The organism is Brevundimonas sp. EU05-FHT14B11, from assembly GCF_058790835.1.
Window position 1 is genome coordinate 1 of the sequence record NZ_JBYTCY010000002.1, and the last position, 218,771, is coordinate 218,771.

The 218,771-nt window shown below is 68.6% G+C and carries 236 protein-coding genes, 1 tRNA gene and 1 riboswitch (1 of these 238 running past the window's edge); of the genes, 143 read left to right on the forward strand and 94 right to left on the reverse strand.

Annotation, left to right across the window (positions count from 1 at the left end; genetic code table 11):
• The first annotated feature begins 181 nt into the window (after positions 1-181).
• The gene (locus AC3WRV_RS07315) at positions 182-586 is read left to right on the forward strand and encodes a hypothetical protein (protein ID WP_291838184.1); all 405 of its coding nucleotides are present in this window, start codon (positions 182-184) and stop codon (positions 584-586) included.
• On the opposite strand, the gene AC3WRV_RS07320 is transcribed toward AC3WRV_RS07315, so the two are convergent.
• From AC3WRV_RS07320 to AC3WRV_RS07330, 3 genes are all read right to left on the reverse strand, one after another.
• Entirely contained in the window at positions 583-1,620 is a 1,038-nt protein-coding gene (locus tag AC3WRV_RS07320; RefSeq protein ID WP_492312732.1) for a L,D-transpeptidase family protein, read from the reverse strand. The genes AC3WRV_RS07315 and AC3WRV_RS07320 overlap by 4 nt on opposite strands.
• A gap of 73 nt (positions 1,621-1,693) precedes the next feature.
• Positions 1,694-2,458, reverse strand: coding sequence for an SGNH/GDSL hydrolase family protein (locus AC3WRV_RS07325; protein WP_492312733.1), 765 nt, complete (start codon positions 2,456-2,458; stop codon positions 1,694-1,696).
• Positions 2,455-2,622 (reverse strand): hypothetical protein, encoded by a 168-nt coding sequence (locus AC3WRV_RS07330; protein ID WP_291838195.1) that lies wholly within the window; start codon positions 2,620-2,622, stop codon positions 2,455-2,457. The genes AC3WRV_RS07325 and AC3WRV_RS07330 overlap by 4 nt, the downstream gene beginning before the upstream one ends.
• Before the next feature lie 165 nt (positions 2,623-2,787).
• Here AC3WRV_RS07330 and AC3WRV_RS07335 point away from each other — a divergent pair, with 165 nt between their 5' ends.
• From AC3WRV_RS07335 to AC3WRV_RS07345, 3 genes are all read left to right on the forward strand, one after another.
• Positions 2,788-3,942, forward strand: a complete 1,155-nt coding sequence (locus AC3WRV_RS07335; RefSeq protein ID WP_492312734.1) for a GNAT family N-acetyltransferase — start codon at positions 2,788-2,790, stop codon at positions 3,940-3,942.
• Positions 3,943-3,950: 8 nt separating this feature from the next.
• Positions 3,951-4,859, forward strand: a complete 909-nt coding sequence (locus tag AC3WRV_RS07340) for a cupin-like domain-containing protein (protein ID WP_492312735.1) — start codon at positions 3,951-3,953, stop codon at positions 4,857-4,859.
• Between the two features lie 146 nt (positions 4,860-5,005).
• Positions 5,006-5,899 carry a GIN domain-containing protein gene (locus AC3WRV_RS07345; protein ID WP_291838202.1) on the forward strand — a complete coding sequence of 298 codons (894 nt, stop codon included), beginning with the start codon at positions 5,006-5,008 and terminating at the stop codon, positions 5,897-5,899.
• Positions 5,900-6,056: 157 nt separating this feature from the next.
• Here AC3WRV_RS07345 and AC3WRV_RS07350 read toward each other — a convergent pair whose 3' ends face one another.
• Both AC3WRV_RS07350 and AC3WRV_RS07355 read right to left on the reverse strand, forming a co-directional pair.
• The gene (locus AC3WRV_RS07350) at positions 6,057-6,809 is read right to left on the reverse strand and encodes an outer membrane beta-barrel protein (protein WP_492312736.1); all 753 of its coding nucleotides are present in this window, start codon (positions 6,807-6,809) and stop codon (positions 6,057-6,059) included.
• A gap of 275 nt (positions 6,810-7,084) precedes the next feature.
• A complete protein-coding gene (locus AC3WRV_RS07355; RefSeq protein ID WP_291838207.1) occupies positions 7,085-7,843 on the reverse strand; it encodes a hypothetical protein in 759 nt (252 codons plus the stop codon).
• 745 nt (positions 7,844-8,588) lie between these two features.
• Here AC3WRV_RS07355 and rpsJ point away from each other — a divergent pair.
• From rpsJ to AC3WRV_RS07515, 32 genes are all read left to right on the forward strand, one after another.
• Positions 8,589-8,894, forward strand: a complete 306-nt coding sequence (gene rpsJ / locus AC3WRV_RS07360) for a 30S ribosomal protein S10 (RefSeq protein WP_003164367.1) — start codon at positions 8,589-8,591, stop codon at positions 8,892-8,894.
• Positions 8,895-8,916: 22 nt separating this feature from the next.
• On the forward strand, positions 8,917-9,675 hold the full coding sequence (rplC, locus tag AC3WRV_RS07365) for a 50S ribosomal protein L3 (RefSeq protein WP_492312737.1): 759 nt from the start codon (positions 8,917-8,919) through the stop codon (positions 9,673-9,675).
• On the forward strand, positions 9,675-10,349 hold the full coding sequence (gene rplD, locus AC3WRV_RS07370; protein WP_492312738.1) for a 50S ribosomal protein L4: 675 nt from the start codon (positions 9,675-9,677) through the stop codon (positions 10,347-10,349). Before rplC ends, rplD begins: the two co-directional genes overlap by 1 nt.
• Positions 10,349-10,654 carry a 50S ribosomal protein L23 gene (locus tag AC3WRV_RS07375; protein WP_056450366.1) on the forward strand — a complete coding sequence of 102 codons (306 nt, stop codon included), beginning with the start codon at positions 10,349-10,351 and terminating at the stop codon, positions 10,652-10,654. Before rplD ends, AC3WRV_RS07375 begins: the two co-directional genes overlap by 1 nt.
• 5 nt (positions 10,655-10,659) lie before the next feature.
• Positions 10,660-11,493, forward strand: a complete 834-nt coding sequence (gene rplB / locus AC3WRV_RS07380; protein WP_492312739.1) for a 50S ribosomal protein L2 — start codon at positions 10,660-10,662, stop codon at positions 11,491-11,493.
• 2 nt (positions 11,494-11,495) lie between these two features.
• Complete coding sequence (gene rpsS, locus AC3WRV_RS07385; protein WP_141626256.1) at positions 11,496-11,774, forward strand: 30S ribosomal protein S19; 279 nt, start codon at positions 11,496-11,498, stop codon at positions 11,772-11,774.
• A gap of 3 nt (positions 11,775-11,777) precedes the next feature.
• Entirely contained in the window at positions 11,778-12,158 is a 381-nt protein-coding gene (gene rplV / locus AC3WRV_RS07390) for a 50S ribosomal protein L22 (RefSeq protein WP_291837498.1), read from the forward strand.
• Positions 12,158-12,913, forward strand: a complete 756-nt coding sequence (gene rpsC / locus AC3WRV_RS07395; protein ID WP_492312740.1) for a 30S ribosomal protein S3 — start codon at positions 12,158-12,160, stop codon at positions 12,911-12,913. Before rplV ends, rpsC begins: the two co-directional genes overlap by 1 nt.
• Before the next feature lie 3 nt (positions 12,914-12,916).
• A complete protein-coding gene (gene rplP / locus AC3WRV_RS07400) occupies positions 12,917-13,357 on the forward strand; it encodes a 50S ribosomal protein L16 (RefSeq protein ID WP_291837504.1) in 441 nt (146 codons plus the stop codon).
• Positions 13,357-13,554 (forward strand): 50S ribosomal protein L29, encoded by a 198-nt coding sequence (rpmC, locus tag AC3WRV_RS07405; RefSeq protein WP_291837507.1) that lies wholly within the window; start codon positions 13,357-13,359, stop codon positions 13,552-13,554. The genes rplP and rpmC overlap by 1 nt, the downstream gene beginning before the upstream one ends.
• Before the next feature lie 9 nt (positions 13,555-13,563).
• Positions 13,564-13,815: a 30S ribosomal protein S17 gene (gene rpsQ / locus AC3WRV_RS07410; protein ID WP_141626261.1), complete on the forward strand. Its 252-nt coding sequence runs from the start codon at positions 13,564-13,566 to the stop codon at positions 13,813-13,815.
• 18 nt (positions 13,816-13,833) lie between these two features.
• A complete protein-coding gene (gene rplN / locus AC3WRV_RS07415) occupies positions 13,834-14,202 on the forward strand; it encodes a 50S ribosomal protein L14 (RefSeq protein ID WP_055832151.1) in 369 nt (122 codons plus the stop codon).
• 1 nt (position 14,203) lies between these two features.
• Complete coding sequence (gene rplX, locus AC3WRV_RS07420; RefSeq protein WP_291837519.1) at positions 14,204-14,512, forward strand: 50S ribosomal protein L24; 309 nt, start codon at positions 14,204-14,206, stop codon at positions 14,510-14,512.
• Positions 14,512-15,069 carry a 50S ribosomal protein L5 gene (gene rplE, locus AC3WRV_RS07425; RefSeq protein ID WP_291837521.1) on the forward strand — a complete coding sequence of 186 codons (558 nt, stop codon included), beginning with the start codon at positions 14,512-14,514 and terminating at the stop codon, positions 15,067-15,069. The genes rplX and rplE overlap by 1 nt, the downstream gene beginning before the upstream one ends.
• Positions 15,070-15,088: 19 nt before the next feature.
• Positions 15,089-15,394, forward strand: coding sequence for a 30S ribosomal protein S14 (gene rpsN, locus AC3WRV_RS07430; protein ID WP_291837526.1), 306 nt, complete (start codon positions 15,089-15,091; stop codon positions 15,392-15,394).
• 15 nt (positions 15,395-15,409) lie between these two features.
• Positions 15,410-15,808: a 30S ribosomal protein S8 gene (gene rpsH, locus AC3WRV_RS07435; protein ID WP_141626265.1), complete on the forward strand. Its 399-nt coding sequence runs from the start codon at positions 15,410-15,412 to the stop codon at positions 15,806-15,808.
• 1 nt (position 15,809) lies between these two features.
• Positions 15,810-16,343 carry a 50S ribosomal protein L6 gene (gene rplF, locus AC3WRV_RS07440; protein WP_291837532.1) on the forward strand — a complete coding sequence of 178 codons (534 nt, stop codon included), beginning with the start codon at positions 15,810-15,812 and terminating at the stop codon, positions 16,341-16,343.
• Between the two features lie 3 nt (positions 16,344-16,346).
• Entirely contained in the window at positions 16,347-16,703 is a 357-nt protein-coding gene (gene rplR / locus AC3WRV_RS07445) for a 50S ribosomal protein L18 (protein WP_291837535.1), read from the forward strand.
• Positions 16,704-16,715: 12 nt separating this feature from the next.
• Positions 16,716-17,324 carry a 30S ribosomal protein S5 gene (rpsE, locus tag AC3WRV_RS07450; protein WP_291837538.1) on the forward strand — a complete coding sequence of 203 codons (609 nt, stop codon included), beginning with the start codon at positions 16,716-16,718 and terminating at the stop codon, positions 17,322-17,324.
• 5 nt (positions 17,325-17,329) lie between these two features.
• Complete coding sequence (gene rpmD, locus AC3WRV_RS07455; RefSeq protein WP_291837541.1) at positions 17,330-17,527, forward strand: 50S ribosomal protein L30; 198 nt, start codon at positions 17,330-17,332, stop codon at positions 17,525-17,527.
• 168 nt (positions 17,528-17,695) lie between these two features.
• A complete protein-coding gene (gene rplO, locus AC3WRV_RS07460) occupies positions 17,696-18,286 on the forward strand; it encodes a 50S ribosomal protein L15 (protein ID WP_492312741.1) in 591 nt (196 codons plus the stop codon).
• A 105-nt stretch (positions 18,287-18,391) separates the two neighbouring features.
• A complete protein-coding gene (secY, locus tag AC3WRV_RS07465) occupies positions 18,392-19,768 on the forward strand; it encodes a preprotein translocase subunit SecY (protein WP_492312742.1) in 1,377 nt (458 codons plus the stop codon).
• A gap of 25 nt (positions 19,769-19,793) precedes the next feature.
• Positions 19,794-20,354 (forward strand): adenylate kinase, encoded by a 561-nt coding sequence (locus tag AC3WRV_RS07470; RefSeq protein ID WP_291837548.1) that lies wholly within the window; start codon positions 19,794-19,796, stop codon positions 20,352-20,354.
• Positions 20,355-20,447: 93 nt separating this feature from the next.
• Positions 20,448-21,167, forward strand: coding sequence for an energy transducer TonB (locus AC3WRV_RS07475; RefSeq protein WP_492312743.1), 720 nt, complete (start codon positions 20,448-20,450; stop codon positions 21,165-21,167).
• Positions 21,168-21,268: 101 nt separating this feature from the next.
• Positions 21,269-22,054 carry a TonB family protein gene (locus AC3WRV_RS07480; protein ID WP_492312744.1) on the forward strand — a complete coding sequence of 262 codons (786 nt, stop codon included), beginning with the start codon at positions 21,269-21,271 and terminating at the stop codon, positions 22,052-22,054.
• Positions 22,055-22,164: 110 nt separating this feature from the next.
• Complete coding sequence (rpsM, locus tag AC3WRV_RS07485) at positions 22,165-22,533, forward strand: 30S ribosomal protein S13 (RefSeq protein ID WP_492312745.1); 369 nt, start codon at positions 22,165-22,167, stop codon at positions 22,531-22,533.
• Positions 22,534-22,542: 9 nt separating this feature from the next.
• Positions 22,543-22,932, forward strand: a complete 390-nt coding sequence (gene rpsK / locus AC3WRV_RS07490) for a 30S ribosomal protein S11 (protein WP_300292379.1) — start codon at positions 22,543-22,545, stop codon at positions 22,930-22,932.
• An 87-nt stretch (positions 22,933-23,019) separates the two neighbouring features.
• The gene (locus tag AC3WRV_RS07495) at positions 23,020-24,039 is read left to right on the forward strand and encodes a DNA-directed RNA polymerase subunit alpha (RefSeq protein ID WP_492312746.1); all 1,020 of its coding nucleotides are present in this window, start codon (positions 23,020-23,022) and stop codon (positions 24,037-24,039) included.
• 108 nt (positions 24,040-24,147) lie between these two features.
• Positions 24,148-24,567, forward strand: coding sequence for a 50S ribosomal protein L17 (gene rplQ / locus AC3WRV_RS07500; RefSeq protein WP_291837102.1), 420 nt, complete (start codon positions 24,148-24,150; stop codon positions 24,565-24,567).
• Positions 24,568-24,639: 72 nt separating this feature from the next.
• Positions 24,640-25,020: a DUF4180 domain-containing protein gene (locus AC3WRV_RS07505; RefSeq protein WP_492312747.1), complete on the forward strand. Its 381-nt coding sequence runs from the start codon at positions 24,640-24,642 to the stop codon at positions 25,018-25,020.
• Positions 25,021-25,091: 71 nt separating this feature from the next.
• On the forward strand, positions 25,092-25,961 hold the full coding sequence (locus AC3WRV_RS07510; RefSeq protein WP_492312748.1) for a hypothetical protein: 870 nt from the start codon (positions 25,092-25,094) through the stop codon (positions 25,959-25,961).
• A gap of 100 nt (positions 25,962-26,061) precedes the next feature.
• Positions 26,062-26,538 (forward strand): GNAT family N-acetyltransferase, encoded by a 477-nt coding sequence (locus AC3WRV_RS07515; RefSeq protein ID WP_492312749.1) that lies wholly within the window; start codon positions 26,062-26,064, stop codon positions 26,536-26,538.
• Positions 26,539-26,541: 3 nt separating this feature from the next.
• Here AC3WRV_RS07515 and AC3WRV_RS07520 read toward each other — a convergent pair whose 3' ends face one another.
• Positions 26,542-27,414, reverse strand: coding sequence for an ABC transporter permease subunit (locus tag AC3WRV_RS07520; protein WP_492312750.1), 873 nt, complete (start codon positions 27,412-27,414; stop codon positions 26,542-26,544).
• Positions 27,404-28,315, reverse strand: coding sequence for an ABC transporter ATP-binding protein (locus AC3WRV_RS07525; RefSeq protein WP_492312751.1), 912 nt, complete (start codon positions 28,313-28,315; stop codon positions 27,404-27,406). Before AC3WRV_RS07525 ends, AC3WRV_RS07520 begins: the two co-directional genes overlap by 11 nt.
• A gap of 99 nt (positions 28,316-28,414) precedes the next feature.
• On the opposite strand from AC3WRV_RS07525, the gene AC3WRV_RS07530 reads away from it, so the two are divergent.
• Positions 28,415-29,656, forward strand: a complete 1,242-nt coding sequence (locus AC3WRV_RS07530) for an alkaline phosphatase family protein (protein WP_492312752.1) — start codon at positions 28,415-28,417, stop codon at positions 29,654-29,656.
• Here the strand turns inward: AC3WRV_RS07530 and AC3WRV_RS07535 are convergent.
• Positions 29,653-31,050, reverse strand: a complete 1,398-nt coding sequence (locus AC3WRV_RS07535; protein ID WP_492312753.1) for a serine hydrolase domain-containing protein — start codon at positions 31,048-31,050, stop codon at positions 29,653-29,655. The genes AC3WRV_RS07530 and AC3WRV_RS07535 overlap by 4 nt on opposite strands.
• A 77-nt stretch (positions 31,051-31,127) precedes the next feature.
• Here AC3WRV_RS07535 and AC3WRV_RS07540 point away from each other — a divergent pair, with 77 nt between their 5' ends.
• The 3 genes from AC3WRV_RS07540 to AC3WRV_RS07550 all read left to right on the forward strand — a co-directional run bounded on the left by AC3WRV_RS07540 (position 31,128) and on the right by AC3WRV_RS07550 (position 34,788).
• Positions 31,128-31,964 (forward strand): helix-turn-helix domain-containing protein, encoded by an 837-nt coding sequence (locus AC3WRV_RS07540; RefSeq protein WP_492312754.1) that lies wholly within the window; start codon positions 31,128-31,130, stop codon positions 31,962-31,964.
• A 61-nt stretch (positions 31,965-32,025) separates the two neighbouring features.
• Positions 32,026-33,342, forward strand: a complete 1,317-nt coding sequence (locus AC3WRV_RS07545; protein WP_291837083.1) for a TCR/Tet family MFS transporter — start codon at positions 32,026-32,028, stop codon at positions 33,340-33,342.
• A 69-nt stretch (positions 33,343-33,411) separates the two neighbouring features.
• A complete protein-coding gene (locus AC3WRV_RS07550) occupies positions 33,412-34,788 on the forward strand; it encodes a trypsin-like peptidase domain-containing protein (protein ID WP_492313591.1) in 1,377 nt (458 codons plus the stop codon).
• A gap of 537 nt (positions 34,789-35,325) precedes the next feature.
• On the opposite strand, the gene AC3WRV_RS07555 is transcribed toward AC3WRV_RS07550, so the two are convergent.
• A complete protein-coding gene (locus AC3WRV_RS07555; protein WP_492312755.1) occupies positions 35,326-35,745 on the reverse strand; it encodes a VOC family protein in 420 nt (139 codons plus the stop codon).
• 1 nt (position 35,746) lies between these two features.
• Positions 35,747-36,169: a VOC family protein gene (locus tag AC3WRV_RS07560; protein ID WP_492312756.1), complete on the reverse strand. Its 423-nt coding sequence runs from the start codon at positions 36,167-36,169 to the stop codon at positions 35,747-35,749.
• A 71-nt stretch (positions 36,170-36,240) separates the two neighbouring features.
• Between AC3WRV_RS07560 and AC3WRV_RS07565 the strand changes: the two genes are divergently transcribed.
• The 6 genes from AC3WRV_RS07565 to AC3WRV_RS07590 all read left to right on the forward strand — a co-directional run bounded on the left by AC3WRV_RS07565 (position 36,241) and on the right by AC3WRV_RS07590 (position 40,594).
• Positions 36,241-37,542: a replication-associated recombination protein A gene (locus AC3WRV_RS07565; protein WP_492312757.1), complete on the forward strand. Its 1,302-nt coding sequence runs from the start codon at positions 36,241-36,243 to the stop codon at positions 37,540-37,542.
• Between the two features lie 67 nt (positions 37,543-37,609).
• Positions 37,610-38,062, forward strand: a complete 453-nt coding sequence (locus tag AC3WRV_RS07570; RefSeq protein ID WP_492312758.1) for a hypothetical protein — start codon at positions 37,610-37,612, stop codon at positions 38,060-38,062.
• Between the two features lie 34 nt (positions 38,063-38,096).
• Positions 38,097-38,825 carry a DUF72 domain-containing protein gene (locus AC3WRV_RS07575; protein WP_492312759.1) on the forward strand — a complete coding sequence of 243 codons (729 nt, stop codon included), beginning with the start codon at positions 38,097-38,099 and terminating at the stop codon, positions 38,823-38,825.
• 52 nt (positions 38,826-38,877) lie between these two features.
• The gene (locus AC3WRV_RS07580) at positions 38,878-39,300 is read left to right on the forward strand and encodes a hypothetical protein (RefSeq protein ID WP_492312760.1); all 423 of its coding nucleotides are present in this window, start codon (positions 38,878-38,880) and stop codon (positions 39,298-39,300) included.
• Complete coding sequence (locus AC3WRV_RS07585) at positions 39,297-40,025, forward strand: RluA family pseudouridine synthase (RefSeq protein ID WP_492312761.1); 729 nt, start codon at positions 39,297-39,299, stop codon at positions 40,023-40,025. Before AC3WRV_RS07580 ends, AC3WRV_RS07585 begins: the two co-directional genes overlap by 4 nt.
• A gap of 68 nt (positions 40,026-40,093) precedes the next feature.
• On the forward strand, positions 40,094-40,594 hold the full coding sequence (locus AC3WRV_RS07590) for a CC0125/CC1285 family lipoprotein (protein ID WP_291835386.1): 501 nt from the start codon (positions 40,094-40,096) through the stop codon (positions 40,592-40,594).
• Between the two features lie 15 nt (positions 40,595-40,609).
• Here the strand turns inward: AC3WRV_RS07590 and AC3WRV_RS07595 are convergent, their stop codons facing one another.
• Positions 40,610-41,812 carry a hypothetical protein gene (locus tag AC3WRV_RS07595; protein WP_492312762.1) on the reverse strand — a complete coding sequence of 401 codons (1,203 nt, stop codon included), beginning with the start codon at positions 41,810-41,812 and terminating at the stop codon, positions 40,610-40,612.
• A 141-nt stretch (positions 41,813-41,953) separates the two neighbouring features.
• Positions 41,954-42,394 carry a DUF2214 family protein gene (locus tag AC3WRV_RS07600; RefSeq protein ID WP_492312763.1) on the reverse strand — a complete coding sequence of 147 codons (441 nt, stop codon included), beginning with the start codon at positions 42,392-42,394 and terminating at the stop codon, positions 41,954-41,956.
• Between the two features lie 49 nt (positions 42,395-42,443).
• Between AC3WRV_RS07600 and crcB the strand changes: the two genes are divergently transcribed.
• The 11 genes from crcB (at position 42,444) to AC3WRV_RS07655 (ending at position 50,798) form a co-directional block, all read left to right on the forward strand.
• Entirely contained in the window at positions 42,444-42,830 is a 387-nt protein-coding gene (crcB, locus tag AC3WRV_RS07605) for a fluoride efflux transporter CrcB (RefSeq protein WP_291835378.1), read from the forward strand.
• Positions 42,827-43,861: an RluA family pseudouridine synthase gene (locus AC3WRV_RS07610; RefSeq protein ID WP_492312764.1), complete on the forward strand. Its 1,035-nt coding sequence runs from the start codon at positions 42,827-42,829 to the stop codon at positions 43,859-43,861. Before crcB ends, AC3WRV_RS07610 begins: the two co-directional genes overlap by 4 nt.
• Before the next feature lie 25 nt (positions 43,862-43,886).
• On the forward strand, positions 43,887-45,221 hold the full coding sequence (locus AC3WRV_RS07615) for a putative 2OG-Fe(II) oxygenase (protein WP_492312765.1): 1,335 nt from the start codon (positions 43,887-43,889) through the stop codon (positions 45,219-45,221).
• Complete coding sequence (locus tag AC3WRV_RS07620; RefSeq protein WP_291835367.1) at positions 45,218-45,898, forward strand: HAD-IA family hydrolase; 681 nt, start codon at positions 45,218-45,220, stop codon at positions 45,896-45,898. The genes AC3WRV_RS07615 and AC3WRV_RS07620 overlap by 4 nt, the downstream gene beginning before the upstream one ends.
• A gap of 14 nt (positions 45,899-45,912) precedes the next feature.
• A complete protein-coding gene (locus AC3WRV_RS07625; RefSeq protein ID WP_492312766.1) occupies positions 45,913-46,674 on the forward strand; it encodes an ATP12 family chaperone protein in 762 nt (253 codons plus the stop codon).
• A 79-nt stretch (positions 46,675-46,753) separates the two neighbouring features.
• Entirely contained in the window at positions 46,754-47,215 is a 462-nt protein-coding gene (locus tag AC3WRV_RS07630; RefSeq protein WP_291835361.1) for a hypothetical protein, read from the forward strand.
• Positions 47,212-47,511 (forward strand): winged helix-turn-helix domain-containing protein, encoded by a 300-nt coding sequence (locus AC3WRV_RS07635; RefSeq protein WP_291835358.1) that lies wholly within the window; start codon positions 47,212-47,214, stop codon positions 47,509-47,511. The genes AC3WRV_RS07630 and AC3WRV_RS07635 overlap by 4 nt, the downstream gene beginning before the upstream one ends.
• Positions 47,512-47,659: 148 nt before the next feature.
• Positions 47,660-49,192, forward strand: a complete 1,533-nt coding sequence (locus tag AC3WRV_RS07640) for an acyl-CoA carboxylase subunit beta (protein ID WP_492312767.1) — start codon at positions 47,660-47,662, stop codon at positions 49,190-49,192.
• Complete coding sequence (locus tag AC3WRV_RS07645) at positions 49,189-49,731, forward strand: hypothetical protein (RefSeq protein ID WP_492312768.1); 543 nt, start codon at positions 49,189-49,191, stop codon at positions 49,729-49,731. The genes AC3WRV_RS07640 and AC3WRV_RS07645 overlap by 4 nt, the downstream gene beginning before the upstream one ends.
• A gap of 64 nt (positions 49,732-49,795) precedes the next feature.
• On the forward strand, positions 49,796-50,062 hold the full coding sequence (locus tag AC3WRV_RS07650; protein ID WP_492312769.1) for a low molecular weight protein tyrosine phosphatase family protein: 267 nt from the start codon (positions 49,796-49,798) through the stop codon (positions 50,060-50,062).
• Between the two features lie 40 nt (positions 50,063-50,102).
• On the forward strand, positions 50,103-50,798 hold the full coding sequence (locus AC3WRV_RS07655; RefSeq protein WP_492312770.1) for a hypothetical protein: 696 nt from the start codon (positions 50,103-50,105) through the stop codon (positions 50,796-50,798).
• A gap of 62 nt (positions 50,799-50,860) precedes the next feature.
• Here AC3WRV_RS07655 and AC3WRV_RS07660 read toward each other — a convergent pair whose 3' ends face one another.
• Positions 50,861-51,934: a S41 family peptidase gene (locus AC3WRV_RS07660; RefSeq protein ID WP_492312771.1), complete on the reverse strand. Its 1,074-nt coding sequence runs from the start codon at positions 51,932-51,934 to the stop codon at positions 50,861-50,863.
• 107 nt (positions 51,935-52,041) lie between these two features.
• Here AC3WRV_RS07660 and AC3WRV_RS07665 point away from each other — a divergent pair, with 107 nt between their 5' ends.
• Both AC3WRV_RS07665 and AC3WRV_RS07670 read left to right on the forward strand, forming a co-directional pair.
• Positions 52,042-52,698, forward strand: coding sequence for a glutathione S-transferase family protein (locus AC3WRV_RS07665; RefSeq protein ID WP_492312772.1), 657 nt, complete (start codon positions 52,042-52,044; stop codon positions 52,696-52,698).
• A gap of 116 nt (positions 52,699-52,814) precedes the next feature.
• Positions 52,815-53,099: a hypothetical protein gene (locus tag AC3WRV_RS07670; RefSeq protein ID WP_291835448.1), complete on the forward strand. Its 285-nt coding sequence runs from the start codon at positions 52,815-52,817 to the stop codon at positions 53,097-53,099.
• A gap of 69 nt (positions 53,100-53,168) precedes the next feature.
• On the opposite strand, the gene AC3WRV_RS07675 is transcribed toward AC3WRV_RS07670, so the two are convergent.
• A complete protein-coding gene (locus AC3WRV_RS07675) occupies positions 53,169-53,942 on the reverse strand; it encodes an alpha/beta fold hydrolase (RefSeq protein ID WP_492312773.1) in 774 nt (257 codons plus the stop codon).
• A 144-nt stretch (positions 53,943-54,086) separates the two neighbouring features.
• On the opposite strand from AC3WRV_RS07675, the gene AC3WRV_RS07680 reads away from it, so the two are divergent.
• A complete protein-coding gene (locus AC3WRV_RS07680; RefSeq protein ID WP_492312774.1) occupies positions 54,087-54,536 on the forward strand; it encodes a MarR family winged helix-turn-helix transcriptional regulator in 450 nt (149 codons plus the stop codon).
• A gap of 9 nt (positions 54,537-54,545) precedes the next feature.
• On the opposite strand, the gene AC3WRV_RS07685 is transcribed toward AC3WRV_RS07680, so the two are convergent.
• Both AC3WRV_RS07685 and AC3WRV_RS07690 read right to left on the reverse strand, forming a co-directional pair.
• Positions 54,546-55,214 carry a hypothetical protein gene (locus AC3WRV_RS07685; protein ID WP_291835439.1) on the reverse strand — a complete coding sequence of 223 codons (669 nt, stop codon included), beginning with the start codon at positions 55,212-55,214 and terminating at the stop codon, positions 54,546-54,548.
• A gap of 182 nt (positions 55,215-55,396) precedes the next feature.
• Entirely contained in the window at positions 55,397-55,828 is a 432-nt protein-coding gene (locus AC3WRV_RS07690) for a MerR family DNA-binding protein (RefSeq protein WP_492312775.1), read from the reverse strand.
• Positions 55,829-55,899: 71 nt separating this feature from the next.
• On the opposite strand from AC3WRV_RS07690, the gene AC3WRV_RS07695 reads away from it, so the two are divergent.
• Together AC3WRV_RS07695 and AC3WRV_RS07700 are read left to right on the forward strand one after the other, a co-directional pair.
• A complete protein-coding gene (locus AC3WRV_RS07695; RefSeq protein ID WP_492312776.1) occupies positions 55,900-56,655 on the forward strand; it encodes a MauE/DoxX family redox-associated membrane protein in 756 nt (251 codons plus the stop codon).
• A 211-nt stretch (positions 56,656-56,866) separates the two neighbouring features.
• Positions 56,867-57,115 (forward strand): hypothetical protein, encoded by a 249-nt coding sequence (locus tag AC3WRV_RS07700; RefSeq protein WP_492312777.1) that lies wholly within the window; start codon positions 56,867-56,869, stop codon positions 57,113-57,115.
• 4 nt (positions 57,116-57,119) lie between these two features.
• Here AC3WRV_RS07700 and AC3WRV_RS07705 read toward each other — a convergent pair whose 3' ends face one another.
• Positions 57,120-57,560: a MarR family winged helix-turn-helix transcriptional regulator gene (locus AC3WRV_RS07705; RefSeq protein WP_492312778.1), complete on the reverse strand. Its 441-nt coding sequence runs from the start codon at positions 57,558-57,560 to the stop codon at positions 57,120-57,122.
• 81 nt (positions 57,561-57,641) lie between these two features.
• Between AC3WRV_RS07705 and AC3WRV_RS07710 the strand changes: the two genes are divergently transcribed.
• A complete protein-coding gene (locus AC3WRV_RS07710) occupies positions 57,642-58,316 on the forward strand; it encodes a glutathione S-transferase family protein (RefSeq protein WP_492312779.1) in 675 nt (224 codons plus the stop codon).
• A 1-nt stretch (position 58,317) separates the two neighbouring features.
• Positions 58,318-58,848 (forward strand): dihydrofolate reductase family protein, encoded by a 531-nt coding sequence (locus AC3WRV_RS07715; protein WP_492312780.1) that lies wholly within the window; start codon positions 58,318-58,320, stop codon positions 58,846-58,848.
• Here the strand turns inward: AC3WRV_RS07715 and AC3WRV_RS07720 are convergent.
• Both AC3WRV_RS07720 and AC3WRV_RS07725 read right to left on the reverse strand, forming a co-directional pair.
• Positions 58,845-59,600 carry a pseudouridine synthase gene (locus AC3WRV_RS07720; protein WP_492312781.1) on the reverse strand — a complete coding sequence of 252 codons (756 nt, stop codon included), beginning with the start codon at positions 59,598-59,600 and terminating at the stop codon, positions 58,845-58,847. The two genes, AC3WRV_RS07715 and AC3WRV_RS07720, sit on opposite strands and share 4 nt — an antisense overlap.
• 1 nt (position 59,601) lies before the next feature.
• Positions 59,602-60,327: a DUF938 domain-containing protein gene (locus AC3WRV_RS07725; RefSeq protein ID WP_492312782.1), complete on the reverse strand. Its 726-nt coding sequence runs from the start codon at positions 60,325-60,327 to the stop codon at positions 59,602-59,604.
• 114 nt (positions 60,328-60,441) lie between these two features.
• Here AC3WRV_RS07725 and AC3WRV_RS07730 point away from each other — a divergent pair, with 114 nt between their 5' ends.
• Both AC3WRV_RS07730 and AC3WRV_RS07735 read left to right on the forward strand, forming a co-directional pair.
• Complete coding sequence (locus AC3WRV_RS07730; protein WP_492312783.1) at positions 60,442-62,286, forward strand: phosphoenolpyruvate carboxykinase (GTP); 1,845 nt, start codon at positions 60,442-60,444, stop codon at positions 62,284-62,286.
• Between the two features lie 98 nt (positions 62,287-62,384).
• Complete coding sequence (locus AC3WRV_RS07735) at positions 62,385-63,395, forward strand: NAD(P)/FAD-dependent oxidoreductase (RefSeq protein ID WP_492312784.1); 1,011 nt, start codon at positions 62,385-62,387, stop codon at positions 63,393-63,395.
• On the opposite strand, the gene AC3WRV_RS07740 is transcribed toward AC3WRV_RS07735, so the two are convergent.
• The gene (locus AC3WRV_RS07740) at positions 63,396-64,133 is read right to left on the reverse strand and encodes a TonB family protein (protein WP_492312785.1); all 738 of its coding nucleotides are present in this window, start codon (positions 64,131-64,133) and stop codon (positions 63,396-63,398) included.
• Between the two features lie 174 nt (positions 64,134-64,307).
• On the opposite strand from AC3WRV_RS07740, the gene AC3WRV_RS07745 reads away from it, so the two are divergent.
• Positions 64,308-65,108, forward strand: a complete 801-nt coding sequence (locus AC3WRV_RS07745) for a transglycosylase SLT domain-containing protein (RefSeq protein ID WP_492312786.1) — start codon at positions 64,308-64,310, stop codon at positions 65,106-65,108.
• A gap of 79 nt (positions 65,109-65,187) precedes the next feature.
• Positions 65,188-66,330, forward strand: a complete 1,143-nt coding sequence (gene spbR, locus AC3WRV_RS07750) for a SpbR family protein (protein ID WP_492312787.1) — start codon at positions 65,188-65,190, stop codon at positions 66,328-66,330.
• Here the strand turns inward: spbR and AC3WRV_RS07755 are convergent.
• The 4 genes from AC3WRV_RS07755 to AC3WRV_RS07770 all read right to left on the reverse strand — a co-directional run bounded on the left by AC3WRV_RS07755 (position 66,327) and on the right by AC3WRV_RS07770 (position 69,523).
• A complete protein-coding gene (locus AC3WRV_RS07755) occupies positions 66,327-66,857 on the reverse strand; it encodes a hypothetical protein (RefSeq protein ID WP_492312788.1) in 531 nt (176 codons plus the stop codon). The two genes, spbR and AC3WRV_RS07755, sit on opposite strands and share 4 nt — an antisense overlap.
• 154 nt (positions 66,858-67,011) lie before the next feature.
• Positions 67,012-67,488, reverse strand: coding sequence for an Hpt domain-containing protein (locus tag AC3WRV_RS07760; protein WP_492312789.1), 477 nt, complete (start codon positions 67,486-67,488; stop codon positions 67,012-67,014).
• Between the two features lie 78 nt (positions 67,489-67,566).
• A complete protein-coding gene (locus AC3WRV_RS07765; protein WP_492312790.1) occupies positions 67,567-68,349 on the reverse strand; it encodes an NAD kinase in 783 nt (260 codons plus the stop codon).
• 31 nt (positions 68,350-68,380) lie between these two features.
• On the reverse strand, positions 68,381-69,523 hold the full coding sequence (locus AC3WRV_RS07770; protein WP_291839098.1) for a DUF2336 domain-containing protein: 1,143 nt from the start codon (positions 69,521-69,523) through the stop codon (positions 68,381-68,383).
• Positions 69,524-69,669: 146 nt separating this feature from the next.
• Between AC3WRV_RS07770 and AC3WRV_RS07775 the strand changes: the two genes are divergently transcribed.
• From AC3WRV_RS07775 to AC3WRV_RS07790, 4 genes are all read left to right on the forward strand, one after another.
• A complete protein-coding gene (locus AC3WRV_RS07775) occupies positions 69,670-70,434 on the forward strand; it encodes a class II aldolase/adducin family protein (RefSeq protein ID WP_492312791.1) in 765 nt (254 codons plus the stop codon).
• A complete protein-coding gene (locus AC3WRV_RS07780; protein WP_492312792.1) occupies positions 70,431-71,213 on the forward strand; it encodes a hypothetical protein in 783 nt (260 codons plus the stop codon). The genes AC3WRV_RS07775 and AC3WRV_RS07780 overlap by 4 nt, the downstream gene beginning before the upstream one ends.
• Before the next feature lie 103 nt (positions 71,214-71,316).
• On the forward strand, positions 71,317-72,474 hold the full coding sequence (locus AC3WRV_RS07785; RefSeq protein WP_492312793.1) for an efflux RND transporter periplasmic adaptor subunit: 1,158 nt from the start codon (positions 71,317-71,319) through the stop codon (positions 72,472-72,474).
• On the forward strand, positions 72,474-75,707 hold the full coding sequence (locus AC3WRV_RS07790) for an efflux RND transporter permease subunit (protein WP_492313592.1): 3,234 nt from the start codon (positions 72,474-72,476) through the stop codon (positions 75,705-75,707). The genes AC3WRV_RS07785 and AC3WRV_RS07790 overlap by 1 nt, the downstream gene beginning before the upstream one ends.
• Positions 75,708-75,761: 54 nt before the next feature.
• On the opposite strand, the gene AC3WRV_RS07795 is transcribed toward AC3WRV_RS07790, so the two are convergent.
• On the reverse strand, positions 75,762-76,274 hold the full coding sequence (locus tag AC3WRV_RS07795) for a c-type cytochrome (RefSeq protein WP_492312794.1): 513 nt from the start codon (positions 76,272-76,274) through the stop codon (positions 75,762-75,764).
• A gap of 155 nt (positions 76,275-76,429) precedes the next feature.
• On the opposite strand from AC3WRV_RS07795, the gene AC3WRV_RS07800 reads away from it, so the two are divergent.
• The 3 genes from AC3WRV_RS07800 to AC3WRV_RS07810 all read left to right on the forward strand — a co-directional run bounded on the left by AC3WRV_RS07800 (position 76,430) and on the right by AC3WRV_RS07810 (position 79,068).
• Positions 76,430-76,702, forward strand: coding sequence for a FeoA family protein (locus AC3WRV_RS07800; protein WP_291840050.1), 273 nt, complete (start codon positions 76,430-76,432; stop codon positions 76,700-76,702).
• Positions 76,702-78,573 carry a ferrous iron transporter B gene (feoB, locus tag AC3WRV_RS07805; protein WP_492312795.1) on the forward strand — a complete coding sequence of 624 codons (1,872 nt, stop codon included), beginning with the start codon at positions 76,702-76,704 and terminating at the stop codon, positions 78,571-78,573. The genes AC3WRV_RS07800 and feoB overlap by 1 nt, the downstream gene beginning before the upstream one ends.
• Positions 78,574-78,654: 81 nt before the next feature.
• A complete protein-coding gene (locus tag AC3WRV_RS07810; protein WP_492312796.1) occupies positions 78,655-79,068 on the forward strand; it encodes a hypothetical protein in 414 nt (137 codons plus the stop codon).
• 13 nt (positions 79,069-79,081) lie between these two features.
• On the opposite strand, the gene AC3WRV_RS07815 is transcribed toward AC3WRV_RS07810, so the two are convergent.
• A tRNA-Thr gene (locus AC3WRV_RS07815) sits at positions 79,082-79,157 on the reverse strand.
• 61 nt (positions 79,158-79,218) lie between these two features.
• Here AC3WRV_RS07815 and AC3WRV_RS07820 point away from each other — a divergent pair.
• The gene (locus AC3WRV_RS07820; RefSeq protein ID WP_291840059.1) at positions 79,219-79,572 is read left to right on the forward strand and encodes a DMT family protein; all 354 of its coding nucleotides are present in this window, start codon (positions 79,219-79,221) and stop codon (positions 79,570-79,572) included.
• Positions 79,573-79,584: 12 nt separating this feature from the next.
• On the opposite strand, the gene AC3WRV_RS07825 is transcribed toward AC3WRV_RS07820, so the two are convergent.
• A complete protein-coding gene (locus AC3WRV_RS07825) occupies positions 79,585-79,989 on the reverse strand; it encodes a DUF1761 domain-containing protein (protein ID WP_291840060.1) in 405 nt (134 codons plus the stop codon).
• Between the two features lie 82 nt (positions 79,990-80,071).
• The gene (locus AC3WRV_RS07830) at positions 80,072-80,509 is read right to left on the reverse strand and encodes an HIT family protein (RefSeq protein ID WP_492312797.1); all 438 of its coding nucleotides are present in this window, start codon (positions 80,507-80,509) and stop codon (positions 80,072-80,074) included.
• 104 nt (positions 80,510-80,613) lie between these two features.
• Between AC3WRV_RS07830 and AC3WRV_RS07835 the strand changes: the two genes are divergently transcribed.
• Positions 80,614-80,976 carry a phage holin family protein gene (locus tag AC3WRV_RS07835; RefSeq protein ID WP_492312798.1) on the forward strand — a complete coding sequence of 121 codons (363 nt, stop codon included), beginning with the start codon at positions 80,614-80,616 and terminating at the stop codon, positions 80,974-80,976.
• A gap of 1 nt (position 80,977) precedes the next feature.
• Here the strand turns inward: AC3WRV_RS07835 and AC3WRV_RS07840 are convergent, their stop codons facing one another.
• From AC3WRV_RS07840 to AC3WRV_RS07850, 3 genes are all read right to left on the reverse strand, one after another.
• Positions 80,978-82,138, reverse strand: a complete 1,161-nt coding sequence (locus AC3WRV_RS07840) for a GNAT family N-acetyltransferase (protein ID WP_492312799.1) — start codon at positions 82,136-82,138, stop codon at positions 80,978-80,980.
• 148 nt (positions 82,139-82,286) lie between these two features.
• Positions 82,287-82,745, reverse strand: coding sequence for a RidA family protein (locus AC3WRV_RS07845; RefSeq protein WP_291838523.1), 459 nt, complete (start codon positions 82,743-82,745; stop codon positions 82,287-82,289).
• Positions 82,746-82,938: 193 nt separating this feature from the next.
• A complete protein-coding gene (locus AC3WRV_RS07850; protein WP_492312800.1) occupies positions 82,939-84,186 on the reverse strand; it encodes a DNA polymerase IV in 1,248 nt (415 codons plus the stop codon).
• A 191-nt stretch (positions 84,187-84,377) separates the two neighbouring features.
• Here AC3WRV_RS07850 and AC3WRV_RS07855 point away from each other — a divergent pair, with 191 nt between their 5' ends.
• The 3 genes from AC3WRV_RS07855 (at position 84,378) to AC3WRV_RS07865 (ending at position 86,512) form a co-directional block, all read left to right on the forward strand.
• A complete protein-coding gene (locus AC3WRV_RS07855; RefSeq protein WP_291838517.1) occupies positions 84,378-84,743 on the forward strand; it encodes a response regulator in 366 nt (121 codons plus the stop codon).
• Positions 84,744-84,749: 6 nt separating this feature from the next.
• Complete coding sequence (locus AC3WRV_RS07860) at positions 84,750-86,114, forward strand: PleD family two-component system response regulator (RefSeq protein WP_291838512.1); 1,365 nt, start codon at positions 84,750-84,752, stop codon at positions 86,112-86,114.
• A gap of 146 nt (positions 86,115-86,260) precedes the next feature.
• Positions 86,261-86,512 carry a hypothetical protein gene (locus AC3WRV_RS07865; RefSeq protein ID WP_492312801.1) on the forward strand — a complete coding sequence of 84 codons (252 nt, stop codon included), beginning with the start codon at positions 86,261-86,263 and terminating at the stop codon, positions 86,510-86,512.
• Here the strand turns inward: AC3WRV_RS07865 and AC3WRV_RS07870 are convergent.
• Both AC3WRV_RS07870 and rpmG read right to left on the reverse strand, forming a co-directional pair.
• Positions 86,509-86,694, reverse strand: coding sequence for a hypothetical protein (locus AC3WRV_RS07870; RefSeq protein ID WP_291838507.1), 186 nt, complete (start codon positions 86,692-86,694; stop codon positions 86,509-86,511). The genes AC3WRV_RS07865 and AC3WRV_RS07870 overlap by 4 nt on opposite strands.
• A gap of 100 nt (positions 86,695-86,794) precedes the next feature.
• Positions 86,795-86,962 (reverse strand): 50S ribosomal protein L33, encoded by a 168-nt coding sequence (gene rpmG / locus AC3WRV_RS07875; RefSeq protein WP_029417689.1) that lies wholly within the window; start codon positions 86,960-86,962, stop codon positions 86,795-86,797.
• 129 nt (positions 86,963-87,091) lie between these two features.
• On the opposite strand from rpmG, the gene AC3WRV_RS07880 reads away from it, so the two are divergent.
• Positions 87,092-87,658, forward strand: coding sequence for a hypothetical protein (locus AC3WRV_RS07880; RefSeq protein ID WP_492312802.1), 567 nt, complete (start codon positions 87,092-87,094; stop codon positions 87,656-87,658).
• Positions 87,659-87,808: 150 nt separating this feature from the next.
• Here the strand turns inward: AC3WRV_RS07880 and AC3WRV_RS07885 are convergent, their stop codons facing one another.
• The 5 genes from AC3WRV_RS07885 to rnr form a co-directional block, all read right to left on the reverse strand.
• A complete protein-coding gene (locus tag AC3WRV_RS07885; protein ID WP_492312803.1) occupies positions 87,809-88,231 on the reverse strand; it encodes a DUF5990 family protein in 423 nt (140 codons plus the stop codon).
• Positions 88,221-89,018, reverse strand: a complete 798-nt coding sequence (locus AC3WRV_RS07890; protein ID WP_492312804.1) for a hypothetical protein — start codon at positions 89,016-89,018, stop codon at positions 88,221-88,223. The genes AC3WRV_RS07885 and AC3WRV_RS07890 overlap by 11 nt, the downstream gene beginning before the upstream one ends.
• Before the next feature lie 74 nt (positions 89,019-89,092).
• Positions 89,093-89,809, reverse strand: a complete 717-nt coding sequence (locus tag AC3WRV_RS07895) for an NUDIX hydrolase (RefSeq protein WP_492312805.1) — start codon at positions 89,807-89,809, stop codon at positions 89,093-89,095.
• On the reverse strand, positions 89,793-90,782 hold the full coding sequence (locus AC3WRV_RS07900) for a DUF4424 domain-containing protein (protein WP_492312806.1): 990 nt from the start codon (positions 90,780-90,782) through the stop codon (positions 89,793-89,795). The genes AC3WRV_RS07895 and AC3WRV_RS07900 overlap by 17 nt, the downstream gene beginning before the upstream one ends.
• 72 nt (positions 90,783-90,854) lie before the next feature.
• A complete protein-coding gene (gene rnr / locus AC3WRV_RS07905; RefSeq protein WP_492312807.1) occupies positions 90,855-93,164 on the reverse strand; it encodes a ribonuclease R in 2,310 nt (769 codons plus the stop codon).
• A 112-nt stretch (positions 93,165-93,276) separates the two neighbouring features.
• Between rnr and AC3WRV_RS07910 the strand changes: the two genes are divergently transcribed.
• The 3 genes from AC3WRV_RS07910 (at position 93,277) to AC3WRV_RS07920 (ending at position 96,737) form a co-directional block, all read left to right on the forward strand.
• Entirely contained in the window at positions 93,277-94,680 is a 1,404-nt protein-coding gene (locus AC3WRV_RS07910) for a pyridoxal-phosphate dependent enzyme (protein WP_492312808.1), read from the forward strand.
• A gap of 123 nt (positions 94,681-94,803) precedes the next feature.
• Positions 94,804-95,577 carry an alpha/beta hydrolase family protein gene (locus tag AC3WRV_RS07915; RefSeq protein ID WP_492312809.1) on the forward strand — a complete coding sequence of 258 codons (774 nt, stop codon included), beginning with the start codon at positions 94,804-94,806 and terminating at the stop codon, positions 95,575-95,577.
• Positions 95,574-96,737 (forward strand): cystathionine gamma-synthase, encoded by a 1,164-nt coding sequence (locus AC3WRV_RS07920; RefSeq protein ID WP_492312810.1) that lies wholly within the window; start codon positions 95,574-95,576, stop codon positions 96,735-96,737. The genes AC3WRV_RS07915 and AC3WRV_RS07920 overlap by 4 nt, the downstream gene beginning before the upstream one ends.
• A 4-nt stretch (positions 96,738-96,741) precedes the next feature.
• On the opposite strand, the gene AC3WRV_RS07925 is transcribed toward AC3WRV_RS07920, so the two are convergent.
• The 8 genes from AC3WRV_RS07925 to AC3WRV_RS07960 form a co-directional block, all read right to left on the reverse strand.
• Positions 96,742-97,266, reverse strand: a complete 525-nt coding sequence (locus AC3WRV_RS07925) for a hypothetical protein (RefSeq protein ID WP_492312811.1) — start codon at positions 97,264-97,266, stop codon at positions 96,742-96,744.
• 79 nt (positions 97,267-97,345) lie between these two features.
• Entirely contained in the window at positions 97,346-97,606 is a 261-nt protein-coding gene (locus AC3WRV_RS07930; RefSeq protein ID WP_291839567.1) for a hypothetical protein, read from the reverse strand.
• A gap of 75 nt (positions 97,607-97,681) precedes the next feature.
• Positions 97,682-97,894, reverse strand: a complete 213-nt coding sequence (locus AC3WRV_RS07935; protein WP_492312812.1) for a cold-shock protein — start codon at positions 97,892-97,894, stop codon at positions 97,682-97,684.
• A 291-nt stretch (positions 97,895-98,185) separates the two neighbouring features.
• Positions 98,186-98,398, reverse strand: coding sequence for a cold-shock protein (locus AC3WRV_RS07940; protein WP_291839573.1), 213 nt, complete (start codon positions 98,396-98,398; stop codon positions 98,186-98,188).
• A gap of 163 nt (positions 98,399-98,561) precedes the next feature.
• Complete coding sequence (locus tag AC3WRV_RS07945; RefSeq protein WP_291839575.1) at positions 98,562-98,774, reverse strand: hypothetical protein; 213 nt, start codon at positions 98,772-98,774, stop codon at positions 98,562-98,564.
• Between the two features lie 31 nt (positions 98,775-98,805).
• On the reverse strand, positions 98,806-99,528 hold the full coding sequence (locus AC3WRV_RS07950; protein WP_291839577.1) for a TorF family putative porin: 723 nt from the start codon (positions 99,526-99,528) through the stop codon (positions 98,806-98,808).
• A gap of 34 nt (positions 99,529-99,562) precedes the next feature.
• Positions 99,563-100,495, reverse strand: a complete 933-nt coding sequence (locus tag AC3WRV_RS07955) for an NAD(P)H-dependent flavin oxidoreductase (RefSeq protein ID WP_492312813.1) — start codon at positions 100,493-100,495, stop codon at positions 99,563-99,565.
• A 153-nt stretch (positions 100,496-100,648) separates the two neighbouring features.
• Entirely contained in the window at positions 100,649-100,987 is a 339-nt protein-coding gene (locus AC3WRV_RS07960; RefSeq protein ID WP_492312814.1) for a TonB family protein, read from the reverse strand.
• 270 nt (positions 100,988-101,257) lie between these two features.
• Between AC3WRV_RS07960 and AC3WRV_RS07965 the strand changes: the two genes are divergently transcribed.
• The 3 genes from AC3WRV_RS07965 to AC3WRV_RS07975 all read left to right on the forward strand — a co-directional run bounded on the left by AC3WRV_RS07965 (position 101,258) and on the right by AC3WRV_RS07975 (position 103,990).
• A complete protein-coding gene (locus AC3WRV_RS07965; RefSeq protein ID WP_492312815.1) occupies positions 101,258-102,409 on the forward strand; it encodes a M24 family metallopeptidase in 1,152 nt (383 codons plus the stop codon).
• 31 nt (positions 102,410-102,440) lie between these two features.
• Positions 102,441-102,902, forward strand: a complete 462-nt coding sequence (gene queF, locus AC3WRV_RS07970) for a preQ(1) synthase (RefSeq protein WP_291840491.1) — start codon at positions 102,441-102,443, stop codon at positions 102,900-102,902.
• A gap of 215 nt (positions 102,903-103,117) precedes the next feature.
• Complete coding sequence (locus tag AC3WRV_RS07975) at positions 103,118-103,990, forward strand: DUF817 domain-containing protein (RefSeq protein WP_492312816.1); 873 nt, start codon at positions 103,118-103,120, stop codon at positions 103,988-103,990.
• Between the two features lie 71 nt (positions 103,991-104,061).
• On the opposite strand, the gene AC3WRV_RS07980 is transcribed toward AC3WRV_RS07975, so the two are convergent.
• Positions 104,062-104,958: an oxidoreductase gene (locus AC3WRV_RS07980; protein WP_492312817.1), complete on the reverse strand. Its 897-nt coding sequence runs from the start codon at positions 104,956-104,958 to the stop codon at positions 104,062-104,064.
• A gap of 142 nt (positions 104,959-105,100) precedes the next feature.
• Here AC3WRV_RS07980 and AC3WRV_RS07985 point away from each other — a divergent pair, with 142 nt between their 5' ends.
• The 6 genes from AC3WRV_RS07985 to AC3WRV_RS08010 all read left to right on the forward strand — a co-directional run bounded on the left by AC3WRV_RS07985 (position 105,101) and on the right by AC3WRV_RS08010 (position 111,506).
• Positions 105,101-105,997: an AraC family transcriptional regulator gene (locus AC3WRV_RS07985; RefSeq protein ID WP_492312818.1), complete on the forward strand. Its 897-nt coding sequence runs from the start codon at positions 105,101-105,103 to the stop codon at positions 105,995-105,997.
• Positions 105,998-106,098: 101 nt separating this feature from the next.
• Complete coding sequence (locus tag AC3WRV_RS07990; protein WP_492312819.1) at positions 106,099-106,587, forward strand: hypothetical protein; 489 nt, start codon at positions 106,099-106,101, stop codon at positions 106,585-106,587.
• Positions 106,588-106,602: 15 nt separating this feature from the next.
• Positions 106,603-107,295 carry a PspA/IM30 family protein gene (locus AC3WRV_RS07995; protein WP_492312820.1) on the forward strand — a complete coding sequence of 231 codons (693 nt, stop codon included), beginning with the start codon at positions 106,603-106,605 and terminating at the stop codon, positions 107,293-107,295.
• An 8-nt stretch (positions 107,296-107,303) separates the two neighbouring features.
• Complete coding sequence (locus AC3WRV_RS08000) at positions 107,304-107,939, forward strand: YqiJ family protein (RefSeq protein WP_492312821.1); 636 nt, start codon at positions 107,304-107,306, stop codon at positions 107,937-107,939.
• 29 nt (positions 107,940-107,968) lie between these two features.
• On the forward strand, positions 107,969-109,804 hold the full coding sequence (locus AC3WRV_RS08005; RefSeq protein ID WP_492312822.1) for a flotillin family protein: 1,836 nt from the start codon (positions 107,969-107,971) through the stop codon (positions 109,802-109,804).
• A gap of 121 nt (positions 109,805-109,925) precedes the next feature.
• Positions 109,926-111,506 (forward strand): phytoene desaturase family protein, encoded by a 1,581-nt coding sequence (locus AC3WRV_RS08010; protein WP_492312823.1) that lies wholly within the window; start codon positions 109,926-109,928, stop codon positions 111,504-111,506.
• Between the two features lie 84 nt (positions 111,507-111,590).
• Here the strand turns inward: AC3WRV_RS08010 and AC3WRV_RS08015 are convergent, their stop codons facing one another.
• Together AC3WRV_RS08015 and AC3WRV_RS08020 are read right to left on the reverse strand one after the other, a co-directional pair.
• Positions 111,591-111,968, reverse strand: a complete 378-nt coding sequence (locus AC3WRV_RS08015) for a response regulator (RefSeq protein WP_492312824.1) — start codon at positions 111,966-111,968, stop codon at positions 111,591-111,593.
• Complete coding sequence (locus tag AC3WRV_RS08020; protein ID WP_492312825.1) at positions 111,965-113,470, reverse strand: sensor histidine kinase; 1,506 nt, start codon at positions 113,468-113,470, stop codon at positions 111,965-111,967. The genes AC3WRV_RS08015 and AC3WRV_RS08020 overlap by 4 nt, the downstream gene beginning before the upstream one ends.
• 159 nt (positions 113,471-113,629) lie before the next feature.
• Here AC3WRV_RS08020 and AC3WRV_RS08025 point away from each other — a divergent pair, with 159 nt between their 5' ends.
• The 8 genes from AC3WRV_RS08025 to AC3WRV_RS08060 all read left to right on the forward strand — a co-directional run bounded on the left by AC3WRV_RS08025 (position 113,630) and on the right by AC3WRV_RS08060 (position 127,701).
• A complete protein-coding gene (locus AC3WRV_RS08025) occupies positions 113,630-115,123 on the forward strand; it encodes a carboxylesterase/lipase family protein (protein ID WP_492312826.1) in 1,494 nt (497 codons plus the stop codon).
• Between the two features lie 565 nt (positions 115,124-115,688).
• Positions 115,689-116,750, forward strand: a complete 1,062-nt coding sequence (locus AC3WRV_RS08030; protein WP_492312827.1) for a LacI family DNA-binding transcriptional regulator — start codon at positions 115,689-115,691, stop codon at positions 116,748-116,750.
• Positions 116,750-119,800 carry a TonB-dependent receptor gene (locus AC3WRV_RS08035; protein WP_492312828.1) on the forward strand — a complete coding sequence of 1,017 codons (3,051 nt, stop codon included), beginning with the start codon at positions 116,750-116,752 and terminating at the stop codon, positions 119,798-119,800. Before AC3WRV_RS08030 ends, AC3WRV_RS08035 begins: the two co-directional genes overlap by 1 nt.
• 91 nt (positions 119,801-119,891) lie before the next feature.
• A complete protein-coding gene (locus AC3WRV_RS08040) occupies positions 119,892-121,328 on the forward strand; it encodes a glucoamylase family protein (protein WP_492312829.1) in 1,437 nt (478 codons plus the stop codon).
• Positions 121,325-122,599: an extracellular solute-binding protein gene (locus AC3WRV_RS08045; RefSeq protein WP_492312830.1), complete on the forward strand. Its 1,275-nt coding sequence runs from the start codon at positions 121,325-121,327 to the stop codon at positions 122,597-122,599. Before AC3WRV_RS08040 ends, AC3WRV_RS08045 begins: the two co-directional genes overlap by 4 nt.
• A complete protein-coding gene (locus tag AC3WRV_RS08050; RefSeq protein ID WP_492312831.1) occupies positions 122,596-123,522 on the forward strand; it encodes a carbohydrate ABC transporter permease in 927 nt (308 codons plus the stop codon). The genes AC3WRV_RS08045 and AC3WRV_RS08050 overlap by 4 nt, the downstream gene beginning before the upstream one ends.
• A complete protein-coding gene (locus tag AC3WRV_RS08055; protein ID WP_492312832.1) occupies positions 123,519-124,334 on the forward strand; it encodes a carbohydrate ABC transporter permease in 816 nt (271 codons plus the stop codon). Before AC3WRV_RS08050 ends, AC3WRV_RS08055 begins: the two co-directional genes overlap by 4 nt.
• A 154-nt stretch (positions 124,335-124,488) precedes the next feature.
• A complete protein-coding gene (locus tag AC3WRV_RS08060) occupies positions 124,489-127,701 on the forward strand; it encodes a discoidin domain-containing protein (protein WP_492312833.1) in 3,213 nt (1,070 codons plus the stop codon).
• On the opposite strand, the gene AC3WRV_RS08065 is transcribed toward AC3WRV_RS08060, so the two are convergent.
• The 5 genes from AC3WRV_RS08065 to AC3WRV_RS08085 form a co-directional block, all read right to left on the reverse strand.
• A complete protein-coding gene (locus AC3WRV_RS08065; RefSeq protein WP_492312834.1) occupies positions 127,702-128,094 on the reverse strand; it encodes a hypothetical protein in 393 nt (130 codons plus the stop codon).
• A complete protein-coding gene (locus AC3WRV_RS08070; RefSeq protein ID WP_492312835.1) occupies positions 128,091-129,221 on the reverse strand; it encodes a hypothetical protein in 1,131 nt (376 codons plus the stop codon). The genes AC3WRV_RS08065 and AC3WRV_RS08070 overlap by 4 nt, the downstream gene beginning before the upstream one ends.
• A 130-nt stretch (positions 129,222-129,351) precedes the next feature.
• On the reverse strand, positions 129,352-130,836 hold the full coding sequence (locus tag AC3WRV_RS08075) for a replicative DNA helicase (protein WP_492312836.1): 1,485 nt from the start codon (positions 130,834-130,836) through the stop codon (positions 129,352-129,354).
• Positions 130,837-131,079: 243 nt separating this feature from the next.
• Complete coding sequence (locus tag AC3WRV_RS08080; protein ID WP_492312837.1) at positions 131,080-131,454, reverse strand: hypothetical protein; 375 nt, start codon at positions 131,452-131,454, stop codon at positions 131,080-131,082.
• Between the two features lie 94 nt (positions 131,455-131,548).
• Positions 131,549-134,026, reverse strand: coding sequence for a TonB-dependent receptor plug domain-containing protein (locus AC3WRV_RS08085; RefSeq protein ID WP_492312838.1), 2,478 nt, complete (start codon positions 134,024-134,026; stop codon positions 131,549-131,551).
• Between the two features lie 293 nt (positions 134,027-134,319).
• Positions 134,320-134,430, reverse strand: a riboswitch (SAM riboswitch).
• 25 nt (positions 134,431-134,455) lie between these two features.
• Between AC3WRV_RS08085 and AC3WRV_RS08090 the strand changes: the two genes are divergently transcribed.
• Positions 134,456-135,889, forward strand: coding sequence for a hypothetical protein (locus tag AC3WRV_RS08090; protein ID WP_492312839.1), 1,434 nt, complete (start codon positions 134,456-134,458; stop codon positions 135,887-135,889).
• Positions 135,890-136,027: 138 nt separating this feature from the next.
• Here AC3WRV_RS08090 and rplI read toward each other — a convergent pair whose 3' ends face one another.
• The 5 genes from rplI to AC3WRV_RS08115 all read right to left on the reverse strand — a co-directional run bounded on the left by rplI (position 136,028) and on the right by AC3WRV_RS08115 (position 139,926).
• A complete protein-coding gene (rplI, locus tag AC3WRV_RS08095) occupies positions 136,028-136,612 on the reverse strand; it encodes a 50S ribosomal protein L9 (RefSeq protein WP_492312840.1) in 585 nt (194 codons plus the stop codon).
• Between the two features lies 1 nt (position 136,613).
• On the reverse strand, positions 136,614-136,889 hold the full coding sequence (gene rpsR / locus AC3WRV_RS08100) for a 30S ribosomal protein S18 (protein WP_492312841.1): 276 nt from the start codon (positions 136,887-136,889) through the stop codon (positions 136,614-136,616).
• A gap of 12 nt (positions 136,890-136,901) precedes the next feature.
• Positions 136,902-137,294 (reverse strand): 30S ribosomal protein S6, encoded by a 393-nt coding sequence (gene rpsF / locus AC3WRV_RS08105; RefSeq protein WP_492312842.1) that lies wholly within the window; start codon positions 137,292-137,294, stop codon positions 136,902-136,904.
• 179 nt (positions 137,295-137,473) lie between these two features.
• Complete coding sequence (locus tag AC3WRV_RS08110) at positions 137,474-138,454, reverse strand: sensor domain-containing diguanylate cyclase (protein WP_492312843.1); 981 nt, start codon at positions 138,452-138,454, stop codon at positions 137,474-137,476.
• Between the two features lie 83 nt (positions 138,455-138,537).
• Positions 138,538-139,926 (reverse strand): serine hydrolase, encoded by a 1,389-nt coding sequence (locus AC3WRV_RS08115; protein ID WP_492312844.1) that lies wholly within the window; start codon positions 139,924-139,926, stop codon positions 138,538-138,540.
• Positions 139,927-140,242: 316 nt separating this feature from the next.
• On the opposite strand from AC3WRV_RS08115, the gene AC3WRV_RS08120 reads away from it, so the two are divergent.
• Positions 140,243-140,734, forward strand: coding sequence for a phasin family protein (locus AC3WRV_RS08120; protein ID WP_291840132.1), 492 nt, complete (start codon positions 140,243-140,245; stop codon positions 140,732-140,734).
• Positions 140,735-140,815: 81 nt separating this feature from the next.
• On the opposite strand, the gene AC3WRV_RS08125 is transcribed toward AC3WRV_RS08120, so the two are convergent.
• Positions 140,816-141,427: a GyrI-like domain-containing protein gene (locus AC3WRV_RS08125; protein ID WP_492312845.1), complete on the reverse strand. Its 612-nt coding sequence runs from the start codon at positions 141,425-141,427 to the stop codon at positions 140,816-140,818.
• Positions 141,428-141,508: 81 nt separating this feature from the next.
• Entirely contained in the window at positions 141,509-142,003 is a 495-nt protein-coding gene (locus tag AC3WRV_RS08130; RefSeq protein ID WP_492312846.1) for a nuclear transport factor 2 family protein, read from the reverse strand.
• A 753-nt stretch (positions 142,004-142,756) separates the two neighbouring features.
• Here AC3WRV_RS08130 and clpS point away from each other — a divergent pair.
• The 4 genes from clpS (at position 142,757) to AC3WRV_RS08150 (ending at position 146,969) form a co-directional block, all read left to right on the forward strand.
• Positions 142,757-143,089: an ATP-dependent Clp protease adapter ClpS gene (clpS, locus tag AC3WRV_RS08135; RefSeq protein WP_291840144.1), complete on the forward strand. Its 333-nt coding sequence runs from the start codon at positions 142,757-142,759 to the stop codon at positions 143,087-143,089.
• A gap of 11 nt (positions 143,090-143,100) precedes the next feature.
• Positions 143,101-145,413, forward strand: coding sequence for an ATP-dependent Clp protease ATP-binding subunit ClpA (gene clpA, locus AC3WRV_RS08140; RefSeq protein WP_492312847.1), 2,313 nt, complete (start codon positions 143,101-143,103; stop codon positions 145,411-145,413).
• A 118-nt stretch (positions 145,414-145,531) separates the two neighbouring features.
• Entirely contained in the window at positions 145,532-146,389 is an 858-nt protein-coding gene (locus tag AC3WRV_RS08145; RefSeq protein ID WP_492312848.1) for a hypothetical protein, read from the forward strand.
• Between the two features lies 1 nt (position 146,390).
• On the forward strand, positions 146,391-146,969 hold the full coding sequence (locus AC3WRV_RS08150; protein WP_492312849.1) for a DUF4287 domain-containing protein: 579 nt from the start codon (positions 146,391-146,393) through the stop codon (positions 146,967-146,969).
• Between the two features lie 15 nt (positions 146,970-146,984).
• Here AC3WRV_RS08150 and AC3WRV_RS08155 read toward each other — a convergent pair whose 3' ends face one another.
• Positions 146,985-147,293, reverse strand: a complete 309-nt coding sequence (locus tag AC3WRV_RS08155; RefSeq protein WP_291840743.1) for a CsbD family protein — start codon at positions 147,291-147,293, stop codon at positions 146,985-146,987.
• Between the two features lie 190 nt (positions 147,294-147,483).
• Between AC3WRV_RS08155 and AC3WRV_RS08160 the strand changes: the two genes are divergently transcribed.
• Positions 147,484-148,062: a DUF2239 family protein gene (locus tag AC3WRV_RS08160; RefSeq protein ID WP_492312850.1), complete on the forward strand. Its 579-nt coding sequence runs from the start codon at positions 147,484-147,486 to the stop codon at positions 148,060-148,062.
• A 3-nt stretch (positions 148,063-148,065) separates the two neighbouring features.
• On the opposite strand, the gene AC3WRV_RS08165 is transcribed toward AC3WRV_RS08160, so the two are convergent.
• Together AC3WRV_RS08165 and cobS are read right to left on the reverse strand one after the other, a co-directional pair.
• Positions 148,066-149,289, reverse strand: a complete 1,224-nt coding sequence (locus AC3WRV_RS08165) for an erythromycin esterase family protein (protein WP_492312851.1) — start codon at positions 149,287-149,289, stop codon at positions 148,066-148,068.
• A 215-nt stretch (positions 149,290-149,504) separates the two neighbouring features.
• Entirely contained in the window at positions 149,505-150,509 is a 1,005-nt protein-coding gene (gene cobS / locus AC3WRV_RS08170) for a cobaltochelatase subunit CobS (protein WP_492312852.1), read from the reverse strand.
• Positions 150,510-150,633: 124 nt separating this feature from the next.
• Between cobS and AC3WRV_RS08175 the strand changes: the two genes are divergently transcribed.
• Genes AC3WRV_RS08175 through AC3WRV_RS08190 form a run of 4 tightly spaced genes read left to right on the forward strand, consistent with a single transcriptional unit; the run spans position 150,634 to position 154,344 of the window.
• The gene (locus AC3WRV_RS08175) at positions 150,634-151,260 is read left to right on the forward strand and encodes a TetR/AcrR family transcriptional regulator (protein WP_492312853.1); all 627 of its coding nucleotides are present in this window, start codon (positions 150,634-150,636) and stop codon (positions 151,258-151,260) included.
• Positions 151,257-152,231, forward strand: coding sequence for an HlyD family secretion protein (locus AC3WRV_RS08180; RefSeq protein WP_492312854.1), 975 nt, complete (start codon positions 151,257-151,259; stop codon positions 152,229-152,231). The genes AC3WRV_RS08175 and AC3WRV_RS08180 overlap by 4 nt, the downstream gene beginning before the upstream one ends.
• Entirely contained in the window at positions 152,231-153,217 is a 987-nt protein-coding gene (locus AC3WRV_RS08185; protein WP_492312855.1) for an ABC transporter ATP-binding protein, read from the forward strand. The genes AC3WRV_RS08180 and AC3WRV_RS08185 overlap by 1 nt, the downstream gene beginning before the upstream one ends.
• Positions 153,217-154,344, forward strand: a complete 1,128-nt coding sequence (locus AC3WRV_RS08190) for an ABC transporter permease (protein ID WP_492312856.1) — start codon at positions 153,217-153,219, stop codon at positions 154,342-154,344. The genes AC3WRV_RS08185 and AC3WRV_RS08190 overlap by 1 nt, the downstream gene beginning before the upstream one ends.
• Here AC3WRV_RS08190 and AC3WRV_RS08195 read toward each other — a convergent pair.
• Together AC3WRV_RS08195 and AC3WRV_RS08200 are read right to left on the reverse strand one after the other, a co-directional pair.
• Complete coding sequence (locus AC3WRV_RS08195) at positions 154,341-154,769, reverse strand: organic hydroperoxide resistance protein (RefSeq protein WP_291834425.1); 429 nt, start codon at positions 154,767-154,769, stop codon at positions 154,341-154,343. The two genes, AC3WRV_RS08190 and AC3WRV_RS08195, sit on opposite strands and share 4 nt — an antisense overlap.
• Before the next feature lie 168 nt (positions 154,770-154,937).
• Complete coding sequence (locus tag AC3WRV_RS08200) at positions 154,938-155,609, reverse strand: J domain-containing protein (protein ID WP_291834429.1); 672 nt, start codon at positions 155,607-155,609, stop codon at positions 154,938-154,940.
• 45 nt (positions 155,610-155,654) lie between these two features.
• Here AC3WRV_RS08200 and AC3WRV_RS08205 point away from each other — a divergent pair, with 45 nt between their 5' ends.
• The 3 genes from AC3WRV_RS08205 (at position 155,655) to AC3WRV_RS08215 (ending at position 158,471) form a co-directional block, all read left to right on the forward strand.
• Complete coding sequence (locus AC3WRV_RS08205) at positions 155,655-155,951, forward strand: BolA family protein (protein ID WP_492312857.1); 297 nt, start codon at positions 155,655-155,657, stop codon at positions 155,949-155,951.
• Between the two features lie 110 nt (positions 155,952-156,061).
• Positions 156,062-157,876: an ATP-binding protein gene (locus AC3WRV_RS08210; RefSeq protein WP_492312858.1), complete on the forward strand. Its 1,815-nt coding sequence runs from the start codon at positions 156,062-156,064 to the stop codon at positions 157,874-157,876.
• A 151-nt stretch (positions 157,877-158,027) separates the two neighbouring features.
• On the forward strand, positions 158,028-158,471 hold the full coding sequence (locus AC3WRV_RS08215) for an RcnB family protein (RefSeq protein WP_291834437.1): 444 nt from the start codon (positions 158,028-158,030) through the stop codon (positions 158,469-158,471).
• Positions 158,472-158,537: 66 nt separating this feature from the next.
• Here AC3WRV_RS08215 and AC3WRV_RS08220 read toward each other — a convergent pair whose 3' ends face one another.
• The gene (locus tag AC3WRV_RS08220) at positions 158,538-158,975 is read right to left on the reverse strand and encodes a MarR family winged helix-turn-helix transcriptional regulator (RefSeq protein WP_492312859.1); all 438 of its coding nucleotides are present in this window, start codon (positions 158,973-158,975) and stop codon (positions 158,538-158,540) included.
• Between the two features lie 107 nt (positions 158,976-159,082).
• Here AC3WRV_RS08220 and AC3WRV_RS08225 point away from each other — a divergent pair, with 107 nt between their 5' ends.
• The 4 genes from AC3WRV_RS08225 to egtB all read left to right on the forward strand — a co-directional run bounded on the left by AC3WRV_RS08225 (position 159,083) and on the right by egtB (position 163,746).
• Positions 159,083-159,451, forward strand: a complete 369-nt coding sequence (locus AC3WRV_RS08225) for a DoxX family protein (protein ID WP_291834442.1) — start codon at positions 159,083-159,085, stop codon at positions 159,449-159,451.
• Between the two features lie 50 nt (positions 159,452-159,501).
• A complete protein-coding gene (locus tag AC3WRV_RS08230) occupies positions 159,502-160,479 on the forward strand; it encodes a mechanosensitive ion channel family protein (protein WP_291834445.1) in 978 nt (325 codons plus the stop codon).
• Positions 160,480-160,482: 3 nt separating this feature from the next.
• Positions 160,483-161,496 (forward strand): threonine aldolase family protein, encoded by a 1,014-nt coding sequence (locus AC3WRV_RS08235; RefSeq protein WP_492312860.1) that lies wholly within the window; start codon positions 160,483-160,485, stop codon positions 161,494-161,496.
• 93 nt (positions 161,497-161,589) lie between these two features.
• On the forward strand, positions 161,590-163,746 hold the full coding sequence (egtB, locus tag AC3WRV_RS08240) for an ergothioneine biosynthesis protein EgtB (RefSeq protein ID WP_492312861.1): 2,157 nt from the start codon (positions 161,590-161,592) through the stop codon (positions 163,744-163,746).
• Between the two features lie 70 nt (positions 163,747-163,816).
• Here egtB and AC3WRV_RS08245 read toward each other — a convergent pair whose 3' ends face one another.
• Positions 163,817-164,038, reverse strand: coding sequence for a con-10 family general stress protein (locus tag AC3WRV_RS08245; RefSeq protein ID WP_291834454.1), 222 nt, complete (start codon positions 164,036-164,038; stop codon positions 163,817-163,819).
• A gap of 128 nt (positions 164,039-164,166) precedes the next feature.
• On the reverse strand, positions 164,167-164,358 hold the full coding sequence (locus AC3WRV_RS08250; protein WP_492312862.1) for a hypothetical protein: 192 nt from the start codon (positions 164,356-164,358) through the stop codon (positions 164,167-164,169).
• 128 nt (positions 164,359-164,486) lie between these two features.
• On the opposite strand from AC3WRV_RS08250, the gene AC3WRV_RS08255 reads away from it, so the two are divergent.
• Positions 164,487-164,759 (forward strand): hypothetical protein, encoded by a 273-nt coding sequence (locus tag AC3WRV_RS08255; protein ID WP_291834460.1) that lies wholly within the window; start codon positions 164,487-164,489, stop codon positions 164,757-164,759.
• Here AC3WRV_RS08255 and AC3WRV_RS08260 read toward each other — a convergent pair.
• Positions 164,756-165,457, reverse strand: a complete 702-nt coding sequence (locus AC3WRV_RS08260) for an MBL fold metallo-hydrolase (RefSeq protein ID WP_492312863.1) — start codon at positions 165,455-165,457, stop codon at positions 164,756-164,758. The two genes, AC3WRV_RS08255 and AC3WRV_RS08260, sit on opposite strands and share 4 nt — an antisense overlap.
• Positions 165,458-165,641: 184 nt before the next feature.
• On the opposite strand from AC3WRV_RS08260, the gene tig reads away from it, so the two are divergent.
• The 5 genes from tig to AC3WRV_RS08285 all read left to right on the forward strand — a co-directional run bounded on the left by tig (position 165,642) and on the right by AC3WRV_RS08285 (position 170,256).
• On the forward strand, positions 165,642-166,985 hold the full coding sequence (gene tig / locus AC3WRV_RS08265; protein WP_291834462.1) for a trigger factor: 1,344 nt from the start codon (positions 165,642-165,644) through the stop codon (positions 166,983-166,985).
• 192 nt (positions 166,986-167,177) lie between these two features.
• Positions 167,178-168,131: a hypothetical protein gene (locus tag AC3WRV_RS08270; RefSeq protein WP_492312864.1), complete on the forward strand. Its 954-nt coding sequence runs from the start codon at positions 167,178-167,180 to the stop codon at positions 168,129-168,131.
• A 105-nt stretch (positions 168,132-168,236) separates the two neighbouring features.
• Positions 168,237-168,884 (forward strand): ATP-dependent Clp protease proteolytic subunit, encoded by a 648-nt coding sequence (locus AC3WRV_RS08275; protein WP_291834468.1) that lies wholly within the window; start codon positions 168,237-168,239, stop codon positions 168,882-168,884.
• A 111-nt stretch (positions 168,885-168,995) separates the two neighbouring features.
• On the forward strand, positions 168,996-169,904 hold the full coding sequence (locus AC3WRV_RS08280; RefSeq protein WP_492312865.1) for a hypothetical protein: 909 nt from the start codon (positions 168,996-168,998) through the stop codon (positions 169,902-169,904).
• A 34-nt stretch (positions 169,905-169,938) separates the two neighbouring features.
• Entirely contained in the window at positions 169,939-170,256 is a 318-nt protein-coding gene (locus tag AC3WRV_RS08285) for a hypothetical protein (RefSeq protein WP_492312866.1), read from the forward strand.
• Positions 170,257-170,259: 3 nt separating this feature from the next.
• Here AC3WRV_RS08285 and AC3WRV_RS08290 read toward each other — a convergent pair whose 3' ends face one another.
• Positions 170,260-170,856 (reverse strand): HAD-IB family hydrolase, encoded by a 597-nt coding sequence (locus tag AC3WRV_RS08290; RefSeq protein ID WP_492312867.1) that lies wholly within the window; start codon positions 170,854-170,856, stop codon positions 170,260-170,262.
• Between the two features lie 241 nt (positions 170,857-171,097).
• Between AC3WRV_RS08290 and clpX the strand changes: the two genes are divergently transcribed.
• The 3 genes from clpX to AC3WRV_RS08305 all read left to right on the forward strand — a co-directional run bounded on the left by clpX (position 171,098) and on the right by AC3WRV_RS08305 (position 175,626).
• Entirely contained in the window at positions 171,098-172,375 is a 1,278-nt protein-coding gene (clpX, locus tag AC3WRV_RS08295; RefSeq protein ID WP_492312868.1) for an ATP-dependent Clp protease ATP-binding subunit ClpX, read from the forward strand.
• Between the two features lie 389 nt (positions 172,376-172,764).
• The gene (lon, locus tag AC3WRV_RS08300; RefSeq protein ID WP_492312869.1) at positions 172,765-175,158 is read left to right on the forward strand and encodes an endopeptidase La; all 2,394 of its coding nucleotides are present in this window, start codon (positions 172,765-172,767) and stop codon (positions 175,156-175,158) included.
• Between the two features lie 81 nt (positions 175,159-175,239).
• Positions 175,240-175,626 carry a hypothetical protein gene (locus tag AC3WRV_RS08305; RefSeq protein WP_492312870.1) on the forward strand — a complete coding sequence of 129 codons (387 nt, stop codon included), beginning with the start codon at positions 175,240-175,242 and terminating at the stop codon, positions 175,624-175,626.
• A gap of 18 nt (positions 175,627-175,644) precedes the next feature.
• Here the strand turns inward: AC3WRV_RS08305 and AC3WRV_RS08310 are convergent, their stop codons facing one another.
• From AC3WRV_RS08310 to AC3WRV_RS08325, 4 genes are all read right to left on the reverse strand, one after another.
• Positions 175,645-177,147 carry a calcium-binding protein gene (locus AC3WRV_RS08310; RefSeq protein ID WP_492312871.1) on the reverse strand — a complete coding sequence of 501 codons (1,503 nt, stop codon included), beginning with the start codon at positions 177,145-177,147 and terminating at the stop codon, positions 175,645-175,647.
• Positions 177,148-177,246: 99 nt separating this feature from the next.
• A complete protein-coding gene (locus AC3WRV_RS08315; protein ID WP_492312872.1) occupies positions 177,247-177,627 on the reverse strand; it encodes a hypothetical protein in 381 nt (126 codons plus the stop codon).
• Positions 177,628-177,641: 14 nt separating this feature from the next.
• On the reverse strand, positions 177,642-178,727 hold the full coding sequence (aroC, locus tag AC3WRV_RS08320) for a chorismate synthase (RefSeq protein ID WP_492312873.1): 1,086 nt from the start codon (positions 178,725-178,727) through the stop codon (positions 177,642-177,644).
• Between the two features lie 9 nt (positions 178,728-178,736).
• Positions 178,737-179,462, reverse strand: coding sequence for a DnaJ C-terminal domain-containing protein (locus AC3WRV_RS08325; protein WP_492312874.1), 726 nt, complete (start codon positions 179,460-179,462; stop codon positions 178,737-178,739).
• Positions 179,463-179,548: 86 nt separating this feature from the next.
• Between AC3WRV_RS08325 and pdxH the strand changes: the two genes are divergently transcribed.
• On the forward strand, positions 179,549-180,223 hold the full coding sequence (gene pdxH / locus AC3WRV_RS08330; RefSeq protein ID WP_492312875.1) for a pyridoxamine 5'-phosphate oxidase: 675 nt from the start codon (positions 179,549-179,551) through the stop codon (positions 180,221-180,223).
• Between the two features lie 3 nt (positions 180,224-180,226).
• Here the strand turns inward: pdxH and AC3WRV_RS08335 are convergent, their stop codons facing one another.
• Both AC3WRV_RS08335 and udk read right to left on the reverse strand, forming a co-directional pair.
• Positions 180,227-180,850, reverse strand: a complete 624-nt coding sequence (locus AC3WRV_RS08335; protein WP_492312876.1) for a TetR/AcrR family transcriptional regulator — start codon at positions 180,848-180,850, stop codon at positions 180,227-180,229.
• 74 nt (positions 180,851-180,924) lie between these two features.
• Positions 180,925-181,572, reverse strand: coding sequence for a uridine kinase (udk, locus tag AC3WRV_RS08340; RefSeq protein WP_492312877.1), 648 nt, complete (start codon positions 181,570-181,572; stop codon positions 180,925-180,927).
• Positions 181,573-181,719: 147 nt separating this feature from the next.
• Here udk and AC3WRV_RS08345 point away from each other — a divergent pair, with 147 nt between their 5' ends.
• The 4 genes from AC3WRV_RS08345 (at position 181,720) to AC3WRV_RS08360 (ending at position 186,429) form a co-directional block, all read left to right on the forward strand.
• The gene (locus AC3WRV_RS08345) at positions 181,720-183,354 is read left to right on the forward strand and encodes a long-chain-fatty-acid--CoA ligase (protein ID WP_291834864.1); all 1,635 of its coding nucleotides are present in this window, start codon (positions 181,720-181,722) and stop codon (positions 183,352-183,354) included.
• Positions 183,355-183,358: 4 nt separating this feature from the next.
• Entirely contained in the window at positions 183,359-184,048 is a 690-nt protein-coding gene (locus AC3WRV_RS08350; RefSeq protein WP_291834865.1) for a DUF1499 domain-containing protein, read from the forward strand.
• A gap of 114 nt (positions 184,049-184,162) precedes the next feature.
• Entirely contained in the window at positions 184,163-185,281 is a 1,119-nt protein-coding gene (locus tag AC3WRV_RS08355) for a YjgN family protein (RefSeq protein ID WP_291834867.1), read from the forward strand.
• A 2-nt stretch (positions 185,282-185,283) separates the two neighbouring features.
• Positions 185,284-186,429, forward strand: coding sequence for a M48 family metallopeptidase (locus AC3WRV_RS08360; RefSeq protein WP_492312878.1), 1,146 nt, complete (start codon positions 185,284-185,286; stop codon positions 186,427-186,429).
• On the opposite strand, the gene AC3WRV_RS08365 is transcribed toward AC3WRV_RS08360, so the two are convergent.
• The 3 genes from AC3WRV_RS08365 to AC3WRV_RS08375 form a co-directional block, all read right to left on the reverse strand.
• Positions 186,337-187,242, reverse strand: a complete 906-nt coding sequence (locus AC3WRV_RS08365) for an MBL fold metallo-hydrolase (RefSeq protein ID WP_492312879.1) — start codon at positions 187,240-187,242, stop codon at positions 186,337-186,339. The genes AC3WRV_RS08360 and AC3WRV_RS08365 overlap by 93 nt on opposite strands.
• Before the next feature lie 209 nt (positions 187,243-187,451).
• The gene (locus tag AC3WRV_RS08370) at positions 187,452-187,865 is read right to left on the reverse strand and encodes a protein tyrosine phosphatase family protein (protein WP_492312880.1); all 414 of its coding nucleotides are present in this window, start codon (positions 187,863-187,865) and stop codon (positions 187,452-187,454) included.
• A 2-nt stretch (positions 187,866-187,867) separates the two neighbouring features.
• Positions 187,868-188,395, reverse strand: coding sequence for a hypothetical protein (locus AC3WRV_RS08375; protein WP_492312881.1), 528 nt, complete (start codon positions 188,393-188,395; stop codon positions 187,868-187,870).
• 288 nt (positions 188,396-188,683) lie between these two features.
• Between AC3WRV_RS08375 and AC3WRV_RS08380 the strand changes: the two genes are divergently transcribed.
• Together AC3WRV_RS08380 and AC3WRV_RS08385 are read left to right on the forward strand one after the other, a co-directional pair.
• Positions 188,684-191,557, forward strand: coding sequence for a TonB-dependent receptor plug domain-containing protein (locus AC3WRV_RS08380; RefSeq protein WP_291834879.1), 2,874 nt, complete (start codon positions 188,684-188,686; stop codon positions 191,555-191,557).
• A 152-nt stretch (positions 191,558-191,709) separates the two neighbouring features.
• Positions 191,710-192,288 carry a hypothetical protein gene (locus AC3WRV_RS08385; protein ID WP_492312882.1) on the forward strand — a complete coding sequence of 193 codons (579 nt, stop codon included), beginning with the start codon at positions 191,710-191,712 and terminating at the stop codon, positions 192,286-192,288.
• A 4-nt stretch (positions 192,289-192,292) separates the two neighbouring features.
• On the opposite strand, the gene AC3WRV_RS08390 is transcribed toward AC3WRV_RS08385, so the two are convergent.
• From AC3WRV_RS08390 to AC3WRV_RS08410, 5 genes are all read right to left on the reverse strand, one after another.
• Complete coding sequence (locus tag AC3WRV_RS08390) at positions 192,293-192,859, reverse strand: hypothetical protein (RefSeq protein ID WP_492312883.1); 567 nt, start codon at positions 192,857-192,859, stop codon at positions 192,293-192,295.
• Positions 192,856-195,522, reverse strand: coding sequence for a methionine synthase (metH, locus tag AC3WRV_RS08395; protein ID WP_492312884.1), 2,667 nt, complete (start codon positions 195,520-195,522; stop codon positions 192,856-192,858). The genes AC3WRV_RS08390 and metH overlap by 4 nt, the downstream gene beginning before the upstream one ends.
• Positions 195,522-196,601, reverse strand: a complete 1,080-nt coding sequence (locus AC3WRV_RS08400; protein ID WP_492312885.1) for a homocysteine S-methyltransferase family protein — start codon at positions 196,599-196,601, stop codon at positions 195,522-195,524. The genes metH and AC3WRV_RS08400 overlap by 1 nt, the downstream gene beginning before the upstream one ends.
• 112 nt (positions 196,602-196,713) lie before the next feature.
• A complete protein-coding gene (gene metF / locus AC3WRV_RS08405; protein ID WP_492312886.1) occupies positions 196,714-197,664 on the reverse strand; it encodes a methylenetetrahydrofolate reductase [NAD(P)H] in 951 nt (316 codons plus the stop codon).
• Positions 197,661-198,623, reverse strand: coding sequence for an ArsR/SmtB family transcription factor (locus tag AC3WRV_RS08410; RefSeq protein ID WP_291839534.1), 963 nt, complete (start codon positions 198,621-198,623; stop codon positions 197,661-197,663). Before AC3WRV_RS08410 ends, metF begins: the two co-directional genes overlap by 4 nt.
• Before the next feature lie 169 nt (positions 198,624-198,792).
• Between AC3WRV_RS08410 and AC3WRV_RS08415 the strand changes: the two genes are divergently transcribed.
• The gene (locus AC3WRV_RS08415) at positions 198,793-199,338 is read left to right on the forward strand and encodes an EF-hand domain-containing protein (protein WP_492312887.1); all 546 of its coding nucleotides are present in this window, start codon (positions 198,793-198,795) and stop codon (positions 199,336-199,338) included.
• On the opposite strand, the gene AC3WRV_RS08420 is transcribed toward AC3WRV_RS08415, so the two are convergent.
• From AC3WRV_RS08420 to ettA, 3 genes are all read right to left on the reverse strand, one after another.
• Complete coding sequence (locus AC3WRV_RS08420; protein WP_492313593.1) at positions 199,339-200,097, reverse strand: DUF6065 family protein; 759 nt, start codon at positions 200,095-200,097, stop codon at positions 199,339-199,341. It abuts the gene before it with no gap.
• 126 nt (positions 200,098-200,223) lie between these two features.
• Positions 200,224-206,094, reverse strand: coding sequence for a type I secretion C-terminal target domain-containing protein (locus AC3WRV_RS08425; RefSeq protein WP_492312888.1), 5,871 nt, complete (start codon positions 206,092-206,094; stop codon positions 200,224-200,226).
• 184 nt (positions 206,095-206,278) lie between these two features.
• A complete protein-coding gene (ettA, locus tag AC3WRV_RS08430) occupies positions 206,279-207,946 on the reverse strand; it encodes an energy-dependent translational throttle protein EttA (RefSeq protein ID WP_492312889.1) in 1,668 nt (555 codons plus the stop codon).
• Positions 207,947-208,130: 184 nt separating this feature from the next.
• Between ettA and AC3WRV_RS08435 the strand changes: the two genes are divergently transcribed.
• Positions 208,131-209,645: a serine hydrolase gene (locus tag AC3WRV_RS08435; protein ID WP_492312890.1), complete on the forward strand. Its 1,515-nt coding sequence runs from the start codon at positions 208,131-208,133 to the stop codon at positions 209,643-209,645.
• Between the two features lie 31 nt (positions 209,646-209,676).
• Here the strand turns inward: AC3WRV_RS08435 and AC3WRV_RS08440 are convergent, their stop codons facing one another.
• From AC3WRV_RS08440 to AC3WRV_RS08450, 3 genes are all read right to left on the reverse strand, one after another.
• The gene (locus tag AC3WRV_RS08440) at positions 209,677-210,030 is read right to left on the reverse strand and encodes a hypothetical protein (protein ID WP_492312891.1); all 354 of its coding nucleotides are present in this window, start codon (positions 210,028-210,030) and stop codon (positions 209,677-209,679) included.
• Between the two features lie 65 nt (positions 210,031-210,095).
• The gene (locus tag AC3WRV_RS08445) at positions 210,096-211,007 is read right to left on the reverse strand and encodes an alpha/beta hydrolase (RefSeq protein WP_492312892.1); all 912 of its coding nucleotides are present in this window, start codon (positions 211,005-211,007) and stop codon (positions 210,096-210,098) included.
• 84 nt (positions 211,008-211,091) lie between these two features.
• Positions 211,092-211,841: a 3-oxoacyl-ACP reductase family protein gene (locus tag AC3WRV_RS08450; protein ID WP_492312893.1), complete on the reverse strand. Its 750-nt coding sequence runs from the start codon at positions 211,839-211,841 to the stop codon at positions 211,092-211,094.
• 110 nt (positions 211,842-211,951) lie between these two features.
• Here AC3WRV_RS08450 and AC3WRV_RS08455 point away from each other — a divergent pair, with 110 nt between their 5' ends.
• Positions 211,952-212,560, forward strand: a complete 609-nt coding sequence (locus tag AC3WRV_RS08455) for a TetR/AcrR family transcriptional regulator (RefSeq protein WP_492312894.1) — start codon at positions 211,952-211,954, stop codon at positions 212,558-212,560.
• Here AC3WRV_RS08455 and AC3WRV_RS08460 read toward each other — a convergent pair.
• Complete coding sequence (locus AC3WRV_RS08460; protein ID WP_492312895.1) at positions 212,547-213,158, reverse strand: TIGR02466 family protein; 612 nt, start codon at positions 213,156-213,158, stop codon at positions 212,547-212,549. The genes AC3WRV_RS08455 and AC3WRV_RS08460 overlap by 14 nt on opposite strands.
• 96 nt (positions 213,159-213,254) lie before the next feature.
• Between AC3WRV_RS08460 and AC3WRV_RS08465 the strand changes: the two genes are divergently transcribed.
• Positions 213,255-213,647, forward strand: a complete 393-nt coding sequence (locus AC3WRV_RS08465; protein ID WP_492312896.1) for a GFA family protein — start codon at positions 213,255-213,257, stop codon at positions 213,645-213,647.
• Positions 213,648-213,760: 113 nt separating this feature from the next.
• Positions 213,761-214,009: a hypothetical protein gene (locus tag AC3WRV_RS08470; RefSeq protein WP_291841152.1), complete on the forward strand. Its 249-nt coding sequence runs from the start codon at positions 213,761-213,763 to the stop codon at positions 214,007-214,009.
• Positions 214,010-214,093: 84 nt separating this feature from the next.
• On the opposite strand, the gene AC3WRV_RS08475 is transcribed toward AC3WRV_RS08470, so the two are convergent.
• Positions 214,094-214,852, reverse strand: a complete 759-nt coding sequence (locus AC3WRV_RS08475; RefSeq protein WP_492312897.1) for a tRNA1(Val) (adenine(37)-N6)-methyltransferase — start codon at positions 214,850-214,852, stop codon at positions 214,094-214,096.
• Between the two features lie 116 nt (positions 214,853-214,968).
• Between AC3WRV_RS08475 and AC3WRV_RS08480 the strand changes: the two genes are divergently transcribed.
• Positions 214,969-215,985 carry a polyprenyl synthetase family protein gene (locus AC3WRV_RS08480; protein ID WP_492312898.1) on the forward strand — a complete coding sequence of 339 codons (1,017 nt, stop codon included), beginning with the start codon at positions 214,969-214,971 and terminating at the stop codon, positions 215,983-215,985.
• 168 nt (positions 215,986-216,153) lie between these two features.
• Positions 216,154-216,393: an acyl carrier protein gene (locus AC3WRV_RS08485; RefSeq protein WP_092312098.1), complete on the forward strand. Its 240-nt coding sequence runs from the start codon at positions 216,154-216,156 to the stop codon at positions 216,391-216,393.
• A gap of 146 nt (positions 216,394-216,539) precedes the next feature.
• Here the strand turns inward: AC3WRV_RS08485 and AC3WRV_RS08490 are convergent, their stop codons facing one another.
• Entirely contained in the window at positions 216,540-217,985 is a 1,446-nt protein-coding gene (locus tag AC3WRV_RS08490; RefSeq protein WP_492312899.1) for an alpha/beta fold hydrolase, read from the reverse strand.
• A gap of 110 nt (positions 217,986-218,095) precedes the next feature.
• Between AC3WRV_RS08490 and AC3WRV_RS08495 the strand changes: the two genes are divergently transcribed.
• Positions 218,096-218,771, forward strand: the 5' portion of a protein-coding gene (locus AC3WRV_RS08495) for a LytR/AlgR family response regulator transcription factor (protein WP_492312900.1). 758 nt of this gene lie beyond the right edge of the window; only the first 676 of its 1,434 coding nucleotides appear in the window; the start codon lies at positions 218,096-218,098; the stop codon falls past the right edge of the window.

Genomic DNA, 218,771 nt, shown 5'->3' on the forward strand with positions numbered 1-218,771 from the left:
CCGTGAAGGCGGCCGCACCGTCGGCGCCGGCGTCGTCGCCAAGATCATCGAGTAATCGACGGTCTGACGATCTGAACTGAAGAGCCCCGCCGGAGCGATCCGGCGGGGCTTTTCTTTTGCGCTTCCGAAGGATGATCCGATGCCGGTGCTATATTCGCTTCCTGATTTCCTGAGTGGCGTCGTGACGCGAGAGCAGTACGTCCGCTGGCTCCACCGCAAGGCCCAGGCCCACGTGATCCGGGACCGCAAGCGCGTGACCTGGCCCGTCACCGTCAGCGCCTACAAGACGGCCATCCACGCCGCGGTCGTGGCGTCGGGCGGACTGGATCACTATACGGGCGAGCCCCTGAACTGGGCTCAGATAAGCACCTATGACAATGCGGCTTCAAAGGCGGGGCGGTCCGCCTACAAGGCCGGATTTGCGCTGCTTCCCTCAGTCGATCACGTCAGCGGCGACGGCGACGGCTATGACTTCGTCATCTGCGGCTGGCGCACCAATGACAGCAAGCACGACATGAGCCTTGCGGACTTTGTCGCCCTCTGCCGCCGCGTCGTGGCGAGGCACGGACATCTTTCTCCGGCCTAGACGAACCGCACCTCGACCCCCGGCTTCACCGCCGCCGCCAGCTGCCAGGCGTCCCAGTTGGTCAGGCGGACGCAGCCGTGCGAGGCCGTCTTGCCGATCTTCTCCGGATCCGGCGTGCCATGGATGCCGTAGCTGGGCTTGTTCAGGTCGATCCAGACCACGCCGACCGGATTGTTGGGTCCGGCGGGGACGACGATCTTGCGGTCGCCGGGGCCGTAGCTGAGCTTGGCCGGGTCGTAGGTGTAGTCCGGGTTACGGGCGACGCCGTTGACCCGGACCGTGCCGCTGGGGGTCGGATTGTCGCCGCTGCCGATGGTGGCGGGATAGAAGGCCAGCAGGCGGCCGTCGGCGGCGAAGGCCCTCACCGAACCCTCGGCCTTGTCGACCACGATGTGATCCACTTCGGCGGGCAGGGGCGCGGCGCCGATGGCGGGCACCATGATGCGCTGGCCCGCCCGGCGGAAGTCGACGCCCGGGTTCAGGCCCTGCAGCAGGGTCTCGGAAATATGGAAATGCTCGGCGAGGCGCTCCCGCGGGCTGGAATAGTGAACACCCCTGGCCGCCTGTTCGGCCAGTTCGCCGGGCGGCGGGCTGAAGGGACCCGCCGCGTCGGCGGCGCTGAGGGTGTAGGTGGTCATGGCCGGGGCGCCGTCCGCCTGGGTCAGTTTCGCCATCAGTTCGGCGTCGATGGCGTCGCCCTGCATTCCGGCGGCCTTGCGGTAGGCCGCCACCGCCTGGCGCAGGTTGGAGCCCGCCAGACCGTCGATGACGCCCGGAGAGAAGGTCGAGCGGTCCAGCAGGACCTGCAGCCGCACCAGGGCCGGATCGGGCGGAACCACGGCGCCGGGCGCGGGCGCCTGGGCCGGCGGAGCGGCGACCACGGGCGTCGTGATCCGGGCCTCGTCGATCTGGTTCGCGGTGAGAACGGGCGCGCCCGCCTGGGCCGCCGCGGGGGCGTCGGCGGGGCGGTCGGGCTGGCCGCAGGCGGCGAGGGCGAGCAGGCTGGTCGAGGCGAGGATCAGGCGAAAGGTCATGCGGTTCCGGTGCGTTGCAGGTCCGAAGCCAACCCGCCCCGGCGGGGCTTGTTCCCGAACGCCGGTCGCCGGGTCAGAGCAACCGGGGCGCCAGGCCTTCCGCGGTCACCTCGGCCCAGCAGGCGTAGCCGGCGTCATTGAGGTGCAGATCGTCCGGACCGACGCCGCCGCGCTCCAGTCCGGACCAGCCGGCCATGGCGTCGAAGCGGCGGAGCACGGCGTAGCCGCCCTTGCGGCCCTCCTCGGCGATCCGGCGGGCCATCTCGCCGAGCGCCGGATTGCGGCCCCGGAACGACATGTTGCGGGTGTCCTCCGGCAGGCGCTGCGGGTCGATCAGCAGCACATCGACATCGGCGGCCCGCAGCACCGCCTCGCCCCGGTGGAAGTCGGCGAAGACATCGTCGACCATCCGGTCGCGCAGCACGTCATTGGTGCCCAACTGCCAGATGACCAGGTCGACGCGGCCGGCGGCCAGTTCGCGCTCCAGCCGGTTGGCCGTCTCCCGGGCCGTCTCGCCGCCGATGCCCCGGTTGATCACCGTCACGTCCACGCCGGGCATGCGCCGCTCCAGCCCGCGTTCCAGCAGGGGGGCGAAGCCGAGTTCGCGGCGGCTGGCGCCGACGCCCTCGATGGAGGACGAGCCGACCGCGAGAATGGTCAGGCGGCCGGCACGGACCGCGGCCCGGCTGCGCGTCAGGCCGCCGTTGTCGGCGACGAAGCCGGTCTCCAGCGGGCAGACCGCGATGGCCGGGGCGGGAACAGGCGCGGGCGCTCGCTGGGCGAGGGCGGTCGTGGGGACGGCGAGAGCGAAGGCTGACAGAAGGACGGCTGTCTTCAAGGATTGGGCTTTCCGGTGGCGGGGTCGGTGGCGGTTTCGCCCGAGTTTGACGAGTCTCCCGAGCCCGCCGGTTCGGTGGCGGGACGCGGGGGCTGGCCGTCGCGGTCGGGGCGCTGGTTTTCGTTCTCGGTTTCGCGGCTGGGCGGGCGCTTGGGATCGGCCATGAGGCTCTCCTGAGGATGGGACAAGGTCAACGTCAATGACGCGCGGGGGGCTCCCGCGGGCAGGATTCATTAACGATGAACGCTCACCGGGCCGAAACGGGCGCCGTGGCATGACGTCTGCTGCAACGGCCCGGAAACGACGGTCCGGGGGGCGGAAGGACGGCTATGACCGGGTTCAAGGTCGACATCCTCAAGGCGAGCGAACTGGGCGAGGCCGAGTGGGCGGCGTGGCGCGCCTTCCTGGAGGCCAACCGGGCGCTGAACAGTCCCTACTTCCGGCCCAGCTTCACCCGCGTGGCCGGACAGGTCAGCCCGTACGCGGCGGTGGCTGTCTTCTCGCGGGACGGCGAGATCGCTGGCTTCTTCCCGCACCAGCGCCGCGGATCGGCGATCCAGCCGCTGGCCGCGCCGATGAACGACTATCACGGGGTCATCGCCCGCCCGGGCGAAGGCCCGACGCTGGAAGGGGTCTCGGTCCTGCTGGGCGGGGCCCGCCTGAACGTCACCGCCTGGGTCGGCGACACCCCGCTGGGCGAGGACCGGCGGACGGTGCAGGTCGAACTGGGCGACGACGGCTATGACGGCTGGTACGCCGAGCGGCGTGCGACCTTCGGCAAATTCTTCAAGGACAAGGAACGCGCCCGCCGCAGCATGGAGGCCGAACTGGGCCCGCTGCGGGTCGAGCGCGGCCTGCACGATCCCAAGCTGCTGGACTGGCTGATCGACCTGAAGCGGGATCAGTACAGGCGCACCAACCGGCACGACATCTTCGCCTGCGGTTGGACCGCCGATCTGCTGCACGCCCTGCTGCAGACCCAGGGTGAGAACGGCTTCGGCGCCTCGATGGCGGGGCTGTGGGCCGGCGACCGGCTGACGGCGATCGAATTCTCGCTGCACGCGGGCGACCAGTATCATTTCTGGTTCCCCGGCTATGAGCCCTCGCTGGCGCGCTGCTCGCCCGGCATCCTGCTGAGCATGGACACCATGCGGCTGGCCGCCGCGCTGGGCTACCGCACCTTCGACTTCGGGTTCGAGGGCGAGCACTACAAGAAATACTTCTGCAACGGGGCGCACGTCGTCCGCGAGGCGATGGTCCTGAAGCCCGGTCTCGGCGCGACGGTCAGCCAGGCGGCGGTCAGGGCGCTGGATCTGGCGGGCGAGGGGCGCGGCGAGAAGCTGCGCGCCAGCGTGCGCCGCCGCTGGGCCGCGATCGAAGCCTGCGAAACCACCTCGGCCAACCGCTTCAAGGGCGCGATGCAGGCGGCGGGCGCCGCCCTTGCAAAGGCCCGTGCGTCTTCCACCAACCGCGTTCCGGCCTGAGACACTCCATGACCGAAACCCGCACCCGCTATTCCGGCCCGATCCATCATGCCCAGGTCCATCCGCACACGCTGGTGGAGCAGGGCTTCGCCACCGACGAGTCGCTGGCGGCCATCCTGGACCGCTATCCGGCCGAGCTGTTCGACATCAACCTGTACGACTACGACGACGATGGGCAGGTCAGCCTGCGCACCGGCGCGCGCGGTCGTCTGGACGGCGCCGAGCTGCTGGCCGCGATCCAGCAGGGCCGGCTGTGGGTCAATATGCGCGAGGTCGAGACCGGCTGGCCGGAGCTGTGGGCCGCCGCCCTGACCGAGTTCGGCAAGGTTCAGGGCGCCTATCCGGGGATGCGGGCGGTGAAGAACGCCGGACAGCTGATCCTGTCCTCGCCCAAGGCGCGGGTGCCCTATCATTTCGATCCGGCGGGCGTGGTCCTGTTCCACATGCGCGGGCGCAAGCGGGTCTACGTCTATCCGGGCGACGAGCAGCACCTGCCCGAGAAGAACATGGAGCAGGTGGTCGCGCGCCAGACGACCGAGGAACTGCCCTACACCCTGGCGTTCGAACAGGACGCGCAGGTGATGGACCTGGAGCCGGGGCAGGCCCTGACCTGGCCGATCTACGCGCCGCACCGGGTGGAGAACCTGGACCGGTTCTGCGTCTCCCTGTCGATGGACTTCCAGACCTGGCCGTCGCGGTTCCGCAACGGGGCGCTGTACACCAACGCCGTGCTGCGCAGCCGGGGCGCGCGGCCGCGCATGACCGACCGGATGGCGACGCCGGAGCTGGCGGCGCGCTGGGCCGCCTCGCTGGCGCTGAAACGGACCGGCGCGCTGAAGAGCCGACTGGAGCATTTCGAGCGGGATTTCGAGCCGGAGGTCGGCGTCGCCGACGGCGCGGGCGCCCTGCGCGTCTGAATTTCCAGACAGGGAAGGCTGTCCGCCTCAGGCGGGGCGGGCCTTCCGGCGGGCATTCTTACAACGGGGTCATGACCTCGTTTTAAAGTGACTTCGGCCCCGGGCGGACGCACCCTTTCCTCACATTCAGGACAGGGAGGTCCACCATGAAACTCGCAATCGCCACCGCCGTATCGGCCGTCGCCCTCGCCGCCGTGGCCGGGCCCGCCTTCGCCAAGGAGCCGAACGTCGAGATCCGCTACGCCGTGGCCCGGGTGGCCGTGGTCGTCGAGGACCGCGCCGACGTGGCCGTCGAGGTCGAACAGGGCTCGTCCCGCCTGCCGCGCGTCGAAGTGACCCGCGTCGGCGACGAAATCCGCGTCAACGGCGGCCTGCGCCGCCGCGGCGGCCTGTTCAACGGCGACAACGACGGCATCAACAACTGCAATAACGGCCCCAACGGCGGCCGCGCCGGCGAAGGCGCCTGGGCCGAGGTCCGCGGCGTCGGCCGCGTGAACGTCGCCGACGCCCCGCTGATCGTCATCCGCACGCCTCGCGACGTCAACGTGAACGCCAGCGGCGCCATCTACGGCTCGGTCGGCCGGGGCGCCCGCTCGCTGGAGCTGGGTCACGGCGGCTGCGGCCGCTGGGATGTGGCCAACGTCGACGGCTCGATGTCGCTGAGCATCGGCGGTTCGGGCGATATCCGCGCCGGGACCTCGTCCTCGCTGGAAGTGGCGATCGGCGGCTCGGGCTCGGTCACGGCCGGCGCCACCCGGGACCTGGACGTCTCGATCGGCGGTTCGGGCGACGTGACGGTCTCGCGCCTCGACGGTCCCCTGGAGGTCGCCATCGGCGGCTCCGGCGACGTGGACGTCCGCAACGGGACCTCTCCGAATGTCGAGATCAGCATCGCCGGCTCGGGCGACGTGAACTTCGGCGGTGTCGCCGGGGACGTCGAAGTCTCCATCGTCGGCGGCGGCGACGTCACCATCGCCCGCGCCACCGGCTCGATCAGCCGCTCGATCATGGGCGGAGGGGACGTGAGAATCGGCAACTGATCCTGCAGTCGCCGTAACGGGAAAGGCCCGGGGATGTGGAACCCCCCGGGCCTTTTTCCTGCCCGCCGTTCAGTCGGGCAGGGGATCCCGGACAGCAAAAGGCCCCGGCGGATCGCTCCGCCGGGGCCTTCGCTTACGCGATATCGACTAGGGAGCCTTAGAGGGCGCCCAGCAGGCCGGCGACGCCGGCGCCCGGCAGGGCGGCGCCAGCGCGGTCGCGAGCCTGGAGACCGCCGCCGAAGCTGTAGCGCAGGCCGATGGTCCAGGTGTCGATGGTGACGTCTTCGATGTCACCGCGGTTGAAGCCGGCCGCGACCGAGAACGGGGTGTTCGAGATCTCGTACTCGGCGCCCACGCCGTAGGTCCACAGGTCGGCGTCGGTGCCGACGATGTCCACCTTCGAATAGCCCAGGCCCGCGTTCAGGCGCAGGTTCGGGGTGACGTAGAAGGCGGCGTCGCCGGCCACGGTCCAGGCGTCGACGTCGATGTCGTCGGCGGTGGTGTAGGCGACCGAGCCGGTCAGGGTGGCGTTGGCCAGGTACTTCTGGACTTCGCCGCCGAACGTCCAGGCGGTTTCGTCACCGGCGTCGGCCGCGCCGACGAAGCCGCCGAAGCGCAGGTCCGAACCGGACAGGCGGGTCAGGTGAGCCGTGCCGGCGACGCCGGTGTCGTTGGCGTCGTCGTTATGGGCGACCGAACCGGCGAAGGTGGCGGTCCAGCCGGCGAAGGCGTCAACGGCGACCACGCCGTCAATGGCGTAGCTGTCGGTGTCGGCGTCGGTCGAACCGAAATCGACCGAGCTGTTCGAGTAGGAGACGCCGACCGAACCCACCGGGCCCGACTGGGCGAAGGCCGGAGCGGCGACCAGGGTGGCGGCGACGGCCGAAGCCAGCACGAGAGACTTTTTCATTTTTTGATTTCCTTATTGGGCGGCGCCGGGGGAGGGCGCCACGGCGGCGTTGCTAACAGCCGTCTGCATGGCGGAGCTATTACAAAAGGGTCACAAAAACAGCACTTTGGGCCATGTGGCCGATGGGCAACGCATTGTGGCGCCGCTGTGTCTGGACTGGGGCCGAAGGCCGCGGAAGCGCCGCGAACCCGCCGACTTAGGGCGACCACGGAATTGAAAAGGGCCCCGGCGGATCGCTCCGCCGGGGCCCCGGTCCTTCAGGTCTTCAGCAGGGCTTAGAGGCCCAGGGCGAAGATGCCCGCGGCGCCGCCGACCGAACGGGTCAGGTTGGCGCCGGCGCGTTCGCGCTGCTGCAGGTCGCCGCCGAAGTTGAAGCGCACGCCCAGCGACAGGGTGTCGACGTCCAGGTCGACGTCATCCAGGGTGGTGCGGTCCCACGAAGCGAAGACGCTCATCGGGCTGCCGTTGATCTGGTACTCGGCCGCGGCGCCGTAGCTGTAGGCGTCCAGGTCGGTGCCCGAGACGTCGATCTTGCTGTAGGCGGCGTTGGCGTTCAGGCGCAGGTTCGGCAGGACGTAGTAGCCGCCGTCGACGCCCACCGACCACAGGTCGGCGTCCAGGTCGTTGATCGTGCCGTAGCTGACGGCGCCGGTCAGGGTGGCCTTGTCGAAGTACTTCTGCACTTCGGCGCCGGCGCTCAGCAGGCTGGCGCCCGGAGCGGCGTCGGAGGCGGCGATGAAGCCGCCGGCGCGCAGGCCGTTGAACTCACGCGTCAGGTGCAGCTGACCCGAGAAGGTCTTGTTGTCGTCGATCGTGCCGTCGTCCCACGCCATCTTGGCGCCGAAGGTGACGGTCCAGTCGCCCTTGACCGGGCCGGCGACGACGCCGTCGATGGCGTAGCCGTCGGCTTCAAAGTCGTCGGCTTCGACCTGGTTCCAGGTGGCGCCGATCGAGCCGGTCGGAGCGGTTTGAGCCAGGGCGGGGGCGGCGGCGAAGGCCGCGACGGCGGCCGTAGCGAGGAAGAGGGTCTTCATGATGCCTACAGGTTGCTGGCAGCTGCGGGGAGTCGCGCTGCGGAGCGGCACGGCTACCAGCGCGGGAAAGAGCTTTGCCATTACAAACGCGTCACAAACCAATGGCGTACGAACCCTGTGGCGGCACGGCCACGCATTGTGGCACGAATGCGGCGGTTTCGTCCCGGCGTCGGAAACCGGCGGTTTTCGGTGGGGGCGCCTGAATGGAGACGAGCGGGCGGACCGCCGATTCTGTCGGCGCGAGGCGATCAGGTTCCGCCGCGGCGGGGCGCGCATCGGATCACTCTATATATAGGGGAGGGCGAGGACCCTCCGACGGCGGGATCGGCCGCAAGGCGGAAAGGATCGCGGCGCGGGTCGGGACAGGTTCGGCAGGCCGTGATCGTCCCGCTGTTCCGCCGCGCTGGAACGCCGCCGGAGGCCGTCTGGTCGAATAGGGGGAAAACCCCGCGCCGACACAGTTTCGCCGCTTGACGGATCGGGACTCAATCGGCATAAGCGCCCACTCTTGTTGGACCGGCTGTGCAACGAAGCCCTCGGGTGGGTTGCAGACGCGGTTCGCAGGAACGACCTGAGTACCTGTTCTTTGCAGCTCCTTGGGACATCAACGGCCTCCGCGGGCGACTGCGTGGGCCGATCGTTTTTGCGGACGTGCGTACTCTGAAGGCCTTTTGGCCTGAAGACCTCCGGTCTTTGAAATGGTTCACAGGGACGCAGGTTCGCCTGCTTGGGAATAGCTACCGATATGGATCAAAGCATCCGCATCAGGCTCAAGGCCTTCGATCACCGCGTCCTCGACTTTTCGACGCGCGAGATCGTCAACACCGCCAAGCGCACGGGCGCGACCGTTCGTGGTCCGATCCCGCTGCCGACCCTGATCGAAAAGTTCACCGTGAACCGCTCTCCGCACGTCGATAAGAAGTCGCGCGAGCAGTTTGAAATCCGCACGCACAAGCGCGTGCTCGACATCGTCGACCCCACCCCGCAGACCGTGGACGCGCTCATGAAGCTCGACCTGTCCGCCGGCGTGGACGTCGAGATCAAGATTTAATCGAAGAAAGAGGCGGGATCCGATGCGCACGGGCGTGATCGCCAAGAAGCTGGGCATGACCCGCGTGTTCGCCGATGACGGCGCGCACGTACCGGTCACTGTGCTTCAGCTCGACGGCTGCCAAGTCGTCGGCCAACGTACCCAGGAGCGTGACGGCTACGTCGCTCTCCAGCTGGGCGCTGGCACCAAGAAGGCCAAGAACACCAACAAGGCTCAACGCGAAGCTTTCGCGAAGCTGGAAGTGGAACCGAAGGCCTATGTCACCGAGTTCCGCATCGATGCGGACGCCATGATGGATGTGGGCGCCGAGTTCTCGGCCGATCACTTCGTCGCCGGCCAGAAGGTCGATGTCCAAGCCGAGACCATCGGTAAGGGCTTCGCCGGCGCCATGAAGCGCTGGAACTTCGGCGGTCTGCGCGCCACGCACGGTGTTTCGGTCTCGCACCGTTCGCACGGCTCCACGGGTAACCGTCAGGATCCGGGCCGTACGTTCCCGGGCAAGAAGATGGCCGGCCACCTCGGCCAGGAAGTCGTCACCACCCAGAACCTGACCGTCTTCCGCGTTGACGCGGAACGCGGCCTGATCCTGATCAAGGGCGCTGTCCCCGGTCACGAAGGCACGTGGGTCAAGATCCGTGACGCCGTCAAGAAGGCCCGCCCGGCCGACGCCCCGTTCCCCGGCGGCGTGAAGTCGAACAAGGCCGCCGCTGCGGCTCAACCGGCTGAAACGCCGGCTGAGGAAGCCCCGGCCGCCGAGTCCACCGAAGGCGGTGAAGCGTAATGAAACTCTCGGTCATCAAACTCGACGGTAAGGCTGCCGGCGACGTGGAACTGTCGGATGTCGTCTTCGGCATCTCGGACATCCGCGGCGACCTGCTGGCCCGCTACGTCAACTGGCAGCTGGCCAAGCGCCGCGCCGGCACCCACAAGGTTCAAACCCGCAACGAGAACTCTCGTACGGGCAAGAAGATGTACAAGCAGAAGGGCACCGGCGGCGCTCGTCACGGTTCGCGCCGTGCCCCGCAGTTCGTCGGCGGCTCGCGCGCCTTCGGTCCGGTCGTTCGCGACCACGGCTTCTCGCTGCCGAAGAAGGTCCGCGCCCTGGCCCTGCGTCACGCGCTCTCGTCGAAGGCCAAGGCCGGCGACCTGGTCGTCGTCGACAGCATCGCCCTGAAGGACGCCAAGACCGCCGGTCTGCGCGAAACCATCGGCAAGCTGGGCTGGGCCAAGGCCCTGATCATCGCCGGTCCGGAAGTTGACGCCAACTTCGGTCTGGCCGCTCGCAACATCCCGATGGTGAACGTGCTGCCGAACGCCGGCCTGAACGTCTACGACATCCTGCGGGCTGACAAACTGGTGCTGACCAAGGCGGCTGTCGAAGCCATCGAGGCCACCTATGCCGACTACAAGCCCTCGCGCAGCGAGCAGGCTCAAGCTGTGAAGGGAGCCGCGTAATGGCCGGCGCTCAACCCACCGCGCGTCACTACGACACCATCCTGGCTCCGGTGATCACCGAGAAGGCCACGATCCTGTCGGAACAGAACAAGGTCGTCTTCCGCGTCGCGGACAACGCCTCGAAGGACGAGATCGCCGCTGCGGTCGAAGCCCTGTTCAAGGTCAACGTGCTGAAGGTCAACACCCTGGTTCAAAAGGGCAAGACCAAGCGTTTCCGCGGCATCATGGGCCGTCGGGTCGACATCAAAAAAGCGATCGTGACGCTGGCTGAAGGCCAGTCGATCGACGTCACCACGGGGCTCTGATCCAGATGGCCTTGAAAACCTACAATCCGACTTCGCCGGGCCGTCGCGCCCTGGTGCTGATCGACCGCTCGGAGCTCCACAAGGGCCGTCCCGAGAAGTCGCTGACCGAAGGCCTGACTAAGTCGGGCGGACGCGGTCAGGGCGGTCGTATCGCCGTCCGCTTCCGCGGCGGCGGCGCCAAGACGCTGTACCGTAAGATCGACTTCAAGCGTCGCAAGTTCGCCACGGCGACCGTCGAACGCCTGGAATACGATCCGAACCGGACCGCCTTCATCGCCCTCATCGTCTATGAGGACGGCGAAAAGGCCTACATCATCGCGCCGCAACGCCTGAAAGCGGGTGACTCGGTGGTCGCCGGTGAAAAGGTCGACGTGAAGCCGGGCAACGCGATGCCGCTGCGCTCGATCCCGGTCGGCACGATCATCCACAACGTCGAAATGAAGCCGGGCAAGGGCGCCCAGCTGGCCCGCTCGGCCGGCGCCTACGCCCAGCTGGTCGGTCGCGATCAGGGCTACGCCCAGATCCGTCTCGGCTCGGGCGAGCTTCGCATGGTCCTGGACGGCTGCATGGCCACGGTGGGCGCGGTTTCTAACCCCGACCACATGAACCAGAACCTCGGCAAGGCCGGCCGCAAGCGTCACATGGGCTGGCGTCCGCACGTTCGCGGCGTGGCCATGAACCCGATCGACCACCCGCACGGTGGTGGTGAAGGCCGGACCTCTGGTGGTCGCACCCCGGTTACGCCGTGGGGCAAGGACACCAAGGGCACCCGGACCCGCAAGAACAAGGCGACGGACAAGTACATCATCCGCACTCGCCACGTTAAGAAGGCTCGCTAAGAATGGCTCGCTCCTCCTGGAAAGGCCCGTTTGTCGACGGGTATCTGCTCAAGAAGGCCGACGCCGTTCAAACGTCGGGCCGCAAGGACGTGATCAAGACCTGGTCGCGCCGCTCCACCATCCTGCCGCAGTTCGTCGGTCTGACGTTCGGCGTCCACAACGGCCAGAAGCACGTGCCGGTGATCGTCTCTGAAGAGATGGTCGGCATGAAGTTCGGCGAGTTCGCCCCGACCCGGAACTTCCCGGGTCACGCGGCGGACAAGAAGGCCAAAAGGAAGTAACTGATGGCCCAGACCAAAAACCCCCGCCGGGTCGCCCTCACGGAAGCCCGCGCCAAGCTGGTGAACGTCCGGATCAGCCCGCAAAAGCTGAACCTGGTCGCCCAGTCGATCCGCGGCCTGCCGGTACAGAAGGCGCTCAACGAGCTGGAATTCAGCCGTAAGCGCATCGCCACCGACGTCCGCAAGGTCCTGTATTCGGCGATCTCGAACGCCGAGAACAACCACAACCTCGATATCGACAACCTGGTCGTCGCCGAGGCCTTCGTGGGCAAGAACCTGGTGATGAAGCGTTTCGCGAGCCGCGCTCGTGGTCGCTCGTCGCGCATCCTGAAACCGTTCAGCGAGATCACGATCGTGGTCCGTGAAGCCGGCGAGGCCGCCTGATGGGTCAGAAAATCAATCCGATCGGTTTCCGCCTCGGCGTGAACCGCACGTGGGACAGCCGCTGGTTCGCCGATGGCGCGAACTACGCCCGCCTGCTGCACCAGGACCTGGCGCTGCGCACGTGGCTCAAGGAACGCCTGCAAGCCGCCGGCGTGTCGCGCATCATCATCGAGCGCCCGCACAAGAAGTGCCGCGTGACGATCTACGCCGCCCGTCCGGGTGTCGTGATCGGCAAGAAGGGCGCCGACATCGAGAAGCTCCGCAAGGACATCTCGGCCCGCACTGAAGGCGAAGTTCACCTGAACATCGTCGAAGTCCGCAAGCCGGAAACCGACGCGCAGCTGATCGCCGAGAACATCGCGCAGCAGCTGGAACGCCGTATCGCGTTCCGCCGCGCCATGAAGCGGGCGATGCAGTCGGCCATGCGCCTCGGCGCCAAGGGCGTCCGCATCAACGTTTCGGGCCGCCTCGGCGGCGCTGAAATCGCTCGTATGGAATGGTACCGCGAAGGTCGCGTGCCGCTTCACACCCTGCGCGCCGACATCGACTACGGCTTCATCCAAGCCAAGACGACGTACGGCATCATCGGCGTGAAGGTCTGGGTCTTTAAGGGTGAAGTGCTCGAGCACGACCCGATGGCCCAGGACAAGCGTTGGGCCCAGGAAGCCTCGGGTCCGTCGTCGAATGAAGGCCGCGAACGCGGCGGTCCCCGTGGGGATCGCGGTCCGCGCCGTGACCGGGGACGTGAGAACTAAGTCATGCTGCAACCGAAGAAAACCAAGTACCGGAAGGCCTTCAAGGGCCGGATCCACGGTTCGGCCAAAGGCGGCTTCTCGCTGAACTTCGGCTCGTACGGCCTGAAGACGGTCGAGCCGGAACGCATCACCGCGCGTCAGATCGAGGCGGCTCGCCGCGCGATCACCCGCCAGATGAAGCGTCAGGGCCGCGTCTGGATCCGCGTCTTCCCCGACCTGCCCGTCACGGGCAAGCCGGCCGAAGTCCGGATGGGCAAGGGCAAGGGCGCCGTGGACCACTGGGCCGCGCGTTGCCACCCGGGCCGTATCCTGTTCGAAATCGACGGCGTGCCGGACGACATCGCTCGCGAAGCGCTGCGCCTCGGCGCCGCCAAGCTGCCGGTCCGCACCAAGGTGGTCACCCGCCTCGACGCCGGCGTCGCCCATGTGGAGGCTGCTGCCTGATGGCCAAGATCGCCGATCTCCGGTCGCAAACCGCCGACCAGCTGTCCGACGAGCTGCTGAAGCTCAAGAAGGAACAGTTCAACCTGCGTTTCCAGGCCGCCACCGGCCAAATGGAAAAGACTCACCGCGTTGGTGAAGTGCGCAAAGACATCGCCCGCATCTCGACGCTTCTGCGCGAGAAGCGCGTGAACGCGTAAGGAACGAATATGCCGAAGCGAATTCTCGAAGGCGTGGTCGTCTCTGACAAGGGCGACAAGACTGTCATCGTCAAGGTCGAGCGCACCCTGCTGCACCCGGTCCTGAAGAAGACTGTCCGTCTCTCCAAAAAGTACCACGCCCACGACGAAGCGAACGCCCTCAAGGTCGGTGACCTGGCCCGCATCGTCGAGTGCGCCCCGAAGTCCAAGCTGAAGCGCTGGGAAGTCCTGTCGGACGCCTCGGCCGCCTCGGCTTCGTAAAGAGAAGGATCGGATCCTATGATCCAGATGCAAACTAACCTGGAGGTGGCCGACAATTCGGGCGCTCGCCGGGTCATGTGCATCAAGGTGTTGGGCGGCTCCAAGCGCCGCTACGCCTCGGTGGGCGACACCATTGTCGCCTCGGTGAAGGAAGCGATTCCGCGCGGCCGCGTGAAGAAGGGCGACGTCGTTCGCGCCATCGTCGTGCGCACCGCCAAGGACATCATGCGCAAGGACGGCTCTGTCATCCGTTTCGACAAGTCGGCCGCCGTCATCGTCAACAAGCAGAACGAGCCTGTCGGCACGCGGATCTTCGGCCCGGTTCCCCGCGAACTGCGCGCCAAGAACCACATGAAGATCATCTCGCTGGCTCCGGAGGTCCTGTAACATGGCCGCCAAGATCAAAAAGGGCGACAACGTCGTCGTCCTGACCGGCAAGGACAAGGGCCGCACCGGCCAGGTCCTCAAGGTCCTTCCGACCGAAAACCGCGTCCTGGTTCAGGGCATCAACATGGTTCAGCGCCACACGCGTCCGACCCAGGGTGACCCGCAGGGCGGCATCAAGAACAAGGAAGCGTCGCTTCACCTGTCGAACGTCGCGATCGCCGACGCCAACGGCAAGGCGACCCGCGTCGGCTTCAAGGTTGAAGGCGACAAGAAGGTTCGCTTCGCCAAGACGACGGGAGACGTCATCTGATGGCCGACACCAAATACACTCCGCGCCTCAAGGGCGAGTACGTTTCGCGCATCCGCGGCGAGCTGAAGACCAAGTTCGGCTACACCAACGAGATGCAGATCCCCAAGCTGGACAAGATCGTCCTGAACATGGGCATCGGTGAAGCCGTGGCCGACTCCAAGAAGGCGACCGCCGCCCTCAAGGATCTGACGCAGATCGCCGGTCAGAAGGCCGTGCCGACCAAGGCCCGCAACTCCATCGCCGGCTTCAAGCTGCGCGAAGGCATGGTTGTCGGCGGCAAGGTCACCCTGCGCGGCGACCAGATGTATGAGTTCCTGGACCGGTTCATCACGATCGCGCTGCCGCGCGTGAAGGATTTCCGGGGCCTGAAGGGCACCTCGTTCGACGGTCGCGGCAACTACGCCACGGGTCTGAAGGAGCACATCGTGTTCCCGGAGATCAACTACGACCAGATTGATCAGATGTGGGGCATGGACATCATCGTCTGCACCACGGCCAAGACCGATGAGGAAGCCAAGGCTCTCCTCACCGAGTTCAAGTTCCCGTTCGTGAACTGAGCGGGAAGGGAAACAGACAATGGCTAAGAAGTCCGCTGTAAACCGTAACGAGAAGGTCAAGGCCCTCGTCGCGAAGTACGCCGACAAGCGCGCCGCCCTGAAGGCGACCGCGAACAACGAGTCCCTCCCGCTTGAGGAGCGCTTCGAAGCGCGCCTGAAGCTGGCGGAACTGCCGCGCAATTCCGCGCCGAACCGCATCCGCAACCGCTGTGAGGTGACGGGTCGTCCGCGCGCCTACTATCGCAAGCTGAAGATGAGCCGGATCGCCCTGCGTGAGCTGGGCAACCTGGGTCAGATCCCCGGCCTGACGAAGTCGAGCTGGTAAGGGGAGCATAAAGTCATGATGATCAACGATCCCCTGAGCGACATGATCGCCCGCATCAAGAACGCCGCGACCCGCAAGCGTTCGAAGGTGCTGACCCCGGCTTCCCGCCTGCGCCAGCGCGTCCTCGACGTGCTGCAGGACGAAGGCTACATCCGCGGCTACAACCTGGTGCAAAACCCGGGTGAGTTCCCGCAGTTCGAGATCGAGCTGAAGTACTTCGACGGCCAGCCGGTGATCGCCGAGATTGCCCGCGTGTCGAAGCCCGGCCGTCGCGTCTATTCGGCCATCAGCGATCTGAAGCCGATCAAGAACGGCCTCGGCATTTCGATCCTCTCGACGTCCAAGGGCGTCATGTCGGACGCTGCCGCCCGCGACGCGAACGTCGGCGGCGAAGTCCTCTGCAGGGTCTACTAAGATGTCCCGTATCGGCAAGAAAACCATCGCGATCCCGAAGGGCGTCACTGTCGCCCTCGACGGTCAGACCGTCTCGGTGAAGGGTCCCAAGGGCGAACGCACCTGGACCGTCGCTGAAGAGATCGAAGTCAAGCAGGAAGGCGACGAGCTGTCGCTGACCCCGCGGGCTGACACCCAACGCGCCCGCGCGATGTGGGGTCTGTCGCGCACGCTGGTCGACAACATGGTTGTCGGCGTCACCACCGGCTTCGACAAGACGCTGGAACTGGTCGGCGTCGGCTATCGCGCGGCGATGAAGGGCAACCAGCTGTCGCTGCAGCTCGGCTTCTCGCACGACGTCGACATCGATCCGCCGGCCGGCGTCAGCTTCGCTGTTCCGAAGCAGACCGAGATCAAGATCTCGGGCGCGGACAAGCAAGCCGTCGGTCAGATCGCCGCCGTCATCCGCAAGCTTCGTCCGCCGGAGCCCTACAAGGGCAAGGGCGTGCGCTACCAGGGCGAAACCGTCCGGCGCAAGGAAGGCAAGAAGAAGTAAGTCATGGCTCTCTCTCTTCAACAAAAAGCCAAGCGCCGCTCGGAGCGCAACCGTCGCCGCCTGAAGGCTGTCGCCAACGGTCGCCTGCGCCTGTCGGTCTCCCGTTCGGACAAGAACATCTCGGCCCAGATCATCGACGACGTCCAGGGCGTCACGGTGGCCGCCGCCTCGTCGCTGGAAGGCGGCAAGGGCAGCAAGGGCTCGGACGTCGCCGCGGCCGCCGCCATCGGCAAGCTGATCGCCGAGCGCGCCAAGGAGAAGGGCGTCACCGACGTCGTCTTCGATCGCGGCGGTTACATCTATCACGGACGGGTGAAGGCGCTGGCGGAAGCCGCGCGTGAAGCCGGCCTGAACTTCTAAGGGACGCGACAGATGGCGCAACAACCCCAACGCGGCGGCGGCGGCAACGACCGCAACCGTCGTGACAACCGCAACGCTCCCGCCGTCGACGGTCCGGACTCGGACATCGTCGAGAAGCTGGTGCACATCAACCGCGTCGCCGCCACCGTGAAAGGCGGCCGTCGCTTCAGCTTCGCAGCCCTCATGGTCGTCGGTGACGGCAAGGGCCGCGTCGGCTTCGGTCACGGCAAGGCGCGCGAAGTGCCGGAAGCCATCCGCAAGGCGACCGAAGAAGCCAAGAAGACCATGATCAAGGTTCCGCTGCGCGAGAACCGCACCCTGCACCACGACGGCAACGGCCGTTGGGGCGCCGGCAAGATCATGATGCGCGCCGCTCCTCCGGGAACGGGCGTCATCGCGGGCGGTCCGATGCGCGCCGTGCTCGAAACCCTCGGCGTCCAGGACGTCGTGGGCAAGTCGACCGGTTCGTCGAACCCCTACAACATGATCCGTGCGACGTTCGAGGCCCTCAAGGTCCAGTCGTCGCCGCGTCAGGTCGCTTCGAAGCGTGGCAAGAAGGTCGCCGACCTGATGGGCCGCCGCAACGACGGCGCCTCGTCGCCTGAAGCCATCGAGGGCTGATAGACATGGCCAAGACCGAATCCAAAGCCACCGTCACCATCCGCCAGACCGGTTCGCCGATCCGCCGCAAGTCGGACCAGCGCGCCACCCTGTCGGGCCTGGGCCTTAACCGCGTGGGCCGCGAGTCCACGCTGGAAGACACCCCGTCCGTCCGTGGCATGATCGCCAAGGTCGCGCACATGGTCGTCGTGGTCGAGAAGTAAGCTGCTCCCGCCCTTTCGGGGGCGGGACAAGTCGCCGCTTGCGGCGGCAGGGCAAGGGCGGCTATAGGCCGCCCTTCCTTGCGTTCCGGACCTGTCCGGGGCGCGACACAGACATCAACGCCGAGTCCGCTCCCCGAGCGGGCGCTAGAACCCGAAAGGATCAGGCACATGAAACTGAACGAAATCCGCGACAACGAAGGCGCCCACAAGAAGCGCATGCGCGTCGGCCGTGGCCCGGGCTCGGGCAAGGGCAAGACCGCCGGTCGCGGCGTCAAGGGTCAGAAGTCGCGTTCGGGCGTCGCCATCGGCGGCTTCGAAGGCGGCCAGATGCCGCTCTACATGCGCATGCCCAAGCGCGGCTTCAACAATCCGAACGCGCTGAAGCTGGCCGAAGTGAACCTGTGGCGCCTGCAAGACGCCATCGACGCCGGCAAGCTGGACGCCAAGGGTGAGATCAAGGGCGACGCCCTGGTCGCCGCCGGCGTCATCCGCCGCGTCAAAGACGGCGTCCGCGTTCTGGGCACCGGCGAAATCAAGGCCAAGCTGAACCTGGTCGTGTGGTCGGCCTCGGCCGGCGCCGTCAAGGCGATCGAAGCCGCCGGCGGTTCGGTCGTGCAGGAGCGCATCGCCGCTGAAGCCAAGGCCGCCGCCCGCGTCGAGAAGCGCAACGCCGCCAAGGGCAAGGCTCCGGCCCCCAAGGCGCCGAAGGGCGACGCCAACAAGGTCTCGGCCCGCGCCAAGCGCACGGCTGCGAAGTAAAAAGACTAGGGGGCGCCCTCGCCACGAGGGCGCCCTTCTCCTATCTGGACGCAGGCGCGGACTCGTCGTCCGATGCGCCGCGTTCTGATCAGTCGGGGTGACACTATGGCTTCGGCCGCCGAACAACTTGCAGCAAACATGAACATGGGCTCGTTCGCGCGTGCGACCGAGCTTCACAAGCGCCTGCTCTTCACGGTGCTGGCCATGGTCGTGTTCCGTATCGGCTGCTACGTGCCGATCCCCGGGATCAACAACGAGGCCTTCCTGGCCTTCTTCCAGAATCCGGACGGCAACCGCGGCATCCTGGACATGTTCAACATGTTCTCCGGCGGCGCCGTGCAGAACATGGCCGTCTTCGCGCTGAACGTGATGCCGTACATCTCGGCCTCGATCATCGTGCAGCTGATGGGCGCGGTGTACCCGCCCTGGGAAAAGCTGCGTAAGGAAGGCGGCGAGAGCGGCCGCAAGCAGCTGAACCAGTACACCCGCTATCTGACGGTCGTGCTGGCGCTGGCGCAGGCCTTCGGCATCGCCACCCAGCTGAACGGCCAGGCCGGCCTGATCGACGAGCCGGGCCTGTTCTTCATCATCACCACCACGACCTGCCTGACCGCCGGCACCATGTTCCTGATGTGGCTGGGCGAGCAGGTGACCGCGCGCGGCGTCGGCAACGGCATCTCGCTGATCATCTTCGCCGGCATCGTGGCCGTCCTGCCGGGCACCATCGCCCGCCTGTTCGGCCTGGCCCAGCAAGGCCAGATGTCGCCGTTCGCCCTGATCTTCATCGCCGCCATGGCCGTGGCCGTGGTGATGTTCATCGTCTTCATGGAGCGCGCCCAGCGGCGCCTGCTGATCCAGTATCCGAAGCGCCAGGAAGGCAACCGGATGGCTGGGGGCGAGCGCTCGTTCCTGCCGCTGAAGGTCAACACCGCGGGCGTGATCCCGCCGATCTTCGCCTCGTCGCTGCTGATGCTGCCGACGACGGTCGCCTCGCTGACCGCGACGGCCAACCTGCCGCCGTGGATGGACTGGCTGCCGCTGGTCACCGCGCAGATGCAGCACGGCCAGCCGCTGTTCTCGGCCCTGTACGCGATCCTGATCGTCTTCTTCTGCTTCTTCTACACCTCGATCACCTTCAATCCCGAGGACACCGCCGAGAACCTGCGCAAGTACGGCGGCTTCCTCCCGGGCATCCGTCCGGGCAAGCGCACGGCCGAATATCTGGACTACGTCCTGACCCGTCTGACGGTGATCGGCGCGGCCTACATCACCGCCGTCTGCCTGCTGCCCGAGATCGTCGTCGCCAACTTCGGCAACGGCCTGTATTTCGGCGGCACCTCGGTTCTGATCGTGGTCTCGGTGACCATGGACACCGTGGCGCAGATCCAGTCGCAACTGCTGGCGCACCAATACGAAGGCCTGATCAAGAAGGCCAAGCTGCGCGGCCGGGGCAAGGGCGTGACCGCGCCCGCGCGCCGGTAAGTCTGATCGCACGGGGAGGGCGGCGATGAATCTGATCCTGTTCGGACCGCCGGCGGCGGGCAAGGGCACGCAGGCCAAGCGCCTGGTCGAGTCCCGCGGCATGATCCAGCTGTCGACCGGCGACATGCTGCGCGAGGCGATCGCCTCGGGCTCCGAGCTGGGCCAGACTTGCCAGGCGATCATGTCGCGTGGCGACCTGGTCCCCGACGCCGTGGTCATCGCCCTGATCGAGGCCCAGCTGAAGGCCGCCGAGGACGCCGGCGGAGCCATCTTCGACGGCTTCCCCCGCACCCTGGCCCAGGCCGAGGCCCTGGATGAGATGCTGGCCAAGCTGGGCAAGCAGATCGACCACGTCATCCGCCTGAAGGTCGACGACGCCGCCCTGCTGGACCGGGTCTCGGCCCGGTTCGCCGACCAGGGCCGTCCGGACGACAACCCCGAAAGCTTCAAGGTCCGTCTGGACGCCTACAACCGCAACACGGCGCCCCTGCTGCCCTACTATGCGGACAAGGGTCTGCTGACCGAGGTCGACGGCATGGGCTCCATCGCCGCCGTATCCGCCGCCATCGACGCCGCCCTGGCCTGATCAGGCCCTGATCCGGGGCCTGCTCGACCGGGCAGGCGTACGATCCGTGACAGCGCGCGTTCATGTGCCATGTGGCATAGAACGCCGGTGAAGATGGGACATCCGATCCTGAAGGACCGCCGGGTCCGCAACGCCGGCATCGCCGCGAGCATTCTTGCGGCTCATCTGGTCGTGGCCGTTCTCATTGGCCGGGGCGGGCCGACGGGGCCGCTGGTCCTGCCCACGCCGCCGCTGAACGTCATCCTGTTCCGCCCGACGGTTCCGCCGCCCCCTCCGCCGCCGCCTCCGGAACAGCCGGTGCGCAGCCAGGGAGGAGGGGCGCCCGCCGCACCCTCGCGCGTCCACGTCACGCCGCGCCCGCCCGACGTCCCGCCAGAGCTGCCCGCGCCGGTCACGCCGGCGCCCGAGCCCGCCCTGACGGTCGGCGTGGCCCCGATCGCCTCGGCCGAGCCGGGCATGGGGCAGGGCGGGCAGGGGACGGGCGCAGGGACGGGCGTCGGCGCCGGGGACGGGCCCGGCTCGGGCGTCGGCCCCATCATCCTGAAGGGGGCCAGCGCCCGCGAGATCTTCGAGGACACCCCGCGCGAACTGCGCCGCCGGGCGCGCGGGGTCGACGTCACCGTCACCTGCGTGATCCGCCTTGACGAGCGGGTGGAGGGCTGCCGCGTGGTTGACGAGCGGCCGGCGGGGCAGGGGTTCGGCGCCGTGGCGGTCCGCATCGCCGAGAGCCGCTTCCGCATTCGCCCGGCCCGCGCCGCCTCGGGCCAGCCCGTCGCCGGGGGACGCATCACCATCGGGGTGATCTGGCCCTGACGCCGGGCTGTCGGAAGACTGCGGTTCGACGAAGGGGGTTGCCCGCACGCAAAACTGGCGGATAGTGCCGGTGGGAGCCGGAACGGGAGAGGGGCGCCGCCATGCTCGTGATCGATCACCAGCCGCCCAGGACGTCGCGCGGCTCGCGCTACACCGCCTTTCTGATCGTCCTCATCCTGCACCTGTTGGCCTTCCTCTGGCTGGCGCTGGAGCGGGCCGGGGTGTTCCCACCCGAGATCCCGGCCATCGAGGTGATGCTGTTCCCCGGCGGAGGCGGCGGCCAGCCGGACGCCGCCACGCAGACGACCGAGGCCTCGGCCCGCCAGGCCACGCCGTCCTCCGTCCATGTCCCGCTGGACTCCACGCCCGAGCCGGACAGCCTGACCGCGCCGATCGAGCCGGCGCCCCAGACCCTGATCCCGCCCCTGAACCCGGGCCTCGAGGCCGCGATTCAGCCTGAGGCCGCCCCGTCGGGCGCGCTGCAGGGCGCGGCGGGGGCCCAGGCGGGCGAGGGCGGCGGCGTGGGAGCCGGCTCCGGAACCGGTTCGGGGGACGCCGCGGGCGCGGGCGACAGCCCCTCGCGCTGGGTGCGCACCCTGACCGCGGCCGAGCGCGACGCCCACTATCCGCGCGACGCCGCCTACCGCAGGCTGTCGGGCCGGGTCGTGCTGAACTGCGTGACCTACGCCAGCACCCGCATCGAACGCTGCCGGGTGCGCTCGGAGAGCCCCGGCGGGCAGGGATTCGGCATGGCGGCCCTGCAGGCGGTCCGGCTGATGCGGCGGCAGCCTCCGACCGTGAACGGGCGGGTGAAGTCGTCCCACCGCGAGGATATCGTCATCTTTTTCACGCCCCCGCCGCAGGCCGAGGCGCAACCAACCCGTTGACGGAAGCTGAATCCCCTGTATAAGGCCCGCTTCCGCGAAGGGCGCGTCACGCTCCTGGTCTGTTGACCGGAGCGTTTATTGCGTCCGCACACGCGTATCTGGAGAGCTTCGTGGCCCGTATCGCTGGCGTCAACATCCCGACCAACAAGCGCGTCGAAATCGCGCTGCAGTACATCCATGGCATCGGCCCGGCGGCCGCCAAGGACATCACCGGTAAGGTCGGCATCGAAGCCGCCCGTCGCGTCAATCAACTGACCGACGCCGAAGTGCTGCAGATCCGCGAAACCATCGACCGTGATCACACCGTCGAGGGCGACCTGCGCCGCGAGACGTCGATGAACATCAAGCGTCTGATGGATCTGGCCTGCTACCGCGGCCTGCGTCACCGCAAGGGCCTGCCGGTCCGCGGCCAGCGCACCCACACGAACGCCCGCACCCGCAAGGGTCCCGCCAAGCCGATCGCCGGCAAGAAGAAGTAAGAGATAACGATGGCCAAGGAACCGGGTCGCGTAAAGAAGCGCGAGCGCAAGAACATCACGTCGGGCGTCGCCCACGTGAACGCCAGCTTCAACAACACGATGGTGACCATCACCGACGCGCAGGGAAACGCGATTTCCTGGTCGTCGGCCGGTCACATGGGCTTCAAGGGTTCGCGTAAGTCGACCCCGTACGCGGCCCAGATGGCTGCTGAAGACGCGGCCAAGAAGGCCAGCGAACACGGCGTGAAGACGCTGGAAGTCAACGTCTCGGGTCCCGGTTCCGGCCGTGAATCCGCGCTGCGCGCCCTGCAGGCCGCCGGCATGACCATCACGACCATCCGCGACGTCACGCCGATGCCGCACAACGGTTGCCGTCCGCCCAAGCGCCGCCGCGTCTAAGCGTACCGTAGCCGACTATATCTCCGCCGGTCCTGGCGCCCCTGACGAGGAGCGAGGGGCCGGCGAACTCCGTACCGAGGGACACCCATGATCGAACGAAACTGGCAAGAGCTGATCCGTCCCGAGAAGCCGCAGATCGAGGCGAGCTCCGACCCCCAGCGCAAGGCGCGCCTGGTCGCTGAGCCCCTGGAACGCGGTTTCGGCGTGACGCTCGGCAACGCCCTGCGCCGCGTTCTCCTGTCGTCGCTGCAAGGCGCCGCCGTGACCGCGATTCAAATCGACGGCGTCGTCCACGAATTCTCGTCGCTGGAAGGCGTGCGGGAAGACGTCGTCGACATCGTGCTGAACATCAAGCAACTGGCGCTGCGCATGCACGCCGAAGGCCCCAAGCGCATGACCCTGCGCGCCACGGGCCCCGGCGTCGTCACGGCCGGCCAGATCGACGTCCCCGCGGACATCGAGGTGCTGAACCCGGATCACGTCATCTGCACCCTGGATGACGGCGCTTCGGTGCGCATGGAACTGACCGTCCAGAACGGCAAGGGCTATGTCGCTTCGGAGTTCAACCGTCCGGAAGACGCCCCGATCGGCCTGATCGCCGTCGACGCCCTGTACTCGCCGGTCAAGCGCGTCGCCTATCGCGTCGAGCCGACCCGTCAGGGCCAGTCGCTGGACTACGACAAGCTGGTGCTGGAAGTCGAAACCAACGGCGCCGTCTCGCCGGTTGACGCGGTGGCCTACGCCTCGCGCATCCTGCAAGACCAGCTGCAGATCTTCATCACCTTCGACGAGCCGAAGAAGGCTGTGGAAGCGACGGACGGCAAGCCCGATCTGCCGTTCAACCCGGCCCTGCTGAAGAAGGTCGACGAGCTGGAGCTGTCGGTCCGCTCGGCCAACTGCCTGAAGAACGACAACATCGTCTACATCGGCGACCTGATCCAGAAGACCGAGGGCGAAATGCTTCGCACCCCGAACTTCGGCCGCAAGTCGCTGAACGAGATCAAGGAAGTTCTCGCGACGATGGGCCTGTCGCTCGGCATGGATGTGCCGAACTGGCCGCCCGAAAACATCGAAGATCTGGCCAAGAAGTTCGACGACCAGATCTAGTTTCAACCCTCCGCCCATGACCCTTTCGGGATCGCGGAGCGGTTAGAATGATAGAGCCCCAGGTCCACGCGGTATCGTGGAAACCAGGGTTGAGTAGGAGAGACCCCGATGCGCCACGGCGCCGCCTATCGCAAGCTCGGCCGCACGGCCAGCCACCGCACCGCGATGTTCGCCAACATGGCTGCGTCGCTGATCAAGCACGAGCAGATCACGACGACCCTGCCCAAGGCGAAGGAACTGCGTCCCTTCGTCGAGAAGCTGGTCACGCTCGCCAAGAAGGGCGACCTGCACGCTCGCCGTCAGGCGATCAGCCAGGTTCGTGATGTGCCGCAGGTCGGCAAGCTGTTCGAGACGATCGGCCCGCGCTACGCCGAACGCAACGGCGGCTACATCCGCATCATGAAGGCCGGCTATCGCCACGGCGACAACGCCGCCATGGCCGTGATCGAGTTCGTCGATCGCGACGTGGACGCCAAGGGCCTGGACTCGGGTCCGGTCTATGAAATCGAGGGCGACGACGAAGCGTAAGCTTCCTCGTTGGGGCACTGAAGAAGGCGGCCGGTGCGAACCGGCCGCCTTTTTTCTTGGACGGAGTTCGGCATGGCCGACGAAATGACAACGCTGGGCGGCCGCACGGTCTTCCTGTGCGACGCCGCCGGACCGCGCGTCACCCGCGAGGCCGACGCGCTGGACCTGATCGGCGGGCTGTGGGGTCTTGAAGTGGACTGGCTGGTCTTGCCGACGGCGCGGCTGGGCGAGGACTTCCTGCGTCTGCGTACGGGTCTGGCCGGGGCGGTGATCCAGAAATTCGTCACCTATCAGGTCCGGCTGGCGATCGTCGGCGACATCTCGGCCGAGGTCGAGGCCAGCGACGCCCTGCGCGACTTCGTGCGCGAGTCCAACGCCGGCCGCCGGGTGTGGTTCGTTCCGGACCTGGCGGCGCTGGAGGCCCGGCTGACCGCCCAACCTGACGGAACCTGACCTCGCGCCGCCGACAGCTTGGACCGGAGCGGGGCTCTGGCAGGCTGGGCGGACACGTAAGGAGAGCTCGGATGCGGAACCGTCTTGTCGCCCTGGCGGCCGTGCTGGGCCTGGCCGGCTGCTATCCGGTGCAGAGCCTTCAGTACGACCGCCCCGACGCGCGCCGGGTGCTCGATCACGTCCGCAAGGGGCAGGCTTATCGCGCCGATCTGTCGGATGGGCGCGCGGTCGAGCTTCAGGACGCGGTGACGGCGGGCGATCTGATCTGTTCGGCGCGTCTGGAGCCGGCCTGCTTCCCCGCCGCGACCGTGATCCGGCTGGAAACCCGCGAGGTCCCGGACGCGCCGTGGTGGGCCTATGCGGCGGCGGCGCCGATCGCGCCCTTCGCCCTGGCCGGCGCGGCGGCCGACGGGCTGGACCGGGTCCTGACCGGCGGGCCGCAGACCTTCTCGGCCTCATGGGCTGCGGACGCCCTGCCCGAATACAATCCCTGCATCCGCCATGTCCGCCCCGCGGCGGATGGAAGCTGGCCGTCGGACCAGCATATCCGCGCCGACCTGTACCGGCGCCGGGCTGCGCTGGGCGGCGGCTGTCTGGTGCGGATGGGGGCCGAGTACGCCTATCCGGTCGCCGAGCGGCGGCGGCTGCATCTGACCGGTCTGGCGCGGCGGCGGTTCGAGGCCTTCGCCTGCGTCCGGGCGAGGCCGGAGGCGGAGACCGCGGCGCCGAAGGCCTTCGTGCCGACTGGAGGGCTGCATACGGAAGGCCGCGCCGTGGACTGGCCGCGCGAACTGGCCGCCATCCTGCGGGATTCGGCGACCTTCGCGGTGACGGCCGACCTGACCGAAGCCTGTGCGGCGGCGGGCGGGGTCGCCCTCGACCTGTCCGCGGCCACGGCCCGGGCGCGGGAAGGCTGGCCCCTCCCGGCCGAGGCCGGCTGACACGCCGCCAAACTGTCGCGCCCCCAAACTGTCGCGCTTGTAGGGAAGGGGGCTTTTCCCGTCCGCTCCCGCTTCCCAGATGGAAGGCAGGGAGACCGCCATGCCGACAGCCGACGCCGTGATCACCATCGAGACCTTCCGCCCCGACCATGCGGAGGCGTGGCGGTCCCTGAACGAGGATTGGCTGATCGCGGGCGGCTATGTGCTGGAGGCCAAGGACCAACTGGTGCTCGGGGACCCTCAAGGGGCGATCCTGAGCAAGGGCGGCCACATCTTCATCGCCGAGCAGGACGGGACGCCGGTGGGCTGCTGCTCCTTGATGGCGATGGACGACGGCGGCTTCGAGGTCGGCAAGATGGCGGTGCTGGAGCACGCACGCGGACTGAACCTTGGCTACCGCCTGCTGGAGGCCTGCGAGACGGCGGCGCGGGCCGCCGGGGCGCCCCGCCTCTATCTGGAAACCAACACGGCCCAGACCCACGCCATCGCCCTGTATCGCCGCTTCGGCTTCACCGACCTGCCGCCTCGGCCCAGTCCCTATGCCCGGGCCGATGTGTGGATGGAGAAGCGGTTCTGACCGCTACTCCTTGGACAGATCCTGCCGGTTGAACCAGGCCAGGGCGCCGGCCAGCGGCGCCAAGGTCCACAGGGTCATGCTCAGCACCGACTTCAGCAGCATGCCGTCGGGCAGAGGCGGGGCGCCCTCGGGCTGGATCACAGCCAGCTTCAGGGCGTCCATGGCGGCGCCCGGGTTCAGCAGGACCGACAGCCAGGCGTCGGGCATGACGCCCATCGGGGCCAGGATCTGGGGCGTGAAGAACTGGGCGACCCCCACCACCAGCGGCACGAACAGGGCGACCAGCAGCGAGCGGGTGACCACGGCGGCCAGCATGCCCATCATCGTGAACTGAACGATGCGCAGCCAGCTCAGGCCGAGGCCGGCCAGGAACTGGCCGAACAGCTCGCCGGTCAGGCCGAAGGTGAGCGGACGGGTGAAGACGCTGGCGCGGATCAGGGTCTCGAAGAGCCCGCCGACCAGCATCAGCCCCATGGCCGCCAGGGCCAGCATGGCCGTCACGGCCAGCTTGCCCAGCAGCAGGTTGGCGCGGCTGTTGCGGGCGCTGATCAGCCGCCAGGTCTCCCAGCGGTAGTCGCCGGCGTAGATCGTCGCCGCGCCGATCAGGACGAACAGCAGCAGGGCCGGGTTATCCAGCTTGCCGGCGTTCTCCGCGATGGACTCGACCACATTGATCGGGGTGGAGGACATCAGCTCCAGCACCTGCGGCGGCATCTTGGTGTCGGACGTGATCTTGGCCTCGCTGGCCTTCATCACGAAGATGCCGACGGCGCCGAAGATGAGGCCCATGACCGGCACGAAGACGGTGCTCCACAGCAGGGTGGTGCGGTTCTTCAGGAGGCGGAAATTCTCCGCGCGAATGGCGTCAGCCAGCATGATCGGCCTCCGGGGTCTGCACGGAGCCCGTCTCGGTGAAGAAGATGGCTTCCAGATCGGTGCCGACCCAGCGCGCCTCGTGGATGTCGACGCCCTGTTCGACCAGGGCGCGGATCAGGGCCGGACCCTCGCTGCGCTTGATATCGGCCAGGACGGCGTCGCCGTCGCGGGTCGCCGTGACGCTGAGCCCGCTCAGAACCTTCTCGATCGGCGTGCCGACCAGCCGCAGGCGTTCGCCGACGGCGGTCAGTTCGCCGACCGCGCCCTCGCGGACCAGCTTGCCCTTGTTCAGGATCGCCACGCGGTCGCAGACGCGCTGGACCTCGAGCAGCTGGTGGCTGGCCAGGACGACGGTGACGCCGTCCTCGGTCGCCAGCGAGCGGATCAGGGCGCGCATTTCCTGGATGCCGGGCGGGTCCATGCCGCTGGTCGGTTCATCCAGGATGACCAACTCGGGGCGGCTCATGAGCGCCGCGGCGACGCCGAGACGTTGCATCATGCCGACCGAGAAGCCGCGCACCTTGCGGTCCGCCGCCTGGGTCAGGCCGACGCGCTCGAGCCAGTAGGGAATATCGGTCTCGCCGCCGACGCCGTGCTCCAGCGCCAGCCAGCGCAGGACCTGGCGGGCGGTCATGAAGGGCGGGAAGCGCGGGGTCTCGATCATCGAGCCCATGCGGCGCATGGCGCCCACGTCGCCGACGCCGCCGCCCATCACGCTGGCCGTGCCGTCCGTCGCGCGGATCAGGCCCAGCAGGATGCGGAACAGGGTCGACTTGCCGGCGCCGTTGGGCCCCAGCACGCCATAGACCCCGCCCTTCGGGATGGTCAGGTCCAGCCCGTCGAGGGCGCGCACGGATCCGTAGGTCTTGGTCAGCCCACGGGTTTCAATCACAGCGTTCATGGAAGGGAGCTTGGCCGTGTGGACCGCCCGAGGCAAGGCGTTGTGGTGCTGTCGCAGATTAAGCTTAGGCAATCTCCGTCCCTTCCGCGGAGCTCCAGTATGGTCTTGCGTCCCCTGTTCCTGCTCGCCCTCGCGGCCGCGCTGGCGGCCGGTCTGCCGGTGCACGCCCAGGCCCCGGCTCCGGCGCAGGCGCCCTATCGGCCCGTCATCCTGGTCGGCATCGACGGGTTCCGCGCCGACTATCTGGAGCGGGGGCTGACCCCGACCCTGTCCCGACTGGCGGTTGAGGGCGTCCAGGCCGAGGGCGGCATGCGCCCGTCATGGCCCAGCGTGACCTTCCCGAACTTCTATACGCTGGCGACCGGCCTGCACCCGGACCACCACGGCGTCGTCTACAACACGATGACCGATCCAAACCTGCCGGGGCGGCGCTTCTCGCTGGGCGCCCGGGCGGAGGTCATGGACCGGGTCTGGTACGACGCCGCCGAGCCGATCTGGGTGACGGCCGAGAACGCCGGCCTTCGCACCGCCACCCTGTTCTGGCCGGGTTCCGAGGCGCCGATCCGGGGCGTGCGGCCGACCTACTGGCTGCCGTTCGAGCAGACGGTGCCGTCGCTGGCGCGGGTCAACATCCTGCTGGCCTGGCTCAGCCTGCCCGAAGCGGAGCGGCCGCAGCTGGCCACCCTCTATTTCAACGTGCTGGACACCGCCGGGCACGAGTACGGCCCCGACGCCCCGGAGACCAATGCGGTGCTGGCCGATATCGACGCCGCCATGAAGGCGCTGGTGGACGGGCTGGAGAAGCAGGGGATCGAGGCGGATCTGGTCATCGTGGCCGATCACGGCATGGCGCCGATCTCGGGCGAACGGGTCGTCTTCCTCGACGACAAGGTCGACGCCGCCGCCTTCAACGTCATGGGCCACGGGCCTGTGGCGACCCTGGATCCCGTCGCGGGCCGCGAGGCTGAGGTCGAAGCCGCCCTTCTGGGCGCCTCGCCGCACGTGGAATGCTGGCGCAAGGGCGAGATCCCGGCCCGGCTGGTCTACGGAACCAACCCCCGCATCCCGGCCATCGTCTGCCTGGCCGAGACGGGCTGGATCATCGGCACGCGTGCGCGGGTCGATCCGGCCCGGGTTCGCGGCGGGGCGCACGGCTTCGACAACCAGGCGCCCGAGATGCGCGCCCTGTTCATCGCCCATGGACCTGACCTGGCGCAGGGCGTCCGCCTGCCCGAGATGGACAGTGTCGACGTCCAGCCCCTGTTGGCCCGGCTGTTGAACCTCCCGGTCCCGGCGGGCGACGGCCGTGCGGCGGACACCGAGGCCGCGATGGCGCGCTAGGAGGCCGTCCGGCGAAACACGAGAGCCTCGACCCGTCGTCCGAAGCTGACCGTCAGCCTGTCCCCGTCCGCTTTCAGGCGCAGCGGCCCGGTGACCACCTCGCCGTCGGCGCCCGCTCTCAATCCGCCCCAGTCCTCGGTGATCGGCTCGGGCGACAGGGGAGAGCGGATCGTGACCCGGACCCCGTCCTCGGCCGGGCGGATGTCATAGTCGATGCCGGTCTCCGCCGAGGTCCAGCGCCCGACCAGGCCGGCGCGCGCGGTCTCGGACGTCGGCTCCGGCGCCGGACGCGGTGCTGATGGAGCGGGCGGCGAGGGCGCCGTCGCGGGGACACCCAGAAGCGCTTCGGCGATCGCGCCCGGATTCACGTCGGTGCGGTTGCACAGCACGATCGCCCCGACCGCCGTTTCGGCCTGCCGGACGTATTCCGCGCGGAAGCCCTCCGAGCCGCCGTCATGGCTGAGCCACACGACGCCGTCGCGGTCTTCCAGCCCGACCCCGGCGCCGTACGGCGTTCCGAATTCGGGCAGGACGGCGACCGAGCCGTCGGTCAGACGACCGGGCTCGACGAACAGGGCCTTCACCGTCGCGGTCCACGGCCCGCGGCCGGCCCGGAAGGCCGCGTCGAAGCGGGCCAGATCCTCCGCCGTCGTGACAAGGCCGCCCGGGCCGGGAAGGGACGGCTGGTCGTCCGCGATCCGGAAGCTTCCATCCCGGAGCCGCCGGTAGCCGTGGGCGGTCAGCCCCTCGGTCGTGAAGCCGGTCCCGGTCATGCCCAGCGGGGCGAAGAGGGTCTCGCGGGCGTAGTCCGCCAGGGGTTGGCCCGACACCCGCTCCACCAGCTGCGCCAGCATCAGATAGTTGCCGTTGGAATAGGCGGCGCGGCTTCCCGGGGCGAAGTTGCCGCTGTCCAGTCCGCGCATCATCGCCAGCGTCGCGTCCGGCGGCGCCTCGCCCAGGCGTTCGATGCCCGACAGCGCCATCAGGATGGTGTGGTCGCGCACGCCCGCCGTCTGGTTCAGCAACTGCCGCACCGTGGCCCCCTGCAGGGCCCCGGCCATGTCCGGCAGCCACCGGGCGGCCGGCGCGTCCAGCTCGATCCGGCCCGCATCGACCAGGGTCAGGACGGCCAGGGCGGTGAACTGCTTGGACGCCGAGGCGATGAGGAAACCCGTGCGCGAGGTGATCGGCGTTGCGGCCTCCAGATCGGTCAGGCCCGCCGCGTCGAACCTCGGCCCGGCCGGATCGAGCACGGCGACCGCGCACCCCGGCTGAACGCCTTCCCGCATCGCGGCCAGGGGATCGCGGGAGGCCGCGAAGGCGTCGCCCGGCGAGACGCCGGTCACCACCGTCATGGCGGAGACGCACAGCAGTCGGTCGAGGGATCGGATCATGGGCGGCGTCTCCGGCTGGATTGACGCTAGCGCCATCCCCGGATCATCTCCTGTACAAATCGGAACCGGACAAACCCGTGCTGGCCCTGCCGACGTCGCCCAGGATGGAGCTCACCTCGCGGGCCGCGTCGCCCGACCTTCAGCCGTTCGTCTCGGCCTTCGTCGAGCGGAAGGACCTGACCGCGCTTCAGGGCATGCGGGAACTGCCCGTGCCGGCCCCGCTGATCCAGATCATGCTGGGCGCCGATGTCCATCTGACGGGCGGGATGGCGGCGGCGACCGCGCCGCGCGTGGGCCTGTGGGGGCCGTCGTCCACCACGCCGTGGTCCCGGACCGAGCAGCCCATGCACGCCTTCGTCGCCGTGCTGACGCTCAGGGGCGCGGCGGTGCTGGCCCGGGCGGCGGAGGGGCCGATCGCCGACCGGCGCATGGATCTGGACGCCCTTCTCGATCCCGAAGCGCGGCGCGGGCTGTCCCGGATCGTGGAGGCGCCGACGGCGACCGACCGCATCGCCGCCGCGGAGGCCTGGCTTCGCGTCCTGATGGGGCGGGCGGGGGAGCCGAACCCCGCGGAGGCGCTGATGGACGCCATGCTTCAGCACCGCATCCGCGGCCCCGTCGCCGGAATCGCGGGCGGATGCGGCATTTCCGAGCGCGCGCTGCACAAGCGCTGCCATCGCCTGATCGGCTGGTCGCCGAAGCGCGTGCTGCGGATCGCCCGCCTTCAGCGCCTGCTGCGCACCCTGCATCCCTCGCCCTGGCTCTCGGCGGGCGACGAGGACGACGCCCGTCTGGAATACGCCGACGACTCCCATCTGGCCCGCGACCTGATGGATCTCACCGGCCTGACGATCTCGGCCTACCGGGCGTCGAAGATCGCCAGCCGCGACCGGCTGGTGCACACCCTCATCTGATCGCGAGGCGCCGCACCGGTGCGGATGGCGTCCGGACGCCCGGAGCGCTATCCACCGGGGCATGAACGCCCTCAACGACCTGAAAGTCCGCCGCGCCGCCATCGCCTTCATCCTGGTGACGGCGGTGCTCGACGTCATCGCGATGGGGATCATCATCCCCGTGCTGCCGCAGCTGGTGGTCGAGTTCGTCGGCTCGAACGCCGATGCGGGCTGGATCAACGGCGTGTTCGTGGCCCTGTGGGCGGGGATGCAGTTCATCTGCTCGCCCATCATCGGCTCGCTGTCCGACAAGTACGGCCGCCGGCCCGTCATCCTGATCAGCTGCGCCGGGCTGGCGCTGGATTATGTGCTGATGGCGGTGGCGCCGAACCTGTGGTGGCTGGCGGCTGGGCGGATCATCGCCGGGATCACCTCGTCCAGCTTCACCACCGTCTTCGCCTACATGGCCGACATCACCGCGCCGGAGAACCGGGCCAAGGCCTACGGCCTGATCGGTGCGGCCTTCTCGGGCGGCTTCGTGCTGGGTCCCGTCCTGGGCGGCTTCCTGGGCGAGCTGGGTCCGCGCGCGCCCTTCTGGTTCGCCGCCGTCCTGTCCGGCGTGGCCTTCCTGTACGGCCTGTTCGTCCTGCCCGAGAGCCTGCCCCTGGACCGGCGGATGCCGTTCAGCTGGAAGCGGGCCAATCCGGTCGGCGCGCTGATCCTGCTGAAGCGCCACGCCGAGCTGACCGGGCTCGCGGTCGTGAACTTCCTGCTCTACTTCGCCCACCACGTCTTCTCGGCGGTGTTCGTGCTGTACGCGGCCCTGCGCTACGGCTGGGGCCCGGTGCAGGTGGGTCTCCTGCTGGCGCTGGTCGGTCTGCTGGACATGGTCGTGCAAGGGGTCCTGGTCGGGCCGGTGTCCAAGCGGCTGGGCGAGCGTCCGACCCTGGTGCTGGGCCTGTTCGGCGGCACCATCGGCATCTGCCTGATGGGATGGGCCCCCACGGGCTGGGCCTTTGTCGCCGCCATGCTGCCCAACGCCCTGTGGGGCCTCGCCATGCCGACCCTGCAGGCCCTGATGACCCGCCGCGTCGGCGAGGACGAGCAGGGCCAGTTGCAAGGCGCCAACAACAGCGTCGGCGCGATCGCGGGCGTCCTGTCGCCGCTGTTCTTCGGCTGGGTCTACACCCATTCCACGGGCGGGCATTTCGACAGCGTGGCGCGCTGGATCGAGAGCTGGGCCGGCCATGGACCGGCGTCGCGTCTGCTGGTCGGCGGCCTCTATGATCCCGGCCTGTCCTTCTACATCGCGGGGGCGGTCCTGTTGCTGGCCGCCGTGATCAGCTGGATCGTGGCGCGGCAGGCGTCGCGGACGGAGGCGGCCGAGGCGCAAGCCTAACCGCCTTGATCCGGCCCGAAATCCGGAGCGGAATAGGGCGTGTCTTTCCCTGACCAGCTACGGATGACGATGAAGACCGGCTCTCTCGCGCTCGCCCTCGCCCTCACGCTCGCCGCCTGCGGACAACCCAACACCTCCAAGGCCCAGGACGGAGTCTTCTCCGACAACCGGGTCGTGCCCGGCGACGCCACGGCGGTGAAGTCCAGCTTCGCCCCAGTGGTCCGCGCCGCCGCCCCCGCCGTGGTCAACATCGCCGCCCGGGGCGTGCAGCAGGTCCGCGATCCCTTCTTCGGCATGCCGGGCCAGCGCGAGACCGGCTCGGTCGGCTCGGGCGTCATCGTGCGGCCGAACGGGGTGGTGGTGACCAACTATCATGTCGTCAACGGCATGAGCTCCATCCGCGTGATCCTGAACGACCGGCGCGAGTTCAACGCCCGCGTGGTGCTGGGCGATGAACGCTCCGACCTGGCCGTACTGCAGCTGGAGGGCGTCAACGAACGCCTGCCGGTGCTCAACATCGACGACCGCGAGGAGCAGCAGGTCGGCGACCTGGTGCTGGCCATCGGCAATCCGTTCGGGGTCGGCCAGACGGTCACCAACGGCATCATCTCGGCCCTGAACCGGACCGAGACCAATATCTCCGACAGCGGCTCCTTCATTCAGACCGACGCGGCCATCAACCCGGGCAACTCGGGCGGGGCGCTGGTCGATATGGACGGCGACCTGATCGGCATCAACTCGGCGATCTTCTCGCGCTCGGGCACCTCGTCCGGCGTCGGCTTCGCCATCCCGGCCTCGATGGTGAAGCGGGTGGTCGACAACGCCGTCGGCGGCGCGACCACCGTCGTGCGTCCGTGGCTGGGCGTGAAGGGCGAGACGGTCAGCGCCGACATCGCCCGCAGCCTGGGCCTGGAGCGCCCGCAGGGCGTCGTCGTCACCCAGGTCTGGCCGGGCGGTCCCGGCGCGCGGGCCGGCATCCGCGAGGGTGACCTGATCGCCGCCGTGGACGGGGCCGAGATCAACGACCAGGGCGGCCTGAACTTCCGCGTCGGCCTGCATGATCCGAACGAGACGGTCGAGGTCACCGTCGTCCGCGACGGCCGCCGCCAGACCCTGAACGCCCGCATCGCGCCGCTGCCCGGCGACCCGGACACCGGCAAGGCGACCCTGATCCAGCAGGGCGGCCTGTCGGGCGCTCGGGTGTTGGTGCTCAATCCCGCCTTGACCGACAGTCTCGGTGGGGATCCATTCTCCACCGGCGTCATCGTCGGTCAGGTGGACGGCGGCAGCTATGCCCGGCGCGGTGTCGGCCTGAGAGCAGGGGACGTAATCCTCGCGGTAAACGATCGGCCGGTCACCGCGATCGGCCAAGTTGCGAACCTCCCTCGAGGCGTTCGGTTGACGGTCGAGCGTCAGGGACAGCGTGGCGTACTGCTCGTTCGCTAGGCGTCGTACAGCTTACCTTGGCGGCCAGTAATTCGCAGACGCGTAAGGCGGGCGGACATGCTCGTTGAGGGCTGCACTATCGGTTGACGTGTGCATTGAAACAAATTTAGGTTGCTTGATTGGCGTTGGTGCCTCTCTAGGAACTTGAACATGGGCGTCCCAAAACTACGAACCCGTCTGGTGTTGTGCGGCATCTTTATGGTGTCGCTCACAGCAGGGATGACACAAGAATTTCCCGATTTCCCAACGCCAGATTGCGGCGTGTCAGTCTGTGTGGGCGATGATTGGCAACACCCTGGGTACTCTTACCGGGATCATCCGCCTATTTGGTACCCTAATACCGAAAGCGGATGCCGATCTTTCTGTTATGATAATGCCATGGCACGTATAGATGCATGCTCTTCTGATCCTAAGCAGATCGGTCCAAACACATGTACTCAAACGACCATTCAGTATAGCTCTGGATGCAATGCATGGTGCTCCGAGTCGTTTTGAGATTTTCTGGCGCTAAGGCCGCACCATGACCGGGACCATTCGCTAGCCGTCGCGCTTCGGCCCTGTGATCGACCAGACGTGGCCGAAGGGATCGCGCAGCTTGCCGTGCCGGCCGTAGAACTCGTCGGCGGCGGGGCGGATCACCGTCGCGCCCTCGCGCTCGGCCCGGGCGATCCAGGCGTCCACGTCATCGACGGCCAGGGCCACGGTGACGGCGGTCCCGCCCAGCTGTGCGGGAGACCGCATGCCGATGGTCCCGTCCGGATCGGGGAATTCGTCGGCCAGGTAGATCGCCCCGCCGTTGGCCAGCACCAGCATGGCGTGGCCCAGCCGGCCGTCGTCCATGTCGTAACGCGCCGTCTCGCGGCCGCCGAAGGCCTTCACATACCAGTCCAGCGCCTCATGTCCGCGGTCGACCATCAGATAGGGGACGACGGGCGGATCGGGTGGGACATAGGTCATTTCACCGGCCCTTGATCGGCGCCCCGATCGACCAGGTGTGGCCGAAGGGGTCCTTCAGCTGGCCGTAGCGGTCGCCCCAGAACTGGTCCGCCAGCGGGAACAGCGGCACGCCGCCGGCCAGGATGGCGCGGTTCCACCATTCGTCGGCGTCGTCGACCTGCAGGTGCAGGGTCACGCCGCGCGGAACGATGTCCTGCTCGCCGTTGTACTCGGGGAATTCGTCGGCCAGCAGGACGCTGGCGCCGTTGATGACCAGGGCGGCGTGCATCAGCCGCTCGCCGTCCTCGGCCAGCATGCGCCGCTCTTCCTTCGCGCCGAAGGCGCGCTGGTAGAATTCGATCGCCGCCTGGCCGCCGCGCGAGGGGATGGTTAGATGGGGGCTGACGCCGGTGGCCGGTCCCTGGGGCTTCGGAGCGTCCGCCATGTCATTCTCCTTGGTGCGCGGCCATAGTAACGCGTGAAAACCGCGACGGTAACGCCTATCTCTGGGCGTCCATGACCGACCTGTTCGAAGCTTCCGGCATCCATCCCCCCGACGCCCCGCTGGCCGACCGCCTGCGGCCGCAGACGCTCGACGAGGTCGTCGGGCAGGACCATCTGCTGGGCGAGGGCGGGCCGATCCGGCGCATGGTCGAGGCGGGCCGCCTGGGCTCCATGATCCTGTGGGGGCCGCCCGGCACCGGCAAGACCACCATCGCCCGCCTTCTGGCCAAGGCCGCGGGCTATCAGTTCCAGCAGATCAGCGCCGTCTTCTCCGGCGTCGCCGATCTGAAGAAGGCGTTCGAGGCGGCCCGCATGCGCCGCGCCGCGGGGCAGTCGACCCTGCTGTTCGTCGACGAAATCCACCGCTTCAACCGCGCCCAGCAGGACGGCTTCCTGCCCTTCGTGGAGGAGGGGATCGTCACCCTGGTCGGGGCCACGACCGAGAACCCGTCGTTCGAGCTGAACGGGGCGCTGCTGTCCCGCTCGCAGGTCTATGTGCTGAAGCGGCTGGACGATGCGGCGCTGGATCAACTGTTGATCCGGGCCGAGGCGATGGAGGGCAAGAGCCTGCCCCTGACGCCCGAAGCCCGCCACGCCCTGCTGGCTTTGGCCGATGGAGACGGCCGCTACCTGCTGACCATGTCCGAGGTGCTGTTCGACCTGCAGGGGGTGGAGCCGCTGGACGTGCAGGCCCTGGCCGGCATCCTGCAGAAGCGCGCGCCCGCTTACGACAAGAGTCGAGAAGAACACTATAACCTCATATCCGCGCTGCATAAATCGGTTCGCGGATCAGACCCCGACGCGGCCCTCTACTGGCTGGCGCGGATGCTGAACGGGGGCGAGGACCCGCTGTATCTGGCCCGCCGGATCGTGCGCATGGCGGTCGAGGACATCGGCGAGGCGGACCCGCTGTCCCTGCTCGTCGCCAATGCGGCCAAGGATACGTATGACTTCCTCGGCAGCCCCGAGGGCGAACTGGCCCTGGCCCAGGCGGTGGTCCACCTGGCCACTGCGCCCAAGTCGGTGGGGGTCTATGAGGCCTTCAAGGCGGCCAAGCGCGCGGCGGCCGAAACCGGCTCCTTCATGCCGCCCGCCCACATCCGCAACGCGCCCACCAAGCTCATGAAACAGCTCGGCTACGGCAAGGGCTACCAGTACGACCCCTCGACGCCGGAAGGCTTCTCGGGCGCGAACTTCTTCCCCGATGAGATGGAACGCCGCGTCTTCTACCAGCCCAAGGGCGAGGGCCACGAGGCCAAGGTCAAGGAACGGCTGGACCGCTGGGCCGAGATGCGGGCGCGGATGCAGGAATAGTCTCACCGTTGCCGTAACGCCGGTTTCGGAGCATTCTCCCGCCGTCACATGACCTTGGGAGGGGACCATGACTGATAGCAATTCAATGACCGTGAAAACGCCCTGGCACCTTTGGCTGGTGGGGGTGCTGTCGCTGCTGTGGAGCGGCTACGGCGGCTACGACTTCATCATGACCACGACGCAGGGCGAGGCCTATCTGCGGGCCTCGGGCTTCGATCAGCCGATGATCGACTATTTCATCGGCATGCCGACCTGGATGTATGTGCCGTGGGCCTTGGGGGTCTGGGGCGCCGTCGCCGGCTCGATCCTGCTGCTGCTGCGTAGTCGCTGGGCGGTCTGGGCGTTCGGCCTGTCCCTTCTCGGCGCGGTGGTCAGCCTGGTCCACGGCCTGATGAATCCGATGCCGCCGCTGCCCGAGGCGATGGCGATCATGCAGTACATGCCGTGGGTGATCGTCGTCATCGCGCTCTTCCTGGCCTGGTACGCCTGGACGATGCGCAAGCGCGGCGTGCTGCGCTGAGGAACCCGGGGGCGGGCTCGCGCCTTGCCCCAGCATGACCTTCGACCTCAGGATCGGCACGGCGGGCTGGAGCGTTCCGGCCGCCGTCGCCGACCGTTTTCCGCCGCCGGGCACGCACCTGCAACGCTACGCCCGCGGCATGAACGCGGTCGAGGTCAACACCAGCTTCTACCGCCCGCACCGCCGTCAGACCTGGGAGCGCTGGGCCGCCTCGACGCCGCCGGACTTCCGCTTCGCGGTCAAGGTTCCGCGCCTGCTGACCCATGATCAGAGGCTGGCCGATCCGGACGTCGGGCTGGATCGCTTCACGGCCGAGGTCTCCGGGCTCGGCGAGCGATTGGGCGTCCTGCTGGTCCAACTGCCGCCGTCGCTCGGCTTCGACGCAGCCATGGTCGAGGATTTCTTCAAGTCCGTGCGGGAGCGGCTCGACGCCCCCGTCGCCTTGGAGCCCCGCCATCGCGACTGGTTCTCCAACGAGATGGACGGCTGGCTGGCCGAGCGCCGGATCGCCCGCGTCGCCGCCGACCCGGCGCCGCATGTGGGCGCGGACCGGCCAGGCGGCTGGCGTGGCCTGACCTACTACCGCCTGCATGGGGCGCCGCGGATCTACTATTCCGCCTATCCGCCGGAGGTCCTCGCCGGCATGGCGCGAACGCTGGAGGCCGAGCGCGCCGCGGCGCCGACCTGGTGCATCTTCGACAACACCGCCGCCTTCGCCGCGCTTTCCGATGCCCTGACGGTCGCGGAGGCGGTCGGGCGTTGAGGGCTTGGGCCCAGGTCTTGGGTCTGGGGCGGACTGTGCTAAGCGGTCGGGCATGATCCTGACCGCACCGCGCCCCACCTTGACCCTCGCCGCCGTCTGCCTCGTCGGGCTGGGCGTCCTCGCCCAGTGGCTGCTGGGCTATCGCGTCAGCGCGGGCTCGGCCCAGGTGATGGAGGCGCTGGCCCTGTTCCTCTACGGAACCGCCATCGTGCTGCTGCTGGCCCCGCTGGGCCGGGACAAGGCGCTGATCGCCGGCGCCCTGGCCTTCATCCTGATGGCCTGGGCGGTGCACCTGAACGCCCGCCTGTCGGCCTTCCTCCAGATCGAGGCCGGGGGACAGGTGATCGCCGCCCACCGCATCCTGCTGGCCACCCTGTTCGTCGGCCCCTTCGCCGGGATCATCACCGGCGTCGTGACCGGGCTGATCGCCCGCTTCGAGCGCATCCGCTGGACGCCGCGCCAGCCCGCCTCGTGACCACCCGCGCCCCCGTTTCCCTGACCGAGGACGAGATCGCCGCCGTCCGTTCGTGGGTGATCCTCGAGGACGAGCACGTCATCGCCTTCAACAAGCCGTCCGGCCTGTCCAGCCAGGGCGGGCGGATCCAGGCGCATACGCTGGACGACCTGCTGTGGGCCTTCATGCGCTCGAACGGCAAGCGGCCCGAGCTGGTGCACCGGCTCGACCGCGACACCTCCGGCGTCATCCTGGCGGCCCGCACCAAGCCCGCCGCCGGCTTCCTCGGCAAGGCGCTGCAGGCGCGGCGGTTCAAAAAGACCTATCAGGCCCTGCTGTCGGCGGCGCCCGAGCCCCGGGCCGGGACCATCGACACGCCTCTGCTGCGACAGGAGGTCGGGCGTGAAAGCTATATGCGCGCCGTCAGCGCCGACACGCCGGGCGCCCAGGCCGCCCTGAGCCGCTACCGCACCCTGTCCGCCTCGGAGGACGGAGCCCTGGTCGAGCTGGACCCGGCCACCGGGCGGATGCACCAGCTGCGGGTCCACATGGCCTCGATCGGGCGACCCCTGGCCGGGGACGTGCGCTACGGCGGCGCCCTGACCTTCGCCGGCCGCGCGGCTCCCCGGCTGATGCTGCATGCGTCCAGGCTGGTCTTCCCACACCCGTCGGGGGGCTATGCGACGGTGGAAGCGCCGCTGCCGGACGATTTCGAGACGCTGAAGGCGGCGGCGGGGCTCTCGTAGCGTCAGCCGCCGTGACAGGAACCACTGCGTCCCGCTACGGTTAAACTCCGGAAGCCTCGGAGCCTGTCATGAAGCGCCTTGTCCTGCCCCTCGTCCTCGCCGCCGGTCTCGGCCTGTCGGCCTGCGCCAGCCTCGCCCCCTACGGCGCCCAGATGGGGCCGAACGGGCAGGGCTATTCCGAACAGCGGATCGAATCCAACCGCTTCCGCGTCACCTACAACGGCGTGGGCGCGCCCGGGCCGGTGGCCGACTACGCCCTGCTGCGCGCGGCCGAGCTGACCACGGCCGAGGGCTATGACTGGTTCGAGGTCACCCAGCGCTGGACCGACGGCCGTCCCGACAGCGCGGGCGGCATGCGCCCCAGCGTCGGCGTCAGCTACGGCGGCGGCCGCTACTCCAGCCCCTATGGCCGCTATTCCTCGTCCGGCGTGGGCGTCGGCGTCGGCCTGAACTTCAGCGGCCCGTCCCCGACCTCGACCTCGCTGGAGGTGGTCATGGGCCGCGGCCAGCGCCCGGATCGGCCTGAAGCCTATGACGCCCGCGGCGTCCGGGACGCGCTGCGGCGGTAGGGGCTAGCCCCAGCGTCAACGCCCCCGCGTTAGCGCCCGGTACTCCACCAGCCGCTCCTTGTCGCGCCGCACCTGGTCGGCCACGGCGTTGTCGACGTCCAGCGAGGCGTACCGGACCCAGCCCTCCACGCCCAGCTTGTCCTGGATGGCCGCCACCGGCGTGCGCCAGCGGAAGTAGGACAGCCAGCTGACGCCCAGACCCAGCGCGACGGCCACGGCCTGCAGGGCGCGGAACGCGCCTGCGTCGGCCGGAGCGGGCTCCAGCAGGAACAGGACCAGCCAGACCACGAACACCAGCGGCGTCATGATCCGCTGCGCCCAGCGCATCCAGTAGCGCTCGCGGCGGACGCGCCACAGCTCCATCTGGACGTACTTCTCCAGGTACTCCATCCGCGCGCCGATCCACATGGTCAGGCGGGTCAGGTACAGGGCGCGCTGGCCCCAGCCCTTGCCGTCCATCTGGTATTGGGTCTCGGCCTGGTCGGCCATGGCGCGGGCGCTGGTGAACAGGTTCTGCAGCTCGCGCGTCCGCGTCACGATCTCGCGCGACAGTTCGTAGGAGTCGTTCTCCAGCTGGAAGCGGTACTGGATGAACAGGATCGCCTGCGCGGCCCAGAAGACGCCGACCACGGCCAGCATGGAGGCGAAGGCCAGGCCCAGCCCCATCGGCGGCGAGCCGGTCCAGGTCGAGAACCAGGTCGGCCCCAGCGTCGCCAGCAGGGTGAAGGCCGCCAGGGCGGCCAGCTGACTGCCCCGCTTGACCGAGACGTGCACCACCAGCGCGCGGAAGACGCGGCGGCCGTAGTCGTGGATCAGCTTGCGGATGTCGCTGTCGACCGGGAAGCGTTCCTCGATCTGGCGGCTGAACAGGACGTGGAAGCGGTCCGGCTTGCCCTCGCTCTCCCAGAAGGGGAACAGGTCCAGCGGCTGGTTGAAATATTCGTCGATGTGGGTCGAGACCGCGGCCACCGAGGCCGGGTCGTACGAGAAATACTCGCTGTCCTGGATCGGCCGCAGGATGCCGTCGGCGCTGCGCAGGGGCGGGGCCGAGGCGTGCGACGTCGGCTGCGGAATCTCGCGGTTCGGGCTGTCCTGCGCGCCCGGCGGCGGCGGGTTCGGCGCGGCCTGCAGGCGCTGGTCATGCCCATGGCCGCCGTGCCCCCCGTCGAAGGGCGAGGCGTGCGGGTCGGGCGCGTGGTTGTGATCGTCGTGCGACATGGCGCTTCGGCGGTCCTGTGAGTCTGGCTGCCCGGCACTATGGCAGATCGCGCCGCCGGGCGGACGGCGTTCTCTCACGACGCGAAGCGCCGCCGTTCGGGTATCGCCGTTAACCCTGTCGTCCGGCAAGTGAAGTTTCGGTCAGAACGGGTACCGCGCCATGGCGGCGGCGCACGCCAGCAGGACGACCAGCAGCAGCGCCTGCAGGTTCAGCGCGCCGACGACCCGCTTGCGCTCCGCGATCAGGGGCTGGAAGCCGGCGTCGGCCCGCGCGGCCTTCGCCCAGCGCAGGAAGGCCATCGTCGGGCCGATGGAGATCAGGCCGATCAGGACAAAGGTCGCGATCTTGGCCCAGAAGAAGGGATTGTCCTGGTAGAAGGCCCAGCCCTTGCCGCCCCAGACTGCACGGCCGATCCCGACCAGCACGATCAGCGTGGCCGTCCCGCCGTAGCCGCCGTCCAGCCGGGACAGCCGCTTGATGTCGACGACCGGCGCGCCCGCCAGCACCCGCTCGATCGCCAGCATGGCGACAAGGCCGAAGACCAGGATGTGGTGGACGATGGCGAGGATCAGGTCGGTCATCAGGCGTCTCCCTTCGCAATGCCGCAAACGGGGTTATAAGCCCCGGATCATGACACGTTTTCTGATCGTTGCAGCCGGGGGCGCGCTCGGCGCCATGGCCCGCTACGGGCTGGGGCGTTGGCTGCCCACGACGGCCGGGTGGCCGTGGCCGACGCTGACGGCCAATGTCGTCGGCGGCCTGCTGATGGGATTGCTGACCGGCTGGCTGGCCTTCCGGGGCGGGGCCCACGGCGAGACTCTCCGCCTGTTCGCCGCCGTCGGCGTGCTGGGCGGCTTCACCACCTTCTCGGCCTTTTCGCTGGAGACGGTCCTGATGATCGAGCGCCGTCAGTTCGCCATGGCGTCCGGCTATGTCGCCGTTTCGGTGGCCGCTTCGGTCATCGCCCTGTTCCTCGGCCTGATGCTGGCCCGCCGCGCTTTCGGAGCCGCACTTTGACCGACGAGACCCCCGATGCTCCCGCCGAGGCCCCCAAGCGGGAGGTCCTGACCATCTATGTGGCCGAGGCCGAGGACGGCATCCGTCTGGACCGGTGGTTCCGCCGGCGCTGGCCGCACCTGTCCAACATCCAGGTGCAGAAGATGGCCCGCAGCGGCCAGATCCGCGTCGACGGCGCCCGCATCAAGCCCGAAGGCCGCCTGACCGCCGGCGCCGCCGTGCGCGTGCCGCCGATCCCCGACGACACCTCGCGTCAGGCGGGCGATGCCCACACCCTGTCGGAACAGGACATCCGCTTCGCCAAGTCGCTGGTGATCTACGAGGACGACATGGTCATCGCCCTGAACAAGCCGCACGGCCTAGCCGTGCAGGGCGGCACCAAGACCAGCCGCCACGTCGACCGCCTGCTGGGCGCCTGGGGCGAGGGGATGGAGCGGCCGCGTCTGGTGCACCGCCTGGACCGCGACACCTCGGGCGTCCTGTTGCTGGGCAAGGGGCCGGAGGCGGCCAAGCGGCTGGCCGGCGCCTTCGCCCGCCGTCAGGCCAAGAAGACCTACTGGGCCATCGTCATCGGCAACCCCAAGCCGTCGGCGGGCCAGATCGACATGCCGCTGAAGAAGACCGGCATCAACGACTTCGAGATGATGCGCCCGGCCGAGCGCAAGGATCCGCGCGCCGAACCGGCCGAGACCGCCTTCGCCACCATCAGCCGCGCCGCCCACCGCGCCGCCTGGATGGCGCTGCGCCCCTTCACCGGCCGGACCCACCAGCTGCGCGCCCACATGGCCGCCATCGGCCATCCGATCCTCGGCGATCCGAAGTACGGCGACGAGAAGTCCAGGGAGCTGTCGGGCGGACTGAAGCTGCAGCTGCACGCCCACCGGATCGAGCTGGACCACCCGTCGGGCGGCAAGCTGATCGTCGAGGCGCCGCTGAGCCCCGAGATGAAGGCCGGCTTCGCCCACTTCGGCTTCGACCCGCATGAGGGGGCGGGGGAGGACCCGTTCGAGGGCGTGAGGCGGCAGCGATGAGCCGCGACAGCATCGTCAGGCTGAAATGACGCCGTCGCCGCGAGATCCCCAGGCCCTGGTCGAGCGCCTTGCGGCGGTGGCCGCGCGCCCGACCAGTGCGGTCGCGGAACACAATCTCGCGGCCCTGCTGGGCGACCTGGGCCGCTCCGCGGACGCCGAGGCCGCCGCCCGCCGCGCCTTTCTTAAAGGCGGCGACGCGCCCGAAACCTGGCTGGTCCTGGCGCGCGCCCTGGTGGCGCAGAACAAGCACGACGATGCGGACGCCGCCTTCCGCGAGGCGCTGACGCGGCGGCCCGGCTATATCGACGCCGTCCGGGATCTGGCCCAGCTCATCTGGATGCGCACCGCGGACGGCGAGCCGGCCATGGCGCCGGTGCGCGAGGCGCTGGCGCGGACCCCCGCCGACCGGGCGCTGCACCTGCTGCGCGCCACCCTGATGGAATATACGGGCAGCGACGCCCGAACCGTCTGGCGAACCCTGACCGGGGCGCCGGGACCGGACCATCCGGAGGTCGAGCTGGCCGCCGCCCACGCCGCCCTGTCCTTCGATCCGGACCAGGCCCTGACCCACGCCCTGAAGGCGGTCGCCCTCGCGCCGGGCGACCTGCGGGCCTGGCTGCGGCTGACCGAGGTGCGGCTGGCCCGGCGTGAGGCGGACGAGGCCCTGGCCGTGATCGAGCCGCTGGCGGAACGCGTCCCGGCCGATCAGAGCGTCCTGTCCCTGCTCGGCCTCGCCCGCCGGCTGGCGGATCGCCCCTGGTACGACGCCGACCTCGTGCGCGGCCACGTCATCGATACGCCCGCGGGCTGGCCGGACCTGTCGTCCTTCCTCGCCAACCTGGCCGTATCCCTGCGGCGGCTGCACGGCCTGCGGACCCATCCGGTCGGTCAGAGCCTGCGCCACGGCACCCAGACCGCCGTCGATCTGAAGGCCAGCGACGATCCCGTGATCCAGGCCTTCCTCGGCGCGGTCCAGGGCCCGATCACCCGCCATGTCGCGGGTCTGGGCGCCGGCTCCGATCCCCTGCGCAGGCGCAACACCGGCGCCTGGCGCATGGCGGGCTGCTGGTCGGTCCAGCTGGCGCCTGGCGGCTTCCACGCCCCCCATGTCCATCCCAACGGCTGGCTCTCCTCGGCCTGCTATGTCGAGCTGCCGGCCGCCGTCGATGCGGGCGGCCACGAGGGCTGGCTCGGCTTCGGCGGCGCGCCTTTCGCGCCCGACGTCTTCCCGCCCGTGCGCTTCGAGAAGCCCGAGCCCGGCAAGCTGGTGCTTTTCCCCTCCTATCTGTGGCATGGCACCGTCCCGTTCACGGGCGATCGGCCTCGCCTGACCATCGCCTTCGACGTCGTACCCGCATGACCTTCTCCTCCCGCCCGCTCGCCGTCTTCGATATCGACGGCACCCTGGTCGACAGCCGTGCCTCCATCCACCGCGCCGCCTGCGAGGCCGCGCGCGACATGGGCCTGCCCGAGCCGGACTATGACCGCGTCCGCATGATCGTCGGCCTGTCCCTCGACCACGCCATGGCGGTGCTGGAGCCGGGCCTGGACGCCGAGGGCCTGGCGCGCTTCGTCGCCGGCTTCCGCGCCAGCTTCAACCGCATGTACGCCGAGGGGCATGAGGAGCCGCTGTACGACGGAGCCATGGACCACCTGCGCCGCCTGCACCGCGACGGCTGGCGCCTGGCGCTGGCCACCGGCCAGAACCGCCGCGGCGTGGCCCGCAACCTGGCGCGTCAGGGCTGGGCCGAGATCTTCCTGTCGTCCCACTGCGCCGAGGACGGGCCGGGCAAGCCGGATCCCGCCATGCTCCACGCCGCCATGGCCGCCTGCAACGCCGACCCGGCCTCGACCGTCATGATCGGCGACACCGCCCACGACGCGACCATGGCCGTCAAGGCCGGCGTCCTGCCGCTGGGCGTCGCCTGGGGCTTCCACACGGCCGAGGAACAGATCGCCGGCGGCGCGCGTCATGTGGCCAAAAGCTTCGGCGAACTGAACGTCGTGCTGGACGGCTTCGCCCGCAGCTACGCCTGATTTCGAGATACACGATGAGCCACATTCCCCCCCTCGATCCCATGGTCGCCGCCCGCAAGGGCTTCCGCGAATCCGAGGAGCGGCTGAAGCGCTTCTGGAAGACGGTCGATGTGGCCGAAGGGGAGGGCGGCTGGAGCGTCCTGCTGGACGGCCGCGCGCCCAAGACCCCGGCGCATGCGAAGCTGACCCTGCCGACCGAAGCCGCCGCCCGCATGGTCGCGGACGAATGGGCCGCCCAGGGCGAGTTCATCGAGCCCGGGACCATGCCCGCCACCCGCCTGGCCTCCACCGCCATCGACCGTGTCAGCCAGGTGCGCGAGGCCGTCGCCGACGAGGTCGCCGCCTACGCCGGCTCGGACCTGCTCTGCTATCCGGCCGAGGCGCCCGGCTCGCTGGTCGAACAGCAGGCGCGCGAGTGGACCCCGTGGCGCGACTGGGCCCGCGAGCTGGGCGTCCCGCTCCAAGTCGCCGAAGGCCTCCTCCACACGGCCCAGGACCCCGCCGCCGTCGCCCGCGTGCGCGAACTGGCGCTGGAGCTCGACGATTTCGCCCTGACCGGCCTGGCGGCGCTGGTCCCCCTGCTGGGCTCGGCCGTGCTCGGGCTGGCGGTGCTGCGCGGGGCGCTGTCGGGCGAGCTGGCCTTCGACCTGTCCCGCATCGATGAAGCCTTCCAGGAAAGCCGCTGGGGCGTGGACGAGGACAACGCCGCCCGCACCGCCTTCCGCCGCGCCGAGGCCGTCCTGTTCGACCGGTGGTTCCGGGCGCTGGAAGGCTGACTTTCCAACTCGGAAAGTTTTCACTTGCCAATCCGGAAAGTCTGCGTCAGTTTCCACATCGGAAAGTGAGAAACACGCCATGACCGACGACCACCAGACCCCGACCGAGGCGCTCGCCGCCATTGAGAAGTCCCGCCGCGCCGTGCACGACCGCGTCGCCACCGGCGGCTGGCGCTACGACCTGACCTATTCCGCTCTCATGGCCGGCATGGTCGGGGGGCAGGCCTTCGACGCGCCGTTCAACGTCGTCGCGAGCACTGTCGGCTTGATGGGACTGGTGGTGATCTTCCAGAAGGAGACCCGCCGCACCGGCCTGAAGCTGACCGGCGTCTCGCCCAAATGGGCGCGCTGGGTGGCCATCGGCATCGGCCTGCTGTTCGCCGCCTGCATCGTCGGCCTGGCCATCGTGCGGCGCATGTCGCCGGAGACGCCGGTTCCGTTGATCGCCGCCATCGCCGCCGCCGCCGGCTTCATTGTCGCCCTGATCGGCTCGCGCCTGTGGCGCCGGGTCTATCGCGCCGAGATGAGGCTGGACCGTTGAGGCCCGCGCCCCGTTTCGACGCGGCCATCCACGCCCCCGGCCGGCTGCAGATCTGCGGCATCCTGTCGGCGGCCGACGAGGCCGAATTCGCCATGATCCGCGACACGCTAGAGGTCTCGGACTCGGTCCTGTCCAAACACCTCAAGGCGCTGGAGGAGGCGGGCCATATCAAGCTGCGCAAGGCCGCCGCCGACGGCCGCCAACGCACTTGGGCCAGTCTGACGGCGGCGGGGCGGACGGCCTTCGCCGGCCATGTGGCGGAGCTGCAAAGGCTGGCGGGGATCGCGGGCGAGTAAATAGTGAGCAAGGGGTGAGCAAGTGGTGAGCACTGCCAGTGCGGGGCCCGCTCACCCCTTTGCTCACGAGCACTCTTCACTGACCTCGCCCCCCGCCGCTTGCCTCCGCCCCCGCGTCTCCTTAAGCCAGCGCTCAAGGAGACGCCCCATGCAAGACATCCTCGACAAGCTTGAAGCCCGCCGCGCGGCCGCCCGTCTCGGCGGCGGCGAGAAGCGGATCGAAGCCCAGCACGCCAAGGGCAAGCTGACCGCGCGCGAGCGGATCGAGGTCCTGCTGGACGAGGGCTCCTTCGAGGAGACCGACATGTTCGTCGAGCACCGCTCGCACGACTTCGGCATGGAGAAGCAGCGCGTCCCCGGCGACGGCGTCGTCACCGGACGCGGCACCATCGGCGGCCGTCTGGTCTATGTCTTCTCCAAGGACTTCACCGTCTTCGGCGGCTCCCTGTCGGGCGCCCACGCGGCCAAGATCGTCAAGCTGCAGAAGATGGCCCTGACCACCGGCGCGCCGATCATCGGCCTGTTCGACGCCGGCGGCGCCCGCATCCAGGAGGGGGTGGAATCGCTGGCCGGCTACGCCGACATCTTCCTGCAGAACACCCTGGCCTCGGGCGTCATCCCCCAGATCAGCGTCATCATGGGCCCGTGCGCGGGCGGCGACGTCTATTCGCCGGCCATCACCGACTTCATCTTCATGGTGAAGGACACCTCCTACATGTACGTGACCGGCCCCGACGTGGTGAAGACGGTCACCAACGAGGTCGTCACCCACGAGGACCTGGGCGGCGCCCGCGTCCACGCCGGCAAGTCGGGCGTCGCCGACGGCGCCTTCGAGAACGACCTGGAGGCCCTCAGCGAGGTCCGCCGCCTGATCGGCTTCCTGCCCCTGTCCAACCGCGAGAAGCCGCCGGTCCGCGAAAGCTACGACGATCCCGACCGCGACGAGGCCTCGCTCGACACCCTGGTCCCGGCCAATCCGAACCAGCCCTATGACATCAAGGAGCTGATCCTGAAGACGGTCGACGAGGCCGAGTTCTTCGAGATCGGCGCCGACTTCGCCCGCAACATCGTCTGCGGCTTCGGCCGCCTGGACGGCCAGTCGGTCGGCATCGTCGCCAACCAGCCGCAGGTGCTGGCCGGGGTCCTCGACATCGACTCCAGCCGCAAGGCCGCCCGCTTCGTGCGCTTCTGCGACGCCTTCGACATCCCGCTGGTCACCTTCGTCGACGTGCCCGGCTTCATGCCCGGCACCCGTCAGGAGTACGGCGCCCTGATCAAGCACGGCGCCAAGCTGCTGTTCGCCTACGCCGAGGCCACCGTGCCCAAGCTGACCGTCATCACCCGCAAGGCCTACGGCGGCGCCTATGACGTGATGAGCAGCAAACACCTGCGCGGCGACGTCAACTACGCCTGGCCCTCGGCCGAGATCGCCGTCATGGGCGCCAAGGGCGCGGTCGAGATCATCTTCCGCAAGGAGGCCGGCGACCCCGAGGCCCTGGCCGCCCGCGAGGCCGAGTACAAGGAACGCTTCGCCAACCCGTTCGTGGCCGCGGGCCTCGGCTACATCGACGACGTGATCATGCCGCACGGGACGCGGCGGCGCCTGATCAAGGCGCTACGGACGCTGAAGAACAAGGTTCAGGAGAACCCGTGGAAGAAGCACGATAATATTCCGCTATGAGTGATTTCGGCTCAAAAAGTTTCAAATCCAAGGCTGGCTGGATCAAGCTTCTTCGAGAGGTGGGTCAGCTTGACAATATTCGATGGCTGCCGCCAAGGCCTCATGCCGACCTCAAGTCAGACCGACATGAACGGTTACTTTATGCTCGGGAGCGTGCGTACGCACGCTTTGACGAGGCTCGTCAAAGAACTGCTACCTATACCGTTATTGGCAACGGTGCTGGACTGGTGGGGGCCTTTGCTTTTGTCGCGGAGAGGCAGAGCCTAACGGAAGGAGCAGCATTTGTTGTATTGCCAGCGTCGCTGTTTTTTGCTGGTCTAGTTTTTGGGTTTACTTCTCTGTATCTGAGCGAGCTATATCGTCGATTTCAAGTTAAGACGATTAATTTTACCATTGCTGGAAATGAGGATGCGAGAGCTTCGTTCAGGGAGTGGCGAGTCACGATGTCCGGCTTTCTGCGTTTGTTTCGGGGCCTTGCGATGTTGTCGTTTGGCGTCGCGGTAGCAACAACGTTGGGCAATCTAGTCGTTCTCGCTTAAGCCCCTGACCAACCTCCTCTTCCTCTGCTCCCGCAACCGCCTCCGCTCCCCCACGGCCGAGCAGGTGTTCGCGTCGCGGCCCGGCGTCGAGACCGCCTCCGCCGGCCTGGCGCCGGACGCGGAGGAGCACTGCTCGGCAGAGCTGGTCGAATGGGCCGACATCATCTTCGTCATGGAGCGCGCCCATCGCGCCCGGCTGCAGCGCCGCTTCAGGGCCCATCTGAAGCGCGCCCGCGTCATCTGCCTCGACATCCCCGACGACTACGCCTTCATGCAGCCGGAGCTGGTGACCCTGCTGGAGAAGAAGGTGGGGCCGTATCTGCTGGGTTAGGTAAGGATGAAGCGCTTGCTTGCCGAGCTTGGAGAGGCCCATGAGTTTGAAACAGCTGTTTTCTTTCGTGCGGTCGATCAACTCGATCTCCAAGTCGCTACAAGTCCCCATCAATCGTCCGATGCACGAGGAGCGGGACCTCCACCCTCGCCTTTGCCAGAACATCACTGCGCGACTCATTGAACGGGTGATCATCCCGAGCTTGGCCATTCTGCCCACACACGACCTAGAAATTATCGGCCGCGCACGAACGCAGGACGAATTTCTTGATCGAGCTCAGAAGGGATTCGACAACGCAGCAGCAGCGGACGCACGCGGCGCGTTTGTTCTTACACTCGCGGCGATGTTCGAACGCCATCTTCGGCGTTGGTTATTTCGAAGCAGGACGTTGAAGGCCGGCACGTTGCCATTTGAAGTGGTTCTAGACGTTGGTTTAGCCAGATTGCCGGACCAGTCCGATGTTCCAGTTTTGCGTCAAATTTTGCTCGAGCTAGTCTTGGTTGGCAATGTGCTACGCCATGGTAACGGCCGCTCTGTCGCGGCGCTCCGGGAGGGCTCTCCAGATCTTTGGCATGATCTCACGTTGGAAGATCATGACTGGGTCGAAGAAAGTTATCTCCATGCAGAGACGATGCGGATAGGCGAGGATCGAATCCGCAAATATGCGAGCGCTATCATTAGGTTCTGGGGGATCGCCGACACCTTGCCGGATGCTGTACGTGATCGAGGATACTAAGTGCTGATCGGGAGCTCTGCGAAAAAGGTGGGGCCCTACCTTTGACCCCGCCCGATCCCGCGTTAGCCGCCCGTCAGTGACGCCAGCCCCTCCTCGGCGATGGCGCGCCGGACGCCCTGGGCGTCGCGCAGGACGGCTTCCAGCGCCAGCCGGTGGGCGACGGTCAGGGCCTCATCGGCCGCAACCTCGACATCGGGCCTGACCCCCACGCCTTCCCAGTTGGCGCCGGTCACGGTGTTGGTGACGATCTGCATCGGGATGAAGGCGGCGAAGCCCGCGGCCAAGGGGCGGTAACCGCCGGGCGTGGCGCCGCCCCAGGTGGTCTGGCCCACCAGGGTGGCGCGCCCCATGGCCTGTAGGTCATAGGCGAACTCCTCGGCGCCGGAGCCGGTCTTGCGGTCGATCAGCACATAGACGGGGCGGCCGGTGAAGGCGGGCGTGCGGGGCGCCGCCTGATAGATGCGGCCCTCGGCCGGCCCGTCGGGATCGAAGACGTGGACCGTGGGCGTGGGCCGGTCGACCAGGTGCCCGATGGCGTTGGCCACCCCGGCCGGCTCGCCGCCCGGCGCGCCGCGCACGTCGATGATCAGGGCGCCCGTGTCGGCCAGCATGCCCATCGCCGCCGCCAGCTTCTCGGCGATGGGCGGGGCGTCCATGAACCGGTTGATCCGCAGGTAGCCGACATTGCCCGCCAGCCAGCGCACTTCGGGGATCTCCGACCCGCGCAGGCGGACTTCCTCGTGGTAGGCGGCGACCTCTTCCGGAGGCGGCGGGCCGTCGCTGAACCCGGCGATGATCTCGGGCCCCATGTAGCGGATGCGGAAATGCCGGTCGTTCACCACCGGCGCGACGCGGCTGTTGATCAGCGCCAGCAGGTCGGCGGCGGTGCGGGCGCCGCGGAACTCTCCGCGGCCTTCCATGGCTTCGATCTCGCGCGCGGCGGCGGCGCCCCGTTCGCGGAAGGCGAAGCGTTCGCGCAGCACCTGGGCCAGTGACAGCACGACGGCGCGGGTCTCGTCGGCGCTCAGGGTCACGCCGGCCGGATCCGGCGGCGGTCCCGGCTGCGCCCGGGCCGCGACGGGCGTGAAGGCCAGGGCGATGACGGCCACGCAAACGGCCGCAAGGTGTCGGATCATGGAAGGCTCCCCTCATTAGTTTCCCAAGGCGGAGAGGCCGCGAGCCCGGCGTCTGGATGCACGCGGGCCATCTTCTCCTGTACGGGGAGAAGGAGCAGTATCGCCCCATGATCACCCTGCACGGCTTCGGCAACATGTTCCCCGGCGGGGTCGGCGAGACCAAGGACATGCGCATCCAGTGGGCGCTGGAGGAGATGGGGCTGCCCTACCAGGTCCGCGCCTGGAACTATCTGGGCGGCGAGACCAACGGGCCGGAGTTCTCGGCCCTCAGCCCGTTCAATCAGATTCCCGTGCTCGAGCACGACGGCCTGGTCCTGTCGGAATCCGCCGCCATCCTGATCCATCTGGCCGAGACCTCGGGCCGGCTGACGCCGCCGGATCCGGAGGGCCGCGCCCACGTGGTTCAGTGGTGCTTCGCCGCCGTGGCCACCGTCTCGCCCGCCCTGTCGATGATCTCGATGTTCGACGCGGGCTTCATGGGCGCGGACCCGGCGGCCCGCGACTTCCTGGTCATGATCGGCCGCCGCTGGCTGGAGGGGGTGGAACGCCGGCTGGAGGGCAGGGCGTGGATCATGGGCGGCGACTTCACCGTCGCCGACATCCTGATGGCCACCGTCCTGCGCGAAATCCGCGAGGCCGAGCTGATGGACGACTACCCCAACGTCCGCGCCTTCTACGCCCGCGCCCTGGCCCGCCCGGCCTGGTTGCGGACCCGCGAACTCTACGCCGCGCGACTGGGCGTGGTGGAGGCCGCGTTCGGCTGACGCTGTGGGCCAACCCAAGGGCGATTTCGTTAACGACACGGAACTTTGAGTTGCGATCCGGCCGTTCGCGGTCTCCCTTCCAGTTCGCGCGTGAGGCGCATTCCAGGGAGGTCTGCATGTTGAGGAAGATCAGAAGCGTAGCCGTCGTCTCGGCCGTGGTGTTCGCCGCGTTCGGCGCCATGGGCATGAAGGCCCAGGAGTGGCCGCCCGAATGGACCGGCTATCACTACGTCTGGTACGAAGACGCGGCCAAGACCATCGTCGGCGGCGAGGTCTCGGACATCGGCTGCCGCGGCTTCGGCTCCAACATCTGGGTCCAGCGGGCCTATGTGCCGTCCGGCTATTACGACACCACGCCCATCTTCTACTGCGGCGGTTGGGGCCCCGGCCCGATCGAATAGGCGGTCATCGCCCAGACGACGTCGAGGCCGCCCGGGATCCGGGCGGCCTCTTCGTTTCCGGGGGCAGGCTTAGTGGGCGACGGCGTGGGCGGCCTGTTCGATCACATTCGCCACCGCGCGGGGCTGCGAGACATAGACCGAGTGGCTGCCGGTGCTTTCCGACACCGTGGCGCCGGCGCGGGCGGCCATCATGCGCTGGGCCGGGGGCGGGATCATGCGGTCCTCGGCGGCGACCAGGTACCAGCTGGGCTTGACGCGCCAGGCGGGGGTGGTGACCGCGCCGGCCAGGGCCTCGACGCCCCACGGCTGCTGGGAGTCGGCCATGAAGGCCGCGTCGGCCGCCGGCAGGTCGGCGGCGAAGGAGGCCGCGAACTTGGACCGGTCCAGCGACAGGAAACCGTCCTGCGGCGGCAGGATCGGCGGCACGGGCGCGCCGGCCGGCGGATTGGCGATCAGGGTCGAGACCGATTCACCGGCGTCCGGCGCGAAGGCGGCGATATAGACCACGCCCGCGACCTTGGGGTCGGTCCCGGCTTCCGAGATCACCACGCCGCCGTACGAGTGGCCGACCAGGATGACCGGGCCGTCCATGCCCGCGATCACGCGGCGGGTGAGGGCCACGTCGGCGGCCAGGGTCGCCGTCGGGTTCTGCACGATGGCGACGTTGTAGCCGTCGGCGGTCAGCAGGTCGTAGACGCCTCTCCAGCCCGAGCCGTCGACGAAGGCGCCGTGCACCAGCACGACGTTCTTCACGGAACCGGCCTGTTGAGCCAGGGCGCCGTCAGCGGCGAAGACAGCCCCGGCGAGGGCGGCGGAGGCCATCAGTTTGCGAGCGGTGGTCATGATCGTTTCCTCTTCATGTTTATGCGATAAATGTTATCGCGATAATTGTCGGGTACGCTCGCCTCGGATCATTGTCCAGATATTTTTTATCGCGATATGTATTTTCTCGCGAAAGCCCCATATTCAGGCGTGAAGGAGACTATCATGCCCAAACCCGCCGTGCCCCTGCAGGGGCAGCTCTGCTTCTCGATCTACGCCGCCGGCATCGCCATCAACCGCGCCTACAAGCCGCTGCTGGACGAGCTGGGCCTGACCTATCCGCAGTATCTGGTGCTCAGCACCCTGTGGGAGGGCGGCCCCCACACCGTCGGCGGCATCGCCGAGCGCCTGGATCTGGAGCCCAGCACCATCACCCCCCTGGTCAAGCGCATGGAGCAGGCCGGGCTGGTCGACCGTCGCCGCAATCCCGACGACGAGCGCCAGGTGGTGGTCGGGCTGACGCAGAAGGGCCAGGATCTGGAATCCCGCGCCGGCTGCCTGCTGGACGAACTGCTGAACCGCTCGGGCCTGACGGTGCCCGAGCTCATGGACCTGAACATCAAGGTCCGGGGGCTGGCCGACGCCGTGGCGCGGTCGAAGGACGGGGACGTCTGAAGGGGGGCGCTACGACGCGACCAGATTGACCGCCACCATAAGTCCCATCGCCGCGCCGAAGGTCCCGATCGACCAGAACCAGGCGCGCGGGCGCGTCACGCCCGCCACCTGCATCAGCCACCGGTGCTGGATGACCAGGTACCAGACGGTCACGATCAGCACGACGGCCACCCCCGCCAGCGTCGTCCACTCCCGCGGATCGCGCACCCCCAGGGTGGCCAGGCTGATCAGCATCGCGGTGGCGCCGGCCAGGTAGCATTGCGAGAAGAAGGGCGTGCGCAGGGTGTCGCGGTCGATCTTGCGCCCCGACAGCTTCAGGAAGGTCCAGGCGAACAGCAGGGGGCTGAGGCTGAAGATCAGGGCGCGATAGGCCAGCAGATTCTGGTCGTTGCCCGTGATCATCTGGCCCAGGGCGGTGTGGCCGACGCCCTCGACCCGGAAGCCGAACGCCATCTCGATCCCGTGCGCCAGCAGGATGCTCAGCACCAGGAACAGCGGCGGGCTCAGGGTCTCCAGATACTGCTGGTCCGGCTTGTCGCGCTGCTCGCTGTCCGAATAGCGCATGGTCTTGAGCGGGTGACGCAGGGTCATGAACAGGGTGCGCGGATAGAACAGCAGCCACGACATGACCTCGTAGAGCAGCTCCTCGACGGACCTCAGGATGGTCAGGACGTTCATGGGGCCGCTCCCGGTCATGGCCGCCAGCTTACCCCCGAACGGCGGCGCGTCCATTTCTGACGTCCGGACCCGCTAGGCTGCGGCTTCGGGTCTTTGACAACCAAGCCTTCCGCGTCTCGGTCCGGACGCATCGGACGCTTCGGACGGCGTTTTCCTTCCGCACTCTTCGCACCCGTTTTTTTTCAGCGCGCGGCGCCGTCTCCCTCGAACGCCGTGATGATCGGGCAGGGACCCGTCCGGCCGTCGCCGCAGGCATCGGCCAGCCGGGTCAGCGCCGCCCGCGCCGTCTCCAGCTCGGCGATCAGCGCGTCCAGCTCGGTCAGCCGCGACTGCGCCAGCTCCCGCGCCCGGGCCCGGTCGTCGCTCGCGTCCAGCGTCAGCAGTTCGCCGATCTGTTCCAGGGTGAACCCCGCCGCCTGGGCCGAGCGGATGAAGCGCAGCCGCCGCACCGCCGCGGGGCCATAGCGCCGCGTCCCGCCGCCCGACCCGCCGGTCCGCGGCCGTTCCGGCGTCTCCAGCAGGCCGCGCCGCTGATAATAGCGCACCGTCTCCACCCCCACGCCGCCGGCCTGCGCCAGCCGGGCGATGGTCATCTCGCGGGACGTTCCCGACATCGCTTGACTCCGTACCATGGTCCGGAACCTACATGGGGCGGGTCCGCTTTGAGGCAAGGAGATTTCCGCCGATGTCAGCCCCCCGATCCGCCGGCCCGAAGACCGCCGTCGTCTACCGCATGGTCATGCCCGACCACGTCTGTCCCTACGGCCGAAAGGCGCTGTGGCTGCTGAAGAGCAAGGGGTTCACGGTCGAGGACCGCCACCTGACCACCCGCGCCCAGACCGACGCCTTCAAGGCCGAGCACGGGGTCAAGACCACGCCCCAGACCTTCATCGGGGGCGTCCGCATCGGCGGCTACGACGACCTGCGCCGCCACTTCGGCCAGCGCGTGCCCGATCCCGGCGCCACCAGCTATGTGCCCGTCCTGGCCGTCTTCGCCGTGGCCCTGCTGATCGCCCTGCCCATCGCCTGGCTGAAGGACGGCCCGGTGCTGGCCGGCGTGATCCCGGCCTTCATCGCCGTGGCCATGTGTCTGCTGGCCATGCTGAAGCTGCAGGACATCGAGAAATTCTCGACCATGTTCCTGAACTACGACCTGCTGGCCCAGCGCTGGGTTCCCTACGGCTATGTCTATCCGTTCGCGGAGCTGGGCGCGGGCGTCCTGATGCTGGCGGGCGTCCTGACCTGGTTCTCCGCGCCGCTGGCGCTGGTCATCGGCGGGATCGGCGCGGTCTCGGTATTCAAGGCCGTCTATATCGACAAGCGTGAGTTGAAGTGCGCCTGCGTCGGCGGATCGTCCAACGTCCCGCTGGGTTTCGTCTCCCTGACCGAGAACCTGATGATGATCGCCATGGCCGTCTGGATGCTGGCCTTTATGCACTAGACCATTTTTGCTTCAGGTCGGAACGACCTGAATCCGAAAAATGGTCCAGATTCAAACTGGAGCGAAATCTGAGCCGAGGTGGACTGTGTCCAACTCAACCGACTTCGCTCTAGGGCGTGAAAAGGAGACGGGTGGCGAGAATCAGCGCATCTCTAATGCACGTATAGCGAGTAATCGCGGTTTCTGGATCCTGACGAAAGGAGCAGGGCCCATGTGGATGCGAGGACTGGAAGGGGCGGTGCGCGTGCGTTGCCCGCATTGTTTCGAGGCCGACTGGCGCACCCGGATCGAGCTGGACGGTTGTCGCCCCTTCATCTGCTACATGTGCTTCTGGCGCGGCGACAAGCCGCTACCCGCCCGGGGGCTGGTCGAGGGCTGCACGACCCGGCTGGCGCACATGTCCGGCGCCGTCCGCGGCCTGTTCCGGCGACGGGACAATGAGGGCGGCGCTCGGGTCTGAGGCCTCAGATCAAGCGGCGCAGCCCGGCCCGCAGGGCGTCGCCGCCGTCGCCCAGCTCGGCCTCGACCGCCGCGTGCTCGGCGATCCACACCGGCGTCGTCCGGGCCAGCAGGTCGCGCCCGGCGTCGGTCAGGGCGATGCGGCGTCCGCGCCGGTCCTCGGGATCGATGGTGGTGGCCACCAGGCCGGATCGCTCCAGCGGCTTCAGGTTGGCCGTCACCGTCGAACGGTCCATGGCCAGGGTCTCGGCCACCTGTCCGACAGTCGGCGGGGAGGGCCGGTTCAGGCTGTTCAGCAGCGAGAACTGGCCGCTGGTGATCCCGTGCGGGCGGAAGGCCTCGTCGAACCGCCGCGACAGCGCCCGCGCCGCCCGCTGCGCATGCAGGCACAGGCAGTGGTCGCGGATATGCAGGGTCGTCGCGAAGGGATGCACGGCGTTTGACATGGCTTCTGATATGTTGATATCAACCTATTCGTCAATGACGACGGTGCGGACAGCGCCGCGAACGCGTGGAAGGAACGCCCCATGATCCAGGTCACCGCCTTCAAATGGGTGCCGCCCTTCGCCCAGGGCTCGGTCCGCGACATCCGGGTGCGCTGGGCGCTGGAAGAGGCCGGGCTGGGCTATGATGACCGGCTGATCGGCTTCGAGGACCAGGCCACGCCCGAGTATCGGGCCATGCAGCCCTTCGGCCAGGTGCCCGCCTATCGCGACGACACCGTCGAGATGTTCGAGAGCGGCGCCATCGTGCTGTGGATCGCCCAGAACTCGGACCAGCTGATGCCCACTGACGACGCGGGCCGGGCCATGGTGATGACCTGGCTGTTCGCGGCCATGAACAGTGTCGAGCCCTTCGTGGCCGAGCTGGCGGGCATCGATCTGTTCAACGCCGACAAGGACTGGGCCAAGGCCCGCCGGCCGGAGGTCGAGGCCTTCCTGCGCAAGCGGCTGGGCGACCTGCAGACCGCCCTGGGCCGGCGCCGCTGGTTCGCCAACGACCGGTTCAGCGCCGCCGACATCCTGATGACCCATGTCCTGCGCGACCTGCGCCACACCGACGTCCTCGCCGACTTCCCGGCCCTGGCTGACTATGTCGCCCGCGCCGAGGCCCGTCCGGCGTTCAAGCGGGCGCTGGCGGACCAGCTGAAGCCCTTCAGGGCGGCGGAGGCGAACAATCCGGCGCTGGCCGGGGGCGTCTGACGTGGCGCGTCTCGTCTTCGGAATGAACCAGTCGCTGGACGGCTATGTCGACCACGACGCCTTCGGGCCCGACGACACGCTGTTCCGCCACTTCATCGACCAGGTGCGCGAGCAGGCCGGCAGCCTCTACGGCCGCCGCCTGTACGAGATCATGCGCTACTGGGACCACGACGATCCCGCCTGGTCGCCCGAGAACCGCGAGTTCGCCGAGGCCTGGCGCGCCCACCCCAAATGGGTCGTCTCGCGCTCGCTCACCTCGGTCGGTCCCAACGCCACCCTGATCTCGGACGACGTCGAGGCGGCGGTCCGCAAGCTCAAGACCGAGCTCGACGGCGAGATCGAGGTCGGCGGGCCGGAGCTGGCGCGCAGTCTCGGCGACCTGGGTTTGATCGACGCCTACCGGATCTACCTGCACCCGGTCGTCACCGGCGGCGGCAGGCCCTATTTCGCCGGCCCCCGCCCGCCGCTCCGCCTCGTGTCGCATGAGCGCATCGGCGGGGAGGCCATCCAGCTGACCTACGTCCCGGCCTAGCTTCCGACCAGCGCCTCGCGCTCTTCGGCGGTCAGCATGCGCCACTTGCCCTCGGGCAGGTTGTCCAGCTTCAGCGGGCCGATGCGCACGCGGATCAGGTCGACAACCTCCAGCTCGACCATTTCGCACATGCGCCGGATCTGGCGGTTGCGGCCCTCGCGCAGGATGAATTTCAGCCGGTGCGACTCCATCCGGCTGACGTAGGCGGGGCGCAGCTGGCGGCCGTCCAGCATCAGGCCGTGGCGCAGGATCTTCAGCTTCTTCTCGGTGATGTCGCCCGCCACCCGGACCAGGTATTCCTTGTCCAGATCGGACTCCGGCCCGATCACCGCCTTGGCCACCACCCCGTCGGACGAGAGCAGCAGCAGGCCGCGGGAGTCCTCGTCCAGCCGCCCGATCGGGGGCAGGGAGATGTCGCCGGGGACCTCGCCCGGGCCGATCAGATTGCCCGCGCTCAGCAGGCGGATGGCCGGCAGCTTGTCCGGCTCCGGCTGGCCCGAGACGTAGCCGACGGGCTTGTGAATGACGACGGTGATCCCCTCGGCCAGCTGCGCCGTGGCCGTGTCGCTGAGGGTCAGGGTCTGGCCCGTCTCCAGCTTGCGACCGGCGTCCCGCACGATCTCGCCGTCGATGGACACCAGGCCGTCGGCGATCAGGGCGTCGGCCTCGCGCCGCGAGCAGACGCCCGACTGACCCAGCCACTTGTTGATCCGGACCGGCTCGGCGCCGTCGTAGGTCCTGGTCCAGCCCATGTCAGAGCGCCCGGAACAGAAGCATGATGTTGTTGGCCGGCATGGCGATCCTTTGGGTGGGGGCGAGGCCCGCGGCCTTGGCCTCGGCGATGACCAAGTCGCTATCGCGCAGACCCCAGTCGGGATTGCGGCGCTTCAGGTCGGCGTCGAAGGCGGCGTTGGACGAGGCTATGTCCACCCCGGCCTCGCGATAGGGGCCGTACAGCGCCAGCAGGCCGCCCGGGCGGCGCAGGGCGCGGCCCGCCAGCCGCATCAGGCCCTCGGTCGCGGCCCAGGGGCTGATGTGGATCATGTTGATGCAGACGACGACATCGGTCTGCTCCGTCGGCCAGCCCGCCTCGTCCAGCATGTCCAGCGCCTGCGGGGGCTCCAGGTTGGGCAGCTTCGCCTGGGCGGCCCAGGCGGCCATGCTGGCGCGGGCCTCGGGCGACGGATCGCTGGGCGTCCAGGTCAGGCCGGGCAGGGCGCCGGCGAAGGCGACGGAATGCTGGCCGCTGCCGCCGGCGATCTCCAGCACCCGGCCGCGCGCGGGCAGGTGCGCCTTCAGCACCTCCAGAATCGGCCCGGCGTTGCGGACCGAGGCCGGGGAGGCGAGGGCCCCTTCGGGAGTCGGGTTCAGGGCGTCCATCGTCTGCATGGCGCCGGATACCCCGGCGAGGCGCGGATCGCGACCGGAAATATGCAGGCCGCCGGTCGCCGCCGCCTCGCGAGAGGTTGAAACGTGCATCGGTTGACGGGCCTCCGGCTTCGGTGTCATTGCCGCTGAAACACTGCGTGAACGCACGCAAGGGAAGCCACGGCGGCATCAGATCGCCGGGCCAGGACGGTTCAGGAGACCCGCGTGACCCAATCGATCCCCGGCCTTTACCCGGCCCCGACCAACCATGCCGGCCTCGTGGCCTGGGTGGAGCAGATCGCGGCGCTGACCAAGCCCGCCCGCGTCCACTGGTGCGACGGCTCCGAGGCCGAGAAGGCCGAGATCGTCGCCGACCTGATCGGCAAGGGCACGCTGAAGGCGCTGGACCCGGTCAAGCGCCCGGGCAGCTACTACGCCGCTTCGGACCCCAAGGACGTGGCCCGCGTCGAGAGCCGCACCTTCATCTGCTCGGCCGATGAGATTGACGCAGGCCCGACCAACAACTGGGCCGATCCGGTCGAGATGCGCGCCCGTATGGACGGCCTGTTCGACGGCTGCATGGCCGGCCGGACCATGTATGTCGTGCCGTTCTCGATGGGCCCGCTCGGCTCGCCGATCAGCGCCCTGGGCGTCGAGATCACCGACAGCGGCTATGTCGCCGTCTCGATGGGCATCATGACCCGCATGGGCCAGCCCGCTCTGGACGTGCTGGGCGAGGACGGCGTCTTCGTGCCCGCCGTGCACACCCTGGGCGCCCCGCTGGCGGACGGCCAGGCCGACGTGCCGTGGCCCTGCAACGAGGACAAGTGGATCGTCCACTATCCCGAGACCCGCGAGATCTGGTCCTACGGTTCGGGCTACGGCGGCAACGCCCTGCTGGGCAAGAAATGCTACGCCCTGCGCATCGCCTCGGTCATGGCTCGCGATGAGGGCTGGCTGGCCGAGCACATGCTCATCCTCAAGCTGACCGATCCGAAGGGCCGCGCCAAATATGTCGCCGCCGCCTTCCCCTCGGCCTGCGGCAAGACCAACCTGGCCATGCTCCAGCCGACGCTGGACGGCTGGAAGGCCGAGACCATCGGGGACGACATCGCCTGGATGCGCTTCGGCGACGACGGCCGTCTGTACGCCGTGAACCCGGAAGCCGGCTTCTTCGGCGTCGCCCCGGGCACCAGCCGCAACACCAACCAGAACGCCCTGGCGACCCTGGCCTCGAACACCGTCTTCACCAACACCGGCCTGACCGACGACGGCGACGTGTGGTGGGAGGGCCTGTCCAAGGAAGCCCCCGCCGGGATGACCAACTGGAAGGGCGCGCGCCACGACCCGGCCTCGGGCGAGCCCGCCGCGCACCCGAACGCCCGCTTCGCCGCCCCGGCCCACCAGTGCCCGACCATCGCGCCCGAGTGGGAAGATCCCAAGGGCGTGCCGATCGACGCCATCCTGTTCGGCGGCCGCCGCGCCAGCGCCGTGCCGCTGGTGACGGAAGCCTTCGACTGGGAGCACGGCGTGTTCATGGGCTCGTCGGTCGCTTCGGAAGGCACCGCCGCGGCTGAGAACGCCATCGGCGAGCTGCGCCGCGACCCGTTCGCGATGCTGCCCTTCTGCGGCTACAACATGGGCGACTATTTCGCCCACTGGCTGTCGATGGGCGGCCGGACCGACGCCGCCAAGCTGCCGCGCCTCTACTTCGTCAACTGGTTCCGCAAGAACGAGGACGGCAAGTTCGTCTGGCCGGGCTTCGGCGACAACGCCCGCGTCCTGAAGTGGATCGCCGAGCGGCTGGACGGTGAAGCCGCCGCCGTGGACACCCCGGTCGGCCGCGTGCCGTCGGCCGAGGCGCTGGACCTGTCGGGCCTGAGCCTGACCGACGCCGACCTAGCCACCCTGCTGGACGTCGACGCCGAGGTCTGGGCCGAAGAAGCCGCCCTGATCCCCGCCTTCTACGAGAAGTTCGGCGATCGCCTGCCCAAGGCCCTGTGGGACCAGCACGCGGCCCTGACCGCCCGCATCGACGCCCACCGCGCCGCCGCCATCGCGGCGGAGTAGCAAACCCAAACGGCGTCCCGCGCTCAAGCAGCGAGCGACCGCGCGGCGAGCGATAGCGCCTCTTGCAAAAGAACCACGAGGGGTCGATCTGACCCCTCGTGTCTTCCTCCCCTGATGTCATCGTCATCGGCGCCGGCGTGCTCGGCCTGTGCAGCGCAGCCGAACTGGCCGCGCGCGGTCATGCCGTGACCGTGCTCGACCCCGGCGGTCCCAATGCGTCGTCCGCGGCGGCGGGGATGATCGCCCCGGCGATGGAAAGCCTGATCGACGGCCTGTCGCCGGCCCATGCGGCCCTGCTGAAGCGCGGGCGCGACCTGTGGCCCGCCTTCGCCGGGCGAAGCGGCCTGACCCTGGTCCTGGACGGCGCGGCGTGGCGCGGGCCGGATCCGGACGCGGCCGTCGCCCGGCTGCACGCCCTCGGCTTCGCGGCGCACAGGGAAGGCGAAGGCCTGTTCACCCCCGACGACTGGCGGATCGAGGCCCAGACGGCGCTGGCGCAACTGTCCGACGTCCCCGGCGTCACGCGCGTTGCGGCGACTGTCGCGGGTCTGTCCCGCGAGGGAGAGGCGTGGACGGCGGTGGCCGCCGACGGACGCCGCTGGTCGGCGCCGCGGGTGGTCCTGGCCACCGGCGCGGCGCGCGCGCTGGAGGGCCTGCCGGACGCGGTGGCGCGGCGGGTCAACGCCATCGAACCGATCCGGGGACAGCTGACGCCGGTGCGCTGCGCCACGCCCGGACGGGTCCTGCGCGGGCCCGGAGGCTATGCGGCTCCGACGGCGGACGGCGCCCTGTGCGGCGCCACGATGGAGGCGGGCGAGCGCAGCGTGGCGCCCGACCGCACCGTCGCCGCCCGTCAGGCGGAGATGGGCCTGTCCCTGATCGGCGCGGAAGGCGAGGCCGGAGAACCTCGCGTCGGCATCCGGGGCGCGTCGCCGGACGGCCTGCCGATGGCGGGCCCGTCCGGCGCGGACGGCCTCTATCTGGCCCTGGCGCCGCGCCGCAACGGCTGGCTGCTGGGGCCGCTGGTGGCCCATGTGGTCGCGGACGCACTTGAGGGCCGGGCGTCTCTTGCGGAAGCCTCGGCCCTCTCGCCCCACCGGTTCGCCTGATCAGTCAGCCGGCGGCACGAAGCGCAGGTTGATGGCGACCCGGGATCCTTCCGGCGCTCCGTCCACGGTGCGCGGGCTGACGCGGAAATGGCGCGACAGGTTCTGCGCGGCGCGGCCGAAGCCCTGACCGGCCGGCGTTTCACCGGCGACCGCGCAGTCCGAGACCGAGCCGTTGGCCTCGACCAGGCAGTTCAGCGACACCGAACCGGCGGTTCCCGCCGCGATGGCGCGGGCCGGATAGGCGCGCATCATCTGCTCGGCCGTGGGCTGGCGGACCCAGCTGGGATCGCGGATCACGCGCACGGCGGGCGGCTCGGCGACCGGCTCGCGCGCCGGCGGCGCCTCGGGCGTGGGGTGTTCGACCGGCGGGAAGCTGATCGTCGGGCCGGTGGTCGGCTTGGCGTCCGGATTGATCGGAACCTTCAGGACGTCGATGGTCGTCGGCGGCGCGTCCGGGTGGTGGATAGGCGGATTCTCCGCCGCCGGCTTGCTCTCCACCGGCTTCGGCTTGGGCGGGGGCTCCAGCGTGATGATCGGACCCGTCATCGGCGGGGTCTCTTCTATCGGCGGCAGCTTCATCTCGAAGCGTTGGTAGTAGAGCGCGACGCCGACCCCGATGTGGGCCGTCGCCACCAGGCCGATCGCGATCCAGGCGGAGCGCGACAGTCCGGGGCCTTTCCGTTCGTGGAAGTCGATGGGGCTAACCAGTCCTGGCCCGCCCGCTGTTCTGATCATCATGGCCGTACTTCTTCCCTGTCTTTTCGCCGTCCCCACAGCGTCCCTGACGGAAATGGAGCGCTGCCGTTGGGGCGGGTTTGCGGCGAGGGTCTGGCGGGATTGGACACACCAAAGAACGTGACTTTGCGGTCACGTTAAGGTCTGATTAACCAGAGTTCCCCAGCATTAACGATTATGACCATCAGGGCGATTCCATCGTCGGGCGGGGTAGAGGCGGCCATTCGGCGTGCGTCCAGCGCGACGGGTGTGGACGCCGACTTCCTCGTGCGCACCGCCCGGCGCGAAAGCGCGATGAACCCCAATGCGCGGGCGCCGACCTCGTCCGCCTCGGGCCTGTTCCAGTTTATCGAGCAGACCTGGCTGGGCACGGTGAAGGCCCACGGCGCCAAGCACGGCTACGGCCAGTACGCCGACCTGATCTATCGCGGTTCGGACGGGCGCTGGCGGGTCGAGGGCTCGGCCCGCAACGTGGTGCTGGACCTGCGCTTCGATCCCCAGGCCGCCTCGACCATGGCCGGCGAGCTGACGGCCCAGAACGCCGCCTATCTGCGCGGCCGCACGGGGCGCGAGCCGGGGGCGGGCGACCTGTACGCGGCCCACTTCCTGGGGCCGGCGGGCGCGGCTCAGCTGATGGAGGCCATGGACCGGCGTCCGGGCTCCAGCGCCGCGTCGATCTTCCCCGAGGCGGCTGCGGCCAACCGTTCGATCTTCTACCGCGACGGCCGCCCGGCGACGGTGGCCGAGGTCCACGCCAACCTGCAGCGCTCGGCGGGTGGCGGGGCCCCCGCCTCGGGCGCCGGCGACGGCCTGCCCGCCGCGCCGCCGCTGTCCGAGCGGGACCAGATGCTGGCCGCGCGGCTGGATCGGCTGAAACAGGACCAGAGCCTGCTGGCCCTGCTGCTCGGCCAGGACGGCGACGGCAAGGCGGGCGGCTTCGGCGGCGCCTTCGGACCGGACGAGAAGACCAACGCCTGAGCGCGAATCCGGCCATGGTGAACCGCCCGTTAACGATACCGGGCCGATGCTGCCCGCCTGATCAGACCTCGAGCGTCCCATGACCGCCTACCGCGCCAGCCTGACCGAGATCGACATCCGTCGGCTGATCCAGTCGAACGACGAGGACGAGCGCGCCGCCGCCGCCCACAAGCTGTGCCGGAACATGGACAAGGCCGAGCTGGACGAGCACGACCGCGCCGCCGCCCACAAGATCCTGCGCCTGCTGGCCAATGACGCCGCCGAACTGGTGCGCCGGGCCATGGCGGTGACGCTGAAGGCCTCGGACCTGATCCCGCGCGACGTGGCCCGCCGGCTGGCCGCCGACGTCGACAGCGTGGCCCTGCCGCTGATCAACTTCTCCCCCGTCTTCTCGGACGAGGACCTGATCGAGATCGTGCAGGCCGGCTCGGTCGTGCGCCAGACCGCCGTGGCCGCACGCCCGCGGGTCAGCCGCGACGTCGCCGCCGCCGTGGCCGAAGTGGGCGCCGAACCCGCCGTGCGGGCGCTGGCCGCCAACGACAACGCCGACATCGCCGAGAGCGCCCTGGGCCGCTGCGTCGACCGCTTCGGCGCCTCGCCCGAGATCATCGCGGCCCTGGCCTACCGCCAGGTCCTGCCGCTGTCGGTGACCGAGCGTCTGGTCGAACTGGCCTCCGAGGCCGTGCGCGAGCATCTGGTCACCCGCCACTCCGTCGCGCCCGAGACCGCCATCCGCCTGGCCTCCTTCGCCCGCGAACGCGCCACGGTCGATCTGGTCGATCAGGCCTCCGGCCACGCGGACCTGTCCCAGTTCGTCGCCACCCTGCATGCGCGGCGCGCCCTGACCGGCTCCCTGCTGCTGCGGGCGCTGGCGCGGGGACAGATGGCCCTGTTCGAGCACGGGCTGGCCGAGCTGGCCGGGGCGCCGCACCAGCGGGCCTGGCTGATGATCCACGACGCCGGCCCGCTGGGCCTGAAGGCCATCTACGACCGGGCCGGCCTGCCGCCGCGCCTGTTCCAGGCCTTCCGCGCCGGGGTCGACACCTGGCGGTCGCTGCAGGCCGAGGGCGTGGACACCACCGACGACGCCTTCCGCCAGCAGATGCTGGAACGCTTCCTGACCCAGCGCCCCAACGCCCCGCGCGAGGACCTGGCCTATCTGATGGAACGGCTGGACCAGGATCCGGTCGCCGCCCCGTCGCGCGCGGGCGTGGCGGCCTAGTTCTCGGACCGCCAGCATGGCTCCAGAGCGTCCATCGACGCTTCAAGCCAATCCCGGACGGGGCCCGCGCCGCCGTGCGCAAGGGTCAGTTCGACAGGCGCGCCGTCAGCCGCGACCGCTCTGATCGAGAGGCGATAGCCTTGATGGAGATAGCCCAGGTTCGGCGGCGTCGGCCGGGAGCCTACTGCAGTTTCGATCGGCTGGATCTCGATGCGCGGCAGTGCGATGCGCTCCAGACGGCTCACGGCCTCGATCAGCGCGGGGCACGAGGACCCGGCGGCGGATCGCGCCGCGCCGTTCGCTTCAACCAGCACAGCACGCCACGAAACGGGCGACCCGCTGCCCGCACGATCCTTGTAGAAGGTCAGGGTGCTGCGTTCGCCGGCTTCGCCACGGATCATCTCGACGACAGCCGCCGCCGGCGGCCCTCCCTGGTCACCAACAAGGGCCTGGGCCTGCGCCCAAGCAGGCGCTGAGACCACGTAAAGGGCGGCTAGGCCGGCGGCGTAGTGGCGGTTCCAGGACATGGTTGTCCGTCCGGGGCTTACTGGAACCTTCATCGTCAGCGATGCGGCAACTTCAGGTCAATGGTTCACTACCGTCGGTAGGTTGCTTGAAGCGCACACAGCAAAACGCCCGCCGGTGAGGGCGGGCGTTCGCGAAACTCTTGATCGTATTCGATCACGCGAAGTGCTGGGCTACCTTGGCTTCCAGCGTCTCGGCCAGCACCTTGCCGGTCGGGTGGTCGTCGGTCTGGATCTGGTCGCGGACGACGGCCCGGATGGCGTCGATGTGGGCGTCGATCAGCACCAGCGGCGCGGCCATGCGCTTGGCCGGATCATCCAGCATCTTGCACAGCGAACCGGCCAGGCGGGTGACCAGCGGATACTGGTAGGTCGAGCCCAGGCCCTTCAGGTCGTGGGCGCGGAAATACAGGCCCTCGGCCGTCTGGGCGTTATAGCCCTGGGCGCGGATGTCGGCCTGGGCCTGGTCCAGCTTGGTGATCTCGTCCTGCAGCCACTGGCCGAATTGGGCCGACATGGCCTTGAGGGCTTCCTCGGCCTTGGCGATCGCATTGGCGTCGATGCCGCCGAAGGCGCCACCGACCTTCATGCGAAGGGTGTTGGGCGGACGAATGACCTGGGCAGAGTTGCTCACCGGGCGCTCCCGAAATTGACTGGCGCTTTTGGTCGCACAAACGACCTTAAGAAGCCGTGCACGCGGGGGAATTTGCCCTCAGGACGCGAACTGTTCCGCCAGCACCCGCTCCTCGAACGAGCGGCCCTCGTCGAACAGCATGGTCAGGGCGATGTCGCGGCGTTCGCGCACATCGACGCGGGTGACCCGCCGGACCTCGAAATTGTCGGCGGTGGCGCTGACCGGGCGCTTGTCGGCTTCCAGGATTTCGAAACAGACCGTGGCCTGATGGGGCAGCAGGGCGCCGCGCCAGCGGCGGGGGCGGAAGGCGCTGATCGGGGTCAGGGCCAGGACCCGCGAATCCAGCGGGATGATCGGGCCGTGGGCCGACAGGTTGTAGGCGGTCGAGCCCGCCGCCGTGGCCACCAGGCAGCCGTCGCAGGCCAGTTCCTCCAGCCGCACGCGGCCGTCGACGCTGATGCGCAGCTTGGCGCTCTGCCGCGTCTGGCGCAGCAGGGAGACCTCGTTGATGGCCAGGCCGCTGTGGACCTGTCCGGACTCCGTCCAGGCGTCCATCTGCAGCGGGTGGATGACCGCGCGGCCGGCGCCGGACAGCCTTTCCAGCAGGCCGTCCTCCTCATAGTCGTTCATCAGGAAGCCGACCGAGCCGCGGTTCATGCCGAACACCGGGGTGCGGCGCTCCATCACCGTGTGCAGGGTCTCCAGCATGAAGCCGTCGCCGCCCAGGGCCACGATCACGTCGGCCTGCTCCTCGGGCACCGAGCCGTAGCGCTCGGCCAGCCGCGCGCGGGCCTCCAGGGCCTCCGGTCGATCGGAGGCGGCGAAGGCGATGCGAAGAGGACGGTCGGAGGAGGAGGTCACCGTCGCACGCAAGCCGAGCGGGCCTGTGAAGTCAAACGGCGATGCGCTGTTCGGTCGGATCCGGATCGACCAGGGCGCGGAAGGCGCGGGCCGCGGAGGTCGCCGACAGGGCGCCGCGCTGCCACACCGGATCGCCCAGGTCGCCGGGCAGGCCGTGGTTCAGCTTGCGCAGTTCGGTCAGCAGGGTCGGGAAGACCGCGCGGTCGATGCCGACGACGGAACAGGCGTAATACAGGGCCTCGGGCCTGGACGCGCGCAGGGCCTGACGGATCTGGTTGACGGTGAAGCCGCTCAGCGCGGCCAGGCCGTGGACCAGCAGGCTGAGGCGCTTCTCGCGCACGGCGCGGATCAGCATGGCGGGCTTCAGCTGGCCGGCGGCCTGCAGCTTGGCGACCAGCCGGCGCTCCATCTCCTCGCGCTCGGGCGTGTCCTCGGGGATGTCGTCGGGCCGGTCCTTGCGCATGACGCCCTCGACGGCGTCGTACACGGCGTTTCCGAACTTGCGCTCGTCGACCTGGAAGCGGGCGCCGATCGACTCGCGCAGGGCGGCGCCGACCCAGTGGTACATCTGTTCGGCCAGGGCCTCGGTCAGGCGCGGGTGGCGCGACAGCGGTCCGCGCAGGGCGGCGATGCGGCGCGAATGCTCGACCAGCCGGCGGAAGCCCTCGCCGCTGATCTGGGCGGTGCGGTTGGTGGCCAGGGCGGTCAGGACGGCGGGGACGCCGCGCTCGATGACGGCGTCAGCGACGCGGCCGCTGATCTCTGGACGGCGGGCCACGGCGATCTGGTGGTCCAGCGAGGCCTCGACCAGGATCCTCAGCAGATCCTCGTCCTGCAGCACGGGGCTGGCGGCCAGGATGGGGGCGGCGATCTCGATCTCGTCCAGCGCCAGCACATTGACCAGGGCCGGCGGGGCCCAGTCGGCGTGGGCCAGGCGGCTGGCCAGGGCCTTGCGGATGTCGCGTTCGGCCTGGCGGGCCAGGAACAGGAAGATCTCGCCCAGGATGGGGGACAGCTGGCCGTCCGGCGGGCTGGCGTCGCACAGGGCCATGACGCCCAGAAGCAATCTCTGGCGGGCGTCGGGACTGTTGTTTCGGGCCAGCGCCAGCAGGTCTTCGGCGCGCGGCGCGCGCTCGGGGGACCGGGACGGATTGAGCTGGACGAGAACGGTCACACACGCCTCCGGCGCACCGTTAGGGTTACGGCAGGATTTACCGTACCGCTTGCAACCTAAGAGGCGGTTAACGGAACCTGAATCTTGACGCGGCCCCGCCCCGGGGCGAGCGTGCGCGCCATAAGAACGAGGCGAGGACGACGGCCATGGCTGACGGTGCAATGACTTCCCTGAAGTCTCGGGTGTCCGAGGCGGAGTGGAACACCCGCGTCGAACTGGCGGCCCTGTACCGCCTGGTGGCGCTGCACGGGTGGGACGACATGATCTTCACCCATATCTCGGCCCGCGTGCCGGGGCCCGAGCATCATTTCCTGATCAATCCGTACGGCTGGTATTTCGAGGAGATGACGGCCTCGTCCCTCGTGAAGGTCGATCTGGACGGCAACATCGTCCAGGAGACCGAGAACTTCATCAATCCGGCGGGCTTCACCATCCACTCGGCCATTCACGGGGCCCGGGATGACGCGCATTTCGTCATCCACCTGCACACCGTGGCCGGCGTCGGAGTGGCGGCGCAGCAGGAGGGCCTGCTGCCGATCGGCCAGAATGCCTGCCTGCTGCAGCATCAGGTCGCCTATCACGGCTACGAAGGCCTGGCGCTGAACCACGAGGAGCGCGAGCGGCTGGTGGCGGACCTCGGCGACAAGCCGCTGATGCTGCTGCGCAACCACGGCACCCTGGCGGTCGGTCCGACGGCGGCGGCGGCCTGGATCGGCATGTTCTTCCTCGAGCGCGCCTGCGCCCAGCAGATCGCGGCCCTGTCCGGCGGGCGGGAACACGTCCTGTTCGCCCCCGACGCGGCCCAGGCCGAGACGCGGGAGCAGGGCAAGGGGATTGGGTTCATTTCGGCCCTCGCCTGGCCGGGCGCGTTGCGTATGCTCGACAGGAAGTCGCCCGGCTACGACGTGTGAGGCGGGCCGGGGGGCTGCTGCTGACGCTGGCAGCCCTTGGGGCCGCCGCCCCGGCCGCGGCCGGTCCCTGGACCTTGCCGAAGGGCGACGGGCAGGTGATCGTCAAGTTCGAAGACATGCGGGCCGGCGAAGGGTTCGACCCGGACGGCAGCCTCGCCGACCTGCCCGCCGACCGCCGCGACACCGTGGTCTCGGTCTTCGCCGAATACGGCCTGACGGATCGCCTGACCGTCCGTTTCAAGGGCGACTGGCAGTCGGGGAAGGACGCCTTCGTCGACTACGAGGGCCGCGGGCCGCTGGAGATCGGCGTGAACTGGCAGGTCTGGCGCGACGACCGCACGGCGGTGGCCCTGTACGGCGGCGTGGCGGACGGCGGGGAAGGGCGCAACGCCGGCTATGCCCCGCCCGGCGTCGGCGGCCAGGACTGGGAGGTCCGCGCCTCGGCCGGCCGCTCGTTCGGACGGGCCCGGTGGATGTCCCGCGCGGCGACCGGCGGCTTCGTCACGCTGGAGGCGGCGCGGCGGATTCGGGGCGGACTGCCGGACGAGACCCGCGTCGACGCCACGCTCGGCCTGCATTTCGGCGACAAGTGGATGCTGCTGAACCAGGCCTACGGCGGGCAGGCCGACGACGGCGGGCCGCGCTGGCTGTCGGTCGAGACCTCCCTGGTCCGGCGCTTCGGATCCTGGAGCGTCCAGGCCGGATGGCGCGAGGCCGTGGCCGGGCGGGAGACGCCGCGTTCGGGCGGTCCGGTCATCGGGCTATGGCGTCGCTTCTGACCGCGACGGAATTCGGAACAGCACCCGTTACATGAACTTAAGTTGCGTCGACGGCGAGAGCCGCTAAGTCGGCACGTCCCCAAAGTCCCGGAGCGCCCGCCGCGTGGTCAAGCGTCACTTCTTCCTCGTCGCCGCGGCGATCCTCCTGGCCCTGATGGTCGGCGCCCTCGTGCTGCGCATGGCGTTCGCCGACGATGAGAAGGCCGGCGGACCGGGCGGGGGCCGGGGCGGACCCGGCGGCGGACGCGGCCAGGCCGTGTCGGAAGCCGTCGCCGCGCCGCGCGAGTTCAGCGACCGCATCCGCGTCCTGGGCGTCGCCCGTGGCCGGCGCTCGGTCAACATCACCTCCTCGACCAGCGAACTGATCACCCGCGTGATGTTCTCGGACGGCCAGCGCGTCGCCGCCGGCACGCCCCTGGTCCAGCTGCAGGCCCGCGAGGAAGACGCCAACATCGCCGACAACCGCGCCCAGGTCGCCCGCGCCCAGACCATGTACGAGCGCTACAAGACCCTGAACGACCGCGGTTTCGCCTCGGCGGCCATGGTCGAACAGTATGAGACCGAGCTGGAATCGGCCCGCGCCTCGCTGGCCGCGTCCGAGGCCCGCGCCGGGGACCGCACCATCCGCGCGCCGTTCGCGGGCGTGCTGGGCCTCAGCACCGTCACCCCGGGCACCCTGGTCAATCCGGGCGCCGTCATCACCACCCTGGACGACATCGACGTGGTCCGCGTCGACTTCCCCATCCCCGAGCGCTACCTGGCCGTCCTGCGGGCGGGGACGCCGATCACCGCCACCATCGACGCCTATGGCGACGAGGTCTTCACCGGCCGCATCGCCCTGATCGACACGCGGGTGAACGAGTCGACCCGCTCGGTCACCGCCCGCGCCGAAATCCCCAATCCCGGCGCCCGCATCCGGCCCGGCATGGCCGTCCGCGTCGCCGTCCAGCAGGGCCTGCGCCAGGGCATCGCCGTGCCCGAGGCCGCGGTCCAGTACGAAGGCGACGGCGCCTTCGTCTATCGCATCGCCAACGGCGAGCGCGGCTCCACGGCCCAGCGGGTCGTGGTCGAGACCGGCGCGGTCGAGGGCGGCTTCGTCGAGATCCTGTCCGGCCTGGCCAATGGCGACCGCGTGGTCGGCTCGGGCCTGAACCGCATCCAGCCCAACGCCCCCGTGCGCGTCGGCGGAGCGGGCGGGCGAGGCGGTCAAGGCGGGGGGCAGGGCGGCCGCGCCGCTCCGGCCCAGGGCGCCGCCCGATGATGCTCTCCGACGTTTCCGTCCGCCGCCCCGTCATGGCGGCGGTGGCGGCGATCGTGCTGTGCGTGATCGGCGCCGCGGCCTTCTTCTTCCTGCCGGTGCGCGAACTGCCGGACGTCGATCCGCCGATCGTGTCGGTGAACACCAGCTACGCCGGGGCCTCCGCCGAGGTTATCGAAAGCCGGATCACCGAGCCCATCGAGCAGCAGATCGCCGGCATCCAGGGCGTCGAGCGCATCACCTCGTCCAGCCGCGACGGCCGGTCGAGCGTGAACATCGAATTCTCGCTGGACCGCAACATCGACGACGCCGCCAACGACGTGCGCGACCGCGTCTCGCGCGTGGTCGGCCGCCTGCCGGACCAGGCCGATCCGCCCGAAGTGGCCAAGGCCGACTCGGACAGCCAGCCGATCATCATCCTGTTCCTGCGCTCGACCAGCCTGAACCGGCTGGAGCTGACGGACTACGCCGACCGCTATCTGATCGACCGCCTGGCCACCGTGCCGGGCGCCGCCCAGGTGCAGATCTACGGCGAGCAGCGCTACGCCATGCGCATCTGGCTGGACGCCGCCGCCATGGCCGCGCGCGGACTGACCGTCACCGACGTCGAGACGGCCCTGACGGCCCAGAACGTCGAACTGCCCGCCGGTTCGCTGGAGTCGGGCCAGAAGGACTACACCGTCCGCGTCGCGCGCACCTACGCCCGCGCCGAGGACTTCCGCCAACTGCCCATCGGCACGCGCGGCTCGGCCTCCAACGCCGCCGCCTCGAACAACACCAGCGGCCTGGCCACCAACAGCAACGCCCTGCCCAGCGGCGCCACCGGCGCCATCCAGGGCCAGGCGGCCTATGTCACCCGTCTGGGCGACATCGCCCGCGTCGTGGAGGCTCCCGCCGAGGACCGCCGCCTGTTCCGCGGCAACGGCGTCGACCAGATCGGCCTGGCCGTCACCCGTCAGGCCCAGTCCAACGACCTGGCCATCTCCGACGGCGTGCACAAGATGATCGAGCAGATCCGTCCCAGCCTGCCGCCGGGCACGGAGCTGGTCGTCGGGTCCGACAACTCGGTCTTCACCAGCCACGCCATCGACGAGGTGTGGATCACCATCGGCATCTCGATGGCGCTGGTCGCCCTGGTCAACTTCATCTTCCTGGGCACCCTGCGCGCCGCCCTGATCCCGTCGATCGTGGCGCCCATCTGCTTGTTGGCCACCTTCATCGTCCTGGCCCCGCTGGGCTTCTCGCTGAACCTGCTGACCCTGCTGGCCCTGGTGCTGGCCATCGGTCTGGTGGTCGACGACGCCATCGTGGTGACCGAGAACATCCAGCGCCGCATCGACCACGGCGAACCGCCCCTGGTCGCCGCCGAGCGCGGCGCGCGCCAGGTGTTCTTCGCCGTCGTGGCCACCACCGTGGTGCTGCTGGCGGTGTTCGCGCCGCTGCTGTTCCTGCCCGGCTACGTCGGCCGCCTGTTCGTCGAGCTGGCGGCGGCCATCGCCGCGGCCGTGGCCTTCTCGGCCTTCCTGGCGCTCAGCCTGTCGCCCATGCTGGCGTCCAAGATCCTGCGTCCGGCGCACAGCGGCGGCTTCGTCGCCAAGCGCGTCGACTGGGCCATGGACAAGCTGCGCGAGTCCTACGGCAATTCCCTGCGCGCCCTGCTGGGCACCCGGATCGCGGTCGTGGGCGTGATCGGCCTGATCGTGCTGGTCGGGGCCGGCGCGACGGTCATGTTCCTGACCCTGCCGGACGAACTGGTGCCGCCGGAAGACCGGGGCCGGGTGCAGATCCGCGTCCAGGGACCCGAGGGCGCCGGCTTCGACTACACCCGCCGGATCGTCCTGGGTCTGGAGCCCATCCTGGCCGAGTACAAGGCCAGCGGCGAGGCGGACAGCTATCTGGTTTCGGCGCCCGGCTTCGGCGGCGGCAGCTACAACTCCGGCAACGGCAGCCTGATTCTGGCCGACTGGTCGCTTCGCCACCGCTCGGCCGACGAGATCGCCCAGGAACTGAACGGCAAGCTGCGCGGCCAGACGGACGCCCAGGTCAACGCCTCGGTCCCCGGCGCCTTCCAGCGCGGCGGCGGCAACTCCAACTCGGTCGAGATGATCGTCACGGGGGCGGAGTACGGCGACATCTACAACTGGCTGCAGCCCATGCTGGCGGCCTCGCTGGAGAACCCCGGCTTCTCGCGTCCGCGCCTGAACTATGAGCCGAACGCCCCGCGCCTGCTGGTCGACGTGGACCCCGAGAAGGCCGCGGCCCTGGGCGTCTCGGCCCAGTCCATCGGCCGCACGCTGGAGACCATGTTCGGCTCCCGCCGCGCCACCACCTATCTGAAGGGCGGGCAGGAGTACGACGTCATCCTGCAGACCCAGCGCGACAACCGGCGCAACGTCAGCGATCTGGAGGCCCTGTACGTCAACACGGGCTCCGGCCAGCTGGTGCCGCTGTCGGCGGTGGTCACGACCCAGACCTCGGGCGACACGCCCGACCGTCGTCGTCTGGACCGTCAGCGCGCCATCACCCTCAGCGCGGACCTGAACCCCGGCTACACCATCGCCGACGCCACCGCCTTCCTGACCCAGACCGCCGCCCAGCAGCCGCAGGGCGTGGTCACCACCCAGTGGGGCGGGGCGGCGCGCGACCAGCAGGAGGCCGGCGGCGCCGTCGCCGCGGCCTTCGGCCTCGCCCTGCTGCTGGTCTTCCTGGTGCTGGCGGCCCAGTTCGAAAGCTGGATCACCCCGGCGGTGATCATGCTGACGGTGCCGTTGGCGGCCGCCGGCGGGCTGTTCGGCCTGGTCATGGCGGGCTCCAGCCTGAACATCTACAGCCAGATCGGCCTGATCATCCTGATCGGTGTGGCGGCCAAGAACGGCATCCTGATCGTCGAGTTCGCCAACCAGCTGCGCGACCAGGGCCGGTCGATCCGCGACGCCATCATCGAGTCGTCGACCCTGCGCCTGCGTCCGATCATCATGACCTCGATCGCCACCGCCTTCGGCGCCCTGCCGCTGGTGCTGTGGCACGGGGCGGGGGCGGGCAGCCGCCAGACCATCGGCGTGGTGATCTTCGCCGGTGCCATGTTCGCGACCCTGCTGACCCTGTTCGTGGTGCCCGTGATCTACGGCGTGCTGGCGCGCTTCACCAAGTCGCCGGAATACACCGCCCGCAAGATCGAGGAGTGGGAAGCCCAGGAGACCACCGCCAACGACAAGGGCCTGGCGGCGGCGGAATAGGGACCAGCCAATCTGCCATCTCATCCCAGCGAAGGCCGGGATGACGATAGCTTTTTATTGAGCCGGCGGCGGAGCCCCCGCCGGAACGTATCCGGTCTCGACCTTCAGCCAGGCGATGACGTCGCGGCGGTCGGTCGCGTCCGGCAGGCCGGGGAAGGTCATCTTGTTGCCGGGCAGGAAGGTGCGCGGGTTCTCCAGCCAGTGATCCAGCTTTTCGGCGTCCCAGACGAAGCCGGCGGTCTTCACCGCGTTCGAATAGTTGTACTTGGCCGCGGTCCCCGCCTGACGCCCGAAGACGCCGTACAGGTTCGGTCCGGTCATGTTCGGTCCGCCCTCGGTCACCGTGTGGCACGAGCGGCAGCGGGCGAAGACGCGGCGGCCGTTGTCCAGGTCGCCCTGATTGTACGGGGCGGGCAGGGCGGCCAGCAGGACGGCCTTCTGCGCCGGGGTCAGCTCCGGCTTCGGCGGCGCGGCGGGGGCGGCCGATCCGGCCCCGCCATCGCTACAGGCGGACAGGCCCAGCAGGGCGGCCAGGGACAGCGCGGGGACGAGGGCGAGGCGGGTCATGGGAAGGCTCCGGAATCCGGGAGCAGTGATAGCTCAAACACCGGCCCGGACAACCGCCCTGCGACGCTTGGCCGGGGTGGACGCTGAGGTGTCGCTCCTGATAATCACTGTCAGGAAAGGCGCGCCTTTTTCGCGCCGGCGTTTCCACGAGTTCCATGTCTGACACCCTCAAACTGAGCGAGGCCCGCAAGGGCGCCCGCGGCGTCATCGTTCAGGTCGGCGAGCACTGCCACCACAAGGGCGACGCCGTCGAACTGGAGCGCCGCCTGATCGAACTGGGCTTCGTCGAGGGCGCGCGCGTGGAGCTGCTGCACGAGGGCCTGTTCGGCCGTGATCCCATCGCCATGAAGGTCGACGACATGCGCGTCGCCCTGCGCCGTCACGAGGCCGCCAGCCTGACGATCCGCCTGGACGGGACCGCCGCCTGATGGACATGCAGGTTCGCACGCCCCGCGTCGCCCTGGTCGGCAACCCGAACAGCGGCAAGACCGCCCTGTTCAACGCCCTGACCGGCGCCCACCAGAAGGTCGCCAACTACGCCGGGGTCACCGTCGAGCGGAAGGAAGGCCATATCCGCACCGGCGAAGGCCGCGCCCTGACCGTCCTCGACCTGCCGGGCACCTATTCCCTGCGCGCCCGCAGCCCGGACGAGGAGGTCACCCGCGACGCCGTCCTGGGCAAGCTGGCCGGAGAGGTTCCGCCGGACGTGATCGTGGCCGTCGCCGACGCCACCAACCTGCGCCTGGTCCTGCGCCTGGTGCTGGAGCTGAAGGCCGTCGGGCGTCCGATGGTGCTGGCGCTCAACATGTACGACATCGCCCAGCGTCAGGGGCTGCGCATCGATCTGGAGAGGCTTCAGGCTGAACTGGGCGTGCCGGTGATCCCGACCACGGCCACGCGCCGCCGGGGCGTCGCCGAACTGATCGCCGCCGTCGACGCCGCCGCCGGGACCCTGTCGGCCACCGCCGAGAGCGAGTGGATCTCCCCGGACGCCGACGCCCTGCGCGGCAAGGCCCGCGAGGCCGAGCGCATCATGAAGGCCTGCGTCAAGCCGCCCGAGCGTCCGGACACCCTGACCGGCAAGATCGACGGCGTGCTGCTGCACCCGGTCGCGGGCCTGCTGATCCTGGTCGCCCTGCTGTTCGTCATGTTCCAGGCGGTCTTCACCTGGGCGACGCCGCTGATGGACGGCATCGAGGGCGTCCTGGGCGGCTTCGGCGCCTGGATCGCCACCGTCATGCCGGACGGCATCTGGCAGAGCCTGATCGTCGACGGCCTGATCGCGGGCGTCGGCGGGGTGCTGGTCTTCCTGCCGCAGATCCTGATCCTGTTCCTGTTCATCCTCCTGCTGGAGGACTTCGGCTACATGGCCCGGGCCGCCTTCCTGATGGACCGGGTCATGGGCGGGGCGGGGCTGCACGGCCGGGCCTTCATTCCGCTGCTCTCCAGCTTCGCCTGCGCCATTCCCGGCGTGATGGCGGCGCGGGTGATCGATTCCAAGCGCGACCGGCTGACCACCATCATGGTCGCGCCGCTGATGACCTGTTCGGCGCGCATTCCCGTCTATGTCCTGATCATCGGCGCCTTCATTCCGAACGAGAAGGTGTGGGGCGTGCTCAGCCTGCAGGGGCTGGTGATGTTCGGCCTGTACGCCGCCGGCATCGTCAGCGCCCTGATCGTCTCCTTCGTCATCCGCAAGATCTTCTGGAGGGGCGCGGTCGAGCCCTTCATGATGGAGCTGCCCGCCTACAAGCTGCCCGATCCCAAGAGCGTGGCCTTCAACCTGTGGCTCCGCGCCCGCATCTTCCTGGAGCGGGCCGGGCGGATCATCCTGCCGCTGATGGTCATCGTCTGGGCGCTGGCGACCTTCCCCTATCCGCCCGAGGGCGCGACCCAGCCGGCCATCGACTACTCCTTCGCCGGCATGATCGGCCGGGCGCTGGAGCCCATCTTCGCACCCATCGGCTTCAACTGGCAGATGGTCATCGCCCTGATCCCGGGCATGGCGGCGCGCGAGGTCGCGGTGGCGGCCCTGGGCACCGTCTACGCCGTCGCCGATCCCGAGAGCGCCACCAGCCTGCTGGGCGCGACCCTGGCGTCGCACTGGTCGCTGGCCACCGGCCTGGCCTTCCTGGCTTGGTACATCTTCGCCCCGCAGTGCGTGGCGACGCTGGGCGTGGTCAAGCGCGAGCTGAACTCGTGGAAATGGATGTGGGTTATGGTCGTCTACATGTTCGGCCTAGCCTATCTGTCCGCCTTCGTGACCTACCACCTGTCCGTGGCGCTGGGCGGAGGCTGAGCCCCGGCGCGTCCGTCGCCGAACTCCGGTTGACAAGGCGGCCGCGCGCGGTCGATCTCCCTGTCAATCGGGGGTCGGATCATGCAGTCGCCAAACAACCCGTCGCCGTGCCGCCACGACTACCTGTGGTCCGACGTCCATCAGGCCGAGCTCTGCCGCCATTGCGGCCAGGGAAAGGCCGCCGCCGTCGCGCCCGCCATGGCCCTGCCCGCGGAGGACGGCTTCCTTGAGATTCCGGTCTTCAACGACCCGTTGCCGCCGCGCCGGGCCGCCGCCGGCGACAAGGTGCTCAAGGCCCAGGCCCTGCTTCGCCGCGACGCTCTGCTGACCCTGCTGGAGCGGCTGGCCGAGGACCGCCCGCCGTCGCGCGAGGACGCCATCGACGCGGTGCTGGCGGTGATCGAGGACGCGCACTCGGCCGATCCGGTGCTGTTCGGCGAGGCCGCCCGCCACTTCGCCCGCCTGCACGAGGCGCGGACCGGGCTGGTCTTCTGAAGGGGCAGGGGGATGGTGCCGGCTGCAGGAATCGAACCCGCGACATCCAGTTTACAAAACTGGCGCTCTACCAACTGAGCTAAGCCGGCCAACCGTTTGACGGCGGCCCTTATGCTGGCGCATGGGGCGGGACGCAAGCGGAGGCGACACGTGCCGATATCCTTTCCTCACATCGCGCCGGTGCTCATGCTGGTCGCCTCCAACGTCTTCATGACGCTGGCCTGGTACGGCCACCTGAAGTTCGGGTCCAAGCCGCTGTGGATCGTGGTGATCGTCAGCTGGGGCATCGCCTTCTTCGAATACTGCCTCGCCGTGCCCGCCAACCGCATCGGGCATCAGGTCTATTCGGCCGCCGAGCTGAAGACGATGCAGGAGGTCATCACCCTGATCGTCTTCGCCGTCTTCTCGGTGACCTTCCTGGGCGAGAAGCTGACGATGAACCACGCCGTCGGCTTCGCCCTGATCATCGCCGGGGCGTGGTTCATCTTCCGCGGGCCGCTCTAGGCCACCCTCAGGTCAGGCCTTCTTGCCGATCTTCAGCCCGCCGATGATCGCCCCGCCCAGCAGGTAGATGACCAGCAGGTGGCTCCAGTCGATGTGGATCAGGCGGATGTCCGAGGTCTGGTAGATGAAGTTGTAGGCCGAGGTCATCAGGGCGAAGCAGACGCAGGCGACCAGTCCGATCTTCAGCCCGCCCTTCCAGCCCGCCGACCCCTCGCGGGCGATGAACCAGCCCAGGCCGATCATGGTGATGAAGGTCTGGACCAGGCCGGCCAGCATCCACATCGGATCGCCGCCCTCGCCGGTGACGCCGGTCAGGGTCTTCCACTGCGCCTCGAAGATCACGCCGTACCAGAGGAAGCCGACGAAGAAGGCGACGACGGTCGCCACCAGGATGCCCGGCCAGTTTAGCTTGCCCATTGGATGCCCCTCCCAAGGCCGCGGATGAGTCCGCTGAGGAAGAAAGGCTACGCTCGCGCCGCCCGGCGTCAATGAACGGCGTTCACTCAAGTTCGGCGGCGATGCGGTCCGCCAGCGCGCGCAGCGCCTCGGTGTCGGCCATGGGGGCGTGGCCGTGGCCCTTCATCGGGCGGTCGGCCCAGCGCGGCACGATGTGGAAATGCAGGTGGAAGACGGTCTGGCCCCCGGCCTCGCCGTTGAACTGCAGGATCTGGAAGCCCTCGGGCTTCAGCGCCTTCTCGACCGCGCGGGCGGTGCGCCGGGTGGCCTCCATGACCTTTGCGAGGGCTTCGGGCTCGATCTCCAGCAGGTTGCGGGCGGTCGAGGTCTTGGACACCACCAGCACATGGCCTTCCGACTGCGGGAAGACGTCCATGAACACCAGGACGTCGTCGTCCTCCCACACCTTCACCGACGGAATCTGGCCCTTAAGAATCCTGGCGAAGATGTTGTCGGGGTCGTAAGGCGCGTAAAGGGTCATGTGGGGCTCCGGCTCTCGGCGCCCACGCTAGCAATCTGTGCGCGGGCAGGGGAGCCCCATCGGCGTTCACGTGTTATGGTCAAGGTTCCTATCGGAGATCGGCCATGCTGCGTTTCATCGTCCAGTTCCTCGTCACCTGCCTGGCCCTGTGGCTGGCCGCGCGGATCGTTCCGGGGGTGTCGTTCAGCGACAGCGGCTCGCTGATCCTGGCCGCCATCCTGCTGGGGATCGCCAACGCCATCGTGCGGCCGATCCTGACGGTGCTGACCTTCCCGCTGACCATCGTCACCTTCGGCCTGTTCCTGCTGGTGGTGAACGCGGCGGTGATCGGCCTGGTCGCCTATCTGCTGGGCGGTTTCGCGGTCGACGGCCTGATGGCCGGCATCGGCGCGGCCATCGTCACCGGCATCGTCAGCTGGATCGCCGGCTGGTTCATCGGCGGTCCGGACGCCCGTCGCGCCGACTGAGTCAGGTGACGTCCCGGCGGAAGGGCGACAGGTCTTCCGCCATGGCGTGCATCTCGGCCTCCACGGCCGGGCGCTCGCGCTCCAGATAGTCGGCCACCGGACCGCGCAGCGCCGGGTCGGCGATGAAGTGGGCCGAATAGACGGGCGAGGGCAGGTAGCCGCGGGCGATCTTGTGGTCCCCCTGGGCCCCCGCCTCGACCCGCGACAGGCCGCGGGAGATGGCGAAGTCGATGGCCTGGTAATAGCAGAGCTCGAAATGGAGGAAGGGGACCTCTTCCAGCGCGCCCCACTGGCGTCCGTACAGGGCGTCGCGGCCGATCAGGTTCAGCGCCCCCGCGATGGGCGTTTCGTCCCGGAAGGCGATCACCAGCGCGATCCGCTCCGCCATGCTCGCGCCCAGGCGGCTGAAGAAGTCGCGCGTCAGATAGGGGCGTCCCCACTTCCGTTCGCCCGTGTCCTGGTAGAAGGCGAAGAAGGCGTCCCAGTGCGCCTCCATGATCTCCGCCCCGGTCAGGACGCGGATATCCAGCCCGGCCTGGGCCTCGCGCCGCTCGCGCCGCACCGTCTTGCGGCGGCTGGACGACAGGGCCGACAGGAAGTCTTCGAAGGTCTGATAGCCGCCGTTGCGCCAGACGTACTGGATGTCCTGCCGCTTCAGCAGCCCGGCCTGCCCCATCGCGTCCCAGTCCTCGCGGGTCGGGAAGTTCACGTGCAGGGACGAGGCGCCCAGCCGCTGCGTCAGGGTCAGCGCCCCCTGGATCAGGGCCTCGCGCACCGTGGCGGCGTCGGCTGCCGGATGGGCCAGGAAACGCGGGCCGGTGACGGGCGTGAAGGGCACGGCGCCCAGCAGCTTGGGATAGTAGCGGCCGCCGGCCCGCTCATAGGCGTCGGCCCAGCTGTGGTCGAAGACGTATTCGCCCTGGCTGTGGCCCTTGAGCCAGAGGGGCATGACGCCGATCACGCGGCCGTCCTCGTCCTCCAGCGACAGGTGACGCCCGGCCCAGCCCTCGCGCGGAACCGCGCTGCCGGAGGCCTCGCAGGCGTCCAGGAAGTCAAAGCTGACGAACGGATCGCCGGACGGACCCGCGCAGGCGTCCCACGCCTCCCGGCCGATCTCGGCGACGGCATTGTGGACCCTGATCTGGTACCCCATTCCGCTCATCCCGGCGAAAGCCGGGACCCAGTGCTTTGGGTGACCAGCTTTTGCCGGGTGCGCATCATCGCCCGTCCTGAAACGCCTGCGTCAGGCTGGACAGGACTGGGTCCCGGCTTTCGCCGGGATGAGCGGAGCATGAGGGCCGTTTCTGAGATCAGCGGACTTCCACGATCGCGTCGACTTCAACCGCGAAGCCGAGGGGCAGCTTGTAGACGCCGACGGCCGAACGGGCGTGGCGGCCCTTGTCGCCGAACACCTCGACCATCAGGTCCGAGCAGCCGTTGATGACGGCCGGGATGGCTTCGAAATCGCCGGCGACCTGGACGAAACCGCCCAGCTTCACCACGCGCACGACGCGCTCCAGATCGCCGTCCAGCGCGGCCGAGATCTGGGCCAGCAGGTTGACGCCGCACATGCGCGCGCCCTTGACCGCGTCGTCCTGGGACACGTCGGCGCCGACGGTGCCCTTCAGCCCGCCCGCGGCGTCGTTCGACAGCTGGCCCGAGATGTGGAGCAGGTTGCCGGTCTGGACGTAGGGCACATAGTTGGCGACCGCCTTGGCGGGTTCCGGCAGGTTGATGCCGAGTTCGGCGAGACGGGCGGCGACGGTCATGGGAAGCTCCAGAAGGGATTTGGGGGCGGTTTAGCCTGTGCGGAAGGAGGCGTCATCACCTTCTCCTTCCCCCTTGTGGGGAGGGATGTCGGGGCGTCAGCGACGACAGGGCGGGGTTCGTGTCCGAGAACTCGGCGTCCCACCCGTCCCGCTTCTCGGTCCACCCTCCCCAGGGGGCGAGGGAGAACCCAGCTCAGCCCTTCAACGCCCGTCCGGCCACAACGGCGCTCTTCCCGAACTTGTCCCGCAACGCGTCGATGGCCTTTTCGGTCTTCAGCGTCCGGGCCTCGGTGCTCTCGAACAGGGCGGCGGGGGCGTCAACGGCGTCGACCACCTCGCCCATGCCGATGCCGATCAGGCGGTAGGGCAGGCCCAGCTCAGGCGTCAGCAGGTCGCGCCCGGCGGCGAACAGGGCGCGGGCCGTCTGCACCGGCTCGGGCAGGCTGATCCGCCGCGTCACGATCTTGAAGTCGGTCCGGCGCAGCTTCAGCACGATGACCCGGCTGGCCACGCCGTCGCGGCGCGCCTTGGAGGCCAGCTTCTCACACAGGGGCCAGAGTTCGCTCTCCAGGTCCTGGGCCGAGGTCAGGTCGTCGTTGAAGGTGGTCTCGGCGCTCATCCCCTTGCGGTCATGCTCGGGCCGGACGGCGCGGGCGTCGCGGCCATGGGCCAGGTCGTGAAGGCGCAGGCCGGTCTCGCCGTAGCGCTTGACCAGGTCCCGCACCTCGGCGGCGGCCAGGTCGCCGACGGTGGCGTAGCCGTCGCTCTGCAGGGTCTTGCCGAACACCGGGCCGACGCCGGGCAGGATGCGCACCGACTTGGGGGCCAGCAGGGCCTTGGATTCCGCCCCGATGACCGAGAAGCCGCGTGGCTTGTCCAGCTCCGACGCGATCTTGGCCAGGAAGCGGTTGGGGGCCAGGCCGATGGAGACGCTGAGGCCGATCTCGTCCTCGATCCGCTTCTGCAGGCGGACCAGCTGGAAGGCCGGCGGCCCGCCGTTCAGCCGTTCCGTTCCCGCCAGATCAATCCACGCTTCGTCCAGCGACAGGGTCTGGACCAGGGGCGTCAGCTCGCGGACCAGGCCGAAGATGCGTTCGCTCTCGGGCACGTATTTGCGGAAGTCGGGCTTCAGCACCACGGCCTCGGGACAGGCCTTCAGCGCCTTGAACATCGGCATGGCCGAATGCACCCCGTACATCCGCGCGATGTAGCAGCAGGTCGAGACCACGCCCCGCTTGCCGCCCCCGACGATGACCGGCACGTCGCGCAGTTCGGGCCGGTCGCGCTTCTCCACCGAGGCGTAGAAGGCGTCGCAATCCAGATGGGCGATGGTCAGGCCGTCCAGCTCGTCATGGCTCACGACCCGCCGCGATCCGCACGCGCCGCAGCGCTCGGCCTTGCGGTCGCTGGTCCAGAGGCAGTCGCGGCAGATGGACTTCATGAAGGGGAGATTGTGCCTGAGCGGCCGATCACAAGCTATCCTGCCCGCCTCTCCATTCGCCTTCACGACCGGACGGGCGACGGGAAAACCGGCGCTTCACGTCAACTTAAGAGAACCGTGGTGAGACTGTCTCGGAAGAGCACAAGCCCCCGCGCAATCGCGTCTGAGAGGGGTGAACAGGCCGGGTGGTGATGTCGAAGAAGGTCCTCATCGTCGAGGATAACGAGCTGAACATGAAGCTGTTTCATGATCTGCTCGACTCGCAGGGCTACGAAACCCTTCAGACCCGCGAGGGTCTGCAGGCGCTCGCCCTGGCGCGCCAGTATCGGCCCGACCTGATCCTGATGGACATCCAGCTGCCCGAGATCTCGGGGCTGGAGGTCACCAAATGGCTCAAGGACGACGAGGAACTGAACCATATCCCGGTGGTGGCGGTGACCGCCTTCGCCATGAAGGGCGACGAGGAGCGGATCCGGCAGGGCGGCTGCGAGGCCTATATCTCCAAGCCCATCTCGGTGATGCATTTCCTCGAGGTCGTCCGGAAGCATCTGGGGTAGGGCGGCATGACGGCGCGCATCCTTGTCGTCGACGACGTCGAACCGAACGTCCGCCTGCTCGAGGCCAAGCTGACCCTCGAATATTATGAGGTGCTGACGGCGATGGACGGCCACACGGCCATCGAGGTGGCTTCGGCCGAGCGGCCCGACATCATCCTGCTGGACGTCATGATGCCCGGCATGGACGGGTTCGAGACCTGCCGCCGGCTGAAGGCCGATCCGGTGACGCGTCACATCCCGGTCGTGCTGGTGACCGCGCTGGACGGGCGCGAGGACAAGATCAAGGGACTGGAAGCCGGAGCCGACGACTTCGTCACCAAGCCCATCGACGACGTCATCCTGTTCGCCCGCGTGAAGTCGCTGGTGCGGCTCAAGGCGGTCATGGACGAGCTGCGCGAGCGCGAGGAAAGCGGCCGCCGCTTCGGCGTCGACACCGACGGCGCGGGCCGTCTGCGCGGCTCGGGCGGGCGCGTCCTGGTCGTGGACGACAGCGCCCTGCAGGCCGGCAAGATCGTGGCCCAGCTGTCCGACGAACACCGCCCGGTGCACGAGCCCGATCCGGCGGCGGCCCTGATCGCCGCGCGCGGTCCGGTCGACCTGATGATCGTCAACGTCTCGGCGTCCGAGTTCGACGGCCTGCGCTTCGTGGCCCAGGCGCGCTCGAACGAGGCCTCCCGGCGCGTGCCCATCCTGGCGGTGGTCGATCCGGCCGACCGGCCCCGGCTGATCAAGGCGCTGGAGCTGGGCGTCAACGACATCCTGCCCCGCCCGGTGGACGCCGAGGAGCTGGACGCCCGCGCGCGCAGCCAGATCAAGCGCAAGCGCTACGCCGACTTCCTGAAGCAGAAGCTGGACTACAGCCTGGAGATGGCCGTCACCGACGCCCTCACCGGGCTGCACAACCGCCGCTACATGGCCGGCCAGCTGCAGGCCCTGCTCAGCCGGGCCGGGCAGGGGGGCGACACCGTGGCCGTGCTGGTCCTAGACATCGACCACTTCAAGGCGGTCAACGACGGCTTCGGCCACGACGCCGGCGACGAGGTGCTGCGCGAGTTCGCGGTGCGCCTGGCCACCAATGTCCGCGCCATCGACCTGCCGTGCCGTCTGGGCGGCGAGGAGTTCGTGGTGGTCATGCCCGGCGCCTCGCTGGAGGACGCCACCCGCGTGGCCGACCGGATCCGCCGCGACGTGGGCTCCCTGCCGTTCCCGATCATGGGCGGGGCCGAGAGCCTGACCATCACCGTCTCGGTCGGGGTGGCCGCCTTCAACGGCGTGACCGACACCCCCGACGCCCTGCTCAAGCGCGCCGACGAGGGCGTCTATGAGGCCAAGGCGCGCGGGCGCAACCAGGTGATCGCCCGGGCGGCCTGACGATCGTCGTTCTGTAACTTCTGAAACACGTTGATACTGGACAGAAATCGCGAATAGCGACAGCTTCACCTTAGACGAACAGCCGTCAGGACCGCGGTCCCTCGACCCGGCCTGCACCGCCTCAGCTTCGTCGGAAAGGGGCAGCAATGGGCCGGGCATCCTTCTCCCAAGCCATAGTGCAGTTTTCCAACCTCAGCGTCTCAGCGGACGACGCCGCCTACAGGGCGGTCGAGAACCTAGAGCGCGTCATTCTCGATCATGTCCCCAAGACGCCCGCCGAAGCCGTGGCGATGCTGGATGTGATCATCCCCGAGGTCTCTCTCGGCGGTCGCGCGGACGGGCGGGATGTGAAGGCCCTGCAGAGCATCCGCTCCCTGCTGGACGGCCACTCCGCCTAGCGACTCATCCAGGGCTTGGACTTGCCGGTGGCGATCCGGGCGGCCTGTTCACGCTGAAACTTGCCTCCACGCGGAGGCTTGGGCTGGGCCGCGATCCTGGCCTGCTTCAGGCGCAGAGCCCTCTGGACGGGGGTCTCGCCCTCGGGCGGGGCGTCGGTCTGGCCGTCTTCAGGATCGCTCATCCCGCACCCTAGCACGCCTTGCCGCGGATGAGGGCGGACAACGAAAAACGCCCGGTCATCGCTGACCGGGCGCTTCGAAAATCGTTAGCAAATCAACTTCTTACTTGATTTTGCCTTCCTTGAATTCGACGTGCTTCTTGACGACCGGGTCGTACTTCTTGACGACCATCTTTTCGGTCATCGTACGGGCGTTCTTCTTGGTGACGTAGAAGAAGCCGGTGTCGGCGGTCGAGTTCAGGCGGATCTTGATGGAAGCCGGCTTGGCCATCGGACAATTACCTTTGCGGACGGCGAAAGCCGCTAAATGAGAGGCGCGGAACATACTCAGGCGCGCCCGGAAGTCAACGGGCGCGACGCCGCATTGAGCATCGGCCGTTCAAAGGTCACGGTGGCGGGCATGAAAGCGCTTCTTCTCGCCGCCGCCGCGGCCGCCCTGTCCCTGTCCGCTCCCGCCTTCGCGCAGGAGGCGACGGATCCGCAGGACGCCTTCCTGGCCCGGCTGAACGCCCTGTGCGGCCAGCGGTTCGAGGGGCGGGTGGTCTCGAACGACGCCGCCGACGCCGACTTCCGGGGCAAGCGGCTGGTCATGCATGTGCGCGACTGCGCGCTGAACGAGGTCGGGATTCCCTTCGCCGTGGGCGAGGACCGGTCGCGGCGCTGGATCGTGACGCGGACGGACGAAGGCCTGTGGCTCAGGCACGACCACCGGGACCCAGAGGGGGTCATCCACGGCTATCACATGTACGGCGGCGACACGGTCGAGGCGGGAACGGCCTCGCGACAGGAGTTTCCAGTCAATCAGGCCTCGATCGACCAGTTTGTGGCCGGCGGGGCCCAGGTCTCGACCACCAATGTCTGGGCGGTCGAGGTGCATCCCGGCCAGACCTTCGCCTATGAGCTGCGCCGTCCGGGCGGGCGCTTCTTCCGCGTCGAGTTCGACCTGACCCGCCCGCTGGCGGATTGATAGGGTTGATCGTTTCCGGCCGAATTCCGTTTTCAAAGTCGGCCAGACCGTAAAATACGATATCGCGCGCAGGGCGATTGGACGCGATGAACGGTGGGAAAGACCGCCGTCAGTCTGGCATGCGCGTGCGTCAGAATCGGACGGACGCGGTCAGGCGGCGGTCCAGCCCTTCACCGGCCGGACGGTGGCGCAGGCGGGCGAGCCGTCCTTGCCCTTCCCGGGCAGGAGCACCTCCAGAACGGCGCCCGCGCGGGCCTTGTCCAGCAGGGCGGGCGGGATGTCGTGGATGTCGATCTTGGCCCGGCGGTTCCATTCCGTCGCATGGTCGCCCGCCGACTGGCCGATGCGGATGTAGACGAAGCGGCGCGCCGGACCCTCGCGGCGTACGAAGGGGCCCAGGACGCGGTTGTCGGCGGACAGGCGGATCGGAACCTCGAACGACAGGGGCGCGTCGGTCGCCGTGACCGGCGCGTGCGGCGCGTCGTCCTTCTGCAGGCTGTAGCGAACGCCGGCGACCGGGTCGGCGATGGTCAGGCGCAGGGTGATCGGGGTGTCGGCCACGTCAGCGCGCACTCTTGAACGTGTCCAGCATCGTCTCGGCCTGCTCAAGCCGCTGGAAGACGTCGGCGGCGTCGCCGCTGACGCAGCCGGCGTCGAAATTCAGCGACTGGTCCGCGTGGCCGGGCTGGGACCAGATCACGCTGCCGTATGCCCCGTCGGTGATGACGCGCCGGCACTCGAAACGGACGCCCTCATAGGGAGCGAACAGGGCGCGGAAGCGGTCGAACTGTTCCTCCGACACCGGGAAGGTCACCGGCTCGGCGTCGCGGTTCACGTATCGCCCCTCACCGCCGCGCGGCAGGGTCCACTCGACCAGCCGGTTGCCCCACGAGCGCCAGACCAGGGTCATGGTGGTCGGTGCGGGCAGGCCGGGCGGCGGGACGAAGCGGGCGCGGGCCCAGTCATTCATCTGCCGATAGGCCCGATTGCTGTTGATGGACATGCGGCTGAACGTGTCGGTGTAGCAGAAGCTGTCGTTCGGGCGCCGGACCTCGCCCCGACTGTCCCGCCAGAGCAGGTAGCCGTCCCGATAGACGTCCGCTTTGGGGTTGTCGCAGGCGAGGCCCTCGGCGCGGTAGGGCTCCAGCAGGTCGCGGATGACGACATAGTCCTCGTGGCTGACGGGGAAGGTCCAGTCCTCTCTGTCGCCGGACCGGAAGCGGCCCTGGCCGCCGTCCTCGATGCTGTAGAACAGGACGTCCGGACGCATGACGACCTCGATCCGGTCGGGCGCCTCCTGCGCCAAGGCGGGCGCGGCGGTCAGACACAGGGCGACGATGAGGGCGATGTGACGGCGCATGGAAATCCTCCCGCGCCGAGGAAACCGCAGTCAACGGAAACAGGCAACCGTCGGTCGCCGCCGGTCAGGGATCGTCAGTCCTGATGATCCACGACATGCTGTCCGCGCACCATGCGGACGAAGGGCAGGGGACGATTGGGGGCGTTGAGCCGCTCGGCCACCTCGCCCAGGACGAAGCGGGTGATGGCGGGCAGGTCCAGCGCCCGGGCCTCGACCAGGGGCAGCCAGGCGATCTCGTCCAGCTCGCCGGAGCCGGCCGTCGGCTCCGGATGCAGCAGGGCCGAGACGTCGGCCATGAAGAAGCGGGCGTCGAAGCGGCGGGTGCGGCCCGGCGGGGTGATGGCCCGCGCGACATAGGACAGGGCGGCCAGGTCGGGCAGGGCGCCGACGGCGCGGAACTCGCGCCAGCCGCCGGCGACGGAGGCGGGCGGGGCGGGCTCGGCCAGCAGCAGGCCGGTCTCCTCATAGGTCTCGCGCACGGCGGCCAGGGCCAGGGCGCGGGCGCGGCGGACCGGGACCTCGCGGGCCAGGCGCGCGGCGTCGGCGGGCCTCAGGTCGGTGGCGAAGGCGGCGGCGGCGTCCGACCGCTCGACCTTGCCGCCCGGGAAGACCCATTTGGAGGCCATGAAGACGTGCCCGGGCGCGCGGCGGCCCATCAGCACCTCGGCGCCGGAAACGCCCGGACGGGTCAGGATCAGGGTCGCGGCGTCCCTGGGCCGGCCGGTCGCCGCGGTGCGCGGGGCGTCGGCCAGATCCTGGCGGGCGTCGAAGGGTTCACTCGGGTCGGACACCCGAGACGATTACCACCGACAGGTCGCGCGTGGGGGTGAAATTGGTCCGCCGCATCTCGAAGCGGGTCGAGCTGATCCGGCGCACATCCTCGCCGCAGAAGCTGACCAGATTGCGCGACGAGCCCTTGTCGACGACCAGCCGGAACTCGCCGATCGGTTCGGCCCAGTTGGCGCCGGTGGTCAGGATGTAGTCGACCCAGGTCTCGGTCAGATACTGGCCCCGGCGGCGCAGCCGCGCGGTGCCGGCCTGGAAGGCGGCGTCGGCGCAGTATCGCGCCGCGTGTTCGGCGGCGTAGTCGCTGCTCGCCGCGTCCGGATCGCCGAAGACGCTGCCCGCCGATCCGCCGACGGCGGGCGCATAGCGGTGATCCACGGCCAACTCCTTCCCGGCGGGGAAGACCTGGGTCCAGTAGTGGGTGGTCTTCAGCGTCCACAGCGGCGCGAAGTCGGCCACCCGGCGGGCGCCGTCGGCGTAGCCGCGATCCTCGATCAGGCCCATCTCGATCAGCATGTCGATCTGCGGACGGGGCAGGGCGGCGACGGCGGCGCGGACGGCCGGATCGTAGGGCGACAGCGGCAGCTCCAGCCCGCGCAGCAGGCCGGTGCGATCGACGCCGTCCAGCATGGCCTTCTGCTCGACATTGGTGGCCACGCGCCGTCCCTGGACGGCGGTGACGAAGGTCAGGGCGCCCGGGTCGGACAGGGCGACGTCGCCCTCATTGCCGCCGACGATGTCGGGCAGGGGGAAGGCGACGATGGTGGAGATGTCGCGGTCGGTCCGGTTGAAGAACCGGTACTTCACCCGGATCTCGCGCGCCGAGACGAACAGGTCCTCGGAGCGCATGACGATGCCGTCGGTGCGCTGCAGGATCAGGCCGCCCGCGCCCATGGACGCGACGCTGTCATTGGCCGTCGCCGGCGCGGCGAGACACAGGGCGGCTAGCGCCGCCAAGACCGTTTTGCGCATCATCATCGTCACTCCCCCAGGAGACCTTAGCCGCTGAGGAATGGCGGAACCATGACAGGGCGTGGTCGAGAGGCGGGCCTACCGCCGCTTGCCCTTGCGGACGCCCTTCAGGCCGCCCGAGGGCTTCTTGCCGTCGCGGGGCTTGGGTCCGCCGCGCTTGGGATAGCCGCCGCCGGGGGCGCCGCGGGCGCGCATGCCCAGACGCGCCGAGGGGGTGTTGGGATCGCGCGGGCCGGGCTCGCTGAGCATTTCGAACAGCAGGCCGCCGGTGACCGGGGTCGCCTCCTTCAGCTTGACCTCGACCTTGCGGCCCAGGACCCAGCGCAGGCCGGAGCGTTCGCCGACGAGGGCGTGGCTGCGGTCGTCGTGGGTGAAATACTCGTTGCCGAGCGTCGAGACGGGGACCAGGCCGTCGGCGCCGGTCTCGTCCAGCCGGATGAACAGGCCGAAGCGGGTGACGCCGGTGATGCGGCCGGTGAAGCTGGCGCCGACGCGGTCCTCCAGATAGGCGGCGATGTAACGGTCCATGGCGTCGCGCTCGGCGGCCATGGAGCGGCGCTCGGTCATCACGACGTGTTCGGCGATGGACGGCAGTTCGGCGATCTCGCGGTCGGTCAGCCCGTCCTTGCCGAGGCCCAGGGCGCGGATCAGGCCGCGGTGGACGATCAGGTCGGAGTAGCGCCGGATCGGCGAGGTGAAGTGGGCGTAGCGGTCCAGGTTCAGGCCGAAGTGGCCGACGTTCTCGGCCGAATAGATGGCCTGCATCTGGGTGCGCAGGACCACCTCGTTGACGACCTCGGCGTGCTCGGTCTCGCGGGTCTCGTCCAGCAGCTTGTTGAAGCGCTTGGTCGTGGCAGGCTCGCCCTTGGTCCACGGCTTGCCGATGGTGCCCAGGAAGTCGCCGAGGTTGAACAGCTTCTCCTGACTGGGGGCGTCGTGGACGCGGTAGAGCAGGGGCGTCTTCTTCTGTTCAAGCGTTTCGGCGGCGCAGACGTTGGCCTGGATCATCATCTCCTCGATCAGCCGGTGGGCTTCGAGGGAGACGCGGGCCTCGATGGATCTAATCTTTCCCTCAGGGTCCATGCGGATGCGGCGCTCGGCGCTCTCGATCTGCAGGGGCGCGCGCTTCAGCCGTCCCTTCAGCATGGCGCGATAGGCGTTCCACAGGGGATAGAGGATGGCCTCCATGATCGGGCCGGTGGTGTCGTCGGGTGCGCCGTCGATGGCGGCCTGGGCCTGCTCGTAGGAGAGCTTGGCGTGGCTGCGCATCAGGCCGCGCACGAACTTGTGGCCGGTCTTGCGGCCATCCTTGTCGAAGACCATGCGCACGGCCATGCAGGCGCGGTTGTCGCCCTGGGTCAGGCTGCACAGGCCGTTGGACAGGCGTTCGGGCAGCATCGGCTCGACGCGGTCGGGGAAGTAGGTCGAGTTGCCCTTGTCACGGGCCTCGCGATCCAGGTTGGTCCCGGGTCGGACGTAGGCGGCGACGTCGGCGATGGCGACCCAGACGATCCAGCCGTCCGCGTTCTTGGGATCGTCGTCGCGCATGGCGTAGACGGCGTCGTCATGGTCGCGGGCGTCGACGGGGTCGATGGTGATCAGGGGCAGGTCGCGCAGGTCCTCGCGGCCCTTCAGGGACGGCAGCTCCTGATGCTCGGCCTCCTGCTCGACGGCCTCGGAGAAGCCGGTCGGGACGCCGTGGCTGTGGATGGCGATCAGGGAGGCGGCGCGGGCGTCGTCCTCGCGGCCGATGGTCTCCAGGATCTTGCCGCGCTTGGGTCCGTAGCGCTGGTCGCCCTTCTCGATGGCGGCCAGGACCAGGTCGCCGTCCTTCAGGCCCTCGGCCTGGGCGTGAGGGACCAGCAGCACGTCCTTGGAGCGGCGGTCGACGGGCTCGACCCGGACCTCGCGGTTGGACTTGCGGATGACGCCGAGGACGCGGGTGCGCTCGCTGTCCAGCTTCTTGACCAGCCGGGCTTCCCAGCCTTCGGCGCCGCGGCTGAACTTGACCAGCAGGCGGTCGCCCATGCCGGGGGCGGGGCCGGTGCGGCCCGAGTTGTCGGGCATCAGCAGGGCGCGGGGCGCGTCGTCGGAGGCCTCGACCAGACGGACGTAGAGTTCGCCGTCCAGGTCGCGCTCGACCACGTCGGCGACGCCGACGGGGGGCAGGGCGCCGGAGGGGCTGAAGCCCTTCCTGCCGCGCTTGCCCACAGCGCCTTCGGCTTCGAGTTCGCGGATCATTTCGCGCAGGGCGCGGCGGTCGCCGCCCTTCAGCCCGAAGTGGCGGGCGATGTCGGTCTTCTCGGCCGATCCGGCGTCACGCAGGAAGGCGAGCAGGGTCTGTTTGTCGGGGAGGCCGGCGGGCGGCCTCTTGGGGGTGTTTGTCATTGAATCCTTTGATACCGCGCTTCGGCGCTCTTCGAGAGGCGAAATCTTGCGCGGCTTGTGATGAGTGAGGGGCGCGCCTAGTTCTTGGCGCGAACGTCCCCTGGAGTTTCTGATGTCTCTCGCCCCCACCCCGGTCCTGTCCGGTCCTACCGGCTCGTTGCTGGACCTGATCGGCAAGACGCCGATGGTGGAGGTGACGAAGATCGATACCGGCAAATGCCGTCTGTTCCTGAAGCTGGAGGCGCAGAACCCTGGGGGATCGATCAAGGACCGCATCGCCCTGTCGATGATCGACGCGGCGGAGCGGGAGGGGGTCCTGAAACCCGGCGGCGTCATCGTCGAAGCGACGGCCGGCAACACGGGTCTGGCGCTGACCCTGGTGGGGCAGGCCAAGGGATATAAGGTGCTTCTGGTCATCCCGGACAAGATGTCCAAGGAAAAAATCCAGCATTTGAGGGCGATGGGCGCGGATGTTCGCCTGACGCGATCGGACGTGCCGCACGGGCATCCCGAATATTACACCGACATGGCCGAGCGGCTGGCGCAGCAGATTCCGGGCGGATTCTACGTCAACCAGTTCGCCAACGACGCCAACTCCGAGGCCCACTTCAAGACCACGGGTCCGGAGATCTGGGCGCAGCTGGACGGCCAGATCGACGCCTTCGTGGCCGGCATCGGCTCGGGCGGCACGATCACCGGCACGGCCCGCTTCCTGAAGAGCGTCGGCTCGAACGCCGAGATCATCCTGGCCGATCCGGTCGGCTCGACCCTGGCGGGGATCGTCAACGAGGGCGTGCCGGGGCCGGAGGGCAGCTACACCGTCGAGGGCATCGGCCAGAATTTCGTGCCGGACACCGCCGACATCGACCTGATCGACAAGGCCTATTCCATCCCCGACGCCGAGGCGATCGCCACCGTGCGCGAGCTGCTGCTGAAGGAAGGCGTGCTGGCCGGGTCGTCGTCGGGCACCCTGATCGCCGCCGCCCTGCGCTGGTGCCGCGAGCAGACCGAGCCGAAGCGGGTGGTGACCTTCGTCTGCGACACGGGCGCCAAATATCTGTCCAAGGTCTACAACGACGCCTGGCTGGCCGATCAGGGCCTGGGCGAGCGCGAGCTGCACGGCGACCTGTCGGACCTGATCTCGCGCAAATACGCCAACGGCGACGTGGTCGTGGCCGGGCCGGACGACACCCTGGACACCGCCTTCAAGCGGATGAAGGGCGCCGACGTCTCGCAGCTGCCGATCATCCAGGACGGCCGCCTGGTCGGCATCCTGGACGAGAGCGACCTGGTGCATGTGATGAACACCGACGAGATCACCCGCAAGGAGCGCTTCGCCAAGCCGGTGTCGTCGGCCATGACCCGCGACCTGGACACGGTGCAGGTCTCCGAGCCGCTGGACGCCCTGATCCCCCTGTTCGACCGGGACCGGGTGGCCATCGTGCTGGACGGCGAAGCCTTCGTCGGCCTGATCACCCGCACCGACCTGATCAATCACCTGAGCCTGAACCGGTAGGGCGCCGGCCGCGCGGGGGAGGGAAATTCGTTCAGGACCCGACGCCCCGGATTTACAGATCGGGCGATCCGGTAGTTGATCTCGTCAAACGCCATTACGGGAACGACGATGAACAGTGCGGACATGAAGCGGCGCGGTTTCCTGGCCGGGATCGCCGGCCTGGGCGTCGCGGGCTCCGTCCGGGCCCAGGAGGCGGCGCCCGCGCCCACACCCGAGCCCGCCGCGCCGACGCCCGCCTATGAGGGCATGACCTTCGACAGCCACGGCAAGCCGATCCGGGCCATCCACTACAGCCCGGTGGGCGAGGGGCGTCGGGCGGCGATCGTGATGATGCACGGGTCGGGCGCGCGGATCACCAACCGGGGACCGTGGCACCATCTGGCCATGCGGTTCGCCGGCGACGGCTACCAGGTCCTGACCCCGCTGTTCACCGACGCCTTCGCCGACGACGGCATCCGGCCCGAGCGGATGATGAACGCCTGGCGCCATGTGGGCGAGGACGCCATCGACTGGTTCATCGCCCGCGGGATCGACCGCCGGCGCACGGCGATGTTCGGCTATTCGCTGGGCTCCTACGTCGCGGTGGACGGGGCGCTGGGGAACAGCCGGGCCGCGGCGGCGATCGGGCTGGCGGGCGGCGTGGACGTCTACACGCCGCGCACGCCCCGGCGGCGGATCCCGGTGATGATGCTCCGCGCCGAGAACGACACCCATGTCTTGCCCCAGAACACCGCGTCGTGGATCACCTTCCTGCGTGACAAGGGCATCAGCGTCCGCGAGGAAGTACTGCCGGGCGCGGACCATCTGTTCACGCCCCCGCAGTGGCTCGAGATCTTCGAGCGTTCTGCGGCGTTTTACGGCGGCAACATCGGCCGCACCGACCAGGACGCTTCATGAGTTCGCTTAAGAACAGCCAGGGTTTCTCGACCCGCGCCATCCACGCCGGGCAGCGCCCCGACCCGACGACCGGGGCGGTGATGACGCCGATCTACGCCACCTCGACCTACGCCCAGGAAAGCCCGGGCGTGAACAAGGGCTATGAGTACGCCCGGGGCAAGAACCCGACGCGCGAGGCCTTCGAGGCCTGCCTGGCGGACCTGGAGGGCGGGATCCAGGGCTTCGGCTTCGCCTCGGGCATGGCCGCGACCTCGACCGCGCTGGAGCTGCTGGACGCCGGGTCGCATATCGTCACCGGCGACGACCTGTACGGCGGCTCGTGGCGGCTGTTCGAGCGGGTGCGGCGCCGGTCGATGGGGCTGGATTTCAGCTACGTCGACTTCAGCGACCTGAACGCGGTCGAGGCGGCGATCACGCCCAAGACCAAGATGATCTGGGCCGAGACGCCCACCAATCCGCTGATGAAGCTGACGGACATCGCGGGCCTGTCGAGTATCGCCAAGGCGCATGGCCTGCTGCTGGTGGTCGACAACACCTTCGCCACGCCGTGGAGCCAGCAGCCGCTGAAGCTGGGCGCCGACGTTGTGATGCACTCGGCGACCAAATACCTGAACGGCCACTCCGACATCATCGGCGGGGCGCTGGTGACGGCCGATCCCGATCTCGCGAAGGAGATCAAGTTCCTGCAAAACTCCGTGGGCGGGGTGATGGGGCCGTTCGACGCCTTCCTGGCCAACCGCGGGCTCAAGACCCTGGGCCTGCGCATGAAGGCGCACAACGAGAACGCCCTGGCCGTCGCCCGCTGGCTGGAGGCCCGAAAAGGCATCGCCAAGGTGATCTACCCGGGCCTGATCAGCCATCCGCAGCACGACCTGGCGTCACGGCAGATGAACGGCCGCTACGGCGGCATGGTCACGGCGATCATCGACGGCGACCTGTCGCGCACCAAACAGGTGCTGGAGCGGGTGCAGGTGTTCACGCTGGCGGAGTCGCTGGGCGGGGTCGAAAGCCTGGTGAACCACCCGGCCATCATGACCCACGCCAGCGTGCCGAAAGAGGTGCGCGAGGCGGGCGGGGTGACCGACAACCTGATCCGGCTGTCGGTCGGGGTCGAGGACCTGGACGACCTGATCGGCGACCTGGATCAGGCGCTGGGGTGAGCCCTCAGTTCGCCGGCAGGGCCAGGGTCCAGCCGTCGTTCGGCTCGATCCAAAGGACGGTGCTTTCGAACTCGGGGCGGGCGACGCCGTTGACGGTGACCGCCGCCTTCAGCGTGCCGTCGGCGTTCGGGACATAGGTGCTGCAGAACTCGCCGTCGCCCAGCACGGCCGAGATGTTGGCGGCGATCTGCTGGCGCGCGCCCTCGAACTGGGCGCCTTCCAGACGGGTCCCGTCGATCTCGATGCCGGTGATTTCCTCGGCGCGGTTCTCAGGACGGGCGCACTCCGCGCCGTCCTTCACATAGACCTTGCCGGTGGCGAACAGGACCACGGCGGGCGAGGCGTTGATCTGGTTGCGGGCGTCGTTCCAGATCGTGCCGTCGGGGTCGAAGCGGTAGGCGCCGATGGCGGTGCAGGTCTTGGCCGCGACATTGGGGCCGTAGCATTGCAGCTTGCCGGAACGGCCGGGCTCCAGCGGTCCTGCGTCCTGGGGGGCGCCGGCCAGCGCCAGCAGGGCCATAAGCAGCATGATCTCATCCTTGGGACGTCACCCGCCGGACCGGTTCCGGCGGGACATCATCGCACAACGCTGGAGACCGGAAAAAGGCTCAGGCGGCTTTGGACGGAAGGGCGGTCTGGTGGCCGGTGGCGGGCGGGGCCTTCTTCTTGGCCGGCGCGCGGGGCTTCTTCACCGCGGTGGAGGGCAGGGCGGCGCGGCGTGCCGTCTCGGCGTCGATCAGCGGCAGGATGTCGGCGGCGGTCGCGGCCTGGACCGGCGAACCGCTGGCGGACAGGCGTTCGGCGTTGGCGCGCAGGGCCTTGAGGTCGGGATCGCTCATGGCGGGGATCATGTCGGCGAGCGGGGTCATGGGACTCTCCTGATGCTCTGAAAGGCAAAAGGGCCGGCGCCTTTCAGCAGCCGGCCCCCCGATAGGTCTGAAAGCCTATTCGGCAGCCTTCAGGCGACCGGCGGATTCCTTGCCCGAGCGCTGGTCGCGCTCGATCTCGTAGGAGATCTTCTGGTTTTCGCTGAGGATGCCCAGGTCCGAGACCTCGACCGCCGAGGCGTGAACGAACACGTCCTTGCCGCCGTCATCGGGAGCGATGAAACCATAACCCTTGGTGGAGTTGTACCATTTTACAGTGCCGGTAGCCATTTTCAGGACCTCCGCTAGCAGTTCGCCGCCGGAAGAGTTTCCGGATCGGCCTGTCGGGTCTGATTGGATCGGCTTGGGACCTCGGTGCGCGATGCAAAGGGCAGCAGCGTTTCGCAGAGAGATCGACCCGCCTTAGATGGGCGCTTTGAGGAGAAAGAGCAAGGATTTATTCCTCAGCGGTACCGTCGGAGAAAGATTTTTGCCCGTGAGCGGAGTCGGAAACGAAAAAGGCGGCGGGGTCCAAGACCGCCGCCGCCTTCGAAATCACGCGTCGGAAACCGACGCGGGAACTCAGCCTTCGGTCTTCAGCTGACCAGCCGATTCCTTGCCCGAGCGACGGTCGCGCTCGAGTTCGTAGGAAACCTTCTGGTTTTCATCCAGGCCGCGCAGGCCGGCCGCTTCCACGGCCGAGATGTGGACGAAGACGTCCTTGCCGCCGTCGTCCGGCTGGATGAAGCCGTAGCCCTTGGTCGGGTTGAACCACTTAACGGTGCCGGTAGCCATTTGAGACCTCCTTTTGGCGTTGGCCTCAGGCAAGAGCACCTGGAGGCCTGTCGGGTCTGAAAGGAGCGGCTAGACCTCGGGCGAAAGCAGAGGGTGGCGTTTCGCAGAGAGATCGACGTCCACCCTTTTGAACCGGACGGAGGGCGAAAGCAAGGCGGGGACGTCAGCCTTCGGCGGTCTCGTCGGGCGGCGCGACGTAGTTCGCCTGGCACAGCTTGCGCAGGTCTGCGCTGAGGGTGGGGCCGTACAGGGAGTCCTGGATGCGGTCGAAACCTTCGGCGGAAAGGGCTTGCTTGATGTCGCTGACGGTGCGGCACCGCCCCTCCCGCGCCAGTTCATAGGCGCGTTCCAAGGTCGTCGGTCGGTGGGAGCTCATGACCCGATATGGGGCCTGCGGGCCGGAATTCCTAGAAGGAGAAGCTCAGACCGGCCACGACGGCGTCGGCGTACTGCGGATTGGCCGGGTCGGCGTCGGTGTCATAGTACCGGACCTCGGCCTCGATGTTGCGCGTCAGGGCGTAGGTGAAGCCCGCGTTCCAGCCGGTGTAGTCGATGCTGGCGTCCTGCTCGCGGCGGCCGATCTCGGCGGTGCCGGTCAGCTTGTCGGAGAAGTCCCAGCCGCCGCGCAGCGCGACCCAGGTCCAGGCCTCGGTCGAGCCCATGCCGTCCGGCGAGTGCTGCAGGCGCACGCGGGCGCTGGCCGGGCCGATGGAGCGCTTGATGTCGGCGGTCAGCTCCCAGGCGGTATTGTCCGCACCCGGATCGGCGTCGATCTGGTATTTGTAGGTCGCGTTGAGATCCAGGTCGAAGCCCGCGATCTCGGGCCGCATGCCGGCGCCGGCTTCAAGCTCCAGCTCCGAACCGGTCGAGCTCTTGACGGTCTCGAAGCCGGGACCCGCGTAGAACAGGCCGGACGCGCTTTCCCACTCGGCCGCGCCCCAGGCGTAGGCGTCGCCGCGCGACTTGGAGGCGTCCTTGGACCGGTTGTCGGTCGCCGCCCCGAAGGAGAAGGACCAGCTTCCGGCGCCCTGAGACGCGCTCTCGGGGGCGCTCTGGGGCGTTGCCTGGGCTTGGGCCGTCCCGGCGAGAACGAGGAAGGCGAGGGCGGCGAACGTCGCTGTACGGATCATGGAACTCCCTGACGCGCGAAGGCGCGGGAGGTTCCTAGACGAATGCGGTCTTCTTGGCGAACCGTTCAGTGGCCTGAGTGAATTCTTGTCGCAGGCGTCCAACCAGTTCCCCGGCGGGCAGGATGTCGTGGATGGCGCCGGCGCCCTGACCGGCCGACCAGACGGTCTTCCAGGCCTTGGCCTCGTCGGCCATGTCCAGCTTGTGCTCGGGCAGGGTCTTGGGGTCGATGCCGTTCTCGACCAGCGACTTGATCATGAAATTGGCCGGGATGCCCGACACCGCCGGGGTGTGGACGATGTCCGCCGAGCCGCTGTCGATGATCATGTCCTTGTAGTGTTGCTGGGCCGAGCTTTCGGTCGTGTTGATGAAGCGGGTGCCCATGTAGGCGAAGTCGGCGCCCATCATCAGGGCGGCGGCGACGTCCGACCCGGTGGAGAGGCAGCCCGACAGGATGATGGTTCCGTCGAAGAAGCCGCGGACCTCCTCGACCAGGGCGAAGGGGTTGACGATGCCTGCGTGGCCGCCGGCGCCGTTGGCGACCAGGATCAGGCCGTCGACGCCCGCCTCCGCCGCCTTGCGGGCGTGGCGGACGTTGGCGATGTCGTGGAACACCAGGCCGCCGTAGCCGTGCACCGCGTCGACGACGTCGCGGACGGCGCCCAGCGAGGTGATGATCAGCGGCACCTTCTCCTCCACCGAGACCATCATGTCGGCCATCAGGCGGGGGTTGGTCGGGTGGACGATGTGATTGACGCCGAAGGCCGCCGCGTCGGGGTTCAGCCGGCCCTTGATCTCATGCAGCCACTCCCGATAGCCCTCGGTGGTGCGCTGGTTCAGCGACGGGAAGGTGCCGATCGCCCCGGCGTTGCAGGTCTCGACCACCAGATCCGGTCCGGAGACCAGGAACATGGGCGCCGCGATCACCGGCAGCTTGAGACCCTTTTGCAGCGAAGCCGGAATGGCCATGGCGTTTCCCCGAGTTGTCTTTCGCTACGGATAGCGGGCTGTCCCCGGGTAAGGCAAACCGGAAAAACAGGGTGCGAACAGTGCGAAGCGTCCGGAGGGACGAACGCGTATCCTAGCGCGCACGTGCGTCAGAACCGGACGTGGGGGCGAGGATTATGGCCGACCCCTGCGCGGCTGAGGAGACGGCGCGGGCTCAACCACCACCGGCGCGGCGAAGCGGGTGGTGAATTGCACCCTGGCGCCCGTGGCGGCGCCGTCCACGGTGCGGGGCGACAGACGCGCCCGCGCGGCCGCCGCGATGACGGATGCCGCGAACCCCTGGCCCGCCGGCGTCTCCTCGATGATCTCGCAGCCGGAGAGCGTCCCGTCGGGAAGCGCCAGGCACCGCAGGGTGACGCGGCCCGCGATGATCCCGTTGGCGAGGGCCGTCGCCGGGTAGTCGGGCACGGGCTGCCGCGCCCAGGACGGATTGGTGATGAGCGAGGGGTTCACTCGCGCAGGCGGTGGTCCGGGCCGCGGCGGATCCGGAACGATGACGGGCGGGGCCGTCTGCGTCGCCCCGGGCTTGGGCTTCGGTCCGGTTTGTTGCGCCGGTGCGGGACCGGCGATGATCAGCGACAGGGCCGCGACGGAAAGGACGTATCGGCCCCACCGCCTTTGAAAACGTCCGCCCATGTCTCTATCTCCCCGACAGATCCTCCCTGCTTCATGCCCCGGCGCGCCGGGGACAGGCAAGCCGTTCCGTTCCTCGCGAGACCGCCCATGAATCCGCCGCCGATCACCCTGCAGGAGCGCCGTCAGCGGCTGGCCCGGCTGGAGGCCGCGATGGAGGCGCAAGGGGTCGCCGCGGTGCTGATCGATGCGACGACCAGCCTGCGCTATTTCACCGGCCTGGTGTGGCGGCGGTCCGAGCGGATGATCGCGGCGCTGGTGCGGCCCGGAAAGCCGCTGACCTACATCTGCCCGGCCTTTGAACTGGACAAGGTCGGCGGCTCGATCGGCGTGCCGGGCGAGTTCCTGACCTGGGAAGAGCATGAGAGCCCCTATGCGCTGGTGGCCGACGCGGTCCCGACCGGGATCCTGGCGGTCGACGAGCAGGCGCCGGTGTTCGCCTGGCTGGGGCTGGCCGAGGTGTTCGGCGTGGACCGGCTGCGCGGCGCCGACCGGCTGATCACGCCGCTGCGGGCGCGCAAGTCGGAGGCCGAGATCGCCCTGATGACGCGCGCCAAGGCGCTGACGCTGGAGGCGCAGCGGCGGGCGCACGGGAGCCTGCGGGCCGGGATGCGGGGCTCGGAGGTCGCGGCCTTCATCGACCGCCAGCACCGGGCGCTGGGCGCCGACGGCGGCAACACCTTCTGCATCGTCTCGTTCGGGGCCGACACCTCGCTGCCGCACGGCGGGGAGGGCGATCCGGAACTGCGCGAGGGCGACGTCGTCCTGATCGACACCGGCTGCGCCCTGGACGGCTACAACGCCGACATCACCCGGACCTATGTGTTCGGCGAGCCGACGCCGGAGGTGCGGCGCATCTGGGATCTGGAGCATGCGGCGCAGGCGGCGGCCTTCGCGGCGGCGCGGCTGGGCGAGCCGTGCGAGGCGGTGGACGCGGCCGTGCGCGCCTTCCTGAAGGCCGAGGGCCTGGGACCGGACTATCAGGTTCCGGGCACGCCGCACCGCACCGGGCACGGCATCGGCCTGGACATCCACGAGGCGCCCAATCTGGTGCGCGGCGACCAGACCCTGCTGGACGTCGGCATGTGCTTCTCCAACGAGCCGATGATCGTGATTCCCGGTCAGTTCGGCATCCGGCTGGAGGATCATTTCCACATGACCGAGGCGGGGGCGAACTGGTTCACCCTGCCGCAGCCGAGCCTGGACGAGCCGTTCCGGGGCGTCGCGCCGCTGGCGGCGTGACGAGAGGGACCGAAATCGGTAGAGCGACGCCATGACCACTGACACCTCGGGCCTGCACCAGCTGGGCCAAATGACCGCCGCGCCGACCAGCCCGGAGACCGCCGTGCTGGAGCGGGTGCCCAACCCGCACGCGGACACCCTGTATCTGGCCCGCTTCACGGCGCCGGAGTTCACCAGCCTGTGCCCGGTCACCGGCCAGCCGGACTTCGCCCACATCGTGATCGACTACGCCCCCGGCCCGTGGCTGGTGGAGAGCAAGTCGCTGAAGCTCTACCTGACCAGCTTCCGCAACCACGGCGCCTTCCACGAGGACTGCACCGTCGCCATCGGCAAGAAGCTGGCCGAGCTGCTGGACCCGAAATGGCTGCGCATCGGCGGCTACTGGTATCCGCGCGGCGGCATTCCGATCGACGTGTTCTGGCAGACCGGTCCGGCCCCGGACGGCCTATGGCTGCCCGACCAGGGCGTGCCGACCTATCGCGGGCGGGGCTGAGGCCCCGGCCCCTCAGTCCGCCGCGGCGGCGATGGGCAACCGGATCTCGAAGGTCGAGCCGGCTCCGTCGGGCCGGTAGTCGACGCGTCCGCCATGCGCCTCGGGAAAGGCCGGTTCCGCCCTATTTCCACACAATCTGCACAGTCCGTCACAATCGCGCGGCTGCATCAAAACTCCACGCGCCAGCGGGGCCGGAGGCGGCTAGCGTCCGGCGCATGACCTCGACCCGTCTTCCGCTCGAAACCCGTGGCCGCCTGTGGCTGACGCGGGCCGAGGCGTGGGCCGACCGGTCGCCGCTGCGGCGGGGCGCCTATGAGTTCCTGTGGTTCGGGCTGAAGCAGGGATGGGCCTGCCTGTTCGGCGGGCTGATGCTGGCGCTGATCCTCGGCACCTTCCTGTTGTGGCCCGAGGCCGCGCCGGTGTCGCGCTACGACTTCCTGGTGGTCGGGGCGGTGGCCATCCAGGCGGGCATGCTGGCGCTGAAGCTGGAGACCTGGGAGGAGGCGAGGGTCATCCTGCTGTTCCATATCGCCGGGACGGTGATGGAGCTGTTCAAGACGGCGCACGGGTCGTGGATCTATCCCGAGGACTCGCTGCTGCGGATCGGGGCGGTGCCGCTGTTCTCGGGCTTCATGTATGCGGCGGTGGGCAGCTACATCGCGCGGGTGCAGCGCATCTTCCACATCACGGTGCGGGGCTATCCGCCGTTGTGGACGACCTGGGGGCTGGCGGCGGCGATCTACGTCAACTTCTTCGCCCATCACTGGCTGCCGGATGTGCGGCTGGTCCTGTTCGCGGCGACGGTGCTGATCTTCGGGCGCGGCTGGTTCTGGTTCACCACGGACCGGCGGCGGCGGCGGATGCCGCTGCTGCTGGGCTTCTTCCTCGTCTCGCTGTTCATCTGGTTCGCCGAGAACCTGGGCACGTTCGGCCGCGCCTGGGCCTATCCGGGTCAGGAGGACGGCTGGGAGATGGTCGGGCTGGAGAAGCTGGGCAGCTGGTTCCTGCTGATGATCATCTCGGTGGTGCTGGTGTCGATCGTGCATCGGCCGGAGGAAGAAGGGCAGGCAGTAGGCAGTAGGCAGTAGGGGACTGCTGTCGGCGGCGGGAGAGATGTCCCTATTGCCTACTCCCTATCTGCCTACTGCCTCCCTTCACATCAGCCCCAGGCGCTCACGCCCGCTTCTTCCCGGAAGTCGAAATCGCCGTCGGTGCTCAGCGACAGGGCGCGCCAGGCGTCGAGTTCGGCCTGCAGGCCGGCGATCTTGGCCTCGATCATGCCGACGGCGTCCGTGCCCGCGGCCCAGCGGACGGGCGGCTGGTCGGCGTCGGCCAGGGCGATCAGGGCCAGGCCCAGCTTGACCGGATCGCCGGCCTGATTGCGGCTGCGGCTGTCGTAGAAGGTCTTCAGCGCCTCCGAGACGGCGGCGTAGTCGGCGATCGGCTGCGAGCCGTGGCGAACCGAGGTCGGCTCCAGGAAGTCGGTGCGGAAGAAGCCCGGCTCGACCACGGTGGCGTGGATGCCGAAGTCGCGCACCTCGCCGGCGAGGGATTCGGTGAAGCCCTCCACGGCGAATTTCGAGGCGCAGTACAGGCTTCCGCTGGCGCCGCCGACGATGCCGCCGACCGAGGAGATGTTGAAGATGCGGCCCGAGCGCTGGGCCCGCATGGTCGGCAGGACGGCGCGGGTGACGTGCATCAGGCCGAAGACATTGGTGTCGTACTGGGCCTGGGCGTCGTCGGCCGTCGACTCCTCGAACAGCGAAAGGTGACCGTAGCCGGCGTTGTTGACCAGCACGTCGATGCGGCCGAAGGCGGCCAGCGCCGCGTCGACGGCGGCCCGGGCGGCGGCGGGGTCGGTCACGTCCAGCGAGACCGACAGCAGGCGGTCGCTGTCGGGGCCGAGGGTCTCGACCAGGGCCGCGCGGTTGCGGGCCGTGGCGACGACGCGGTCGCCGGCGTCCAGAACCGTGCGGACGATGGCGGCGCCGAGGCCGCGCGAGGCGCCGGTGACGAACCAGGTGCGGGGCCCGATCTGGGGAATGGGGGAGGTCATGGGAAGTCTCCTTGTTGGGAGCCCCGGTATGGGCCCCGGGACCGGTCGGGTCGTAGACGGATCACGCCACTCTCTTGCACAATCCCGCCAACCCGCGCCTCGCGCGCTTGTCTTGCGTGTCTGTCAGGGCTTGAATGGCGCCATGAGCCGATTGCACGAACTCGCCGACCTGGTGCGCCGCCATCTGGGGGAGACTTCGCCCGAGGGCGTGGGCCCCGTGACCCTGCCGGGGTTGCAGATCATCGCCAGCAGCGGCGTCACCGAGGCGCAGCAGCTGGTCTATGAGCCGATGCTGTGCCTGATCCTCGACGGGGCCAAGAACACCACCCTGGGGGCCGAGACCCACCCCTACCGCGCGGGACAGTATCTGGTGGTGTCGGCGGACCTGCCGGTCAGCGGGCAGGTGATCGCGGCGCCCTATCTGGCGGTGGGCATACCGCTGGACCCGGCGGTGATCGCGGACCTGATGATGGAGGCGGGCGACGCCCTGCCGGAGGCGCCGCCGGTGCGGGCGCTGGCGGTCAGCGACATGGACGACGACCTGATCGATGCGGTGATCCGGCTGGTCCGCCTGCTGGATCGCCCGCAGGAGGCCCCGGTGCTGGCGCCGCTGATCCGGCGCGAGCTGATGTGGCGGCTGCTGGCCGGCGAGCGCGCCGACATGATGCGCCAGATCGGGGCCGAGGGCGGGCGGCTGTCGCAGGTGCGCCGCGCCATCCGCTGGCTGCGCGTCCACTACGCCGAGCCGATGCGGATCGAGCGGCTGGCCGAGGTGGCGGGCATGAGCGAGACCTCGCTGCACCGCCACTTCAAGGCCGTCACCGCGATGAGCCCGCTGCAGTACCAAAAGCAGATCCGGCTGCAGGAGGCGCGCAACCTGCTGCTCAGCCGGGGGCGGGACGTGGCCGGCATCGGCTTCACCGTCGGCTACGACAGCCCCTCGCAGTTCAGCCGCGAATACGCCCGCCTGTTCGGCCGCCCGCCGGGCCGCGACCTGGAACGGCTGAGGGCCGATCCGTCGCTGGCGGTGGCGGTGTGAGCCCGCTCTGAACATCGCCTACGGGCGGGGGGGGCGGGGAAGATGTTTACATTCGTCATACGATGTAATACATCTGCGGCATGGCTTCCCTGACGACCCCTTTGAGCGTTCGCCTTTCGGAAGAAGACACCGGCTTTCTGTCGGGTCTGGAGATCGACGGCGCGGTCACGGCCAGCGACAAGGTTCGCGGCCTGATCCGCCAGGCGCGGCAACGCGCGGAGCCGGTCCAGTCCTTCCCGGCGGCGCTCTCGATAAGCCACGACTACCTAGCTTCGGCGCTTCGCGCCTTGCGGGTGATTGAACAAGACCTGGGCCTGCATTCCGATGTAGCGGTGGGGTTGATGACCACCGCCGAAGAATTCCTGGCCCTGGCCCTGGCGACGCCCCGTCCCGGCGCGGAGGCGACGCGAGAGCATCTGGCGCGGCATGAGGCGCGCCTGGTGGATTGCGCGGCGCGGCTGGCTGAACAACTGATGCGATGGGCCGTGACGCCGAACGCGCCGGCCTACGACCCCGCGGTGGTCTCCAGGCGGCTGGAGCCGCTGGCGGACCTGATGCGACTTGTTTCTGCGGCCCCGGCCGCACGCTAGCAGAGAGGATAACTCATGTCGGATACCCTGAGCGCACGTGTCGGCCGCATCGTGTCCGGCAGCGCCCACGCGCTGATCGACGCGATCGAGGGCGCGATGCCCGAGGCCGTCATTCAGCAGACCCTGCGCGAGATCGACAAGGCGGTGGACGACGTCCGCGCCGAACTGGGCCTGGCCATCGCCAGCAAGCACCTGGCCAACAAGCGGCTGACCGAACAGAGCAGCCGGCACGAAGAGCTGGCCGGCCAGATCGAACTGGCCATTCGCGAAGGGCGCGAGGACCTGGCCCGCGCCGCCGTCGAGCATCAGCTGGACGTCGAGGCCCAGGTGCCGGTGCTGGAAGCCACGGTGGCCGATGCGTCCAAGCGCGAGGCCGAACTGGAAGGCTATGTCGCCGCCCTGCTGGCCAAGCGCCGCGAGATGGAAGAGGCCTTCCAGGCCATGCTGCTGGTGCGCGCGCGGGCGGCCGAGGAGGCCGGCGCGGCCTCCGGCGGCTCGGGCGCAGACGGCGGCAAGAGCGTGACCCGTCGGGTCGAGAACGCGACCGGCGCCTTTGACCGCCTGATGGCCAAGGAAGGCGCGCCGGGCCTGGGCGGCGTGAACCGCGACAAGGACGCCAAGCTGGCGGAACTGGACGGGCTGGCGCGTCGCAACCGGGTCGAGGAGCGGCTAGCCGCGATCAAGGCCCGCACCGGCGCAAAGGACTGACCGCTTCCATGTTCGAATTCCTGCTGGCCGGCGACAATGTGCCGTTCGTGGCGGCCCTGGTCCTGATGCTGCTGATCGGCGCCGCCGAGGCCATGGGCCTGGGCGCGGACCTGGCGCTGGGCGAGGGGCTGGATGGTCTGGACGGCGACATCAACGTCGAGTCGCCGTCGCTGCTGTCCTGGATCAACGTCGGGCGGTTGCCGCTGCTGATGCTGATCGTGGTCTTCCTGTTCGCCTTCGGGATGACCGGGCTGATCGGGCAGCAGTTGGTCGCCGCGATCCTGGGCCAGCCGGGGCCGTGGTTCCTGGCCGCGCCGCTGGCCTTCGCCGCGGCCCTGCCGGTGACGCGGGTGTTCGGACGGGGCGTGTCGAGGATCATGCCGCGGGACGAGACCACGGCGGTGTCGCGCGATAGCCTGGTGGGGCGGGTGGCCGTGATCGTGACCGGGGAGGCCCGCCAGGCCAGCGCCGCCCAGGCGCGGGTCCGCGACCAGCACGGCCAGGTCCACTACGTCATGGTCGAGCCTGACAACGCCGCGGACGTCTTCGTCCAGGGGGGCAGCGTGCTGCTGGTGCGGCACGCGGGCGCCAAATACTTCGCCATCCACAACACCAGCGCGTCGCTTCAGGACGCGGCTGTCTGACGACTGTTCTTACCAAGGGGCTGCAATCCATGACTTCGATCATCGAGATCGCCATCATTTCGGGCGTGGGGCTTGTCGCCCTGCTGATCCTCGGGCTGGTTTTCGCGCGGCTGTACAAGCGCGCGTCCAAGGAAACGGCCTTCGTCCGCACCGGCTTCGGCGGCGAGAAGGTGGTGATGAACGGCGGCGCCCTGGTCCTGCCGGTCCTGCACGAGACCATTTCGGTCAATATGAACACCCTGCGCCTGGCCGTTCAGCGCAGCAATGAGCAGGCGCTGATCACCAAGGACCGGATGCGCGTCGACGTGCTGGCCGAGTTCTATGTGCGGGTTCAGCCCAGCGCCGACGCCATCGCCTCGGCCGCCCAGACCCTGGGTCTGCGGACCATGCATCCCGAGCAGCTGAAGGAACTGGTCGAGGGCAAGTTCGTCGACGCCCTGCGCTCGGTCGCCGCCGAACTGACCATGACCGAACTGCACGAGCAGCGGACGCACTTCGTTCAGAAGGTGCAGCAGGTGTCGTCGGAAGACCTGCTGAAGAACGGTCTCGAACTGGAAACCGTCTCGCTGACCGGCCTCGACCAGACGGCGATGGAGCATTTCAACCCGCTGAACGCCTTTGACGCCGAGGGTCTGACGCGGCTGACGCAGGAGATCGAGCTGCGCAAGAAGCTGCGCAACGACATCGAGCAGGACACCCAGGTCCAGATCCGCACCAAGAACCTGGAGGCCCAGCGCCGCACGCTCGAAATCTCGCGCGACGAGGAATACGCCAAGCTCGAGCAGGAACGCGAGATCGCCAACCGTCGCGCCGAACAGTCGGCCGACATGGCCCGTCAGGAGGCCGAGAAGCAGCGCGAGGCCGAAGGCGCCCAGATCACCTCGCAGCAGCAGATCGAACAGGCCCGGATCGAGGGCGATCGACTGGTCGCCCAGCAGCGCATCGCCATGGAGCAGGAGGTCGCCGAGCGGGAGATCGCCAAGGCGCGCGCGATCGAGACGCAGGACATCGAGAAGGCCAAGGCCATCGAACTGTCCGAGCAGGACCGCAACATCGCCGTGGCCGAGAAGTCCCGCGCCGAATCCGAGGCCAAGGCGGAGGCCGACCGCGCCCTGGCGCTGGCCGTGCAGGCCGAGGAGCAGGTGAAGACGGTGCGCGACCGCGAGGCCGCGGATCGCCAGAAGATCATCGAGCTGATCGAGGCGGCCAAGGAGGCTGAACGCGAGGCGATCGGCGTCCGCGTCGCCGCCGAGGCCGAGAAGATCGCCGCCGCCGACCAGGCCGAGGCCATGCGCGAACAGGCCCGCGGTCAGGCGGACAAGACCACCATCGAAGCCGAGGCCGAAGCCCAGGCGGCCCGTGTCGCCGCCGAAGCGGCGCGCATCCGCTACGAGGTCGATGCGGCGGGCCAGCACGCGCTGAACGCGGCGGCCAACCTGCTGTCGCCCGAACAGGTCGCCATGCAGATCCGCATCAAGCTGATCGAGAACCTGGACCGGATCATCGCCGAGTCCGTCAAGCCGATGGAGAACATCGACTCGATCAAGATCGTTCAGGTCGAAGGCCTGAACGGCGGTGGGGCGTCGGCGGGGGCCGGTGGCGGAGAGTCGTCGTCGGGCGGCAACCTGTCGGACCAGGTCGTGAACAGCGCCCTGCGCTACCGCGCCCAGGCGCCGCTGGTGGATCAGCTGCTGGCCGAGGTCGGCCTGTCGGGCGGTGACCTGAACGGTCTGACCAACGTCCTGCGGGGAACGGCTCCCGCGCCCGCGCCGGCGCCCGCCCCGGAACCCGTCGCCAAGCCGGCGCCTACCCGCAAGAGCAGGGCTGAGCCCGAGACCAAGGCCGAGCCCGAGACCGAAGCCTAGGTTTTCGGACGTCACGACAGGCGGGCGGACCCCGCCCGCCTGTTGGCCGACGGGGCTTGACCCGGCGGCCCGGGATTGAGAGGCCCTTCGGTTCGGGGACGACGACAGGAAGAGGGGCGCCATGACCACCACCACGACCGACGTCGTCATCCTGGGCGGAGGGCACAACGGCCTGGTCTGCGCCTTCTATCTGGCGCGCGCCGGGCTGAAGGTGACGGTGCTGGAGCGGCGCCATGTGGTCGGCGGGGCGGCGGTGACCGAGGAATTCCATCCCGGTTTCCGCAACTCGACCGCCAGCTACACCGTCAGCCTGCTGAACCCGAAGGTCATCGCCGACATGGACCTGGCCCGGCACGGGCTGACCGTGGTTGAGCGCAAGGTGTCCAACTTCCTGCCCTTCGACGACGGCCGCTATCTGCTGGCGGGGGAGGGGCGCACCCAGGGCGAGGTGGCCAAATTCTCGGCCAGGGACGCGGCGCGCCTGCCCGAGTACGAGCGGCGGCTGGAGGTCGTGGCCGCCATCCTGCGCGACTGGATCCTGAAGAGCCCGCCCAATGTGGTGGAAGGCGGCTGGACCGCCATGCTGCCGGAACTGCTGAAGGGGGCGTCGCTGGGCAAGCAGGCGGCGGGGCTGGACGTGCAGGGGCGGCGCGACCTGCTGGACCTGTTCGCCAAGTCGGCGGGCGACTGGCTGGACGGTTGGTTCGAGAGCGATCCGATCAAGGCCCTGTTCGGCTTCGACAGCGTGGTCGGCAACTACGCCAGCCCCTACACGCCGGGATCGGCCTATGTGCTGCTGCACCACGTGTTCGGCGAGGTGAACGGTCGCAAGGGCGTCTGGGGCCACGCCCTGGGCGGCATGGGGGCGATCACCCAGGCGATGGCGAAGGCCTGCGCGGAGCTGGGCGTCGAGGTGCGGCTGGACACCGCCGTGGCCGAGGTGCTGACCGAGAAGGGGCGGGCCGTCGGCGCGGTGACCGAGGGCGGCGATAAGGTGCGGGCGCGGGCCGTCGTGTCCAACCTGCACCCCCGGCTGCTGTTCGAACGGCTGGTGGACGATGCGGTCGTGCCGGCGGACTTCCGCGAGCGGATCGGGAACTACCAGTCGGGCTCGGGCACCTTCCGCATGAACGTGGCCCTGTCGGAACTGCCGAACTTCACGGTCCTGCCGGGGCAGGGCGATCATCTGACGGCGGGCATCATCATCGCGCCGACGCTGGACTACATGGACCGGGCGCATGCGAGCGCGCGGCTGAACGGCTGGTCGAGCGAGCCGATCGTGGAAATGCTGATCCCCTCGACGCTGGACGACAGCCTGGCCCCGCCGGGACAGCATGTGGCCAGCCTGTTCTGCCAGCACGTCGCGCCCGATCTGGCGGACGCGCACCGCGACACGGTGGCGGACCTGATGATCGAGACCGTCGACCGGCACGCGCCGGGCTTCAAGGCCTCGGTGGTCGGCCGGCTGGCGCTGGGGCCGCGCGATCTGGAGCGCCGTTTCGGCCTGGTGGGTGGCGACATCTTCCACGGGCGGCTGACGCTGGACCAGCTGTTCAGCGCCCGTCCGGTGCTGGGCCACGCCGATCACCGGATGCCCGTGCCGGGGCTCTACCTCTGCGGCTCCGGCGCCCATCCCGGCGGCGGCGTCACGGGCGCGCCGGGGCACAATGCGGCGCGGGCGGTGCTGAAGGATCTGAAGTGAGGGACTAGGGGCTAGGGGCTAGGGGCTAGGGGCTAGGGGTTAAGTGGACGAAGGCAGGTCGGCGGACGACCTGAACCCTAGCCCCTAGCCCCTCGAAACCCCCATCGCCGTCATCAGAGCATCGCGCACGGCCGCCTCGGTGAACGGCTTCTGGATGGTGGGCTGGCCCCGCCAGACGTCGGGCAGGCCGCTTTCGCCGTAGCCGGTCGAGAAGATGAAGGGCACGCCGCGCGCCTTCAGCGCCTCGGCGACCGGGAAGACCTGGCGGCCCGCCACATTGACGTCCAGCAGGGCGGCGTCGAGCGGCGTCTCCTCCACGGCCAGCCTCAGGCCGTCGTCGATGTTGGCGGCCGGCCCCACGGGCGTGCAGCCCATGTCCTCCAGAATGGTCTCCAGCAGCATGGCGACGAGGGATTCGTCCTCGACGATCAAGACGCGTCGGCCCGAAAGCGGTGCGGTCATTCACTCTTCTCCCGGTCCAGCGGGACCATAAACTCCGCGGTGAAGCCGGAGGTTGCGTATTCAAGCTTCACCTCGCCCGCCAGGTCGTGGCGGACGTTGCGTTCGATCAGTCGGCTGCCGAAGCCCCGGCGCGTCGGTTCGACGACGGGCGGGCCGTCGATCTCGCGCCAGGTCAGGTGCATGACGGGATTCGTCTGGTCCGCGACCGCCCAATCGATCAGCACCCGGCCTTCGGGCCCCGACAGGGCGCCGTATTTGGCGGCGTTGGTGGCCAGTTCGTGCAGGATCATGCCCAGCGACAGGGCCGCCGCGGCGCCCAGGGCGACGGGCTGGCCGTTCAGGCTGATCCGCTGCGGCCCGTGGGCCTCGGTCTCGTGCTGCAGGATGGCGCGCAGGTCGGCGCCCTCCCAGTGGCTGCGGGTCAGCAGGTCGTGGGTGTGCGACAGGGCCAGCAGCCGGGCCTGGAACCCCTCGGCGAAGGTCTTCGGGTCGGCGTGGGACCGCGCCGTCTGCATGGCGATCGACTGGACCGTGGCCAGGGTGTTCTTCACCCGGTGGTTCAGCTCGTCGATCATCAGCTTCTGCCGCTCGGCGGCGAAGATGGTGTCCGTGACGTCGTGGCCCTGCACGAAGATGCCGGCGACCTTGCCCGAGGCGTCCCGGATCGGCTGGTAGATGAAGTTCAGATAGACGGTCTCCAGCGGCCCCTCGGGCGAGCGCTGCAGCTGCACCCGGCTGGCCCGGCCCTCGTGGGGTTCGCCGGTCTCGTAGACGGTGTCCAGAAGCTCGTAGAAGCCCTGGCCGGTCAGCTCGGGCAGGGCCTCGCGGATCGGCTTGCCGGCGATGACGCGGTGGCCGATCAGCTGGGCGTAGGCCGGGTTGTGCATCTGGAACACGTGCTGCGGCCCGCTCAGGATCGTGACGAATCCCGGGGCCTGCATGAACATCTCGACCAGCTGGTTGCGCTCGGTCTGGAGGCGCTGGTTATCCTCCTGCACCGCCTGCGCCCGGCCCAGCACCGCGCCGCCCAGGAGGTCCACCGCATTGGCGCCTTCCATGCCGGCGGTCATCGCGCGCAGGCGCTGAAGCTCGGTGATGTCGGTGGTGTGCTGCAGCAGGAAGACCACCTCGCCCGCCTCGTCGAGGATGGGGGTGTGGGTGGCGCTCCAGAACCGATCCTCGAACAGGGCGTCGCCGTTGGGACCGGGGCGGGAGATGGCGAATTTGACCACGGCCAGATGGTCGGGCTGGCGCGTGTCGCGGGCCTTCTCCAGCGAGGCCCGGACCTGGCGGACGTTCTCGGGCGCCTCCGCGCCGGGACCGGAGTCGAAGGCGGCGAACAGCGGGCGGCCGATGGTCGTTTCCCGCGTGCTGCTGGTGACGTCGAGATAAGCCTGGTTGAGACCCGCGATGCGCAGGTCCGGGGTGACCAGCACATAGGGATTGGGCGAGGCGTCGAACGCACTCGCCAGATCGACCGGCAGGCCGCCTGTTTTCGACAATTCCCTCAAGCCGATCCCCACACTCCGGTTACTGTAACACCTTGACCTCGCACCGGTTCCTCAAACCTTAGCAAGAAATACAAACGTCATTTGAGCCTTCGGGCAGGCGGACGCTAGTGTGGGCGGATGTTAGCTTCACTTTTCGCGGCGGCGGCCCTGATGGCGACTCCCACCGATGCTTCGCAGGCCCGTCCGACGGTGGCGATCGCCCAGGGGAATCTGATCGGCCGGGAGACCGACGGCGTCGACAGCTTCAGGGCCATTCCCTACGCCGCGCCGCCGGTGGAGGCCTTGCGCTGGCGTCCGCCCCAGCCGGCCCCGACGTGGACCGATGCGCTGGATGCGGGGCAGGTGGGGGCGATCTGCATCCAGCCGCCGCCCAACGGCGACCCGGGCGTCGGCCCCCTGCCGATGAGCGAGGACTGCCTGACCCTGAACGTCTGGACGCCCCGGGCGCGGACCGGCCCCCTGCCGGTGATGGTCTGGATCCACGGCGGCGGGTACAACAACGGCTCGGGCACCGCCGACCTGTATGACGGGACCCGCCTGGCCGAGCGCGGCGCGGTGGTGGTCACGATCAACTACCGCCTCGGGCGGCTGGGCTTCTTCGACCACCCCGCGCTGGCCGCCGACCGCCTGCCGGGCGAGCGCGCCGGCAACTACGGCGTCATGGATCAGATCGCCGCCCTGGAGTGGGTGCGCGACAACATCGGCGCCTTCGGGGGGGATGCGGGCAATGTGACCGTCTTCGGCGAGTCGGCGGGCGCCGTGGCGGTGACCCAGCTGATGATCGCGCCCGCCGCGCGCGGCCTGTTCCACAAGGCGGTCGTGCAGTCCGGCCTGGGCCGCCAGCGGTCCGCCGAGCTGGCGCTGGACCGGCCCGGCCGCCCTTCGGCGCAGTCGCTGGGGGTGCGCTGGGCGCGCGGCGCGGGAATGCCGATCGACGTCTCCGCGGCGGACCTGCGGGCGGCGCCGCCCGAACTGCTGCTCAGTCCCATGCCGGCCTTCTACAGCGACAACCTGATCGTCGACGGCCAGGTCCTGACCGAGGACGTGATCGAGGCCTTCGAAGCCGGGCGGCAGGCGCCCGTGCCGATGGTGCTGGGAACCAACAGCGCCGAGTTCTGGTGGATCCGGCCGACCGACGCCGGCGCCTATGGACGGATCGACGACGCCCTGACGGACGCCCAGCACGACGCGCTGCTGAACGCCTATGGCGGCGCCGCGGGCTATGACGCCCACGTCGTCAGCGATCTGATCTTCAACGAGCCCGCCCGGCAGCTGGCGCGGCTGCACGCGCGGGCGGGGTATCCGATGTACCTGTACCGCTTCGACGTGGTGCCGGACTCCAACCCCGAACCCAGCGGCGGGGCGACCCATGCGTCCGAGCGCCCCTATGTCTTCGACAACCTGCACACCGTCGGGCGGCCGTTGGGCGAGCGGGACGCCCGCGCCGCCACCGCCATGGCCGACTACTGGACCCGGTTCGCCACGGTCGGTGATCCGAACGGCGGCGAGCGCCCGCACTGGCCCGAGTTCGGGGCACAGCCCGAGCAACTGCTGGAGTTCACCAACGACGGACCGGCAGCCAAGCCGATCCCGTTCGCCGAGCGGCTGAACCTGATCGAGGCCTATTATGCGCGGCTGCGCTGACTGATGTGATTTCCTCCTCCGAAGCGGGGAGGGACGCCGCGTGGCGCAGCTGCGAATCATTGGCGGCCTGCGCCTGGCGGGTTCAACCGCGTCATGAGGTCGAGGTCCTCGCGCCACTGAAGGTGGTGGTCGCGGGCCCTGTCGCCGGGGTCGCATGCCGTCTTCATGCCCGGAGTGTGGCTGAATCTGTCCCGGTGGATTCCCTCCGCGTCGCCGGCCATCGAAGAGGCCACGACCTGATAGGTCGCCGTCGCCAAGCCTTATAAAAAGATGACTAAAATCAATGGTTCGGATTCAAAATCTGAGGTCTTTGATGCGCGACTTCAAACGGACGGGTTCGGAGGAATAGGCGACGGACGGGCCCGTCAGGTTCGTCTGTGACCCCCTGGCCACAGCCCGGATGTGGCCAAATCGGGGCCTTGCGGGCCGCATGACTCCTGTGTCATGTAATCGGTTACACGGTAAACGGACGGACCCGCGGGAAGCGGGCTGGAACCTGCGACCGGCTTGGGAGATCCACCTTGTTCCATTCGATGACGCAGCCTGACGGCGCGGGCGGTCGGGCTTGAAGCCGGCCACCATTCGCGACGTCGCCGAACGCGCGGACGTGTCCGTCGCGTCGGTTTCGCGCGTCCTGAACGGCGCCGGCCCGGTGACCGAGGCGACCCGCCAGCGGGTGCTGGCGGCGGTCGAGGCCCTGGAGTACGTGCCGCACTCGGGCGCCCGCAGCCTGTCGACCAGCCGGACCAACACCGTCGGCGTGATCCTTCCCGACCTGTACGGCGAGTTCTTCTCGGAGCTGATCCGCGGCATGGACGTCGCGGCCCGGGCCCTGGGCTACCACCTCATCGTTTCGTCCTCGCACGATGACGCCGACGAGGCGTCCTCGGCCATCCGCTCGATGCGCGGGCGGGTCGACGGCCTGATCGTCCTGTCGCCCCATCTGGGCGCCGCCAACCTGGCCTCGGGCCTGGCCGGGCGCATGCCGGTGCTGCTGATGAACGGCGGAGGCGTGGACACAGGCCGTCCTTCGATCATCATCGACAATCACGGCGGCGCCGTCGCCGCGGTCGAGCATCTGGTCGCCCTGGGGCGTCGCCGGATCGCCCATATCGCCGGTCCCGCGGGCAACCTCGAGGCCGAGGCCCGGATGGCGGGCTATCTCGAAGCCATGGCCGCCGCGGGCCTGCCGACGATGGTCGTGGACGGGGCCTTCACCAAGGCCTCGGGCCAGGAAGCGGGCGAGAAGCTGGCCGCGCGGGCGGATCGCCCCGACGCCGTCTTCGCCGCCAACGACAACATGGCGGTCGGGGCGCTGCTGGCCTTCCAGGACGCCGGGCTGCGCGTGCCCGAGGACGTGGCCATGGTCGGGTTCGACGACATTCCGCTGGCCGGGCTGGTCCGCCCCGCCCTGACCACGCTGAAGATCAACATCGCCGAGACGGGCCGCAATGCGCTCGAACGGCTCGTGAGACTCATCGGCTCCGCCGCCGACACCGCCTGCGAGGTTGTGCGCCCGGAGCTGGTGGTGAGGGCTTCCAGTAATCCGTTGACGCCGCCGCCCGGGCTGTCCGGTGCGGCGCATACCGACGTTCAGAAAATGTCACTTGAAGGGGAGAAACTTTGATGACGAGCAAGACCGGAAAGTATCTGGGGGCGGCCTCCGTCCTCGCTCTGGCGATCTCGATGGCCGCGGCCGGGGGCGCCGCGGCGCAGGTGTCGACCGCGACGCTGCGCGGCACCGTCTATGAGGGCCCCAGCGCCGAGACGGGCGGCACGGTCGTCGCGACCGAAGTCGCCACCGGCTACGTCAGCCGCGGCCGGATCGCCGCGGACGGCGGCTACGTCCTGCCGGGCCTGCGTCCGGGCACCTACCGCGTCCTCGTGACCAGCGCCGACGGCCAGACGGCCGAGGACACGGTCACGATCGTTCTGGGTCAGGTCGCCACCCTGGACCTCGATGTGGCCCCTGTTGTAACCGGTTCCACGGACGCTGGCGCGACCGAGCTGGGCGACGTCGTCGTGACCGGCCGCCGCATCTTCGAGGTCCGCACCTCGGAAGTGGCCACGAACGTAAGCCAGCAGCAGATCAACGACCTGCCGCAGATCAGCCGCAACTTCCTGAACTTCGCCGCCCTGGCTCCGGGCGTGCGCGTGCAGGAAGGCGACACCGAGCGCACCATCTCGGCCGGCGGCCAGCCGTCGATGGCGGTCAACGTCTTCATCGACGGCCAGAACCAGAAGTCGCTGATCAACGACGGCGGCATCGCCGGCCAGGACGACAGCCGCGGCAACCCGTTCCCGCAGGCCGCCGTGCAGGAGTTCCGGGTCCTGACCCAGAACTTCAAGGCCGAGTATGAGCAGGCCTCGTCGGCGATCATCACCTCGGTGACCCGTTCGGGCACCAACGAGTTCGCCGGTGACTTCTTCGTCACCTACCAGCCGTCGAACTGGGTCGGGCGGAACGTGTTCCTGCCGAGCAGCAGCGCTCGCCCGCGCCTGGATCGCATGCAGTACGGTGGTTCGATCGGCGGCCCGATCATCGAAGACAAGCTGCACTTCTTCTTCACCTACGAGCGCAAGGACGAGACGCGCGAGCGTTCGGTCTTCCTGAACCGCACGGAATACAACCCGCTGTTCGCGAGCGAGCTGGGCACCTTCGAGGCGCCGTTCGAACAGGATCTGTTCTTCGGCAAGCTGTCGTGGTCGATCGACGACCGCCAGCGCCTGGACCTGAGCGCGACCTACCGGACCGAGCAGGACATCCGCGACTTCGGCAACGGCGCCACCGCCTACGCCCGCGCCCAGGCGATCAATGTCGAGTACCGCTCGCTGAACCTGCGCCACCAGTTCCAGGGCGACGGCTTCCTGAACGAAGTCTCGGTCGACTATCTGGAGTCGCAGTACAATCCGCAGGCCCTGAACTTCAACCAGAGCGGCGCCCGCTTCGTGGAGTACGGCGACGCCAGCACCGGCGTCGGCGGCCTTCCGGGCTTCCAGTTCGGCTACGGCACCATCGCCTCGACGATCTTCACCAACGGCGGCGGAACGAACAACCAGGACCTGACGCAGGAGGTCCTGACCTTCCGTGACGACCTGACGTTCAGCGACATCGACTGGATGGGCACTCACACCCTGAAGATGGGCGTGAAGTACTCGATGCAGACCCTGTATGTTTACAAGCAGTTCAACCGGAACCCGTTCTTCACCTACGACGTCGATGCGCGTCCTGAGGTCAACGGCACGCGGACCATCCCGACCCAGGTGTCGCTGAACCTGCCGGTGGATCCGGTCGACGCCGAGAACAACGTCTTCGGCGCCTACATCCAGGACGACTGGCAGATCACCGACAAGCTCGAGGTCAATCTCGGCCTGCGCTGGGACTATGAGGACAACGCGGTCAACAACGACTGGCGTACGCCGGACGTGGTCCGCCGCCTGCTGACGGCCATCGACGGCGTCGCCGGCTTCGATTTCCCGTCCTACCTCGACATCAACGACTACATTTCGGACGGCAAGCGCGACGCCTTCAAGGACGCCTGGCAGCCGCGCATCGGCTTCAGCTACGACGTGTTCGGCGACGAGCGTACGGTGATCTTCGGCGGCGCCGGCCGGTACTATGACCGGATCGCGTTCAACTTCGCCTTCGACGAGCGCTTCAAGCCCTACCAGTTGAACAAGACCATCTACTTCTCGCCGGCCGGCGGGTCGTACGGCGGCCGCACGGACACCGTGGCGTGGAACCCGATCTACGCCACCCCGGCGGGTCTCGACACCCTGCTGCAGGGCACGGTCGGCCGCGGCGAAATCTTCCTGATCAAGGACGACGCCCCGCCGCCGCTGACGGACCAGTTCAACATCGGCGTCCGCCAGAAGTTCGGCGACTGGCAGACGGCCGTGACCTTCTCCTGGGCCAAGACGAAGAACGAGTTCGGCTGGTACCGCGCCAACATCGACCCGACGAACAATCAGGTTCCGGCGGCCGTCCGTCCGTCGGCGCTGATCGATCCGGTGACCGGCCTGCCGTTCAACTTCAATGACGGCGTCTTCGTCTCGAACCACGACCGTGAGCGCGACTATCAGGCGATCTTCATCACCGCCGACAAGCCGTTCACCCGGGACAGCGGCTGGGGCTTCAACCTGGCCTACACCTTCACGGAAGCCACCCAGAACGGCAGCCGCGACCAGGGCACCGGCAACTTCGACTTCGACTATCCGTGGACCTCGTACACCCCCGAGTTCAACTCGCCGGGCGCCGAGCGTCACCGCCTGGTCATGTCGGGCACGGTGCAGCTGCCGTACGACTTCCGCCTGTCGACCCTGATCACCCTGGGCTCGGGCCTGCCGTTCACGAAGTTCAACCCGGGCAGCGGGGCCAAGCCCGGCTGGTTCGAGGCCTATCCGGACAAGAAGGACTTCATCATCCCGAACGCCTGGGCCTACCGTCAGGTCGATCTGCGGATCGCCAAGGAGATCGAACTCCCGAACGGCGACTTCGTCGAACTGACCTTCGACGCGATCAACGTTCTGGATTTCAAGAACTTCAGCAGCTTCAACCAGACCTACCGGATCAACAACAACACGCCGGATTCCGCTCTGAACCCGACGTTCGGCAATCCGACCGCCCAGTTCCTGCCGACGCGCAGCTTCCAGGTCGGCCTGCGCTACCGCTGGTAATCGTCTCCTGAGCCTGACGGCCGCCCCTGGGGCCAACCCCGGGGGCGGCCGATTTTTTGACTGAGTGTGTTTTCGAGTAAGGATGGACCCCATGGATCGCAGACGGTTTCTGATGGGCTCCGCCGTCGCCGGCGCGGCCCTCGCGGCGGCGGGGTGCACGACCATGGCTCAGCCTGCCGTCTCGCCGATCCGGACCCGCGTCGATCCCGCCGTCCACGACCTGCAACGCCGGACCTTCGACTGGTTCGTCCACGTCACCGACCGCTTGACCGGCCTGACGCCCGACCGCTGGCCGACGCCGTCCTTCAGCTCGGTCGCCGCCGTGGGCTTCGCCCTGACCTGCTGGCCCGTCGGCGTCGAGCGCGGCTGGATGAGCCGCGAGGAGGCGCGCGAGCGCACCCTGACCACCATCCGCTTCTTCCACGACCTGCCGCAGGGGCCGGAGGCCGCCGGCGTGGGCGGGTACAAGGGCTTCTTCTACCACTTCCTCGACATGAAGACCGGCCACCGCTTCGGCCGCACCGAGCTGTCGACGGTCGACACCACCTTCCTGGTCGCGGGCATGCTGTTCGCCGCCCGCTGGTTCGACGGGGAGCACCCCGCCGAGGCCGAGATCCGGCGTCTGGCCCAGGCCGTCTACGACCGGGTCGAGTGGGACTGGGCCGTGGTCCGTCCGAACCGCATCACCATGGGCTGGCACCCGGAGAGCGGCTACATCCCGGCCGACTGGAACGTCTACAACGAGGGCATGCTGGTCCTGCTGCTGGCCATCGGCAGTTCGACCCATCCCGTGCCGACCACCGTCTGGGACGAGTGGTGCAGCGTCTACGACCACAGCTGGACCGACCGCTGGGGTCCCAAGCACCTGCATTTCGCGCCCCTGTTCGGGCACGAGTTCAGCCACATGTACGTCGACTTCCGCGGCATCCAGGATCCGTGGCTGCGTCAGCAGCAGGCCGAGATGCCGGGCTTCGACTATTTCCAGAACAGCGTCCGCGCGGTCGAGGCCCAGCGCAAATACGCCATCGACAATCCGCAGGGCTGGGCCGGCTATTCGGAGAACGTCTGGGGCCTGACCGCCTGCGACGGGCCGGGCGACTTCCGCCAGGTGATCGACGGGCGCGAGCGCGAGTTCTTCAGCTATTCGGCGCGCGGCCCGGGCGAGCGTGACGACGGCACGATCGCGCCGACGGCGGCCATGGCCTCCATCCCCTTCGCGCCCGACCACGTCACCGCCTGCCTGAAGGCGATGAAGGCCCGCTACGGCGCGGGAATCTACACCCGCTACGGCTTCCTGGACTCGTTCAACCCGACCCTGACCCAGAGCGACTCGGAGCTGCGGCACGGCAAGATCCTGCCGGGCATCGGCTGGGTCGCCGACGACTACCTGGGCATCGACCAGGGCCCCATCGTCATCCAGATCGAGAACCATCGCTCGGACCTGGTGTGGAAGCATATGCGCGGCGAGCCGAACCTGACGCGCGGCCTGCAGAAGGCCGGCTTCACCGGCGGCTGGCTGGACGCATGAACCTGACCCGGCCGGATCGGCGGACGGCGCTCGGCCTTCTGGCCGGGGCGGCCGCGTCCGGCCTGACGGCCTGCGGCCCTCGCAATGACGGCCGGATCCACCTGCGCTTCTGGGCCATGGGCAATGAGGCGACCAACGTCGGTCAGATCCTGCCGGAGTTCGAGCGGCTGAACCCCGGCATCCGGGTCGAGGTCCAGGCCCTGCCGTGGACGGCGGCCCACTCCAAGCTGCTGACCGCCTATGCCGGCGCCTCGCTGCCGGACGTCAGCCAGGTGGGCAACACCTGGGTGTCCGAGATGACGGCCATCGGCGCGATCAGCCCGACGCCGGACTTCGCCGCCGACCTGCTGAACGACCAGTTCCCGGCGGTGCTGGACACCAACAGCATCAACGGCCGCCCGATGGCGACGCCCTGGTATGTGGACACGCGGCTGATCTTCTACCGCTCCGACATTCTCGAGCGCGCCGGCTATGACGCCGTGCCCCAGACCTGGGCCGAGTGGAAACAGTCGATGCACGCGGTCAAACGCGTGGTCGGGCCGGACAAGTACGCCGTGCTGCTGCCGGTCAACGAGTTCGAGCAGCTGCTCACCTTCGGCCTGCAGGGCGACGAGGCCCTGCTGCGCGACCGGGACACGCGCGGCAACTTCGCCAACCCGTCCTTCATCGCGGCCCTGGCCTTCTACAAGAGCCTGTTCGACGAGAAGCTGGCCCCGCTGGCCTCGGCGGCGCAGATCTCCAACGTCTGGACCGAGTTCGAGCGCGGCTGGTTCAGCTTCTACTTCTCCGGCCCGTGGACCATCGGCGACTTCAAGACGCGGCTGGCGCCGGGCACGCGCTGGATGACCTCGGGCGTGCCGGGGCCGACCGGGCCAGGGGCCTCGGCGCCCGGCGGGTCGTCGCTGGTCGTCTACCGCTCGTCGCCGCATCAGGAGGCGGCGTGGAAGCTGGTCCGCTACCTGTCCGAGCCGCGCGTGCAGGCGATCTTCAACGGCATCACCGGCAACCTGCCGGCGCGCGAAAGCGCCTGGGCCGCGCCGACGGTGGCGAATGATCCCTACATCGCCGCCTTCAAGGGCCAGCTGGCGCGGGCGAAGGCGGTGCCCAAGGTGCCGGAGTGGGAGCGGATCGTGACCGAGATGCAGATCGTGGCCGAACGCATGGTGCGCGGCGAATACACGCCCGCGACCGCCGCGGCCGAGATCGACCGCCGCGCCGACCGGCTGCTGGAGAAACGCCGCTGGATGATCGAACAGGGGAGGGCCGAATGACCGCCCAGCCCGTACCGCACGCGGGCGGCGCGCCCATGACCCGCAAGCGCGAGCGCGCGGCCTGGGGCTTCGTCGCCCCGGCGCTGATCGCCATCGGCGTCTTCTTCGCCATTCCGGTGTTCGCGGCCCTGCTGCTCAGCCTGACCGATTTCGACATCTATGCGCTGGCCGACATCGGCAACATGCGCTTCGTCGGCCTGCAGAACTACGAGCGGCTGTTCACCAATCCGCTGTTCTGGGGCGCGATGAAGAACACCGGCCTGTTCGCCGTGCTGGGCGTGCCGCTGTCCATCGCCACTTCGCTGGGCGCCGCCGTGATCCTGAACGCGCGGGTGGTGAAGTGGCGGCCGCTGTGGCGGGTGATGTTCTTCGCCCCCTATGTGACCACCCTGGTCGCCACGGCGGTGCTGTGGAACTACCTGCTGCACACCCGCTACGGCGTGATCAACTGGGCCATCTCCAGCGTGGGCCTTCAGCCGGTGGACTGGCTGGGCGATCCCTCGACCTCCATCCCGGCCATCCTGATGTTCGTGGTGTGGAAGATTTTCGGCTACAACATGCTGATCTTCCTGGCGGTCCTGCAGACCGTGCCGGACGACCTGTATGAGGCCGCGCGCATCGACGGGGCCGGGCCGTGGAAGCAGTTCCGGCACGTGACCCTGCCGGCCATCGCCCCAACCCTGCTGCTGGTCTCGATCATCTCGGTGGCGGGCTTCTTCCAGCTGTTCGCCGAACCCTATGTGATGACCCAGGGCGGGCCCGCCCAGTCGACCGTGACGGTGCTCTACTTCATGTACGAAGAGGGCTTCAAATGGTGGAACCTGGGCTCCGCCAGCGCCGTGGCCTTCGTCCTGTTCCTCTGCATCCTGGCGGTGACCCTGGTGCAGCTGGCGGTGGCCAGGCGGGTGGGGGCGTACGAATGAAGCTGCGCCCGATCCTGCTCAATGTCGCCGTCGCCGTCATCGCCCTGCTGGTGCTGTTCCCGCTGGCCTGGATGCTGTCGGTCAGCTTCATGTCGACCGGCGAGGCCTCGGCCTTCCCGCCGCCGCTGCTGCCCAAGGTCTGGACGCTGGAGCACTATCGCGACCTGTTCGTGAGCCAGGGCATGGGCCGCTATCTGTGGAACAGCTTCGCCCTGGCGACGCTGGGCACCATCCTGGCCCTCCTGTTCACGGTGCCGGCCGGCTACGCCTTCGCCAAGCTGCGGTTCCGGGGACGGGAGCGGATCTTCCAGATCCTGGTCGGGGCGCTGGTGGTGCCGGCCCAGATCGGCACCCTGCCGCTGTTCCTGATGCTGAAGTCGATGGGGCTGGTGAACACCTACGCCGGGGCGCTGGTGCCGTGGCTGGCCTCGATCTTCGGCCTGTTCCTGGTGCGCCAGTACGCGCTGAGCATTCCCGACGAGATGCTGGAGGCCGCTCGCATCGACGGGGCCAGCGAGGGGCAGATCTTCCGCCGGGTGGTGCTGCCGACGCTGCAGCCTATCGTGGTGACCCTGGCGCTGTTCGTCTTCCTGGGCAGCTGGAACGATTTCCTGTGGCCGCTGATCATCCTGACGGACCAGTCCAACTACACCCTGCCGGTGGCGCTGGCGGCGCTGTCGCGCGAGCATGTGCAGGACGTCGAGCTGATGATGGCCAGCGCCGTCATCACCGTCGCCCCGGTGCTGATCCTCTTCCTGGCCCTGCAACGCTACTACATCCGCGGCATGCTCGCGGGCAGCGTGAAGGGCTGAACCAAATCGTCCGCTCATCCCGGTGAAAGCCGGAACCCAGTGTTTTGGGCGAAGGAGCGGAACCGGGATCACGCCGTCGCTGATCCCCTGAACGCCGGCGTCACGCTGGACAGGACTGGGTCCCGGCTTTCGCCGGGATGAGCGGAGAGTTTGTATGCGCCCGTTTGTCATCGCCGCCGCCTTCGCCCTGGCCCTCGCGCTCCCGGCTCACGCCCAGGCCCCCCGTGCGCTCGACACGTTCGAGACCCTGACCCCGTGGAAGGCCGACGCCTCCACCGACGTGTCCTCGGCGATCTCGGCCGTCGACGGCCACGACGGCCGGGCGATGCGGCTGGACTACGACTTCAACGGCCGGTCCGGCTACGCTTTCGCGGCGCGGACGCTCGATCTGGCGGTCCCCGACAACTACGAGATCAGCTTCTGGGCGCGCGGCGAGATGCTGCCCAATACGCTGGAGATCAAATTCACCGACGCCTCGGGCGAGAACGTCCACTGGCGCCAGGTGCGGGCCTTCCAGGCCGCGAACGGCTGGACCCGCTACACGATCAAGAAGCGCCAGATCATCTGGGCCTGGGGGCCGAACCCCGACCGCACCTTCCGCGGCGCGGCGCGGATCGAGTTCGTGGTCACGGCGGGGCAGGGCGGCAAAGGCTGGCTGGAGATCGACCAACTGGAGCTGCGCGACCTGCCGCCCGAGCCGTCGGTCGCCCCGCGTCCGGTGGTGAGCGCGTCCAGCGAGGACGGCGTCAACCTGGCCGCCCGCGCGGTCGATGACGATCCGCTGACCTTCTGGCGCACCACGGGGGCCGGGGCGCAGAGCCTGACGCTGGACCTCGGCTATGAGCGGGAGTTCGGCGGCCTGACCCTGCGCTGGGCCGAGCGGATGGGGGCGTCGCGCTATCGGCTGATGGCGTCGTCGGACGGGCGCGACTGGCGCGAGCTGGCGGCGGTGAACGGCGGTGACGGCGGCGTCGACTGGCTGCGCACGCCCGAGGCCTCGGCCCGCTGGCTGCGCCTCGACCTGGAGGCGCCCCGCGACGAGAGCGGCGTCGTCGGTCAGGCGGGCGCGGGGCAGCGCCTGGGCCAGGCGGCGGCCGACGCCTATGCGCTGAACAGCCTCGAGATCGAGCCCCTGTCGTTCGGCGAGACCCCGACGACCTTCATGCTGGCCGTGGCTGGGGAGAGCCGCCGCGGCCTCTATCCGCGCGGCTTCGCGGGCGAGCAGCCCTACTGGACCCTAGTCGGCGTCGACGGCGGCGGCGAGAGCGGCCTGATGGGCGAGGACGGCGCGATTGAGCTGCGCAGGGGTGGGCAGACCGTCGAGCCGTTCGTGCTCGACAACGGTCGGCTGGTGACCTGGGCCGATGTGAACATCACCCAGAGCCTCGCGGGCGGCGACCTGCCGATCCCCTCCGTGACGTGGGAAGGCGACGGCTGGACGCTGAAGACCACGGCCTTCGCGGAGGGCGGGCGGCGTCCGCCGTCGATCTATGGCCGCTATGACCTGACCAACACCTCGGATCGCCCGCGCACCCTGACGCTGGCGCTGGCCGCGCGTCCGTTCCAGGTCAACGGGCCGAGCCAGTTCCTGACCACGCCCGGCGGCGTGGCCCCTATCGAAGGCATGACCTGGCAGACGCACGGCGTCTTGCCGCTGGTCGGCGGCGCCGCCGTCCGGCCCATCGTCGCGCCGGATCGCTATGTCGCCTCGACCTTCGACGCGGGATCGGACCCGCAGAGTCTTCTGGCTTCGGGCCGCACCAGTGGCCGGACCGTGGTGGACCCTACCGGCCTGGCCTCCGGCGCCTTCGTCTATGAGGTGACGCTGGCGCCGGGCGAGACGCGAACCTTCGGCTTCATGTCGCCGCTGACCCGGAGCCATCTGTATTTCGCCGACACCCAGGGCTCGGACGACCCCGCCGCCTTCTTCTCGGCGCGGCAGGCCGAGACCGCCGCCCAATGGCGCGAGAAGCTGGACCGGTTCGACATCACCCTGCCGCCGGCCGCCGGGCCGGTGGAGGCGGTGATGAAGGCCTCGCTGGCCCATATGCTGATGTCGCGGCAGGGGCCGATCCTGCAGCCGGGGACGCGCAGCTATAACCGCAGCTGGATCCGCGACGGGGCCATGATGGCCGAGGGGCTGAACCGGCTGGGCCACGCGGACCTGTCGGCCGACTATCTGCGCTGGTTCGCGCCGCTGGTGTTCGAGAACGGCAAGGTGCCGTGCTGCGCCGACAGCCGGGGCGCCGATCCGGTGCCCGAGAACGACAGCCACGGCGAGTTCGTCTTCCTGGCCGCCGAGGCCTATCGCTACACCGGCGACGCGACGCTGCTGCGCTCGGTCTGGCCGCAGGTGCAGGGCGCTATCCGCTACATGGACGAACTGCGCGCCTCGACCCGCACCGCCGAGTTCGAGGCGGCGGACAAGCGCCACCTCTACGGCCTGCTGCCCCCGACCATCAGCCACGAGGGCTATTCCGACCGTCCGGCCTACAGCTATTGGGACGACTTCTGGGGCCTGCGCGGCTACGGCGACGCGGTCTTCATCGCCGAGACCCTGGGGGATGCCGAAGCCGCGGCCCGCTTCCGGGCCTCGGAAGCCCAGTTCAAGGCCGACATCATGGCCTCGATCACCGCGACGGCGCGGGCGCACGGCATCGACTGGATCGCCGGGGCCGCCGACCGGGGCGATTTCGACGCCACCTCCACCACCATCGCCCTGTCGCCGGGCGGGCTGGTCGACGACCTGCCGCAGGACCTGCTGACCGGCACCTTCGACAAGTGGTGGGAGAACTTCACCGCCCGGCAGGAGAACCGCCAGGGATGGAAGGACTACACGCCCTACGAACTGCGCAATGTCGGGGCCATGGTGCGGCTGGGACGACGGGACGAGGCGCTGCGGGCGCTGGACTTCTACTTCGCCGACATGCGTCCCCGGGCGTGGAACGGCTGGGCCGAGGTGGTGGGCCGCGATGAACGCGAGCCGCGCTTCATCGGCGACATGCCGCACGCCTGGATCAGCTCGGACTACATCCGCTCGGCTCTGGACCTGCTGGTCTATGAGCGCGACAGCGACCACGCCCTGATGCTGGCCGCCGGCGTGCCGACCGCCTGGCTGGAGGGCGAAGGCGTCGGGGTCCGCGCGGTGCGCACCCCCTACGGGTCGCTGACCTATCGCCTGCGCCGGGACGGACGCGGCTTCGTGCTGACGCTGGAGCCGGGCGTGACGCCGCCGGGCGGGTTCGTCATCCCGTGGCCGAAGGGCCAGACGCCGCCGGCCGCCGTGCGGATCGACGGCCGCGCGGCGGCCTTCGCCGACGGGGAGCTGAAGATCCCCGCCGGCGCGCGCCGGGTGGAGCTGCGCTGATCAGGAGGCGGCGGGCGGGACCTCGACGACGGGCTCGGCAGCCGGAGCGGCCTCGCCCTCGCAGTAGACCATCCCCTCGACGTTGAAGTCGCCGGGCCGCCCGCCGTAGTGCTCGTACAGCACCGTCGGGCGCACCGCGGTGTGGATGATCTTGCGCTTCACCTTGCCGCCGCACAGCTCCTGCGCCCGCCGTTCCCAGTAGGCCATGGCGGTGTCAGGATCGGGCCGGATGACGCGGACGGTGTGGCCGCCGTCCGCCGTCGGCGTGTCCAGATAGCCGTAGTAGGCCTTCTCGGGGCCGCCGATCATGACGTAGCCATGATCGGTCATGCACCCGCCGGCGCCCAGGCCCGCCAGGGCGATGAGGGCCACCGTCCGGGCGACGCCGCTCATCGCGAGCGGCGCGACGGGCGGGCGGCCTCGCGGATCGCGGTCATGCGGTCCTGGTGCACGCGCGCGATGCTCATGGTGTTGCCATAGGTGGTGAAGCCCACGACCTCGGCCGGCGACGAGACGTAGGAGCCGGTGATGGTCCCGGCGCCGATGCGGCGCACGGTGCGGCCGTCGGGCAGGGTCTCGACCAGTTCATCCTGGCCGGTCAGGCTGGGCACCGCCGTCCGGTTCAGGTCCAGCAGCGTATAGCGGGCGATGAAGACGTGCGCGTTCTCGATCTCGGCGCGCAGCAGGGCGCCGTTGTCCTTGATCCATTCGCGGGCCAGGAAGATGCCGATCTCCCCCTTGGTCAGCTCGTCGTCGCGGGCCTGCTCCAGCTCCTTGTTCATGGCCTTGAAGGCGTCGGTGCCTTCCACCGGCATGGCGCCGTTCTCGTCGCGGGCGCTCTCGTGGATGGAGGCGATCAGACGCTCGCGCAGGTCCGGCGTCAGGACCGGGATCGGCAGCTGGCGCGAGTTGTAGGTGAAGGTGTTCCGATAGGTCGGGCCCGACAGTTCGGACTTCGGCGGCGACCCTTCGAAGGTATAGGGGGTCACATATGGGATCGCCGGATTCAGATAGCTGATCGTCACGATCACCTGCAGCGTGCTGGCGTCCTCGGACAGGCGGTAGTCGGCGTCGATCTCGACCGTATCGTTGAGCGGCTCGGGCGCGGTGAGCTTCTGGACGGTGGACACTTCCGAGAAGACGACGCCGGTCCCGCCCGACGCCGCGGCCATCTGCCGGCGGAATTGCTCGGCCAGCGAGGCGTTGATCTCATCAACCGGCATGACCTCGGCGATCTCGTCGGAGACCTTGCCGGCGCGCCGGGCCGGGAAGGAGTTCATGATCGCATCCATGGTCGCGGTGACCAGGGCGCCGATCAGGCCGTAGCCTGCGCCGGCGGCGGAGCTGTCCTGGGCGAACCAGGTCTTGGCGACGCCGTTGTTGTCCTCGACCACCACGATGGGGGTCGGCCCCATCGCCGCGGCCTGTTCCGCGTTCAGCGGACGCATGTTCGGCACCGGCGCTGTCGCGCAGGCGGCGAGAGACGACGCGACAAGCGCGCTGACGACAAGATTTCGCATGATACCCCCCAAGTCGTCTCCCCAGACGACACGCGGGTTAGCCTATCTTCGGGCGGGAGTGAGTCAACCGCGGCGCGTGCGGCGTGCGGACGCGCTCCCCACGATCCCTACGGCCACCGCGCCCGCCCGATCACTCGTAGTTGCTGCTGTAGCCCTGGCCGTGGGCCAGGTTGCCGAACTTGGTGGTGTCGGCGTCGAAGCTCAGCTTGACGATGCCGATGGGGCCGTGGCGCTGCTTGCCGATGACGACCTCGGCCTGGTGCTCCAGCCGGTCCATGTCCTGCTGCCACTGCAGGTGTTCCTCGGTGCCCTCCTTGGGCTCGGCCCGGCCCAGGTAATAGCTTTCGCGGTACACGAACATCACGCAGTCGGCGTCCTGCTCGATCGAGCCCGATTCCCGCAGGTCGGACAGCTGGGGTCGCTTGTCCTCGCGCTGTTCGACCTGACGCGAGAGCTGCGACAGGGCGATGATCGGCACCGACAGTTCCTTGGCCAGGGCCTTCAGACCGCCGGTGATCTCGGACACTTCCTGCACCCGGTTCTTCTGGCTGTTCTCGCCGGTGGTGATGAGCTGCAGGTAGTCGACGATGATCAGGTCCAGCCCGTGCTCCATCCGCTTCAGCCGCCGCGCGCGGGCGGCCAGCTTGGAGATGGACAGGCCGCCGGTGGCGTCGATGTAGAGCGGGCTCTCGCCGATCTCGACCGCCGCGTCGCGGATCTTGCCGAAGTCCGAGGCGTCGATTTCGCCCTTGCGCAGCTTGTCGGACGACACGCCCGAGGCGTCGGCCAGGATACGCATGGCCAGCTGCTCGGCGCTCATTTCCAGCGAGTAGAAGGCCACCACCCCGCCGTTGACCGTCTTGCGGCCCTCGGGCGTCGGCTCCCAGCGATAGGAGCGCGCCACGTTGAAGGCGATGTTGGTGGCCAGCGCCGTCTTGCCCATCGACGGACGGCCCGCGAGGATCAGCAGATCGGACGGATGCAGCCCGCCCAGCTTGGAGTCCAGGTCGTCCAGGTGGGTGGCCAGACCGGCCAGCTTGCCGTCGCGCTGATAGGCCTCGGCGGCCATCTGCACGGCGCCGGACAGGGCGTGCGAGAAGCTGACGAAGCCGGAGGACGGCTTGCCCGTCTCGGCCAGCGAATAGAGGGTCTGTTCGGCCTGTTCGATCTGCTCGTCGGCGGGCGTCTCGGGGTTCGGCGCCTCCTTGATGATCTCGCCGCCGATGCGGATCAGGTCGCGGCGCAGGGCCAGGTCGTAGACCACGCGGGCGTAGTCGGGGGCGTTGGCGCCGGGCGGGGCGCGGTCGACCAGATCGGCCAGGTAGCGCAGGCCGCCGAACTCCTGGAAGGCCGGGTCCTGCTTGAACCGCTCCATCAGGATGGTGGGCTCGGCCAGCATGCCCTGACGGATGTGGTCCTCGATCGCCTCGTAGAGCCGCTGGTGGAAGGGCTCGTAGAAATGGCTGCCCCGCAGCCGGTCGCTCAGCCGCTCGAACACCCCGTTGTCGAACATCAGGGAGCCGAGCAGCGCCTGCTCCGCCTCAAGGTTGTGCGGCAGCGAGCTGATGGACCCGGAATCCATCGACGGAAAGGCGGCGGGAGCGAAGGCGTTCATCGTCATGCTCATGCCCTTACCAGGGCGATGCGTCATGCTTGGACGCACCCGTGGTCGGGGACAGATGACGAGGCGCTGTGGGCAGTCCGGAATTCCGTAACCGGATCAGTTAACGGCTTGGAGCCTGATCGGTTGAGGTGGAATCGCTTCGCGATTTCACCGACGCCGTGAATCAGGCTCCAGAATTATGCTGGAGCGAAATCTGAGCCGAGTTGGACGGCGTCCAACTCAACCGATTTCGCTCTAGCCCGGGCAGGGATAGCGCGACCCCATCCACGACCGGATGCCGTCCGTGACGCTCATGCGCTGGCGGCGGGCCTGGGGGATCGCGTTCAGGTGGGCCAGCAGTTGGCGGACGTTCAGGTTGATCTGCTCGGGCGGGCAGGCGGGCGGCGTCCGGCCGGCGGCGCGGGCCGTCTCGATCTCGGTCCCGACGGTGCGGAACGCCCGTTCGGCCTCGCCCTTCAGGCGGTGGGCGTCGGGCCGCAGCATGGCCGTGGGATTGAGCGGGATGCGGTTGGCGCGCGTGACGAAGTCGTCCAGCGTCATGCCGGACTGGGCCGACGCCGACCCCACGAAGAGACAGGCGGCCAGAACCGCCGTCAGAACCGCACGCATGACCCGCTCCCTCAGAACGGCTCAGCTTGTCGGCGGATTTTATGGCGAAACAACGGTCGATGGCGCGGACGGCGAACCGTCCGCGCCGCCGCCGTCACCAGTTCAGGGCGACGCGGGCGTAGACGAAGCGCCCGTTGAAGCCGAACGGCGAGAAGTTGGAGAAGGGGAAGGCCCCCGAGGTGTTGTTCGCCGGCAGGATCTGTTCGGCGTACTCATCGAAGGCGTTGTCGGCGCCGACGGCCAGGGTGACCCGGTCGGTCAGGCTGTAACGGGCCTCCAGATCGACGACGAGGGATTCGCCCAGCTGCAGGTCGGTCGCCGCCGTCGCGCCGGGGGCCAGCACGTCGCCGAAGCCGGTGACGCGGATCGTCCCGCCGAACTTGTCCTTGCTCCAGTCGGTCTGGGCCACGACCTTCCACGGCGGCGTGCCTTCCTCGAACCGCAGGGTGGCCTGGCGCGCGAACAGGGAGACGGGCGTGGGCAGGATGCCCGAGGCCGTGGTCGGGGTCTTGGTCACCTTGAAGTCGTTGACGTTGGCCGCCAGCGTGAAGTCCAGCCGGCCGAAGCCCTCGTCGATCCGGTAGCGCGCCACCACGTCCAGGCCGGTCGTCTCGGTGTTCACCCCGTTGATGAAGAAGCGGGCGGCGGAGGCGCCGTAGGGCTGCAGCAGGTCGAAGATGGCCCGGGCGTTGGTGCCGACCGCCGCCGTGGCGCTGCCGGTCAGGGTCTCCGACAGGACGATGCGGTCATCCACGTCGATGCGGTAGGCGTCGGCCGTCAGTTCGAACGCGCCCTTCCGGTAGACGACGCCCAGCGAATAGTTGGTCGAGGTCTCGGCCTCCAGCGGCGTGCCGCCCAGCGCCAATCCCACCGGGCTCACCGACGGGAAGGTGCCGGTCTCGTACGGGACGTTGGAGATGTAGAGGATGGCCGTCTGGGTGAAGTACTGCTGCTGCAGGCTGGGCGCCCGGAAGCCGGTCGAGACCGCGCCGCGGACGGCGAAGCTTGGTGTGAAGTCGTAGCGCGCCGCCAGCTTGCCCGAGACGTTGTCGCCGAAGTCGGAATAGTCCTCGTACCGGGCGGCTGCCGAGACGGTGAAATTCTCGAACACCTCGCCTTCCAGGTCGATGTAGACGCCGACGTTGTGCCGGTCCTCGTCCACCTCGTTGGCGGGGGTGAAGCCGGTGAAGCCGCGCGAGCCCCAGCTCAGATCCGTGCCGCCGATGTTGAGGAAGGTCCCGCGCTGGTAGGAGCCCGGCTCGCCCGCGCCGATCTGATAGCTTTCCTGGCGCGCCTCCAGGCCGAAGGCGACGTTCAGCGGGCCGTACAGCCCCACCTCGTACTGGCGCGCGGCGTCGATGCCGAGCACCAGCTGGTCATAGGTCAGGGAGCCCGCGTCGAAGCTCGTGGGCGAGGTCGGCCCCAGCGACGGGTTCAGGGTGTTCTCGACCCCGAACTCGATCTCGTTGCGGCCGTAGCCCACGTTGATGTCCACGTCGAAGCCGCCGGCCTGGCCGCGCACGCCGGCGGCGGCGGTCCAGTCGGTGCTGTCGGTCAGGATGTAGGGCAGGTAGCCGTCCGGATAGATCCGGCCCGGCCCCGGATAGGCGGGGTTCTGGGCGTTGTCGTCGGGCGTGCGGTAGAAGGCGGCGGCCGAGGCGTCGCGCGTCTGGTAGCCCGCCCAGCCGTAGGCCTCCCAGCCCGCCGCCAGCGGCTTGCCGGCGTTCAGATAGATGGCCAGGTCCTCGGACTCCGGATCGCCCTGGCCGCCGCGAACGCGGGCCGGGGCGTAGCGCGGGTCGATGTCGCTGCGGTTGGTGCGTTCGCGGTCGCGATACTCGATCGAGGCGGTGATGAAGCCGTCCGAGCCCAGGCCGAAGCCCTGCCAGCCCGAAACGGTCAGGCTCTCGCCGTCCGAGATGTCGTCGTTCCGGCCGTAGTAGCCGCTGTAGTCGGTCAGATAGCTTCCGTAGGTGACGGTCGCGCCGCCGCCGCTGGAGGCTTCCCGCAGACGCAGGTTCAGGACCCCGGCGATGGCGTCGGATCCATACTGGGCCGCGGCGCCGTCGCGCAGCACCTCGATCCGCTCGATGGCGGAACTGGGGATGGCGTTCAGGTCGACGGCGGCCGAACCCCGGCCCACCGAGCCGTTGGTGTTGACCAGGGCGGTGGCGTGCCGGCGGACGCCGTTGACCAGCACCAGGGTCTGGTCCGGCCCCTGGCCCCGCAGGGTGGCGGGCCGGATGGAGTCGGTGCCGTCCGTGGCGGACGGGCGGGGGAAGTTCAGCGCCGGGACGCTGGCCGACAGCTGGGTCGCCAGTTCGGTCGAGCCGCGCTGCTGCAGGGTCTCGGCGGTGACGACGTCCACCGGCGCGACGGTGTCCAGGCGCGAGCGGCCGACCACCCGGGTGCCGGTGACGACGACGTCGTCGATCTGGGTGGCTTCGGTCTGCGGCGGCGAACTCTGGGGAGCGGTCTGGGAAGCAGTCTGGGCTTGGGCGGCCCCCGCCAGCAGGGCGGTGGCCGAGGCGGCGGCGAACAGGGTCAGGCGGAAACGGGGGGAGGGGGTCATGGGAGGCTCTCTTCTCGATGAGGCGCAGGTCTCCGGTCAGCGTCGCGCGCAGCGATCGCCGGGGGTCCGGGCTTGCGTTCTGGGTGTTCAGGTCCGGTGTGAAACCGGGTGGTCAGCCGATTACAGCGAACGGCGACATCGCATCGGACCCGCGCAGCGCATGAGGTCGCGCGGCGCAACGAGGCCGGGGGCGTGGACGGTCGGGAGGTGAGCCTGGAAGGCGCGCATGATCGTCTCCTGCTCTGTCGGGAACGCCTGCGGTGACAGATGGAGGGAGTCCGGCTGTGGCCGGGCTCTCATCTGCCGTGACCCGGGGAGGGGTCCCGAAGGAGTTGGCACCTTACGGAGGTCCGCAGGTTGCCCCGACGTCAAAGGGCCTATCCCTCAGCCGGTCTCGATGAGCAGATGCGATATTGCGATGCGTCATAAATGCGTCAAGCGGCGGCCGGAAAAAAGTTCGGCGACACAGAGTTTCCCCTACGCCGCCGTGTCTTTTTGGCACTCGAGGCCGCGCTTCCTCTGTTTCCGGGTTTTTCTGACGCCGGCCGCGACCACCGAGAGTTGCGTTTGTCCGGAGACTTGGCGACCCTCGGCGCTCTCACCCGCCCGGGGCTCATCGCCATGCATCGCCTCATCGCCTACCGGAACTTCCTTCGCGAGGATCGTCCCGAGGCGATGATCGCGGCGCTCGAGGCCTTGCCGAAAGAGCAGCGTCGCGAGCTGGGTTATGAACTGCTGGAGGTCGATCGCGCCTGGGCGCCCCGTGGCGGCGAACCGGGCGCCGGCTTTCTCGAAGCGTCGCGCACCTTCTCCGGCGAATATCAGTCCTACGCGGACTACGACAAGCTGGATCCGACCTTCATCAGAAGGCTGCTGCTGTACCACAAGACAGTGGACGTCACGATCCGGACCTACGATCCGAACCAACATCGGGAAGATGAGCACAACTATTCCGGCCTGGACTGGGAGCTGCGCCAGCTTTTGGGCATGCAACCCTTGTTCGACGCTGATCTGATCAATGTAATTCCCTATTCGAAGGCTCTGGAATTATCCGCCGGTTACGCGTTTGACGGCGATGCCTTCGCCTTCGCCTACTATCCGCATCAGGATGGATTCGAAGACACTCAGACAGGGAAAGATTGGTACGATCAGGACCTCATAGACACCGTCCAAAGGTATGATCCATTCGCCAAGAGACCCCTCGGTATCGGGCTTCTCGATATGAACGAGAACGCCGTCGAGGACTTCCGGTACTATTTCCCGATCAACAACGTGAACATCGACCTCTGCATCGCCGGGGAAGCCGGGACGGAGCTGGTCTGCACCCACCCCGCCATGGTCGACTATCTGGCTCTGAAGTTCCGGCAAAGCGCGAAGACGCTCGACGTGACCCATCAGTGGGTTGGAACCTTGTTCAACGACTACCTGATGGATGTCTCGCGCATCGACGATCAGGACCTGGCGCGCATACACGCTGAAGAAGAGGCCTTCGCGATCTGGCGCGATGATCTTTCGCGCGCGCTTCGTGCGGTCCGGCTGGCGGGTCGCGACCAGGTTCTCTCGGACGCGGCGGCCCAGACGATCGTGCGGGAGGAGTTGCGCGCGAGCGCCGCGGGGCTTCGGGAAAGGGTCCGGAAGTCTTCCTTCCTGTCCAACCTCACAGACCCCTCGCTGGCGTTCGTTCTGAGCGGCGCCTCGTCAGCCCTGGTGGATCCGGCGCCCTTGACCGCCATCGCGACGGGCGGCCTGACCGCGGCCATGACGGCGGCCTACAAAATCCTCTTCCAGGGGGCGAAGCGCGGCGACAGGGCCGCATTGAAGCTCTACACGGCGATGATGCGGGAAGAGCCCCGGTCGCGGTGACCCCGCAGAGGGATCGTCCGGAACGGGGGAAGCGCGCCCTGGCCTGCAACTGCGCCCGCGTCGTCTCCCGCCCGAAAAAAGTTCGGCGGCGCAGGATCGCTCCTGCGCCGCCGTGTCTTTTCAGTATCAGGACTGAACTCAGGCTTCGGAGCCGAGACCGTCCTGTTGGCCGGCGCCGCCGGCGACCATGTCCGCGGCCTGTTCGGCGGCGGCTTCACGGTCTTCGTCGTAGGCCGACTTGATCACGTCCTCGCCCTTGGCTTGACGCTCGGCTTCGTCGGCCGAACGGGCGATGTTGATCTTGACGGTGGCCTGGACCTCGGCGTGCAGGCGAACCAGCACTTCGTGGACGCCCAGCGTCTTGATCGGAACGTTCAGCACGACTTGCGAGCGCTCGATCTTGCCGCCTTCAGCCTGAACGGCTTCGACGACGTCGCGACCGGCGACCGATCCGTACAGCTGACCGGTTTCGCCGGCCTGACGGATCATGACGTAGGTCTGGCCGTCGATCTTGTCGGCGACCTTCTGTGCGTCGGTCTTGTTCTTCTCGTTGCGGGCCTCGATGGCGGCGCGGTCGAGTTCGAACGCCTTCAGGTTCGCGGCGGTGGCCCGGCGGGCCTTGTCGCGCGGCAGAAGGAAGTTGCGGGCGAAGCCGTCCTTGACAGTGACGACGTCGCCGATGGCGCCGAGGTTATCGACGCGTTCCAGCAGAACGACCTTCATCTTACTTCACCACGTAGGGCAGGAGGGCCAGGTAGCGCGCGCGCTTGATGGCCTTGGCCAGCTCGCGTTGCTTCTTCTGGGAAACGGCCGTGATGCGCGACGGGACGATCTTGCCGCGTTCGCTGATGTAGCGTTGCAGCAGCTTGACGTCCTTGTAGTCGATCTTCGGCGCGTTCGGGCCGGAGAACGGGCACACCTTGCGGCGGCGGAAGAACGGGCGACGGGCCGGGCCGGAGCCGGCCGGCGCGCCCGGGGAGGGGGCGGTGGTGTCGGTCATGTTCCGAACTCCTTAGAAGGTCGCTTCGGCGGCGGGGGCGTCGTCGCGGGGACCACGCTCACGTTCGCGTTCACGCTCACGTTCACGACGGGCCAGCAGCGGCGACAGTTCCAGGTCGAGTTCCTCGACGCGGACGGTCAGCCAGCGCAGCACGTCTTCGTTGATCGACAGCTGACGCTCGACTTCGGCCATGGCGGCCGGAGGGGCGTCGACGGCGAGCAGCGAGTAGTGAGCCTTGCGGTTCTTCTTCACGCGGTAGGTCAGGTTGCGCAGACCCCAGTACTCGATCTTGGCGACGGAACCGCCGTTTTCCTCGATCAGAGCCTTGATGGTGTCGTTCAGCGCTTCGGCCTGCTGCGCCGAGATATCCTGGCGCGTCATGACCGTGTGCTCGTAAAGAGCCATGCGGTTAGTCTCCCTTGTGGACATCGGCGCGAGCGGACCGGGTAAGTCCGTTCCACGATGGTTCCCGAGGCGGCGGCCGGGATGACTTCCCGAACCCTTTGGAATTCCGCACCGGGACCGAGGTCCTGGAAAGGCGGGGCGTATAGGGGAAAAGCGGCGGTGCGGCAAGGCGGTGCGGCTCACGCGGCCCGGCGATCGCCCTTGGGGGCCAGCAGGACCACCGTCTCGACCCGGTTCCGCCCGTTGGCCTTGGCCCTGTACAGCGCGCCGTCGGCGCCGATCAGCAGGCCCTCGGGCATGGAGATGGTCCGCCCCACCGCCGCCTCGGCCGTGGCCGCCCCGACGCTGGCGGTCAGGACGCCGAACGCGCTGTCCGCATGCGGCACGCCCAGCGCCTCGATGGCCTCGCGCAGGGTGCGGGCGACGCGGGCCGCGCCCGCGGCCGGGGTGCGGGGCAGGATGACCGCCATCTCCTCGCCGCCGTAGCGCACGGCTAGGTCGCCCGGGCGGCGGACCACGCCCTGCATGGCGGCGGCGACCCGGCGCAGGGCGTCGTCGCCCGCGGCATGGCCGTAGCGGTCGTTGAAGGCCTTGAAGCAGTCGACGTCCAGCAGGATCAGCGACATCTCGGACTCGTCGCGGACCGCCCGCGCCCATTCGCGCTCGACCGCGCTGTCGAAGGCCCGGCGGTTGGCCAGTCCGGTGAGCGGATCGGTCACCGCCTCCTGCTCCAGCCGCAGGCGAAGGGCCTGGCGCTCGGTGACGTCGCGCATGACCAGGATGAATTCGGTGGGCCGGCCGTCGGCGCCGCGCAGGGTGCGGGTGGTGGTCTCGACCCAGACCATGTCGCCGTCGGGGCGCAGCACGCGGACCGTGGTCGGCTCCGGCTCCTCGCCGCGCTCCACCCTGACGACGGCGTCGGCGATGACGGCGCGGTCCTCCGTCATCACGAAGGTCGAGGGCAGCTGGCCGATCAGCGCCTTGGGGGTCCAGCCCAGCACGGTTTCGCAGGACGGAGAGCAGTAGCGGATGCGCAGGTCGGGGCCGAGCCGGCACAGGACGTCGCGGCTGTTCTCGACGAGGCTGCGCAGGTCGTTGTGGGCCGCGTCGGACCGGCGGAACAACCGGAACAGTCCATGGGGAACCCAGGACGGAAACATCACGCCTCCAACTCCCCCTCGGGAGAAGGATCGCGCCGGCGGCTTAATCCGCGCCTTACACGGATGGTAAACGCCGGGGCCCTTTAGTCCGGGCGGACGACCATGCAGGTGACCCGGCGTTCGGCCAGGGCGGCGCAGGCGGCCTGGGCGCCCGTTTCGGTCATGCCGGTGAAGCGCGACCGGTACCAGCCCGAGGCGTTCTGCACCGTGCGTTCGGCGCTGGTGAACTGGGCGCGGAAGCGGCGGTTGACCTCGGTCAGCCAGTCGCGGGCCACGGCCTCGTCACGGAAGGCGCCGACCTGCACGGCCCAGCGGCCGGCGGGCTCGCGGGCCGGTTCGCGCGCCGGGCGGGCCGGGGCGCGGGGCGGGGTGCGCGCGGGCGGGGAGGCGACGGGCACGCCGCCGTTCAGGATGGTGGTCACATCGGCCGGACGGGCCTCGGCGCGCTGAATGGGCGCGGGCGCGCGTTCCGGCGTGCGCTCGGACGGGGCGGGGGTGACGCGGGTCGGCTGCGGCGGCGCGGCGGCCAGGGCGGTGTAGGCGACCCCGCTGTCCTCGCCGTCCTCCGACGCGCCGGCCGAGGCGTACTGGACCGGGCCCGTGGCCTCGGGCCCGACGCCGAAGCCGCGCTGTTCGAAGAAGGTCTGGGCCACCTGGATGACCTGGCCGTTCGAGCGGGCGCGCTCGACCTCGAAGCCGGTGTCCATCAGGGCGGCGACGTGGGCGTTGCGGCTGGCCGTCGAGCGGCCGCCCAGGACGACGGTGATCAGCCGGCGGCCGTCGCGCACCGACGAGGCCGCCAGGTTGTAGCCCGAGGCGTTGGTGTAGCCGGTCTTCATGCCGTCATAGCCGTTGCCCGAGTGCAGCAGGCCGTTGGTGTTGCGGTAGTCGCGGCCGTTGTAGGCCCAGTCGTGCAGGCCGAAATACCGATAGTACTGCGGATAGTCGCGCATGATGGCCCGGGCCAGGATGGCCAGGTCGCGGGCCGAGGTCAGCTGGCGCGCGTCGGGCAGGCCGTTGGCGTTGACATAGCGCGTCTGGGTCATGCCCAGCTCCTGCGCCTTCAGGGTCATCTGGGCGGTGAAGCGGGCTTCCGAGCCGCCGATATGCTCGGCGATGGCCACGGCCATGTCGTTGGCGCTGCGCACCGCCGTGGCCTTCATGGCGTCGTCCAGGGTGATGGTCTGGCCGGCGGCGAGGCCCAGCTTGGACGGCGGCTGGCTGGCGGCGTGGGGCGAAACGGTCAGGACGTCGTCCGGCTTGACCCGGCCTTCGGCCAGCGCCTCGAACGTCAGATACAGGGTCATCACCTTGGTGATGGAGGCCGGGTAGCGGCGGCTGTCGGCATGGCGCGCGAACAGCACCTCGCCCGACTGGGCGTCCACCACGATGGCGGCGTAGCGCGCATTGTCGGCGGATTGGGCGACGAGGGGCGTGGCGGCGGGCGTCATCGCGATAGCGACGACCAGCATCAGCGAGAGCCATCCCCGGCGGAGCAATGCAGTCAACGGCAAGCGGCAAGCCTCACTAGTGTAGCGCGACGACGGCCCCCCGGCGTGACGCTGACATGAGGCTAACATGGGCGCGGGGGGTTTCATGAGGGTAAACAGGCCGTCAACAACTTTGTGAACCGTAGCGGGAACGCCGGTTCATGAAAGTTTTGTGCAGTGCACAATCTCCCTTGACCCTTCTTCGCACTTGCACCATATGAGCCTCGTCGCGACGGCTCCCCCGACGCGAGAAAAATAATCAGCGGCCCCCGCCGCCCAAGGTTCAGGAGAGATTTCCATGGCCGACAGCGCCGAAACCGTGAAGAAGACCGTCGAAACCGCCACCGCCAACGTCAAGGCTTCGGCCCAGACCGCGACGGCTCAAGCCGAGAAGATCCAGGCCGCCGGCGCCAAGGCCTTCCGCGAAGCCGCCGATAAGTCGGCCGCGGGCCTCGCCGAGCTGAACGCCGAAGGCAAGAAGAACCTCGAAGCCATCGTCGCCTCGGCCACCGCCGCCCAGAAGGGCGCCGAGACCCTGTCGGCCGCCTCGCTGGCCTACGGCAAGAAGTCCTGGGAAGACGGCGTCGCCGCCGCCCAGTCGCTGACCGCCGCCCGTTCGATCCAGGAACTGCTCGAGCTGCAGACCGCCTGGGCCAAGACGGCGACCGAAGCCTACCTGGCTGAAGTCACCAAGGCGACGGACGTGCTGACCGCCTCGGTCAAGGACAGCTTCAAGCCGATCAACGAGCGCGTCACCGCCTCGGTCGAAAAGTTCCAGGCCGCCCGCTAAGGCGCTCTGCTTTTTAAGTAAGCGTACCGAAGGCCCCGGTGGAAACGCCGGGGCCTTTTTCGCGTCCGTTCGAGCCGACCCTCAAGCCTTTCGCACCGGCTGACGCAGCAGCGTCCTGAGCTTCGCCGCCGGAGTCTTTCGCGGGTCGCTGAGATAGACCTCGTGATGCCGTCCAGCGAACTCGTAGCCGCCTTGGGGCATGATCTCGTCGTGCAGCCTGGCCAGCAGCGGGCCTTCATCATCGTAGCTCCCGATATGCAGGGCCTGGAGGCAGAGGCCCTCGCACAGCGTCTCGAGCCGCAGCGTGGCGGCGAGCTCGATCCCCTTGTCCCTGCTGCGGGCGACGGCCTGCTGAAACATCGACTGATCCAGGTCGTCGGGGACCATGATCATCATCGTCCAGTCCCACTCATGCTTGCGCCGCGCCGTGAAGCTTTCGGGGTTCGGCGCGGACCAGAGACCCTCGAGCGGCGGCACGACGAAGTCGCGCCCCTCGGCCTTGCACATGAACTTGGCCGCATAGGCCGTCGCGTACAGGCTCTCGACCGCGCGCCCGTACTCCGGCGCCGCATTCGGATCGCCGTGGCCGTCCACCATGAGATAGGCGACCGGAGGCGCCTCGATGAGCGTGAAACGATTGAGCGGGGCGCTGAACAGGTCCTTCCGGGCCTTCTTCAGGTCGAGTTTGTCCATTCGCCGCTCCTGCGTTCGGGTTCGCCGAAACTATCCCACGGGCGCGGCCCCGTTCACGTCAGCAGGGCAGGCGGCGCGCGCCTATTCCGACGCTGGGCCGTGGTCGTAGCTGAACACCCGGGCCAGTTTCCAGCGGCCGTCCTCCAGCTTCCAGATCTGGCTGAATTTGGCGCGTCCGGCGAGCACCTCGGCGTTGTCGCCCTGGGCCTCGTAGAACAGGTGCTCGCCCGTCTCGACGGCGCCGTAGGCGTTCATCCGGTAGATATGCAGCGTGCCCGGTACGATCTCGCGGCGGGTCCTCCAGCCGCCGGGCGCGCGCCGGGCCTCGCATCGGGTGCGGTACTGGTCCACGAAGGCCGCGCCGGTCGTGACCATCAGCCCGCCGCGGTCGTCGAAGAACTCGAAATCGTCGGTCACCATGGCTGCCAGCCGGTCCGGATCGCAGCCCTCGAAGAACAGTTCGAAGAAGGCCGCGTCGCTGGCCGTCACGGCCTCGGTCAGGGCCGGGCCCTGCGGGATCTCCGCCGACTGGGTCTGCAGCAGGGCCGCGATGGCCAGGGCGATGAGTGGGGACATGGAAATCTCCGCGGCGGCGCATCCGGCCGAGGTCGAGCATCGCGCGGACGAGCCGCAAGGTCCCGTGAATCTTCGGTCATTCGCCCCTACGTCCAATCCCGACGCATGGCCGTGTCATCCTGTCGGGCATGATCAGCGCGTTTTTCCTCGATGACGGCTCTGCGGACATGCCGGCGATCCATCGCTTCGCCGTGGTCCGGGCGGCCGAAGCCCGCCGTCAGGGCCGCGGCGTCCGGGATTGGGTTCGCGTCGTCAAGAAGGCGCGGCGCGCGCTACGCTTCGCCGCCCGCCTCCGGGCCGGACGGGTGCGCGACGATCCGCACTCTTCGCACTCGATTTTTTCTGGACCGCCGGAAAAAGTTTCGGAGCCGGTCGTTCCGACCGCCGCGCCCGATCCCGACCGCCGCCGGACCTTCCGCGAGGGGCGAAGGCGACGATGAGGCGGCTCCAAAAACTGAAATTCGCACACAGCTCACCTCTCCATCGCCCGTTCAAGGCGATGGGGAGGACAGATCGCGCCAGCGATCAGGAGGGGGCGGCGCAGGCGTTGGATGCCGGCCCGCCAATCCCCTCTGTCCGCGCCGCCCCCTCCTGGTCGCCGCTGACGCGCCGACCTGTCCTCCCCATCCGCCTTCGCGAATGGAGAGGTGAGCGGTTCGGCGCCTCTCTCACGTAAGCTGTGACTGGACGCATCTACAAAAGCGGCGGACACTTCCTATCTGTCCTTCCGACTCCCCCAAAACCGGACAACGAATGCCGCCGTCACGCAAGATCGGCGATCAGGGCGAGGGCTCCGGCTCCGCGACGATCACCGAAACAAGGCCGAAACTTCAGAAGCCCTCGCTCTATCGGGTGCTGATCCTGAACGACGACTACACGCCGATGGAGTTCGTTATCTACGTGCTGGAGCGGTTCTTCCAGAAGAGCCGCGAGGACGCGACCCGCATCATGCTGCATGTGCACCAGCATGGCGTCGGGGTCTGCGGTGTCTTCACCTACGAGGTGGCCGAAACCAAGGTCGCCCAGGTGATCGAGACCGCCCGCCGCCACCAGCACCCGCTTCAATGCACGATGGAAAAGGACTGAGAGGAACCTCCATGCCTTCGTTTTCCCGTCCTCTCGAAGAGACCCTGCACCGCGCGGTGCACTACGCCAACGAGCGCCGTCACGAGTACGCGACGCTCGAGCATCTCCTGCTGGCCCTCGTGGATGATCCCGACGCGGCCAATGTGATGACGGCCTGCAACGTCGATCTGACGGCGCTGAAGACCGCCCTGACCCTGTACGTCGACACCGACCTGGCCGCGCTGGCGACCTCGGACGGCGACGACGCCAAGCCGACCGCCGGCTTCCAGCGCGTGATCCAGCGCGCGGTGATCCATGTCCAGTCCTCGGGCCGCGAGGAAGTCACCGGCGCGAACGTGCTGGTGGCCATCTTCAGCGAGCGCGAAAGCCACGCCGCCTATTTCCTGCAGGAGCAGGACATGACGCGGTACGACGCGGTCAACTTCATCGCCCACGGCATCGCCAAGAAGGCGGGCGCGGGTGAAACCCGTCCGGCCAAGACCGGCGGCGCCAGCCCCGAGGACGCCGAGGACGCCGCCGCCGCCAAGACCGGCGGAGAGGCGCTGGAGGCCTATTGCGTCGATCTCAACGAGAAGGCCCGCAAGGGCAAGATCGACCCGTTGATCGGCCGTCACGCCGAGGTCGATCGGGCGATCCAGATCCTGTGCCGCCGGACCAAGAACAACCCGCTGCTGGTCGGCGACCCCGGCGTCGGCAAGACCGCCATCGCCGAAGGCCTGGCCCGCAAGATCGTCAACCATGAGGTCCCCGACGTCCTGGAGGGCGCCACCATCTACTCGCTCGACATGGGCGCGCTGCTGGCCGGCACCCGCTACCGCGGCGACTTCGAGGAACGCCTGAAGCAGGTGGTCAAGGAGCTGGAGACGCACGACAACGCCGTGCTCTTCATCGACGAGATCCACACCGTCATCGGCGCCGGCGCGACCAGCGGCGGGGCGATGGATGCGTCCAACCTGCTGAAGCCGGCGCTCGCCTCGGGCAGCCTGCGCTGCATGGGCTCGACCACCTACAAGGAGTACCGCCAGCACTTCGAGAAGGACCGGGCGCTGGCCCGCCGCTTCCAGAAGATCGACGTCAACGAACCCACCATCGACGACACGATCAAGATCCTGAAGGGGCTGAAGACCTCCTACGAAGGCCACCACAAGCTGCGTTACACCGACGCCGCCATCCGGACGGCGGTGGAGCTGTCGGCCCGCTACATGACCGACCGCAAGCTGCCGGACAAAGCCATCGACGTGATCGACGAGGCGGGGGCGTCGCAGATGCTGCTGCCCGAGTCGAAGCGGAAGAAGGTCATCGGCCAGAAGGAGGTCGAGGCCGTCATCGCCAAGATGGCGCGCATCCCGGCCAAGTCGGTGTCCAAGTCCGACACCGAGAGCCTGCGTGAGCTTCAGACCGATCTGAACCGCGTGGTCTTCGGCCAGGAGGCGGCGATCGAACAGGTCTCGGCGGCCATGAAGCTGGCCCGCGCGGGTCTGCGCGATCCGCAAAAGCCCATCGGCGCCTTCCTGTTCTCCGGCCCGACCGGCGTCGGCAAGACGGAAGTGGCCAAACAGCTCGCGTCCACCCTGGGCATCGAGATGCAGCGCTTCGACATGTCCGAGTACATGGAGCGGCACACCGTCTCGCGGCTGATCGGCGCCCCTCCGGGCTATGTCGGCCATGACCAGGGCGGCCTGCTGACCGACGCCGTCGACCAGCATCCGCACTCGGTGGTCCTGCTGGACGAGATCGAGAAGGCCCACCCGGACGTCTACAACATCCTGCTGCAGGTGATGGACAACGGCATGCTGACCGATGCGGTCGGCAAGAAGGTCGACTTCAGGAACACCATCCTGATCATGACCACCAACGCCGGGGCCGCCGACAACGCCCGCGCCTCCATCGGCTTCGGCCGGGGCAAGGTCGAGGGCGAGGACGAAAAGGCCATCCAGCGCCTGTTCGCGCCGGAGTTCCGCAACCGTCTGGACGCCATCGTGGCGTTCAAGGCGCTGGATTCCAACACGATCAAGTCGGTGGTGTCCAAATTCATCATGCAGCTGGAACACCAGCTGGGTGATCGGAACATCACCATCGAACTGACCGACGAAGCCGCCGACTGGCTGGCCAAGAACGGCTTCGACGAGCTCTACGGCGCCCGGCCCCTGGCCCGGACGATCCAGGAGCACATCAAGAAGCCGCTGGCCGACGACATCCTGTTCGGCCGCCTGACCCGCGGCGGGCATGTGAAGGTCGAGCTGAAGGACGGCAAGATCGTCTTCGACGTGACGCCCGCCACCGGCGCCGCGGCCAAGGTGAAGGAAGACGAAGCGGCGGACTGAGGTCCGTCGCGGACTGAACAGGGAGGGCCGTCGGTCGCAGGACCGGCGGCCCTTCGTCCGTCAGGCGATTGCGTAGACCGCCGTCCGGCGGTTCACTGGAAGAAGGGGAGACAACGCCATGCCCAGAATCCTGCTCCAGACCACGATCCAGAATGTCGAGGACGACTGGCACGTCGGCCGGTTCTCACGGTTGGCGGATCATCTCGCCTCGCTGGAGGGCGTGGAGGTGACGGCCCGGGATCGCGCCGCGCCGGGCGGCCAGACCGACCCCGTCATCGGCGGGCTGGCCGACAGCGACTATGACCAGCTGTGGCTGTTCGCGGTGGATGTCGGCGATGGGCTGAACGCCGAGGAGTGCGCCGCCATCGCCGCCTTCCGGGCGCGGGGCGGCGGGCTGATGATCACCCGCGACCACATGGACCTCGGCTCCAGCGTCTGCACCCTGGGCGGGGTCGGCGACGCCCACTATTTCCACTCCAGCAGTCTGGATCCCGATCCGGCGCGGAACGCCCGCGACGATGTCGAGACCGGCTATATCGACTTCCCCAACTACCACTCGGGCGCCAACGGCGACTGGCAGGCGATCCGCCCGGTCGGCGAGGTCCATCCGCTGCTGCGCGACGTCGGCGGCGGGGTGCTGGACCGGCTGCCGGCTCACCCGCACGAGGGCGGGGTCGGCGCGCCCGAGGGTGTGGCCGAGGCGCGGGTGATCGCCACGGGCGCCAGCAAGGTCACGGGCCGCCCGTTCAACATCGCGGTCGCCTTCGAGGGTGGGGACGGCCAAGGCGCCAGGAAGGGCAGGGGGCTGGCCCAGAGCACCTTCCACCACTTCGCCGACTACAACTGGGACCCGCGCCTGGGCTGTCCCAGCTTCGTCAGCGAGGCGCCCGGCGACGCCATGATCCGCGATCCCGACGCCTCGCGTCAGACCCGCCAATACATGACAAACCTCGCCGGCTGGCTGTCAGGAGGCTGAGATGGGCGATGCGGTGCTGACCGAGCGTCAGAAGAAGTGGTTCGCCACGGTCGAGGCCAATTTCGAGACGCAGACCGGCCGCCCGGTGGCGGTCTGGGTCGACATCCTGAAGGGCTGTCCCGAGACCCGGCCCAAGGCGCAGGCGGCCTGGCTGAAGGCGACCCACGGGATCGGCGCCAACCACGCGGCCCACATCCTCAGTGCGGCCCGTCCGTCGGATCAGATGGGCTGGGACGACGCTGAAGCCCTGCGCGCCGCCCTGTGGGCCGAGCCGCGCTCGCTGGCCATCCTCGAGGCGCTGGAGCGGAAGGTCGCCGGGGTCGAGGGCGTCATCTCCGGCCAACGCAAGGGCTACACCTCGTTCTCGCGGGCGGTGCAGTTCGCCGCGATCCGTCCGATCAAGGGCGGCAAGGCCCTGCTGGGCCTCAAGCTCGATCCCGCCCTGTCGCCGCGCCTGGGCGAGGCCGTGCGCCGGGAGAGCTGGTCCGAACGCCTGAGCGCCGTCGTCGAGCTGGACGGGCCCGGCGCGGTCAATGACGAAATCGGCCGCCTGTTCGCACAGGCGGCCGACAACGGTTAGGGGGAGGAAAGACCTTTAGCGGCGGCGGCCGCCCAGGCTGCCCAGCAGGACCAGCACGCCGGCGACGATGCCGGTGGTCAGCAGGGGTTTCCGGCGGGCGAAGTCGAGGCCCTGGCGCGCCTTGTCCTGGTACTGGGTCGGGGCCTTCTCGACGAGGCCGTCCAGGCCGTCGATGACGCGGCCGTAGGCGTCCAGGGCCTTGCCCTTGGCCTCGTTCAGGGCGCCGTCGATCTGCAGCTTGCTGTCGCCGGTCAGGCGGCCGAGGCCGGACTGGGCCTTGCCCTTGATCTCGGTGGCGGCGCCTTCGATGCGTTGGTCGGTCATGGGGATCTTCTCTGTGATGCGGGAGCCGGGGAGGCGTTCCGGAACAGCGCGGAAACGAGGGCGGGGTTCCGCCGCGCGCCGTCCTTATTACGCGGGTGCGGCGCCGTGTCCTTCATGATTATATCCGGGTGATATTGATCTTCCAGTTTGATCTGGGTAAATCCACCGGGCCATCTTGAGAAGAGACGCCATGACGCTGCCTGCCGACACCCCGGTCCTCGCCTTCGCCGGCGACGCCCTGATCGCCCGCGGGCCGCTGGGCGAGGCCCTGGCCGCGATCCATGCGGCGAGCGGGGCGGGGGAGGCGGTGCTGGTCTTCGACGCCGCCACGGGCCGGGTGATCGACCTGGACCTGCGCGGCTCGGCCGCCGACGCCCTGGCCCGCCTGAGCCCTGCGCCGGAGCCTGAGAAGCGCGGCCCGGGCCGCCCCAGGCTGGGCGTCACCCCGCGCGAGGTGACCCTGCTGCCGCGCCACTGGGACTGGCTGGCGGCCCAGCCCGGCGGCGCCTCGGTGGCGCTGAGGAAGCTGGTCGAGGCTGCGCTGAAGGAGGCCGAGGGGCCGGACCGGGCGCGCAGGGCCAAGGACGCGACCTACCGCTTCATGACCGCCGTGGCGGGCGACAAGCCCGGCTACGAGGAGGCCACGCGCATGCTGTTCGCGGGCGACTGGACGGCGTTCGACGCGGCGGTCGAGGGCTGGCCCGAGGATGTGCGGGAGGCCGTGCGCGCGATGGCCGAGGCCGGCTGGCGCAACGGCGAGGGTCGCTAGCCCTTACTCGTCCAGCCGGTAGGGCGGGCGCTCGGTCCGGAAGACCACCAGGCCATCGAAGACCAGGCCCCATTCTGCGACCACCGGCCGGTTGTGGTCAAAGGCCGCGCCCACCGTGGGCGGCAGGGCCGACAGGGCCTCCGACCCGACCCAGACCACATCGGCCGAAGAGCCGGCGAGCGCCACGGCCTCCAGCGAACCCGGCGCGGCGGCCGGGATCGGGCGCGCCTCCCGGACGGTGTAGCGGTACGCGCCGCCCGCCGCCGTGACGCCGACGGCGAACAGGTCGGTCCCGAACCGGATGTCCAGCAGGTGCCCCATGTTGGACTGGTCGCCGAACAGCTCATGGGCGCCGGCGTCGCGGGCGGCGTGGCTGTTGGCGGTCCAGACCACGACCTTCGCGTCGGCGGGCAGGGCGTCCACCAGGGCCTCGACATTGCGGGCCATGTCGCGGTCGCGGGCGTGGATGCGCTGGGTCTGGCCGAGCGTGTCGTGGTTCAGCGTGCGGCCGAACGCGGCGATCAGGCTCCGGTACTCCGCCCGGTCCTTCGGATCGTCGAGACGGGCGGTGGCGACCACGGCGTCGATCTCGGACAGGCAGGCGCGCAGGGCCGCGCGGCTCGCGTCGTCATAGGGATCCCGCGCCGTGTAGCGGGACCAGATGCGCTGCTTCAGGCGGACGGCGCAGTCCTCGCGGCGGCCCAGCGGCAGGAAGCCGGCCAGCTCCAGCGGCATGGTCTCCAGCGAGTAGAAGGCCCCACGCGAGCCCAGCTGGTCGTCCATGCCCGCCAGCAGGACACGGCCGTCGCGGGCCTGGGCGAACAGGAAGCCGATCAGGTCCTGCACCTCGCGGTTCTGGTTCCACAGCCCGCCCATGGCCGAGGCCAGCATCTGGGGCGTGGCGTCGCCCCGGCGGATGGCGCGGTTCAGGGCGGTGAAGTCATACAGGCTGCCCTCGAACACCACGGCGTCGAAGCCGCACTCGGTGACCAGGTTGCGCACCAGATCGGCCTTGAAGGCGCCGGTCTTCCCGTCGCCGTGGGAGCCGTTCTCGCCCAGCAGCACGATCCGCTGGCCGCAGAGGTCCCGGGTGGCGGCGGCCAGGGCCGTCGCCGCCTGCGCGGCCTCGGCGGCGCGTATCGGGGTGTAGTCGGGCGTCTGGGCTGAGGCGGCCGCGGGGGCGGCGCAGAGCAGGAGGGCGGCGGCGACGGCGGCGCGGAGGGACAAGGGGGCGCTCTCTACGGCTGGGACGCACGGAGGTTCACCCGGTGCGGTCGCAACGGCAAGGCTTCCATTCACGCGTCGCTGGCGCCCGGTCGGGCTCGGAAGATTGGACGACCGATTTTGACGTATGCCCGGTGCATAATGGTTCAAGCGCGACGGACCTGCGCATCAACCACGAAGGAGGATCAGATCGAAAAGCCGCTCCCTTTACGGGAGCCCTAACCCACCTTCACCCGCGTCGCCGCCTCCGGCAGGTCTTCGCCGAACGCCCGCTGGTAGAACTCGGCGATGGTCGGGCGTTCCAGCTCGTCGCACTTGTTCAGGAAGGTCAGGCGGAAGGCCAGGCCGATGTCGCCGCCGAAGATGGCGGTGTTCTGGGCCCAGGTGATGACGGTGCGGGGGCTCATGACGGTGGAGATGTCGCCGTTCATGAAGGCGTTGCGGGTCATGTCGGCAACGCGGACCATGGCGGCGATGGTGCGGCGGCCCTCGGCGGTGGCGTATTCCGGCGCCTTGGCGACCACGATCTCGGTCTCGACGTCGTGGTCGAGGTAGTTGAGCGTGGTGACGATGTTCCAGCGGTCCATCTGACCCTGATTGATCTGCTGGGTGCCGTGGTACAGGCCCGAGGTGTCGCCCAGGCCGATGGTGTTGGTGGTCGAGAACAGGCGGAACCAGCGGTTCGGGCGGATGACGCGGTTCTGGTCCAGCAGGGTCAGGCGGCCCTGCGCCTCCAGCACGCGCTGGATGACGAACATCACGTCCGGGCGGCCGGCGTCGTACTCGTCGAACACCAGGGCGATGGGGCGCTGCAGGGCCCAGGGCAGCATGCCCTCGCGGAACTCGGTGATCTGCTTGCCGTCCTTCAGGACGATGGCGTCCTTGCCGACCAGGTCGATGCGGCTGACGTGGCTGTCCAGGTTCACGCGCACCAGCGGCCAGTTCAGGCGGGCGGCGACCTGCTCGATGTGCGTCGACTTGCCGGTTCCGTGGTAGCCCTGGACCATGACGCGGCGGTCGAAGCTGAAGCCGGCGCAGATGGCCAGGGTCGTCTGCGGATCGAAGCGGTAGGCGTCATCGATCTCGGGCACGTGGCTGTCGCGCTCGGAGAAGACCGGCACGGACATGTCGCTGTCGATGCCGAAGATCTCGCGGACCGTCGCGTTGCGGTGCGGTTCCAGCGTCAGCAGGGGATCGGGCGTCGAGTCGAGGGGGGAGGTCATGCGCCACCCTTAGAAGCCCCGCGCAGCATGGTCCAGTCCGTCGGGGCAGGCGTTGGAATAACGATGCTTTACAGTCCGTGTCGGCGGAGTTAATAACTGACCGGTCAGTTATCAAGGTGTCGCCATGCTGCCTCTGGGCGAGCCCAAATTCCGTCGCCGCCCTGCCGACCGCCCGGCCGAGATCCTGGCCGCGGCGCTGGAGGTGTTCGCCGAGCGCGGCTTCCATTCCGCCCGGCTGGAGGAGGTGGCGAAGCGCGCCGGCGTGTCGAAGGGCGCGCTGTACCTGTATTTCGAGACCAAGGCGGACCTGTTCCGGGCCGTGGTCAGCGACGCCATCTCGCCCAATATCGAGCGGGTGAAGGCGATGGCGACCGGGGCGGTCGGCTTCGAACAGGCGGCCCGGACGGGCATCGGCATGCTGGCCCGGACCGTGGTCACCGACCGGCGCATCACCGGCGTGGTCAAGCTGGTCATCGCCGAGAGCCGCAACCATCCCGAACTGGCGACCATCTGGCACGAGACGGTGGTCGAACCGGGCATCCAGATGATGAGCGCCCAGATCGTCGAGGCGCAGAAGCGGGGCGAGGTCCGGCCCGGCGATCCGCGCCTTTACGCCTTCAGCCTGATGGGGCCGATGGTCCTGTCGATGGTCTGGCGCGAGACCTTCGAGCCGATCGGCGCGGCGCCGGTCGATGTGGTGAAGCTGGCGGACCAGCACCTGGACACGATGCTGAGAGGAATGCGGCCATGAAGCGTCTGCGCCCGGTCCTGATCATCCTGGCCCTCGTCGCCCTGGCGGCGCTGGGCTGGCAGCTGTTCCTGCGCCCGGCGCCGGCGCGGACCCTGACCGGCTATGTCGAAGGCGAGCGGCTGTATCTGTCGGCCCCGGTCTCGGGGGCGGTGGCGCAGCTGTATGTCCGCGAGGGCGGGCGGGTGGAGGCCGGCGGCCGAACCTTCCTGATCGACCCGCGGGTGCAGCGGGCCCAGGCCGACAGCGCGGCGGCGGGGGTCGGCGCGGCGCAGGCGCGGGTCGAGGACCTCAGCAAGGGCCAGCGCGCCGAGGAGCTGTCGGTCTATGACGCCGAGCTGCAGGCGGCCCTGGCCAGCGAGCGGCAGGCGGACGCCGACTACAACCGGATCGCGCCGCTGGTGCGCCAGGGTATCTATGCGCCCGCGCGGCTGGATCAGGTGCGGGCGGCCCGCGACGCCGCCCGGGCCCAGACCGCCGCCGTCCGTCGCCGGCGCGAGGTGGCGACCCTGGGCGCCCGCCAGGACGCGGTGGCGCAGGCGCGCCAGCAGGCGGTGCAGGCCGAGGGCGGCCTGGCCGAGGCCAATGCGCGGCTGGGCCAGCTGTCGCCGGTCGCGCCCGCCGCGGCGCGGGTCGAGCAGGTCTTCTACCGTCCCGGCGAATGGGCGCCGGCAAACCAGCCGATCCTGGCGCTGCTGCCGGACCGGGAGGTCAAGCTGGTCTTCTTCGTGCCGGAGGCCGAGATGGCCCGCTATCGCACGGGGCGGACGGTGCGCTTCGGCTGCGACGGCTGCGCCGGGGAAGGGCAGGCGCGGATCACCTGGGTCAGCGCCCGGCCCGAGTTCACCCCGCCGATCCTGTACAATCGCGGCAGCCGCGACCGGCTGGTCTATCGGGTCGAGGCCCTGCCGGCGAACGCCGCGACGCTGAACCCCGGCCTGCCGGTGGATGTGACGCCGCTGGAGGCGGACTGATGAGCTCCATTTCTTCGCCGCGCTCAGAAGGCTCCGCCTTCTCGACCCGACGCGGCGAGGACCCGGTCATCGATGTGCGGGGGCTGAACAAGTCCTTCGGGTCGCTGCATGCGGTGAAGGACTTCGGCATCACGGTCGAGCGCGGGCGCATCTGCGGCTTCCTGGGGCCGAACGGCGCGGGCAAGACGACGACCCTGCGGATGCTGTGCGGCCTGCTGACCCCGGACAGCGGCGAGGGGACGGTGCTGGGCTTCGACGTCATGCGGCAGTCGCGCGAGATCAAGACGCGGGTCGGCTACATGACCCAGAAATTCTCGCTCTACGAAGACCTGTCGATCGAGCAGAACCTGACCTTCACCGCCCGGATTCACGAACTGAAGACCCGCCGGGCGACGGTGCAGGCGGCGCTGGAGCGGCTGGGGCTGGTCGAGCGGCGGGCGCAGCTGGCCGGGACGCTGTCGGGCGGGTGGAAGCAGCGGCTGGCGCTGGCGGCGGCGACCCTGCACCAGCCGGACCTGCTGCTGCTGGACGAGCCGACGGCCGGGGTCGATCCGGAGGCGCGGCGCACCTTCTGGGACGAGATCCACGCCCTGGCGGCGGACGGCATGACGGTGCTGGTCTCGACCCACTACATGGACGAGGCCGAGCGCTGTCACGAGATCGCCTATATCGCGGGCGGCCGGACCCTGGCGCGCGGGACGGCGGACGAGGTGATCGACGGCTCGGGCCTGATCACCTTCCATGCCGAGGGGCCGGGCGCGGATCGCCTGGCGCCTGGGCTGCGGGGCAAGCCGGGGGTGGAGATGGTCGCGCCGTTCGGCACGGTGCTGCACGTCTCGGGCCGCGACCGGGCGGCGCTGGAGGCGGCGATCGCGCCACTGCGCAAGGCCCCGCTGACATGGACCGAGACGCGGCCGACGCTGGAGGATGTCTTCATCCAGATGATCCACGACATCGACGCCGGGAAGGCGCGGGAGGCGGCTTGATGTTCTCCCTGACCCGCACCTGGGCCGTGATGGCCAAGGAGTTCATCCAGCTGACGCGGGACCGGCTGACCTACGCCATGATCCTGGCCCTGCCGATCATGCAGCTGCTGCTGTTCGGCTATGCGATCAACGACGATCCCCGAAACCTGCCGACGGCGGTGCTGGTGCAGGACAACGGCGGCTTCTCGCGCTCGATCCTGACCGCGCTGGACAACAGCGGCTATTTCGAGATCACCCTGCAGGCGCGCAGCCAGGGCGAGCTGGACCGGGCGCTGGCGCGGGGCGAGGTGCAGTTCGCGGTGGTCATCCCGGCCGACTTCACCCGGCGGGTGGTGCGGAGCGACAGGGCCCAGATCCTGATCGAGGCCGACGCCGCTGATCCCTCGGCGACCAGCGGGGCGGTGGCGGCGATCGCCAGCCTGCCGCAGCAGGCGCTGGCGCGCGAGCTGACAGGGCCGCTGGCCAACCGGGCGCCGGGCGCCCAGCCGTTCGAGGTGGTGGTGCACCGCCGGTACAATCCCGAGGCCGTCACCGCCTTCAACATCGTGCCCGGCCTGCTGGGCGTGATCCTGTCGATGACCCTGGTGATGATGACCTCGCTGGGCATGGCGCGGGAGCGCGAGCGGGGCACGATGGAGAGCCTGCTGGCCACACCGGTCCGGCCGCTCGAGGTCATGGTGGGCAAGCTGAGCCCCTATGTCCTGGTCGGGCTGATCCAGGCGGCGGTGATCCTGGTCATGGCGCGGGTGCTGTTCGCCGTGCCGATGAGCGGCGGCTGGATCGCCCTGATCCTGGGGCTGAACCTGTTCATCGTCGGCTCGCTGGCGCTGGGCTTCCTGATCTCGACCCTGGCCAAGACCCAGCTGCAGGCCATGCAGATGAGCTTCTTCTACATGCTGCCGTCGATCCTGCTGTCGGGCTTCATGTTCCCGTTCCGGGGCATGCCGGGCTGGGCGCAGGCGATCGGCGAGGCGATCCCCGTCACCCACTTCCTGCGGGTGGTGCGGGGATCGCTGCTGAAGGGCGTCGGGATCGAGAACGCAGGCCCCAGCCTGCTGGCCCTGACGCTGTTCGTGATGGTGGTCGGGACGCTGGCGATGCTGCGCTACCGGACCACCCTCGATTAGGCCGCCGACAGGTCCACGTCGACGTTGCCGCGGGTGGCGTTCGAGTACGGGCAGACCTGGTGGGCCTTCTGGATCAGGTCGTCGATGACGGCCTGGTCGAGGCCGTGGTCGGTGACCTTGATGGCGATGTCCAGGTTGAAGCCTTCGCCGCGGGTGTTCGGACCGATGCCGACCGAGGTGCTGATCTTGGTGTCCGGTCCGACTGGCGTGCCCGCCTTGCCGCTGACCAGACGCAGGGCGCCCATGTAGCAGGCGGCGTAGCCGGCCGCGAACAGCTGTTCCGGATTGGTCCCGGCGCCGCCCTTGCCGCCCATCTCGGCGGGCAGGGACAGCAGGACGTCGATCTTGCCGTCGTCGGTGGTCGAGCGGCCTTCGTCGCGGCCGCCTCCGGTCGAGGTGGCGTGGGCGGTGTAGAGGACTTGCATGTCAGGTCTCCATCGTGAGGGCCGTCGCGAACGGCTTCGTTATCGCGATAACGACCAGGTAGGCACGCCGGCGTGGAGAGTCCAGCCAGAAAGATGTCGCGAAATCATTTTTCTCGATAACTAAACGCTGAAACCCGCGCGCAGGGGGAGGGGGCGCGCCGTGCAAGCCTAGGCCAGCCCGGCCTTTTTCAGCGTCTTGTAGGCCTTGATCACGCGCTGGAGTTTGGCCTCGGCGCCGCGGTCGCCCTGGTTCAGGTCGGGGTGGAAGCGCTTCAGCAGCTCGTGATAGCGCGCCTTGACCGCCTTCTTGTCGGTGCGGGCGTCAAGGTCGAGGTCGGACAGGGCCGCCCGTTCCAGCTTGCCGAGGCGCAGATCGTCCTGGCCCTCGGGCCCCGCCTGTTCCTTGGTGCGGCGGCCGAACAGGCCGAAGCTGTCGCGCCATGAGCCGGCGCCGGTGTTGTTGGACGTGCCCATCTTGGCGGCGAAGGCGGCGGCCTCGCGCGTGAACTTGCCGGCCTGCATCTCCCAGGTCGGGCGGCCGCCCGTCATGGCCTCATTTTCCTGAGCGGCGCGGACCTCGCCCTCGCTCATGCCGGCATAGAAGTTCCAGCCCTTGTTGTACTCGCCCGCGTGGCGCTGACAGAAGTCGTAGAAATCGTTCAACCGCTCGCGCGACTTCGGCGCCCGGGCCGTGGCGGCCTGGCGGCAGTCCGGCCAGTTGCAGGGCTTCTCGCCGGGCTTGAGATGCAGGACATCGGCCTCCGCAGCCTCCTCTTCGGGCTTGGGCGGCTTGATGCGCATGTCCTTGAAGCGCGGCGTGTATTGAAAGGCAGACGACATCGCCCGAAGTGTAGGGCTGAATTAGACCGCAACAAGGACTTGACGATGCCCGAAGGGCCGATCGCGACGATTATCCGCCAGAAACTGACCGCCGGGCTGTCTCCGGAGCGTCTGGAGATCGAGGACGACAGCTGGCGGCACGCCGGTCACCATCACGAAGGCGGCATGGACGCGCAGCCCGGCGGCGAGAGCCATTTCAATCTGACGGTGGTTTCGGCGGCCTTCGAGGGGCAGGGACGGGTGCAGCGCCAGCGGGCGGTGAACGGCCTGTTGCGCGACGAACTGGCCGGTCCGGTCCACGCGCTCTCGATCAAGGCCCTGACGCCGGCCGAGGCCGCGTAGGGTTAAGATCAGCGAACAGAGTTTGTCATAGAAGCGTCAGCGTTCACTTCGTCTTAGGGGGTTCCCCGTAGCGTCCGCGCCGGGTTGTGCAATCGCATCGCGGGGCTGGAATGGTTGAATCGGACGGCATCGGGAAGCCCGTCGGCAGCGATCCGGACTCCGGGGAAGCCGCGCAGGCCCTGCGCGCCATCCTTCAAACCCAGTATCTGCGCTACCTGATCATCGCCAGCTGGGCGATCGGCCTGCTGGCCACGGTCGGCTGGACCGCCGCCACCCTGTGGTTCGTCGGCACCCTGGCCGCGGGCGCCCTGCGCGGCGCGGTCGAGAAGCGCATCAGCCAGCGCGTCGGCGCCGGCTGGGGGCTGGTCTTCCCGGCGGTCGCCACCGCCACGACCGCTGCCTGGGCCGCCGCGCCGCTGCTGGCCTGGTTCTCGGGCGCCACCTTCGGCCCCTCGCTGGGCATGACCCTTCTGGTCGCCGGCTATGTGCTGGTGTTCGCGCAGCTTCGCAGCTCGCCGCGTCAGGCCATCGTGATTTCCTCGCCCTACGGCGCCGCCGCGCTGATCATCGCCGGCAGCCTGTGGGGCACGCCCGAGTTCTGGCAGTTCCTGGCCGTGATCCCGTTCACCGCGGCCGGCCTGTTCGTGCTGGTCACCATGACCATGCTGCGGGAAGAGCGCATCCGCGCCTTCCAGGAGCATCAGGCTCACCTGATCGAGGAGCTGGAATCGGCGCGCGACAAGGCCAACGCCGCCAATGACGCCAAGTCCAACTTCCTAGGCGTGATCTCGCACGAGCTGCGCACGCCGATGAACGGCGTGCTGGGCGCGGCCCAGCTGCTGGCGGCGACCCGCCTGGAGCCGACGCAGCGCGAATATCTGTCGATCATCCGCAACTCGGGCGACAACCTGCTGAGCCTGCTGAACGACATCCTCGACATGACCAAGATCGAGGCAGGCAAGATGACCTTCGAGGTCGTCGACGTGAACGTCGAGGATCTGGACAAGCGCGTCACCGGCCCGTTCCAGGCCCAGGCGGAAGCCAAGGGCCTGGACTTCGTGGCCGTGCGCGAGGGCGAGGTCCCGGCCGTGGTGCGCGGCGATCCGCTGCGCGTCTGCCAGGTGATCCACAACCTGCTGTCCAATGCGGTCAAGTTCACCGACGCCGGGACGATCACCTATACGGTGCGCGGCGAACGGCTGAGCGACCAGGCCGTGCGCTTCGACTTCATGATCCGCGACTCGGGCTCGGGCATCGCGCCGGAAGACCTGGAGCGCCTGTTCCAGCCCTTCACCCAGGTCGACGCCTCGTCCACGCGTCGCTTCGGCGGCACCGGGCTGGGCCTGACCATCTCGCGCCGCATGGCCAACATCATGGGCGGCGACATCACCGTGGAATCGACCGTGGGCGAGGGCTCGACCTTCACCTTCAGCGTCGAGGCCGAAGTGGTTCGCTGGATCGAGGAAGACGCGGCCGAGGCCATCGTCGCCGAGATCGAGGGCGGCCAGGCCCTGAACGTGCTGATCGTCGAGGATCACCCGGTGAACCGCATGATCCTGGAGGCCTGGATGTCGTCGGCGGGCCATACCTCGGCCACCGCCGAGAACGGCCAGATCGCCATCGAGGCCGCGGGCGAGCAGCGCTTCGACCTGGTCATCATGGACGTGAACATGCCGGTGATGGACGGTCTGACCGCCACCCGCGCCATCCGCGCCGGGAGCGGCCCGAACCGCGACACGCCGGTGGTGGTGCTGTCGGCCTCGGCCCGCACCGAGGATCACCAGGCGGGCCTGGACGCGGGCGCCGACGCCTATCTGAACAAGCCGATCGACTTCGCCGCCCTGGCTATGGTCATGAATCGCGTCAGCGCGGGGCGTGCGGGCGTGCGGGCGCTGTCGACTGTGCAAGAGGCCCAGGCCGCGTAAGGCGGCCGCGTAACAGCGCTGAAACACTGGCGTTCAAAAGCCGCCCACCCGCTGAACCTCGGGTGAGCACGGCTGTTCAGACCCGGCTCAAGGGCCGGGGTCCAGATTGCGGGCAAGTCGAAATCCTTCGGCCGCAACTGGAGACACGACCATGAAAAAGGTTCTCACCGCCGCAATCGCCGCCACCCTGGCTCTGGGCTCGGTCGGCATGGCCTCCGCCGCCGAAGCGCAGTCGCGCGGCCAGGATCGCTACGAACAGCGCCAGGACCGCCGCGACGACCGGGCTGATCGCCGGGACGACCGTCGCGAGGCGCGTCAGGACCAACGCGCCTATGCCCGCTGGCAGCAGTCGCAACGCCGCTACAGCGCGGGCCGCTACACCCCGCCGCGCGGCTATCAGACCCGCGCCTGGGCCTATGGCCAGCGGATGCCCGCCAACTATCGCGGCAGCGCCTATGTGGTCCGCGACTACAACCGCTACGGCCTGCGCCAGCCGCCTTCGGGCTACCAGTATGTCCGCAGCGGCAATGACGTGGTCCTGACCGCCGTCGCCACCGGCCTGATCACCGCCGTCATCGCGGGCCTGTTCAACTAAAGCCTGACGATCTGAGCTGACTGAAACGCCCCGGGAGGAGACTTCCGGGGCGTTTTCGATTCTGACCTAGAGCAGCTGCACGTCCGGGACGTTGGCCGAGAGTCGGAGCAGCAGGCCGCGAAGAACGCTCAGCTCCTCCGGCGTGAACCCCTCCCGGACGCGGGCGTCGTGGGTCATGGCCGCCTGACGCAGCCGGTTGAACAGGTCCCGGCCGGAGGAGGTGAGCGACACCTGATGCACCCGGCGGTTCTCGGGCAGGCGGGTGCGTTCGATCAGGCCGTCCCGCTCCATGTTGTTCAGGTGATGGGTGAGGGTAGGGCCCTGGATCCCCACGGCCGCAGCCACTTCGGTCTGGGTCCTGTGCGGCCCCTGCACCAGCGCCAGGAGGATCAGCCAGACCGGGGTGGAGCCGCCGGCGGCGGCCAGGGCGTCCTCGAACGCGCGTCCGCAGCCCTTGGCGGCCTTGGCCAGAACGAGACCGATCGGAGAGTCTTCAGGCGACATGAAATTACTTGTAGACATCGAATGATTAGATATCTATCGATTAGATATCGAAGACAGAGAGCCACATCCGGCGGAGCCGGGCAAGCCTCAGACACGGAGACGGTCCCATGTTCGACTTCCAACCCCATCCCCACCTCGGCCTGATCCTGATGGGCGGCGTGTTCGCCTGGGCTGGGATCCAGCACTTCTTCCACTTCCGCCATCTGACCGGATGGCTGGCCAGCCGGCGCTGGCCGTTCCCGGCGACTCTACTGACGCTGGGGTCGCTGCTTCAGATCGCGGGGGGCGGCCTGCTGATCGTCGGGGTGCTGATCCCGTTCGCGGCGGCGGCGCTGATCGTCTTCACCGTGGTGGCCAACCTGACCCTGCTGGATTTCTGGCGTCAGCCCCCGGAGATGCGCCAGACCTCGCAGAACGCCTTCACCGGCAACATCGCGCTGATCGGCGGGCTGCTTCTGGCCGCCTGCGGCGGTTGAAAATCGCGGGGGAGGGTTCCAATCGCCGGGTCAGGCGTTAGACCCGGCCCATGACCAACCTCGTCGCTCCCCTGAACGAGGCGGTGGCCGCGGGCCAGAAGGCCGCCGCGGTCGACGCCGCCATGATCGCCAAGCTGACCGACATGGCCGGCGACTTCGCGATCAACCTGTCCATCGCCATCCTGATCTTCATCGTCACCATCTTCGCCTCGCGTTGGGCGTCGAGCATGACGCGCAGGGGGCTGGGGCGGGTGCGCGGCTTCCGCCAGGATCCGACGGTGCTCAGCTTCGCCGTCCAGGTGGTGCGGGTCATCGTCTTCCTGATCGGCTTTATCGCCGTACTGCAGCGGCTGGGCGTGCAGACGACCTCGATCATCGCCGTGCTGGGCGCCGCCTCGCTGGCGGTCGGCCTGGCGCTGCAGGGGACGCTGTCCAATGTGGCGGCGGGCGTCATGCTGCTGATCCTGCGGCCCTATCGCGTCGGAGACCTGATCGACGTGGGCGGGCGGGTCGGCACGGTGCAGCGGCTGGACCTGTTCCTGACCCAGATGTCGGACGCCAACAACGTCAAGATCGTGGTGCCCAACTCCAAGGTCTTCGGCGACACCATCCTGAACCTGTCCGGCCAGCGGACGCGGCGGATGGAGCTGAAGATCGGCGTCGGCTACGGCGACAACCTGAACACCGCCCGCGAGGCGCTGGTCGGGGCGGCGGCGGCGCACGAGCATGTGCTGGCCGATCCCGCGCCGTGGGCGGGGGTGACGGCCCTGCGGGACAGTTCGGTCGAGATGACGCTGCAGGCCTGGACCAAGTCGGGCGACTACTGGCAGGCCAAGGCCGACGTGCTGCAGGCCGCGAAAGAGGCGCTGGACGCCGCAAACATCGAGATTCCCTTCCCCCATCAGGTGGCTGTGCCGTATGGCGACGAGGACGAGCCCGAAGCGCCGCCCGCGCCGAGGGTCCGCAGGGGCAAGAGCAGCGATCCGGCGCCGGGCCAGCCGGCCACGGACCACGGCAGCGAGGGGTAGGGCGTGCGTTACGACTTCGGTTCGGACAACACCGCCGGCATGGCGCCCGCGGCCCTGCAGGGGCTGATCGCGGCCAATGAGGGCTATGCTCGCGCCTATGGGGCGGACGACGTCACCGCCCGCGCCGCGGACCAGATCCGGCAAAGGCTGGATGCGGACGCCGAGGTGCGCTTCGTCTTCTCGGGCACGGCCGCCAATTCCATCGCCCTGTCGATGCTGGCCTGGCCGCACGAGGCGGTGCTGGCCCACCATGCGGCCCATATCTGCACGGATGAGACCGGGGCGCCGGGCTTCTTCGGTCAGGGCGTGGGCCTGGTCGGCCTGCCGGGCTTTTCCGGCAAGATCGAGCTGGCGGCGCTGCAGGCGGCGCTGGACGAGCCCGAGGTCAGCCACCGCCAGCCCGCAGCGGCGTTGAGCCTGACCCAATCGACCGAATACGGCACGGTCTACACTGAGGAAGAGTTGCGCCACCTGATCGAGCCGGTGAAGGCCAAGGGCTATGGCGTACACATGGACGGGGCGCGGCTGGCCAATGCGGCGGCGGCGGGTTTCGACCTGACCCAGATCGCCCGGCTGGGCGTGGACATCCTGGTGTTCGGCGGGGCGAAGGCGGGCGCCAACTGCACTGAAGCCATCGTCATGTTCGACAAGTCGCTGGCGCGGCGGATCGACAACCGGCTGAAACAGGCGGGACAGACGGCCTCCAAGGGCCGCTTCCTGGCCGGGCCCTTCCTCGGCCTGCTGGAGAGCAAGGCCTGGGAGGACGGCGGCGCTCACGCCAATCTGATGGCCCAGCGCCTGGCCGCCGGGGTTTCGTCAAACACCAGCTTCGCCCTGGCCCATCCGGTCGAGGCCAATGCGGTCTTCGTGCGCATGTCGCCCAAGGCGCACCAGCGGCTGAATGACCTGGGCTGGGCCTGCTACCGCTTCGACGACGGCTCGGTGCGCTTCGTCTGCTCCTGGGCGACGCGGGAAGAGGTGGTCGACGAGCTGCTCGAGGCCATGCGCGGGTTTTAACGCCGGCCTGCTGACAGGAACGGTTCCGGCGGGCTGGCAGTTAGGCTGACTCAGCCCCATGTTCGGGGTCTACGGCGGGGGAGCCCAGTCCGCATGAACGTGCATTCGCCGATCCGGCCGAACCTTGACGACGACGTCGACCTGTTCCTGACGGTTCGGGCGGCGATGCCCGAATTGGCCCGGGGCCTGTCGGCGGAGGACCTGTCCGCCCAGTCGATGGCCGACTGCAGCCCCGGCAAATGGCATCTGGCGCACACCAGCTGGTTCTTCGAGGCGATGATCCTGTCGCAGACGCCCGGCTACCGGCCCGTCGACGACCGCTGGCAGATCCTGTTCAACAGCTACTACGAGGCGCTGGGCGAGCGCGTGGCGCGGCCCGAGCGCGGGCTGATGACCCGCCCGTCGCTGGACGAGGTGATGGCCTACCGGCGCGAGATCGACCGTCGGATGGTCGACTGGCTGGGGCGGAAGGAGGCCGACGCGCGGTCCCGCTATCTGTTCACCCTGGGCCTGCATCACGACCAGCAGCATCAGGAGCTGTTCCTGATGGATATGCTGAACCTGCTGTCCCATTCGCCCATGGCGCCCGCCGCCTATGGCAAGGAGCCGCGCTCAGGCCCGGTCGAGCCGTCGCGGGGCGGGGAGACGGTCTTCGCCGGCGGCCTGGTCGAGATCGGCCACGACGACGATGACTTCGCCTTCGACAACGAGGGGCCGCGGCACCGCGTCTGGCTGGAGCCCTATGCGCTGGCCAACGACCTGGTGACCAACGGCGACTGGATCCGCTTCATCGAGGACAGCGGCTATGCGCGGCCGGAGCTGTGGCTGGCGGACGGCTGGGCCACGGTGAAGGCCGAGGGCTGGACGGCTCCGCTGTACTGGTCGCCGGGCGAGGACGGCTGGTCGGTGATGGGGCTGACGGGGCGCAAGGCGGTCGATCCGGCCGCGCCTGTCCGTCATGTCAGCCTGTACGAGGCCGACGCCTTCGCGCGCTGGTCCGGCCGCCGCCTGCCGACCGAGGCGGAGTGGGAACATGCGGTGGAAACCCGTCCGGACCTGCTGTCCAATGCCTTCGGCGAGGTCTGGCAGTGGACGGCGTCCGCCTATTCTCCCTATCCGGGCTTCACGCCGACCGAGGGAACGGCGTCCGAGTACAACGGCAAGTTCATGATCAACCAGGCGGTGCTGCGGGGATCCAGCTTCGCGACGCCGGACGGGCATGCCCGGGTCACCTACCGAAACTTCTTCTATCCGCACCAGCGCTGGGCCTTCGCGGGCCTGCGGCTGGCGTCGGATGCGCGCAACGATGGACCGCGGATGTCGGATGACGAGAACGCGGCCTTCCGCGACGACCTGATCGCGGGCCTGTCGTCCTCGCCGAAACGGACCTCGCCGAAATGGTTCTATGACGGGGCGGGTTCGGACCTGTTCGAAGAGATCACCCGGCTGCCGGAATACTATCCGACGCGGCAGGAGGCGGGCCTGTTGCGCACTGTCGCCCCGGACTGGGCCCCTCGGTTCGGCGCGGGCGCGGTGCTGGTCGAGTTCGGCTCGGGCGCCAGCGAGAAGACCCGCATCGTGCTGGACGCCGCTCCGGAGCTGTCCGCCTATGTGCCCGTCGACATCAGCCCCGACGCGCTGGACGCCGCCGCCGACCGCATCCGCGAGGCCTATCCCAAGCTGGAGGTCATTCCGGTGGTCGGCGACTTCCTGGCCCTGGGCGAACTGCCGGCGGGGCTGGGGCAGGGGCGCAAGGTCGGGTTCTTCCCGGGATCGACCATCGGCAATCTGACGCCGGATGAGGCCGTGGCCTTCCTGAAGGGCGCGCGGCGCCTGCTGGGGGACGACGCCCTGTTCGTGCTGGGGGTGGATCTGGTCAAGGACCCGGCGACGCTGGTGGCCGCCTATGACGATGCGCAGGGGGTGACCGCCGCCTTCAACCGCAACCTGCTGGTCCGCGCCAATCGCGAACTGGGCGCGGATTTCGACGTCGACGCCTTCGCTCACCGCGCCGTCTGGAACGCCGAGGCCTCGCGCATGGAAATGCACCTGCAGGCGACGCGGCACATGGCGATCCACATCGGCGGGCGGCGCGTCGTCTTCGCCCGCGGCGAGACCGTCCACACCGAGAACTCGCGCAAATTCACTGAAGCCTCGGTGCGCGACATCGCCGCCGCCTCGGGCTGGCGTGTGGCCGAGTTCCGCGAAGGCCCGGCGCCGTCGGTGGCTCTGGCCCTGCTGGAGGCCTGAACCGGCCGCCGGAACGACAAAGGGCGGCGCGTTCGGCGCCGCCCCTGTGAAGATCTGTCGGGAGAGACGCTTATTCGGCGTCGGGCGTGCGCGTCGTCCGAGACCCGTGGGACGCTTCGCCCCCCTTGCGGCCGGCCTGCGCGGCGAGGCTGCGGTCTTGGGAGAAGCTGCGTTTTTCGCTGGGCACGCTGGCGCCGCCCTTGCGGGCGATCTCGCGCTGGCGTTCCGGGTCCATCGAGGCGAAGCCCCGCTTGGACACGCCGGAGGCTCGGGTGGGCTGACCTTGAGCCATCTGGAGTTCCTTTCGTGGCGACGGTGGCGGTTGCAAAAAGAACCCCCTGACTCCCGTCCGGTTCCGGCCTTTCGGTCACGGAAATGCGAACGAATCAAAGGGGCTTGCCGATCGGGCCTTCTCCCCGGTCAGGCGAATCGACGCGCGGGGGCGGCGACATCCCGCTGGGGCGCTTCTTCGGGGAGGGCGCCGGGGTCGATATCCGGCTCCGGCGTGTCGGGCGGAAGAATCTCCGGTTCCAGGTCCGGCGAGTGGGCGGGCGTCTCGGGCGGCGTGGCCCCGGGATCGATGTCCGGGCTCTCGGGCTCTACATGGGTCATGGCGGTTCCTTTCGCCTGAACCAACGCCGCCGCGCGGGGGCTGTTTCATCACGATGCGTGCGCGGAACCGTCCTCGGGGGCGGCGGATTGAAAAGGCCTGACGCCCTCCTGGAACCCGGAGCCCGCCCATGACCGAGACCTATGCCGACGACATCGACGATCCGGAGACGCCATCGTCACGCCTGGACCGCGAGGCGGCGGAGATCCTTCAGCGGGACGAGATGCGCCGGCTGGGCGTCCGGCCGCTGCGGCAGGCCCTGAAGGAGGACGCGCGTCTGGTAAGCGACTGGGGCAGGGCCCGCGCCGGCCGCCTGCGTCACACGGTCGAGGACGAGCCGATCCGCTATTCGCTCTATGCGCTGGGCATCGGCCTGCTGATCGGCCTGCTGGCCGCCCGCTAAGAGGGACCGCTGGCGGGGCGGGCGATCGGCGCGCGCTTCAGGGCTTCGTCCGAGACGAAGGGATTGCTCCGCCGCTCGGCCCCGAAGGTCGAGGAAGAGCCGTGTCCGGGGACGAAGGTCACGTCGTCGCCGAGAGGCCAGAGCTTGGTCACGATGGCGTCCAGCAGGGCGCCGTGATCGCTGCGCGGGAAGTCGGTGCGGCCGATGGAGCCCTGGAACAGCACATCGCCGACCTGGGCGAACCGGGCCTCACGGTTGAAGAAGACGACATGGCCGGGGGTGTGCCCGGGGCAGTGGTAGACCTCCCACGTCGTCTCGCCGAGCGTCAGCGTGTCGCCGTCGCCCAGCCAGCGGGTCGGGGTGAAGCTGCGCGCATCGGGAATGCCGTACATCAGGCCGTTGGCCGGGATCTGGTCGATCCAGAACTGGTCAGCCTCGTGCGGGCCGATGATGTCCAGCCCGGTCTTCTCCTGCATCTCGGCGGCGCCGCCGGCGTGGTCGAGGTGGCCGTGGGTGATCCAGATGGCCTCCAGGGTCAGGCCGTTCTGCTTCACGGCAGCCAGCAGGCCATCGACGGAGGCCCCCGGATCGATGATCGCGGCCTTCTTCGTCCTGCGGCACCAGACGATGGTGCAGTTCTGCTGCAGCGGGGTGACGGGAACGACGCCGACGCCGATCGGGGAGGGGGACTGGCTCATCCGGCACAGATAGCCGCGCCGGGCCTCCACCGAAACCGCCCCGGCTCACGTTGACCTTTGGGGCGGTCATCGACATAAGGGCGGGCTTCAAAGGCGCCGCCTCCAAAGGGCGGCCCTTCTGCTTTATCCCACACCGCGCGCGCCGGCCTCATTGGCGCCGCCACAGAGCGTCAGAACCCCGACCATGCAAGTCGTCGAAAAGTCCTCCGAAGGCCTGAGCCGCGTCATCGCGGTGACCATCCCCGTCGCCGAGCTGAACGAAAAGCTGGACGCGCGCCTGAAGGAAGTCGCGCCTCAGATGAAGCTGAAGGGCTTCCGTCCGGGCAAGGTGCCGCTGGCCCACGTCAAGAAGACGTTCGGCCGCGACCTGATGGGCGAGATCATCAACGACCAGCTGAACAGCTCCAGCCAGAAGGCCCTGGACGACGCCAAGGTGCGTCCGGCCGCCCCGGCCGAGATGAAGCTGACCTCGGACATGGACAAGGTCATCGCCGGTCAGGAAGACCTGGCCTACGAAATGGCCCTGGAAGTCATGCCGGACTTCACCCCGGTCGATCCCAAGACCCTGAAGCTGGCCCGCCCGACCTATGAAGCGTCGGACGCCGATCTGGACGAGGCTCTGACGGAGCTGGCCGGCCAGGCCAAGTCCTACGAGGACAAGAAGGGCAAGACGGTCAAGGCCGCCGACGGTGACCAGCTGACCATCGACTTCCTGGGCAAACTGGACGGCGAGCCCTTCGAAGGCGGCGCCGCCACCGACGCCGACCTGGTGATCGGTTCGAACCGCTTCATCCCGGGCTTCGAAGAGCAGCTGAAGGGCGCCAAGGTCGGCGAAGAGAAGACCATCGAGGTCACCTTCCCCGAGGATTATCAGGCCGCTCACCTGGCCGGTAAGAAGGCCACCTTCGACATCACCGTGAAGGCCATCAAGGCCGAGGCCGAAGCCAAGGTCGACGAAGAGTTCGCTAAGCGCATCGGCCTGGAATCGCTGGACAAGCTCAAGGAACTGCTGCGCAACAACCTGAACCAGCAGTACACGGCCGCCGCCCGCTTTAAGCTGAAGCGCGCCCTGCTGGACGAGCTGGACAAGGCCCACAGCTTCCCGCTGCCGCCGAAGATGGTGGAAGCCGAGTTCGAGGGCATCTGGCAGCAGGTCGAGGCCGACAAGGCCGCCGGCCGCCTGCCGGAAGAGGACGCCAAGAAGTCCGACAAGAAGCTGAAGGAAGAGTACCAGAAGATCGCCGAGCGCCGCGTGCGCCTGGGTCTGGTGCTCGCCGAGATCGGCCGCGCCAACAACGTGCAGGTCTCGGACCAGGAACTGAACAACGCCATCATGAACGAGGCCCGCAACTATCCGGGCCAGGAGCGTCAGGTGCTGGACTTCTATCGCCAGAACCCGAACGCCGCCGCCCAGATGCGCGCCCCGATCTATGAGGAGAAGGTCTGCGACCTGATCTTCGGAACCGCCGACGTGACCGACACCCCGATCACCAAGGAAGAGCTGCTCAAGGAAGAAGACGAGATCTGATCTCGCCTTTGAGCCGCACCTGATCTCGAAGAGCCGCCGCTGCCGACGCAGCGGCGGCTTTTTTCTTGGGACGCGCGTCGTCCCGGTCCATCATTCCGCGGGATCGCAGGGGTCGCTGGAGGACGGCGAAGCTTTGCAATACAATCGTATGACCCGGGTCGCGGCCCGGTGTTTGCGCCTGGGGAGTGGGTGATGAGCGTTCTGTTTGCGTCTTTCGCTGTCGCGGGATCCTTGATCCTGCAGGACCCGGCGCCGCCCGCGGCTCCCGTTCCGGCGGCGCAGGTTCCGCCGGCGGCGACTCAGCTGGAAGACGTCGTCGTCCAGCGTCAGCGCCTGGAGCGCGCCATCCGTAATTTCGTCGACGAGGTCGCGGCGCCTTCGCCCGGGCGTGGACCCGCGCGCTGGGATCGCCGGGTGTGCGTCGGCGTCGTCAATGTCCGCAACCCCGCCGCCCAGCACCTGGTCGATCGGGTGTCCCAGGTGGCCATGGATGTCGGGCTCGAGCCCGGCGAGCCGGGCTGCAAGGCGAACGTGGTGATCATCGGCACCTCCGACGGTCCGGCCCTGGCCCAGGCGCTGGTCGACGCCACCCCGCGCGCCTTCCGTCCGAACTGGAGCGGATCGGACCGCGGCGCCGTCGCCCTGGAGAAGTTCGTGGCGTCGGAAGCGCCGGTCCGCTGGTGGCACGTCGCCCTGCCGGTCGATTCCCAGACCGGCGCCCCCGTGGTGCGCATTCCCGGTCAGGACGACGAGCCGCGCATGACGGCGATCTTCGCCTCGTCGCGCCTGCGGACCCAGGTCCAGAACAATCTCGACCGAGTGTTCGTGATCGTCGATTTCGGCCGCGCCGAAGGGCTGAACTTCAACCAGCTCAGCGACTACATCGCCATGGTCGCGCTGGCCCAGATCGATCCGGACGCGGCGACCGGCAGCTTCAACTCGGTGCTGAACCTGTTCGAGCAGCCCGGCGGCGCCGGCATCGACGGCATGACCGACTGGGACCGCAGCTATCTGAGCGCCCTGTATGACGCGGAACTGAACCAGCTGCGGCCCAGCCACCAGGCCAGCTCCGTGTCCAACGCCATGGCCCATGATCGCCGGGCCCAGGCGGCGGCTCCCGCCGAGGACGAGGACAAGGCGGAGTGACGAAGCGTCGTCCCCGCCTTGCATGAACGCTTCCTCAAGACGATATCCTGTCCAAGAGGGACGGCGGCCGCTGAGTCGCGCCCAAAAGCATCCGAGAAGGCCTGAATGCGCGATCCGATCGAACTGATGAACATGAACCTCGTCCCGATGGTGGTCGAGCAATCCAGCCGGGGCGAGCGCGCCTTCGACATCTTCTCGCGCCTGCTGCGCGAACGGATCATCTTCCTGACTGGTCCCTTCGAGGACGGCATGGCCTCGCTGATCTGCGCCCAGCTGCTGTTCCTGGAATCGGAGAACCCGAAGAAGGAAATCAGCATGTACATCAACAGCCCCGGCGGACAGGTGTCCTCGGCGCTCGCGATCTACGACACCATGCAATACATCCGCTCGCCGGTTTCGACGGTGTGCATGGGCATGGCCGCCTCGGCCGGCTCGCTGATCCTGACCGCCGGCGCCGCCGGCCAGCGCGTGGCCCTGCCGAACGCGCGGGTCATGGTGCACCAGCCTTCGGGCGGTTTCCGCGGCCAGGCCTCGGACATCGAGCTGCACGCGGCCGACATCCGCTACACCAAGAAGCGCCTCAACGAGATCTACGTCGAACACACCGGCCGGACCTATGAGGAAGTCGAGAAGACCCTGGACCGCGACCACTTCATGTCGGCCGAGGAAGCCAAGGCCTGGGGCATCGTGGATCACGTCTACGACCGCCGCGAACAGGCCGACGCCGACGGCGTGAAGACGCCCGGCGCCTGATCCGCACGGCGATGCCCGTCTGAGAGACCTGACAACCGCCGGCGCGTCCGGCGGTTGTTTTGTGTCTGTTCGTCTACTAGCGTTCTCTGTCGTCAGCTGGAGGGGGTGGTGATGAGAACGGCTCTTGGCGTGATGTTCGCCCTGTCCATGGGGCTGGCGGCGACGGCGGCCGCCGCGCAAGAGGCGCCGCAACCCGCGCCCGCGCAGGCCGAGGCGACGGCCCTTGAGGATGTGGTGGTCACAGGGCGGCTGGAGGAACAGGTCCGGCGCTTCACGGAGGGGGCGTCCAATCCGGTTCCGTCGCGTGGTCTGGCCCGCTGGCGCGGACCGGTCTGCATCGGCGTCTATAATTTCCAGCGCGAGGCCGGCCAGCAGATCGCCGACGGCCTGGTCCAGGCGGGCGAAGCCCTGAACGTGCCGATCAAGGACGGCCCCTGCGATCCCAACATCATGATCATCGGCGCTGTCGATTCCCGCGCGGTCGCCGCGCAGTGGGTCCGACAGGAGTATCGGGAGTTCCGGCCCAATATCGCCCGCGCCGCGCTGTCCCGGGAAAAGCTGGAGTATTTCACCACGGCCGACGTGCCTGTTCGCTGGTGGGCGATCAGCCGCCCGGCGTATTTCGACATCTTCACCGGCGGACGCGTCCTCACGAATGGACCAGGAAGGGCGCCGATCCAGATCCGCACCGCCATGAACCGCGACCTGCACACTCGCGATGACCTTCAGCGGCTGATCATCATCCTGGACGCCGACAGGGTGGCCAATGTCAGCGCCGAGAACCTCATCGCCTATCTGACGATGATCAGCTTCACCCAGATCGACATGCAGGCTGAGCTGGGCGACTTCTCGACCATCCTCAACCTGTTCCGGACGGGTCATGTCGCCAGTGGCCTGACGGACTGGGACGAAGCCTATGTCCGGGGCCTCTATGACGTGTCGCGGGACCTTCGGATCGAGCCCGAGCTTCAATCCGCGCGGATGGTCGAACGGCTCCGCACCGTCGCGAGCGCGGAGTAGCCGGAGAGGGTCTATCCTGTGCTATCACGCCGCCATGCAGACTCGAGACAATAGCGGGACCGTTCAGGTCGACGGCGACACCTATCACTGGGAGCTTCGGCGCCAGCCCCGGCCGTTGAACGGCGGCGTCTGGGAAGGCATCGCCGTGACCCTGCGGCTGCAGGACTTCAAGCGCGAGGCCATCGTGCAGTTTCCGCCGCCGCTGCGCCCGAACGGACGCCCGGACACCGAGAAGCAATTCGTGAACACCGACTACGTCCGCAACGCCGTGACGGCGGTGATCGAGGCGGGCTGGGAGCCCACTTCGCGCGGCAAGGCCATGGTCTTCGACGTGGACGGCGAAGGGCGCTGACCCTCAGGGGCGGCCGGTGAAGACCCGGAAGCCCTTCTCTTCGGCGATGGCGATCATCTCGGTGTCGCCCGAGGTGTCGCCGTAGGCGGCGGTCAGGCGGAGGTCGTCGCCGTAAGCTTCGCGCAGGCGGCGGACTTTCTCCTCGCCCCGGCAATTGGGGGTGTCGAAGGCGCCGGTGACGAGATCCTGTGCATCGAAGGTCAGCAGGGTGCCCAGGAGGGCGTCCGCGCCCAGCCGGCGGGCGAAGGGGGCGACCGTGGTCTCGGGGCTGGCGGTCACGATGACGCGATGCGCGCCCCGCGCGCCCCAGTCGTTCCAGACCTTGAGCGCGTCGGGCCGCATGAAGTCCGCCCAGACCCGCTCGGCGAAACGCTCGGCGTCCGCTTCCAGCGCGGCGCGGGGGACGCCCTTCAGGAACTCCCGGACCGAGGCGGCCTTGATCCGTCCCCGGTCGCGATCGCGGGCATAGGTAGCCACGGCGGGCGCCATCTTCACCAGGCCCAGCGCCCAGGCCCCGGGACCGGCGCGCCAGCGCAGGAAGGCGGTGAAGCTGTCGCGGATCGTCAGAGTGCCGTCGAAATCGAACGCGACGACGGGCACGCCTTTTGCAACGGTGTGGCGAAATCCCTTAAGGGTTCCCATGTCAGACATTCGCCGTGATCCCCATCAACAGTGAACGTCCCAAAACCGGCAATGGCCACGCTTTCGCGGGGTTGTGGCGGGCGCGGGGATGGGTGATTGTCAATTTTTGAAGACCTTTGCGCCCAATGTTCGGGAATCAAACGCGGAGGAAGCGCGTTCCGCCTCATATCGGGGTGAACCGCGGGAGTGAGAAGGGTCTATGACCAAGGCAGCCGGCACCGACGCCAAAAGTACGCTCTACTGCTCGTTCTGCGGCAAGAGCCAGCACGAGGTGCGCAAGCTCATCGCCGGCCCGACCGTGTTCATCTGTGATGAATGCGTCGAGCTGTGCATGGACATCATCCGTGAAGAGCACAAAATCTCGTTCTCCAAGGCCAAGGATGGTGTGCCTTCGCCCAAGGAGATCCGTGAGGTCCTGGACGACTATGTGATCGGCCAGAGCCACGCCAAGAAGGTGCTCTCGGTCGCGGTTCACAACCACTACAAGCGCCTGAACCACGCGACGAAGAACAACGACGTCGAACTGGCCAAGTCGAACATCATGCTGATCGGGCCGACCGGCTCCGGCAAGACGCTGCTGGCCCAGACGCTGGCGCGCATCATCGACGTGCCGTTCACGATGGCGGACGCCACCACCCTGACCGAAGCCGGTTACGTGGGCGAAGACGTCGAGAACATCATCCTGAAGCTGCTCCAGGCCTCCGACTACAACGTCGAACGGGCCCAGCGCGGGATCGTCTACATCGATGAAATCGACAAGATTTCGCGCAAGTCGGACAACCCGTCGATCACCCGCGACGTGTCGGGCGAAGGCGTGCAGCAGGCCCTGCTGAAGATCATGGAAGGCACCGTCGCCTCAGTGCCCCCGCAGGGCGGCCGCAAGCATCCGCAGCAGGAGTTCCTGCAGGTCGACACCGCCAACATCCTGTTCATCGTGGGCGGCGCCTTCGCCGGCCTGGAAAAGGTCATCGCGGCGCGGGGCGAGGGGGCCTCGATCGGCTTCGGCGCCAAGGTCAAGGAAATCGACGAGCGCCGCACGGGCGACATCCTCAAGGGCGTCGAGCCGGACGATCTGATGCGTTTCGGCCTGATCCCCGAGTTCATCGGCCGTCTGCCGGTTCTGGCGACGCTTGAAGACCTGGACGAACCGGCGCTGGTCACCATCCTGACCGAGCCGAAGAACGCCCTGGTCAAGCAGTACAAGCGCCTGTTCGAGATGGAGAATGTCGATCTGACCTTCACCGACGACGCCCTGAACGCCGTCGCCAAGAAGGCCATCACCCGCAAGACCGGCGCGCGCGGCCTGCGCTCGATCCTGGAAGGCATCCTGCTGGAGACCATGTTCGAGCTGCCGACCTTCGAGGGCGTCGAGGAAGTCGTCGTCAACGCCGAGGTCATCGAGGGCAAGGCTCAGCCGCTGCTGATCTACGCCGAGACCAAGGGCAAGAAGAGCGCCCAGCCCGACAGCGCCGCCTAACCGGCGACTTTCGGAGCCCAAGACCAGAGGGGCCGCTCGCCGGATTCGGCGGGCGGCCCTTTTCGTCGGGGCGCCGCGGACGAAAACATGTGATCCCTGCGAAACGGTTGCGGGCCGGCCACAGTCCCTCGCGGTCGATCTTGCGGCCCACAGGCCCGCCGGCGCGGGGAGATCGCGCGTCGGGCCTCGGCGCCGCATGAACCTTGCAGCTTGGCCGCGAATGAACGGTCCCCAGTCGCCTGCAGTGGTCACGCTTGAATGGCGCGTCCGCAAAACCACATACTGTCCCGAAGGCCGCCGAATGGCGGGCCGAGTCGAAACGGCGGGGCACAGCGTCCCGACCGCCGGCGCGGCGGGCTCGAGATCAACAAGGGCCCCGGAGTAGCATCATGACCGAGACCAAGACCCTTCCCGTCCTGCCGCTGAGAGACATCGTCGTCTTCCCGCACATGGTCGTGCCCCTGTTCGTGGGACGCGAGAAATCCGTGCGTGCGCTGGATGAGATCATGAAGGGTGAAAAGCAGATCCTGCTGGCCACCCAGAAGAACAGCGTCGACGACGATCCGTCGGCCGACGCCATCTACCCCATCGGCGTGCTCGCAAATGTCCTGCAACTGCTGAAGCTGCCCGACGGCACCGTGAAGGTGCTGGTCGAGGGCAAGGGCCGGGCGCGCCTGACCCGCTTCACGGACCGCACCGAATATTTCGAGGCCGAGGCGGTGGAGATCGCCGACGAAGCGGGCGAGCCCTCGCAGTCCGAAGCCCTGCTGCGCGCGGTGATCGAGCAGTTCGAAAACTATGTGAAGCTGAACAAGAAGGTGCCGCCCGAGGCCCTCAGCTCCATCCCCCAGATCACCGACCCGTCCAAGCTGGCGGACTCGGTGGCGGCTCACCTGTCGGTCAAGATCGGCGACAAGCAGGGTCTGCTGGAGACCGTCGCCGTGCCGCAACGGCTGGAAAAGGTCTACGGCCTGATGGAGGGCGAAATCTCCGTCCTGCAGGTCGAAAAGAAGATCCGCTCGCGCGTGAAGCGCCAGATGGAGAAGACCCAGCGCGAGTACTATCTGAACGAGCAGATGAAGGCGATCCAGCGCGAGCTGGGCGAGACCGACGACCAGCGCGACGAAATCCTCGAGCTGGAGAAGCGGATCCGCAAGACCCGCCTGTCCAAGGAAGCGCGGACCAAGGCCGAGGCCGAGGTCAAGAAGCTGCGCAACATGAGCCCGATGTCGGCCGAGTCCACGGTGGTGCGGAACTACCTCGACTGGCTGCTGTCGATCCCGTGGGGCAAGGCCAAGCAGAAGCCGATCGACCTGCAGAAGGCCGAGGACATCCTCGAGGAGGATCACTACGGCCTGGAGAAGGTCAAGGAACGGATCATCGAGTATCTGGCCGTCCAGGCGCGCACCGGTTCGCTGCGCGGCCCGATCCTGTGCCTGGTCGGACCTCCCGGCGTCGGCAAGACCTCGCTGGCCAAGTCGATCGCGAAAGCCACCGGTCGTGAGTACGTCCGCATGTCGCTGGGCGGCGTGCGCGACGAGGCTGAAATCCGCGGCCACCGCCGGACCTACATCGGCTCCATGCCCGGTAAGATCATCCAGTCGATGAAAAAGGCAAAGACCACCAACGCCTTCATCCTGCTGGACGAGATCGACAAGCTGGGCGCGGACTGGCGCGGCGACCCCTCGTCGGCCCTGCTGGAGGTGCTGGATCCGGCCCAGAACTCGACCTTCGGGGACCACTACCTCGAGGTCGACTACGACCTGTCCAACATCATGTTCGTGACCACGGCCAACAGCCTGAACATGCCGCAGCCGCTGATGGACCGGATGGAGATCATCCGGGTGTCCGGCTACACCGAGGACGAGAAGGTCGAGATCGCCAAGCGGCACGTCCTGCCCAAGGTGACCGAGGAGAACGGCCTGAAGCCGGCCGAGTTCATCGTGCCGGAAACGACCATCCGCGACCTGATCCGCTACTACACCCGGGAAGCCGGGGTGCGTTCGCTGGAACGGGCCCTGGGCGGGCTGGCCCGCAAGGCCGTGCGCGAAATGGCCCGGGACAAGGCGCTGACCATCACCGTGGATGACGCCAAGCTGGCTGAATACGCGGGCGTTCGGAAGTTCCGCTACGGCGAGACGGACGAGGAGGATCAGGTCGGCATCGTCACCGGCCTGGCCTGGACCGAGTTCGGCGGCGACATCCTGACCATCGAGGCGATCAAGATGCCGGGCCGCGGCCGCATGACCGTGACCGGCAACCTGAAGGAGGTGATGAAGGAGTCGATCTCCGCCGCCGCCTCCTACGTCCGGGCGCGCTCGCTGGCCTTCGGCGTCAAGCCGCCGGTGTTCGAGAAGACCGACATCCACGTGCACGTGCCGGACGGCGCGACGCCCAAGGACGGTCCCTCGGCGGGTGTGGCCATGACCGTGGCCATGGTCTCGGTCCTGACCGGCATCCCGATCCGCAAGGACATCGCCATGACCGGCGAGATCACCCTGCGCGGCCGGGTCACCGCGATCGGCGGCCTGAAGGAGAAGCTGCTGGCGGCCCTCCGCTCGGGCATCAAGACGGTGCTGATCCCGGAAGAGAACGAGAAGGACCTCGCCGACGTGCCCGACAATGTGAAGGGCGCGCTGGAGATCGTCCCGATCAAGACCGCCGACGAGGCGTTGAAGTGGGCCCTGACCGGCACGCTGACGCCTGTGGAGTGGGACGAGAACGCTGAACCCCTGCCGCCGGCCCAGCCGCCGGCCGACGGGGCCGCGGTGGTGGCGCACTGACGCCGCCGACATGACGACAGGGACGCCGCCCGGATTTTCCGGGCGGCGTTTCTTTTTTCAGACTGAGCCCAGGGGGATGCGATGAGCGACTACGGACAGATCAAGATCGACCTCACGGGGGTGACCGCCACGAGCGACGTGACCCTGAGTTTCCAGATCCACGGTAGCCAGTTCACCTTTGGGGGCCAGCAGGACCTTTCGTTCGCGGGCATCCTCGGCGTCACCGGCATCGTCGTCAGCCCGATGAACGTTCAACTGAATCTGTCCTCGGGAACCACCCTGGGCGGGGTGATCACCCTCTACGCCGTGACGGCCGGAACAGCCGTCGCGCTCACAACCAACGCGGCCGATTTCACAACCAGTTCGTCCAGATCGTTCGATGTCCAGTGGAGCACGAACAGCAGTGAAATTCAGGAAGGCAACCTGATCAGCGGCATGCTGACGCTCGGCGATTTCGGACCGGAATAGGTCCGCGTCGGGCGGCCTTCAGAAGATGAAGCTGTCCTGCTGGATGGCGTTGCCGAGCACGATCAGCAGCAACTCGGCCGCCTCCGGGCCGGCCCCGTCCGGATCGTACATCACGGCCGTCGCGGCGGCCGCTTCCCAGTTCGTCGCCTGCAGGCTCAGCACCCCGCTGCCGAAGGGATCGTCGCCCAACGGCCCCAGGTTGCCCAGGACCGCGCTCACGTCGATCCGGTCGCCTGTTGAATGGTTGAAGTCACGGATGAGGGACGCATCCATGCCGCCGTCGTAGACGAAGAGGTCGGCCCCGGCCCCGCCGGTCATCTCGTCATTGCCCGATCCGCCGATCAGGGTGTCCGATCCATCTCCGCCGAAGAGAAGGTCGTCGCCCGCGCCGCCCAGCAGGACGTCGTCGCCGTCCAATCCGTACAACGCGTCGTTTCCGTCGGCGCCCTGCAGTCTGTTCGCTGCGGCGTTTCCGGTTCCGGTCCCCGACCCGCTCACGAACGTCAGGTTCTCCACATTGTCCCGGAGTGTGTAGCTGGTGAGGAAGGTCTCGACCGTGTCATTCCCCTCGCCGTCGAACTCGACGATCGTGTCGCCGGCTTCCGCGACGACATAGACGTCGTCTCCGAGCCCGCCCTGCAGGGTGTTGGCCAGGCCGAAGCCGCCGCTCAGCCGGTCGTCGCCATCCAGGCCGATGAGGTAGTCGGCGCCGCCGCCGCCGGAAATGCGGTTGTCCGCGGCGTTGCCGATGCCGACGAAGCCCTGGCTGTCGCCGGCGAGGCCGACCGTCAGATTCTCCAGCTGATCAGCCAGACGCCAGTCGCGCAGGCCCACGATCAGGCTGTCGACACCTTCTCCTGGCGCCTCGACGAAGCTGTCGCGGAAGTCGGTCAGCACATAGGTGTCGTCGCCCAACCCGCCGACGAGCGTGTCAGCGCCATCGCGGCCCCCATCCAGGATATCGTCGCCATCACCGCCTGACAGCTGGTCGTCGCCGGCTCCGCCCGTGAGCCTGTCGTCATTTTCCGTGCCGTAGATCGCCAGGTTGTTGACCGCCTGTGTCGTGACCACGGTCAGCGCTTCCAGCCCGCGCCCGTCGATCGTGATCAGGCCGGTCGTCCCCGTGCCGGTCAGGGCGTTGAGGAACACCGTCACATGCGCGACGCCCTGCGGCCCGAATATCAGGTCCAGGTTCTCGACGTTGACGGAATAGTTGAGCGCGAACCGCGGGTCGCCAACGCCGCCGCTGCCCTGTTCCACGACCGTGGTCCCGTTGACGCCGCCGACATGCACGAAATTGCCCGTGAAGGGGGTCAGCCATTGCAGCCGCATGGTGTCGACGCCGCCGCCGCCGTTGACGGTGTCCAGGCCGTGCCCGACGCCGGAGGTATTGTACCAGTAGATCCAGTCGTTCCCGTCGAGGGCGTTGATAACGTCGTTGCCGCCCAGGCCGAAGATGACGTCGTCGGCCGCCGATCCCTCGATCAGTTCGGCCGCGCTGGTTCCGTAATAGGTCGGCATTCTGCTGCTCCAAGCCAGGCGGTGGAGGGTAGGCGCAGCCGGGGCGGTTCCGCCGCTCACGCTTCCGTGAAGCGGGCGGAGGGCCTCCCTGTCGCCGGATCATCCCACCCGCGGCGGGCGCTTCGGATCCGGGCGGTTCGAAGGCGTTCCACGGGCGCATGACGCGAGGCCGTACATCGTGCCGATCTGCGTCTGGGTCCGGCGCAGAACGACCCGGTCGCCGACCCGGCAGTCCCGCCGGACCAGCGCGCGCAAGGTCACCGTGCCGTCGGCGGTTTCGACCAGCATGACGCGGTATGAGCCTTCATCGCGCTCACGCATGCCGAAGGCCTTGGCCACGCCAGGTATCGGCTCAGCCGGTCCGCGGGACTGAAGCGCCCAGAGCATCGTGCAGATCAGCAAGGTCGCGATGGTCCCGATGAACAGAAGGATGAGGGCGAGCGTCAGGGGGGCCTGGTTCAACGCGAGCCAAAGCCGCAACCGCCTCACGCCGTTCACCCCACCTGTGCCCGGTGCCGCAGCATCGCATCGGCCAGCACGCAGGCGGCCATGGCTTCGACGACCGGGACGCCGCGCAGGGCGACGCAGGGGTCGTGGCGGCCCTTGGTGCGCAGGTCGGTCTCGGTCCCGTCGCGAGTGACGGTCTGGCGCAGGGTCAGGATGGAGGAGGTGGGCTTGAAGGCGACGCGCGCCGTCAGCGGTTGTCCGGTCGAGATGCCGCCCAAGACGCCGCCCGCGCGATTGCTCAGGAAGACCGGTCGGCCGTCCTCGCCCAGACGCATCTGGTCGGCGTTCTCCTCACCTGACAGTTCGGCGGCTTCAAAGCCCGCGCCGATCTCGACGCCCTTCACGGCGTTGATCGACATCAGGGCGGCGGCCAGTTCGGCGTCCAGCTTGCCGTAGATCGGCGCGCCCCAGCCGGCGGGGACGCCGGTGACCTCCAGCGCGACCACGGCACCGATGGACGAGCCCGCCTTGCGCACGCCGTCCAGATACGCTTCCCAGGCGGGGACGACCGCGGCGGAGGCGGCGAACAGGGCGTTGTCGTAGACGGCGTCGAAATCGACGGCCTCGGGCGCGATGCGATGCGGACCCAGCTGGACCACGCCGGCGCGGATCTGGACGCCGTCGCCCAGCACCTTGCGGGCGACGGCCCCGGCGGCGACGCGCATGGCGGTCTCGCGGGCCGAGGACCGGCCGCCGCCGCGATGGTCGCGGACGCCGTACTTGGCCTGATAGGCGTAGTCGGCATGGCCGGGGCGGTAGGCGCGGGCGATCTCGCCGTAGTCCTTGGACCGCTGGTCCTCATTGTCGATCAGGATCGAGAGGGGCGTGCCGGTCGTGACCTGGCCCTCGCCGTCATCGAAGACGCCGGACAGGATGCGGGCCGTATCGCTCTCCTGCCGCTGGGTGACGAAGCGGCTGCCCCCGGGCTTGCGCCGGTCTAGCCACGGCTGGAGATCAGCCTCGGTCAGCGGGATGTTGGGCGGGCAACCGTCGACGACGCAGCCGATCGCCGGCCCGTGGCTCTCGCCCCAGGTGGTCACGCGAAACAGATGGCCGAAGGTGTTGTGCGACATCCGTCTGGCTTAAGCCGCCAGGCGGTCCGGCGTCCAGACACGGGTGAAGCGGATCAGCAGGTCTTCCGCCGCAGAGGGGGCGTCTTCGGACGGGGTCAGGGTCACGAACAGATGCCCCTGCGGCCGCGATCCGCGCGCCGGGAGGCCCAATCCCCTCAGGCGCAGGCGCAGCGGTTCCTGGCCCGGCACGATCCAGGCTGAGCGCGGCCCGGCGTGGGTGTCGATCTCCAGCCGCCCGCCATCCTCGACCAGGCGCAGCGGAATGGGCCAGCTCATATAGACGTCGTCGCCGATGACGCTCAGGCCGTCCGCCCCGCGGATCAGCACCGGCAGATACAGGTCCGCGCCGTCCGCCGCGCCGCCCTTGAGCCGCAGATGCTCGCCCGAACGCATCCCGGCGGGCGCCTGGACGCGCAGGGTTCGGTCGCCCGCGTGGACGGTGATGGGTCCGCCGTTGAGAGCGTCCTGGGGCGTGATGGCGATGATGGTCCGGGCGTGCGCAGGGGCTTCCGGCGCGGCGAGAGCGGCCTGTGGAGGGGCGCTCTGCACCAGCCGCCAGGCGGCGATCACCTTTCGGAAGCGCGCCTCGTCACCGCCGGTCTGGTCCGGACGGGCGGCCTTCACCGCCGCGCGGAAGGCGGTGGTCAGCGCCGGACCCTCGGCCGGGCCGGTCAGGCCGAGCAGGGCCCAGGCTTCGCTGAGCGAGGAGACCTCGGAGGAGGGACGAGCGCGCATATACGCACCAAGCCACCAACGTGGTGAAGACCGGCTTAACCGTGACGGCTCTCCCGTTCGGACGCGCGAGGGGCTATCTGGAGGTCATGACCGCACCCGTGATCCCGCCCAGCCCGACCCGCGAAGAATATGCGGACCAGTACGCCGCCGCGCTCGCCGCCAACGGGGACGAGACCATCTTCCAGCGGAGCGAGCCCGTCGGCCTGTTCGTCGAATGGCTGGAGGACGCCAAGCGGTATGAGCCGAACGACGCCAACGCCATGGCGCTGGCCACCGTCGACGCCTCGGGTGATCCCGACGCGCGGATGGTGCTGCTGAAGGATGTCGATGGGCGGGGCTTCACCTTCTATTCCAACCGCGAGAGCGCCAAGGGCGAGGCGCTGGCGGCGCATCCGGCGGCGGGCCTGCTGTTCCACTGGAAATCGCTGCGGCGGCAGGTGCGGGTGCGGGGGCGTATCGAGCCGGTCAGCGCCGCGGAAGCCGACGCCTATTTCGCCAGCCGGGCGCGCGAGAGCCGCATCGGAGCCTGGGCCTCGGACCAGTCACGGCCGCTGGAGAGCCGCGAGGCGCTGGAGCTGGCCGTGGCCCGCGAGACGGCGCGCTTCGAAGGGCAGGACGTGCCCCGGCCCGAACGCTGGACGGGCTGGCGGGTGATCCCGCGGACGGTGGAGTTCTGGCGCGATCGGCCGTTCCGCCTGCATGACCGCCTGCTGTTCACGCGGGACGGGGAGGGCTGGCGGACGTCCCGCCTGCAGCCCTGACGGTCAGGCGCCGTAGCGCGCCATGAAGGTGTCGATGACGTGGGCGACGATCTGGCCGTTGGTTCGGCTTGCCCGGACTTCGTCGCCCGTGACCAGCGGCACGAAGAAGACCGGGTGTTCGATCATCCCCATCAGCTCGCCCGCCGCCCATGAGGCCTTCTCGATGTCCTTCAGGCCGCCGCGAGCCTGATGGTCCTTCAGGATGCCGATCAGGGTGGCGCCGAATTCGGTGCGGCCCTTTTCAAAGAAGCGCATCGCCGTCGCCCGGAAGCGGGGACGCTCGGCCAGGACCAGGCGGAAGATGGAGCGCACGAAGCCGTCGCCCATGAAACAGGCGTAGGCTTCCGCGAAACTGGTCAGCTGCGTGCGGGCGTCGCCGTCGCAGGCGCGGACGCCGGCCATCTGGTAGGCGAACTGGGCCGCAGCGTCGTCGATGACCGCCGAGAACAGCTCCGACTTGCCGGCGAACAGGGCGTAGAGGGTGGCGGTGGAGACCCCGGCCTCGCGGGCGATGGGCTCGATCCGGGTCCCGGCGTAGCCCACGGATATGAAGGCCGCACGCGCATACCTGATGATGGCCTGCCGCTTGGGGTCGTGGAACTGGGTGTCGCCGGAAGGAGGTGGCATGTTGGAATTCATCGCTTGGTGAGCGACAAAGTGACGCTTCCGCGGGCGGACGGCAAGGCCCCTGTCAGGGACCGTCAGGTCCGGACGAACGGCGCCAGCAGGGGGTGGGCCAGGACCGGCGCGGCGAGGCGGACCACAACTTGTGGATCTTCAAGGCGAACCGCAGCGGTTGCATCGGCCACGATGAAGTCGGCGTTGAGCCGCGACGGCTCGGTCAGCCGTTCATGGCCTGGACGGACGGTGCCGAGATACTGGGCGATGACCGACTCGGCTGTCCGTCCGCGTTCGGCCTGATCGCGCAGCAGGCGGCGGATGAAGCGGATGTCTGCGGGGGTGTCGACGAACACCCGGATGTCGAACAGGTCGACCAGTCCCGGCGTGCACAGCACATGGGTGCCTTCCACGATCACGACCTCGGCGGCGGACACCGGCTCGCCGCCCGGCTCGCGGCCATGGTGGATGAAGGAATAGATCGGGGCGGTGATCGCGCGTCCGGCCTTCAGCTCGGACAGGTCGCGGATCATCAGCGCGTGGTCGCGGGCGGCGACGTCGTCGAAGTCGAAGGTGTTCGGGTCGAAGTCCGGAAGGCCGGCGGCGTCCCGGTAGTAGGAATCCTCGCGCAGCAGCACCGCCGCGCCGTCGGGCAGGGCGGCGAGCAGGGCTTCCGCCAGCGTGCTCTTGCCCGAGCCGGAGCCGCCGGTGATCGCGATAAGGATGGCCATGGCGGCCTTCTAGGGCGGGGAAACGGCGGCGGCTAGCCCGGGGGTTCGACGCCGTCGTTGACCCTGCGTCACGTTGCTTATCCCCGGACGCGCCGATAGCGTGGCTTCAAGCGTCCCGGATAGCGGATGCAGAGTGTGAGGGATCGTATGCTTGGTTTGATGCAGGACTGGCCGCTGACGGTCGACAAGATCATTGATCACGCCAACAACTGGCACGGTCATCGGGAGGTCGTGACCCGCTCGGTCGAGGGTCCGATCGTTCGCACCACCTATGCCGAGATCCACGCCCGCGCCCGCCGCGTGACCCGCGTGCTGCAGGACTGGGACGTGAAGGTCGGCGACCGCATCGCCACCCTGGCCTGGAACACCGGCCGCCACATGGAGGTCTGGTACGGCATCATGGGCATGGGGGCGGTGTGCCACACCCTGAACCCGCGCCTGTTCCCCGAACAGCTCGCCTACATCATCAACCACGCCGAGGATAAGATCATCTTCGTCGATCTGACCTTCATCCCCCTGCTAGAGGCCGTGCTGCCGCACTGCCCGAGCGTGGAGCGGGTGGTGGTGCTGACCGACGAGATGACCATGCCGGCGACGAAGCTGCCGGGCGCGGAATGCTACGAAGCCCTGCTGTCGGGCGCATCCGAGAACGTCGTCTGGGGCGACTTCGAGGAAAACACCGCCTGCGGCCTTTGCTACACCTCGGGCACCACCGGCAATCCGAAGGGCGTGCTGTACTCGCATCGCTCGAACTTCATCCACACGCTGCTGGGCATGCAGTCGACCGTGCTGGGGGCGTCGCCGAGCGAGGTCATCCTGCCGGTGGTGCCGATGTTCCACGCCAACGCCTGGGGCATCGCCTTCGCCGGTCCGGCGGGCGGCACCAAGCTGGTCATGCCGGGCGCGCGCATGGACGGCGCGGCCATCTATGAGCTGATCGAAAGCGAGGGCGTGACCTTCTCGGCCGCCGTGCCGACGGTGTGGCAGGGGCTGCTGACCCACCTGCGCGAGAACAATCTGAAGATCCCGACGGTCAAGAAGGTGCTGATCGGGGGCTCGGCCGTGCCGGAAAGCCTGATCCGAGCCTTCCACGACGAGTTCAACATCGAGGTGCTGCAGGGCTGGGGCATGACCGAAACCTCGCCGATCGGCACCCTGTCCAACATGACGCCCGAACTGGCCGCCCTGCCGTACGACGAGCAGATGAAGTGGCGGGTCAAACAGGGCCAGCCGCCGCTGGGCGTCGAACTGAAGCTGAAGAACTACGCCGGTCAGGAAATGCCCCACGACGGGCACACCTACGGCCGGCTGATGATCAAGGGGCCGACCATCGCCGGCGCCTACTTCAAGGGCGAGGGCGGCGAGATCCTCGACAACGAAGGCTATTTCGACACCGGCGACGTCTCGACCATCGACGAGCAGGGCTTCATGCAGATCACCGACCGCGCCAAGGACGTGATCAAGTCCGGCGGCGAATGGATCAGCTCGATCGAGATCGAGAACATCGCCATGGGGCATCCCAAGGTCGAGCTGGCCGCCGTCATCGGCGCGGCTCACCCCAAGTGGGACGAGCGTCCGGTGCTGGTGATCAAGCTGCGGCCCGGCGAGTCCGAGGACAAGCAGGAACACCTCGACTTCCTGCAGGGCAAGATCGCCAAATGGTGGATGCCGGACGACGTGGTCTTTGTGGACGACATCCCGCTGGGCGCCACCGGCAAGATCGACAAGAAGGTCGTGCGCGAGCGGCTGAAGGACTATCGTCTCCCGACCACTGGAGGCTGAGGTCATGGCGCGGGCCGCGATCAAGGGCAGGGGGGCGGTCAACGCCCTGACGGGCCTCGCGGCCGCGACGCCGCTGCTGGTTTTGCTGGCCGCCATTGGCGTACGCGTCGGCTTGCTGCCGATGGGGATCGGCTATGACCTGCTGACCCTGAAGCTGGCGTGGATCCTCTCGTTCGTCGGCGCCGCCGCGGGCGTGCTGGCTGTGATCCTGGCGCTGCGGAACCTCCGCGCCCTGGGCCTTGTCGCGCTGGCGGGGCTGATCATGGGCGTGGGCGCGCTGGGCGTCTTCGTCTGGCAGAAGGGGCGGCTGGCCGCCGGGCCGGTCGAGAACGTCAGCACCAACCTGACCGACATCCCCGGGTTCGGCGACCGGCGCGCGGACCGGCCCGCGGGTCTTGGTCCCGCGGTGGGCGTCGAGGCCTGTCCCGGCGCGGTTCCGGTCATGAGTCAGGTCGCCCCGCAGAACGCCGCCTGGGCCCTGCAGGAGGTCGGTTTCAACCTCGGTCGGGTCGGTGTCGCCCGGGCCGACGGCAGCCGCCGCACGACCTGGTTCGGGGCCGGCTTCGACGCCGTGATCCGCATCCGCCCCGGCCGCACAGACATCCGCGTCGCCGCCCGCGACGGCCGTCCGCGCGGCGGCGAAGCCTGCCGGCTGGTGACCGAGATCAGCGCGGCCCTGCGCGGCATCGACTGATCGGTTCCGCCGTGGCGAGGGCGCCACGTTCGCGGCCGAGCTCGCCCGGACCCGGTTGCCACCGCGACTGTCGCTCGGTACGCCGGATGCGGGAAGAGTTTGGGGGACAACGACTTGACCGACATCATCGCCGAAGGCGCGCCCGAAGAAGGGACGCCCGAGACCCTGACCTTCACCACGACGCTTGAGCCCGGCCGGTTCCTGGGCCTGAGCCTGAAGAACGGTCTGCTGAACCTGATCACCCTGACCCTCTACCGCTTCTGGGGGAAGACCGAGGTCCGTCAGCGGGTCTGGAAGGGCGTCCGGCTGAACGATGAGGCGTTCGAGTACACCGGTCGCGGCGTCGAGCTGTTCATCGGCTTCATCCTGGCGCTGGTCGTGCTGGGCCTGCCGTTCCTCGCGATCGTCTTCGCGGTGCAGTTCCTCGGCCAATGGGTGGTCTTCGCCGCCTACATTCCGATGTACGTCTTCTTCGGATGGCTCTGGGGCTTCGGGACCTATACGGCGTTCCGCTACATGGCGAGCCGGACGACCTGGCGCGGGGTGCGCTTCCAGCTGAAGGGCTCGGCCGCCAACTACGGTCTCTATTTCATCTTCGCCGGCTTCCTGAGCGGCATCACCATGGGCTGGTTCTGGCCCACGGCCGAACGCGCGCTCGCCGAAAAGATCTGGGACGAGGTCCGCTTCGGCGACCGCCGCCTGCGCTTCCGGATGGGACGCGCCCAGAACGAGGGCGTCTACGGTCCCTTCGCCATCGGCTGGGTCGGAAGCCTGGTCGGCTATTTCGTGCTGATCTTCGTCTTCATGGCGGTCGCGATGACGTCCGGCATGTTCGAACAGACCGGCAGCGGCGCTCCGCCGGAAACCGGCGTCGCCTTTGTTCTAATGACCTATGCCGCGATGCTGCTCCTGGCGCCGTTCGCCCTGTTGCTCTGGTCGCCCTATCACGCCGCCATGATGCGCTCGGTCGCGGCGGGGGTGTCGGTGGACGGTGCGACGTTCCGGCTGAACGTCAAGGCGCTGCCCCTGTGGTGGCTGACGGTCACCAACCTGTTCATGCTGCTGATCACCCTCGGGTTCCTGATGCCGTGGGTGCAGGCTCGGACGGCGCGCTTCCTGGTCTCGCGACTGACCTCGGAAGGCACGGCGCGGCTTGATCTGGTGCAGCAGACCGGTCGCGGTCCGGGCAGTGGCGAAGGTCTGGCCGACGCCTTCGGCTTCTCGGCCATCTGACCTTGAGCGCGCGCTTCTACGACGGGAAGACGGCGAGATCCCATCCGGCGGACGTCAGGATGGACGGCGACGTCCTGCACATCCAGGTCGGCGACGAAGCCTTCATCTGGCGCCTGCCGGACCTGTCGGTCGAGGTCGAGGCCGATCAGGCCCGGGTCTCGAACCGACGGGATCCGGACGCGCGCCTGGTTCTGCCGGTCGGCGAATGGGCGCCGCTGGCCGGGGACCGCCTGACCGAGAAGGTCCGGTCGCGCCGTCAAAGGGAGTGGTGGCTGGTCGGTGGACTGACCGCGGCGGCGGCGGGCGTGGTCCTGTTTGTCACCGTGGGCGTGCCCGCCCTGTCCGGCCCCGTCGCTCGCGCCACGCCGATCTCCATGGAAGAGCGCATGGGCGACAGCATCAACGGCCAGCTGTCCCAGCTCTTTCCGACCTGCAAGGAGGCGGCCGGCCAGCGGGTGCTGGCGCAACTGGGCGATCGCATCGCCGCCGAGGCGGACACGCCGTTCAATATCCGGGTGCGTGCGGTGGACGCCCCGATGGTCAACGCCCTGGCCATGCCGGGCGGGCGCATCCTGATCACCGATGATCTGATCCGTCAGGCAGAGACGCCGGACGAGCTCTCGGCCGTCATCGCGCACGAAGTCTCGCACGTGGAGAAGCGCCACGTGATGCAGGCCGTCTGGCGCAATTTCGGCATCGGCATGCTGCTGGACCTGGTGGTCGGCGGCGGCTCGGGCGCGGGTCAGCAGGCCGTCATCCTGGCCGGGCAGGCCTCGGAGTTGAGCTACAGCCGTTCCGCCGAGGCCGAGGCCGACGCCCGCGGGCAGGCCCTGCTTCACGCCGACGGCCTGTCGTCGGAGGGCATGGCGCCTTTCTTCGAGCGGCTGGCGGGCAAGGGCGGGTCCAGCGAACTGGATCAGGCCGCCGAGTTCATGGCCACCCATCCCGATTCCATACGGCGCGCCCGCGCCGCGCGCGCCGCAGCCCGGCCGGGTCGGAGCGCCCTCAGCCCCGAGGAGTGGCGGCTGGTGAAGGCGACCTGCGCGGTCGAGGAGTCAGAGAATCCGGTAGACCGCCTGAAGCGACGGCTGAGGCTGGGCGACGACGCGCCCGTCGCGGACCAGCGCATTGAGGTGCGCCCACACTGACAGGGAGGCCGCCGGCCAGAGCCGGCTGTCCACGGCGGCGTAGAGGATCGGCACCATCTCCGCGATAGTCCGGTCGCCCGCCCGCAGCCGCGCCAGGACCTGCGCCTCGCGCTCCAGCCGGTGGGCGCGATAGGCGGCCAGGAAGGGAGCGGGCTCCATCACCGGCGCGCCGTGCGTCGGCCACAGGATGTCGAAATTCCGGGCGATCACGGCGTCCAGGCTGGCCATATAGTCGGTCATATCCCCGTCGGGCGGGGCGACCACGGTGGTTGACCAGCCCATGACGTGATCGCCGCTGAACAGGGCGTTCTCCTCTGTCAGGACGAAGGCCATGTGGTTGGAGGCGTGCCCCGGCGTGGCCAGGGCCTCCAGCGTCCAGCCGTCGCCCGTGATCCGCTCGCCGCCTGTCAGGATTACATCAGGGACGAAGGTCTCGTGGTCGTCCTCGTCCAGGGCCGACGAGGCGTGAATCGTGCGCAGCGGCGGGCGGGCGGCCAGCACCGGAGCGCCGCCGACGGCCTCGGCGAACGGGCGGGCGAGGGGGGCGTGGTCCCGGTGGGTGTGGGTGACGAGCACATGGCTGACCGTCTGGCCCTCGACCGCAGCCAGTAGGGCCTTGAGGTGGGCGTCGTCCAGCGGACCCGGGTCGATCACCGCCACGCCTGCGCCGGGTTGGTCCCGCCCGACAATGTAGGTCCCTGTGCCGGTGAAGGTGAACGGCCCGGGGTTGTTCGCCACGACCCTTCGGATCAACGGCGAGACCCGGTCGCTGCGGCCGTACTCGAAGGAAAACTCCCGAACGAAGGGGATCAAGCGGCTCTCCCGGCGTGGCCCAGGGCTTGCGTTAGGATTTTGTAAACCTTCCGCGGAGTCCCCGATATGGCCCTTTCCATAGCTTTGGCTGTCTCAAATCGGCTTCTGCCCATCGCCGGGGCCTTCCTGTGTCTCATGGCGGCGCAGTTGGCGGTCGCCTCGTGCACGCCTGAACCGGCGCCCTATGCGTCGCGCATCGCCGTTGTGCGCTAAAGCGGCAGGCGGCTGAGATCGTATCCGGCGGCCGCGGCGGCGTCGCGCAGATCGTCGGGATCAGCGCCCTCCTGGCGTTGGGCGATAGCCCAGGCGACAGTGGAGCGCATGCCGGAGCGGCAGAACATCAGGGTGCGCGCGCCGCGGTCCGAATCAGATTTCAGACGGTCGGCCACGGCCGCAGCGGTTTGCTCATCCGGCATGCCGCGCATCGGCGCGTGGAGATAGCTGAGCCCCGCCGCGAGGGCGGCCGCTTCGATCTCGGCCGATGAGGGCTGGCCGGCTTCCTCGTCATCGGGACGGTTGTTGATGATCGAGGCGAAGCCCTGCGCCGCCAGCGCGGCGACGTCTTCCGTGTGCAGCTGTGACGCTGCGCTGACGCGAGGCGACAGGGGCTTGGGGTCGGCCATGATCACTGTCTCCGGACGCGGACGACGCCGCTGTGACCGACGACCAGCAGATAGCTGCCCATGGCCCCGCGCCGGACCCGGACCGGCTCGCCGGCGCGGTTGTCGAAGCGGACGCGGTCCGTGTCGACCTGACGCCAGGTCGCGCCGTCGGCCAGTACGAAGGTCCAGCGTCCGTCGCCGGACTGGGTGGCGCGGGTCAGGGTGGTCTCGATCGAATCGATACGGTCCTCCTGCCTTGGAGGCTGCAGGATGTCGGCGGGGGCTTCGGTCGTACCGAAGGCCTGACGTCGCGCCGCCGTCGCCTGGGTGCGGTCCACCACCAGAATCTCCCCACTGCGCAGGGCGGTTTCCAGCTCCAGCGCGGTCCGGTCAAAACAGCTGAGTCGTTCGCTGGCCACGGTAATCGCCCGGCAGCCGGCCAGGTTGGCGATCGCCGGCGACCCGGCGGGCGCCGCCTCTTGAGCATTCGCATGGCTCGCTATGGCGAAGCTTAGGACGACCAGCGCGGCGCTCGAGACTCTGACGACCATAGATCCCTCCATAGTGGACGATGTGGCGTCGTTCTTGTCGCAGGCCGCGTGCATTTGGACCAGCCATAGTTGCTTTAACAGACCAGCCATTGTCGCTGTGTCAGATCGTGTCGAGAATGCGACACCCCACTGACGTCGGCATTACAGTGGTGTAATTTTCTAGCGCGTCAGGCGAGTCGGTGCCTAACTCGGCAGGATTGGGGCGGCATTCGCGTGCCGCAGGGTCAATATTTACGCAGCCACGACACCTTCACCAAGCAGGTGGTGGCGTCTCAAGGGGAGACTAACTTGAAATTCCAACACAACCGCCGCCGCCTTCTGGCGACGACGATCATCGCTGGGGCGTCGGCCTTCGCCTTTGCTGCGCCGGCCATGGCGCAGGATCCGGGCCCGAGCACCATCGATGACGTCGTGGTCACCGGCTCGCGCATCGTTCGTCAGGACTATGTAGCCAACAGCCCCATCTCGACCGTCAGCGCCGAGCAGATCCAGGCTCGCGGCGACGTCAACGTCGAGCAGATCCTGAACCAGCTGCCGCAGGTCGTGCCCGGCCTGTCCGCCAACTCCAACAACCCGTCCAACGGTTCGGCCACGGTCGACCTGCGCGGCCTCGGCTCGAGCCGGACGCTGGTGCTGGTCAACGGCCACCGCTTCGTCCCCTATGACAAGAGCAACGCGGTCGACCTGAACAGCATTCCCGCTGCTCTGATCGAACGCGTGGAAGTGGTCACCGGCGGCGCCTCGGCCACCTACGGCTCCGACGCCCTGGCCGGCGTCGTGAACTTCATCTTCAAGCGGAACTTCGAAGGCTTCGCCTTCAACACCCAGTACGGCATCTCGGGCTACGGCGACGGCGAGCAGTTCGACGCCTCGATGACCTTCGGCGCCAACGTCGCTGACGGCCGCGGCAACGTGACCGGCTTCGTCGGCTATGCCGACCGTGACGGCTTCCTGCCGAACGAAGATCGTCCCTGGGCGCAACGCAGCAACGCTACGGGTTCCGGCACCGGCATCTACGGCGGCCTGAACAACCTGGGCACCAACCCCTACACGGCCGCCGGCTGTCCGACGGCCAATCCCTGCCGTCGTTCGTTCCGCACGCCGGGCGTGCCTGGGCCGTTCAACAACAGCGACCCCGCCGTCAACCCGACGACCAGCGACCGTTACGACTTCGCTCCGGTCAACCTGCTGCAGTCGCCGTCGGAGCGCTTCAACATCGCGCTGATGGGCCACTACGACGTCGTCGATAACGTCGAGGCGTTCGCGGAAGTCTTCTACACCGACACCCGCAACAACTCGCAGCTGGCCCCGACGCCGGCGACCGGCATCAACATCCCGGTCAGCAACTTCTTCGTGCAGAACAACCCGGCGCTGCTGGCCTACGCCAACTCGCGTCCGAACCCGGCCCTGCCGCTGAACTTCGACCGCCGGATGGCCGAAGTCGGCGCCCGCGTCCAGCTGAACAACACCGACGTCTATCAGATCAACACCGGTATCCGGGCCGATCTGAGCGACAACTGGCAGCTGGAAGCCATGTACAGCTACGGCCGCACCGAGCTGACCACCTCCATCCAGAACGACGTCTCGCGCTCGCGCCTGAACGCCGCCCTGGCCGGCGGCGGCACGGCGACCACCTGCGCCCCCGCTGTCCAACTGCTGTTCCCGACCTGCGTGCCGATCAACCTGTTCGGCGCCGGTACGATCACGCCGCAAGCCGCGAACTTCGTGCGCCTGAACTTCACGGACCGCAGCGTGTTCGAGCGGAACAACGTGCAGGTCAACCTGACCGGAACGCTGCTTGAACTGCCGGCCGGCCCCCTGGGCTTCGCCGCCGGTGTCGAGTACCGCGAAGACAGCCTGGGCTTCACCCCGGATGACGCCAAGAACGCCGGCGACATCTACGGCTTCAACGCCGAACGGGCCGTCCAAGGCAGCTCGTCCTCGAAGGAAGTCTATTTCGAAGCCGCCATTCCGCTGCTTCGTGACGCTCCCTTCGCCCAGTCGCTGGAACTGGAACTGGGCGCCCGCTACTCGGACTACAGCACCGTCGGCGGCGTTTGGTCCTACAAGTTCGGCGGTTCGTGGGAGCCGGTCGACAGCCTGCGCCTGCGCGCCCTCTATCAGCGCGCCAGCCGGGCTCCGAACGTGTTCGAACTGTTCCAGGCCAACGACCAGGGCTTCCCGGCCGTTCTGGACCCCTGCACCACCGTCAACCCGAGCACGGGCGCCGCGCGTACGCTCAGCACGGGCGTTCGGAACTTCTGCACGGCTCAACTGGGCTTCGATCCGGTCGCCGGCAACTTCGTCGCTCTGAACACCCAGACGGAGTCGTTCTTCTACGGCAACCCCGGTCTGTCGGAAGAGAAGTCGGACACCGTGACGATCGGCGCCGTTTGGCAACCGACCTTCGCTGAAGGTCTGTCGATGTCGCTGGACTACTACCAGATCAAGGTCGAGGACTACATCGGCACGATCAGCGGTGGCGTGTCCGGCATCGTCGGCGCCTGCTTCGCGGCGGGTGCGGCGGCTTCGGCTTCCGCTCCGGCGCCGGTCTCCGGTATCGCCGAGTGCAACAACGCGGGCATCGGCCTGCCGCTCATCTATCGTGACGCGGCCGGCAACCTGAAGGCGCGCGCGCCCCTGGGCAACGTGTCGTCGCTGGAAACCAGCGGCATCGACTTCTCGACGCGTTACGGCTGGAATGTGCCGTGGGCTGGCGGCGTGTGGGGCGACAAGCTCGACATCGCCTTCAACCTGACCTGGCTGAACAGCTACGAGCTGGACGGCATCGAGTACAAGGGAACGGCCGGCGCCTACAACATCAGCGCCACCCTGCCCGAGTACAAGGCCAACATCGCTCTGGGCTACGACATCGGCCCGGTCCGCCTAGCCTATTCGGGGACGTACATCGACGCTCTGGACAACCAGGGCAACATCCCTGACTTCGCCGATGGTGGTTACTCGGGCATCGACGCCTACTGGTACCACGACATCAGCGGCACCTGGCAGGCCACGGACAACATCGAAATGTTCGCCGGCGTCCGGAACCTGCTGGATGAAGATCCGCCCGTCTTCGACAACGCGAACGACGGCAACACCGATCCGAACACGTATGACGTGAACGGCCGGTACTTCTTCTTCGGCGCTCGTCTGAAGTACTAGACCCTACGGAACGTGCGTAAGATTGGGCGGCGGGGCTTCGGCTCCGCCGCCTTTTTCTTTGCGCGGCGCTTGCCGTAGAAAAACCATCGGGGCGCTTCAGGCGTTGCCGTAACATCCCGGCCCACGCGGTCGCCATCCAGATGCCTGACTCCATGATCGCCAGCGTTTTCGCCGCCCTGTTCCTGATCCAGACCCCGCCCGCGCCTCAGGATGGCCCTGTGGTTACGGCCCCGCGTCCCGTCGAGGCCAATGACGGGCCCATCGTCACCGCCGCGCCGGCGACGGGCGAGACGATCGATTCCCTGCGGTTCCGGGAGGCCGTGGCTTACGGCAACGACCTGCCGCGCGGGGCGCCGCAGTCGGACTATCCACTGGTGGCCTGGTGCGAGGCCCTGGTGAACGGGCACGTGGCCCTGGGCGAAACCCTGAGCGACCGCGATCCGCTGGATCAGGACATCATCCGTCTGGGCAAGCTGGAAGCGTCCGACTTCCGTTCGGCGCTGCAGGCCGCCGAGCCGCGCCAGACGGCCGCCACGCGCGCCGCGGCCCGTGCCGCCGCCGCCGAGGCCGCGGCCAAATGGACGCCGCTGATGGACCAGAACGAGGCGGCGCGCAGCCAGGCCTTCGGCCTGTTCTTCGGCCTGCCGGGCCGCTGTGAACACGCCGCCCGCCGCATCCGGGAGAATATCACGACCCCGCCGGCCACGCCGCGCGACGTCGGGCTGGAGTAGGGGATCAACGCGGGGATCGGTTCCCGCGATCCCGGGGCAGGTGAAGGCGGACTTGGGCGACGCCGGGCACGCCTTCCCGTTCCGCCGCCTTCAGCAGGCCGTCGATCCCCTCGGCGCCCAGGTCGCACAGGGCCACGCGCCGATCGCCGACGCGCAGGCCCAGACGCATGCCGCGCGGCTCAAGCCCGGTGATCTCGGTCCATGCGAAGGCGCGGGGCGGGAGGAGCAGCCGGGTCTGTTCGATCCCCTTTTGGTTCCAGCGGATCCGCTCGCGCGCGCCGGCCGCGAAGAGGTAGAGGCCCGTCGCGACCAAGGCGGCCACAAGACCGAGCCAGGGCCAGAGCTGGCCGGGCCGCTCATGGGCGCGGGCCAGGAACCCCAGTCCGCCGAAGATCAGGCCTGCCGCGAGGGCGAACAGGCCGGAACTCACCTGCAAGCCGGTGCTGCGAACCGTCTGCCGGGCGCGGGGTGGAACCAGCCGGTCGGCCAGCAACGCCGCGCCGAAGAAGAGTCCGACCACCAGGCCGACGACGGCGGCGATCACCAGCGGCGCCGCCAGCCAGCGCATCACGCCGCCGCGGTCCGCGCCATGGCGTTGGGATCATAGTTGAGGATCGGCGAGAGCCAGCGTTCGGCGGTCGCCACGTCCCAGCCCTTCCGGCGGGCGTAGTCCTCGATCTGGTCGCGGTCGATCTTGCCGACGCCGAAATAGTGGCTCTCGGCATGGCCGAAATAGAGACCGGACACCGAAGCGGGCGGTGTCATGGCGAAGCTCTCGGTCAGCTGCATTCCCGCATTGGTTTCCGCCTGCAACAGGCTGAACAGCGTCGCCTTTTCGGTGTGATCAGGCTGGGCCGGATAGCCGGGGGCGGGGCGGATGCCCTGGTAGGTTTCGGCGATCAGGTCATCGACGCTGGTCTGCTCGTCCGGAACGTAACCCCACAGCTGGGTGCGCACTTCCTTGTGCAGCCGCTCGGCGAAGGCCTCGGCCAGGCGGTCGGCCAGGGCCGTGGCCATGATGGCCGAATAGTCGTCGCCCCTGGCCTTGAACTCCGCGGCCTTCTCCAGCTCGCCATGGCCCGCCGTGACCGCGAAGGCGCCGAGGAAGTCCTCGCCGTCCTCGGCCACGAAGTCGGACAGGCACAGATTCGGCTTGCCGTTGGTCTTGGCGATCTGCTGGCGCAGGCCGTGGAAGCGGGCGGCCTCGACGGTGCGGCTGTCGTCGGCCCAGACCACGATGTCGTCGCCGCGCGCATTGGCGGGCCAGAAGCCGACCACGCCCCTGGCGGTGAACCACTTCTCCTGGACGATGCGCTTCAGCATCGCCTTCGCGTCCTGGAACAGGTCGCGCGCCGCCTCGCCGACGATCTCGTCCTCCAGGATCAGCGGGTAGCGGCCGATCAGCTCCCAGCTGGCGAAGAAGGGCGTCCAGTCGATGTGGTCGGCCAGATCCTGCAGGTCCCAGCCGTCGAAGGCGCGCACGCCGAGGAAGGACGGGCGCGAGGGCAGGGGCGTCGTCGGCTGGGGGCGAAAACGGTTGGCGCGGGCAGTGGGCAGGGCGGCGCGGGCCTTGACCTCTTGCCCCCGGGCGAACTGTTCCCGGATACGGATGTATTCGTCGCGGGTGGCGGCCTCGTTCTTCGCCTTCTCGGTCGGCGAGAGCAGGCCCGCGACCACGCCGACGGCGCGCGAAGCGTCGATGACATAGGTGGTCGAGCCGCGATGATAGGCCGGCTCGATCTTCACCGCCGTATGAGTCCGGCTGGTCGTCGCGCCGCCGATCAGCAGCGGGATCGACAGGCCGCGCCGCTCCATTTCCGAGGCGACGAAGACCATCTCGTCGAGGCTCGGCGTGATCAGGCCCGACAGGCCGACGATGTCACAGTTGTTGGCCACCGCCTCGTCGAGGATGCGGTCGGCCGGGACCATGACGCCCAGGTCGATGACCTCGTAGTTGTTGCACTGCAGGACCACGCCGACGATGTTCTTGCCGATGTCGTGGACGTCGCCCTTGACCGTCGCCATCAGGATGCGGCCCGCCTGCTGGCGGGGCTTGCCGGTCTTTTCGGCCTCCATAAAAGGTTCCAGCCAGGCCACGGCCTGCTTCATCACCCGGGCCGACTTCACCACCTGCGGCAGGAACATCTTGCCCGCGCCGAACAGGTCGCCGACCACGTTCATACCGTCCATCAGCGGACCTTCGATGACGTGCAGGGGGCGTTCGACGCCCAACCGCGCCTCTTCGGTGTCGGCCTCGATGAACTCGGTGATGCCGTGGACCAGGGCGTGGGCGATGCGTTGGCCGACGGGCTGCTCGCGCCATTTCAGGTCGACGACGCGCGCCGCGCCCTTCTCGCCCTTGTAGTTGGGCGCCATGTCCACCAGCCGCTCGGTGTTGGACACATTGGTCCGCTGCGGCCGGTTCAGGATCACGTCCTCGACCGCCTCGCGCAGGGCGGCGTCGATGTCGTCGTAGACCGGCAGGTCGCCGGCGTTGACGATGCCCATGTCCATGCCCGCCGCGATGGCGTGGTAGAGGAAGACCGAGTGGATCGCCCGGCGCACCGGCTCATTGCCGCGGAAGCTGAACGAGACGTTCGACACACCGCCGGACACCCGCGCATAGGGCAGGGTGGCCTTGATGACCTTCGTCGCCTCGATGAAGTCGACGGCGTAGTTGTCGTGCTCCTCGATCCCGGTCGCCACGGCGAAGATGTTGGGGTCGAAGATGATGTCCTCGGGCGGGAAGCCGACCTCGTCCACCAGAATACGGTAGGCGCGGGTGCAGATCTCGATCTTGCGCGCGGCGGTGTCGGCCTGGCCAACCTCATCGAAGGCCATGACCACCACGGCGGCGCCGTAGCGCAGGCATTTCACCGCCTGTTCCCGGAACTCGGCCTCGCCCGCCTTCATCGAGATCGAATTCACGATCGGCTTGCCCTGGACGCACTTCAGCCCCGCCTCGATGACCTCCCATTTGGAGCTGTCGATCATCACCGGCACGCGGGCGATGTCGGGCTCGGCGGCGATCAGGTTGAGGAAGGTCCGCATGGCCACGGCGCCGTCCAGAAGGCCCTCGTCCATGTTGATATCGATGATGGCGGCGCCGGCCTCGACCTGCTGACGCGCGACGTCCAACGCCGCGCCATAGTCGCCCTCGACCACCAGCTTGCGGAATTTGGCCGAGCCGGTGACGTTGGTCCGTTCGCCGACGTTGATGAAGACGGGACGCATCAGGAGGCCAGTTCGAACGGTTCCAGCCCCGACAGCCGCATCGCCACCGGTCGCTCGGGGATCACCCGCGTCGGCAGGCCAGCCACCTCCTGCGCGACGTGCTGGATATGCTCCGGCGTGGTGCCGCAGCAGCCGCCGACGATGTTGACCAGCCCGGACCGCGCCCATTCCTCGATGAAGTGGGCGGTCTCGTGCGGCTGCTCGTCGTACTGGCCCATGGCGTTGGGCAGGCCGGCGTTGGGGTAGGCGGCGACTAGGGTGTCGGCGACGCGGCTCAGTTCGGCGATGAAGGGCCGCATCAGTTCGCCGCCCAGGGCGCAGTTGAAGCCGATGGCGAAGGGCTTGGCGTGGCGCACGCTGTTCCAGAAGCCCTCGGCCGTCTGGCCCGACAGGGTGCGGCCCGAACGGTCGGTGATGGTGCCCGAGATCCAGATGGGCAGGGGCTCCAGGCCCTCGTCTTCCAGGTCCTTGATCGCCTTGATGCAGGCCTTGCAGTTCAGCGTGTCGGTGATGGTCTCGATCAGATAGAGGTCGACTCCGCCCTGGTGCAGCGCCTTCACCTGATGGCGATAGGCCTCGTAGACTTGGTCGAAGGTCACCAGCCGCGCGCCCGGATCGTTCACGTCCGACGACATCGACAGCATCTTGTTCAGCGGGCCGATGGCGCCGGCGACGAAGCGCGGCTTGTGCGGCTCCTTCTCGGTCCAGCGGTCGGCCGAGGCGCGGGCCAGCCTGGCCCCTTCCAGGTTGATGTCCCACACCGCCTCGGCGTCGAGGTGATAGTCCTCCTGGGCGATCACCGTGGCGGAGAAGGTGTTAGTCTCGCTGATGTCGGCGCCGGCGGCGTAATATTGGTCGTGCAGGTCGGTGATGACGTCCGGGCGGGTGATGCACAGGATGTCGTTATTGCCCTTCATCTGGCCCGGATGGCCGACGAAGCGCTCGCCTAGGAAGTCGGCCTCGTCCAGCCCGCGGCGCTGGATCATCACGCCCCAGCTGCCGTCCAGCACCAGGATGCGGTCCTTCGCGGCGGCGTGCAGGGCGGCGATGCGTTCGGTGCGGGTCAGGGGAGCGGTCATGCCCGGCGACTCCCGTAGGCGGCCAGCGGGCGGATCGCGCTCAGCGGCAGCAGACGGCCCAGGGTCTCGGTGATCCACCGACAGCCGGTGCAGGACAGGGAAAACAGGTCGGTCACGCGTCGGCTCTCTGTTCGCGCACGCCCAGCACCCGGCAGATGGCGTAGACCAGATCGGCGCGGTTCAGGGTGTAGAAGTGGAAGTCTTGGAAGCCCTCTTCCTGCAGTCGGGCGCAGGTTTCGGCGGCGATGGAGGCCGCGATCAGCTTGCGGGTCTCGGGATCGTCGTCCAGCCCGTCGAAATGGGCCGCCAGCCAGTCGGGGATCGAGGTCCCGCAGGAGCCGCACATGCGCTGCAGGCCGGCGAAATTGGACACCGGCATGATGCCGGGGATCAGGGGAATGGTCACGCCCGCCGCGCGGACGCGGTCGCGGAAGCGCAGGAAGGCGTCCATGTCGAAGAAGAACTGGCTGACCGCGCGGGTGGCGCCGGCGTCGACCTTGGCCTTCAGCACCTCGATGTCGTGCTCGATGGACGGGCTTTCCGGATGGCGTTCCGGATAGGCGCCGACGGTGATGTCGAAGCCGCCGATGCGGCTGATGGCGCGGGTCAGCTCGGTGGCGTTGGCGTAGCCGTCGGCGCGCGGCTGATAGACGCCGCCGATGCCGGATCCGCCGGGCGGATCGCCGCGCAGGGCCACGATGTGGCGTACGCCCGCGGCCTTGTAGCCTTCGATCACCGCATCGACCTCGTCGCGGCCGGCGTCGACGCAGGTCAGGTGGGCGGCGGGCCGCAGATCGGTCTCGGTCAGGATCCGCTCGACCGTGCGATGCGTCCGCTCGCGGGTCGAGCCGCCGGCGCCGTAGGTGACCGAGACGAAGGCCGGGTTCAGCGGAGCCAGCCGCTGGATCGCCTTCCACAGGCTTTCCTCCGCCTGATCGCTCTTGGGCGGGAAGAATTCGAACGAGACGCGGGGGCGCGAGGCGTCCTGGCCGGCGCGGGCGACGGGTCCCAGCGGCGACAGCAGCAGGGCGCGGGCCTCGGCCAGGCTGACGGGGCTGGTCATGCCGCGTTCGCCTGGGCCAGGGCCGGGCGTTCGCCGGTCCAGATGGAGACGGTCAGGCCGTCGGTGTCGGGGGGCAGGGCGACCGGGGCGCTGGCGCGCAGGCCCGCGCCGGCCAGCCAGCGGTGCATCTCCTCATCCGCGAAGCCCAGCCGTCGGTGCTGGTGCTCTTCGCGCAGATGCTCCAGCCGGTGGGGGGCGAAGTCGACGATGAGCAGGCGGCCGCCCGGCGCGACCAGCCGCGCCGCCTCGGCCACGGCGGCGGCGGGATCGGCGAGGTAGTGCAGGACCTGATGCACCAGCACCAGATCGGCGCTGTGCTCGGGCAGCCGGGTGGCGAAGATGTCGCCGTGGCGCAGCTCGACCTTGTCCAGCCCGGCCTTGGCGACGTTGGCGCGGGCGATGTTGAGCATGTTGTGGCTGAGGTCCAGGCCGACCGACATGCGGGCGTTCTTGCCCAGCAGGGTCAGCATGCGCCCCGAGCCGGTGCCCAGGTCCACGACCCGGTCGAACGGGCCCTCGCCGGCGGCCTGCAGGATGGCCGCCTCGACGGCGCTTTCGCAGACGTAGAGTGAGCGGATCCGATCCCATTGGGGGGCGACGCGTTCGAAATAGGCGCTGGCGGCGGCTTCGCGGTCGCGGCGAACCTCTTCCAGCCGGCTGTCGTCGTCGGCCCCGGCGGTCTCGTCCAGCAGGTCCAGCACGGTGTCGATCAGGCGGCGCGCCAGCGGATCGGAGGACAGGCGGTAGAAGACCCGCGCGCCGTCGGGGAAGCGCTCGATCAGGCCGGCGTCGGCCATCAGCTTCAGGTGCCGGGACACGCGCGGCTGGCTCTGCTCCAGGATGCGCGACAGTTCCATCACCGACAGCTCTTCCCCGGCCAGCAGGGACAGGACGCGCAGCCGGGTCGGTTCGCCCGCGGCGCGCAGGGTTTCAACGGTCTGATCGGCGCTCAACGACATGTCCTTATATAAGGACATCCTTATATGATTTGGCAAGCGGAAAGCTGGGCGCCGAGCATCGGCCAGTTCCGGGCGCCGGTGTTTCAAGCCTGCAACAAAAATGCGCTGGCCAGACGCACGGGACAGGCACACTCTGGCCCGGTCGATCACCCGTGTACGGAAGCTTTCGATGCGTCTTCGTCAGATTCTGCCGGCGGTTTCCGCCGTTCTTCTCCTGTCGGCCTCTGCAGCCTTCGCCCAGAACCCGCCGCCGCCTGCCGAAGAGCCGCAGGCTGCGCCGCCGCGGGCAGGGCCCCAGGGCAGTCCCGGCGGCGGCATGGGACGCGGCGGCGGCATGGGCACCCTGCCGCATTCCCGCGCCGAGATGGAGCCGTGGGCCGACCGGGTGTTCGGGCGCCTGGACGCCAACGCCGACGGCGCCGTCACCGGAAATGAGCTGACGATCCTGAGCCAGGAGCCGGTCGCCTCGATGGGCGGCGGCCGCCTGCGCGCCCTGGTGTCGCAATCCGACGCCAACCGCGACGCCCGCGTCACCCGCGAGGAGTTCGGGGCCGGGGCGCTGCGCGCTTTCGACCGGATGGATGCGAACGGCGACGGTCAGTTGTCCGAGGAGGAACGCCCGCAGGCGCCCGCGCCGCAGCGCCCGCTCAACATCCCGATGCCGGCGCCGGCCAATCCGATGCCCATGCCGATGCCCGACGCGTCGGGCGGCTGATCAGCCCGGCTCGCCGGTCCCGGAGTCGGGCAGGGCGCCCAGACGGCGCTTGTTGACGTGCCCGTCGGGGCGGGCCTCGGCCGCATCCGGGAACTCGCCCCGGAAATAGTAGCGCTGCCACGCCTGCTTCATGGCCGCCGGGTCGCCGTCTGCCATGCGGTTGTTGAAGTCGGCGCGGACTTCCTTCCACATCTCGTACTGGCGCGACAGGTCGCCGTCGGTCGACAGGGGCGCGCCCACCGGCTCAAAGGCCTCCACGAGGTGATGCTGGATCGGCTGGATGAAGCAGAAGGGCTCGTCCTTCTCGAACCGCACCCGGCCGGGCGCGGTGAAGCGCCAGTTCATCGTGAAGGGGTAGGGGAGCCAGTCAGTCTCGACCAGGCCCTCCAGCGGCGCCAGGCCGTGCTTGAACCGGTTCGGACTGCCGGACGCCCGCAGCGCCCAGCCTGGCGGCGTGCGGAACAGCCAGCCCGTATGGAAGGTGATGACCCCGTGGGTGAAGTGGGACACCACCAGGTGATCCAGCGGCGATCCCTCGACCAGCGGGCGAAACCGGATCGAGTCCGCGTCCAGCCCGCCGTTCCACTCCGCCTCGAAACCGAACGGGCACAGCAGCTCCCAGCCTGTCGTGTTGGCCATGGTCAGCGGCAGGCAGCGATAGGGATGGCGGGCGGCGAAGCTGTCCATCCAGTCGCGCTCCGGCCGTCCCGGTACGAGCTGGGGCGGGTTCGGCTTGGTCGGGAAACACTCCAGACGCAGGGGCGCGGCGGGCGCCGCGGGTTCAATCAGAGGCTGGCTCAAGCCGGGTCTCACATCAGATGGCGAAGGGGCCATCTGATCGCAGAATCCGGCGGCCCGCCAGCCCCGTGAACGCCCCGCGCGTCGTCAGAAGAGCCAATCGCGGGGGAAGGGCGTGTCCGTCGGGTTGTCGATGGCGATCCAGTGCCCGTTCGGCTCGTGCAGCGCCGGCGCATGATCCTCCATCAGGACGTCCAGAAGCCAGGCCCCCGAGCGCCCGTCGTCCGGCTGGACCAGGGGGAAGGCGCCGTCCGCCTTGTCGAAGGAGGCGGGTGGCAGGACCTCGGGGCCGTCCACGAGGATGAAGTCGTCGTCGCGGGGCAGGACCTGCGGTCCGGCGTCCATCGCCTTGGCGGTATCCGCCACCGGCGCGACGGGCTGGGTCAGAGCGGCGCCCTGGTCCTTGTCGCCGAAGTCGGCGGGGGCGGCGGGCGGGGTCAGGTCGCGGGTGGAGCGGTCTCCGAACTCGAGGACCTCGATGCTGGTGGCCAGGATCGATCCGTCGCGGCCGGCGGTGTTGTCGATGATCCGCCAGCCGGCGCCCTCGGCGGTGATGGTGTAGTCGGCCTGGACCCCGCGCAGCAGCAGCCGGTCGTGACCGCCGCCGCCCTGGATCTGATCCGAGCCGCCGCCGCCGGCCAGCACGTCGTCGCCGCCGCCGCCGATGATCAGGTTGTTCAGGCTGTTGCCCGTCCCCACGAAATCGCCCACCCCGCCGAACACCAGGTTCTCGATGTTGGCGCCCAGGTAGAAGACGTTCAGGCGCGCCTCGACGCTGTCGGCGCCGCCGTTCTCGGCCTCCACGATCGTGTCGCCCGCCTCGACCACATAGTAGTCGTCGCCCGCGCCGCCGTAGAGCTCGTTGGCCGCGCCGGAGCCGCCGTACAGGATGTCGTTGCCGTCGAAGCCGATCAGCACGTCGCGCGCGGTGGTCCCGCGGATGACGTTGTCGCCGGCGTTGCCCTGGCCCTCGAAGCCGGTCGTGCCGGTGTAGGTCAGGTTCTCGACATTGGCCGACAGGCGGAAGCGGGCCAGGCCGGTCTCGACCAGGTCCACGCCCTCGCCGGCCTGTTCGACGATGGTGTCCTCGGCCTCGACGACATAGCGGTCGTTGCCCGCGCCGCCGTACAGCTCGTTGGCCGCGCCGGTCCCGCCGTGGATGACGTCGTCGCCGTCGAAGCCGGCCAGCACGTCATAGCCGTCCCCGCCCCACAGGGTGTTGGCGCCCGCGTCGCCGAAGATCACGTCGTTGAAGGCCGAGCCGCGCACGTCCTCGATGCCGTTCAGCACGTCGGACGCCCCGTCGCCGTCGTTGGACGCCTGGTTGCGGTCCAGGCGGACCGTCACCCCGGCCGCGGCGCTGGAATAGTCCGCCATGTCGCGGCCGTCGCCGCCGTTCAGGGTGTCGACGCCCGCCCCGCCGACCAGGCGGTCATTGCCCGCCCCGCCGATGATCAGGTTGTTGGACGCGTTGCCGACGCCGGTGAAGTTCCCGGTTCCGTTATAGACCAGGTTCTCGATGTTGACGCGCAGGACGAACGTATCCAGCCGCGACTCGACCGTGTCGATCCCGTCGTTCTCGGCCTCCACGACCGTGTCGTTGGCCTCGACCACATAGTAGTCGTCGCCCGCGCCACCGTAGAGCTCGTTGGCCGTGCCGGCGCCGCCGTACAGGATGTCGTTGCCGCCGAAGCCGATCAGCACGTCGCGGCCCGTGGTCCCGCGGATGACGTTGTCGCCGGCGTTGCCCTGGCCCTCGAAACCGGCCGTGCCGGTGTAGGTCAGGTTCTCGACATTGGCCGACAGGCGGAAGCGCGACAGGCCGGTCTCGACCAGATCGACGCCCTCGCCGGCCTGTTCGACGATGGTGTCCTCGGCCTCGACGACATAGCGGTCGTCGCCCTCGCCGCCGTACATCTCGTTGGCCGCGCCCGCGCCGCCGTGGATGACGTCGTTCCCGGCCAGGCCGATCAGCACGTCGTAGCCGGCTCCGCCGCGCAGGACGTTGGCCGCTCCATCGCCCAGCAGCACGTCGTTGAAGGCCGAACCGGTCAGGTTCTCGATGGCGGTGAAGGTGTCCACGCCGCCGTCGCCGTCATTGGACGCCTGGCCGGTGTTCAGCTGCGCCGTAACACCCGCCGCCGCGCCCGAGTAGTCCGCCGTGTCGATGCCGGAGCCGCCGTTCAGCGCGTCCGCGCCTGCGAAACCGAAGAACCTGTCGTCGCCCGCGCCGCCGGTCAGGGTTTCGTCCGCCGCCGATCCGATGAGGGTGGTTCCGGTCAGGTCGGCGACGGCCAGTTCGAGATCGCCGAAGCGCAGGCGCTCGACGTTGGTCAGGGTGTCGGTCCCTTCGCTGGAGGTCACCGTCGCCACGCCGCCATCGACGGTGACGGTGGAGGAGACCGAGGCCGCGAAAACCGCCGTGTCCGTGCCCGCGCCGCCGTCGATGACGTCCGACCCCGCGCCACCGGTGATCACGTCATCACCGCCGCCCGCCGAGATGAGGTCGGCGCCCGCGGCGCCGCTGAGGGTGTCCGCGCCGGGGGTGCCGTTGATCTCGTTGGGCAGGGGATTGCCCGCCAGGTCGAACAGGCCGTCGTCGAAGCGGAGACGCTCTATGCCGGTCAGAGTGTCCGTGCCGTCCGGGCCGACGACCCGGGTCGTGGTGCTGTTCAGGGTGGTGAAGGTGTAGGCTGTGCGGTTGCCCGAGAAGACCGCAACATCGATGCTGGCGCCGCCATTAATGGTGTCGTTGCCGGCGCCGCCGTTCAGCACGTCATTGCCGGATCCATGGGCGATAAGGGAGCCGTTGCTCGAATCCCCTTCCAGCACATCATTCCCATCGCCGCCCAGCAGGATGTCGTCACCGGCGCCGCCCCAAAGCCGGTCATTGCCGCCGAAGGCTTCGATGCGGTCATTTCCGTCGTCGCCGTTGATCAGCTGGCCATTGTCGTTGCCGAAGATCTGATCATCACCGCCGTAGCCGTAGATGTTGCCTGTGGCTACGGCGGTTCCCGATCGGAACACGTCGTTGAAATTGGTGAGCCCGACCCCAGCCAAGGTCTCGAAATTGATCAGGCTGCCGCCCTGAAGGGCCGCCACGGCGCCCAAGGCGTCCGATCCCAGGTCGAGGTTCACCGCCGAGGTCAGGCGCGCGAGCGAGACATAGAGGCTGTCGATGTCGGCGCCGCCGTCGGCGATGTCACCGTAGCCGACGTGGACGACGTCGTTGCCCGCGCCCGCGAAAATCGTGTCAACGTCACCGTCGTCCAACGTCCCGCCCAAGACGTAGACGCCATTCTCGTTGAGTGTCGCGACGGGTATCGAGATAGAGCCAAACAGGCTGTCGTTACCGTCTCCACCGTCGAGCCGGTCCACGCCAGCGCCGCCGTACAGGGTGTCGGCCCCTTCGCCGCCGTTGGCAACGTCCGCGCCGAGGCCTCCACTCAGTGTATTGGCGCCTGCGCCGCCGGTGAGGATGTCATCGCCGTCACCGCCGTAGAGGGCATCCACTCCATCGTAGCTGGCGGTCATCGTGTCGCTGAAAGCGGTGCCGATGATCGTGTAGTTCTCGAAACCTGTCAGCGCGCCACCGGTGACACTTCCCAAGGAGCCGTTGACGCGGAGGTCGAAACTCACCCCTGCGGTCAGAGCGGTGAGGTAGGTGGTGAGCCGGTCGTTTCCGTCACCGCCGTCGGCGATATCGCCCATGCCGATATAGATGCTGTCGTTGCCCTCTCCGCCCATCAAAGTATCAACGAGGCCATCGTCAATCCGGTAATCGAGGATCGTGTAGGACAGATAGGTTATCTGCTGGCCGCTGACGAAGACGTTCTCGTTCAGGCGAGAGGTCAGACCTCCGCCATGCCCGATCAGAACATCATTGCCCTGGCCGCCGTACACCATATCGGCGCCGGCGCCGCCTAGCAGATAGTCGCCACCCGCATTGCCATGGATGACGTCATTGCCTTCACCGCCGTCGATGCCGTCGCCGTAGTTGTCGTTGGGCAGGTATTCGTCACCGCCGTAGATCAGGTCATCGCCGCCGCCGCCGTGGATAAGGTCGGTATCTCCGCCGCCGGAGAATTCCTCGTCGACGTTTCCACCAATCAGGGTGTCGATCCCGTCGGTGCCTTGGATATAGGGCTGATCGCCGAGGTTGTAGCCGCCCAGATTCCAACTGGTAAAGCTCGACGTCTGAGTATTCTGGAACCGCACGGCGGTGACCAGATTGTCGCCGCCGCCATTCACATCAACCTGGAACAAGGTGTCCGATCCTGACTGCACCAGTTTGAAATAGCCTGATCGGAAGGGATTGCCGGTCTGGCTCACACTCGAGCTGAGCCAATCGGACAGGTCGATCCTGTCGCCGCCTGCGCCCGTTGTGAAGTCAGTGACGACATGCCCCAGCCCGCTGCGAAACTCGCCCGAGAAGATCAGGGTGTCTGAGCCGCTGCCCAAGCTGATGGTGCTGCGTCCGAAACCGGCGTCGAAGGAGATGATGTCGTCGCCGGCGTCGCCGGAAATCTGGCTCGTGGTTGTGCCGGCCACCAAAATGATGTCATCGCCGTCGCCCCCGCTGACCTGGACATGGCTGACGATGTTCGCCGACCAGGGGCTGGGATCATGCAGGACGCCGAGCAGGTCGTTTCCGCCGCGCCCCTCGATGATGTCATCGCCGCCGAGAGAGTCGCCCAGGATGTCATCGCCCATTCCACCGCGCATCACGTCGCTGAAACGGCTGCCATTCACCGCCTCGATGGACACCAAGCGGTCGCCGTCGGCCTGGACAGTCAGAGACAGATCGACGGTCGCACCGACCATATCCAAGCTGTAGTCGACGATGTCGAAGCCAGTTCCGCCATCCATCAGGTCCGCGCCGGTTCCGCCGCGCAGGATGTCATCGCCGCCGCCGCCGCGCAGGATGTCGTTGCCGGCTCCGCCGTTCAGCTTATCGCCATTGGAGTAATAGAGGATGTTCTGAGGATTCGGGATGCGGACTTCTGTGCTTACGCCCTGATCGCCGCCGGTGATCACATCGTTGCCGGAGCCGCCGAAGAATTCCAAAACCTCGATGCCCTGCACCGAGCCGCGCTGAACGCCGTCCACCAGAAGCGCGTTCACGCCGGAGCCGCTGTTGTCCAGCGTGATCGAGCCAGTGGCGCTGGTATGCATCAGCACCGCCCGGTCACGCCCGGCTCCGCCGTTCACGGTGTCGAAGCCACCGTCGGCGTCGTGCCTGAGGACCGCCCCAGGGAGCCACGCCAATCCTTCAAAGGCGCGTGGTTTGTACTGCGCGTCGTTAAGAAGAACCACGCCGGTGTAGATCAGGTCGTCGCCGTCTCCCCCATTCAGGATGTCGTCGCCCCCGCCGCCGACCAGCACATCGATGCCGTCGCCGCCATTCAGGGTGTCCGCGCCGGACAGGAGGTGATCGGGACGCCAGTCATCTCCCATCAGGAGGTCATCGCCGCTCTCGCCATTGAGGATGTCGTTCCCACCGAAACCGATGAGGGTGTTCACGGCGCCCGAGCCGTTCAGCGTCTCGCTGTTGCCGGTTCCAAAGGCGCGGTTTCCACTGATGATGGGTGGGATGTAGAAGCCTGACAGGTTCTCCGAGTACAGGTCTCCACGCTGGATGTTCTGGATCAGGGCGACGAGCGATCCGCCGGCCGTGTAGATGCCGACCGCAGGCGCCCAGGCGTGGGTGTCGTCAAATTCAGCGAGCCCCAGTTGGCCAGTTATGAAGGGATCCGTCCCGGCCACGTAACCGGGCAGGTTGCCGGCCGCCAGCCAGGCTTGCAGGTCCAGCACGTCGCCGCCCGGACCGGGCCGGAAATTCGTGATCGTGCCGGTGACGGGGATAATGGCCGCTTGCGGACCGTGGCCTTCGCCAGACGCCGCCAACGGCTCGATCAGGACCGTGTTGATTCCACCCTTGCCCGCGACGGTCGACATGACAGCGTATCCCCGTGGCCGCACTTGGCCATATGTTGATCAGGGAACACCAATTTTGAACGCGCACTCCCCCTGACCGCCAAGCTAGCAGGCATCGAAGGGGGGGCAAAGATTTGCTTTGTTACGATTTTAACTCAAACGCTTCGGGGCTGCGGCGCGATGCCACGCGCCGCAGCCTGCCGGATCAGCGCCCGAACTTCTGGAACTTGATCCGGTGCGGGATCAGGCTCTCGACGCCGAGGCGACGCTTCTTGTCTTCCTCGTAGGCTTCGAAGTTTCCTTCGAACCATTCGACGTGGCTGTCGCCCTCGAAGGCCAGGATGTGGGTGGCCAGGCGGTCCAGGAACCAGCGGTCGTGGGAGATGACCACGGCGCAACCGGCGAAGCCTTCCAGGGCTTCCTCGAGGTTCTGCAGGGTCTCGATGTCCAGGTCGTTGGTCGGTTCGTCGAGCAGGATCAGGTTGCCGCCCGAAGCCAGGGTCTTGGCCAGGTGGACACGGTTGCGCTCACCGCCCGACAACTGGCCGACCTTCTTCTGCTGGTCGCCGCCCTTGAAGTTGAAGCTGCCGACGTAGGCGCGGCTGTTAATCTCGCGCTTGCCGACCATCATGATGTCGGTGCCGCCCGAGATGGCCTGCCAGATAGTCTCGTCCGGCTTCAGGTCGTCGCGCGACTGGTCGACATAGGCCAGCTTGACGGTTTCGCCGACCTTGATCGTGCCCCCGTCGGGCTGTTCCTGGCCGGTGATCAGCTTGAACATGGTCGACTTGCCGGCGCCGTTCGGGCCGATCACCCCGACGATGCCGTTGGGCGGCAGCTTGAAGGTCAGGTTGTCGAACAGGACCTTGTCGCCATACGACTTCTGCAGGCCCTCGACCTCCAGCACGACGTTGCCCAGGCGCGGACCCGGCGGGATCTGGATGACAGCGTGCGTCTGGGCGCCGCGCATGCTCTCCTGCTCGTCGACCATCCGCTCATAGGCGGCCAGACGGGCCTTGGACTTGGCTTGACGGGCCTTGGCGCCCGAGCGGACCCATTCCAGTTCGCGGGTCAGGGCGCGCTGGCGGGCTTCGGATTCCGACTGCTCCTGCACGACGCGCTTGGTCTTGGCTTCCAGCCAGCTGGAGTAGTTGCCCTCGTGCGGGTGGCCCTTGCCGCGGTCCAGCTCCAGCGTCCACTTGGTGACGAGGTCCAGGAAGTAACGGTCGTGGGTCACCAGGATGACGCAGCCGGGGAAGTTTTCCAGGTGGTGCTGCAGCCAGGCGACGGATTCGGCGTCCAGGTGGTTGGTCGGTTCGTCGAGCAGCAGCATGTCCGGCTTGCTGAGCAGCAGGCGGGCCAGGGCCACGCGGCGCTTCTCACCGCCCGACAGGTTGGTGACTTCCCAGTCGTCCGGGGGGCAGCGCAGAGCGTCCATGGCCATTTCGATGCGGCTGTCGATGTCCCAGACATCGCCGGCGTCGATCTTCTCCTGGAGGGCGGTCATCTCCTCCATCAGCTCGTCGGAGTAGTTCTCGGCCATCTCCATGGCGATGGCGTTGAAGCGGTTGACCCACTGCTTCTCTTCGCACCAGGACTCGACGTTCTCGCGGACGTTCAGGGCGGGATCCAACTGGGGCTCCTGCTCCAGGTAACCGCGCTTGATGCCGTCGGCGGCCTTGGCCTCGCCGGAGAATTCCTTGTCCAGCCCGGCCATGATCTTCAGCAGGGTGGACTTACCCGAGCCGTTGACCCCGACCACGCCGATCTTGGCGTCGTTGTAGAAGCTCAGCCAGATGTTCTCGAAGATCTTCTTGCCGCCGGGAAAGGCCTTGGTCAGGCCCTGCATCTGGAAAATATATTGCTGCGCCATGAGGTGCGGTGCGCCCTGTCGTCTGATCGGATGGGGAGGTTGGCGCGGGATGTAGCCGCCACGCCGCTTCAGGGCAAATGACTAGCGGACGGGCGGGGCGGTTTGATGGCCGCGGCCTGCATCCATCTGATCACCTGGCGGCCTCTCTGCCGTACGCCTCGCTGTCGGGGCCGAGGGAGCATCCATGCGTTCGAATCTCGCCGCGAAGGCCCTTGCGGCCGCGATCCTGCTCGTCGTGCCGGCCGCAGCAGGCGCCCAGGACCGCGCCGCCTTCCCCGCCGCCATGGACGCCTTCGCGCGCCGGGCGCTGGCGCGGACCGAGGCCGTACCGGGCATGGCCGTGGCCGTCGTGGACCAGAGCGGCGCGATCTACACCGGAGGCGTCGGCGTGGCGGATGTCGCGAGCGGCGCGCCGGTGGACGCGGACACCCGCTTCTACATCGCCTCGGCGACCAAATCCTTCACTGCCCTTGCCATCGCGGCGATGGCGGGACGGGGCGAGGTCGATCTGGAGGCGCCGCTGGCCGCGTGGTCGCCGGACTCGGGCGTGCCCGCCGACATCGCCGGGCGGATCACCCTGACCGACCTGCTCAGCCATCGGTCGGGCGTCGAGAACGGGCCGATCGCCTTCCGCGCCGCCTTCTCCGGCGACTGGACGCCGGAGTTGCTGTGGCGGCTGACCGGCGAGACCCGGCCGCGCGAGGACGGGGGCTATGGGACCTTCGCCTACACCAACTCGGGCTACAACCTGGCCACGGTCTTGCTGGAGCATGAACGGGGCCGCGACTGGCGCGCGCTGGTGCAGGGCGAGGTCCTGACGCCGCTGGGCATGACCGACACCACGGCCTTCATCGACGAGGCGCGGGCCAAGGGTCACACCGTCGCCGCCGGCCATTTCGGGCGTCTCTCCGGACAGCCGGAGCGGTCATATCTGCAAAAGACCGACGCCACGATGCAGTCGGCGGGCGGGCTGGTCTCCACGGCGCACGACATGGCCATCTGGCTGGAGGCGCAGGTGACGGACGGAACGGTCGGCGGCGGCCGCGTCCTGCCCGCCGGCCTCATCGCGTCCACCCATGCGTCCCGCGTGGCGCAGGAGACGACCTTCGGTCCCTATGTCCGCACCGGCTACGGCCTGGGCTGGCAGGTCGGGCGATACGGCGACGACGTCCTGATCCACCATTTCGGCAATTTCTCGGGCTCGCGGGCCCACGTCTCCTTCATGCCGGAGCGTCATCTGGGCGTGGCCGTGATGGTCAACGAGGACGCCTTCGCGGGCGAACTGGCCGACCTGGTCGCCAACTACGCCTATGACTGGTTCGCGAACCTGCCGGACGCGGACGCCGTCTATGACGCGAAGCTGGCCGAGCTGGTTGTCCGCAGGGACCGGCGGCGCGAGGGGATCGCCGGCAACCTGGCCGCCCGCGCACAGCGGCCCCGCACGCTGAGCCTTCCGAACGCCGCCTATGTCGGCGATTACGTCAGCCCGGCCTACGGGACCCTGAGCGTGCGCGAGGACGGCGACCGCCTGCGGCTGACCATCGGCGTGCAGTCGGCGGTGGCCGAGAACTTCACCGATCCGGAAAGCCTGCGGGTCGAACTGACACCCTACACCGGCCAGGGCGTCACCTTCCGACTCGGCGCCGACGGACGCCCCGTGTCGCTGGATTACGACGGCGACATCTACACGCGGCGCTGACGCGGTGCTTGGGGCTTTGCAGGCGCCGCCGTCAGGTCGCGACGTGACGGGCGCCGCGACGGATGACGACCCCGCCCACAACCAGGGCCAGGCCGGCGCCCATCAGGAACATCGAGACGGCGCCGCCCCCGATCTCGCTGTTGTTCGCCGCGCTGATGGATCTGGCTGCGGATGTTGCGTCCGTCGCAGTGGTCGCGGTGGCGAAAGCGACCTGTTTGCATTGAGCGATCAGATCCGCATCGGCCCCACGTTCGGCCATTGAAGCCTCGCAAGCCTGTCTCAGGCCTGGATCGGCCGTCGGCGGACCACCCGTGAAATGCATCCACCCGCCGACAATGATCAGGATGACCCCAAGCGCGATCAGAACGAGCGGATTTTTCTTCAAGAGAACCCCCTATTGCGGCGACTTTGAACGAAGGCCGCCGCGGTCGGATCGGTTCCCCGAAAGCGCTACGTCTGCGCCGGCAGGAGGGCCATCAGGGCGCGGGTGAAGCCGACCGGGGCGACGGTCAGATGATCCTCGTCCCCCAGCACCGCCGACTGGACCCGAAGGCCCGGATAGGCACGGGATTTCAGGGTCCGTTCCATGGTCCGCACGTCCCCGACCATGTCGGCGTCCGTCGTATGGCGGGGGCCGGGGCCGGGAGTCTCATAGGCGCCGATATACATGAAGACCTCGGCCGGCAGGTCGCGGTGGGTGCGGGCGTATTCGGCCTCCATCGTCATGATGTGCCGCCGGTCGAACCAGAAGGACGGACTGCCCAGCACATAGCCGTGGAACAGCGCCGGATCGGTGAACAGGACCTGGGCGCCGAGCAGGGCGCCGTAGGAGTGGCCCAGCAGGACCCGGCGCGCGGGATCGGCGCGGAACCGGTTCTCGATGAAGGGCAGAGCCTGCGTCTTCAAATAGGTCTGGTAGGCGGAGCCGCCGCCATGGATGGTCGACTTGGCGCGTCGAGGCCCGTTCGGGGTCGGCGTATAGTCGCGGTTACGGCTGGCCACCGGGTTGTCCCCCCGCGCATAGGACAGGCCGACCAGGATGAACTCCTCGATCACCGGGCCGTCGAGGTTCACCCGCCGCGCGATCTGGCGAATGATGGGGAAGGCGTAGTCGGCGTCAGTGACGTACAGCACCGAATAGCGGCGTCCGGGGCTGGTCTCGTAGCTGGCGGGCAGGCTGACGAAGACCTCGTAATCGCGGCCCGAGACCGGATCGGGCACGGTCCAGACCTGGGTGCCCGCCAATACATAGGGCGCGCCTTCAGCGCGGACGGGCGTTTGCGACGACTGGGCGTCAGCCTTTTCCGTGCAGGCGGCGACGGACGCCGCCAGCAGGATCATCGCCAGACCGAACGCCTTCATCGCTAACTCCCTCGAAGCTTCACTGCGAGGGAGCCTAGGGCGGAATGTGGCGATGAGGGGGCCGCCGGCCCCCTCATCCTCCGGTCAGGCGCCGATGCCGCCGTCGACCAGGATGCTGGTTCCGGTGATGTAGGCGGCGCCCGGACCGGCGAGGAAGGCGACCGCCGAGGCGATGTCCTGCGGTTGGCCGAAGCGCCCGAGGGCGGTGCCCGCCAGCAGTCCGGCGGCGTTGGGGCCGTCGGCAGGGTTCATGTCGGTGTCGGTGGCCCCCGGCTTGACCAGATTGACGGTGATCCCGCGCGGCCCCAGCTCGCGAGAAAGGCCCAGGGTGAAGGCCTGCAGCGCCGACTTGGTGGCCGAATAGACGGTCACGCCGGGGAAGGGCACGCGGTCGGCCAGCACGCTGCTGATCGAGATCACGCGGCCGCCTTCGCCGAGGTGGGGCAGGGCGGCCTGGGTCGTCAGCATGACGCCGCGGATGTTGACGTTCAGCAGGGCGTCGATCTCCTCGGCCGACTGGTCAGCGAACATCGTGCCGCCCGCGATGCCGGCGTTGTTCACGACGATGTCGAGGCCGCCCAGTCCGGCGACCGCGCCTTCGACGGCCTTCTTCGGTCCATCGGTTGAGCCGGAGTCGGCCTGCAGAACGACGGCCTTGCGGCCAAGGGCGCGGATCTCGGCGGCGACGGCTTCGGCCTTGTCGGCGGACTTCTCATAGGTGATGGCGACGTCGGCGCCGTCGGCGGCCAGCTGACGGGCGATGGCGGCGCCGATGCCGCGGCTGGCGCCGGTGACGAGGGCGCGTTTTCCGGCGAGGGGGAGAGAGGCGGTCATGTTCTGGTTCCATTCTGTAACGACTGCTACAGAACGCCAGATGGAAAGCTTGCCTGCCGTCGTCAAGGGATTATGTATCGCTCGTTAGAAAAAGAGGTCCGAAAGACGCCATGGCCGGCCGTCCCCGCAGTTTCGATCGTGATGAAGCCCTGTCCCGCGCCCTCGAGGTGTTCTGGACCAAGGGCTATGCGGACGCGTCCATGACCGACCTGACCGGGGCCATGGGGATCAACGCCCCCAGCCTCTACGCCGCCTTCGGCAGCAAGGAGGCGCTCTTCCGCGAAGCCGTGCGGCTCTACACCGACACCCAGGGCGCGGCCCTGTGGGCTTCGATGACCGAGGCCGCGACGGCGCGCGACGCCATCGGGGGGCTGCTGCTGGCCACGGCGATGGCCAGCGGAGAGTGCGACCACCCGAAGGGCTGTCTGCTGGCGATCTCGAGCGCCAACCTCGACGCCCTGCCGAAGGGCGCCTGCGACGATGTGGCGGCGATCCGAAAGGATGCGTTCGCGACGATGCGAGACCGGCTGAGCGCCGGTCAGGCGGCGGGCGAGATCGCTCCGGACGCCGATCTGACCGCCATGGCCGCCTTCTTCGCCACGGTCCAGCAGGGCATGACCTTCCGGTCCCGCGAGGGGGCGACGGCGGACGAACTGGCCGGAACCGCCCGCGCCGCCATGCTGGCCTGGGACGGACTGGCGGGACTTACGCGTAGTTGAAGCTGATCGAAATGCGCTCGGACTTGGCGGCGTTGGTCGGCACCTCGTGGCGCAGCCAGCTTTCCCACATCAGCACCGTCCCGGCCTTGGGGGCCAGGTAGACGAAGGGCTGTTCGGCCTCGGACGCGTCAGGGCGGACGCTGGGGCGGGCCATCATCATCGGCAGACGCGGATCTTCCAGCTTCAGGGCCGAGGCGCCGTCCGGGACCTCGACATAGACGGTGCCCGACAGGAAGGCGTGAGGGTGGATGTGCCCCGTGTGACCGCCGCCGGGCTTGAGGATGTTGACCCACAGATTGTCCAGTCGCGGCTTGCGCGCCAGATCGAAATTCAGAGCCTTGGCATAGGCTTGCGCGTGCTTGTCGAGATGCCGCTTCAGCTCGCCGAACTCCGGTAGCCGCACCGGCAGGTCGGTCAGGGAGCCGTAGGAGGTGTAGCCGCGATAGCCGTGCTCCTTGCACCATTGGCGTCCGGCCATGTCCTCGGCCGCCAGCATCCGGCAGGCGTCGGCCAGCTCGGCGTTGAAGGCCGCGAAGCCCGCGGATGCGGCGAGCGAGGCCTCATAGACCTGGGTGACGAAGAGGGGGCGCAGGGACATGACGGTGGCATAGCCGCTAGGGCCGATTGGCGAAAGCGGAGAGGGCGGCGGATACCGGCGAGGCCCTGAGCGTTCGATGGAGCCGAGGAGACCCACATGGATCGGTTCGAAGGCGGGTGCCTGTGCGGCGGGGTCAGGCTGGCGGCCATCGGACGGCCGTATCGGGTCGGGCTGTGCCACTGTCTCGACTGCCGCAAGCATTCGGGCTCGCTGTTCCAGGCGACGGCGATCTTTCCCGAAAGGGCTGTGAGCGTCGAAGGCGAGACTGGGGACTACGCCGGACGGCATTTCTGTCCGCGTTGCGGTTCGTCCGTCTTCGCGCGCAGCGGCGACGAGATCGAGGTGAATCTGGGCGTGCTCCATGCGCCGGACCAGCTGACCCCGACCTATGAAAACTGGACGATCCGCCGCGAAGGCTGGTTGCCGCCCTTCCACTTCGCTCGGCGCTATGCGCGCGACAGGGAAGGAGAGGGACGGTCCGAAGGTTAAGCTCTCAAATTCGCCCCAAGCGAGCATGGCTTCAACCTGACATTATTGTGATTGGGCCAGCTCCGCTTGCTGTCTGAACCTGCGCCCGCCCATTCGGGGCAATGAGGAAAACCATGCTGAAAATCGCCTTGGCCGTCACCTCGATCGTGTTCCTGGCGGGCGCAGCTCCTGCGCCCCTGACCGGGGGCGCGCCCCAAACCGCGTATACGCAGACGCGAGTGACCGGCCCCGGAGACGGCAACTGGGACTACAGCAGCCCCTACGAGATGTGTCTGCGCAATTTCGGCTGTGAGAAATACGGCGACGGCTCGATCGGCTGCTCGCAGGACTGGCATTTCCGCGTCTGCGCTGACGTCGGCTGACCCCATCCCGTTCGGTCGCCGGGGGAGGTCCGCCCGGGGCGGGCGTCCACCCGGCGGCCCTTCAGGCGGCCTGGTTTCGGCGGGTCACCATTCCAGCCCCGCTTCGCCCCGCAGCACAGCCTCAGCCTCCGCCGTATGCTTGGCTCCGTCGCGCGCATGCAACACCAGCGGGGGCAGCAACCGCAGCGGCGCCTTGCCGGTCTTGATGGCCTGCACCAGGACGCGTTTGGCCGGTTCGTCTGCGAAGGCGTGGATCGGGCGGATCGCGAACGACCCCGCCGTCTCACCCAGGCCCGCCAGCAGATCGGCCAGACGGTCGGCGCGGTGGATGACCACGATCCGGCCGCCCTCGCGCACGGACTTCAGCAGGAAGCGGGTCCAGGCGCCCAGGCCGTCGTCGGCCATCCAGGCGCCTGACTTGCCGGGAGAGGGCGCGCGCAGGGCGCCCGGATCGTCGAAAAAGGGCGGGTTGGACACCGCGCGATCGAACACCTGCAAGTCCAGGGCGCGGAACCCCTGGGCGATGTCGCCTTCGACGATCGTGGTCTCGGCCCCGTTCAGAATCGCGTTTCGCCGGGCCAGCGCCGCCATGGCCGGATCCCGCTCCAGCCCGGTCAGGGCCACGCCGGGGCGCCGCGCCGCGATCTGCATCAGCACGGCGCCCGCGCCGCAGCCGGCCTCGATCACCCGCTCGCCGGGTGCGGCGTCGCAGGCGGCGGCCAGCAGGGCGGCGTCCATTCCGGCGCGATAGCCCTTCGCGGGCTGGAGGAATCGCACGCGACCGCCGAGAAGGGCGTTCTCGACGATTTCCGATGACGATTCAGTGGCGGATGCGACGGTCACGCGGCTTGACCCCTGTTGACCCGATCACCATTGTGCGCCGCATCGCCGCCGGGCAAGGCGGCGGCTGGATTTTCAGGCGCGATCCTCCTCCCGCGCCGTTCCCGAAGAGTATTCCGTTGGACGCTGTCACCGTCGCCGAGTCCCGTCGCAAGGGAGAGGTCGAGCCCTTGATCCGGCTCGCGCGCGACGACATGGCGGTGGTCGACGCCTTGATCGTCGAGCGGATGCAGTCCGACGTTCCGGTCATCCCGATGCTGGCCGACCACATCGTGGCGGCGGGCGGCAAGCGCCTGCGCCCGTTGCTGACCGTGGCCGCCGCGCGCGCCGTCGGCGCGCCGAACGGCATGGAGGCCGCCGTCCGCCTGGCGGCCTCGGTCGAGTTCATCCACACCGCCACCCTGTTGCACGACGACATCGTCGACGCCTCGGATCTGCGCCGGGGCAAGGTGGCCGCTCACCTGATCTGGGGCGCCCCCTCCAGCGTGCTGGTCGGCGACTTCCTGTTCGCCCGCGCCTTCGAACTGATGGTCGAGACCGGCCAGATGCGGGCCCTGGGCATCCTGGCCCGGGCGTCCAGCGTCATCTCCGAGGGCGAGGTGCTGCAGCTGACCCGCGCCCACGACCTGGGGCTGGATCAGGACACCTATCTGCAGATCATCTCGGCCAAGACCGCCGAACTGTTCGCCGCCGCCGCGGAATCGGGCGCGGTGGGCGCCGGCGCCGACGAGACCGCGGTCCAGGCCCTGCGCGCCTACGGTCTGAACCTCGGCCTGGCCTTCCAGCTGGCCGACGATGCGCTGGACTACGGCGGCCAGGCCGCGGATCTGGGCAAGAACACCGGGGACGACTTCCGCGAAGGCAAGGTCACCCTGCCGCTGCTGCTGGCCGCCGCCCGCACCAAGGGCCACGACGACGGCTTCTGGGAGCGCACCATCAACAAGGGCGAGCGCCACGAGGACGACTTCAAGCGCGCCCGCGAGCTGGTGGTCGGCGCGGGGGCGGTCGGGGCGACCCTGGACGTGGCCTGGGACTACGCCGAACTGGCCAAGGCCGCGCTGGCGCCGTTGGCGGACAGCGAGTGGAAGACCGCGCTGGAGCTGTTGGCTGATTTCGCCGTCAGCCGGGTCGCGTAAGGCTTGTTCCGCACCGCTACGGACTATTTCACCCCGCCACGGCTGTGCTAGAGCGCTGCAACCGGTCGGGGTGAGTCTTCGTTAGAAGGCTTGCGCCGCCGTCGCCGTCGTCATACGGCAAGGATTGAGACAACAGCCGCCATGGCGGCATCAGAAGGCAGAGACACCATGTCCGACACCCTGGAACGCGTCCGTAAGATCGTTATCGACCACCTGGACGCCGATCCGGACAAGGTCACTGAAAAGGCCAGCTTCATCGACGACCTGGGCGCCGACTCGCTCGACAACGTCGAACTGGTCATGGCCTTCGAGGAAGAGTTCGACATCGAGATCCCGGATGACGCCGCCGAGCACATCCAGACCGTTGGCGACGCCGTGAAGTTCATCGACGAGAAGCTGGCGGGCTAAGGCTCACCAGCCGTTTCGTACGGCATCGAAAAGCCGCCGCGACGCTGAAGGGCGTCACGGCGGCTTTTCTGCGTCTGGGCGGACCTGGACGGCCGACCTGACGGCGTTCGCGTATCGCGGCGAACGCCGTCAGGCCGCCATTCGTCTCAGACGACCGGGAAGGTCGGCGGCGCCAGGGTCAGGTGGGTGTCGCTCACCGGCTGCTCACTGAAGAACTTGACCAGCAGGGGCGTCACGTCCGGGTGAGCTTCGAAGACGTTGTGGCCGGCGTTCTCGACCACCACCCGCGTCTTGTTCTGGAACTGGGCGATCACCTCGGCCTGTTCCTCCAGCGGGGTGCGGCCGTCGAGGGTGCCCGCGACCAGAAGGGCCGGAGTCTCGATCCGGATCGAGGCCCGGAAGTCGTCACCCAGGTCGACACCGGGGATGGCGCCCAGCAGGTGCGGCATGGGAATGTTGAAGGCGTCACCCAGAACCGCCGTCTTCGCCTCTTCGGTGATCATCGCCAGGCGGGCGGGCGTGATGCCCGACGCAAGGTCCATCGCCTCCGGCATGCCGGAGATGCTGAAGTAGCGATGGGGCGGCGGGAACAACGGCGCCAGGACGTCGGTCTTCCCGGCGTCGAGCGCCAGGTAGATTTTCGGCAGCATGGTCAGCTGCGGCGGATTGGCGACCAGGGCGGAGGCCATCAGCTGCACCCCGAAGCCGCCCATCTGGACGTCGACCGTGCCGCTTTCGGCGGGCATGGTCACCGTCGCCGGGTCGGCCTCAAGCCGCTCATGCACGCGGCGCATCAGGGCCGGCATGTTCGGGATCGCCGCGCGAACGGCAGGGTCCGTCCCCATCAGGCGATCGACGCGGTCCAGGAACATGTCGATGTGCGCGGGCCGTTTGACGGTCTGGTCCTGACCTTCAAGGCTGGCCAGGGCGACGCGGCCGATCGAGTTCGGATGCCGTTTGAGCACCGACAGGGCCAGGTGGGTGCCGTAGCTGATGCCCCACAGATTGACCTTCTCCGCACCCAGGTGAATGCGCAGGTCCTCGATGTCGTCGGCGTTCTGCTCGGTGTTGTAGCCGGTCATGGCGATGCCGGCGCGGGTCCAGTCGATCCAGGCCTTCTGCATCTCCTCCCGGTACCAGGCGGTCATGCCGGCATGGGTCAGGGTGGGGTAGGGCGTGGTGTTGGCCCGGTCGGGAATGCTGGACGACAGGCCGGTGCCGCGCTGGTCGAAGGCGATGACGTCGGCCACCGCTCTCAGGGCCATGAAGATCGGGAACCGCGGGCCCATCGCGGTGCGCACGCCCGATCCGCCGGGGCCGCCGGCCAGATAGACGATGGGCGCGCCCGGGTTCGGCGAGGTCGAGGGGAAGCGCACATAGCCCAGGCGGATGCGGCGCGAACCTGGGATGCGCCGATCCTCGGGCACTTCGAAATAGCCGCGGACGGCGTCGGTCTCTTCGCCGTTCCCAGCCTTGTAGCGGAAGGGCCCGGCGGGCTCCTGCGCATGAGCTTTCCAGGGAAGCGCCAGGGCGGGCACGGCGAGGCCTGCGGCGGCGAGGATGGAACGGCGGTTCAGGGATGTGTAGGTCATGACGACGGTTGAAGCAGGGTTTTCGAACGGCTGGGGCGTGCTTCGGCGAATGGCGCGTCTGCATCGGCGAACGGCAGCGCTCTCCCGCGAATGGCGATAGGGTCCGCGCCATGTGGCGGATTCTCTTCATCGCGATTCTTCTGGCTTCGGTCTCCACGGTGCTGCGGGCCCAGGAACGGCCCGCCGAATTGGCGTGGCAGGCGTGCCGGGGCGCGCCCGGCGTCGCCGCTCCGGTCCTTCAGGACTGTCGCCCCGTCGAGGACGTGATCGACCCGCAGGGGCGGGAGCTCTGGCTTCGCGCGGTCGTGCGGCGGCCGGCGGGCGATGATCCCGTCGCCCTCTATATCGTCGGCGTCGCCTCCTCGCAGGTCTGGCTCAATGGCCAGGCGCTGGGCGCGAATGGACGACCGGGTGATTCCTCCGCGTCGGAGACGGCGGGGCGGTACGAGGCGGCCTTCGCGATCCCCGAACGGATGTGGGTCCCCGGAGACAATGTCGTGACGATCCGCATGTCGTCCTTCCATGGTCTGGTGCGTCTGGACGGCCCCATCGCGGCGATCCTGGTGGCGCCCTATCCCTGGCCGTCTCGCGCGATCCCGCTGGCGATCGCCTTCCTGGCGGCGGGGGCCCTGTTCGCCGCCGCCTTCGGCTTCGGCGTCATCCACATCCTGCGCCGGACAGGGTCCAGCCTGGCGCTGGCGGCCATGGCCGGCGTCGCCGGCCTGCAGGCGATCCTGGAGAGCCTGCGTGTGCTGGTCCCCTACGCCTATCCCGTCCACGGTCTGC

Bases quoted from the DNA above. Each gene is read 5' to 3' on its own strand.
- AC3WRV_RS07320 (WP_492312732.1), bottom strand. From the start codon at position 1,620: ATGACCTTTCGCCTGATCCTCGCCTCGACCAGCCTGCTCGCCCTCGCC.
- AC3WRV_RS07330 (WP_291838195.1), bottom strand. From the start codon at position 2,622: ATGGCCGATCCCAAGCGCCCGCCCAGCCGCGAAACCGAGAACGAAAAC.
- AC3WRV_RS07335 (WP_492312734.1), top strand. From the start codon at position 2,788: ATGACCGGGTTCAAGGTCGACATCCTCAAGGCGAGCGAACTGGGCGAG.
- AC3WRV_RS07340 (WP_492312735.1), top strand. From the start codon at position 3,951: ATGACCGAAACCCGCACCCGCTATTCCGGCCCGATCCATCATGCCCAG.
- AC3WRV_RS07345 (WP_291838202.1), top strand. From the start codon at position 5,006: ATGAAACTCGCAATCGCCACCGCCGTATCGGCCGTCGCCCTCGCCGCC.
- AC3WRV_RS07350 (WP_492312736.1), bottom strand. From the start codon at position 6,809: ATGAAAAAGTCTCTCGTGCTGGCTTCGGCCGTCGCCGCCACCCTGGTC.
- AC3WRV_RS07355 (WP_291838207.1), bottom strand. From the start codon at position 7,843: ATGAAGACCCTCTTCCTCGCTACGGCCGCCGTCGCGGCCTTCGCCGCC.
- rpsJ (WP_003164367.1), top strand. From the start codon at position 8,589: ATGGATCAAAGCATCCGCATCAGGCTCAAGGCCTTCGATCACCGCGTC.
- rplC (WP_492312737.1), top strand. From the start codon at position 8,917: ATGCGCACGGGCGTGATCGCCAAGAAGCTGGGCATGACCCGCGTGTTC.
- rplD (WP_492312738.1), top strand. From the start codon at position 9,675: ATGAAACTCTCGGTCATCAAACTCGACGGTAAGGCTGCCGGCGACGTG.
- AC3WRV_RS07375 (WP_056450366.1), top strand. From the start codon at position 10,349: ATGGCCGGCGCTCAACCCACCGCGCGTCACTACGACACCATCCTGGCT.
- rplB (WP_492312739.1), top strand. From the start codon at position 10,660: ATGGCCTTGAAAACCTACAATCCGACTTCGCCGGGCCGTCGCGCCCTG.
- rpsS (WP_141626256.1), top strand. From the start codon at position 11,496: ATGGCTCGCTCCTCCTGGAAAGGCCCGTTTGTCGACGGGTATCTGCTC.
- rplV (WP_291837498.1), top strand. From the start codon at position 11,778: ATGGCCCAGACCAAAAACCCCCGCCGGGTCGCCCTCACGGAAGCCCGC.
- rpsC (WP_492312740.1), top strand. From the start codon at position 12,158: ATGGGTCAGAAAATCAATCCGATCGGTTTCCGCCTCGGCGTGAACCGC.
- rplP (WP_291837504.1), top strand. From the start codon at position 12,917: ATGCTGCAACCGAAGAAAACCAAGTACCGGAAGGCCTTCAAGGGCCGG.
- rpmC (WP_291837507.1), top strand. From the start codon at position 13,357: ATGGCCAAGATCGCCGATCTCCGGTCGCAAACCGCCGACCAGCTGTCC.
- rpsQ (WP_141626261.1), top strand. From the start codon at position 13,564: ATGCCGAAGCGAATTCTCGAAGGCGTGGTCGTCTCTGACAAGGGCGAC.
- rplN (WP_055832151.1), top strand. From the start codon at position 13,834: ATGATCCAGATGCAAACTAACCTGGAGGTGGCCGACAATTCGGGCGCT.
- rplX (WP_291837519.1), top strand. From the start codon at position 14,204: ATGGCCGCCAAGATCAAAAAGGGCGACAACGTCGTCGTCCTGACCGGC.
- rplE (WP_291837521.1), top strand. From the start codon at position 14,512: ATGGCCGACACCAAATACACTCCGCGCCTCAAGGGCGAGTACGTTTCG.
- rpsN (WP_291837526.1), top strand. From the start codon at position 15,089: ATGGCTAAGAAGTCCGCTGTAAACCGTAACGAGAAGGTCAAGGCCCTC.
- rpsH (WP_141626265.1), top strand. From the start codon at position 15,410: ATGATGATCAACGATCCCCTGAGCGACATGATCGCCCGCATCAAGAAC.
- rplF (WP_291837532.1), top strand. From the start codon at position 15,810: ATGTCCCGTATCGGCAAGAAAACCATCGCGATCCCGAAGGGCGTCACT.
- rplR (WP_291837535.1), top strand. From the start codon at position 16,347: ATGGCTCTCTCTCTTCAACAAAAAGCCAAGCGCCGCTCGGAGCGCAAC.
- rpsE (WP_291837538.1), top strand. From the start codon at position 16,716: ATGGCGCAACAACCCCAACGCGGCGGCGGCGGCAACGACCGCAACCGT.
- rpmD (WP_291837541.1), top strand. From the start codon at position 17,330: ATGGCCAAGACCGAATCCAAAGCCACCGTCACCATCCGCCAGACCGGT.
- rplO (WP_492312741.1), top strand. From the start codon at position 17,696: ATGAAACTGAACGAAATCCGCGACAACGAAGGCGCCCACAAGAAGCGC.
- secY (WP_492312742.1), top strand. From the start codon at position 18,392: ATGGCTTCGGCCGCCGAACAACTTGCAGCAAACATGAACATGGGCTCG.
- AC3WRV_RS07470 (WP_291837548.1), top strand. From the start codon at position 19,794: ATGAATCTGATCCTGTTCGGACCGCCGGCGGCGGGCAAGGGCACGCAG.
- AC3WRV_RS07475 (WP_492312743.1), top strand. From the start codon at position 20,448: ATGGGACATCCGATCCTGAAGGACCGCCGGGTCCGCAACGCCGGCATC.
- AC3WRV_RS07480 (WP_492312744.1), top strand. From the start codon at position 21,269: ATGCTCGTGATCGATCACCAGCCGCCCAGGACGTCGCGCGGCTCGCGC.
- rpsK (WP_300292379.1), top strand. From the start codon at position 22,543: ATGGCCAAGGAACCGGGTCGCGTAAAGAAGCGCGAGCGCAAGAACATC.
- AC3WRV_RS07495 (WP_492312746.1), top strand. From the start codon at position 23,020: ATGATCGAACGAAACTGGCAAGAGCTGATCCGTCCCGAGAAGCCGCAG.
- rplQ (WP_291837102.1), top strand. From the start codon at position 24,148: ATGCGCCACGGCGCCGCCTATCGCAAGCTCGGCCGCACGGCCAGCCAC.
- AC3WRV_RS07505 (WP_492312747.1), top strand. From the start codon at position 24,640: ATGGCCGACGAAATGACAACGCTGGGCGGCCGCACGGTCTTCCTGTGC.
- AC3WRV_RS07510 (WP_492312748.1), top strand. From the start codon at position 25,092: ATGCGGAACCGTCTTGTCGCCCTGGCGGCCGTGCTGGGCCTGGCCGGC.
- AC3WRV_RS07515 (WP_492312749.1), top strand. From the start codon at position 26,062: ATGCCGACAGCCGACGCCGTGATCACCATCGAGACCTTCCGCCCCGAC.
- AC3WRV_RS07520 (WP_492312750.1), bottom strand. From the start codon at position 27,414: ATGCTGGCTGACGCCATTCGCGCGGAGAATTTCCGCCTCCTGAAGAAC.
- AC3WRV_RS07525 (WP_492312751.1), bottom strand. From the start codon at position 28,315: ATGAACGCTGTGATTGAAACCCGTGGGCTGACCAAGACCTACGGATCC.
- AC3WRV_RS07530 (WP_492312752.1), top strand. From the start codon at position 28,415: ATGGTCTTGCGTCCCCTGTTCCTGCTCGCCCTCGCGGCCGCGCTGGCG.
- AC3WRV_RS07535 (WP_492312753.1), bottom strand. From the start codon at position 31,050: ATGATCCGATCCCTCGACCGACTGCTGTGCGTCTCCGCCATGACGGTG.
- AC3WRV_RS07545 (WP_291837083.1), top strand. From the start codon at position 32,026: ATGAACGCCCTCAACGACCTGAAAGTCCGCCGCGCCGCCATCGCCTTC.
- AC3WRV_RS07550 (WP_492313591.1), top strand. From the start codon at position 33,412: ATGAAGACCGGCTCTCTCGCGCTCGCCCTCGCCCTCACGCTCGCCGCC.
- AC3WRV_RS07555 (WP_492312755.1), bottom strand. From the start codon at position 35,745: ATGACCTATGTCCCACCCGATCCGCCCGTCGTCCCCTATCTGATGGTC.
- AC3WRV_RS07560 (WP_492312756.1), bottom strand. From the start codon at position 36,169: ATGGCGGACGCTCCGAAGCCCCAGGGACCGGCCACCGGCGTCAGCCCC.
- AC3WRV_RS07565 (WP_492312757.1), top strand. From the start codon at position 36,241: ATGACCGACCTGTTCGAAGCTTCCGGCATCCATCCCCCCGACGCCCCG.
- AC3WRV_RS07570 (WP_492312758.1), top strand. From the start codon at position 37,610: ATGACTGATAGCAATTCAATGACCGTGAAAACGCCCTGGCACCTTTGG.
- AC3WRV_RS07575 (WP_492312759.1), top strand. From the start codon at position 38,097: ATGACCTTCGACCTCAGGATCGGCACGGCGGGCTGGAGCGTTCCGGCC.
- AC3WRV_RS07580 (WP_492312760.1), top strand. From the start codon at position 38,878: ATGATCCTGACCGCACCGCGCCCCACCTTGACCCTCGCCGCCGTCTGC.
- AC3WRV_RS07590 (WP_291835386.1), top strand. From the start codon at position 40,094: ATGAAGCGCCTTGTCCTGCCCCTCGTCCTCGCCGCCGGTCTCGGCCTG.
- AC3WRV_RS07595 (WP_492312762.1), bottom strand. From the start codon at position 41,812: ATGTCGCACGACGATCACAACCACGCGCCCGACCCGCACGCCTCGCCC.
- AC3WRV_RS07600 (WP_492312763.1), bottom strand. From the start codon at position 42,394: ATGACCGACCTGATCCTCGCCATCGTCCACCACATCCTGGTCTTCGGC.
- crcB (WP_291835378.1), top strand. From the start codon at position 42,444: ATGACACGTTTTCTGATCGTTGCAGCCGGGGGCGCGCTCGGCGCCATG.
- AC3WRV_RS07615 (WP_492312765.1), top strand. From the start codon at position 43,887: ATGACGCCGTCGCCGCGAGATCCCCAGGCCCTGGTCGAGCGCCTTGCG.
- AC3WRV_RS07620 (WP_291835367.1), top strand. From the start codon at position 45,218: ATGACCTTCTCCTCCCGCCCGCTCGCCGTCTTCGATATCGACGGCACC.
- AC3WRV_RS07625 (WP_492312766.1), top strand. From the start codon at position 45,913: ATGAGCCACATTCCCCCCCTCGATCCCATGGTCGCCGCCCGCAAGGGC.
- AC3WRV_RS07630 (WP_291835361.1), top strand. From the start codon at position 46,754: ATGACCGACGACCACCAGACCCCGACCGAGGCGCTCGCCGCCATTGAG.
- AC3WRV_RS07640 (WP_492312767.1), top strand. From the start codon at position 47,660: ATGCAAGACATCCTCGACAAGCTTGAAGCCCGCCGCGCGGCCGCCCGT.
- AC3WRV_RS07645 (WP_492312768.1), top strand. From the start codon at position 49,189: ATGAGTGATTTCGGCTCAAAAAGTTTCAAATCCAAGGCTGGCTGGATC.
- AC3WRV_RS07655 (WP_492312770.1), top strand. From the start codon at position 50,103: ATGAGTTTGAAACAGCTGTTTTCTTTCGTGCGGTCGATCAACTCGATC.
- AC3WRV_RS07660 (WP_492312771.1), bottom strand. From the start codon at position 51,934: ATGATCCGACACCTTGCGGCCGTTTGCGTGGCCGTCATCGCCCTGGCC.
- AC3WRV_RS07665 (WP_492312772.1), top strand. From the start codon at position 52,042: ATGATCACCCTGCACGGCTTCGGCAACATGTTCCCCGGCGGGGTCGGC.
- AC3WRV_RS07670 (WP_291835448.1), top strand. From the start codon at position 52,815: ATGTTGAGGAAGATCAGAAGCGTAGCCGTCGTCTCGGCCGTGGTGTTC.
- AC3WRV_RS07675 (WP_492312773.1), bottom strand. From the start codon at position 53,942: ATGACCACCGCTCGCAAACTGATGGCCTCCGCCGCCCTCGCCGGGGCT.
- AC3WRV_RS07680 (WP_492312774.1), top strand. From the start codon at position 54,087: ATGCCCAAACCCGCCGTGCCCCTGCAGGGGCAGCTCTGCTTCTCGATC.
- AC3WRV_RS07685 (WP_291835439.1), bottom strand. From the start codon at position 55,214: ATGAACGTCCTGACCATCCTGAGGTCCGTCGAGGAGCTGCTCTACGAG.
- AC3WRV_RS07690 (WP_492312775.1), bottom strand. From the start codon at position 55,828: ATGTCGGGAACGTCCCGCGAGATGACCATCGCCCGGCTGGCGCAGGCC.
- AC3WRV_RS07695 (WP_492312776.1), top strand. From the start codon at position 55,900: ATGTCAGCCCCCCGATCCGCCGGCCCGAAGACCGCCGTCGTCTACCGC.
- AC3WRV_RS07700 (WP_492312777.1), top strand. From the start codon at position 56,867: ATGTGGATGCGAGGACTGGAAGGGGCGGTGCGCGTGCGTTGCCCGCAT.
- AC3WRV_RS07705 (WP_492312778.1), bottom strand. From the start codon at position 57,560: ATGTCAAACGCCGTGCATCCCTTCGCGACGACCCTGCATATCCGCGAC.
- AC3WRV_RS07710 (WP_492312779.1), top strand. From the start codon at position 57,642: ATGATCCAGGTCACCGCCTTCAAATGGGTGCCGCCCTTCGCCCAGGGC.
- AC3WRV_RS07720 (WP_492312781.1), bottom strand. From the start codon at position 59,600: ATGGGCTGGACCAGGACCTACGACGGCGCCGAGCCGGTCCGGATCAAC.
- AC3WRV_RS07725 (WP_492312782.1), bottom strand. From the start codon at position 60,327: ATGCACGTTTCAACCTCTCGCGAGGCGGCGGCGACCGGCGGCCTGCAT.
- AC3WRV_RS07740 (WP_492312785.1), bottom strand. From the start codon at position 64,133: ATGATGATCAGAACAGCGGGCGGGCCAGGACTGGTTAGCCCCATCGAC.
- AC3WRV_RS07745 (WP_492312786.1), top strand. From the start codon at position 64,308: ATGACCATCAGGGCGATTCCATCGTCGGGCGGGGTAGAGGCGGCCATT.
- spbR (WP_492312787.1), top strand. From the start codon at position 65,188: ATGACCGCCTACCGCGCCAGCCTGACCGAGATCGACATCCGTCGGCTG.
- AC3WRV_RS07755 (WP_492312788.1), bottom strand. From the start codon at position 66,857: ATGTCCTGGAACCGCCACTACGCCGCCGGCCTAGCCGCCCTTTACGTG.
- AC3WRV_RS07775 (WP_492312791.1), top strand. From the start codon at position 69,670: ATGGCTGACGGTGCAATGACTTCCCTGAAGTCTCGGGTGTCCGAGGCG.
- AC3WRV_RS07790 (WP_492313592.1), top strand. From the start codon at position 72,474: ATGCTCTCCGACGTTTCCGTCCGCCGCCCCGTCATGGCGGCGGTGGCG.
- AC3WRV_RS07795 (WP_492312794.1), bottom strand. From the start codon at position 76,274: ATGACCCGCCTCGCCCTCGTCCCCGCGCTGTCCCTGGCCGCCCTGCTG.
- AC3WRV_RS07800 (WP_291840050.1), top strand. From the start codon at position 76,430: ATGTCTGACACCCTCAAACTGAGCGAGGCCCGCAAGGGCGCCCGCGGC.
- feoB (WP_492312795.1), top strand. From the start codon at position 76,702: ATGGACATGCAGGTTCGCACGCCCCGCGTCGCCCTGGTCGGCAACCCG.
- AC3WRV_RS07810 (WP_492312796.1), top strand. From the start codon at position 78,655: ATGCAGTCGCCAAACAACCCGTCGCCGTGCCGCCACGACTACCTGTGG.
- AC3WRV_RS07825 (WP_291840060.1), bottom strand. From the start codon at position 79,989: ATGGGCAAGCTAAACTGGCCGGGCATCCTGGTGGCGACCGTCGTCGCC.
- AC3WRV_RS07830 (WP_492312797.1), bottom strand. From the start codon at position 80,509: ATGACCCTTTACGCGCCTTACGACCCCGACAACATCTTCGCCAGGATT.
- AC3WRV_RS07835 (WP_492312798.1), top strand. From the start codon at position 80,614: ATGCTGCGTTTCATCGTCCAGTTCCTCGTCACCTGCCTGGCCCTGTGG.
- AC3WRV_RS07840 (WP_492312799.1), bottom strand. From the start codon at position 82,138: ATGAGCGGAATGGGGTACCAGATCAGGGTCCACAATGCCGTCGCCGAG.
- AC3WRV_RS07845 (WP_291838523.1), bottom strand. From the start codon at position 82,745: ATGACCGTCGCCGCCCGTCTCGCCGAACTCGGCATCAACCTGCCGGAA.
- AC3WRV_RS07850 (WP_492312800.1), bottom strand. From the start codon at position 84,186: ATGAAGTCCATCTGCCGCGACTGCCTCTGGACCAGCGACCGCAAGGCC.
- AC3WRV_RS07855 (WP_291838517.1), top strand. From the start codon at position 84,378: ATGTCGAAGAAGGTCCTCATCGTCGAGGATAACGAGCTGAACATGAAG.
- AC3WRV_RS07860 (WP_291838512.1), top strand. From the start codon at position 84,750: ATGACGGCGCGCATCCTTGTCGTCGACGACGTCGAACCGAACGTCCGC.
- AC3WRV_RS07865 (WP_492312801.1), top strand. From the start codon at position 86,261: ATGGGCCGGGCATCCTTCTCCCAAGCCATAGTGCAGTTTTCCAACCTC.
- AC3WRV_RS07870 (WP_291838507.1), bottom strand. From the start codon at position 86,694: ATGAGCGATCCTGAAGACGGCCAGACCGACGCCCCGCCCGAGGGCGAG.
- rpmG (WP_029417689.1), bottom strand. From the start codon at position 86,962: ATGGCCAAGCCGGCTTCCATCAAGATCCGCCTGAACTCGACCGCCGAC.
- AC3WRV_RS07880 (WP_492312802.1), top strand. From the start codon at position 87,092: ATGAAAGCGCTTCTTCTCGCCGCCGCCGCGGCCGCCCTGTCCCTGTCC.
- AC3WRV_RS07890 (WP_492312804.1), bottom strand. From the start codon at position 89,018: ATGCGCCGTCACATCGCCCTCATCGTCGCCCTGTGTCTGACCGCCGCG.
- AC3WRV_RS07900 (WP_492312806.1), bottom strand. From the start codon at position 90,782: ATGATGATGCGCAAAACGGTCTTGGCGGCGCTAGCCGCCCTGTGTCTC.
- rnr (WP_492312807.1), bottom strand. From the start codon at position 93,164: ATGACAAACACCCCCAAGAGGCCGCCCGCCGGCCTCCCCGACAAACAG.
- AC3WRV_RS07910 (WP_492312808.1), top strand. From the start codon at position 93,277: ATGTCTCTCGCCCCCACCCCGGTCCTGTCCGGTCCTACCGGCTCGTTG.
- AC3WRV_RS07915 (WP_492312809.1), top strand. From the start codon at position 94,804: ATGAAGCGGCGCGGTTTCCTGGCCGGGATCGCCGGCCTGGGCGTCGCG.
- AC3WRV_RS07920 (WP_492312810.1), top strand. From the start codon at position 95,574: ATGAGTTCGCTTAAGAACAGCCAGGGTTTCTCGACCCGCGCCATCCAC.
- AC3WRV_RS07925 (WP_492312811.1), bottom strand. From the start codon at position 97,266: ATGCTGCTTATGGCCCTGCTGGCGCTGGCCGGCGCCCCCCAGGACGCA.
- AC3WRV_RS07930 (WP_291839567.1), bottom strand. From the start codon at position 97,606: ATGACCCCGCTCGCCGACATGATCCCCGCCATGAGCGATCCCGACCTC.
- AC3WRV_RS07935 (WP_492312812.1), bottom strand. From the start codon at position 97,894: ATGGCTACCGGCACTGTAAAATGGTACAACTCCACCAAGGGTTATGGT.
- AC3WRV_RS07940 (WP_291839573.1), bottom strand. From the start codon at position 98,398: ATGGCTACCGGCACCGTTAAGTGGTTCAACCCGACCAAGGGCTACGGC.
- AC3WRV_RS07945 (WP_291839575.1), bottom strand. From the start codon at position 98,774: ATGAGCTCCCACCGACCGACGACCTTGGAACGCGCCTATGAACTGGCG.
- AC3WRV_RS07950 (WP_291839577.1), bottom strand. From the start codon at position 99,528: ATGATCCGTACAGCGACGTTCGCCGCCCTCGCCTTCCTCGTTCTCGCC.
- AC3WRV_RS07955 (WP_492312813.1), bottom strand. From the start codon at position 100,495: ATGGCCATTCCGGCTTCGCTGCAAAAGGGTCTCAAGCTGCCGGTGATC.
- AC3WRV_RS07965 (WP_492312815.1), top strand. From the start codon at position 101,258: ATGAATCCGCCGCCGATCACCCTGCAGGAGCGCCGTCAGCGGCTGGCC.
- queF (WP_291840491.1), top strand. From the start codon at position 102,441: ATGACCACTGACACCTCGGGCCTGCACCAGCTGGGCCAAATGACCGCC.
- AC3WRV_RS07975 (WP_492312816.1), top strand. From the start codon at position 103,118: ATGACCTCGACCCGTCTTCCGCTCGAAACCCGTGGCCGCCTGTGGCTG.
- AC3WRV_RS07980 (WP_492312817.1), bottom strand. From the start codon at position 104,958: ATGACCTCCCCCATTCCCCAGATCGGGCCCCGCACCTGGTTCGTCACC.
- AC3WRV_RS07985 (WP_492312818.1), top strand. From the start codon at position 105,101: ATGAGCCGATTGCACGAACTCGCCGACCTGGTGCGCCGCCATCTGGGG.
- AC3WRV_RS07995 (WP_492312820.1), top strand. From the start codon at position 106,603: ATGTCGGATACCCTGAGCGCACGTGTCGGCCGCATCGTGTCCGGCAGC.
- AC3WRV_RS08000 (WP_492312821.1), top strand. From the start codon at position 107,304: ATGTTCGAATTCCTGCTGGCCGGCGACAATGTGCCGTTCGTGGCGGCC.
- AC3WRV_RS08005 (WP_492312822.1), top strand. From the start codon at position 107,969: ATGACTTCGATCATCGAGATCGCCATCATTTCGGGCGTGGGGCTTGTC.
- AC3WRV_RS08010 (WP_492312823.1), top strand. From the start codon at position 109,926: ATGACCACCACCACGACCGACGTCGTCATCCTGGGCGGAGGGCACAAC.
- AC3WRV_RS08015 (WP_492312824.1), bottom strand. From the start codon at position 111,968: ATGACCGCACCGCTTTCGGGCCGACGCGTCTTGATCGTCGAGGACGAA.
- AC3WRV_RS08025 (WP_492312826.1), top strand. From the start codon at position 113,630: ATGGCGACTCCCACCGATGCTTCGCAGGCCCGTCCGACGGTGGCGATC.
- AC3WRV_RS08035 (WP_492312828.1), top strand. From the start codon at position 116,750: ATGACGAGCAAGACCGGAAAGTATCTGGGGGCGGCCTCCGTCCTCGCT.
- AC3WRV_RS08040 (WP_492312829.1), top strand. From the start codon at position 119,892: ATGGATCGCAGACGGTTTCTGATGGGCTCCGCCGTCGCCGGCGCGGCC.
- AC3WRV_RS08045 (WP_492312830.1), top strand. From the start codon at position 121,325: ATGAACCTGACCCGGCCGGATCGGCGGACGGCGCTCGGCCTTCTGGCC.
- AC3WRV_RS08050 (WP_492312831.1), top strand. From the start codon at position 122,596: ATGACCGCCCAGCCCGTACCGCACGCGGGCGGCGCGCCCATGACCCGC.
- AC3WRV_RS08055 (WP_492312832.1), top strand. From the start codon at position 123,519: ATGAAGCTGCGCCCGATCCTGCTCAATGTCGCCGTCGCCGTCATCGCC.
- AC3WRV_RS08060 (WP_492312833.1), top strand. From the start codon at position 124,489: ATGCGCCCGTTTGTCATCGCCGCCGCCTTCGCCCTGGCCCTCGCGCTC.
- AC3WRV_RS08065 (WP_492312834.1), bottom strand. From the start codon at position 128,094: ATGAGCGGCGTCGCCCGGACGGTGGCCCTCATCGCCCTGGCGGGCCTG.
- AC3WRV_RS08070 (WP_492312835.1), bottom strand. From the start codon at position 129,221: ATGCGAAATCTTGTCGTCAGCGCGCTTGTCGCGTCGTCTCTCGCCGCC.
- AC3WRV_RS08075 (WP_492312836.1), bottom strand. From the start codon at position 130,836: ATGAACGCCTTCGCTCCCGCCGCCTTTCCGTCGATGGATTCCGGGTCC.
- AC3WRV_RS08080 (WP_492312837.1), bottom strand. From the start codon at position 131,454: ATGCGTGCGGTTCTGACGGCGGTTCTGGCCGCCTGTCTCTTCGTGGGG.
- AC3WRV_RS08085 (WP_492312838.1), bottom strand. From the start codon at position 134,026: ATGACCCCCTCCCCCCGTTTCCGCCTGACCCTGTTCGCCGCCGCCTCG.
- AC3WRV_RS08090 (WP_492312839.1), top strand. From the start codon at position 134,456: ATGCGTCAAGCGGCGGCCGGAAAAAAGTTCGGCGACACAGAGTTTCCC.
- rplI (WP_492312840.1), bottom strand. From the start codon at position 136,612: ATGAAGGTCGTTCTGCTGGAACGCGTCGATAACCTCGGCGCCATCGGC.
- rpsR (WP_492312841.1), bottom strand. From the start codon at position 136,889: ATGACCGACACCACCGCCCCCTCCCCGGGCGCGCCGGCCGGCTCCGGC.
- rpsF (WP_492312842.1), bottom strand. From the start codon at position 137,294: ATGGCTCTTTACGAGCACACGGTCATGACGCGCCAGGATATCTCGGCG.
- AC3WRV_RS08110 (WP_492312843.1), bottom strand. From the start codon at position 138,454: ATGTTTCCGTCCTGGGTTCCCCATGGACTGTTCCGGTTGTTCCGCCGG.
- AC3WRV_RS08115 (WP_492312844.1), bottom strand. From the start codon at position 139,926: ATGCTGGTCGTCGCTATCGCGATGACGCCCGCCGCCACGCCCCTCGTC.
- AC3WRV_RS08120 (WP_291840132.1), top strand. From the start codon at position 140,243: ATGGCCGACAGCGCCGAAACCGTGAAGAAGACCGTCGAAACCGCCACC.
- AC3WRV_RS08125 (WP_492312845.1), bottom strand. From the start codon at position 141,427: ATGGACAAACTCGACCTGAAGAAGGCCCGGAAGGACCTGTTCAGCGCC.
- AC3WRV_RS08130 (WP_492312846.1), bottom strand. From the start codon at position 142,003: ATGTCCCCACTCATCGCCCTGGCCATCGCGGCCCTGCTGCAGACCCAG.
- clpS (WP_291840144.1), top strand. From the start codon at position 142,757: ATGCCGCCGTCACGCAAGATCGGCGATCAGGGCGAGGGCTCCGGCTCC.
- clpA (WP_492312847.1), top strand. From the start codon at position 143,101: ATGCCTTCGTTTTCCCGTCCTCTCGAAGAGACCCTGCACCGCGCGGTG.
- AC3WRV_RS08145 (WP_492312848.1), top strand. From the start codon at position 145,532: ATGCCCAGAATCCTGCTCCAGACCACGATCCAGAATGTCGAGGACGAC.
- AC3WRV_RS08150 (WP_492312849.1), top strand. From the start codon at position 146,391: ATGGGCGATGCGGTGCTGACCGAGCGTCAGAAGAAGTGGTTCGCCACG.
- AC3WRV_RS08155 (WP_291840743.1), bottom strand. From the start codon at position 147,293: ATGACCGACCAACGCATCGAAGGCGCCGCCACCGAGATCAAGGGCAAG.
- AC3WRV_RS08160 (WP_492312850.1), top strand. From the start codon at position 147,484: ATGACGCTGCCTGCCGACACCCCGGTCCTCGCCTTCGCCGGCGACGCC.
- cobS (WP_492312852.1), bottom strand. From the start codon at position 150,509: ATGACCTCCCCCCTCGACTCGACGCCCGATCCCCTGCTGACGCTGGAA.
- AC3WRV_RS08175 (WP_492312853.1), top strand. From the start codon at position 150,634: ATGCTGCCTCTGGGCGAGCCCAAATTCCGTCGCCGCCCTGCCGACCGC.
- AC3WRV_RS08180 (WP_492312854.1), top strand. From the start codon at position 151,257: ATGAAGCGTCTGCGCCCGGTCCTGATCATCCTGGCCCTCGTCGCCCTG.
- AC3WRV_RS08185 (WP_492312855.1), top strand. From the start codon at position 152,231: ATGAGCTCCATTTCTTCGCCGCGCTCAGAAGGCTCCGCCTTCTCGACC.
- AC3WRV_RS08190 (WP_492312856.1), top strand. From the start codon at position 153,217: ATGTTCTCCCTGACCCGCACCTGGGCCGTGATGGCCAAGGAGTTCATC.
- AC3WRV_RS08195 (WP_291834425.1), bottom strand. From the start codon at position 154,769: ATGCAAGTCCTCTACACCGCCCACGCCACCTCGACCGGAGGCGGCCGC.
- AC3WRV_RS08200 (WP_291834429.1), bottom strand. From the start codon at position 155,609: ATGTCGTCTGCCTTTCAATACACGCCGCGCTTCAAGGACATGCGCATC.
- AC3WRV_RS08205 (WP_492312857.1), top strand. From the start codon at position 155,655: ATGCCCGAAGGGCCGATCGCGACGATTATCCGCCAGAAACTGACCGCC.
- AC3WRV_RS08210 (WP_492312858.1), top strand. From the start codon at position 156,062: ATGGTTGAATCGGACGGCATCGGGAAGCCCGTCGGCAGCGATCCGGAC.
- AC3WRV_RS08215 (WP_291834437.1), top strand. From the start codon at position 158,028: ATGAAAAAGGTTCTCACCGCCGCAATCGCCGCCACCCTGGCTCTGGGC.
- AC3WRV_RS08220 (WP_492312859.1), bottom strand. From the start codon at position 158,975: ATGTCGCCTGAAGACTCTCCGATCGGTCTCGTTCTGGCCAAGGCCGCC.
- AC3WRV_RS08225 (WP_291834442.1), top strand. From the start codon at position 159,083: ATGTTCGACTTCCAACCCCATCCCCACCTCGGCCTGATCCTGATGGGC.
- AC3WRV_RS08230 (WP_291834445.1), top strand. From the start codon at position 159,502: ATGACCAACCTCGTCGCTCCCCTGAACGAGGCGGTGGCCGCGGGCCAG.
- egtB (WP_492312861.1), top strand. From the start codon at position 161,590: ATGAACGTGCATTCGCCGATCCGGCCGAACCTTGACGACGACGTCGAC.
- AC3WRV_RS08245 (WP_291834454.1), bottom strand. From the start codon at position 164,038: ATGGCTCAAGGTCAGCCCACCCGAGCCTCCGGCGTGTCCAAGCGGGGC.
- AC3WRV_RS08250 (WP_492312862.1), bottom strand. From the start codon at position 164,358: ATGACCCATGTAGAGCCCGAGAGCCCGGACATCGATCCCGGGGCCACG.
- AC3WRV_RS08255 (WP_291834460.1), top strand. From the start codon at position 164,487: ATGACCGAGACCTATGCCGACGACATCGACGATCCGGAGACGCCATCG.
- AC3WRV_RS08260 (WP_492312863.1), bottom strand. From the start codon at position 165,457: ATGAGCCAGTCCCCCTCCCCGATCGGCGTCGGCGTCGTTCCCGTCACC.
- tig (WP_291834462.1), top strand. From the start codon at position 165,642: ATGCAAGTCGTCGAAAAGTCCTCCGAAGGCCTGAGCCGCGTCATCGCG.
- AC3WRV_RS08270 (WP_492312864.1), top strand. From the start codon at position 167,178: ATGAGCGTTCTGTTTGCGTCTTTCGCTGTCGCGGGATCCTTGATCCTG.
- AC3WRV_RS08275 (WP_291834468.1), top strand. From the start codon at position 168,237: ATGCGCGATCCGATCGAACTGATGAACATGAACCTCGTCCCGATGGTG.
- AC3WRV_RS08280 (WP_492312865.1), top strand. From the start codon at position 168,996: ATGAGAACGGCTCTTGGCGTGATGTTCGCCCTGTCCATGGGGCTGGCG.
- AC3WRV_RS08285 (WP_492312866.1), top strand. From the start codon at position 169,939: ATGCAGACTCGAGACAATAGCGGGACCGTTCAGGTCGACGGCGACACC.
- clpX (WP_492312868.1), top strand. From the start codon at position 171,098: ATGACCAAGGCAGCCGGCACCGACGCCAAAAGTACGCTCTACTGCTCG.
- lon (WP_492312869.1), top strand. From the start codon at position 172,765: ATGACCGAGACCAAGACCCTTCCCGTCCTGCCGCTGAGAGACATCGTC.
- AC3WRV_RS08305 (WP_492312870.1), top strand. From the start codon at position 175,240: ATGAGCGACTACGGACAGATCAAGATCGACCTCACGGGGGTGACCGCC.
- AC3WRV_RS08310 (WP_492312871.1), bottom strand. From the start codon at position 177,147: ATGCCGACCTATTACGGAACCAGCGCGGCCGAACTGATCGAGGGATCG.
- aroC (WP_492312873.1), bottom strand. From the start codon at position 178,727: ATGTCGCACAACACCTTCGGCCATCTGTTTCGCGTGACCACCTGGGGC.
- AC3WRV_RS08325 (WP_492312874.1), bottom strand. From the start codon at position 179,462: ATGCGCGCTCGTCCCTCCTCCGAGGTCTCCTCGCTCAGCGAAGCCTGG.
- pdxH (WP_492312875.1), top strand. From the start codon at position 179,549: ATGACCGCACCCGTGATCCCGCCCAGCCCGACCCGCGAAGAATATGCG.
- AC3WRV_RS08335 (WP_492312876.1), bottom strand. From the start codon at position 180,850: ATGCCACCTCCTTCCGGCGACACCCAGTTCCACGACCCCAAGCGGCAG.
- udk (WP_492312877.1), bottom strand. From the start codon at position 181,572: ATGGCCATCCTTATCGCGATCACCGGCGGCTCCGGCTCGGGCAAGAGC.
- AC3WRV_RS08345 (WP_291834864.1), top strand. From the start codon at position 181,720: ATGCTTGGTTTGATGCAGGACTGGCCGCTGACGGTCGACAAGATCATT.
- AC3WRV_RS08350 (WP_291834865.1), top strand. From the start codon at position 183,359: ATGGCGCGGGCCGCGATCAAGGGCAGGGGGGCGGTCAACGCCCTGACG.
- AC3WRV_RS08370 (WP_492312880.1), bottom strand. From the start codon at position 187,865: ATGGCCGACCCCAAGCCCCTGTCGCCTCGCGTCAGCGCAGCGTCACAG.
- AC3WRV_RS08375 (WP_492312881.1), bottom strand. From the start codon at position 188,395: ATGGTCGTCAGAGTCTCGAGCGCCGCGCTGGTCGTCCTAAGCTTCGCC.
- AC3WRV_RS08385 (WP_492312882.1), top strand. From the start codon at position 191,710: ATGATCGCCAGCGTTTTCGCCGCCCTGTTCCTGATCCAGACCCCGCCC.
- metH (WP_492312884.1), bottom strand. From the start codon at position 195,522: ATGCGTCCCGTCTTCATCAACGTCGGCGAACGGACCAACGTCACCGGC.
- AC3WRV_RS08400 (WP_492312885.1), bottom strand. From the start codon at position 196,601: ATGACCGCTCCCCTGACCCGCACCGAACGCATCGCCGCCCTGCACGCC.
- metF (WP_492312886.1), bottom strand. From the start codon at position 197,664: ATGACCAGCCCCGTCAGCCTGGCCGAGGCCCGCGCCCTGCTGCTGTCG.
- AC3WRV_RS08410 (WP_291839534.1), bottom strand. From the start codon at position 198,623: ATGTCGTTGAGCGCCGATCAGACCGTTGAAACCCTGCGCGCCGCGGGC.
- AC3WRV_RS08415 (WP_492312887.1), top strand. From the start codon at position 198,793: ATGCGTCTTCGTCAGATTCTGCCGGCGGTTTCCGCCGTTCTTCTCCTG.
- AC3WRV_RS08425 (WP_492312888.1), bottom strand. From the start codon at position 206,094: ATGTCGACCGTCGCGGGCAAGGGTGGAATCAACACGGTCCTGATCGAG.
- ettA (WP_492312889.1), bottom strand. From the start codon at position 207,946: ATGGCGCAGCAATATATTTTCCAGATGCAGGGCCTGACCAAGGCCTTT.
- AC3WRV_RS08435 (WP_492312890.1), top strand. From the start codon at position 208,131: ATGCGTTCGAATCTCGCCGCGAAGGCCCTTGCGGCCGCGATCCTGCTC.
- AC3WRV_RS08445 (WP_492312892.1), bottom strand. From the start codon at position 211,007: ATGAAGGCGTTCGGTCTGGCGATGATCCTGCTGGCGGCGTCCGTCGCC.
- AC3WRV_RS08450 (WP_492312893.1), bottom strand. From the start codon at position 211,841: ATGACCGCCTCTCTCCCCCTCGCCGGAAAACGCGCCCTCGTCACCGGC.
- AC3WRV_RS08455 (WP_492312894.1), top strand. From the start codon at position 211,952: ATGGCCGGCCGTCCCCGCAGTTTCGATCGTGATGAAGCCCTGTCCCGC.
- AC3WRV_RS08460 (WP_492312895.1), bottom strand. From the start codon at position 213,158: ATGTCCCTGCGCCCCCTCTTCGTCACCCAGGTCTATGAGGCCTCGCTC.
- AC3WRV_RS08465 (WP_492312896.1), top strand. From the start codon at position 213,255: ATGGATCGGTTCGAAGGCGGGTGCCTGTGCGGCGGGGTCAGGCTGGCG.
- AC3WRV_RS08470 (WP_291841152.1), top strand. From the start codon at position 213,761: ATGCTGAAAATCGCCTTGGCCGTCACCTCGATCGTGTTCCTGGCGGGC.
- AC3WRV_RS08485 (WP_092312098.1), top strand. From the start codon at position 216,154: ATGTCCGACACCCTGGAACGCGTCCGTAAGATCGTTATCGACCACCTG.
- AC3WRV_RS08490 (WP_492312899.1), bottom strand. From the start codon at position 217,985: ATGACCTACACATCCCTGAACCGCCGTTCCATCCTCGCCGCCGCAGGC.